Raw genomic sequence first — 230,686 nt, forward strand, 5'->3', positions numbered from 1 at the left:
CATTTCCGAGGCGATGTCTGAAAAAGTGCCCGAGTGATTGGTCAGATACTGGCTTTGATCTTGGCATTAATAGATCAAAACCAGCTCTTAGTTTACCAATTGGGGAGAACAGCCCGGAAAATAGAAACGGCGTAATTTGCGTTGGAATTCCCATCATTGATCCGCTCGGCATTTTATGTAACCGATTGTTTACGAGGATAAATGATTGACCGGCCTCATTATTTACAAGTTCATCGCCAAGACCTAATTCTTTCACTAATCTAGCTGCACTTTCTTTTCGTGCTAAGAAAGAATCCGGTCCGCGCTCAATTGTAAATCCATCTTTTCGAACGGTTTGAATTTTTCCGCCAAGTTTACCCGATGCTTCTATCAGTAATGTATCAATCGGCAAGTTTTTTTCATGAATATTTTTTTGTAAGTTATACATTGCTGTTAATCCAGTGATGCCTCCGCCGATGATCACAACTTTTTTCCTCAAGCAGGCTCCCCCTTTCTTCTTACAGTACAGATTCTTTTTTCTTTACTACAACATCTGTTAAGCAGTCAATAAATGCATCCGATGCATTTGGCATTTCTGGACGATAATATTTCGCGCCAATTTCATCTGTTACAACTTTACACTCAAAGTCGTTGTCATATAAAACTTCTAAATGTTCCGCAACAAATCCAACTGGTGCATATACGAATGAAGTATAACCGTGCTTTTCATTTAGTTCTCTCGTTAAATCTTGTACATCTGGACCAATCCAAGGATCTGGTGTGTTTCCTGCACTTTGCCAACCTACTGCATAGTTTGCTACTTCAGCGCCTCTTGCAATATAGTCCGCTGTTTCATTTAATTGATCTGGATATGGATCGCCCATTGCGATAATTTTTTCTGGTAAGCTATGAGCTGATACGATTAATACTGCTTTTTCACGTTCTGCGTCTGACATACCGTTATATATACCTTTCACTGCATCAACCCAGTACTGGATAAATTTCGGTTCTTTATACCAGCTATCAATGCCATGAATTGTTAAGTTTCCAAGTTTCTCAGCTTCTTCTTGTGCTCGTCCAACGTATGATTTTACGCTAAACGTAGAATAGTGCGGCGCAAGAACAAGTGCGATTGCATCTTGTATACCGTCGTTATGCATATCTTTCACCGCATCTTCAATGAACGGTTCAATATGTTTTAAGCCAAGATACATATGGTACTCGACTTCATCTTGCACTTCATTTAAACGCTTCTCTAACTTCTTAGCTTGCTCTAATGTAATAGTAGCTAAAGGAGAAATACCACCAATTGCACGGTAACGCTCTGTTAAATCTTCTAGCATTTCAGGACTTGGCTTTCTTCCTCTACGAATATGTGTATAGTAACGTTCAATATCTTCTTCTTTATATGGCGTTCCGTATGCCATTACAAGCAAACCAATTTTCTTTTTCATACAGCAATTCTCCTTTACTTCGCTAACTGCCCTTTAGAGTATTCATGAATAAATGTAGTTAAACGTTTTAATGTATCTGGATTTACTTCTGGGAATACACCGTGACCTAAGTTAAAGATATAACCCGGCTGTTTCATCCCTTGATCTAAAATACCTTTTACATGTTCTTCAATAACAGACCATGGTGCAAGTAAGAACGAAGGATCCATATTACCTTGTACCGCCTTGTGAACGCCGCGTGCACGTGCTTCTTCAATTGGTAAACGCCAGTCTAAACCGACTACATCAAGCGGTAAGTCATGCCACTCATTCACTAAGTGTGCAGCTCCTACGCCGTGCATAATCATCGGTACACCCATCGTGCGAACTTCTGCAAAAATACGCTCCATTGCCGGTTTAATAAATACGCGATAATCTGCTACGTTTACTGTTCCAACCCAAGAATCGAAAATTTGAACTGCTTTTGCTCCTGCGTTAATTTGCGCTTTTAAATATGTAATAACCATATCTGCTAGCTTATCCATTAAAGCAAACCAAGCTTTCGGCTCTGCATACATGAACGCTTTCGTATTATGATAGTTACGAGATGGACCGCCTTCAATCATATAGCTCGCTAACGTAAATGGAGCTCCTGAAAAGCCGATTAACGGTACGTCTAACATTTCAGTCGTTAATAAACGAATTGTATCTAATATGTACGGTACGTCATCTTCTGGATTGATTTCCCCTAGTTTTTCTACGTCTTGTAAAGAACGGATTGGATTATCAATAACTGGGCCAATACCTGATTTAATTTCTACATCCACACCAATTGCAGGTAGTGGTGACATAATATCTTTATAAAGAATTGCTGCGTCTACGTTATACTGATCAACTGGCAGTTTTGTAACGTAAGCACATAACTCTGGATTATGTGTAATTTCAAATAAAGAATACTTTTCTTTTATCTTTCTATATTCCGGCTGCGAACGACCTGCTTGACGCATATACCATGCTGGTACATAATCAGTACGTTCCCCCCTACATGCTTTTAAAAATGTCTCATTTATAGTTCTTACCAAGACCCTAGCTCCCTTCCTTACCACAATGCTTCGAATACGTTCGATATTTATCTTTTTTTACTATACAGCTTGTAAAAACAAAATGCATAATATTATGTACGTTGTTCATTAAATTGACACAAACATTCTTAAAAACGCTTACTATTTTCACAACATTCTTATTATAACACAGAGAAAAACTATGGTTTAGCTACTTTTGACTTTTCTCCTTCGCGATTCGTTTGTGTGTTATATGGCACAACGTAAAAACTCGGTTTTGAAAAGATGTTAACGAACTTTTCCTCATATTCCCCGGCACCATTTACAGTACCTACATGCGTATGAATTCCATTTTCCACTCTATAAATACGATACATAATTCTTTCATCTGGAAGTGGTGTCCAGCTTAATTTCGCTTTAAATAAACCGAAAGGGCTAAATGCTAATTTCATTTTCACATCTTCAATCTTGCGCAGCCGAATTGGAGCACCGATTGTTTCCACACCTTCTGGTTTCCTAAACTGCTCTTTCTGTTCTACATTTGCTTTCGTTAAAATTTTCTTAAATAATTTTGTTGCTGACGCACTTTCTCCTTGCAACTTATGCTCTTCATCTATGCGGTCATAACCAATCCAAACAGCGCCTACTAAATTTGGCGTATAGCCAACGAACCACATATCTCTCGCTCCATTATCGTCATTTGGTAAGGAAGTTGTACCTGTTTTCCCAGCTAACGCTCCGTTATATACACCGGCTTTCGCTGTCCCTTCCTTTACAACTCCTTCTAACATTTTTGTCATATACCATGCCGTTTGTTTCGAGAAAATTTTCGTTTCTACTTTTGGTGATTCTCCAATGACTGCGCCGTGTCTATTTAACACTTTATCAATAACGTGCGGCTCAATAATATCACCATTTGCTAAAAACGCACGATACATTTTCACAAGATCAAATGTTGAAACACCATTTTTCAATCCTCCAAGCGCTGTGCTTAAACCAGCATCGGCAATGTGAACATTTCCTTTCTCTAAATATTGCTTTCCTTCTTCTACCCCTAACTCATTTAATAAAGAAACTGCTGGTACATTTGCTGACTCTAAAATCGCATCGTACATCGTTATTTCTTTCGAATATTCACGGTTATAGTTTCGAGGTTCATACCCTTCAAAAGAATGTCTTTCATTCGTCAATAAAGAATACGGATTATACTTTTTCGTTTCGAGTGCTGGCGCATAGACGATAAGTGGTTTTAGCACAGAACCGGGCTGTCTTTTTGCAAAAACACGATTGAACCCTCTCGGAACGTACTTTCTTCCGCCAATCGCCGCTTTAATGCCGCCTGTACGATTATCCATTAATAAAAATGCACCTTGCGCCCCCTCTTCTTTCCCAGGGAAATTTCTTGCATCTTGAAACTGGTTATATGCTACCTTTTGAATTTTTTCATCCATCGGTACGACAAACGTATATCCTCCGCGAAGTACTTCTTGATGAGACAATCCATATAAACGTGCTGCTTCATCTATGACCATATCAATATACGGCATATATGCAAGCTCATTCTCATCTAAGTTTTTATAGAGAGCGATTGTCTTTCCTTGATAACGTACGCTTTCTTCGGCAGTCAAATAGCCTTGTTTATGCATAAGTGACAATACGAGATCGCGGCGTTCTTTACTCTTCTCTGGAGAAAAATAAGGTGAATATCCGTTTGGCGACTTCGGAAGACCTGCAAGCATTGCTCCTTCTTCTACTGTTAAATCTTCTACATTTTTATTAAAATATAACTTTGCTGCTGCTTGAATACCGTAAGCTCCATGGCCAAAATAAATATGATTCATATACATTTCAAGAATTTGTTGCTTCGTATATTTTTGCTCTAATTGAAGGGAAATTGCAACTTCCTTCAACTTACGCGTAAATGTTTTTTGACGAGTTAAAAAAACGTTTTTAGCAAGTTGCTGCGTAATCGTACTGCCGCCTTCGACCTTCCCTCCAGCTAACGTGTCTTTATAAAGAGCACGAAATATAGACGGGTAATCAATTCCTTGATGCTCATAAAAACGAGAATCTTCCACCGCAACGAACGCCTGCTGCACATATTTCGGAATTTGCTCGATTGGCACCAAGTCTCTATTTTCTACGTATAATTTCGTAATTTCTTTCCCCTTCTGGTCAACGATACGTGATGAAGAGTGGAAAACGAGCTGCTTTTCATCCATCATATAGCCACCAGCTAACACAATTAGTTTATAAAGGACAATCGCTAATACAAGCGTTGCTAACCCACCTAATAAAGTCCACTTCACTTTCTTCATACATCGGCCTTCTTTCCAAATGATGGTACATTTATTATTTGAAAAAGAGGTATCTTTATGTATATAATCTTCGAAGTTTTTTAAGAGAGTTGATATAATAGAAACAAATAAATAAGGGGGCATTAAAATGAAGGCTATTATTTCATACGAAACACCTCTAGAACAAGCACATTTCACTGCAAAAAATGATGAAAAAAATATGTTTTATAAAGAAAATACAGAAGAATCTGTAGAAGGATCTCTTAAGTATGACGTACTAGACGCTGTTGGAGAATTTAAAGGACAACCTGGCTATATCGTTTGTAACAACATTTCTGTAACAGACGAAGGTCGCCCAGTATTTGAAAACCGTTTTAAAAACCGCGCAGGCCTTATTGAAAACGAACCAGGATTCCAAGCAATCCGCGTTCTACGCCCATTAAGTAACGATACATATGTCATCTTAACGATGTGGGAAACAGAGCAAAACTTTAAAGACTGGACAGAATCTCGTTCATTCGAAAATGCTCATAAAAAACGTCCTGCCCAAGCAGAAGGACAAGCTCCAGCTCAGGCGCATCCACATGCAGAACAGCAAAAGAGTATTTTCTCTCGTCCGTCTTTCGTGACTACTTTTGATGTGTTAGTTTAGGGTTTTGGAGTTCGAAGTTTGAAGGTCACAGTATTTGAAATTATATCGGCGATTTTCTGAATATATCGGCGATTTCCCGAATATATCAACGATTTTTTCAATATATCGACGATTCGACAAAGAATATCGACTTATCGACAAATGACGACATAAAAAGGAAACACCGTTACACACCGGTGTTTCCTTTTTCTTTGTACCAATTATATATACAAAGCGCATCTTCTTTTTGCATATGTTTCACTTTGTAAGGATGCCCCGCTACTGATACGGTAGCTGCACATAGCTCGTCTTTCTTTTGAAAATACGACTGACTGTATCCGACTGCTTGAACATGCCTTCTTCGCATGATTCCTGTATATTTCGCGAGTCCTCGGTACACCATGACTAACTGATTTTCTCGTATCATATAACCACTACTTGTATACCGAGCGTATGCAAGTAACGTAAATATAATGAATAGTGGTATGAGAGTGAATAACGCAATATTTTGTTTAAAATATATACTCGCACCTATGATTGGCACAGTGAGTACGGCACTTGCAATCCAGCCCATGATGACATAACGACGTAATGCTGCTTTCGGTAAATGAACGATTTCCGCTTCCATTTCATACGGCAACTGTAAATATGCGAGTAACTGCTGCACATCTTTTTTCTTCATAAAAGGATGTAACATCACTTCATTTCCTGCCGCTTCTATACTTTGAATGACTTCTACTTCGACAGAGCAATATCCGAAAGGCTGGCGGAGAATGCCTTCTTTCACCGTAATCGCTTGAATACGGTGTAATTTTAAAACAAACTCTTTCTTATCAAATAAACCTTGCACGATGCGAACTTCATTTCCGTTTCGCTCAATTTTAAAGTTCGCATATTTTAATGCATAACCTGCTGTTGAAATGACCCACGACACTGCCATTAAAATCGCCGCCATAACGATTAATTCATATACACCGTTATCCATCACATACGCTTCCACTTTATTGATGAGCCATTCTGGTAAAAATTGATTAAACTCTGTGTAAAGGATGACTAACATAGAAAACACTAATCCAAATCTGCCAGATGTAATAGATGCTGCTAAAATCTCTTTCGTTGTTAACTGATATACCGTCTTACTTCCTTCTTCCGCAGGCCCTTCTTCACTCACAACACTTCTTTCTTTATGTAATAAAGCAATGAGTTCCTTCGCTTCATCTTCTCTAATACCCGCCAACATCACTTCTGGCTCAGTACCGCCGCCTGCTACTTCTATATTTAATTTCGTCAGTCCGAGCACTTGATACATGATGTTAGAAGACGTACTAATATTTTGCACACGTTCTTTATTTAAATAACTTTCTTTCTTAACGAACACACCGTGCTTTATATGTAAAATATTACTTTCGACCCAGTACACTTTGAAATACCATTTTATCGCTGAGAAAATTGTCATAATGAATAATATGGCTAAAAGAACGAGATGAAAGAAATACCAAGGTTTTACTTGACCATCTGATTTAAATAAAACAAGGAAAATAAAAGGCAATAAACCCGCAACTCGAATACCTAATAAAATCGTGATCGGATGTTGCCTCTTATACATCCTCATCACTCACTTTCGCAAGTTCTCCAATTTGTCTTTTCAACTGCTCTGCTTCTTCTTTCGTTAAACCTGGAATACTATGAGAAGTTGCTGCTGTTGAAATATGTAATTCTGCTAAATTGTACTTTCTCATAATCGGGCCCTGTTCAATCGTTACGTGCTGCACACGAATCATGGGAATAAGCACACGTTTTACAACGAACATTCCCTTTTGAATCTCAATCTCTTCTTCATTTAATCTGTAACTATAATAGCGCTGACGTAAATTTGGAAATACAAAATAATCGAGCGGAATAAATAGAATAGCTCCTGTGACTAACAAGCCAAACAACCAACCCCACCAATTAAAATTGATCATAAAAAAGAAATACGCAATTACGACTGCTAGTATAACTGCCGCCCCAATTAAAGCATGAATTCGCCACACTTTCAGCATATTAGAATGAATCTCCCTTTCTAACGGCTGCATCTCATCACTCCAATTATATGAATTTATTACTTATATATTAGTTGGTATATACATTTTTGTAAAATTATAGTTTTTTTACATCGTATCGAGAACTTCTTTAAAATTCCCTTCATTAATGGAATACACTTGAAACTGAATGTAATCTATCTCATTCGTATCTGGCTTAGCAAATGGCAAAATGTTAAATCTAGAAGCCGATCTTCCTAGCATATCTACAATCATAAGAGAAACGTCAATATACTCGAAGTCTACACAGAATACGACTGCTTCTCCCATACATTCATACTCTTTAATCGCATCATAAGACTTATTGGCACTAATTAACATTACTTTTAATAGTTGGTTCAAATTTTCTGGTTTAAAATTAATCATATACGTGGCTCCTTTTTCAACAAAACACTACAAAAATAGTGTAATCTTATACTTTCATAGCTTCACACATCAATTATATTAAAAATAAAGCTAGTTTTTTATAAATTTTTTGATATAATTACTTACGGGAAAAGGGAAGAATTTTGTCTTCCCTTGTGTTTTTATTTGCATCTAGTACTTTTGCTAGATGCTTTTTTTTACGCTAAAAAGGTATCCTCAAACACTTTGAGGATACCTTTCCATTAATTTAGTGCACTTCAACAATTGTACCATCTTCAAATACTTTAAATACGCCAGTAAATCCTGATCCAGCTGCGCCTTCTATTTTATATGTCGTACGCACTCTAATTTGATAATATTTCTTTCCATTCTCTACTTGCGTATTTTCTAGCATATAATCATAGTCTTCTTTATATTCATTTTTAATATATTCTTTCGCTTTCTCAAAAGTAAATGCATCTTGAGTCTTTCCTGTTTCTACCTTTTGGTTCTTCTCTGTCGTTACCTTCTGGTTCTTTTCTGTTTCTACTTTTTGAGTCTTCTCTGCCGTTACCTTTTGGTTCTTTTCTGCTTCTACCTTTTGAGGCTTCTCTGTCGTTACCTTTTGGTTCTTTTCTGTCTCTGCCTTTTGAGGCTTCTCTGTTGTTACCTTTTGATTCGTTGCTACATTAGTTTTTTCTGCCTTCGCTACCGTTGCATTCTTTTCTGCTTCACCAATTTTAGTAATTAATCCTGAAGCCTTTTTATTATATTCTTCAAGATTTTTGTTATCTTTTGTTTCTGAAACTAGCTTATTTAATATATCTTTCGCTTCTGCGTAATTTTTCTTATTTATTAACTCTTCACTTTTCGTCAGTTGCTCGCTATACTTCTTTTTTTGTTCTAAAATGGCTAGTAATGCTGTTCGTTCTTCCTTGGCCTGCTTTATCAGTGTAGTATTTCCATCCTTCATATTCTCTACTTTTTCAAATGATTGAATTGATTCTTCTATCTCTTTTTCTTCTTTTAACTTCACTGCTTCCATCATGATTTTCGTTTGTTCTACAAGCACTATTGCACCTGAATCGTCTTTTTTCTCATCCAGCGCTCGCTCAAATGATGATAAGGCATTTTTATATTCTTTATTCGTTAACGCGGTCTTCCCTGCATCCATTTCTTTTTCAAAATCTCCATTACTACATCCTGCTAACATTAAAAATGTAATTCCAATTACCGTTAATAACTTCCTCAATGTTTCTCCCCCTATGCATTCCTAAAACAATAACGTCATATGTATAAAAGTCTGTGTAGTAATTAGACTGAAAGTAAATATGTACTTTGTGTGCGGGAAAGGAAGTACATTTCATTTACTATCATTACTTAAAACCCCTAAATAGTTGGTAGTTGGTTTTCTTCTTCTTTTAAGACAGAAAGGAATTTTAATAATGTGCGTAAAGTTCTCACCAGGCTCTTTACTACACACACTCTTATACACATAGGAAAACTATTTTTATTTTGGTAGTTTTTTAACTTTATATATTCTCGGTTGATTGGATATGCACCTTAATTCGTAACATACCGAAAAACATTAGAAAATAAAACGTAACAAAAGTTACATACTGTAACTCATTTGTAACATAAATGTAACACAAGGTTTTTAAACATACAATAGTTTTTTTACATTATTTTCCCCACTTTCTATATTTTAAAGAGTTAATTCGGTTCCAATCCTTGATGTAATACGCATTTTCATAATAATTACGCAAAAAAAGAGAGGATTTACATTTCTAAGTGAAAAGGTACAAAGTTATTATTTTCGCATGTTATACACTTCTTAAGTTGAAGGATATGAAAATGAAAAAATACGCTATTCTTTCCTATGAGCCTACAGAAAGAATAGCGTATTTTTCAAAAATGATTTTTTTATTCAAACGCTTTGGTTCTATATCACAATTAAAAGGGCAATCAACGCTAATATAGCTGGAAGTCCTTGTTTCACAATAATTGATTTATTAGATGTGAAACCGCCAAAAAGAGCTGCTACTACCACACACATTACAAAAAATAATTGAACCATATAGCCAATTGAATTGAGCCCAAGTATAAGTCCCCAAATGAGACCAACAGCTAAAAATCCATTATATAAACCTTGGTTTGCAAACATAACGGCTACGTTTCGATCTCCTTCTAAATGCTCCGGTAATTTAAAAGCACGTTTTGCCACTTTTGAATTCATAAAAAACATTTCGAGGATCATGATAAATAAATGTTCTAATGCTACGATCCCGACTAAAATAGCTGCGATTATTTCCACAGTATTGTGCCCCCTCTACTTCCTAATATCAAATTTATACTATCTTCTCTTTAATTTTGTAGCTTATATGAAATTCCGCCTTCTTTCTTATCAAATATTAATTGACGCATCAATATTTGATATGTCAATTAATATACAACTCCCCTTTTAGTTTTGCAAGTTTTTTTGCTCAATTCGTTTTATTTTGTTCCGTCAACTTTAAATCAATTCAAAACCTCTGTTCACTCTCTAGAAACTATAGTGTTTTTCAATAACTACAAAGAAAATCAGCTGAATCATCAAATTAATAATTAGTTGTCTCCAAAGACGAAAATTTTATATCATTTTTATTATTTTAGGGGCAGTCCATTTGGTTAGCTCTATGTGCATCAGGATCACACCAACGAAACAAGAATTTCATACTTAACAAAAAAGCATACTAATGAAAGTAGGCTTAAAATTTTTTAAAGTTATCAAATTAATAATTCATCAGTTCATTTTCAGGCGTTTGAATAATAACCGGGTTTTTCCCTGGATCAATCCATCTTAAAATATCAATCACATTTTGTTTATCTACACCTGTACATCCTTCTGTCCATGAAGTAGAGACATGGAAGAAGATCGCACTTCCTTTGTATGGTGTACGTGATTCCGTATTATAATTAATTACGAATCCATAATCATATGCTGGGATATACATATTTTCAGCTGATTTCCATCTATTCCTTACAGGCTTTTCTTGCAGCGTATTATAATATGGAGATTTAGAATCATCTACCCAAACATGATTTGGTTTTGCTTCCAAACTTTCGCAACGTTATTTTCTTACATAGTATTTAATTCACTTGATTATCAAAAAGGAATCCTATTATTTATGTATATTAGTGTTATCAGTCTTAAACTACAAAATAAATAATCAAAAGGTTTCCTATAAACTCAACCACTAAAAAATCCTCTAATCCATTAAAATGTATAATTAATCTTCAGTTTGCTTTAATCGAAATATACTTATTCCTTTTTCCTTAGCCATGTTTTCAAGATTACTCTCTAAATATTCATAGACTTCTTCAATAGAATCTTTAGACAGAAAAATATGTTCTAAATCCAAAGGATCTTTAACCGTTATACTTTTTTTAGAAAAAAGATTTATGATTTGTGGCAAAACACGTATAGTTTCGCACTCTAAATGTAGTCGTCTTCCATTTTTCAAATTGAGAATTAAGTCTAAATTAATTCGAGTCCCAGGAAGGAAAAGAACAGCGGTGAGCTTCTTAACAACAGAAATCTCTATATTGCTAATTTCGCTGTACAGAAACTCTTCTACCGGCTCTTTCTTTTTTTTAATTCTAAGTGCCTCACAAAGTGTGATGGTAATATTATGCTCTCCCAAAGTAGTTATACAAAAAGGGTGTAATTTACTAGCATATGCAGGATAATATCTTCCTTCTAATTCAATAAATGTTGGTAATATTCTATTTTCGGAATACAACAAAAATTCTTCCTTTTTCATAACCATTCCACCTTATAAATATATTATTAAAACAACATTTAACAACAAATGCTTAAATATATCACAAATAAAATCTAAAATTTTACTAATTAGGATAAAGTTGGTCTACAATTATTTTACCACAATCTCGAATATATGTATTGTCTTGTCCGTATTTCAGACATTTTCCTTATTTTCACTTATATTTATCGATTTACTGCCAGTATTTTATTTAAGAAAAGAAACACATCCGCCTTCCAATTGCTACGTTTATGAATAATCTAACGGGTGATGATACAAACTTTTCTAACCCCAAGTTGGAACAAATACAAAATGTACCCCCTCGAATAGACTTTTTTTAGTGTCTATTCGAGGGAGTATTTCTGGTTTTGTTACAAGATATCTATTAAACTATACATATACACATTTTCACCATAACTATCAATTTCAAATCCTATAGTGAATACAAAATCACCAAACTCCCCCTATATTTTACCATGTGAATATTTTTAAAAACATACTAACGTCCCTATAACAACTGTTTTAGGACCGAACTCTATTTATAAAAGCAGAAGAATTTTCCCCTTACCATCGTATATTTGAAGAAATATCATTGAAATAAATAGACTTAATGGAAAATAAAAATATAAAACTCAAATTATTTCCTATCATCTTCACAAAAAAAAAAACAGCCCGCCTTCCGCAAAAGACGAGCCATTCCATTTAATTCTCACTTATTCTCTTCTTATACCAATTCTGCATTCTCTCCGCATCTTCTACTCTCGTATGCTCTAATTTATAACTCGATGATGCGCTCGAAAACTTATACGTACATAAATCCGCGCGGCGCTGGAAATAGGATTGCGTCTTTTCCATCGATTGGACGTGTCTTCTTCTAATAAGTCCTGTATATTTTCCGACGCTGCGATATACAAGTGTAATTTGCTCTCCGTTTACACTGTAACCATTTGTTTTAAATGTTACGTAACCAAGTATAAAGATGAGGACCGCAAGCGGAATGAGTGCCCACATGATGAAGTGCTTTTCAAAGTATATACTTATTCCAATAAGCGGGATAGCTAGCATTGCGAAAAAGATGAAGCTATCAATGAGATAGCGGCGTAATGCTGCTTTTGGTAATGAAATAATATTTGTATTCAGTTCGTATGGTAGTTGTAAATGCGAGAGTAACTGTTGTACTCGGTCTTTTCGGATGATTGGATGCAGTGTAACTTTTTCTTTTTCGTCACCCGTTCCCTTACTTTGAATCACTTCTACTTGCACAGCACAATAGCCGAATGGCTGACGTAAAATACTTTCTTTTATCGTAATCCCTTGAATACGATGTAACTTTAGGACGAGTTCTTTCTTCTCAAGTAATCCTTGTGAAATGCGGACTTCGTCATTTCTTCGATTTACTGTGAAATCTCCATGTTTTAGCGCATAACCGATTGTAGATATAATCCACGAAAGGACGAGCAAAATAACTACCATGAAAATCCAGCCGTATATATCATATTCCATTACATACGACTTTACGTCATTCTCTATCCATTTCGGAATGTACTCCTCTACTTGGTGATACACGAAAAAGATTAACCAGAATAATAGCCCAAACTGACCCGATGTAACAGATGCTAGTAAAATTTCTTTCCAAGTCAATTTATATTCTGTCGTTTGTTTTTCTTCTGTAACGATTTCTTTTTCTATTGCATGTTCCGCTTTTTCGTCTAGCGTTCCTTCTGCTTTCATTTCTGGAGTTGGCTCATTTAGCAAAGCAATAAGCTCAGTTGCCTCTTCTACTGTAATACCGGCTAAGCTAACCTCCGCATCATCTCCCCCGCCAGCTGTTTCAATTTGGATTTTCTTTAAGCCAAGCATTTGATATAACACGTTAGAACTTGTATTAATCGTTTGAACACGTTCTTTATTTAAGTAGCTCTCCTTCTTCACAAAGAGACCTTGTTTCACATGTAATACGTTATTTTCAATCCAATATACTTTGTAATACCAGCCTACGATAGCTGAAACAATCGTGATTACCGCAAAACCGATAGGAACTAAATACCAAAATGGGAACTTTCCTTTTAAACTAAAGAGAAAAATAATAAATGGTATAAAATCTGTTATTTTTAATTCTAATAACATCGTGATTGGATGTTGCCTCTTATACATCCTCATCACTCACTTTCGCTAATTCTGCAATTTTCGTTTTCAACATTTCTGCTTCATACATCGTTAAGCCTGGGACGCTGTGAGAAGTTGCTGCTGTTGAAATGTGTAATTGTGCTAAGCCATATTTCCTCATAATTGGCCCTTGTTCAATCGTCACGTGCTGTACACGAATCATCGGTACTAATACGCGCTTTACCACGAAAAGACCGTGCTGAATTTCAAGTTCTTCTTCATTTAGTTGGTAGCTGTAATAACGCTGACGTAGTTTGGGGAATACGAAGTACTCCAATGGTGCTAACGCAACTGTTAAACCGATTAACACGTACAAAATCCACGCCCACCAATCAAACTTTATCATGAGGAAAAGGTAAGCTAAAATGACAAGAATACCGATTCCTTCTTCAATTACAGCCCGAACTTTCCACACCTTGACCATGTCAGGGTGAATTTTATTTCTCAATGGATCCATGTAACCACTCCAAATCTAGTAATCTAATATATAAATAGTCTCAATCTATATTTTACATAACCTTACAGAAAATTGAAATTTAATCTTCTTTCTTCTCAGGTATAAAATATCCGAACCAAAGTAGCCAAATGAAACCGATTAACTTCATCCAATTTCCATCCGCTTGAAAAGCTTCTATCATGCCTGGAATTTTATACACCCCAATGAACCCAAGAAAACCGAGCCACCAGTTTTTTTGCATTTTCATCTTTACTCCTCCTTCATGACGTTTTTCACATTTCGAATCCAAATTTCTTTATACTTTAACTGAAATCCCATGAGCATGTAATTGCTCATATTATCAATTACGAGCGCTAGCGTATGAGCGTTTTCTTCCGTTGCATCTTGTGACACAACGCCTAGTCCCGCGCCTTTCTTCAATAGATCGTGGAAACCATTTAAAAACTCTTCTTGTATTTCAAATAAGCGTTTCTGATACTTTTCATTTCGCGCCGCAGTTACGATAAATTCATTTATGACCCGCAGTATTCCTTCTTGTCCTTCATATTCAGATAGCATATGTAAACCATCTGCGATTAACTTTTCTGCAAAATTTTCTCTCGTATATTGCTCTTTATCAAAATAACTCACGAAATGATATCCAGAAAAAACTTCTTCAAATAAAAAGTCCACTAACGCTTCTTTAGAAGAAAAATGATAATAAATAGCCGGTTTTGAAATTCCCACCTCTTTCGCAATCATGGAAAGGCTCATCTTCTCAATGCCGTGCTCTGCCATAAGCTTAAATGATGCCTCTACAATATTTTGCGATGTTTGTAAATTCTTTGTCATACTGTACCTCACTTATTTTTACTTACCGGTCGGTAAGTAAATTATAAAATGAAACGAAATGATTTTCAAGTTAGTTAGCGCTCCAGGAGGAATTTATTGGTAAATGAAGAAAAATATAAAACAAAAGCAATATATAACAATAAGGAGGCTAGCATATGGGACTTGGTGGTAAAGGTGGTAGTGGCGGTAACGGCGGTGGTGAAGCTGGACAAGCTGGTAAGAGCGGATTTTCATTCATCATTGTGCTTTTTGTCGTATTGATTATAGCTGGCGTTAGCTATATCGGACTTGGCTTCTAAAAAAGGCGTCCTACATTACACATGTAGGACGCCTTCCTTTTAATTCCTATTTAATAATCGCATACGATAACAATTCATCGTTACTTCTCCAAGTCGTTGCAGTAATTGATAGTTTGCATATGCGCCGACCGGGGCACCGATTATTGGTACAAGCTGAAGCATTTTCGCTAAATCGATATAGTCTCGGTACTCTGTTTGGAACTTTTCCCAGTCCATATGATTTTCTTCTTCTGTATCCCACGTTTCGATGGCTTTCCATATTTCTTTTCGGTGTTCGTCACTTGAAAAGGCAAGTTGGAAAACGTGAAGGATAAAAAGGCGCTCTTCTTTGTCGCTCGTATCAAATCCGTACAATGTTGCTGCATCGAATAAAAATTTAATTTTAATGCCGAGTAAAAGCGGAAAGTCAGCAAGGCCAAGGAGAATACCGCCTGCTCCCGTCCCTGCTCCTTCTGCCGCTGCTATTTTTTTGTACTCATCCATTTTTTTACGTACTTCATCGTCTCGTCTTTGCAATGACCAGTTCGTCTCTTTTAATTTCGGCTTTATAAAGTTTGATCCGGCACTAATTGTTTGCACCATCATCCGAATCGTTTCTGTTAATACTTTTTGTACTTTCGCCGGAATAAGCTGTTGTACTTTCGTCTGCACTTTCTTTGAGAACCGTGTCATCATAGAAGAATCTTTCATGAATGTAGCTTTCCACTGCTCCAGTTCTTTTATAACCTTTTCTTCATATGTAATCATAGGTTCATTCCCTTCAATTTAAACGCTCAATACGTTTTGCCCCGTATTGATAAACGAAACCGATACTAAATACTATGCTTACGACTAGTAAAATTCCTGTCATCATGAAATCTTTCGTCGCTAGTAGAAATATAATTGTAAATATAACGCTACCTGTAATAAGAATTGCATTTAATAAAGTAAGAAAATCTTTCTTCTTCTCTTCTCCCCCTACTGGGTACAAATCAAGCCAAATCTTCATGCGGTGATGTTTCCATAAAGTTAATAGCTGATAACCGATTAAGTATAGGAAGATAAGGCTTACGATAAATCGTCCATATAAAAACGGAATGAAGTAAAGAATAATTCCGCCAAGGGCAAGCAAGCGCACATATAAGCCGAAATAGTTACCAGATCTTAAGAACGTTCTCGTATATAAGTATAAATAGGTACGCTTTTCGCCTATCATCGCCAGAATGAAATCAAGCCATTTTCTACGTGCTACTCTCTCTTTTAATGCTGGTACATCAACGAACATATTCGCGATGCGGTACAGCAGCATCATCTTCTTACCTTCTTCAGAAATTAAATACTCCCAGTTTAGTGGTTTTCCCTTCACCATTTGATGCATGATCGCAAGGTATAACACCATGAGAAGAATGATTCCGCCAATAAACATAACGGAAGTACGTTCTACAAGGAAATACACAAATAATCCGTTTAAAATAAAACGAATGAACCAATCGGCTCTTTGTATATTTTGGTCTGTTAAAAATGATTTTTCCCATGCCACGAATAAATTCCACGCTTTTACAATGATAAACGCGATTACAATCCATATATACGCCGCTCCTGTTTGCTTCATTTGCTGGAAGTATAACGGGGCAAGCGCTGCTGCTACGATGGCGATTATGTATAACTGAATCATAAACGTAAAAAGAAATGCCTTTGTGAAGTACGGTTTTAACTTTTCTTCCACTGGCAGTAAGTAAACGAGATCTGCTTCTTTTAATAACGTTTGAATAGATCCGGCTGTTAATACGAGTCCAAGCAACACTGCCATAACGAGCGCAGTCGGAAACGAAGGTGTTAACGTTTGTAACCATTGCTGGTAATAATACGCTCCTGCGCCGATGATGAATACGAAAATAAATTTTAAATGATCATTAAATACGTATTTACTATATGTACGAACTTCTTGTAGAAAGTGACGAAATCGTTCTTTCCATAACGCTGTGCTATTCATAATCTTCTTCCTTCGTTAATGCAATATAAATATCATCTAACGTTGCACCTGGCATATTAAACTGTAATTGCAGCTCAGATAATGTTCCCTTCGCTCTTACTTCGCCTTGATGCAAAATAATGAACGAATCACAATAACGCTCTGCCGTCGCTAAAATATGTGTACTCATTAAAATACCTGCACCACTCTTTTTCATTTGATCCATCATTTGAAGGAGTGATTGGATCGCTAACGGATCAAGCCCAACGAACGGTTCGTCCACAATATAAAGAGATGGCTCCACTAAAAACGCACTCATAATCATTACTTTTTGTTTCATCCCTTTTGAGAAATGAGACGGAAACCATTTCAAACGATTTTTCATACGAAATTCTTGTAATAGTTGTCCTACGCGTTCTTCATATTGTTTTTCATCTACACCGTACGCCATCGCTGTTAACTTCAAATGTTCTTCTAGCGTTAGCTCATCATATAATACAGGTGTTTCTGGGATGAACGAAAAACTAGAACGGTACGCTGTCATATCATCACGAATTGTTTTCCCATTAATTGTGACAGTTCCTTTTTTCGGTTCCATTAAACCGATAATATGTTTAATCGTCGTACTTTTACCCGCTCCATTTAAACCGATTAAGCCGACAAGTTCGCCTTTATTCACAGAGAACGAAACATCTTTTAATACAGGTCGTTTCGTATATCCTCCTGTAACATTTTCTACACGCAATAACTCGCTCATACGACACCACTTTCTTCATTTATATTCGTTCTATATTCATCTTACCAAAAATTACGCTGTACTACATAGTATCGATGCATTCAAAAAAAATTTAAATTTGTTCGCATATATTTTTACGAAAGCGGACATCATAATTAAGGAAGAAGGAACACATTGAAAAAGCGACCACCTATTGATGAGTACAACAACATAGTGAAGTCATCATGAAATGGGGTGTCCAAGTTGGACAAAGGAATTTACACATAACCAGATTATTTGTTTTATTTTCGAAACGGGGTGTCTCCGAAAGAGCATATACTGTTTTAAAAAGTAAACAATTTCATTTAAAAAGATTGCAATTCATTTCACTTGAAAATGGGGTGTCTACGGCAGAAACTTTAGCCGATTTACCGTGCATTTCTTAAAATAAATGAGGTGTCTGCGAAACGTAAATTACGATAATGCTTTTTCAATCCATCTTCAGAAAACAGGAAGCTGAGTCAGCTTCCTGTTTTTCGTGTTTGTTCTCTTATGTAATTATGGTAAAATACGGCTAAGGATATTTGAAAGGATGAGATCGATGAATCATACAGCAGATAATTGTATTTTTTGCAAAATCATTGACGGGCAAATCCCTTGCTCAAAAGTATACGAAGATGAACATGTGCTTGCATTTTTAGATATTAGTCAAGTAACAAAAGGACATACTCTTGTTATTCCAAAAGTTCACAAACAAGACATTTTTGCGTTAACGCCAGAAATCGCATCACACATTTTTTCTGTCGTTCCGAAAATCGCAAACGCGATTAAAGCAGAGTTTAATCCAGTTGGCTTTAACCTACTTAACAATAACGGCGAGAAAGCTGGACAAACTGTGTTCCACTTCCACCTTCATTTAATTCCACGCTACGGTGAAAACGATGGTTTCGGTGCTGTTTGGAAATCACATCAAAATGAATACACAATGGAAAATTTACAAAACATCGCAAGTACAATTGCAAATAGTGTGAAATAGTGACACTATAATAAGAAGTAATACATAACAAGCCACTTTCCTAAAGTGATTAAATATTGCACGGCTTGTTTCTCCACTCAAGATGCCGGGGACTGGGTACTATTCTTTCCCTCGTCTTAAAGATATGCATATTTTTTCACATCATGAATACGAACAAAAAATAAGGAGGTCTCCTTTTATGTCAAAAGCTAAATCCTTTATTACAGGTGTCATTTGCGGCGGAGCAGTTGCTGGACTAGCTGTTCTTTTCTCAACTCCTTCTTCGGGCAAAGACATGCGCGGTAAGTTAAAAGAAAAAGGAAATGATATTAAAAAGACTTTAGCTGATATTACAGCTGATACAAAATTATTAAAACGTCAAATCGTTGAAACTGCTTCAGAAGGTAAAGAAGTGTTCCAAGAATTAAAAGACGATATGCACGATACACTTTCTAACTGGAAGCAAGACATTTCTCAAAACAAACGACATATTGAGAAAGAGATTTTGGACATTCAAAAATCAATTGAGAAACTACAAGAAGCTGTTCCGGAAAAAGCGTAAACAAATTCCTGCTTAGTTTTTTGCATATAACAAATATTTTTTATATAAATCGACCTTAACACGGCATATCACATAGATATGCCGTGTTTTTATGCATTTACAATATATGTTATCACTTAACATGTATGGACAACACATGTACTCGCGACTTATAAACCGCTTCCATAGTTATGCATGATTTGTATAGAATGTCATTTTTCCAAAAAATTTTCACAATTCTCACAAAAAGACTTTATTAATTTTTATTTTACTGGCATAATAGATAGTAATGAAAAAGAATGTTAAAGTGGGTGAGTATATGAAAAGTGGAGAAAAAGATTACTCGGTAAAAGAAGCGATGATTTTCAGCCAACGCATTGCTCAATTATCGAAAGCGTTATGGAAATGTGTAGAGAAAGATTGGCAGATGTGGATTAAGCCTTATGATTTAAATATTAATGAGCATCATATTTTAACAATCGCTTATCATTTAAAAGGGGCTTCTATTTCTGAGATTGCTAAGTTTGGAGTTATGCACGTATCAACGGCGTTTAACTTCTCGAAAAAGCTGGAAGAACGCGGCTATCTTGTATTCTCGAAAAAAGAAGATGATAAACGAAACACGTACATTGAAATTACAGACAAAGGGGAAGAATTACTACTTCGCTTAATGGAGGAGTATGACCCTGAAAATAATTCAGTGTTTAATGGGGCTCTTGCACTTCGTAATTTTTATGGGAAGTTCCCAGAAAATATCGAACTGATTGCAATCTTGCGTAACATTTACGGACAAGACTTCATCGATATTTTTGAGAAATCATTAGAAGATATTGAAGAGAACTTTACAGAATCCGATCAGAAGTTAGTTAAGAAGTAATCTATTTATTTTTTCGCAATCATGCTTAAGAATTCATTCATAAGCGGTTTGAATAAACCTTGTTTTGCTAGCGCTTCCGCAGTTTCGTGTACTTCGAGCTGATGTGGAAGCGCTTTTTCAAATTGATCTAACAGCGCATCGAACAAAAGAAGGCCTTCTGCTTTCTCCGCTACATATTGTTCGTTCAGTTTTTCACAAAGATTTAGTATACGTTCAACATCTTTTTTACGAGCTTTTTTCTTTATGATCAAAGAATAAAATGGACACTTTTCTTCATCAATCATTTTAAATAGTAGGTCTACGTAGTATTCAGCTTGTTCTAATCTTCTAACAACGTCCATTTTCTCCCTCACTTTCTAACACAAAGTCTTCTATTTCTGAATTTTATAACACGAACAAAATATCGTATGATACAATATATAAAGTATATGTATTTTAGCCAAAAGGAGGTCTCGCCTCATGACACTTATAACAGTTGTTTTTGTCGCATTCGCACTTCTTGTTATATTTTACACGAATTTCATGACACATACACTGTGTGAACGAAAACAAATATCTGCGAGCCGCCAACCCGGTGTCTTTCGGGTTATTAATGTATGTATAACAATTTTATTAATTTCTAGTTATATAGAAATTATATTTCATGGAAAGTGAGGAAGGAAAGCCCCTTCCTCACTTTTTTCCTCTATAAGCAAATTATACCTACTATAACCAATAAAATAAACAGTACAAGTAATAAAATAAGTTGAGAATTCATCCCCATCCCCTCCTCTTTTCTGTATATGCGGCATACGCCCAATATGGCACACCTTCAAAATCTGACACGTACTGGTTAATTTTTCTTTATCAATATGAAAACACGTCGAAATATGATATATTAAATTTTGTACATATTGCTTATACTATGAAATAAATGACACGCATCTTAACTTTATCCTAAAGCCTCGGTAAGCCCTGTTAAGCGCGCTTTACCAACATAAAAAGCAAAAGTATCAGTGAGACTTAACCGGGCTCTGATGAACTAAAATTCATTGGTATAGGATAAATTAAAAATACATAATAGTAGGAGTGTTTATCGAATGAAGAAAGCTATGCTTGCCTTAGCCGCAACAAGTGTAATCGCATTATCAGCATGTGGAACATCATCATCAGACAAAATCGTTACATCTAAAGCTGGTGACATTACAAAAGAAGAATTCTACGAGCAAATGAAGACACAAGCTGGTAAACAAGTACTAAATAACATGGTTATGGAAAAAGTACTTATTAAAAACTACAAAGTTGAAGACAAAGAAGTAGACAAAAAGTTCGATGAAATGAAAAAACAATACGGTGATCAATTCGATACACTATTAAAACAACAAGGTATTAAAGAAGAAACGTTAAAAACTGGTGTGCGTGCTCAATTAGCGCAAGAAAAAGCTATCGAGAAAACAATCACTGATAAAGAATTGAAAGATAATTACAAGCCTGAAATTAAAGCAAGCCACATTCTTGTAAAAGATGAAGCAACTGCTAAAAAGGTTAAAGAAGAACTTGGACAAGGTAAATCTTTCGAAGAGTTAGCGAAACAATACTCTGAAGATACTGGTTCAAAAGAAAAAGGTGGCGACTTAGGATTCTTCGGACCTGGCAAAATGGTTAAAGAATTCGAAGAGGCTGCTTATAAGCTGAAAAAAGATGAAGTAAGCGAACCTGTGAAATCACAATTCGGTTACCACATCATTAAAGTAACAGACATTAAAGAGCCAGAAAAATCATTCGAACAATCTAAAGCTGACATCAAAAAAGAAATCGTTCAAAAGAAAGCACAAGATGGCGAATTCATGAACGACCTTATGATGAAAGAAATCAAAAAAGCTGACGTAAAAGTTGACGATAAAGATTTGAAAGATCTTTTCAAAGAGCAAAAAGCTGACGCTAAGAAAGACGAAAAGAAATAATGAAATAAAAAGCTCGGGCTTCGGCCCGAGCTTTTTTATATGCCCTCTTCCCCGGTAGCTATGTCCGATTTCGGTAAATGAAATTATATAGTTGGTCCTCTGAATAAATTATATCGGCGATTTTCATAATATATCGACTTACCGACAGAAACTGACAATAACTGCGAACCCCTCTTAAAACACAAAAAAACCTCGATTCACGCCACACGGAACCAAGGTTTATCTTATTATCATTGATTAAATTCAGAAACTATGTTAAATTAGTACAGAAACACGTTTTACAAATTAACTAAAACATATTTATCCGTATATCAAATATACCATAATTTCTTTCTTCAGTCAACCTCTATTTTTCACTTTTAAAGGAGTGCTTACCGTATGAACAAAAAACTTGATTTAGAGCAAAAACGATTGGATACCGTAATCGAAACGATTACGCAGCAAATTGATAAACTGGAAAACGAAACTGGCAGACGCCGGGCAGAAGTAATCAATATTCGTAAACACTTTTGGGATGACGTGAAAGTGAATACTGATACTTTTGATGATTATCTTGAAACAGTTATCAACTTAAGACAACAAGCTCAGTCACTAGCTGTCACACAAATTACCCATAAGCACACCTTTAATCGACTTGCCGCACTAAGACGCATGCATAAAGCACCTTATTTTGGACGAATTGATTTCAAAGAAGAAGGAGAATCTGCTGCGGAGAAAATTTATATTGGCGTAGCTACACTTACTGATGCTAGCGGAGAAAACTTTCTTATATATGACTGGCGCGCACCCATTTCGAGTGTCTACTACGATTATCCACCAGGACCGGCTGAATACAGTACACCAGGCGGCGTAATTCACGGTAATGTGGAGAAAAAATTACAATACATTATTCAAAATGGCGAGATTGATTCTATGTTCGATACGAGCCTTACAATTGGCGATGAAATCTTGCAACAAGCGCTCGGAAAAGGTACGAACAAACATATGCAAAGTATCGTCGCTACGATTCAGCGCGAGCAAAATGAAATTATTCGTCACGATGAAGGCCGACTCCTTATCGTGCAAGGAGCTGCTGGTAGCGGTAAAACGTCCGCTGCGCTGCAACGAATCGCCTACTTACTATATAAATATCGCGAATGGCTAAAAGCTGATCAAATTATTCTCTTCTCCCCTAACTCTATGTTCAATAGCTACGTTTCTAACGTACTACCTGAACTCGGCGAAGAAAATATGCAGCAAGTGACATTCCAAGAATATTTAAATCATAGACTAAGTAAGTCATTTGATGTGGAAGACCCTTATGAACAATTAGAGTATATGCTAACTGAAACGAATAACCCTATCTATAAAACGAGAAATGCGAGCATTCGATTTAAGGCATCTACTCAATTTTTCGAGATGATTCGAGCGTACAGACAATCTCTTGAATCTTCAGGCATGCTATTTAGAGGAATGAAATTTAGAGGAAAACTGATTGTTTCTGCGAAAGAAATTACAGAGCAGTTTTACAATGCCGACTCCTCCCTCCGCTTCCATAGTCGAATTGAAAAGTTAACGGATTGGCTAAATAAGCAAATAGATGCACTTGAAAAAGCAGAACTGAAAAAGCCTTGGGTAGAAGAAGAAATTGAACTACTGAGTAAAGATGAATATCAAAAGGCTTATAAATATTTACAGAAAAAAGGTGAGTTTGACGACAACTCCTTTCAAGATTTTGAGAAAGAAACGAGAGTACTTGGGCGTATGATTGTCCGTAAAAAAATGAAGCCTCTTCGCAAAGGTGTTCAAACATTGCGTTTCATCAATTTCACAGGCATATATAAACAGCTTTTCACAGATGCATCATGGGTTACGGGAGAAAAACCGAAAGAATGGGATGACATTTGCTCATTAACAGTAAACATGCTTGATGAAGGAAAGCTATATTACGAGGATGCGACTCCATTTTTACTTTTAAAAGAATTAATTGAAGGCTTCCAAACGAATAGATCGATTAAACACGTACTCGTAGACGAAGCGCAAGATTATTCGCCGTTTCAGTTCGAGTTTTTAAAACGTCTCTTCCCTGCCGCGCGAATGACGGTACTCGGTGACTTTAATCAAGCGATATTTGCCCATGCAAGTGAAACAGTGAATTTCAATACACTTACTAGCTTATACGGACCGGATGAAACGAACGGCATTAACTTAACTCGTAGCTATCGCTCAACAAAACCAATCATTGAATTTACACGTGCTCTCGTACCGGAAGGCAACAACATTCACGCCTTTGAACGTGAAGGCGTGAAACCTACAGTGACGAAAGTATCAAATGACAGCGAACTGCACGAACGTATTACTGCCAAAGTTGCTGAACTACAAAAACAAAATCACAACACGATCGCAATTATATGTAAATCTGCAGCTGAAAGCGCTGCGGCCTATGAGGCACTTATTCATATCGAGAATATTAAACTCGTGAAGAGTAACTCAGCCGAGTATGAGCAAGGCATCGTCGTGATCCCAGCTTACTTAGCGAAAGGTATCGAATTTGATGCTGTTATTATTTACAATGCTTCTAAAGATGTATACAGCGATGAGAGCGTTCGTAGATTGTTCTACACTGCTTGTACACGCGCGATGCACGAATTGCAACTTTATAGCGTTGGCGAAGTTAGTCCTTTTATTGTTGAGGCTGATTCGGAGAGTTTTGAGCTTATTACAACACCTTGATAACAATCAAGGTGTTTTCTTTTTTATGCAGGACTTACACCTTTAAAGTAGAATATATCAGTTTAGAAAAAAGTTAAGGAGCGAAAAGATGAACCATTATTTTATTGCTATTTATGACGGTGAGTTTCCTACCGAGAAATTACATACCATTTTACAATCTAATCCCACTTTTACTGATCTAAACGTCCGCGCCCTTTCAATCTCATCACCAAGACCTTTCACATTATTAGTTGACGAAGAACACGATGCACTCACAACTGGACTTACAGACAAATACCACTTATTAACGAAAGAGTTGCAAACACTTGAGCAGCAAGAAAAGTACTACTATGTATACGATTATAAAATTAGAAAGACCATCGAGAATCCTACCCAAAAATGCTTTCCATTCGCACAAATCAATATAAGTGTTACGAAATTCCATCAGATGATTCAAAAAGTAAAAGACTTAAAACGACCTGTATTTGCAGGTTATAACATCATTTCTCATGATGCAGACATACTTACGATTGATATACTTCTTTCTTCACCTTTATTGGATCCTAACACTTCTGAAAAAGACGTAGCAGAATACGCCTATTTACAACAATTAGCTGAATCAATTTCTCGTTCTGAATTGTGTACTTCTATTAAAGCGAGTTCACTTATTTAAACATAAAATGAAACTTTATCGCTAAGTTAGAGTTGTTCCATTATAAATTTTAAAATGTGTGCTATCCGACAAATACTATTTTAATAAGAAGGAACCAAAATCAAATTGATATGTAGAAACAAAATAATAAAGAGGGTTGCCCTCGGCATCCCCTCTTTACTTCGACCCTTAACTTTCTGAAGTCTGCGAACGTTTTATAAATAAAGCTACAACGACTGCAAGTAGTGCCAAACCAAAGCCAATTGTAAATGCGTTATGCACGCCTGAAACCATTGCTTCTGTCAATTGAGCTGGGTCAGTCGGATTTGAAGATGCATCCAAATATTTCTTCTGTCCGGAAGTCATAACGCTAATAAAGAACGCAACTCCTACCGCACCCGCTACTTGTGATAGAGTATTCAAAATAGCTGTTCCGTGAGGATAAAATCGCTTCGGAAGTTGGTTCAAACCGTTCGTTTGCGCCGGCATCATAATCATTGAAATGGATACCATCATAGTGACATGTAATAGGATGAAAGTTATTTTAGACGTATCTGCCGTTACTTGTGTAAAGAACCACATCACACCTGCTAATAATATCGTACCAGGAATAATGAGCGCTCTTGGACCAAATTTATCAAACAGCTTCCCTGAAACTGGAGAAAGCAGACCATTCAACAGGCTACCTGGAAGCATGATAAGACCAGTTGCATAGACAGTTAAGCCTAAAGCACCTTGGAATAAAAATGGTAGTAACGTCATTGTCGAGAACATCGTCATCATCATGATCGTCAATAAAATTGTCGTTAGCGTAAACATCGGATACTTAAATGCACTAAGGTCTAGTAATGGCTCTTTCAATTTCAATTGACGCAATACGAAGAATAGAATTGCTACAAGACCAATTAGGATTATACCATATACTTGGAAACTCCCCCAACCTTCACCTGAGCTACTAAATCCATAAACAATTCCGCCAAATCCAATTGTAGATAAAAGAATAGATAATACATCCACCTTTGGTTTCGTAGGCTCTGAGACATTTTTCAAATAAATAAACGCGAAAACGATAGAAAAAATTGCGAATGGCAAAACGATATAAAATAGCCATCTCCAATTCCATGTTTCCAAAATGAGCCCTGAAAGTGTCGGCCCAATGGCAGGGGCAAACATGATTACAAGCCCAATACTCCCCATTGCCGCTCCTCTCTTTTCAGGAGGATATAGAAGGAGAATCGTATTCATTAATACGGGCATTATTAATCCCGTACCTGCCGCTTGTAACAAGCGACCCATTAATAGTATAGAAAATCCAGGCGCAATCGCACTTACAAGTGTACCGAAAGTAAAGACTACCATAGCACCTATGAATACTTGTCTTGTTGTAAACCATTGTACTAATAAAGCAGAAGCTGGAATTAGCACAGCAACTACAAGCATGTACCCTGTTGAAAGCCATTGAAGAGTTGACGGTGTTACATTCAACTCAATCATCAATTGCGGAAAAGCAACGTTCAATAATGTTTCATTCAAAATGGTAAAAAATGCCCCAATGATCATCGATATTAAAATGGGGAGTCTTTTCACATTGTCAAACTCCTTTGACTGCGAAGAAACAGGTGCAGTTTGAGCATTCATACATAAACCTCCTTGTATTCTTTTATAAATTTTTATTAACTTTGCTAGTCATATTTAACGTAGAAACGCCCGTACCAAATTGAAAACGATACAGCACAACTACAAATAGGATCAATAATGACATCACGCCGAAGATATTACTATACATATTTGCAGCTTCATTTGCAACAAAAGGATTTAGCTTTAGTGAAGTCGATCCCTTATCAAGCAATTTCCCTACTACACTCATAGCCATCGCGCCAGATATGAAATTAATCATCGACAGTAATCCCATTCCAACACCTGTCTCTTCCTTTGACAGTGTTTGTGAAATTGTATTAGACATTGAAATCTGCATAAAGGTCTGTCCTACATTTCCGAAAATTAAAATCAATGCTATGACAAAAGCCGAGACCCCAATGAAAGTAGATAATAATGAGAAAGCAAGGAATATGAATACTGAGGCAATAAAAACGAGTGCAAAATTGCCCCGAGTATCAGCTACCCTTCCTCCCTTTCTTCCCATAATTGCCGAGGCAATTGCAGCTGGAACTAAAACAAAACCAATATTCGAAGGAGTCAATCCATTTACTGCCGATAGAAATTGCGGCGTCATGAATGTCATACTAAAGCTCATCGCTGTCGTCATAAAAGCAAGGAGTAATCCAATCGAAAAGTTCTTATTTTTAAACAGAATCGGTTTAATAAAAGGCTCTTTAGCTTTTCTAATCCGCAAAATGAAGAAAGCTAACGTAGCAAATCCACTAAGGAATAACAGCACTTGCATCTGCGTAATAGCAAGCAAGAAGAACGCGACTGATACAGCTAATAGACCTCCGCCAAGAATATCAATACTACCCGCCTTCCCTTTTGCATTGTCTAAATACTTTCTAAAGAAAGGTAGCGTTAGAAGCGGTAGTAATGAAAGAACAAACATAAGTCTCCAGCTTCCAAAACTCGTAATTAATCCAGCGGCAACGGGCCCTAAAGCATTCCCAAGCGCTAAACCAACTGCTGAAGTTCCAAGCGCACGCCCCCTTTTCTCTGGCGCAAAGTATCTAACCGGAATAATCATTGCTGTCGCAGGAAGAACAGAGGCTCCCGCTGCTTGAATAACACGCCCTAAAATGATAACCCAATACTCAGTAGCAAGTAAGCCAAGCAAGGAACCTAGAGCGAAAATAAGTAATCCATACGTTAACAAATCTTTTAGCCGATATTTATCCGCCAGTTTTCCCATTACGATGGAACCAACAGCATAAACGACCATATAACTCGTCATAATCCAACTAACCTCTGAAGGAACAAGGTTGAATTCTTTACCGATTTCAGGAAGAGCTACATTAAACATCGTACCGTTCATAACTGAAAATATTAGCGTAACTACTAAAACTCCTAGTAATTTATCTGCATTTTGTGATGAATGATCTACCATCGTGCATACCTCCTTTTCTTTTTCCGGTAATCTATTCAGATTTAAATGAGTATCAACATAATGAATATCCTCACTATTTTATTATAATGAGGATATCATTTTTATCGTACGTGCTCAGTTTCTACCTCTATTCAATCGAATCTACTAATCTACAATTTACTTTACAGAAGTTCTGTTACTGCTGAAAAATGAATGAACGCAAGAATTAGCGCTAAAATCATAAGCACTGCTGCCGGCATTATTTTGCCAATTGGATCTTTCACACGCATATGTGACAATACAGCTCCTAACATAATACAAGCAATCCATAATGCTGCTAAAACTAATACGACCTCATTCCAGAAACCAAAAATCAGTCCCACCACTCCTGCTAAAGCGATCCAACCTGTCGTAATTCTAAACCATTGAGGTAAACCTAAATGAGCGAAAGCCTCTACTTGCATTTTTGCTCCCGCAATTTTACTCACACTTGAAAAGAAAAATGCAAAAATTAATAAACATTGAAGTACTAATGCTACAATAGTCATGTACAATCCTCCGTTACATATGTTTTTTTAAGGGTATTGCTATTGAATGCTGAAACGATTTGAAATTCCTTACATACACCTCGCTCTATTATCGTTTTCTATAGATCTCCGCATCAGTTATAATAGTAATTATCCCGCTATCACACATTATGAGCATGCGATATAATGAGGTTGCTCACTATTTTTTTATAATATAGAGAGGTTACTCACTAATAATATACAATATATTTATGAAACGTGCAAAAATGAACTACAAAATAATGAGGAGGTCATCCCATTCATGAAATCAAATAATCCAGCTGCAATAGATATCATTCATATTTTAATGCAATCGTCGAACTATGTTCAAAGAGAATTTCAATCTCAATTGTCAGCCCTTGACACACCTTATCATCTAACAGGGCCAAGGCTACGCGTTCTATCCACCGTTTCTGAAAATGGTCCCATTCGAATGAACGCATTAGCTGCTAAATTAGGCGTCAAAGCACGTACAGTTACCGATTTTGTCGATGCACTCGAACAAGACAAGCTCCTAATTCGTATACCAGATCCAACTGATCGCCGAGCTACATTAATTCAACTTACTGAACGCGCGCACTCCAATATGGAAAAGGCGCTCGCGTTCCAAGACAAGGTCGCAGACGATATTTTACAAAACCTCACATTAGAACAACGCGAACAGTTTTTTGAACTTCTATTACTATTAATAAAAGATAAGCAAATTCCAGATTCATGCGGAGAAGTTGAGGACGGAAAAACTTGTTAAGTGTGTAAATAAAACCACCTACCCCCTAAAAAATATAGGGACTAGGTGGTTTGTTTTTTAAGCTGATTTTCTCGCTGGAATGTCTTTACGTCGATATACACTTAGTACGATTCCCATTACAAGCGCATGAAATACAGTTGGTGTTAATCCATAACTAATAAAAGGTAATGATATAGCAGTAATCGGTAATAAACCTAAAATCATACCGACGTTATAAAGGAATTGCACTACGAAAAGAGTCATGCCTCCAATAAGAAGCAATTTACCATACTGGTCATTTATTGTATAAGATATGAAGATTAACCGTGCTACAAAAAGAGAAAGAATTAAGACAAGGACCATTGCAAGCACATATCCATAATAATAAGTCAAACTTGCAAATACAAAATCAGTATCTGGATTAGGGATGAACTTTACATCTCCGTATGTACCAAACCAACCTGCTGACGACATTACCTCCTTTAAACGTATATACATAAATCCTGCGCCCTGTGCATCACGCTCTGGATTCAAATACCCTAAAAATCTATCCAAATAAACTCCTTTTACTGTGTGCCAGGAAAAATAGGCCCCTATAATCAATAAACAGATTGGTACAATTGTAATAATTAATGCCTTTTTCTTCCCTAACTTACTCCACCAAAGCATAACGAATACCATCGTGATATAAATAAAAATCACTGAAAAAGCTGCGCCAATTAAAAATAAATACAAAGAAAATAAATAAAGAGCCACAAGATGCATTACTTTTATCCTACTATTATTGAAAAAAGAAGCCCAAGCTAGAAAAAAGAACGGCACTGCCATTAAACGGTCAATTGCAATAGGACCAACTTTTATTATCGGTTCTCCAAGCATCCCAGCATTCGGAAAGCAGTATAGCATTAACAAGATAAGTACACCAATTGTATAAAACAACCATCCTAATCTCTCTAACTTCCGATAATTAATCAGCATCATCCCTAACGCTGTTGCAATACCAAGAACAACAAATATCACCTTATCCATTAGTAAATCATTCATATATCCAAAAGCTATAACTGGCAAAAATCCTAACCCCATCGCAGCCACTAACAAAATAAGTAAGAACCAATCAACCTTTGGCTTATGCAGTTTGTTAAGTTCTTGTCCCAGTTTAATTGGACTCCCCATTTGCTCAACAGCCTTATCTTCAGCAACTTCCTCACTTAACCCTTTATCCATCCACATATTCTTTGCCTGTTTTAAGTGAAAATTCAGTTCAGTTGCTACTAAGTCCTTCGCTTCTTTTGATTTAATATGGTTCGTAACTTCTGTTAAAAAACGCTCCCCTTTTTTGTTCAATTTTTCTCACTCCTGTACTAATCCTTTTAATATAAATCGTGCCTTCGTAGCATTCTTCTCTGCCTTTCGCAGCATCTTGTTTCCTTTATCATTTAATTGATAATATTTAGCTCCTTCGTGGTCCCAGCTAGATTGGATAAAGCGATTCTGTTCTAGACGATGTAATAACGTGTATAGAGACCCTTCGTCCCCTTCGAATTTTTGAATCCCTCTCCCGCGCAGTAACTGCATCAATTCATAACCTGTTTTTTCATTTATAAGAAGTTGCAACACTGCTAAAAGGATGTCTTCTTCTTTTTCGGACGATTGATTGATTTTTTCACGCACCCGCTTCTGGTGCTGATCAGAAAAACTCAAATGTTTAAAAGTTGTGTTCTCCATTGATTTTCGCAAGCCTTTTAATCGATCTTCCATTTGATTATTCCTCCAATCCTTTCTTCAAAAGCTCCTTCGCTTTTTTCAGCCTCGTTTTTATCGTGTTTTCCTTCACATCTATTACAATCGCAATCTCTTTAATTGATAATTCTTCATAATAAAATAGATAAATGACTTCTCGATATTTGATCGGTAAATTCATTACTGCAGAAGCCAGTTCACGATCCTCCGCATTTTGAATGACAGTTTGTTCCACACTTTCTTTTTGACTCTCCATATACGTAAAGTCATCTTCTGTAACAATAACTTTTTTGTTATACCAACTTTTTAAATAGTCCTTACAATGATTAATTGCAATTCTCCATAGCCATGTTTTTAAGTTCGAATTCCCTTTATATGTATGAAGAGATTTATAACATTTCACAAATATATCTTGCGTTAAATCCTCCGCAACCTCTTTATTATTCACATATGAATACACAAGCTGTAAGACTTCTTGTCCATACTTGTTCATTATTTCGTCGATAAGGTCCTCCTTATCTTCTATTTCAAACGCTTCTATCGTTAATTCATCCACAGCCTTCCCTCCTTCCCATATATTAGACGACGCACTGTATAGAAAAGTTTTATAAATTTACAAAAAAATACAGAGGGTGATAACGTTTTTTATAAAACACTTCCTCAGCAACTTACATATAATAAACCGAATAGTCGTTACAATACATTCACCTAAAGAGCGTCTTTCTCCCACGGCGCTCTTTAAGTTTGCAATAAGAGGGGCGTCTTCGTTTCCTATCGCTAAATGAAAAAGAGAACCGATTTAATCGAGTCCTCCTTCTTTCTAACACTCACTTAAAGAATCTAATATTTCATGGCCATACAAAGATGGATCGATACTATCAAAACCAGTACACGCTTCATACAAGTGTAGTATTTGAAATTCTATACATAATGCAGCTGTTTGTTCTTGTTGATCTACTGCTTTTTCTAGTTCTGCTGTGTATTTCATTTGGATATTGTTATCAGTATCTTTATTTTTTTAGTTATGTTTATTTAACAAGGAGTCAACTACCCCCACTGAGATAAAGCCTTTCAGTGGGGGTTTGAGTTTGAACGCTAGGGCTTTTTATCTATATGTCTTGTTCCCTATTTTAAAACATAATACAATTAAAATGTAACTTAATAAGCTATAACTAGTAGGTGTGGTAATCATCTCTTCCATTTTGAAAAAAGGGGGAGGTGATAAAATGATCGCGATGTTTGTCATTAAATTAGTGTATGGTATCCTAACCGGAGTTGGCGTTGTCATCGGTAGAAGATACGTCGGTCCGTGGCTAATTTCTGTATACAAAAAAGCGAGAACCACCCTGCTTCGTGGAAAAGGTAAGGGCGGTTCTCGGCTAAAACGTTAATGTAATTGTCTTATAACCGCACCTACTACCACCACAATAGCAAGTTAGGTTACAAAGGCAGAAGTTTCTCAGGCTTCTGTCTTCTTCATTTTATGCAAAATTCATACTACATACTCTATCATCATTGTAACACATTCTAATTATTTTTAGTCAAGAGAAAAAACACCTAAAGGGCTCGCCTTCAGGTGTTTCTCTTTTTACGCTAACGCAGCTGCCTGCTCTTGTTGGTCTACAGGAATGACAGCGTCTGTTAATGCTTTCTCTAATTCAGCTGTGTATTTCATTTGTTCTTCTTTGCTCCAGCCTAGTTTCGCAGCCATGTAGTTGATTACTGCTTCTTTCCACTCGTATACCCAGTGGATGTTGAAGAATACAGCGCCTCTGCGGCGTACGAAGAAGTCAACTGGTTTTGCTGTCATTTCGTAATCCATTGCGTATACAAGTGGGATTAGAACGTCTAGTGGCATGTTGTATTCTTTCGCTTCGTCTTTATGTTTTTTTGCTAAGTCGAATAGTACGTCAACGTTAGAGCCGTAGAATTTCGCGAATTCTTCTGCTTGTGCTGTTGTTAAACCGTATTTCGTACCTTCACCTGCTTTTTTCGCGATAAATGCTGGTAATCCTTTAGAGCCATCTACATGTCCACCAGAGATTGGCATATGTTTCGTTGAGCTCTTCGGATATGCACTATGGCCTTCTTTTTGTAGTAAGTTCGTTACGTAGTCTACTACCATTTCAGCCATTTTGCGGTATCCTGTTAATTTACCACCTGCGATTGTAATTAAACCAGATTCAGAAGTCCAAATTTCATCTTTACGAGAAATTTCAGATGCACTCTTACCTTCTTCATAAATTAACGGACGTACACCAGCCCAGCTTGATTCGATGTCTTTTTCCGTAATTTTTACGCTTGGGAACATATAGTTAATCGCATTAATGATGTATGTGCGATCTTCTGTTGTCATTTGTGGTACAGCTGCATCTTTATCATAGAACGTATCTGTTGTACCTACATATGTTTTTCCTCCGCGCGGAATCGCGAATACCATACGTTTATCTGGTGTATCGAAGTAAATCGCTTGACCTAATGGGAAACGTTTTTGATCAATTACTAAGTGAACACCTTTTGATAACTGAAGTACTTTTCCTTTTTTCGAGTTATCTTTTTCACGAAGTGTATCTACCCAAGGACCAGCTGCGTTTACAATTTTCTTACCGTAAACTTCGTATACTTCTCCGTCTAGTAAATCGATTACACGTACACCACATACTTTTCCATCTTTATATAAGAAACTATCTACTTTTGCGTAGTTAACAGCTTTTGCACCGTGCTCAATTGCTTCTTTCATTACTTCAATTGTAAGACGCGCATCATCAGTGCGATATTCTACGTAGTAACCGCCGCCTTTTAATCCTTCTTGTTTTACAAGAGGCTCTTTCTTCAGCGTTTCTTCACGGTTAAACATTTTTCTGCGCTCGCTTCGTTTTACACCTGCTAAGAAGTCGTATACACGAAGACCAATTGATGTACTGAATGATCCGAACGTACCGCCTGTATGGAACGGAAGTAACATCCACTCTGGTGTTGTTACATGGGGACCGTTCTCATATACGATCGCACGCTCTTTACCCACCTCTGCTACCATTTTCACTTCAAGTTGTTTTAAATAACGTAGACCACCGTGTACAAGCTTCGTTGAACGACTTGATGTACCTGCTGCAAAGTCCTGCATTTCAAACACAATTGTTGATAACCCGCGTGTTGCTCCATCTAATGCAATACCAGAACCAGTAATACCTCCACCAATTACGATCACATCTAATTCTTGTTTATTTACTCCGTTTAATACGTCTTTACGTTGTTTACTTGAAAATTTCATGGTAATTCCTCCCTTTGATAACGAAAAAAGAGACCACAAACTCCGCTATAGATTTCGCCTCTATAGCGTGTTGTGGTCTCTCCAAATCTCCTACCGAATTATTAACTTGTCACCATTATAACACTGTTTATGATTATTTGAAAGCTTTTGTTGCTTCAATTGCTTTTTTCCATCCAGCATATAGCTCTTCGCTTGTTTCCGCTTCCATTGTTGGCTCAAAGCGTTTGTCCATATGCCACTGTTCTTTAATTTCATCTTGGTTTTTCCAATATCCAACCGCAAGACCAGCTAAGTACGCTGCACCTAAAGCTGTTGTTTCATTGATCACTGGACGCTCTACAGGAACGTCTAAAATATCACTTTGGAACTTCATTAAGAAGTTATTTTTAACTGCTCCGCCATCAACGCGTAATGTTTTTAGTTCAATACCTGAATCTGCTTCCATTGCGCATAATACGTCTTTTGTTTGGTAAGCTAAAGATTCTAGTGTTGCACGAATGAAGTGTTCTTTCGTCGTACCGCGCGTTACACCAAACATAGCGCCGCGTACTTCACTATCCCAGTAAGGCGTACCTAATCCTACGAATGCTGGTACAACGTATACACCGTCAGTTGATTCAACGCGAGAAGCATACACTTCACTCTCACTTGCATCTTTAAACATGCGCATTCCGTCACGTAACCATTGAATTGCAGAACCTGCTACGAAAATACTTCCTTCTAATGCGTAGTTTACTTTACCATCTATTCCCCATGCAATTGTTGTTAATAGACCGTGCTCAGAAGCTACTGCTTTTTCACCAGTGTTCATTAGCATGAAGCAACCAGTTCCGTAAGTATTTTTCGCCATACCTTCACCGAAACAAGCTTGTCCAAATAATGCCGCTTGTTGATCACCAGCTACACCTGCAATCGGTACATTTTGCCCGAAGAAGTGATAGTCAATTGTTTCTCCATACACTTCAGATGATGGACGTACTTCTGGAAGCATGCTCTTTGGTACTGTTAACATGTCTAGAAGCTCATCATCCCACTGTAAGTCGTGAATGTTAAACATTAATGTACGTGATGCGTTTGAATAATCCGTTACGTGTGCTTTACCACCAGATAGTTTCCATACAAGCCACGAATCAATTGTTCCGAATAATAGATCGCCGTTTTCTGCTTTCTCTCTTGCACCTTCAACGTTATCTAAAATCCATTTTACTTTCGTACCAGAGAAGTATGCATCAATTAAAAGACCTGTTTTTTCGCGAACCATTTCGCCATAACCTTTTTCTTTTAATTCATCACAAATTTCAGCTGTTTGGCGAGATTGCCATACGATAGCATTATAAATTGGTTTACCAGTCGTTTTATCCCATACAACCGCTGTTTCACGTTGGTTCGTAATACCGATACCAGCGATTTGTTCTGGTTTTACATCTGCTTCGCTTAAGCAAGTTGCGATAACCGCTAAAATAGATCCCCAAATTTCTTGCGCGTTATGCTCTACCCAGCCTGGCTTTGGAAAATGTTGTGTAAATTCTTTTTGAGCTGAATGAACAATTTCACCTTTTTTATTGAAAAGAATTGCGCGTGAGCTAGTTGTTCCTTGGTCTAATGAAAGAATATATTTTTTCATAATGGTTTCCCCCTTATGCTACTTTTCTACTATTTGTATTGCTTCCACTTTTTTTGCTTGTCATATAAGAGATTGCTAGTACAATCACAGTTGCAATAATCACATAAATAAGTGCTGCATTTTGTTTTCCTTCAAATACAACTTGATGGAATAATCCTGCAAGTGATCCACCTAAAATCGGACCTACTACTGGAATCCATGCATACTTCCAGTTTGAACCGCCTTTTCCTGCAATCGGAAGGAAGAAGTGCGCGATACGCGGACCTAAATCACGTGCTGGGTTGATTGCGTATCCTGTCGTTCCACCTAATGATAAACCAATACTTACAATTAAGAAACCTACGATAAATGGATTTAATCCATCTGCAAATTTATTTGCACCAATTGCTAATATACCAAATACTAAAACGAATGTCCCAATCATTTCACTTAAAAGGTTTGCAAATGTGTTCGGAATTGCTGGACCTGTTGCAAATACACCTAACTTTGTTCCTGGATCTTCTGTTTCTTTCCAGTGTGGTAAGTAATGTAAATATACGATAACTGCCCCGATAATTGCCCCAATCATTTGTGCTGCGATATAACCAGGTACGTCACCCCATGGGAACGCTCCCTTAAATGCTAATCCTATCGTCAAAGCTGGATTCAAATGTGCCCCACTAATTGATCCAACCGCGTACGCTGCAACCGCTACCGCTAAGCCCCAGCCCATTGTAATAACAATCCAACCAGAATCTTTCGCAAACGACTTCTTTAAACTTACACCAGCACAAACGCCGCCACCAAGTACGATTAACAACGCAGTCCCTATTAACTCTCCTAAAAATGCTGACATAGTATCCCTCCACAATCAATTTAAACGCTTTCAAATGTGATAGAGGTAAAATGAATGGCCATTCGTTTTTGTCAAAAGAAAAAGACCCACAGCTTTGCACGCTTCTATATAAATTTATATAGAAACAATGAAATGTGGATCTCTACTTTTCTCCGTCACGTTTATTAACTTGTCTATAATGTTAACCGTTAATGAAAGCGGTGTCAACAGAATTATTTCACATTTTCGTCACTTTTTTTGGTAATGTTTCCATAGTTCGCGTTTTGATGTCGTAATTGCTGTCGCACCAGCATTTAAAGCTCTCTCTACATCATCAACAGTACGAATAAAACCACCCGCTAAAATTGGTACACCAGTACGCTCTTTCACTTCAGCGATCACATCCGTTAACGCTCCTGGGAGCACCTCTATATAATCTGGCTTCGTCTTTTCTAAAAGATTGCAACTTTTCTCCATTGCACTCGAATCGATTAAAAAAATACGCTGAATTGCCACAACACCTTTTTGCTTCGCCTTCATAATGACGCTCGCCTTTGTTGAAAGTAACCCGTACGGTCTAAATTCCTGACATAAATACTCCGTCGCATGCCCATCACTCTGCAAGCCATGAATTAAATCCACATGTAAAAACACCTTTTTACAATATTGCTTCGCAAGCGATATAACACTCTTCAATTGACCGACATGAATATCTAAAATAACGATATACTCATACGAACTATGTAATAGCTTTTCCAAATCTTTAATTTGCCTCACTGCCGGCAAAATCTTTTGTTCATGAAATTCCATTCTAAATGTCCCCTTCTTTATGTCATCCTATCCTTTATAGTACACAATTTGAGTGAAAAGAACAGCTGGTGTAGGGGATTTCTTTCATTTTTCTCGTTCTTCTTTTAAACGTTCACTAAAAATCATACTATGTTTCTCACCTATCTACATCTAGTAAGAGCAAATACATGATGATGAGTAAAGCGAGTTGTCGTTGCGTAGGCTGTGCAACTTGTGCGTTACAGCTTATAATGGTGCTATTTAGTATGTACACTCTATATGCTATGTTCCAATAATAATTTCCCGAACAATAACCGTGCTTCTTAATATTGTCGTTTTGTGTCGGTAAGTCGATATCCTATGTCGAATCGTCGATATATTGAAAAAATCGTTGATATATTTCAAGTTGTGTTCGATATATTTGAAAAATCGTTGATATATTTTAGGAAATAAAACAGTGGATAACGACATGTTATCCACGCTCCCATAATTATAATAAAACCGAATCCTTATCACTATCCTGATTCCCCTTCTTATCATTTTCCAGAAAGAAAATCATTTTATTCATCTCCCAACTTATACTAGTATCTAGGAAAATAATGAAGAAATACAATTAGAACGAACAAAAACCCTGTAAAAATTATTACAGAGTTTCTTGCCGATTATTTATTGTTTTGCATACCGAATACGAACGTTATCGTCCATATGATAAATTTGTAATGTGTTTCCATACTGGTAATGCTAAACTTACTAATTTTTTTGCTTTCATGATTACTAATAACCCTTTATTTGTAAAATTTAGCACAAAAAGTTAATATACTTAACTAATAAATTCCCCCCGAATAATTTATTAGAATCTACTACACATAGATTTCTTGTATATTCACAATCTTTCCATATATATCACTTTACAAATAATTACATATTTGGTCAAAGGGAATTATGTAGTTTTTAAAGAGACATTTCTACACAAAAAAGAAGCTAACAATACATTGTTAACTTCTCAACTGAAAGCAAAATAGTATCTTTCCTTACCTTCTAATATCTAGGTTGTGATTGAATATTTGTAAGATGAACATCATACATATCAATGATTTCAAGAAATCTATCAGCTTCACGGAAAACATGGTCTGCCAATAGTGGGTGAATGATACTCTTTATTTTACATTGCTCAATTAAATCACGTGCTGTCTTCTTAAAATCCCGAAGCGATGCAACTGACACACGATTTTGATCTAAAAATTGATCTAAAAGAGGGACTGTTTGGGATTGTGGTTTCATTGATTCTAAGTCAATTGCTTGATACATTAATGCATCAAAATCATTGCTAAAATTCCGAGCTGTATCTACAAGCTTTCTTTCTGATGGATCAAGAAGATGACCAATAAATTTAGCATGGTCTGCCATAATCCTTAGAAAGAAAACATTTTCTTTAATAATAGCATCAGGAAGGGCATCTAATTTCCCTTCATTTAATTCCATTAAACGTCTTCTAAAATAATCAGCTTCCCTACTTGTATGGTCAACTAACAGTGGAAAGTTATTTTGTCCTGGTAATTTACATGTGAGAATCAATCCTAAAATTTTTCGTTTAAACCCCCAAATATTAGTTGCGGCTTGTTGTACTTCTGCATTAAATCTTTTGATTTGCTCAGGATCTGTTTCATTTGTGTAGGAATGCGCTATTTGTTCAATATGTTCAAACAATCGATAAAATTGATTCGCCTCTTCGATTAATTGCGTATCCTCGCATCTAAACCCTAAGCGAAGAAAAAGAGAATGTTCCTTCATGATTCTAGACCAAAAACGAATTTCATTTAATGAACGCTCAACAAACATTACAGATGTAACACCTGTATCCGGATGTAATGAAGTTTCATCCCTATGCATTTTTAATCCCCCCCAGTAAAATACCCCGCTAGTTCCATTCTTATGAGGAAACATATATATAAATGCCATCAATAAAAGTTCATGATGAATTTCGTATACATGCTCCCCCAAAAAGAAAAAGGCTACCACCTAGATGTAACCTTCTACTAGATGGTAGCCTTTGAACATTTCTATTAAAGCAATACAGAATCCTTATCACTATCCTGATTACGTTTCTCGCGCTCTTCTGCTAAACGCTTCATATACACTTCGCCTTCTTTTTCAATAAACTCATTATCCATCTCTTGCTCTTTTTTTGAAGTATATAAAACCATGTAGCCACTTAATACGATCCCAACGATTACAAGATACACCCACCATGGTAAAGTTTCCACTCAACTTCATTCCTTTCCTTAGACAAGCCTTATTAGTTTCACTGTATGAGGAAAGAAGTAGTTTTATGCTTAAAATTTTATCATTGTGGATTCTTCGTGAAGAACGCTTGTACATATTCCATAAACTCGATTGGTTCCTGACGAAACGGTGCATGGTACCCTTTTTCAATGATATGGAACGTACTATTCGCAAATAGCCCATGATACAGTTCACCATTTTTCCAAGAAACACTCTTATCGTGTCGTCCCCATATAATTAAAGTCGGCACCTTAATTTTATCAGCTTCCATCGCAATGCGGCGCTCTCTCATTTTCGTCAGCTGATCATAATGCCCTTTATCATCACGACTATTTCTCACTTCACTTTTATTGTAATCCGTAATCTCAGTTACCGTTTGAAGATCGGTTGATAGCGGCGGCACTTCATAACTTTCTTTTTGCTGGAAAGATTCAATTCCTGTAGAGTCTGCTAAAATGAGATGCGTCACTGCGTCCGGATATAAATACGCTAAATTGAGGGACATCTCTCCGCCCATCGAATGACCGAGCACCGCAAACTGATCGTATCCGAGCTTCTTCATTAACTTATAATATAAATTCACTTGCGCAGGAAACGAATACTCAAAATCAATTGGCTTAGAAGAACGTCCAAACCCTAAAATATCCACTGCAATAATCGTGTGGTCCCGCGCTAGTTCCGGATAAATATCACTAAATCCATCTGAAGAACCACCAAACCCGTGCAGCATAAGTAAAGGAGGCTTCCCCTCACCAATTTTCTTAAAATAAATCGTCTGCCCGTCAATTTGCGCCATACTCTCTTTCGTATTCAGCTTCATCATAACAGTATCTTTCACTTCTCCAACCTTCGCAATTGGCTTATCAACAAAGTTACATACGATAAGCAAAACGAGCACAATACCGCTAATCATATAAAACTTAAACCGTTTCAACATTCCCGTCTCCTTTCTCTTATTGCTATTTAAAGTTTTTACATATTTTGGTTATTTTATGTTCTCTTTTCAATTGTAACTGATACAGTTACAATTATGCTAAAAAAATATAACTCATTTCTATTACTTATGGTTATTTTGTAACTATTATAGTTACATATTTAAAGTAAGTCAATTGTTTTTAGTCGTAAAAAGAAAAGAGACCTCGTTGTGAGGTCCCTTTCTTTGTTATTATAGTTGGCTTACTCCGCCGCCGTCTCCTCTATTATCTGCTGGTGCTCCGCCTGTTTCACCAATGTTAACGTAGTCTGGTCTTGCTGGCGCTCCACCCGTGTCTCCTCTATTAAAACTAGCATAGTCTGGTTTTACTGGTGCCCCACCAGTATCTCCTTTATTAAAACTAACATAGTCTGGCCTTGCTGGTGCTCCGCCTGTGTCTCCTCTATTTAATGATTGCTCTTGAAACCCAGCCAAAGAATTCAGTCCAATTGACAGTGTAACTACTAAACCGGTAATGAATAAACTAGCCTTTTTCATTTATTTTAACGCTCCCTTTTTGAGAATTCTTTTTTGAGCTTGACTACTAATAAAGAAGTACTTACTAGCTTTTTCATGATTTTCTTCCTGATAAAACTTATAAGCTAATATTTCCATATATTCTTTAACACACTCTAAAAGAGAATGTTCTTCAAAATATAAAATCCCTTCTAAAGTTACTTTCTCTAATTGACTAGCACTGGATTTAATATTCAGCTCTTTTAAAATTATAAATCGATATTGGAATTCTTTATTTTGTAATTCGTTACAAATTCTTAAGCCTAATTCTATTAACTCATTAGCAGTTTCTACCCTACCTAATTTATAGTTTTCCTCCGCTTCCGTAAAAATTGCTTTAAAATTTTTAGGCATTTTTTGAGTAACTTCACTTAAATGTCTAATCGCTAAATCAGATAAATCTTGACTGCCGTATAGCCATCCTAAATTATTTCTAACCATTAAAATATACTTTTCATGATTAGCTTGTTGGAAAACATTTAATGCATTATTAAAATTTTCCTCCGCCAATTCAAATTGTCTTAAATCTATACAACATAAACCCAATACATTCTTACATAAAGCCAAATTAATCTCATATCCTGGTTGCTTCGTAAAATCTTCTTTTGCCTTTTTCAAATAATCAATTGCATTGATTTGTTGATAGGAATGATAATAGAAATTCCCCATCCGATAATGAAACTCCGCATGCTCTATCGGATCTGCAATATATTTTAATAACTTCTCAGCTTGCTCATACTGTTCTTTCGCTTCGTTATAATTTGAAATTAATGTACAATGAAACCCTTTGAAAAAGTGATAATAATAAGCTAAAAATCCTTCTGTTGGAATTTCGAAAGCGTCCACTTTATCAAAACTATCTTCTCTAACTGAAATCCAATCAACTAATGCATCATATCTAAAGTTCAATAACGCATGATAAAGCAATACATCCTGATCCACATCCAGCCTACTAATCTTACTATCAATCTCCTCTTTCATCTCCGTTGCTTTCTCTATATTTTGCTGCAACATTACACGATACCAATCATCTAAAGAATGTTTCATTTGCTCCCTTGTTACTACATCTGCTCCCATACACTCGCATCCCCTTTTCTTAAACTTACAAAATTAGGATATTTATACAATTATCCAAATTGTATATTATCACCTCTTTTCTATGTATTGAAAAATAATTATCAGAAAATTTATAATTTAAATGAATTATACCAAAGTTTTCCTTTTTAATAACTTGAGAAACAATTGTCAGAAAACTTAATAGAACAAATAAAAAAGCAAGCAGTTCCAGCTATCAGCTAAAACTACTTGCTCTCCTACTTATTATCTCTACTTTTACTCTTTAATAAATTCCTTCGTGCTTCTTACTGTATCAATTGGACGAACTAATTTTTCGATTTCTTCACGTTTTGGCTCTAGGAATGGAGGTAAAGATAATTTTTCGCCAAGTGTTTCGTATGGCTCATCTCCCATAAATCCTGGACCGTCTGTTGCAAATTCAAATAAGATTTGTGGTGCAACTCTTGCGTATAATGACTCGAAGAAGTGACGATCTACATAGCCAGATGAAGGAAGTCCAACGCTACTGATTCTCTCAATCCATTCTTCTAATACAGCACGATCTTCTACGCGGAATGCAGCATGGTGAACCGTACCAAAACCTTGTCGTGCTTCTGGAAGAACCGTATTATGTTCTACAATGACAGATGCACCGTTTCCACCTTTGTTCACTTCAAATAAATAGAATTCTCCTTCTTGCGCAACCTCTTTAAATAATAGAACTTTTTCTAATACTTCTTTGAAGAAACTAAAGTTTGCAATACGGATGAATACAGGTCCTAAACCAGTAATTGCATATTCTAATGGAACTGGTCCGTTTTGCCATGGTGTACCTGATTCAATTCCTTTATCTAATTCATCAGAAATTAATTGATAGTGTTGATCATCGAAATCAACGAAAGATAGAGTTTTCTTACCAAATTGCTCTTTAATTCCTGTATGTTCGACTTCCAGGCGGTCAAAACGTTTCACCCAATATGCTAACGCTGCATCAGTTGGAACACGGAATGAAGTTTTTGAAATTTCATTTGTACCGTGTACTCCTTTTGGAATACCTGGGAAGTCAAAGAATGTCATATCTGTTCCTGCACTACCTTTATCATCTGCAAAGAATAAATGATACGTTTGAATGTCATCTTGGTTTACTGTTTTTTTAACTAAACGCATTCCTAAAACATGAGTGAAAAACTCATAGTTTTTTTCTGCACTACTTGTAATTGCTGTAACGTGGTGAATTCCTTTTAATTGGTTCATTTTCTATTCCTCCAATGGTTTTAAATTTTATTTTATCTTTTCTCTTCTATTACTTCTCTTCAATAGGTGCTAAATTCGCTTCAATCTCTGCACGCTGATCTTCTAGGAACGGTGGTAAATCAAGTTTTTCTCCTAAATGTTCCACATCTCCATCAACTGTAAATCCTGGTCCATCTGTCGCAATTTCAAATAGGATTCCGTTTGATTCGCGGAAATATAAGCTTTTAAAATAGAAACGGTCGATGATTCCTGAAGACTGGAAGCCTCTTTGTATCACCTGTTCTTCCCAATAAGCAAGCTCTGCATCATTTTTTACACGAATTGCTAAATGGTGAATGCTACCGCGGCCCGGTTTTTCAGTAGGACCATCTAAATATTTCACAACGATTTCTCCAAAAGCCTCGCCTTTAATGGACTGAAAAATTGCTTCCTCTTCGCTGCGGCTAACCTCTGTATAACCAAACATGTCTGTAAGTGTACTCGCCATTTTATCAAGTCTACGAACTGTCATTTCCACAGAACCCATTCCTTGAATTTGATGCTCTACAGGAACTTCTGATTTCTCCCAAGTTTCCCAGTGCTCTACTTTTTCTCCGTTTGAAACGAGTAGTACTAAGCGAAGGCCTTCAGCATCCTCAAATTGCAAAGCAGGACGATTTGCATATGTTGTTATTTCACTATGTTTCACATCAAATTTCTCAAATCGTTCTCTCCAGTAATGTAAGCTATCCTCTGAAGGAACGAGTAATCCAATTCGAGTAATGGCATTCGTACCGCGGTACGTTTTTCCTACTAAAGGAATTTCAAAAAATGATAATTCTGTACCTGGACTTCCTGTTTTATCTCCATAAAATAAGTGATACATTGATGGATCATCTTGGTTCACTGTCATTTTCACGCGACGTAAACCAAGTACATTTTTATAAAAGTGATTATTTTCATTTGCATTTTTCGTAACCATCGAAATGTGATGATGCCCTTTAATTTCATACATTGTTTATTCCTCCGTTTCGTTTTACTAGTCAAGTGATAACTAAAAAAATGACATTTTCCACAACTAATATGGTTTTTAACGTTTCAATTTATTCTTAATTATATTTTTGTAAATTCATCTTAGTTTTTACCGCATAAGTTAATTTGTTTTGTAACTCGAAAGCAACTGAGTGTATGTTTTTCATATGACTCAATCGCTTTCGTTACTATCACTTTACACCTCAAGTGATTAAAAAGCAAGAGATTTATCTCAAATTCGAGATATTTTTTTATTGCATAACATTTTGGACTGGATAATGGTGAATTTCTATATGGGATAGCGTCATAAGAATGTGGATTTATAACGCTAAGTCTTTTTTATAAACTTTTCCTTACGTTTTCATGTATCCATTTCCGCATCAGCTGCAACGTCCCTCTAACATAATTGTTATCATATCTCTCCCTTCTAATTGGAGCGGAATTTGATAAGAATGATGTGAACACTGCATCTTCCAATCTGTTTCCTACTCTATTTGTTCATCCGAACGAAACTGAAGAGTTGCGTGAAAGATTGGAAAACGTGCTTCAGTTCCCCTAAGTAGGAAGTAAGTATGTATCACGTTTATGATGATTTGAGCAAGGGGATACTGCAAAAGTGGTGCAATGAAGGAGAATATAAAATAAGAAGATCAATCTAGAAAGACTATCTAGTTCGATCTTCTTTTATTTTATTTTTCATTAATGCATTTTTACCCTTAAAATAAAATACTCAACAGGTGGATTATTCTTCATATCCTCAAAATCAGGTCTAATTTTAAAGTCAAATTCATTTGTTATATCGCTCAATGAATAAAGGTTTGTTCCATCTACACTTGTATGAGGAGCAATATACCCTCTTTGATCCCAATTCCCTTTGAAATCTGATGGTATTGTACTTTTTCCGTTTTGTTCTATTTTAGCCCCAGGTGCACCAGAAAAAATAGTTTGGTTTGTAGTGTTATTAATTGTGTACTTCACACGAACTATATTATCAGCTTGTTCAACTTTATGAACTGTAACAATAATCCCATGTTGTTCTAAAGTTACACTTGTAGCCGATTGCTCTTGATTTTGATTAGGTTTTTGTTGATTATTGTTTGAATTATTATTCGAGTTATTACTATTATTAGTGCCCCATTCATTATTTGTATTAGTGTTATTATTACCATTAGAATTGTTTGCATTGCTGTTATTATTGCCATTAGAGTTATTCGCATTGCTGTTATTGTTATTATTGCCATTAGAGTTATTTGCATTGCTGTTATTGTTATTATTATTGCCATTAGAGTTATTTTCATTATTGTTATTATTATTGCCATTAGAGTTATTCGCATTGCTGTTATTGTTATTATTGCTTGAATCATTATTATTATTATTGTTTTGTTGTTTACTAGATTCAGCATTTGTTTTTTCTTTGTTATCAGTTACACCACAAGCTGCCATAGAAAATGCTAATCCCGTTGCTAATAAAATTTTCCCCGATTTTTTCTTCAAATATTTCATGGTATTCTTGTCTCTCCCTCTTCAAATCCTATTGTCATTTAAAAAAAGAATACTAGACCCTTCTCAAATAATCCAAAAAGTCCCTTTATATGTATATAATTTTACAAGAAGTCACCATTATAGTCAAAGTTATTTGTATAATTAGAAACTTAAATCAATTCGGTGTACATTAAAAAGAAAGAACAAAAAAATTTCACGTGAAATGTAACTTATATAAGCTTAGCTTAATGGAGATGGGGGCTCACCCACATTGTAATGAAAATATACTTTAAACAAATTTCAACATAAAATTTGGCTCTTATTTTTAGACTTGTTGTAAAGGCTGAAGGGATTCTAATTTTAATATCTTTCATATTCAATCGACACGCATCTAAAAAGTTGATATGCTCCCATTCTAGTGGCAAGATATGTTTTATTAGTTCTTCGTTACACCCATGCGTACTTCTTAACTATTTCATTTTTAATAAAAAAACAGCCCCACTAAGCTTTTAACACTTAATGAGGCCATTTGATTTACACTATTAATTATGAAACGTCGGCTTATAGAACGAACGATTATCAAGAGCAAAGACACGCTCTGTGTATTCGCCTGGTTTTGTGCGTCCTAATGCACGGTCCATCATGTTCATTTTTGCATCTAAGTTATCGATGTAATGCAGAATTTCTGCTTCTTTTACTAATGGTGGTTTCGGGCTACCCCATTCTGCTTTTCCGTGGTGAGAAAGGACGATGTGTTGAAGAATTAATACTTCTTCTGCATCGATTTGCAGCTCGTCTGCTGCTTTACCAATTTCGTTCACCATAATCGAAATGTGGCCTAATAAATTTCCTTCTAACGTATACGTTGTAGAAATTGGGCCAGATAACTCGATTACTTTACCAAGGTCATGTAAAATAACGCCTGCATATAGTAAGTCTTTATCTAATGATGGATATAGATTTGAGATAGCTTTCGCTAAATCAAGCATCGATACGACGTGATAAGCTAGTCCAGATACGAACTCGTGATGGTTCTTCGTCGCTGCTGGATAGTCTAAAAATTCGTTTTGATGCTTATTTAATAAATGTCTTGTTAGACGCTGGATGTTCGGGTTTCTCATTTCAAATATGTATTGCGTAATTTTCTCAACCATATCTTCTTTTTTCACTGGTGCTTTTTCTACGAAGTCTGAGATATCTGTTACTTCATTTTCATTTGCAACACGAATTTGTTTCACACGTAATTGAATACGGCCTTTGTAGTTTAAAATATCTCCAGCCACTTTCACGATTGTTTCCGCTACATATTGTTTCTCAACTTCTGGTGATACGTCCCACAATTTCGCTTCAATATCTCCACTTGGATCTTGTAAGATTACTGTTAAAAATGGCTTTCCATTGCTCGCGATACCTTTTGTCGCTGTTTTAATTAACAAGAAAATATCGACTTGTTCACCAACTTCATACTCTGCAATTTTCTTTTTCATTCGAATTCCTCCACCAAATCAGTTACTTTTAGTATAGCACACTACAACTCATTTTCTTTACGCATATGTGTTAATTTTATAATCTGTTTTTCTGTAAAATACGCGAGTAAATGCGCATGACATGTAAAGAAGATCACTTGTCTATCCTTTGCAATTTCCTTTATAAGTTCAATCGTCCGATTCGTCCTTACCGCATCAAAGTGCACGAAACTGTCATCAATAATAAATGGATAATCATGCTCAAATGTTTTTGCTAACGCAAATCTCAGCGATAAATACAACTGCTCAGCTGTCGCTTGGCTTAGTTCATGACTATAAAAACGCATACCATCGTTACGCTCTACAATAAACGGCTCCGCCTCTGACGGTGAAAAGATTTTACTATATCGTCCGCCTGTTAAATAGACGAAATACTCTTCTGACTTTTGTAAAATACGAGGAAGATGTACTTCATGATAATATTGCTTCGTTTTCGTTAACACTGTCTTTGCGGCCGCATAAGCAGCCCACTTCTTCACTTGTTCACGCACTTGCGCTTTTTTCATTTCCCATTCGTGTAGTAAATCGCCGTACGTACTTCCTTCTTCTAAATTCGCAATTTCCATACGATGCTGTGCAATACGCTCTGTCAGTTCTTTTTCCTTTGTAAGACAGTTTTGCATGACTGTCAGTTCTTGCTTTAATTTTTCATCATAACCGTCAGCTTCATAATGTTCAGCTAATGATAAACTCGTTAAACGTTGTTCTAACAGATCAATTTGCGGCAATAAACGCCCTACTTGTTTCTCTGCATCTTCACGTTTTTCCGCTAGTTTACCTGCTTCTAAAAACATCTCTTCATTTGTAGCTTCTGCAATATGCCATAAGCTGTCTCGTTCTACTAACAGCTGTTTCAATTGTTCTTGCATGAACTCATATTCTTCTTGCCATTCCGTCAGTTTTTCTTTTAACTGCTTACAAGTTTGGCGTTTTTCTTTCTCATTTTGCATACGACTTTGCGCCTCGTGCAGCTTACTATACTCCGCACTACCGATAACAGTTTCTAGTTTATGTTCAAATTGCGAAATCATTTCATATAATGAAGATTTTCGCGTGCCTTGTTTCTCTAATTCACGATATAATTGCTGCATTTTTTCCATACGCTCAAACGCTGGCAATATGTGTACATACGTATAAAATTCAGGGAACGTATAGCGCTTCTTATACACATTTACTTGTTCGCTTATGCGGAACGTTTCCCTCTCCCATTCCTCATACGATGAAACGACTTTATCATATGCGCGCTCCATTTGCTGCAATTTATAAGACTCACGCTCAAATAACTTACGAATCTCTTCGTCTTTTTCTAACTGGTAGCGTACAGTCATCGCTTCTTCACTTTGTCTCCCGCCAGCACTTTGCTGAAGAGTAAGAAGTTCTTCTTGTAATCCACTTGACGAATCTTTATATAAAACGAGGGCAAGAACAATCGCTACAAACACAATGACACTAATAAATAAGAGTAGGCGATTGTCTATAAATAAGCTTGTGAATAACACGCCGGTGTTAATAAGAAGTAACAGAAGACAAACTCTTTGCCACTGCTTTTTCTTTTGTATAGCCGCTCCTGCTTTTTCCTCATACTTACGCTTCATTCTCTCAGCACCCATACCGATAAACGCCGCATCTTGGAACGACTTCTCTTTCTCAACTAACGCACTTCGCTCTTCATCCGCTAACATTTGCTTCTGAATCTGCCTTATATTTTCTTCTTGTTCTTCTAATTGCTCTTGCGCTACTTTGAAACGATCGTCAAGCTGTACTTTTTGCGTTTCTAGTTCGCGCGCCTTTTGCACCGTTTGCGTAATTAACTCTTTCGTCGCCAAACTCATATCAAACGAAAGAACTGTTTCTTTTTCAAAAGTAGCACCAATTTGTTGCTCTAGTTCTGCCAGTTCTTCTTTTATATTCGTAATCGTTCCTGTCAAATCACGCATTTCTTGGCGTGCATTTTCGTAAGACATATGCTGCATACGAAGTTCTTCTACATAACTTTCTTTTTGTAAAAACTCTTCATCTATTTGAATCGATTCCATTTCCGATTGCACTGTCTCTATTTTTTTATAGAGCGAATCAACTTGTAATTGGAGCGGCTCCATTTTCGCCTTAATCGCTTCATAACGCGCCATTCCGTTTACCGGAAATTGCCCGCTCTCGCTTTCTAACACTTTCTCATGCGCACGCTTTTCAATAACGAGAGGTTCAAGTGCTGCTAATATTTCATAATCTTGCTTTCGTTTTTCTGCACTCTCTTTTTCTGCGCGAACAAACGCCAATTTCTCTTCATTTTCTTTTAACTGCTCCACCTGTTTTTCATACGTGCCAATTTTCCCTTGCCACTCTTTCATCTTCTCTTCCAGCTTCTTCATCTCTTGCAGTGACACGTTAATTTCTGGTTTACGCCCACTCGGCTTAAAGCGCTGATCCATTTCTTTCTCTAGCTTTTTATCGAGCTGCAATAACGCATCACTTCCGACTGCACTTGCCGAAAATAAATAATTGCCGATATCCGCTTCGCCAAGCTGATGAATGTTTTGAAGACCGTGCATATCAAAAGAAAAGACCGATTCAAATAAACTTTCATTCATCCCGCTTAATATATCGTTTAAAATTTCTTCGCCGCCCGTTTTCCCGTCTTCAAAATAAACAGTTACCTCACCAGCAGCCGTCTTTGGTAATCGTTCAATTTTCAAACGGCCGTACTTCTCGGTTTGCACAGTGATCGCACCGCCATACTTCCCGCCTTCTTTCGGCTCATAACGGCGCTGTCCTCTCGTCGGAAAACCGAATAAAATACTTTTCATAAACGAGCGAATTGTTGATTTCCCTGCTTCATTTTCACCGTATAACACCGTCAGCATTGACAGATCCATTTCCACATTTTCTAATTTTCCGTATCCATAAATATGGAGTTTTTCCATTCTCATTTCTTATCCCTCTCTTGCTGGAATAATTGTTCTAAAATAATATTTTCCGCTTCCTTTTGAATCTCTTTCTTCTCTTCTTCTGTAAAAGATTCAATACTATTACGCGCTACAGGAGATGTCCAAATGGTGCGCAATACTCCGTCCATATTTGTGAAAGCTTCTAACTCCTTTAGCACACTACCGACGAAATGATTTTCTTCTTTCAAACGTTCGATTTCCGCAAAAGAGACCGTCTCATTTTTCCACTTCATCGCATACACGAAATCTTTTCGCTCTTCGCCAGCTGCTAAAATATGAAAAATCTCTTCCACACGCTTTTCGTCACGTAAATACGGAGAAAGTGGGCCTTGTCCTATAAATACGACAGTTAGTAGCGTCCCTTCCTCTTCTCTTCGGCACTCACTCATCGCAGTTGACACACTCGTCATAAGTTCATCAACAGTTTCAAGTCCATCAATATTCACTTCTATCTCATCCCACACAACATCAGCCGTATGGAAAAATGAACATTGCGTTCCTTGTTTCGTAAGTTCAATCAGGTATGCACCCTTCTCGCCTGCTTCCTTACGATGACGTCCTTGTATATTACCTGGATAAATGATGCACGGATCTTCTGATAAAATTTCACGTTTATGTATATGGCCAAGAGCCCAATAATCAAACTGCTTTTCTTTCAGCTCACGAATTTGAAACGGCGCATATCGATTATGCTCTGCATCGCCTTCCACACTTCCGTGAAGCATGCCAATATGAAAAGGCGCATCACTCATTTTCGTATACTGCGCTGTCATATTATCCGTTACCGCTTGCTGCAAATAACTAAATCCGTAAATAGAAGCTAACAACTCACCATTTTTATAAAATGATTTCTCTTCTACATAAGGCTCGGTAAACACATGAACATTTTCCGGAAACTCAATTGCTGCCCAGCTTCCCCCTAAATGATCGTGGTTACCGTGAATAATAAAAACAGGGATATCGTACTGCGAAAGTCTCTTCATTTGCTCGCGCACAAACACTTGCGCCCTCAAACTTCTCGTCTCCGCATCATACAAATCCCCGGCTAGCAATACGAAATCAACGCGCTCTTGAATCGCTTTATCAACAATACGTTCGAACGATTCAAACGTACTCTGCTTCATTCTCTCCCAAACAGACTGCGGTACATTCATCTCCATTCCTTTAAACGGACTATCCAAATGCAAATCAGCCGCATGTATAAACTTCACTTGTTTCACAAATAACGATCCTTTCTTTTTCCGTACTTTACTACAAATAGTAAATCTAGTGTCCATAAAACTTTCACTCTATTTTAACACGCAATGTCATATATTTCTTTGCATATTCTATTGATTTATGCCAAAATAGTTATAAGATTCTGATTTTTATTATTGGAGGGAATTTTCATGGGAGTATACGTTCTAACAGTCTTTGAAAAAGATGGTTCTAAAGCATTAGACGAATCATTCGAGGCGGCAACTGAAAAAGAAGCGAAAACAAAAGGTGAATCTATTTTACGAGAAAAAGGATTGTACGAAAAAACACATCGCTGCACATCTACTGCAGGTAAGCTCGTTTTATTCCAGCGCTAAAAAAAGAAGCGTCATCCGCTTCTTTTTCACTCTACTATATCTTCGTCACACCACGTAAACACCACATCTAGAATGCGATTACCGATACGTACGCGCTTATTCCATTTTCCTGTTTGGATCTGATGTTGCAATTCCGCTTTCATCTTTTCCGTCCAGTCGTGAATCGTTTCACTACCGTCGTACGGATATACGCCCTGAAACTCTTCCTGCAGTAGATGCAAGCTCTCTGCATCAAAATGAAAATGGAAGAAGTAGTTTGCTGTAAGCGATGGTTCTTGCAATCGTAAAAACTGATCATCAATTTGCTTTCTATTTCGATAGAAAGTAAAGATATTCACCTTACCACTCGTAATTTGGTCAATTTGAATTTCGTGCTTCTCTATAATCACGTCTTGTCCACCTCGTTGTATACTATCTTTAGTATATATGTCTTTTGCAACAAAGTTAACCATTTTCGCGCGAAATTCATTTCCTTCATTATATTACCTGTACCTCCATATGCAATCAGAACAAATAAAAACAAAGTTGAAGGGGAGCGATCACATGTATTTCGGAAGCAAAGGTTGGTATGTAAAAGAACTTAAAAAATTAGGTATTCGTACTTACGAAGGTAAAAAACTAGAGTCGTATCGTACGCATGTGTTATCTAGTTTACTTGAGAGAATGAAGAGAGCTTCGGCTTAATAAAAAAATACAAGAAGCTACTTTTCAAGTAGCTTCTTGTCAGAGTATTAGGAAAACCTTCCATGGTAGTATCTTTATCCATCTCTTTAACATAAGGTTTATCCGTGAGAATTAATTCCGCATGCTCACCAATCCACTTATGTATCCATAGCAAATCTAGCTGCTCGTAAATCAGTGTCATTAATTTCAAAGCCACCTTCTTGTAAGGGGTCATCTGCAACATCAACTAGTGTAAAATTATGTCTTTCATTCACAAAGACATTTTTATTTTCCATTAAACCTGCTATGTGCATGGCTATCAATAATCATATTATTCTCCATCCCTTACGTTTTTTTACTTTGTTGCCATTTTTCTTTCTTCAAATACTTCCGTAGCAACTGTCAAAATCGTATTTAAAGCTATTGGAAAACCACCATAAATCAACATTTGCATCATTACTTCTACAATTTCTTCTTCTGTCCACCCTACATTTAAAGCTCCATTAATATAAAACTTAAGTTGTTGCGTATTTCCTAATACCGTTAACCCAGCTACTGTAGCTAATAGACGAGACTTTAAATCTAATCCTGGTCTTGAAAAAATTTGTCCGTAATTAAATTCAACAGCTAATGTGCCTAAATCTGGTGCAATAGAATCTTTAAAACTATCGACAATCGCTTGATAATTCTCCTCGTCTATTTTTTTCAGAATATCTAGACCTTTTTGATAATTCTCTTCATTCCTTACCATTATGCATCGCCCCTTTTCATATTTTCAACCATTTTTAAGCTCTTAACCTCATTTTTCATGTTTAAAAGACTCGTAAATCCTAAACTCACCATCACCATACCTGTTATGCAAACTCCTAGCCAACCCCAATTGCTCCAAGCTAATACCCCTATATACGATCCAAGTGCCCCACCTAAAAAAGTGGCTACCATATACAGTCCATTTAATCTACTACGTTTATCTGGGGAGAGCTGAAATATTCTGGCTTGACATGCAACTTGATTTGCTTGTGTACCTACAGTTACTAATAATGCAGATAAAATTAAAGCAGTTAACCAGTAACCTAACGTAATAGAAATAATAAATGCTATGAATGTAATTGTCATACAAAGAGTATTCGCATAAATTGGGCCCTTTTTATCAATTACCCGCCCAATTATAGGAGTAGCAAATGCACCTCCTATTCCAACTAACCCGACTAATCCTACAACATCACTTCCATATGAATAAGAAGGTGATTGTAGAAGGAAGCCAAGAGTTGTCCAGAACACGCTAAATGCACCAAATATCATTCCTTGGCTTATACAAGCTTGACGCAGTACTTTTTCTTGTATAAACATAGGGCCTAATGAAGTCAATAACTCACTATACTTCATAGAAGCAACCCCTTGACTTTTGGGTAGTAAAAGTCTTGTGAGTACAATGATTACCAGCATACTTGCAAAGGAGACCCAATACATTGCTCTCCAACCAAAATGCACGTCAATCAAGCCACTAACAAAACGTGCTCCTAAAATCCCACATACCAAGCCTATGGCTACATTTCCTAGGACCTTTCCGCGCACCTTTTCATCAACCAAACTAGCTACAAGGGGTACAATTATCTGAGGAATAACCGTACAAATCCCTATCAAAAAGTTGGTCACCACAAGCCAAGTCACATTTGGTGAAATAGCGGCTGCTGCTAGTGAAAGACTTACTGCACATAGCAACGTTAAAATTAATTTTCTTCTCTCAAATATGTCCCCAAGTGGTACTACTAAAAGATTCCCTAAAGCATATCCTACTTGTGTTAAAGTGGCTACAATACCAATAGATGCTGCTACATTAAATGTCTTCCCCATGCTTACAAGCAAAACCTGATTTAAATACACATTCGCCACTGTAAATCCACAAGTAACTGCCATGAAAAAGATTACTCCCTTTGTAACTCTTGGATTTTCTTGTACAGAAGCATTGGCCTTATTCACTTTATTCACCCCCTTTATCAAAACTGCAACTTTAATATAAAACAAATATTTTAATGTAAATAGATATCCAGTTATACTAGTATTAACAGTACTACCTTAAAGAAAGGGGCTTTTTATGAACAGTGAACAGGAAAGAAAAAAAGAACTCGGAAATTTTTTGAGGTCTAGACGCAACCGACTTTCTCCACAAGATTTTGGATTACCAATTAGTTCACGCAGAAAAACCAAAGGATTACGTCGTGAAGAAGTAGCACAACTAGCTAATATTGGGGTAACTTGGTACACGTGGATTGAACAAGGCCGAGATATCCAAGTCTCAATACAGGCTTTAGAAAGTTTAGCTGATGCCTTACGCTTAGATAAAGAAGAACGTGAGCATATGTTTTTATTAGCTCATCAACAGTTACCTCCTGAAAAGCCTTTAAAAACTGATGACGAAGTAAGCCCTGTACTACAAAATTTTATAGATGATTTAAAGTTTTATCCGATATATGTAACAGATCAACTTTGGGATGTTGTAACCTGGAACCGTGTTGCAAGTGCAGTATTTGGAGATTTTGAAACTATGAGTTTCAAAGAAAGAAATGCAGTTTGGAGATGTTTTGCCTCTCAAGAATATCGAACCTTATTAGCAAATGATTGGGAGGCCCATGCAAGGAGACTTTTAGCACAATTTAGAGCTACATGTAGTCGTTTTGTTGGTGAAGAATGGCTCAAAGAAGTAGTGGAAGAATTAATGGCTATTAGCGTAGAGTTCCAAGAATGGTGGCCCGCTCACGATGTTCTCGGTACACCGAGTGGAAAAAAGGAAATCCATCATCCAATAGTAGGTACACTATTATTCGAACATATTACATTCCGGGTGTATGACGCTCCAGACTTAAAACTAACTATGTATCGACCTAAAGACCCAGAAACTTTAAATAAATTAAGACAATTACTACAATTAACTTCTAATTAAATATAAATTACATACTCATACTGATTATTAACATAAAGCCTACACTGCAAATTATGCAATACTAGGCTAAATTTTACAGACTAGAACGAGAAGAATAATAGCTTTCTGTTCCCTTTTATTCATTTTTAACAAAATAGTCCTTCAAACCCAAAATGCTATAATAAACCCAATCAAACTAAGGGGGCACATTTATGTTGCACGGAACATGCATTCAATTTCACAAGTTTGGCAACCCAAAAGATGTATTACAAGTGGAATATAAAAATATAGAACCATTAAAAGGGAATGAAGTGCTAGTTCGTATGTTAGTTAGACCGATTAATCCGTCTGACTTAATTCCTGTTACCGGAGCGTATGCCCATAGAATTCTGTTACCTAACATACCTGGTTATGAAGGTGTTGGCATTGTAGAAGATGTAGGGGCTTTTGTTTCTAGAGAACTTATCGGCAAACGTGTTTTACCGTTACGCGGAGAAGGTACTTGGCAAGAATATGTGAAAACATCAGCTGATTTTGTAGTTCTTATTCCCGGTTCCATCGATGATTTCACAGCGGCACAAATGTATATTAATCCTCTTACGGCGTGGGTTACATGTACAGAAACGCTAAACTTACAACAGAATGATATTTTATTAGTGAATGCTTGCGGATCCGCTATTGGGCATCTTTTTGCGCAGTTATCACGAATTTTAAACTTCCGACTCATTGCCGTGACAAGAAATAATAAGCATACAGATGAGTTACTGCGCCTTGGTGCTGCATATGTAATCGATACTTCCACTGCCCCGCTTTATGAAACCGTTATGAAATTAACAAACGGGATCGGTGCGGATGCTGCAATTGATTCTATCGGGGGACCAGATGGAAATGAATTAGCTTTCTCCTTGCGTCCAAACGGGCATTTTTTAACGATCGGTCTTCTATCAGGTGTACAAGTTAACTGGGCAGAGATTGTCACGAAAGCAAAAGTGCACACGAACATATTTCATTTACGACATTGGAATAAAGAAGTGTCACCATATAAATGGCAAGAAACATTTCGCCATTTAATTCGCTTAGTGGAAAATAAGCAATTACGTTTTATGAAAGTACATTCTACGTATGACTTAGCGGATGTGAAAACAGCGGTTGATGTTGTGCAGTCTGCTGAGAAAACGAAAGGGAAAGTGTTTTTGACGAGTTATTGAATGCACATGAAGCGTATAACAAAGAACTACGTTTAAATAACAGTGTTTGTTAGAACTTCTTGTTTTAATTTATTTATCGTTCTCTGATGAGCACTATTTATTCAACATTTTCTTGACACAAAAAAGAACCCTAAAACCGTGTCAGGATAGGAATGTATACAATAATGCATAGATCGATAGAACAAAGAAAGGAGGTTCCCTTGTAAGGGGAAGATTCCTCCTTTTCCTTGCTACTGATAATGTTACGTTATGTTTATGCGATATTCATAAAATCCGAACTGTTCAATTTGTTAAGATTAAAAAACTATAGTTGAAATTCTTTCTTTATAATTTGAGCTACTTCAGCAGCATTTAGATTCGTATTATTGATCCTTATATAATTTTTCTCTGTAATTTCTCCTTCTCTTGAATTCAATCTAAAACTTTCAAATGTGCTTAATAAGTTCTGTTCAGATTGTTCAATATTTCTTTTCGTTGGCTTATGTTCAAGTCGATTAGGTGTTTTATTTCGTTGAAGTCTTTCTTCTACATCAGCTTCTAGTTCAACAAAATAAATATCAATTCCTTGGGAACGAAAAATATTACATATACTTTCAACATCATCCCAATCTTTCTTTTCATTAAACGCCCATACGTATGTAAAAATCATTCCATAATGTTCACTTTTTGAAAATGATTGAAATATTTCTTTTCGAAAGAGATGTGTTAATCGCCACATTTCCGGAGAGAATCCATACAGCGGCTCCAATAAATCAATTGTCATATGGTTATGAAATAATTTTAAATCAGTCATCTTTGCTAGTTCTTGTCCAACTGTCATTTTCCCAACTGCTTGTGGCCCAAATACCAAAACAAACTTTTTCATCGAATGCCCTCCAAAGAATACTAAGATATCAATTGCAAAACAAGAGATTCTGTAAATGTACCACAATCAAAATATTTTGTATAATCAATATATTTTTCTGTCCTTTGTATTAATAAAAATTATACCAAATATTCACCATTTGATATTCTTGGTATCACTCAAGAATATCAAAATTCACTCCAACACACACCCTAAAAATTTTTACATGTTAAAATTATCTCCACTCAAACAGGATATATTAAGATATGGTATTATTTAATTAAAAAGGGTAAGAAGATTCAAACATGTGGCTAATCACGGCAAATTGGGTAAGAAAAAATCAAATGAGGCTCAAATTTTATTAGACAGTTTCATACCGATAGGAATGTTTATTGGCTGTATAATCGGTTTGATTTTCGGCATGTTTTTCCCGGATTATTCACTTCTTGTAGTGAGTTTAGGATCCGGAATCGGCTATTTATTGGGGTTTTTCGCCTATGAAATTTATAGCAGGGCAGAAAACAACTTTTCCTAATCCCCTAAAAATAAACGGGACAGTACATAGTAGTCATCAAAATATGTACTGTCCTTTATTTTTGCATCAACGTTATCACCGTACCTTCCACATCCTATACACCTTTTTGATTGATTTTCCTCTCCTCCCTCTTTTGTATATTCGCTTTTTTGTTTTCATTAGATCTATACCCATAGTAAAGTAGAGCGCATGTAATAACTGAGCCTACAATGTATCCTAAAAAACATCCTAACCAAAACATAATATAGTCCCCTCCATTCATAATAAATTTTATGTAATATAACTCTTTACATGCTCAATCGTTTATTTCTATCAACTATACACTCTCTAAAGCTATTCATACTATTATTTCTCTTCTTACCTCAAATAACAATTTTATTATTTGTCATAAAGTTAACATTTTTCCATATTATTACTTTTATCTTCAAGAATAATATACTACATTTGAAATAAGCAGGCTAGTATATCAGCTCTTCTCCCTCTTACCTTTAGTTATGAACAAAAAAATCCCCTCAAAGTATAAACTCCAAGGGGTGAGCCTGTTTTTTATTTACTTATATACGTACAGCTGTACCACTTACAGCAACCATTAACATTCCATCACGAACAACCTCGTAATCTACGTCAACACCAACGATAGCGTTCGCACCTTTTTGTTTTGCAAGTTCTTTCATTTCATCCATTGCGATATCACGAGCTTCTTTTAGTTTACTTTCGTAAGAACCAGCACGACCACCGACAACATCACGAACAGAAGCGAATAAATCGCGGACAATATTTGCACCCATAATAGCTTCACCATTTACAATATCGATATACTCAATAATTTCTTTACCTTGAATTCCAGACGTTGTTGTTACAATCATGACTGACACGCTCCTAATAATTTGTAGTTTGAATAAGCTTTCTTATGTCTTTATTATGACATGGAACAAGTAACGAATCTATTGAATTACCTTACAGGAATGTGACAGTTTTGTAAGAATACAGCGACTATTTTGTTTAATAAAGCGCTTTAACATTAGGATACATAAACGATTCCCTATTTTCTTTCCAGTCGCGTTCTACTTCTTTAAAAGTTGGTCGTCCTAATTCTTCATTGTTTTCATGTTTACGAAACCATTTCTTCACATACTGATCTCCATTTTTATTTTGCACTGTACAAAGGAAACTATTACTACTATCTTTTAATATTTTTACAATCATGAACAGACACCTCTTTCCTTTTAAATCACGTAATAGAACTTGATCTCTTACTATAAGCCCTTCCTCTCTTATAGTCATACGACTCCTCGGTCGCGCCAAAGTTGTAAGATCAAAAACGATATTTACTTTGTTTACATTTTATTTAAAGAAATCAGAGTTATAAGCATTATACTTATCAAATATTTTATAGATTTCTAACTTATCATCTAATTTTGCATCTACTAAAATTAATATATTCCCATCGTAAATGTATTCTTCATATTTCTTAGCGTGTTCTTCTGGAATGCCTAATCCAATAAATGCTCCTATTAAACTTCCAGCTCCTCCGCCTATACCGGCTCCTCCAATAGCTGCTGCGATAGGTCCTGCTGCTACAATTGGGCCCAGTCCAGATACAGCAAGTACACCAAGGCCTGTTAATAAACCTCCAAGTCCACCTGCTACTCCTCCAGCTACAAGCCCTGTCGCTGAAAAGATATCTCCTTTATGTGCAGTTTCATGATTCACTTTCTCACCTGATTTTTCTTCCAGATGTTCAATTTCCTTTTGATCTTTCGCAATAGCTGAAATGTTATCTGCCGGGTATCCTTTTTCCTTTAATTCATTAATAACGAGTGCCGCATCATCAATTGTTGGAAAAACACCTACTATTTTTCTATCTACATTCATAACTATTAACCTCCTAAAGTTTTATATAGCGTATCTTTATTACTCTTCGTTTTTATATACACTAATTTTTTTATTCACATAACCATTTACGAAAAATGCTAATAATAAAAGGACTACAAGAGAACTACTTAACAAGTAAATGAAATCAAATGTAATATCCGTTATCATTTTATCCATATGTAACAGTCTCCTTTTTATTTAAAGTAAAAGTATATTTTTATAGACTAGAACTTTACAATTCATCTTCGGTCAATCTCTTTATGGTATATGTATACCCTTCTTACCCCTTTCTAAACGTAAAAAACTATAATTATATTTTTTCTTATTTATATGTTTAACATTTTTTAAAACGGGTACGTTTATATTGTTATGCTTATTATATGGAAAGGAAAATTACGATGAACGCCATTCACTCTACTACTATTCTTTATAATGAAACACCTACAATAACGCAGATTCATCATTTTTATGCTTTAATGACAACATTTCAAACGAATGTATTTATAAGTAAAAAAGGAACACTTACTTCTATTAAAAACTTAAGCACATTAGTATCATTTTTCCTTACTGTAAAAAAGAGAGAGCTTGTATTATTTATATTTGAAGGAATAGATGCAAAAAAAGCTTTAAGAACACTCTTTCCTTCTTAAAGGTTTTATTATCCCCTATTCCCTCGATTGTTACTTTTCATACATAGTTTTATACTTCAAAATGATTTCCTCTATTCAAAACGAGACCCCCTAATACAATAGGGGGATTTCTAGTTTAGCCCTATGAAAACTGATATAATATATATTACGTTTTTCATTCTTTAAAATAGAAAACTTTTAATAACCTTGAAGGTAGGAATTTTTAATGAAATCGGAAGCAAAATTTAGTATTCGCTACAAAATTATGGCTGGTTATTTAGTTATCATTTTGTTTTTACTTATTTCTTTTATTATGTTAAACAATCAGATTTCCAATTTACAAAAATCTCGCAATTTTATTATTGATCACGATTTTAAAGTTCTTAATTTAACGAACCAAGTGGAAAAAGACTTGCTAACAATTGAAAATAAAGCGAAAGGCTTTATCACTTCTAATGATGCAAATTACGTTCAATCCCTGAACGCCACGGAAAAGGATTATGAAAAACATTATCAAGATCTTTTTGCTCTATTAGAGGATAACCCTTCTCAGCAAGAAAAATTAAAGCAGATTAATGAAAACATTACTAGTTGGATTAATAAAGAGATTCATCCACTCATTACGAATAACAATAGTAATAACGTACAAGCAATCGATACGACTCAAATTCAATCATTACAATCGCAGGTAACTAACTTCCGTAGTGTAGAGGAACAACTAACGAAAAAAAGAGCTGCACAATTAGATACTGAAAATAATAAATTAGAGGTATGGTTATACAGTTTATTGTTCTTACTATCTTGTATTTCTATTATCGTTTCACTTTATATTTCCAATTCCATTACAAAAACAATTAAAAATGTAATTCAAGCTATTAAATCCATTTCTTCTAAAGAAAAAATTACGGAAAGAATTCATGTAAATACACATGATGAAATAAAAGATCTTGCTCATACAACGAACCATCTACTAGACGAAATATCGAAAAGAGAGTGGTTACAAACGGAGATTGCAGAATTAATTTTAATGTATCAAGGTGTATCTTCTATTGAGATGTTAGGTAACAAAATTTTGAGTGGCATTATACAAAAAACGCAAACTTCTTGCGGCGCGTTTTATGTACGTGAAGAAGTTGAAGAAACTGTCTACTTTGTGAAAAAAGCTTCTTTCGCCGATCAAGGTATTGATATTGGAAAACAATCTATTAAAATGGGTGAAGGTTTCATTGGACAGTCTGCTTTAGAAAAGAAAAGTTTTATTCTTAGGGACATACCTGAAGAGTTTCGTTACGTTACTACTGGATTATTAGAAATACGCCCTAAAAATTTACTAGTCATCCCTGTCTTATTTGAGGATGAAGTGATTGCAGTAATGGAGTTAGTAAGTGTAACTGACATTTCAGATTTACATCAAGATTTAATTCACCAAACTGTTGATAATCTAGGTTTAACAATCCATAGTATTATGGGACGTATGCGAATTCAAACTCTTTTACATGAATCACAAGCAATGACAGAAGAGTTACAAGTTCAATCAGAAGAATTACAAACGCAAGCGGAAGAACTACAAATGCAAGCCGAAGAATTGCGAACAACGAATGAACAGTTAGAATCTAGAACGGAAGAGGCTGAACAGAAGACAGCTGACTTACAAATTACTAAATTAGAATTAGAAGAAAAAGCAAGTGAGTTGTTACGTAGCTCAAAATACAAATCAGAGTTCCTAGCAAATATGTCGCATGAATTACGCACACCGTTAAATAGTATTTTACTATTATCTGAAATGTTAAAAGAAAATCATGATAATCATTTATCCGATGATGAAATTGAATTAGCAACCGTCATTCATTCATCAGGGAAAGATTTGCTTACTTTAATTAATGACATACTGGATTTATCTAAAGTAGAAGCCGGAAAACTAGATGTCATTTTTGAAGCAACGAACATAAGTGATATGGCTGCAAGTATGCAGCAAAACTTTTTACATATCGCTGCACAAAAAAATGTTGAATTTACTGTTGAAAACAGTGACACGATTCCTGATCTGTTTTATACAGATGCAAAAAGGATTGAACAAATTATTAAAAACTTATTATCCAATGCATTTAAATTCACGGAAAAAGGATCTGTCTCTTTACATTTCGATTCAATCGAAACAAGCAATTTAAGTGATGATATGCAATCTATAAGTAAAGACTGGATTACAATTTCAGTAAAAGATACTGGTATTGGTATTGCTAAAGAACAACATCAACTTATTTTCGAAGCCTTTCAACAGGCTGATGGCGCAACGATTCGGAAGTATGGTGGTACAGGCTTAGGATTATCTATTTGTAAAGAGTTTGCTAGATTATTAGGTGGTTGGATTACGTTACAGAGTCATGTAGGAGAAGGCAGTACTTTCACCGTATATATTCCCAACCTTCCAAATGGATTACATGATGTACAGTTATCCAATTTAGAAGTCGCAGCAACGATAGAAGACGTTACTCCTGATGAAGTTATTGAAGAAACTATCGTTCTCCCAGAAGCAAATAATGTCTTCCAAGAGAAAACTATTTTAATTGTCGATGATGATCATCGAAATATATTTGCATTACAAAATGCATTAAAAAAACAACATGCCAATATCATTACTGCACAAAACGGCCTAGAGTGTTTAGAAATACTAAAAAACAATACAAATATCGACCTTATTTTAATGGATATTATGATGCCAAATATGGACGGTTATGAAACGATGGAACATATCCGAATGAACTTAGGATTACATGAAATACCTATTATCGCATTAACTGCTAAAGCAATGCCAAATGATAAGGAAAAATGTTTATCTGCTGGCGCTTCAGATTATATAAGTAAACCATTAAATTTACATCAACTCTATTCGGTAATGAGTGTATGGTTAATAAAATAAGTGAGGTTTCGTTTCAGTGGAAAATAAGTATTATAATTTTGATCCATCAGTAGATACGGATAAGCGTACGAACTTAGAAATTGAATTACTATTAGAAGCGGTATTTAAACTATCGGGATTTGATTTTCGCCAATACGCTCGCACATCTATTTATAGGCGGATTTGTAATCGAATGCAGATTTCTAATATCCCTACCATTTCAAAATTAATTGAAAAAGTAATTCATGAGGAAGGGGTTTTAGAACAGTTATTAAATGATTTCTCAATCAATGTAACTGAGATGTTCCGTAACCCTATCTTTTTTAAGGCGCTAAGAGAGCATGTTATTCCTGAATTAAGAAAGCATCCTGAAATTAGAATTTGGCATGCTGGATGCGCAACTGGTGAAGAAGTTTTATCCATGTCCATCTTACTTCACGAAGAAGGGTTAAGTGAAAAAGCTGTTATTTACGCAACGGATATGAATACAGATGTGTTAGAAAAGGCAAAACAAGGAATTCTTCCATTAAATAAAATGCAAACTTATACGAAAAATTATTTACAAGCTGGCGGTACACAAGCATTTTCTAACTATTATTCAACGGATAGTCGTTTTGCTTATTTTAATCCTTCACTGTTACAAAACATTATTTTTGCACAACATAATTTAGTAACTGATCAATCTTTTAACGAATTTCATATTATACTTTGCCGTAACGTTTTAATTTACTTTACAAGTAAACTTCAAAACCAAGTACAGCAACTCTTTTATGAAAGTTTAGGTCACAACGGATTCCTATGTTTAGGAAATAAAGAAACTCTTCGTTTCTCGGATATCATGCCGCATTATACCCAATTTAATCCGAACGAACAAATCTATCAAAAAATACAATAAAAGCGTATGAAATCCTCTGTTTGGATTTCATACGCTTTTTATTTCGCATTCGTTTGTATCATAATGAGGCACATATCATCTGATTGCGCTTGTTTCTGTTCTTCCTTATAAAACCCTTCTATCTCTTCTTCTAGCTCTCCCCATTTTCTTTCTGTAAAAGTACGTAATTTCTCTTCAGCTTCAAATTCATCACTTGCAATTGCTTCAAGAACGCCATCTGTAAACAATACGATTTGAGCATTTTTCTCAAAAGGTATAACTGTCTTTTCAACTTTTATTTCATCAAAAAACCCTACCGCACAACTCCCGCGATTTAGTTCAACTACATTTGTTTCATCAACTAAAACATATCCAGAAGGATGTCCTGCATTTACATATTCAATCGTTCTATCTTCTGTATTAACTACTAAGTATATCGCTGTAAAATAATATGGAATATTGTCATTCTCATTATGTAAAAGAGTCATATATTTATTTAAGTCTTTCATAACGAGTTCTGGGTCGATTAAACTTTTAATCGTTTCACGTAATACAGACGAAATGAACATGCAAACTAAGGAAGCAGATACACCATGTCCCATCACATCTAATAATATAATACCGTAGCGGTTTTCATCGATTTTATACCAGTAATACATATCTCCAGCTAGTTTAAATGAAGGTAAGTAACTTGCTTCAATTTTTATATGCTCTTCTCTTAATGGGCTACTTAATAAGTTTCTTTGTACTTGCGTAGCTAAATCTAGTTCATTCCGAAGATTCTCTTCCTGTTCTTTATGCCAATTTAATTCCGATTTCAAGCGTAATGCTACACGCATACGCGCTAACAATTCAACCTTATTTATTGGTTTTGTAATATAATCCATTGCACCTATATCAAGTGCTTCAGCTAATTTATTCGCATCTTCTAAAGCTGTTACAAAAATAATAGGAATATCTTTAAACTTCTCCTCTTTTTGTAATCGCCTACAAACTTCAAGTCCATCAATTTCAGGCATCATAATATCTAATAGTATTAAATCTATTTCGTTATGCCTGGAAGAATCTTTTCCAAAATGGATGTATTCGAAAAGCTCTTGTGCAGAATTCAGCGATACAAGATCCTGATATCCGGCTTGTTTTAAAATCTTCTTAATTACAAAGATGTTAACCGGATTATCATCTACAATTAAAATGGACACAAGTGATTTCCCCTTTTCTTATATAAAATGTAAATCGATTATCATTTTCTATTTTTCTAGTATTACATACTCAGTTACAAAATGAAAATTTCCTACTCATACCTATTTTTTATACAGCAAAAGAACAAACCCCCAGAAATGAGAGTTTGTTCTTTCACTCTATAAATTTCCACTTTTAATTTAGCACCATTGCTTTATCATTTAAAAGACGATCCAATTCTTCCATATGATTGGTTTCATCTGCAATCATATCTTCTAACTTTACAACTAACTCTGTCATATTTAAATTCGCGGCTTGTTCTTTTCGCTTTTCATAACGCTTAATTGTTTCATATTCTGATTCTCTAGCATATTCTAACATTTCTCTAACATCTTCTGCTTGTTTCACTCGTAAAGGGATCGTAGTAGGTGTACCACCTAGCGTCTTAATTTTCTCCGCTAAATATAGGGCATGTCCTTGTTCATCACTAATTTCAGATTCAAAGAAAGGTTTTAACACTTGTCTATATATACCAGAAACTGTAGCTGCATTATGGTTATACATAATAATTGCTGAGTATTCTCCCGCTAAATCTTCATTCAATCCTTCGATTAGTTCTTTCACATCGTGTGACATTTCATATCTCCTCCTATACTTAATAAGTACCCCTTTTCTCATGTTTTAAACATCATTATTTAAAATTTTTTATGTATCTAAAAATGCGGCTTGTTTCAACTTACTTATCGCTTGTCTTTTAATACGAGAAACGTGCATTTGTGAAATACCTAACCGTTCCCCTGTATCTTTTTGATTTAAATTTTCTTCAAATATATAATGAATAACACTCTTTTCCGTTTCATTTAATACGTTAAAAATATCCTTTAAAACGAGACGCCTTTCTGTCTCTTCATATCCTTGCTCTACTTCACCTACAGATTCAATTCTCGCTACCGAACTTCCATCAGATGCATTTTCAACTACATCATCTAAGGAAGATACTCGATAATTATTTTTCGCATCCATAATTTCTAGCACTTCCTCTTCGGATAGTCCTAAATGATCCGCAATCTCTATAATTTTCGGTGAACGCTGCAAATGATCTGTTAGTTCCTCTATCGCAAGTTTAATTTTTCCGCCTAAATCTTTAATTCGCCTTGGAACGTGAATGCCCCAAGTTTTATCGCGTAAATACTTCTTTATTTCCCCTACTATCGTAGGTATTGCAAAAGGCTCAAAAGCATTCCCTATCGAATAATCATACCTTCTTATTGCGCCTAAGAGCCCTAACATGCCTACTTGTATAATATCCTCATGCATCGGCCCGCCTTTTGAATAGCGATATGCAATAGAATAGACAAGATTTTTATAATGATCAACTAACCTTTCCTGCGCTTCATCACATTGGTTTTGTTGAAATTCTGCAATTAGTTTAATAACGTCTTCTTTAGTAAGATTCGTAGGTTGAGATTGGATTTCCATCATTCTCCACCTGCTCTCTTTGTATATATTTTGTCATTAAAACTGTCATGCCCTCATCATGCATGATTTGTATATCATCCATTAACGTATTGATTAAATATAAACCTAAACCATTTTCCGGCAAATGTTCTACAGGTTTACTAATATCATACGGACCAACTTTCCTTTTTAAGTTATTAAAATCAAAGCTAACCCCATTATCAGCAACCATAATTTCTAATCGATTTTCATATAGCCCAAAGACAATTGCAATTTCTCCAACGTCTTCTTTGTATGCATGTTGTACAATATTTGTACATGCTTCACTAATAGCAATTTTCATATCTTCTATATCGTCATAAGCAAAGCCCATTCGATTCGCAACACCAGCCATCGTTAAACGAATAATAGCCACATATTCTGCCTTTGCAGGAATTTTCATTTCTATCTTTTCAAATCTCTCCATCATCCCTAGTCACCTTCTTTCTACTTTTTCAAAATCGGAATTCAAATTTAATATTTCTGTTAACCCTGTAATATCAAATAATCTTTTTAACCTTTTAGATACACCAATAAACTCTAGTTTTCCATCATTTTTCTTAACTGCTTTTAATAGTGCTATAAAAACACCTAAACCAGTACTATCCATATAATCTACCTTATTAAAATCTACGACAATATGAACCTCTTTTTCGCTTGCAATAGGCATGATCTTATTTTTCAAATCTGATGCTGTATATGCATCAATTTCACCATTAAGTTGTACCGTATAACCTACATCATTTTGCAAAATATTTATTGCCAAATTCATCATTTCCGCCCCCTTATCTCAAACTACTACTATGTTAATTACCCATAAAAATTAGTTTTAAACATATTTTTTTATTTTTATTATAAATAAATTTTCTATATCTTTCTCAGCTTAACACTAAAAAAATAATACCAAATGTTTAAACCTTATAAATTTGTGTATGTATAATGTATAAACATTATTTTTAGGGGGATCTATCTATGGAAGAGCACAACTTTAAAAAGGGAGATTTCGTTCAATTTTCTTATCGACACGATCATGCTACAAAATTAGTTGGTTCCATTATTAACATACTAACGAATACGATTGTAGTTGATATAGGTAATAACGAGGACTTATCTCATATAGAACCTCGGCAGGTCGTAAGAATAAATAATTGTAAAAAAGTAACGATGGTTTAATACATAATAGAAAGTGTAATTTCAATGAGCGGGGGACCTTCATCTCCCGCTCATTCCTATGCAAAATACATAAAAAAAGCATCCAAATTATTTGAATTGGATGCTTTTTTTATGTATTTTTACGAGCTTATTAACTTTATAGTCGCATATGACAAACTTAAGATTACCATTCATTATCATACTTACGCTTTCCGTAGCATTCTAGAGAAGAATGTAACGATTAAAATAAAGACAATTGCACCTAATAACGCTGGAAGAATAAAGATGCCTCCCCATTCAGGACCCCAATGACCAAATAACGCACTACCTACCCAAGATCCGATTAATCCGGCAATCACATTACCAACTATACCTAAAGGAAAGTCTTTTCCCGTAATCATTCCAGCTAACGCACCAATAAGTCCACCTACAATACACGTAATAATAAGTCCCACAATTAACCCTCCTATATTCGTTTTATATTGTATTTATCAAGCTTTGGTATGGAACCAAAGCTTGATAAATATGTATTACTCCTTATTATCCAACCCATCACTTATCTTTTGTTTCACTTTTCCGACTTTTTCTTTTATCGTTCCCTTCGTCTTGTCCCACTTCCCTTCATTTTTCAACTTTCTATCTTCTGTAACTTCACCAATTCCTTCTTTTACTTGTCCCTTTGTCTTTTCCACTTTACCAGTAATTTGTTCTTTTAGTCCGCTCTCACTCATATTTCCCATCTCCTTTTCGTAATAGATTTATAGATTTACAGGATACAAATTTAAATAGAATACATGCATCTTCTTTCTTGTAACCATTCACCGACTCTCTCTAAATCTTTAACGAATAACAAGATTTTCCCTTCATCCAGCTTTTCTTCGTAGAAGTTCGCTTCTTCCTCATTAAGTCCTAACTCCTGCATCTTATTTCTTAACTGATCTCCCGTTTTTTGAAAGACGTTAATAATACTTGTCCCAAGTCCCTCCTCTTGTATACCAATTGTATTCACGTCTGCATTGTCTGCGATTCTATCTGTCCTTTCTTTCTCGTGTGTTAATACGTAAATATCTTTTTGGTCTATTCCTTTCTTCACTAGATCATTCGCCGCATTCATGACCTCTTTCTCCGTAATAAATTCATATACAAAAGGTTTCCTATACTTCGTTTCCATCTTTAACTTCCTCCTTTAAAATGAATTATTTGTTATATTATATGTAGTACACCTATTTTCGAAATGTTAAACATAAAATTTGAAAAAAAATGAAAAGGAGAGTACATATGCACTTTCGTCTAGAGCTATTTGTTGAAGATTTGCAAAGGTCTATTCGTTTTTATGAGGAAATCCTTACCCTTGTATTCTCAAAAAAGAATGCGACTGGTGCAAAGATTAAACTAGGGGATTTTTCTTTATTATTGACCCCTGATTATATTCTCAATGAAAATCATTATTTAAAAACAGGTGGACTGAATCCAAAAGGTAAAGGTGTTGAGATTATCATAGTTTTTGATAATATTGAACAAATATACCAACATGTATTAGAAAAAAATTATCCAGTGGAATCTAACCTTAAAATGCAATCTTGGGGAATGAGGGATTTTCGTATTGTAGACCCTGATGGTTATTATTTAAGGTTAACCTCCTCTTGAATTTACTCTATCCCAAAACTAGTAGAATAAATCTACTTACAATAACTACCTAAATTAACAGAAAATTGTTATAATTAAACGTAAGGAGGGATACTATGAAAAAAATCATATCTATATGTACTCTAACCGCTCTATCTTTCACTTTAATAGGCTGTGCCAGTACCTCAGCTACAGACAAATCTCCACAAGCTAAGCAAGAACATACACAAACTACCTTTCAATTAAAATCCGCAAATATTACAGACATTGAAATACTTAGCACAATAAATAACAACGTTTCAAAATCTCAAACAGACAACGAAGAAATGATACAATCTATCGTTTCCGCAGTTCAAAAAGGCACGCCTAAAACAATCACTTTAGATCAAAAAAAGCGAGAATCGGCACATTCTACTATTACCGTTACATATAAAGATGACACAAAAGAAGAATTTCTTGTATGGGTTGATAATAATGAGAAAATTACGATTGCTAAAGATGAGAAGAAGGATAAAGTTGAAGGTGTAACAGTGAATATTAAAGATGTGAAAATGATGAAGGATTTCTTTTAAAATTTTAATATAATTGATGTTAAAAAAGAGTAGGATGTAATCCTACTCTTTTTTAATCTTGTCCAATAAATAAACTTTTATAAAAGCTATTTAAGATCTAATTTTGCTAAATCATGTTGTAAAACATTATTTCCTTCTTGTGGGTTAAATACTATTGCACTAAGACCAAAAACATTCGTAACAACATCTCTATCTTTCGAACGAATGATTCTTACTTCATAAGCAAAAACACCTGAAGGAAGAGCTGCTGAACGAAAAGTAACACGTCGATTAGGTGCCAATGTTTGTGTTGAAGGGTCTACTAATGGTAACAATACCGGAGAACCCGATGACCAATCAAACATTTCAACAGTTACTGTATGAGTATCATCTGGATCAACATTCATAGCTTCCACAGTAAGAAACAACGTAGCGGAATGTCTACGTAATACACCCGTTGACAAAGTTTCATTGTGGTGTTTATGATGTTTTTCAGGAGGATGATCATAGCCATAACTCATACCAATCCCCCCTTTCATTTACAATTAAGGATAAGTATTCCTTACAATATATAATGCTAGCATTATTTTAATGAAAGGTATAAAAGCGGATTTCTATCTGTGTTTTTGGAAATTTTATTCCCCACTTATTCCCTATTAATAAATAATATAGATTCTCCTATTTTGTCCTTGAACTCCTTCAAAGAATAAATCTATTTTGAAAAGAACCTGCTCCATTCATAAATACATAAAGTAAATGGAATCCGTTAAAACACATAATTGATCCTTTGTTTTCCCCCTCCTATTTAAAGGAGGAACTGTTCTCGGCTTTGGTGATAGTTATGGCTTCGCGGGAGGATTTGCTTTATTAGTTGTATTGTTTATTTTATTAATCATCGTTGGAGCTGCTTGCTTCTGCTAAAAAACTATTGGAAAAGACATGCGATATGCAGAAATTCAAGTGTAACTAATACTTTAATGATGTAATATTACATTCGCCCCCAAAATGAACTTCGATGCTATAAAAAAGATAAAGTATTCATTTATACAACCTTAGCTTGATAGCAATATCATGAGTTCCCATCCCAGACAAACTATTTAACATCTCAATAATTGCTATTGCAGAAAAGTACAACAAGCTGGACAACATAGATTTCAAACTGTAAGATTAGATGTTGGTGAAATCGGACAGCAAAGTATATATAGAAAATAGGTGTTAATTTTGAAAATCAATAAAAAATTTGAACCGATAATTTTTAATCTCTTTATGATTTTAGGTATATCTAGTATTATCTCTTTCGTCATGGTTTCAATGAATGTTGGGTATACAGCTTTATTTCTCAAATCATGGATAAAAACATGGGCAATTGCTTTCGTGCTTGCATTTTTAGCTTCTAAATTACTACCCTTTGTAGTGAAAAGGATAATGAAAATATTCATATTTGTTGAGAAGGATGCTTAAAAATAAAGTGATGTACTACTCTAGTTCATTTAAATGAAAAGAAATAATCATCACAAAACTTAACCTAGTAAAATGTTTCAACTCAAAGAAAGGTACTTGAAAAGTTGTCTTTTCTTTATATGTTAAAAAAGCTCGCCTATTCCCGTAGGCGAGCTTTATCTTTATTACACAATAAGAAATTATACTCTCTTTTTCTCGGAAAATTTATGTAATTTTACATATTCATGAACATACATGTTTTGATGGACTTTATCTATATACTCATGGTAGTAATCCATTGAAAATGTATCTTCTTGAAAGCGAAACTCTCTTTTAGAAAAAAGAAAAGACACCCTAAAGTGCCTTCCTCCGACTTGAACCATCTTAATTTTAATAATATGTATTGGACTCCCATCCAACTATTATTTTACCACATTAAGTTGTTTTATTTATTGAGAAATATAATAGTTTATTTATGCTGGTCGTCTGTATGAGTTCTTTTTGTAGTCCATGCAGCGATTAACAAGAGAACAATAGCCGTGATAACACCTAAAAGTCCTTTCTTGAGCCACATGGATAATGCGGCATTTGTGCCAATGGCTAGAAACATAAGCATTACTGTGTATTTATGAAATCTCATTATAAGCAAACTCCTAGTGGAACTGCTCATAAGAAAATTTTACCATTCATTTATCACGTAAAAAATGGTATTAAATAAAATTTAGATTCCTTATTTACAATTAAAATCTATATTTTTAAAAATGATATAGAAGAGGGCATGAGTAAAATTATGCACTAAGCCAATGTGATACTATCTCCGAAGGAAATACCGTATTGCAGAGTAAAAACATTGTACTTCCTAGTGGAGTGAAATTCAGTGTTATTTTTATAACTCTCCATGTTTCCATTCTTTATTATGAATATCTAATCCTTCTTGACCAAAGAAATGGAGAATAAATTCTTTTTCATCACTAACAGTTTTTTTAGCTAGTTTAGATCCTTCCATACTTTGCTTTGTTCCAGAACGTAAATAATGAATTTCCCTAAAGTCTTCAACTGCAGATTCGAAATTTCCATCGTACCATTTGTTCAGAATAGATTCATATTTGGGTCTTTCATCATTATTGATAACATTTAAGTTGTTTTTTAAGTATTGAATGTTTTCTTTTATCATTTGAAACCGCCCTACATCACGAGTACCAGAAACATGAAGATTATTCCCATTGAATGTGAGTTTTTGTAAAGACATATGTATCATCATATCATTTATCGTTTGCTCGTTTTGGATTTCACCAATCGACTGTGCCGCTTTAGATAATTCATCTTCACTTACTACATAACTATCTTTTTGTTGCTTTTGAATGGTTTGAACTTTCAATTTTTCCTGAACCTTTTCTTCTTGTTTAGGTTTTGATTCAGTTGCAGCCTTCTCATTTGAGCTACAAGCAGCCATTCCCATAAGCAATGTACTGCATGTTAACGCCGTAAGTAACTTTCGTTTCATTTTTTCACGCCTATCTGTATTGGTTATTTTAAATAGATTTTTTAGAATGTAAGATTTCTCATCTCATAGTAGCAAACAATTCGTTTGTATATTGTCATGTTTTGTCGAAGGATAATAAAAAACACCCTATGGTGCCTTTCTCCGGCTTGAATTATCTTAATTTTAATAATATGTATTGGACTCTCATCGCCTATCAAGCTAAGAAAATACAACTACCCCAGAACGAGATTGTATCCTAACTTACAATAAAAAAGTTCATTTTTTCGTTTTGGGGTAATTTAAAATTTTTAAGTTAATAGGCACAGGGCACGCTCTATAAAGCAGATTTTTTGAACGGTGTAACATATAAATAAAATGATATGTTAAATTAAGTTATAAAAAAACAACCTAGATCCCATAGGATCCAGGTTATTTTTTTACATAAACGTAATCGTCACTAAAGAATATCCTTCTTTCGCATTATACGGCTCCGCTTTATAAGAAACACGGTTCGCCCCTTGCGGATAACCGATTTCTCCAATTGCTTTTTTCACATCTTGCAATGCGCCATTCATTGATTGCTTATAAAGGATTTCAATCTTTGCTGATTTTGCATTATAACGTTGCTGCATTTTATTTTTGAATTCATTGTAGTTGTTTGCAATGTATTCATTTCCTAAATAATTTAACTTTGTATCTTTTAATATTTGCTGATACGCAGGAGTTTTCGTACTACCTGCCGCAATTTTATTTGTTAATGTACTATAATAATTTGTTGTAGCTTGCGGGTAGTCCCCACGGTTCCACTCATGATTTCTTGCGATTTGCTCATCTGATAAGTTGAAATAGGAATATGTTACGCGGCCTTGTTCATCTGGAACCGGATCATCAAATGTTGTATCAAGATGATACCATTTGTTTTCGATTTTCACTAAGTTCCAAGCATGAGGCTGACCGTCTCCAGTTCCTACTACAAAATGATTCTCAATTCCCGCTTCTTTTAATAATTGATAAGTTAATAGTGCGTAACCTTGGCAAACCGCAGAACGATTTACGAGTGCTTCATATGCTGTGTAAGCTTTATAAGACGTATCATAAGAAACATGTTTTACGACATAATCATGAATCGCTTTCACTTTTTCGTGATCATCCATCCCAACTTGTGTAATAGAAGAAACAATTGCCTTCGCTTGCTTCATTACATATTCTGTTTGTTCTTTCGTTTCACGATATGTAATTTTTAGCGTAAACGTATAATTTCCAGGTGATCCAGAAAGTCCATATGAAACATTCGATCTATTATTATTTGTATACTCATTTTTACTTGCCACTTCTTTATAGGCGTTAAAAAGTGTATTCATCACTTCTTTTGTATTACTATTTGTCGTTTTATATGGAAGTGTAATATTCGTTTCGTACGCATTAATACGCTTCTGTACTTCATCTTTGAATGCTGCTAATAGTGCTGCATCTCCTGTATTTTGCACCGCAACCGCAGGCTTTTTATACTGCAAAGCATTATATAAAAACTGTGCATATTGTTCACGCGTTACCGTTTTAGCAGGTTCAAATTTCCCGTCGCCTGTACCAGATGCAATCCCGTTTGACTGCACCGCACTAATCGCCCCTTCTGCCCAAAAACCATTCGGAACATCATTAAATGTATGCTTTTGCTTAGCCGAAACTTGAAAAGCATTTTTAATAATTTGCGCCATTTCTGCACGGCTAACAGAATCTTTCGGTCTAAAACCTCCGTTTCCATCCCCGTTAAAAATCCCTAATTTCGTTAACGTTAAAACCTCTTCTGGAAACAATGTGGATCCTGAGCGAATATCTCGATACGGATTGTTTAAAGTAGATCCATCTTTTAATACGTAACGAGCACCATCATTACTAAACGTACCACCTTGCTTATTCGGTAACAACGCACGATAAATTAAAGCTGCAACTTGCTCTCTCGTCGCAACATCACCGAAACCAAACTTCCCATTTCCATAACCAGAAATAATATTTTTACTCGATAAATCTTTAATTGCCGGATACGACCAATGCGACGTAGGCACATCAGAAAAAATACTTGCCTCAGCTGCTCTCACATCACTACCATTTGTAAACAGTAAAGCACCACCAATAAGTGATAATGATGTAATTGATTTTAATAGTTTTGTGTACATAATTCCTTCTCCCAATTTGTTCTCTATTCATGTTGTTTTTTGTCGAAAAATCTAAAAATATGACAAAATACATTATACAATTAAAAGGTTTTGAGGGATATATTGAATTTTAAAATATGCAAAAATTCATATTAATATATTTTTCCGTATTAATATTATGTTTTTTTATTTATGAATATATAATAGGTAGTAACTCGTTATAACTCCCTTCATGGTAATCTCTAATTTTATATTGGAATTCTTTAGAATAATTCTTCTTTATTTCTCAATATAAGGAGTCTTGGATTTTCATTAACATTCCTGTAATATTATTAACAAAGAGTAAGGTAAGAGTTACTCTTTGCCATTTTAGAAGAGGTTCTGTTGGAGACAGCAGGATCTTTTTTCATATAGAGAAGATAGTTTTGCTAAATTTTTCACTACTAACCACAAAAATATCCTATAATTTTTATATTACAAATTAACATATTAGGGGCGAATCAAATGCCAGTTACACTAGAACTTATTCTTTTCATTCTTATAGCAATTAGTGCTGTTGGCTATTTAATAAAAGAATTTCAAAAAACTAGAAAAAGAACACTTGGAATTTCACTAGAATTCTTGGTTCTTTTCTGGTCAATATGGAGAATATCGACTATCGTAATGTAATTTATAAAACATGAATTCCTTCGAATAAAACTCAATATTATGTCCATAATGTTGATAGGCTGTATGCCAACATTCATTTAGTTTTCTCTGTATCTCCTTGTATTGAGCAGTTAGCTATTGCTAGCTGCTCTTTTATATGTAACCTTGTTAGACAAGTTTTCATATAATATAGTCATTCCTTTCTTATAAAGTGAAACTTTAATTAGTGGGGGTTTTGTTCATCCCCCACTTAACTTCTTTGCTCCAACTGAATTTTGAGGTGGGAGTTTTACTTTCCGTTAACGCGGGATAAAAATTGAATTATATCCTATAACATTTTCAGGAATCATCCATATTTTATTTCTAAAAAATTGCATTGTTTCACTGAAAAGTGATTGTGGAAACAACCGACTTTTTATTTATGGCAAAATAAGATTTCTATTAAACTTCATTACAAAGTATGTTATTACTGGTACACACTGGTATAATAAATACAGATCAAACATTGAAAGGAAATATGACAATGAAAAGATATTTTAACTTCATTTCACTTTTCTTAACTGTACTTGTAATAATTAATCTTACAAATATACATACAAAGTACCAATTCTTTATAGGTGCATCTATAGCATTATGTTTAACTATTATTTCTACAAATGAACTTATAAAATTTCTTGCTACTAGTAGCTTATTAGTTTACGGATTTGCAGCTCTTACTCTTTTAAGTATTGCTTGTTAACTTTCAATTTCGCTTTGTATTAAAATAGCGTTTTTATTTAATTTCATTACAATACTATAGAGGCACATACGACTTTTTTCTTTGTTTAAGGGTTCTTACGTAATAGTAAAAACCCTTTTTTCATGCCAATTACGATTTATTCATTTTTTTTGATACATTTTATGGAACGTTCATACGTTACGTTAGATAAATCCTTTTTGACAGAATGAATAATGAGTTATATCTTTCTCTCAATGAATTTAGGTATTTAACATGGTAAAATAATATTCGTATGAGCTTCCAATACATATTATTAAAATTAAGATGGTTCAAGTTGCAGGAGGCACCTTTGGGTATCTTCTTTGTACATACTAAAATCCTCACCACCTTATAAAAACGGTAAGCCCTTTACACCAAACAATAATTGCAACTATATTATTTTTACATTACATTAAGGTAAAGGAATATCTCTTTATAAATAAAGTGCTAGATAGTAGGTGGAAAAATGAAATTTAACGATTTGGGTATTATCATTAAAGAACTTAGAATGAAAAAAAATATATCACAATCCGAATTATGTCATGGAATATGTTCACAAAGTCAAATTAGCAAGATTGAAAAAGGTATGATTTATCCATCTAGTATATTGTTATATCAATTATCAGAAAGACTTGGTATTGATCCAAATAATATATTTGCACTAACTCAAAACAAAAGATTAAAATATGTAGAAAACGTAAAATACGTAATAAAAGACTGCTTAAAGCAAAAACAATATAAAGAACTTTATGAAATAGTAAAAAAAGAGAAAAACTTAAATAATTTTCAAACAAAAGAAGAGAAACAGTTTCTAATATGGCACGAAGCAATTGCTATATTTATGGTGGATAGATCAATAAAAACTGCTTTAGATCTTTTAAATAATGCATTAAAACTGACTTTAACTAATTCTGATTTTTTATCAGAAAGAGAAATAGATATTATGCAAACAATGGCTATATTTTATGCAGAAAATAAAAATTATGAAAAAGGTATTAATATATTAAAAAGATGTTTAACTAATTTTAATAAGTTAGATTTTCCTAGAGATAAAGAAATTAAATTAAAAATCATGTTAAATTTAGCAAAATGTTTAGACTCCATATATCAACATGAAGAGGCAATAAAATACCTTGATAAGGGTATAAAATTAGCAATTAATTTAAATACTTTATACCTATTAGGTGAACTATTCTATTTAAAAGGTCAATATTTATTAAAGATTAAACAACATAATGTAGAAGAGGTTGTTTATAACTGGAAAAAAGCATTATTTATATTTGAACTAACAGAAAAAGAATATTATACAAAAACGCTACCAGATGAACTGATTGAAATACAAAATAAAAAACAATCATAATTTCGTAAAAGATACTTACAAAAGTCGCAGGAAGGCACCTTTAGGTGTCTTTTTTTGTGAAGAATCAGTTTAAAAACTAAAAGAACCTCAATAAATGAGGTTCAAAGAATCTACTATTTTAAATTACCTTCGTAAAAAGCAACTCCATTTTGAACATGTTTTAAATACCACGTAATCGTCCCGCCACAAACATTTTCAGTAAAACTATTAGCATATACTCCATTTGAGTAATACAGAGTTCTTTTGAATTTACCATTAGAATACTCATAAGGAATTGAGCATGTTGCTTGCTTCGGAGAACTCACAGCTTTTTGCGTATCAGCTGAAGCTGCCCCAATTCCTCCTGTTAATGCAATACCAGTTGCCAATACTCCTACTACTAATTTCTTGAACATAATAAATCCCCCTTTAATAGTTTTTATAGCTTATAACTTAAATGTATCACTTTTGTAATTAATGTAAATATATTGAATATGTAGAAATATTTATTTAACTTTTGGTAATATTAGGATTTTATTTTATCAAATAAAAAATAGAGGGATTTAGAGAAGTATGTAACAATGCATAATAAATCAATCAGATATTATGATATACTCACAAGGAACTGATACAAAATTTCTTTAGATTGGAAAACTAAAGTCTTATCTACCTAAAAGGAAGGCGCCTAATGGCGTCTTTTCTTTATTTTCAAAAGGACCTGCTCCATTCATTCTTTAAAACATAAGGTAAAGTGAACCCATTAAAATCCATGGAATGAACCCTAGTTTTACCCTTTTATCTAAAGGAGGCACTATTGTTATGGGATATGGTGGTAGTTGCGGCGAAGGCTGCGGTTTCGCTGGAGGATTTGCTTTATTAGTTGTATTATTTATTCTATTAATCATTATCGGATGTAGTTGTTTCTGCTAAAAAACTATTAGAAAAGGTACCCATATGGGTACCTTTTCTTTATGTGCCTTATTCATGATCTAGTTCCAAATTTTTATTACGATTAGATTCGGGGGTTTCATTTTTCGCATTCATCATACCTCAAATAAGAATCGATTTCAGACATGCGTTTTTAACGAAAAGAATTCGGGACCATTCTTTCCCACAAAGGAAATACCTTTTTGAAAACCTCTACTATAGAAGGATCAAATTGTGTACCAGATCCTTCTATAATACGTCTATAAGCTTCTTCAGGAGATAGAGCCGAACGATATGCTCTTGAAGAAGTCATTGCATCGAATGCATCTGCTATTGCAACAATTCTTGCGCATAATGGTATTTGATTTCCTTTTAGTTTTTGAGGATAGCCCTTTCCATCCCATCTTTCATGATGAGAAAGAATTATATCTTCACTATCTTTTATTAAAGATATATTTTTAAAAACTTCTAATCCTAATTGTGGATGTGTCTTAATAAGATTATATTCTTCTTCTGTAAGAGAAGATGCTTTCTTTAAAACCTCATCGGGAATACCTATTTTTCCTATATCATGTAATAAACAAATAAAATGAAATTGTTTTAAAGAATTATCATCATATTCATTTGTTTCTTTAGCAAGAATCGTAGCATAATTGGCTACACGTTCACTATGCCCTTTCGTATATTGATCCTTTAGTTCCATTATCCTCATTATCGATAAAGCTGTTTCTTTCATTTGTTTTTCATAGGATGCTTTTATTTTTTGTACTAAAAATTTTAATGAAAGAAATACAAAAAATGACGTAACAAAAATGATTAGAAACAATAATATTAATGATATTGGATAATTAATTTCAAAATAATAAATAGCAATTAAAAATCTACATACCATACAAATAGATACCGTTAGAAGATAATGAATACTTAAAAATAAAGGTGCAGAAATTACTAGGAAGCACTCTAAATATGGGATATGTAAAGACGAACCTGGATCACGTATAAACATAAGATCATATGCCAAAAGATAAATAATACTAACACCAAGAAAAATATATTTTGTAAACATTTGTTTATTCATTTTTTGTAAACACTTATTACATAAAAAAAATGAAATGAAAATAAATAAAAATACGAGTTCAAATAAAAGCTTCTCTAGTGTAAAATCCTTTCCAAGAATAAAATGTTGATAAATATTATCAAACAAAAGAGTACTACAGGGAATAAATAGAAACATGTTTATCGGTTCTTTCGTTTCGATATTTTTAATCCCTTTCATCATTTTACACACCGCCAAACCTTTTTAATAAAAACATAAGTTCATATAGATATTATTAATAATATCCAAGAATAGATAATAGTGCAAAAAATACCCTTTCTCATAACCTATAAATGAGGTAGCACCATGATAGGAATGTATAAAGAGATGAATAAGATTATAGAAAAAGAAAAAGGAAAACATCGAACTCTCTTACAAACATTCGTGTATTCTTACAATATTGTCATTTTGCAAATGTATTCATCGCCTTTCCTTTCATTATTTTCTTTGGAAAACATAGTGAATTACGAGAAAAAGCGCTACAAGATCAACTTATAAGAAGTAGTGCATGAAACCTCTTAATTAATGAAATTAGTATGTGACATACTATTTATTTAAGTGAAGCAATAAAAGCTTTGAAGAAATAAGAACATTTTGTTGGTGCTACCCCTCCCCATCAAACTAGGAAAAATAAATACCCCAAAATGATAATTTTAAAAACTTATTTGCGGAATACAGCTCGAATTTTCATTTTTGGGAGTATAGATGGTTGGAATGTGGCAGGGGATCCAATGACAATAAAGTTAATCAAATATTCCTATTTCAATCAATCAGTAGGTTGGTTGAAATAATAGTACGAGAAAAAATGATAAAGCGAGTGCGATTAGTTTTTTCATTTTCATTGCGGTAGTCATCCTATGTATGGCGTAAAATAGACATTTACGTTTGTCATGCTCCTATGGCAAAACAATTTGTATTTTCCCTGTAGTTTGTCTGTAGCGGAGAAAACAAAAAAAGACCGGCAGGAATAACCCTGTCGGTCAAAGTGATAAAGCTTGGTTGCTAACATCAGTGGTGCAGACGCCTCATAACAAAATGGCTGAGATAAAACAGATAAGTGAAATATAATACTACGCAAACAGTTACTACAAAGGCGAGTATATTTACAACCTTAACAGTCCTGTTTTTGAAAATCTTGAACAATAAAGCATAAATACCAATGCCTATTACCCCTCCAAGCGTATTGCCAAGTACATCAGTAATATCACTTCTTCCTATTGCGAAAATGAATTGTATAGCTTCAAACGCCAATGTCAAAGTAAAAATGGGAAGAACTTTCTTCATAAAAGGCCATTTACTTTTTAGCATACAAATATATATACCTAAAGGGATAAAAATAAGTATATTATCTCTTATTTCTCTAAAATCAATAGTTCCGCTGTCATCGAAAGACCCCTGAAATGGAATCAGATTGATTACTCGTATCCCGTCTGATATTTCAGAAGAATAAAATGGTAACTTGAAGAGAATGACGCCTGTCAACAGCAGCATATATACTACAAACAATGTAATTGTAAGTTTATTTCGGTTTTCTGATTTCATTATTTTTTCTCCTTGTATTATTTATGTCTTTGGCAAATCCATCCAAAATAGAACGCCATCCGGAACGTTTTCCAAAGCATATTCAATGTTCATTACTTCCAACGTTTTCCGCACGATAGTCAAGCCTAAACCGTTGCGCCCACTTTTCCGCCCCCGCACTTTATCCATACGGTAGAATGGGTCAAATAACTTAGGCAGAACTGTATCGTCTATCCTTGCATCTGTGTTTAGTATGCAAAGGCGATATTGTTTATCCACAGGCTCGCTCCATATCCTAATTTCACCGCCTGGAGGCGTATTCTGTACTGCGTTCAAAATGATATTAGAAAGTACTTTTTGAAGCATTTTAGAATCGACAAGGCAGTTTTGTCCATCAGGAATGTCCATAACAATACACTGACCGTTTGCTTCAGCTAATATCTGAAAGTCAGGCAGTATGTCAGCCACTATTTGCCTGACTTTCAGTTTTTCAGAATCCTGAGAGATTTTCCCATCGCTCAGGTTGACAATCTCCAGTATCTCGGAAATCACATTGTCCTGCGCGTCCATCATCTTCATGCATTCGCGCAGGTATTTGGGATGGTCTTTGTAATCACCTACATTTTCGAGCATACCCTCCAGCAAGATACTTGTTGCCGCGATAGGCGTTTCTAGCTCATGTGAAGCCGCCGAAAAAAAATATCGCTGTGCTTCCTCCATTTCCCTTACCCGCAGGATTTCATTTTCTAACTGAGAAATGGTATCTTTCAACTTATCGTACATAGAGTGAATATCACGTGACAAATCGCCTAATTCATCCCGGCGTATAGGCAGGCTTTGCGGTACATCTTCAAGCCTTGTCATTTTCCCGGCGTCATCCGCTAGTCGCTTGATGGGTTTGGTTATCTGCCGTGCAAAAACATACGCGCACACAAGGCAGAGGGTGAGTATAATGGCCAACGCAACTAATGCTCGCACAATTATTTCATTGTAAAAGGCAGTTATGCCCGGTCTGGTCTGGGCGACGACAGAATAGCCGAGGGCTTTATCATTATGCACTACATAGTAAAAGTCACCCTTGAAATTATCCGAGGTATCAGCACCCGGCGTAGCGTAAACCACACCGCCATTATCATCTATAATGCAAAACTCAAATGATTGGTTTTTGTCACGAAACCTTTGCGCTGTTACGGGAATATCGTTATAATCACTATTTTTTACTCTATTGACCAAAGGCTGATAGGACACTAATATTTGTTCCCTTTCAACTGCTCTGTACAGTGTTAAGAATTGACCTGAAAACAATGCGGTAGTTACGAAAACAATCAACAACATAGCAACTATCGTATAGGCAAAAATCTTAATAAATATCCCATTCTTTTTCATGAAGTTTCCTCCAATCGGTAGCCCACTCCGCGTACTGTTTTGATGATATTATCCGGTAGCTTCGCCCGTAGGTTTTTAATGTGAGTATGCACGGTGCTACCATCACCGTCAAAATCGTAGCCCCACACGCGGGACAAAATAACTTCATGAGATAGTGTTCTGCCATTGTTTTGCACCAGTAGCATTAAGATTTCAAACTCTTTAAGGGTCAAAAGTAATTGTTCGTCGTCATAAAAAACCTTGAAATCTTCCGGCAAAATTGTCAGCTTGCCATAGTGCAGTTCCTTTGCCACTGCACCGCTGCGACGGAGCAGCGCCTCCACACGTTTTAGCAATAGCTGAATCTTGAACGGCTTAGTCACATAATCGTCCGCTTCCGCATCAAACGCTCTGATTTGATTCTCATCATCGGAAAGAGCGGTCATCATCAGAACCGGCGTATTATTCAACTTACGGAACTCCCTTAAAAGCTCATGACCGTTCATTCCCGGTAGCAAGATATCAAGAATGACAAGCTGATAGGTGTTATCATAAAACTTGGTATACGCTTCATCACCGTTAAAACAAGCATCCACCTTATATCCCGCTCCAGATAAAAAGACTTTTACTGCATTGCAAATATGCTCATCGTCCTCGACAAGCAGTATTCGTATATCCATAAATGTATACCTCCGTAAAAAAGATAACACAGCAATCTGTATTTTCCCTGTAGTTTTAAGATTTATTTCGTTCGTCCATCAACAGATTTTACAGCATCCTCTGGAATAGCCCATGTCCAATCGAGCCGATATGCTCCTAGAATCCTGCTCTGCTTACATAACAGCTGTATCCGACGATCTGAAATGCCCCATTTCTCAATGGCTTCTTTCACTGTCACTAAAACGCATTACCAAAAACAAAGTGCCGATGATTAGTGGTTAATATCTTTTTGGTAATGGCTTAAGCGAACACATTACAATCAATTTTTATAGTTTTGACTGCTTACCGTACAAAATTCCCAAAATATTGGTGGTACGCCTTCAAATAATTCCTCAATTTCTTTTTTGTGTATTAGAACTTTCCCCCTACTTATTCAAATCTACGAATTCATTTTACATCACTTTTCACTTTATTTTTGTAAGGAGTATTTTTATCTATTAACATTCTCTGTTAACTTGATAGGTATATGGTACTACCCCATTGCCATCAAGTTAAGGTTTCGGACTATTTTTGAAATTGAATAGTTTTATCTATTAAGAGGATAAAGGAATGAGAAATACAATGAAGAATTAGAATAGATAATGTAAAAAATGGAAAGAGGAGAAAAGATGAATCTAAAATTAGTAGATGTAACAGAAGAAAATTTCTTTGAAATTATTAATTTAAAATCAGATAAACTTCAAGAAAAACACATTCAAATATATGAAAGATGGGTTGGTTCAAATGCTTTCTTTCTTGCAGCTTGCCAAACGTTTGGATTTACTCCGAAAGCTATATATGATAATGATATTTTAATAGGTTTTGCTTCGTATGGGTTTAGAAATGAAACGAAGCAATATGAGTTAATTAGTATGATGCTTGGCCATCAATATCAAGGGTTAGGGTATGGGGTTCCTGTTTTAAAGGCAGTAATAGATAGTATGGTTCAGACGTACAAATGTGAAGAAATATTCTTATCGGTTATTTACGATAATGAACGCGCAAAGCGGATTTATGAAAAAGTGGGTTTTAGGCCAACAGGAGAGATTGAAGAAGGACACCATCCAGAATTAGTTTACTGTTTAAAATTAAAAAACTATGTAAATGTATAAAATTATATATACCTATAGTTCTGTATAAATCTTTTCATTTTCTGGTTCTGTTTCATATTCTTTAATATATGAAGCAAAAAAATCTTGAAATACCCATTGCATCTAAAATTAACCAAGGTGTATATATCTCTTATAACGTAAACGTCAAGTAACTCCAAAATATACAATGAAAAATCTCTGCAGGAATTTACATATGTCAAATATAATAGAAAGAATATTCGGTTCATTATCTCAACGCGCTGAATAAGTACACTATAGTATGTTAAAAATTTAGCTTAAGGTGGGATTGTATATGACTGAAGATAAAAGACTGAAAAAGCCGGTGGTAAGTTTTATATTACTAACCAACATTATTTTTTGGCCACTTTTTCTGCTTGTAGGAATTACAAAATTATTACATGTTCCAACTTGGATTTTTGATGTAATGCTCTGCATATCAGCTTGGTCTTCCACTTTTGCTTTTATGTTTCTATTTAAAAGAATTTATCCTGGACAAAATTTTATTCAATTCGTAAAAGATAGATTTAAAAATAAACTTAACTACTCTATCGTTCTTACTGTCAGTATCATTCAAATAATTATATTTTTGACAATGCTGTTTCTCATTTCGACTAATAGTGAAGCAGACTCTATTTTTAATAGAACTACATGGGGCGTGTTAATTTATTATGTTGTTAAAACTATTGTATCCGGACCACTAGGAGAAGAATTAGGGTGGAGGGGTTTTGCATTAATGGAGCTTCAGAAAAAATACTCACCATTAAAATCTTCAATCATTATTGGTTTTTGGTGGGGAATGTGGCATCTACCTATATGGTTTACTACAGGTTTTACAGGCAGTAATTTAATCAAATATATTTTGTTTTTTATGATTGCAATTATATCTACTACAATTATTATGACAACATTTTATAATTTAAATCAAAATTTAATTATTCCAGTGATCATCCACTTTTTCTTCAATTTATTTATTGGCATAATAAATGGACCATTAATTGAATTAATTATGTATACTGCAATTTTTTATTCCATAGTTGCGATTTTACTTATAGTTATAAATCCAAAGAAAGTTTTATATGGGAATAAAATCAAAAAAATTGTTAATAGAGAACATGATTTGATTTAGTAATAGTTTTTAGTTTTTACATGCTTGTTCTATACAAAATTAGTAGACGTAGCGTCTCATTACCAATAGTCAACGATGCATAAAACTTTCGTTATAGGGGATTTGTATTTTCTTAGCTTAATGGTGATGTGACGCAACCTCAACTTAGTAAAATATCATTAAAACTATTAATCCAGTAGATTTATGAGCCATATCATCACATCCTTTCGAAATAAAATATATTTACAATATATTAAATGCAAAAAACGTTCCTTTTGATAGGGACAAATTACTAATATGTGGTACATACGTGAAGAAATCAAATTGGCGATGGAAATAGACTTTAAACTAGACAAATAAAAGTTGATTGATATTGTTAAAAAACAAAAAAACTCTAACTAATTCGTCATGGCGATTTAGTTAGAGTTTTTTTGTTTGAAGTATTCACGAGTATCTACCCTTATCTTTTCAGGTAAAACAATATCAAGTTCTTTATCTAACCATGCAAGAGTCTTTTTACGGAGGAACTCACGCATATGTTCTTCTGCTTCAAGCATTACTAAGTTAATTGTACAAGGAGAATTGCTAGGTTCACAAGAATTACAAGCCTCGTCTCGATATAGTAGACCATTCTGCACAATATTTTTACATTGAAAAATAGGTTTTGGACCTTCGACAGCTTCTATTACATCCCAAAAAGAGATATCTTCCGGAGACTTAGCTAACCTATATCCTCCCTTTACACCTGGGACAGAATTTACAATGTCAGCTTTAGATAATTTACCGAAAACTTTTGAGAGAAATGTTTCAGAAAGACCTTGAAACTCTGCCAAATCTTTTATTCCAACACTTTCTTTGGAAGGATTATTAATTAAATAAACTAGGCAATGCAAGGCATATTCAACCCCAACACTATATTGCATATACAAATCACCTGCTTTTTATTTTAAGGGTTATCAAATTGTATCTTAGGACCATTTAGAATTTTAGTCAAATAAAAAAAAGGCTCTTTTAGAGTAGTATGTATTTCATTTGACAAAAATAATTTCAGAGTTTATATTAAAGACCAAGTTAATCGACGATTAACTTGGTCTACAATTAAAATGTAAAAAACTTTTAAAAAGGGGAAATACAAATGAACAAAACACTTATCATAAACGCACATCCGAAAGTGGATGATACATCATCAGTAAGCATTAAGGTTTTTAAGCATTTTTTAGAATCTTATAAAGAATTAATTTCTAATAATGAAACGATTGAACAGATTAATTTATACGATGATGTAGTACCAATGATAGATAAAACTGTTTTAAGCGCATGGGAAAAACAAGGTAATGGACAAGAGTTGACTGGTGAAGAACAAAAAGTAACGGAACGTATGTCCGAGATTTTACAACAATTTAAAAGTGCAAATACGTATGTTATCGTATTCCCTTTGCACAACTTTAATATTCCATCAAAGTTAAAAGATTACATGGACAATATCATGATTGCACGTGAAACATTTAAATATACTGAAACTGGATCAGTAGGATTACTTAAAGATGGAAGAAGAATGCTTGTTATACAAGCAAGTGGAGGAATCTATACAAACGATAATTGGTATACAGAAGTGGAATACTCTCATAAATATTTAAAAGCAATGTTTAATTTCCTTGGTATTGAAGATTATCAAATCGTTCGTGCACAAGGAACAGCAGTACTAGATCCAAATGAAGTATTACAAAATGCATATAAAGAAGTTGAAGAGGCTGCTTCTAGATTGGCTAATAAATAAACTTTTCCGCTGAAAGAATGATGGTTATAATTAAAAAACCCCCTCCACCACAAGGCAGAGGGGATCTTCTCATTCCTACTTCAAACTACCCGCAATCTCCGTAAAGATCACCCCAAGTGCATGTGCACCTGCATCTGGATAGCCTAAGCTTCTTTCACCAACTGTACCGGCGCGGCCCATGCGAGCTACGATTTCTTTCGTATACTCTGCGCCTTTGACCGCTGCTTCTGCTCCTTTTTCAAAAGCAGTTTTCATGTCTACTTCGTTTGAAGCGTTGTCTAACCATGAGTCTACACATGGAGCAAGTGCATCAACAAGCGTTTTGTCACCAACTACCGCTCCTCTTCCGAATGATCTTTCACCGATCGATTGTATGCCTTGCAGAGCTGCTTGCAACATTTCAGCGAATTCTTTCACTGTTAACTCACGTTTTTCGCCTGCTGCTTTACTAGCTGCTCGGAATGCTCCACCCCAAATTGGACCAGATGCACCGCCGCAATGTTCCATAATAATCATCGAACAACCGTCAAGGAATGATCCGATTGTTACGTTTTCTTGTTCTACAATAGAGTGCCACTCACGTTTTAATTGCTTAAATCCTTTTGCCACACTCATTCCGAAGTCGCCGTCACCTGCATGCGTGTCTAACTCACAGAACGGTACTTCATTTTTAATAATAATATCGCTCATTTTATCAACGAGATAAATCATGTTGTTTAATGTAATAACATTATCTTTAATCACAGCGTGCTCTTCCGCCGTTTCTAGTTCAAAGGAAACTTCCTTCTCTTCTGCCTCTTCAAGTACATTTACATACTCAACACTTTCAACTGGACCGTCTACTTTAAACGCTGGTGTATTACATTCTTTCGATAGTAATGTTTTTAGCTCATCATCTAACTTCATTACCGTTAAAGACATACCTGCCATATCGATACTCGTCATATAGTTACCGACAAATACTCTATTGATTTTAATGTTTCTAGCAGCTAATTCTCTCGTAACTGCGTTGTTAAATAAGTAAAGTTCTTGTAGTGGTGTTCCGCCAAAACCGTTAACTAGAAGTGCGATTTCCTCGCCATCTTTTACTCCTAAATCTTTCATTAAATCATTTGTCATACGGTTCGCTAATTCATCAGCTGACAGCATTTTTTCACGCTTAATTCCCGGTTCACCGTGAATACCTACGCCGTATTCCATTTCATCTTCCGCAAGTGTGAAAGTAGGTGATCCGCTCGCTGGAACTGTACAAGACGTTAACGCTAAACCGATTGTGCGCACGTTAGCAGCTGCTTTTTCCGCTACAGCTTTCACCGCTCCTAAATCCATACCTGCTTCCGCTGCTGCACCGGCAATTTTATGAACTAAAATAACGCCCGCAACGCCGCGGCGTCCTACTGTATATAAACTATCTTCTACCGCAATATCATCGTCCACTTTTACGTAATCTACTTCAATTCCATCTTCCGTCGCTAAATGCGCTCCGTTTTTGAAATTCATAATATCGCCGCTGTAATTTTTAATAATTAATAACGTACCTTTTTTACTAGCTGTCTCTTTAATCGCTTGGTATACCTGAATTTGTGAAGGTGACGCAAACACATCTCCGCACACTGCCGCATCTAACATTCCTTTTCCGACTAATCCCGCATGTGCCGGCTCATGACCACTACCGCCGCCACTAATTAACGTTACTTTATTTTCGTTCATTTCTTTCTTCTTAATTACTTTATATTTTTTCAAAAGCTCAAGCTCCGGATGAGCCATAACCATTCCGTTGCACATTTCCATTACTAATGTTTCTGGTTTGTTTATAATCTTTTTCATTGTGATTCTCCCTCAATTCCTTTAATATATTGTGATATATTTGAAATCTTCTTCTTACTACTCATGTTAAAATGAAAGCGTTTTATAGTAAACGGACAAAATGGACAATCTGTCTAAAGACACCGCTCTCATTTATAGATAGGATTTTTATATTAATAACATTCTAGGGATGATTCAGATGACCTCTTCTATAATTTCTAAAAAGATAATCGCGAATTCATTGAAATATTTAATGGAAACAGAGTCATTTCATAAAATATCAGTGAGCGATATTATGTTACACTGTCAAATGCGTAGGCAAACTTTTTATTATCATTTTAAAGATAAATTTGAACTATTAGGCTGGATTTATAGAGAAGAAACGAAGGAAAACATTATCGACTTTCTCGACTATGAAACGTGGGAAAACATTTTTGATTTATTATTTGATTACTTTTACGAAAATCAAAAATTTTATCGAAACGCTTTTAAAGTCATTGAACAAAACTCGTTTAATCACTATTTATTTGAGCATACGAAAAACTTATATATGAAGATTATTGATGAACTATCTGTGAGCTGTGGATTCAGCCTTTCTGATGAGACAAAAAATACGATTGCCTCCTTTTATAGTCACGGCTTCGTTGGAACGATAAAAGATTGGATTGAAAGTAAGTGCGAAGTAGATCCTTCCATTATGTCTTCTCTTATGAAAAATATGATAAACAATCAATTACTACTATTACTGGAGCAATCAGCAAAGTAATTAAAGGGTGGCAAAAGCAATGAAAAAGATTATGAATGATGTACAAAATATCGTTCAAGATATGATGCATGGCTTTTATTTTGAACATAACGACAAAGTAAATTATGACGAAACAAATCACATCATTTATGTAAAAGATATCGAAAAAATGACGCAAGACGTCGCTATTATAAGCGGTGGTGGTAGCGGACATGAACCTGCTGATATTGGTTATGTAGGAAAAGGAATGCTTACGGCGGCAGTAAACGGCAGTATTTTCACTCCGCCTACAGTAGAACAAATTGTGGCGGCAACTCGCCTCATGCCAAAAGATAAAAGTATACTATTCATCATCAAAAACTTTAAAGATGACGTTGAGAACTTTCTAGCAGCAGAACAAATCGCCAAAGGCGAAGGAAGAAAAATTGACCATATCATCGTAAATGACGATGTTTCAATTGAAGATGATGCTTCTTTTAATAAAAGAAGACGCGGTGTTGCTGGTACTGTTTTCGTTCAAAAAATACTTGGTGCGGCCGCTCTTGAAGGACACTCTTTAGAAGAACTAACAACACTCGGCCGTTCTGTTACAGAAAACTTACACACATTAGGAGTTGCTCTTTCACCTGCAAACGATCCAGTGAAAGGAAAAGCTTCATTCACATTAAACGATGATGAAGTCTTTTACGGCGTCGGTATTCACGGAGAAAAAGGTTACCGTAAAGAAGCACTATCCTCTGCTGAAATATTAGCGATTGAACTAATGAACAAATTAAAAAGCATTTACCGCTGGAGAAAAGGTGACAACTTTGCGATTCTCATTAATGGATTAGGTGCGACACCATTAATGGAACAATACATTTTCGCAAATGACATTCGCCGTTTGTGTGAACTGGAAGGATTGCATGTGAAGTTCGTAAAAGTCGGTACCCTGCTCACTTCTTTAGACATGAAAGGTGTTTCACTTAGTTTGCTTAAGGTAGAGGATTTGGATTGGGTGAAGTGGTTGAAGGCGGATACTCGAGTGGGTAGTTGGTAAGTAAAAATTATGATGATAAAAGCCTTTAACTATAACGAGTTAAAGGCTTTTTGTAAATTGAAATATCGTACGAGCGTTAAATAGAAATTCGTAATTACCTCACTGAATGATGACAGGTCTTCCAAACAAAGCTGGATAATAAATTAACATCGCTCCTACAAATGAACACACTAAACAAAAAATAGCCTCGTATTTTATGACTAGCGAAGAGTTCGTATCAATCTTTTTTTCCTCTCTTTTCAATATCATTTTAAATAATGCTGTATATAATACATACCCAACAATCGTCCCGAGAGTATTCGTAAATAAATCATCAATATCTGTAATTCTATTATTTAGTAATTGATTTAACTCAATTGCCAATGAAAAAAAGAATCCCGCGCATACGGTGTTTTTCATTTTTCTAAATTGCGGCCAAATGGTCGGTAATAAAAAACCGAATGGCATAAACAGTACAATGTTCAAAAGATATGTAGTACTACCTGCCGTATCAAATAGAGTCAAATTAATTTGATTTACACGAATCCACGTTTCATATCTACTTATATCCCATACAGTCGCGATTTGCGTCACCTTATACACGAGCGAAAGGTAAAACAGAAAAACATACACCCATAGAAAATGCCGAATAGATATATTGTTTTTCGCTTTAAAATAAAATCCAATTTGAAATACAATACAAAAAATTATAGTGAAAAAATATGTATACAAATAACTAATTAAAACTCCTGTATGCATGTGGAATCCCCTAACTTTACATTTTCATCTATTATTTTAGAACATAGTTTAAAAAATAGTACTTTCGCTTCAAATATCGGGAATATATTAAAAATAAAAAATCCCCACTTCTTCATTTTCAGTCTCCTCCTTGATGTAACTTGTTTATAGGATAGGAAAAACTTTTAAAATAAAAAGTGGGGTAAATATAAAATTTTTCTTAAATTTTATGTTGGGTTTTATTATTACTCTCGTTAGGAATCAGCTATTCGTTGTTAGATAGCAACATGCTTACATCTATAAAAACATTGAACTACTGAAGAATTCTGCCCTCAATATGACAGCAGATTCACATCAAAAATGTAAATCCTCATTTTCCTCGTATTTTCCTTTATTCAGTCTTTGTCTTATAAATAATTCTGCGATAATTAAATTAGGTACCCACGCTAACCAAGCAATAACCGCGTAACTAAGTTCAAACTGCTCTATTCCAAATAGAACGATAAACAACGGTAGCCAAATTCTTAATGTAACTGCCGCAAAGGTTAAAGCATAATTTCTAATCATCCAATTCCGATGCTCTTTCATTTTTTTATTCTTAACTCTATGTAACGCTTGATATGCTGAAGTTAGCCAAAATACAGATAACAAACCGAAACCTAGCTTCGCCACCAATCCTCCCGTAGCATAAAAAGATAGATATAGTCCAGAAACGCCGCCTAATAATATACCAACCATATAGATTCTCCCAGCTATTCGATGACGGTTGATATTCCTTTCTCTAAATTTAGTGGATAATGTAAACGGACCAATTACTAATGCTACTATACTAGTCGTAATATGTATAAATAACATCACATACCAGAACTCACTTAATTTAGATCCATACATGAGCTTCGCTTTTACAAGCCCTGTTTGAAATCCATCCATAATAGAATATTGGACAACAATATAACCAGATACTAAAAGAGCAAAACAAGTAAATACATACCAAATTTTCCTGTTCAAATTTCACTGCCTCCCTATTACATTCATGGAAATTAGATTATACATTACTGTTCATTCTTAGTAAAAATAGAAAATCCTTCTAAACAAATGGAGGACCTCCGAAAAAGAGACATTTAATAGATTAAGATTTCCAAAAATAAGGAATATATATGTTATATTGTTAGAGGTACTGAAATGGGGGTTTTTCTAATGGATATGTTGCAACAAGTAATAGATACATTTAAAATGAGCAAACTTTTTATATAATAAAAAAACCCTCAAGTATATCATTCTATACTTGAGAGTTTACTCATCTATTTCTTCTCATTCCTCATACTATAATACCCCAAATTAATAATAACCAAGAAATACCCACCCATAATTCCAGCAGCAAATGTCCACATGTACTCACGGTGTTCAATTTCATACATAATAATCGCGCCGAGAATTGCGGCTGCGAACCGGTTCATCATTCCGAGCATCGGTGCTTTTTCTTTTTTTACGATACTATCTCCGAACTTTTCAATACGCCTTCCTAAAATCCAGGCGCAGTACATACTCACTAAGAGACCAATGCTTCCCCCTACAAACTGGGCTCGAAAAGGGGTCATCAGCCATCCTACTAACATCACGCCTAGCAAACAATATATTTGTATGTTAAATGATCTTAATGCCATACGAATCATGTTATGCTCCTTTATCTTTCTCATTAGTCCCATCTTTCGGACTTCAAGCTTTCAGATATATCTTTTTTAAAATGAGGAAATTTGATTTTGCTTACCATTAAATAAGCGAGTACGCATGTACCAAACGCCACGGAAATTGGATTATTCAGGAGGCATAAAATAAGAAGACACATTGCCGCAAATGGTATAGGCATGCCGATAAACGTCGGGAGTTTACTTTGCTGCGTGTTAAATCTCGCAAGCCGCAGCATTCCACAAATACTGTAAGCGAGCGCACATATCATCCCGATAGATTGCAAATCTTTTAACGAGGCACTATAGGCAAGAATAGATGGCGCTACGCCAAAAGTAACTAAATCTGCAAATGAGTCTAACTCTCCGCCAATTTCCGAAACAGCATCCAGTTTCCGAGCAACCATGCCATCAAACAAATCAAATACCATACCTGTAATAATGAACATGACTGCACCATACATATCTTGAAAGAAAACAGAATAAATGGCCAATATCCCACAAATAAAATTCGCTATCGTCATCATATTTGGTATGTAACTCATCACACGCTTCTCCTCCTTTCTACTCATTACCTCATTCAAGTTCTTACTCATTACAATCAAGATCCTTCTGTTTTTCTTCCAATATAACTTTATTTATTTTCTTTAACGTATCCGTCATTTGTTCTAAAGCACCGATATCAATTTTTGAAAAATACTTCTCAATTAATACATCATCTAACTCAGACAACTGCTCCATATACTTACTACCGTTTGGACCAAGTGTAAGGAAATACTCCCTTTTATTATTCGGATTCACTTGTTTTGAAATCATCTGTTGCTTTTCTAATTTTGATAAAACTTGGCTCACAGCACTTTTCGTTATATTAAACGTACTCGCAATGTTATTCGCTGTTGTGTTTTCATTTAAATTGATATGAAATAGCATGCTCTCTTGCTGCCCAGTAAGACCGAACTCATCCTTTAAATCTTGAAATAGTAAAATGTAGAGTTCTGTGTAGGCTCGATTCATTTCATTAATTACTTCTTTATATGATCTCGTCATAGCGTTCTTCCTCCAGCCACGATTTTATATAGTTTAGTTTAGTTAACTAAACTATATTATACCTTTATGTTCGTGTAAAGGGAAATATAGCTCCGTACTTTATTCACAATGAAAAAAGAAGACACCTATTAAGATGTCTCCTTTTCATGTTGAAAAATATTAACCGTTAATCAGCTGTTGCTTAAATTCATCTAAAACTTTTTTTCTCTCTTCATAATCTTCCATATCAGCTTCTTCCCAAAGCTCAAGGTCAGCCCCACGTTCAATTAATGCAATTGCCTTGTTACGAACTTCTTCTTGAAGACACCCTTTCTCCAATTGTATTGCCGCAAGACCAATGTATACTAAAGACATTACTTCTAAATCTTCCTCTATATCAAACTCATCTACATACTCTTCTAAAATGAGCTTAGTTGCTTCTTCTACACTGTTACCTTCTTCTATATATTCAATAAACTGCTCTTTCACATCACAAGTCGTGTCATCATCAAATAACCCAGTTCCCCAAGCGCCCATATGTTACAGCTCCTTCTTTATACTTTTTCCATTTTAATTTTAAATATAGTAAAAATTTATTACAAGACTAGTTATATACATCATTATATTTTACAATTACTGTAGGTAACAAATACCTTTCACTACGTGTATCATTCCGAATAATCAAACATAACCATTAATCAAATTCCATATAGACCCATTAATGGTTAAAATGTTATAATAGAACTACCCTACATAGTTACTCATATTTAACTTGAGGAACTAGCGTCTTATTAAGCAATGCGCATAAATTAAATAAAAAAGACACTTTTTACAGTGTCTTTTTTATTTATATTCTCATAGAAAATATCTCTTTTATACACAAAATCTAGCAAATGAAAAAGGAGACTATCATATGGAGCATCCTCTAGCAAGAGAACTACGTAACATACGTATATGTCTTATTATCTTGATCATTGTCATTGCGTTTTGGGATCGTGAGAAACCTGTAGAAATCACTGACCATAGTAGCGATCCTATGTTAAACACTAGTAATATGACCCAAGTTGGCGATCATACATTTGCCTATAAAGACGAATCTAATCAAATTAAAATATTTAAGTTTGATCCGGATACAAATGAAATAAAGCTAATAAAAGAATTTTACGCTAGCGAATATTAATTACATAAAGGCACCTCAAGGTGTCTTTTTTTATTTTCAAAAGGACCTGCTCATATTTATACGTTAAAACATAAAGTAAATGGAATCCGTTAAAAAACACGAGTGACCCTTTGTTTTCCCCTCTTATTAAAGGAGGAACTATTATGGGATTTGGTGGTAGTTGCGGCGGAGGCTGCGGTTTTGCTGGAGGATTTGCATTATTGGTTGTATTGTTTATTTTATTAATCATCGTTGGAGCTGCTTGCTTCTGCTAAACAAACTATCGGAAAAGACACTCTTATATGGGTGTCTTTTCTTTATGAAGTAAAATGATGAAAAGACGGATTTACCAAGCTAAGCGACTTGTTGGTACTCCCCCTAAAAAAAGGATATGTCTTTATGACCTGACTTCTTATTTTACTCGGCTACTTCATCTATTTTTTCATTTTAAAAATTCTACATATAAAAAAAGAAAGTGAGAAAAAACACTTTCTTTTTTAAAATCTACATATCTAACTTTTGTAAAGCACCAGTTTTCTTATTTACTCCATAGAAAACTGTTTCATTCTTAGACCAATCTGTTACTTTATATCCGTATTGATCTTCAGTTTCAAATTCTTCTACATATACCGCAGTTCCAGGATGACCTTGAGCTTTTAAGAATGAATTTACAATAGACAATCCAGCTTGGAAATTAGGTACTTTTAGAGTAGTAGCTTCATTATTCACATTTTCTTTATTACTTTTCTCTTCCACATTAGAAACTTCTTTTTTCACTGGCTCTGGTTTTTGTTGTTGTTGTTGTTCTTGTTTTTGCTGTTGTTCTTGTTTTTGTTTTTCAGCAATTTGCTTCTGTTGCTCTTCTCTTTTCTTTTGTTCTTCTCGTTTTTTCTGTTCAGCTAACTTCTTTTTCTCTTCTTGGTCTTTTGCAAAAGATTTTGCTTCTTCTTTAGCCTTTGTAACTAATTCTGACCACTTTTTTTCTTGATCTTTAATTAATGGATGATTAATAGTGAACTTCATAAGACCATCTTTCGTTACTTCATCAACATTACTTAATTCTTTATTTTTAAGAATCTCTTCAACCAACTTCATATTCTTTTCGTTTTCTTGCAATTGGGATTGCAGTTCTTCTGTCTCTTTTTCAACACTTAATAAAGATTTTGTAATTTGTTTTTCAAATTGATGTTTAGGTAGCTTTTTTACTTTATCAATTTGCTCTAGTGTAACCTTCGGTGTTTCTGTTTTTTTCATATCATTTAAACGATTCATCTCTTTAGACAAAGTTTTTAAATCATCTGTTTTCTTATCTTGTTTTAACTCACTAGCTTCTGCATATAAATCATTAGCCCTCTTATAACCTTCTTTTTCCATCGAGGAATCTGCTCTCTCAATAATAGTATTGACTTTCCCACTTCCTAAGAAGTAATTAGCTCCGAATCCTAGTGCTAAAACTAAGATGACCAATAATGGGATCCATAAAGCTTTTTTCATAAGTTTGTAACGCTCCTTCATTATTTTTTTATTAATATATACCATATATTAAAAGTACACTTCATTATAAACCACTATAGTGGAAAAATGAACCAAAAAAACTTTTGTAATATAACTTATTGCAAGTTACTTGGCAGTTACAGTTAAGGGTAGCGTCACATCGCCATCAACTTAAACAATTGATTGTTCACCAAAACGAAAGAAATGTGCTGATTTTATAAATAATTGTAAAAAGAGGGGCGTTTTAGAGGTGTTTCAAAATCTTGGCTTGATGGGCATGTGGTGCTACCCTCTGTTTTGCTAAAGCTACATACGCTTACAACATTTGTTCAAGAACAAGATGGTACTGAGAATTACCATCTTGAAAGTTGCTTATGAAATAATTAATCAACTTATAAATTATCATGTAAAAAAGAATTAACTCTAGAACAGAAAATAAAATTACTTCTTTTTTCATTATCGGCTACTAACACATATTGATAGAAAGATAAATATGTAAAGTTTTCCCTAAATACTGAGTAGATTCTTATAAATTATATTACAGAAGTTTTTCGTTCATTTTTTTGCTGTAGTGGTTTATAATAATTTGTATTTCAATATATAAATAGAATGATTTTAAAATGATAAAATGTAATGACTGTGGAAATTCCATATCTGCAAACGCCGAGATTTGTGTACACTGTGGATCAACAAGACCTCATAGTGATTTCGATTTTATATTCGATTTAGTATCTGCCGGGGTATTTTTAGTAGGAAGAGCGCTACAATTGAGTCCATTAATAATTCTTGGCGCTTTTTTAGAATATATAGTTTTTAAAGAGATAAAATATAGCTGGATATTTTGGACAAGTAGTGCCATTCTCTTTTTCATTTATTTTAAATATAGAAAAATATCCATATTTTTATTCCCTATTATTCTTGGCATCATGATATGCTTTATGAGTATACTTTATGGATTTTTGATAGGTTTTGTCCTGCTCTTAGTTAACTACTATTACTATAAAAAAACACAGTAACCAGATATATAGTTGATACTCTAAAATAAAAAACACTCATTAAGAGTGTTTTTTATTTTAGAGGGACATGCACATCCCAATTAAACTGAGATAAGTTTATATACCCAAACAGGGATTTTATGATTATAAAAGATGTTAATATTTATCTGAAATCTTTATAAACTAAAAAGTATGAGAATCCGATCCTTTAGCCATAATTACGACTAAAGGATTTTTTTATATGAAAATTAAAACATAGTAAAAAAACGGGATACTTACTCAAATTGTTTTCCGCTTTACAAACTATATCCAAAAAGTTGGATAGCTCCTTTTACTACTCATATTATTAATAAATAAAGCAATAACTACAATAACAAGAGAACCAACTAAAACTGGTGTTACTAAATAACTCCAACTGTATGCTCCTAAAATAACGACAATTGGATCAGCCCCTGCCGGAGGATGCGTTGTTCTTGTTAGCATCATAATAGCAATCGACATCCCAACTGCTAAAGCAATTGTCCAATATTCATTCCCAAACAAATGATATATTGATAGACCGATGAAAGTTGAAATTAAATGTCCTCCAATAATATTACGCGGCTGTGATAACGGTGCATTCCAAACTCCAAACGCTAATACACAACTCGCCCCAAATGGAGCCATTAACAATTCTGTAGAAGTTATACTCGTTAAATATGTTAAGGTGAGAATTGTTAAAAACCCTCCTAATAGTCCCGTCAAAGAGTCCTTTATGTTCACTTGTAACGGACTTCTTCCTTTCCCTTTCATTTTTGCAAAATATCGTACACTTATTGGCGGAGCCTCTTTCTGCTTAGCTGCTGTTATATTATCCATCGTTCTCCTCCTTTATTTACCAACAATTATATTTCAAATAAACTAACCGGTCAATATTAATTTTAGGGGTTAGTTTTAAAATACATAAAAAAAGATCAACTGCTATAAGTTGATCCCCTAAACTTCTTCACATTTTCGATCCTGGAATTTTGCTACCTTTTTTCGGTTCCCACATATTTTCATAGAACACCATTTTCGTTTCCCACTTTTATCTATAAATAATAAAACACAGTCGGGATTTGAACACCTTTTAAGGAAAATAAGTTTATTTTCTGCTACTAAGGTTAAAGCATCAAATGCAATTATCGATACGAGTACATCCTCAATTTCTCCAACTGGGATAGGTACTAGACTCTGTTCAATTACTTTATATGTAAATGGTGCCTTCTCAACTTGTTTTTCCAAATACGTAATAAAATCATTAGAAATTTCGTGCTGATCAGCAATTGTCTCAAACTGTTTTCTCAGTACTTCTCTTGCCTCTAATATGCTAGATGTAACTTGATCCATTCGTTCTTGAATTCCTATAAGTGTTTTTTCATTCCAAAAAGGCAGATTAACCTTTATTACATGTAGCCATTCTAATACATCTTCATCTGTTATTAATAAATCATAACGTTGTCCACGCCTAACTAGCTCTGTATTCACTAAATCTAATGAGAGATTTCCAGATATAAGCGGGAATTGTTTTGTTTCCTGCATGTACTCATCACCTACTCTTTAAATAATCATATTCCAAATTCATACAGAAGTACAACTTTTTTATAAAATACAAAGTATGAAGATCCAAGCCTTTAGCCATAATTACGACTAAAGGCTTTTTTGTATATAAATAAAAAGGAGCTGACTGTATGGAACATAATAAAAACGGAATGCTTGCTTTAATCGTTTTATTTGTAGGACTCGCATTTTTTGTCTTCGGTATGGTTTATCATTTATGGGGCACGGTTTAAGAAAAAGGTACTCGTATGAGTACTTTTTTCTTAATATGTCATCTGAAAACATTCTAAACTTACTTACATGCATACAATTATCAATGACGGTTATATAACCGATAAGATTATAGATTATCAATTTAGCAATCTACATTTATATGATTAGGAAAGGAGCTAAAAACCGAAAATGTTAGAAATCATTTTTGTTGCTGTATTACTTTTGTCTAGCATCCAACTTATCTTTATCAAGCGCGGGTTGACGAAAAAGAATGTATTCACCTTAATAATAAATTACACATTCTTATTAGCCACCATCATATTAATTGGCGCAAACTGGCGTATGATCCCTGCCTATTTCTTATTGTTCGTTTTAACATTACAAGTTTTTTTGAAACCAAAAACTACAGCTGTTTCTAAAAAGTTCGTGATGAAAATTTTAAAAGGGTTAGGAATTATCGTAACTGCTATCGCAATGTTTACGCTACCCTTGCTTTTTCCAATCATAACACTCCCAGAGCCTACAGGAAAATATACAGTAGGAACGAAATCTTTTCATTTAATTGATACAAATCGAAAAGAAACCATTGTACCGAGTAGTAGTCATGGAAATCGTGAACTTATGATACAAGTGTACTATCCTGCCGAAAAAGGATCTGGGAAACCTTCTACCTACTTTGAGAACATAGACGCCCTCGCTGAACAATTGGGTGTAACAAAAGGTGCTCCGTATATCGTAACGACACATTTAGGGCTGACAAAAACACATTCTTATCAAGATGCTAAACCACTTCAAATTAAGGGAAAATTCCCCCTTCTTTTATTCGGCCATGGAATGGAATTATACGGACAACAAAATACATTCCAGTTAGAAGAATTAGCTAGCCAAGGTTATGTAGTAATCGCTCTTAATTTCACAGGATACGCAGCAACAACGATTTTCCCTAATGGAAAACGTATAGATTCCGTACCAATTGAATTTACACCTAACGCTTTAAATAACATGGTTCGAAATTGGGAACAGGATACTACTTTTGTTTTAAACGAAGTAATAAAAGGCAATTTTGATAAAAACTTTACAGCCATTGCAAATTTAATTGACGATGACAAAATCGGCATGCTAGGTCACTCTTATGGAGGAGCAACTGCCGCACAAATGTTAGTAAAGGATAATCGTATTAAAGCTGCCATTGATATGGACGGCGGATTGTATGGAGATCCAATGCCTAAAGACGACCCTCAGAAACCATTCATGTTGATGAATGCTGAAGCCACCATTCATTATATGAAAGAAGCGGAGAATCAAAAGACAGGCGGAATCCAAGATGAATTGTTTGAAATATCCTATTTAAGAAATAAAACCATTGAAAAACCTGGCGCGTACACAGTTGTAATTCCAAAAACAAATCATAATAGTTTTACAGATTTAGCCGCATTTTCACGTATTATTAATGAACCCGGTGAAGATGTAGCCGCAAATTATACACTCATTAATAAACTAGTAACTAGCTTCTTTGATCAAAGTTTAAAAGGGATAAACGAAAATCATTTAGAAGAAATTCAGAAGCAATATCCTGAACTTCAGCTCATTAAACACTAATAATCATTTATTTCCCTAGTCATGTAACCCCTCACTATGCTTGAGGGGTTTCTGCTTTCACACAATTATAAAAAAAGGCCCCATAACTAGGGCGCTCAAAAAATAATATAAGTAAATGAATTAAAACAAATAACAGACAACTAAAATATATAACATAAAAATTGCATAATTCATATATATGCAATATTACATATAAAAATTTCATTATTACATGCTATACTAAAAAAGGAGTCGACAATCGTTATTTTCTTCTTAGTTTTAAAGCAATATGGATATACCTTCTTAACACATTTGGATTGTACAAGTAAAAGAAGACATCTTAATTGATGTCTTCTTTTCTTATATTTTTATGAATGTTTTTGCCAAGATGCTCTCCAATTAGGAAAAGATGTTGGGCGTCTAGAATAAGCTGCCGTTCGTTGAAAAGAAAAAATATTACTTTTTTGAAAAAAGTGATATTTTTTCTTTCTCTTTGTTCAATTTAACTTTACTTTTCTAACAATAAGGCTATAGTTTGACTTCCTTCGTTGCCAGTTTCACCGGAAACATCATCGTAAATTTCTTTTACAGTAAACCCTACAGCAGTTACCTCTTTGATGAATAATTCTTTTGTGAAGAATTGATACCAAATGTTGTGAATTTCTATTTTATCATCGGTTACCACTGTTGTTTGTTCTAATGTTACTCTATCAGGATATTTGAGATTTCTCCCGATAGCTAAATAGCAATCCTTTGACCAGAAACCACCATTTTCATTCATACTCCAATATTGTTCTTCCTTGAACTGATCAAATTGATTTTGAGAGAAAACATCCAATAACAACTTTCCACCATCCTTCAGACTGTTCCAAATGTTGAAAAGTAATTTACTACGATTTTCAGGCGCAAGAGCACCATAATCACAATATATCAATAGGGCCAAGTCATACATATTTGAATCATTTAATTCCAAATAATTTTCATAACGATATTCAATATCATAATCTAACTTTTTTGCTTGTTCTTTAGCGTAACGAATTGAGTTTTCAGAGAAGTCTATCCCTGTTACTGTATAACCTTTTCTAGCTAATCGCTCACTATACAGACCTGGACCACAACCTAAGTCTAGTACTTTTTGATAAGATTTTTTGGGAGCTATTCGTTGGATAAAATCAATAGATTTATCAATAAACTGAAAACTCCTACTAGCTCCTTCAGTATCAGAGCTTAAATGAATCTCTAATAATTTTTGAGCAATATAAGGATCTTGCCAAAAAACATTATCAGTTTGTTCGAATCTTGAAGGTACCTGCAATTGATTTAATAAATTATTCATAAAAACTTCCTCCTAAAAATTTTAAACACAAAAAAACCGCAGAGCTTTACTCTGCGGTTAAAAAAGAGAATAAGTCCGTAGAGTAAAAAAATCAAATGGGCATACCGAATAAACACATAAAAATGCGTATTTCAGTTTGCTTCAAATTGATTTATTTACTCTTTTCCAGTCATAACAAAGTTCACGAAAATCAAACTTCTGCTATGCCGAACTTCTTCACCTATCCTTTTAGTGTTTGTATAAATATAACAGACCATAAACTACGAGGTCAACTGCTAGTTTAACCCATTATTCAAGGATATGTCCCGATTGTTGAGTAGAATGACTTGCATTTTCAAACAACTTTTTACATGTAGAGTTTTTTATGAATAGACACCTATAAAAAAGAAAGAGATATAACAGATCACTAAAATATATAAAATAACACATCATATAATTCATATATATGCAACAAAACATAAAAATATTTATTATTACATGCCATACTAAAAAAGGAGTCGACAATCGTTATTTTCTTCTTATTTTTAAAGCAATATGGATATATACCTTCTTATCGCATTTGGATTGTACAAGCAAAAGAAGACATCTTACTAGATGTCTTCTTTTCTTATATTTTTATGAATTCCTTTGAGCAGATGCTCTCCAAGCACGAAAAGATGTTGGGTGTCCAGAATGAGCTCTTTGCTTTGCAGCAGCAACAGCTGGTTTTTCTTCAATAGTCTTTGGTTTTTCTTCCACAATCACTGATTTTTCTTCAAGAGTATTCACAGCTGTTTGCATTTTTTCCAGCTGTTCTTTTAAAGCTTGCTGTTCAATCTTTAAATCTGTAAGTAAACGTAAAATCATTTCAGAATTAGCCATAAAGATCCTCCTTCCCCCAATACACAGAATAAAATACAATATGTCATCAGCTGAATAGCGGTGACAAAAATAAGGTCGTCAACTCTCTTAAAATCTAAGCACCTTTATTTTTCAAAAGGACCTGCTCAAGATTATCCGTAAAAACATAAAGTGAATTAAATCCATTAATTAATGGTCTTTATGGAAGGAGGAGTTAATATGGGCTATGGCGGTAGTTGTGGTGGAGGCTGCGGTTTCGGCGGCGGTTTCGCTTTACTTGTTGTACTGTTTATTTTATTAATCATCGTTGGCGCTAGCTGTTGGGGCGGCGGATTCGGCTGCTAAGGGGAGGCACTCTTGAGAGTGTCTTTTTTTTATGTTTTTGGATGTACAGCCCCTCCCTATCCGTCGTTTTCCAGCGCTAAAAAAACAATGTTCTTGTTATCTTCTCCCTCGAAATTCGTACATTTTGAAATTGACATAACACTTCATGCACCATATACTGTTAACAACAGTATACTGTCATTAACAGTATATATCCTAATTTATTCTAGGAGGAAGACCCATGAAACATACAGGAAGACATACAGGTGCATTTCTTTTGTTATTTTTAGCTGAGGGTGATAACTATGGCGGACAATTACTGCAAAAGTGCGAGGAAGAACTTCCCGTCAATCCAATCGATAGTGCCATTTTATATCGTACGCTAAAAAAATTAGAAAACGAAGGTGCAATTGAATCTTATGTAAGTACAGATCATCAAGACAAACCGAGAAAGATGTACAAAATTACGCCTGCTGGAAAAGAACAACTGGCAGATTTTCAAATGGATATTGCAGAAAAAATGAAGAACTTATCCTTTTTCCTGGGTAAATATAAAGACTTACAGGAATCCGATCATGATTAACGGCGTGATTCTTTACACGTTAGCCATTATTCTTACGGGGATTTCTTTTATGAAGGACCGCAGGAAAACGAAAGATGCTTTAATGAAGTCATGGAAAATGTTTCGCACCCTTCTCCCTGCGATGCTCTCCATCATGCTTTTCGTTGGCTTATCGCTTTCTATATTAACGCCGCCCTTTATTTCTTCTATCATTGGAGAACAGTCCGGATTGTTAGGTATTATGTATTCAGCAATACTCGGCTCCGTTGCACTTATTCCAAGCTTTGTCGTGTTCCCTCTTGGTCATACGTTAGTCCAACACGGTGCAGGCCTACCTCAAGTTGCGGCACTTATGTCTACACTCATGTCAGTAGGAATTACAACATTGCCAATGGAACAAAAGATATTCGGGCGAAGCTTTGCTTATGCACGTAATGCAGCCGCATTACTCATGTCACTTCTATTTTCCTATATCATTTGGATGGTGATGGTATGAAAGAACTAAAAAGATATCGCTTCTTTTTCGTCTTACTACTCGGACTTTTTGTATTAACTTTTATAAATCAATCTTTAGGGTGGCGTGCATTACAACTAACAGGGAATAGCATTTTAGATATGCTGTTTCTCCTCCCCCCTGTCTTACTATTTGTAGGGCTACTTGATCAGTGGGTGAAAAAAGAAACACTCATGAAATATATGGGTGAAAAATCAGGTATATACGGAATCTTGTTTTCTCTATTATTAGGAGGCATTGCAGCTGGTCCCCTCTATGTCGCCTTTCCAATCGCAGCACTACTCTTAAAAAAAGGTGCAAGCATTCGGTACATCGTATTTTTCTTAGGCGTTTGGACAACTGCGAAATTGCCCATTCTCGTGTATGAATTCTCTTCATTTGGAGCTACTTTTACACTCATTCATATTTGCTTCGGGCTAGTATTTTTCTATGTAATGGGGATTATCTTTGAGAGGTTTTATGATCAGGGCAAGTTGCTTCGGTATGATGTCACGGAGGAAATGTAGGATTCTTAAAAAATCTTACATTTCTTAATTTTCTCTATTGTATTTTCGAATATTTGAATGTAAAATATTTCAATGACTTTCCACTTTGTTTCTTCTGGGTAATGAACTCTTGTCTTCAAACGAAAAACACCTCCATTGAATTTGCATACTTAGTATGCGAATTCAGGAGGTATTTTTTTCATGTGCCACTATTCGGGTTCACTTCAAATATGAAATGTTTTTTTGTAACACTTATTCGCATTAATTACTTATTATAAAACTAATAAAAGAAAATATAATTGCACTTCAATTTCTTAATAATTACTTTTAAGATTGCTATTATCCTCTCCACGTACTTTTCGTACAGCAGTAAACATCTGTTTGTTTTTTCTTGTATGAAAATGGGTTTCATTACCGTTTTGTGCAGCAATGTAGAAAACAGGGGCTTTTTTCTCACTTGTATTATTAATACTCATATTTGTATTCCCAATTTTTGACGAAGTAGTTATATAATTTCCAGTACCAAGGCCTTTATAACCATAATCAGAATAATTACTGTGAGGAATATTTATTATATCACCTTTTTTAGGAACGAAAATTAGCGCCTCTTTAGTTAACGTAAGAAATCCCCACCCAAAATCAGAATGATGATATACTTCTACTGTCAATATACTGTTTTGATTATACTTATTACGTACAATCTCTTTACAGCTGTTTTTCCCTTTCTTATCCTGGATCACAAAATAGATAGGAATCCCAAACAAAGCAAGCAGATAAGAAAATGCTATGGCTTCGCTATTAATCATAGCTCCTATCAAAAATAACCCTACAGCTGACCCAACTGTAATAAAAAATCGTTTCGCAAAACGTGAAGTAAATGGATCCACTAACAAACACTCTCCTTTTTTTACTAATTATATGCTAATTTTATTTTATAAATTATTAAAACTCAATAAACAAATAAATGAAAGATTTATATTTTTTGTTTGTTCAAGGCCTATATATCGATGTTAAAAAAAACATCTTGATAAAAAATGGTTTTAACTATATAGGATTTGTCAGGAAAATAGGCTTAGCGTTGTAAATCCGTATTTTCAGGACGCTCCCCCATATTGAATAAAGTTTATAAAGAAAAGAAACCCAAAGGTGCCTTCCTTCGACTTGAACCACTCTAATTTTAATTACTATTTAACAGGGCTTATTTGAAAAAAGTGTCTAATAATTTTGACGTTCAGCATCTCGCAGTCCTTTTTCATATCCATCTTGTTCCCCTTCATATCTCCCATCATCATATCCTTGGTCATATGCTGTATATTTTTCCAGTGGTGGCGGTGGAAGAAAGACGTGTGCCTTTGGTTGGTGGCAATAAGTTGTTGCAATCGAACTGCATATCGCATAACACGCCGTGAAGATAAAACCGCCCACTAGTGTGTGTAATAAAGCATCCATGAAGAATGGCTGCTTTGCCCAAATGCTGTAAAATATATAAGTGGCAACGCCGCTTACGAAAAACGATATGATACCGGCTGGGATGGTAAAGCGGTGACGATACCCACATATAAAATGGAACAAATAAAGTATAAATATAGCAAGGCCGCTATAAGATGTTTCGTACGGGAGAATCTTCATACCTGTCAGCACATAACTCAAAATATAAGATAAATAAAAGCTACAAATCAAACTGACACTGGCATTAAATAGATACATAGGCAAGGTGTATACCTTTCTCGTGAAACAGGAAAAGAGTAAAAATCCTCCCGCAAGTAAAACCGAAAAACGGAAAAATTCCAAATCAATAGGAAAAATCATTTTTAAAATGGAAGCATAACTGTATCCAAGTATGAGGCATAATATAGGATGAACAATATATTGATGCCACCTAGCAGACCCAAGATGGCAAAAAGCATAGAATATAACGACGCATATTGGAATCACTACACTGAAATTTGTTTTGTCATACGACGTATAGCCAAGAGCAGGTATAACGTAATCTGCTAAAGAAAAGAGTACACCAGTAAATAGAATACCAATCAATACTTTTAACCGATTGCTGTATTGCAAACTAGTAAAAATGGATGTATACATCCAGCAGTCAATGGTGTGAAATTTTTCCTCGTCCGAACGGATTCTTGGATCTTTCGGTTGTGTAGGTTGTAATCTCATGATCGTCCCCTTTCCTTTCTCTTTTTATCTCGTCGACTTCCTTACTAATTTTGGACAGAAATTAGCCGATTCCCTTTATGTTAAGGAATCAGTTTTTATTTTTGAAGATATATCAGGACCTAATTTGTTTTTTAGTTAGCGATCATTGTGATTGGTCCAAATTTCTATACTGATTTCATCATCGTTGCCTGATACATAGGCATCAAAACTAACACCATTACTCATTTTAATACCATCGCTATGTCTTTGCCTTGCGAGTACGAGGTTTTCCATCTCTTTTGTCCATTTGATATTAGTAGCTTCTGTCATTGCTTGGATGGTATTCATATCTGTTACATTTCCCTTATAAGAGATACGTACAACTTCACGAGCATCGTTTAAATATACTTCTACTTCGGTATATCCTTTTGATTGATATTCTGTTTTTGACTTTGTGGAATACACCGTATAGCCAACTAAGTGGTCTTGTTTCTCATATTCGAAGGGAAAGGTTTCTTTGCCCTCTTTTTTCATTTTTTCTTTGATTTTGTTATAGTTTTTGATATATTGATCCATCGAAACTTTTTTGAATGTAGATTTTGTTTTTTGTTTATCTTTTGAGTTGTCTGTCCACTCTTCTGATGCTCCATTTCTAGTTGCTGCTTGTTTTACTTCTTCTTTTTTTGTTCAGAGTCACAAGCTACTAACCCCATAAATAAAACAGAACAAGAGAGTGTTAGTAGTAGCTTATTGTTCATAATAAATATCCCCCAGTATATTAGTTTTTTATCAACTTGAAGATTTTCAATATATACGAATAATATATTGAAAATCTTCAAGTTTAAGGAAAATAATGTATAATTACAGCATTTATTATACTATAGGGGGCAAGGTATGTATATATTAAAAAATCGACAAACATACTTATTTTTTATAAAGAAAAGACACCCTAAGTTTCCTTCCTCTGAAATGACAACTACAATTCTGTATTCCAATAAAAGGATAAAATTCTGATGATTCCCAATCGTACAATTCGTTAAACTTACATTTCTTTATAGGATAATTATACCAAAAAATATTTAGATAACCATTCTTGTATCAAAATTCTATTAAACTTAAAATATGGTTTTACAATAAAAAAAGTAATTAAGGGGAGACATTATGAAGAAAAAAATCTTAGCATTAACTGCACCATTACTTTTAGCAACTACTTTAGCAACTGAAGCATCAGCATCTACGGATTCTTTTAATGTAAATACTACACCTCCTGTTTTGTTTGAAAATGATTTAACTCAAAACAACGTTACGTATGGACCATATCCTCCGGAGAAAAATAGCTCTGTTCATAACCTTAGTATTATTGGTTATGCTTACCAAGTAGAAAAACTAGGATATCGTTTATTTACTGATAAATGGATTAAAGGTAAGAGCACAGTAAAGGTTAGTATTAAAAATTGGAGAGTAATGGCTGATTATGGTGATGCAAAAGGAATGACGGTTCATATTTATAATTCATCGGGTAATGTCGTTAAAAGTCAATATTTATCAAATCCACATTCTTCAAAAATACTACGTGGTGTTTTTCCTTTTTCATTTTCTTTAATAAAAATACGCTTAAATTCATCTGTATAGGTGATGCCTTCTTTCTCGCTTACAGATTTCACGTATGGATTCTTCGATAATTTTTGCATTTCTTTTTTGCGAATAATTTTTTGGTCATTTTGAATATTCTCTGATTCCCATTTTCTTTTTATTATACAAGAAATACCCTATCGAATAGACTTTTTTCTAAGTGTCTATTCGATAGGGTACAGTATATCGTAAAAGATGTCTTTTTATATAAACCTTAATTTTCGTTCTGTAAAACTCCCTTTACTTCTACTCCCTTTTTCTCTTCTTTTAAGAATAGGGATACAATAAACGCAACAACAATAAAGATTAACCCAAGTGCAAATGCACCTTGGAATCCTGATGTTAAACCATTTAACTTCTCTACTGGATCCATTGGATTTGCAGAGCTTTCCATATAGCTAGCTGTTCCTGAAGACATTTTTGAAATAAAGATAGCCGTACCAATGGCGCCAGCTACTTGCTGCAGAGTATTAAACAACGCTGTTCCGTGCGGATATAGATCTGGTGTTAATTGATTTAAACCGTATGTTTGTGCCGTCATGACAAACATGAGTCCAACCATTAATACGCTATGCATAACAATAATTTGTACCATTGATGTATCAGGCGTAATGCCTTTAAATAAGAACATTGCAATTCCTACTAACACAATACCGGGAACGATAATAACTTTCGGGCTAAATTTATCAAATAGTTTACCTGCGATTGGCCCCATTATAGCGCTAATCATACTTCCCGGAAGCATGATAATTCCTGATTTAAAAGCTGTAACGAGTAAAACTGTTTGCAGGAACATCGGTAATAAAGTCATCGTTGAAAATAACGACATCATCACAATGACAATTAATCCGACTGATAATGTAAACATCGGAACTTTAAATGCTCGTAATTCTAAAATTGGATTATCAATTTTTAATTGTCGCACGATAAAAATACATAATGAGATAAGCCCAACAATTAAAGTACCATACACTTTCGTATCAGACCACCCTAAATCACCTGATGCACTAAAGCTATACACAAGCCCGCCAAATCCTAATGTCGATAAAAGGATAGATGGATAATCTACTTTTGGCCTTGTTATCTCTGAAACATTTTGAATGTACTTCATCCCAATCATAATTGAGATAATTACAATAGGAATTACAATATAGAATAACCAGCGCCAATTGAGTGAATCCACAATTACTCCAGATAATGTAGGACCAATTGCCGGAGCAGACATCATCACAAGTGCGATCAACCCCATTGTGGCACCACGTTTTTCAGGCGGACAAATAATTAAAATCGTATTCATTAATAACGGTGAAATTAACCCGGTCGCTACAGCTTGGACGATACGGCCGACTAATAAAACGGAAAATGTCGGTGCGAATCCCGCAATTAATGTACCGACTAAAAATGTTACCATAGCGATCAAAAACATCTGTCTCGTTGTAAGCCACTGCTGAAGTAACGCTGTAATTGGGACTAAAACCCCAACTACTAACATGTAAGCTGTAGAAAGCCATTGAATCGTTGAAGCTGTTACGTCAAATTCTTTCATTAATACTGTTAATGCATTACCAAGTAACGTTTCGTTTAATAATGCAACCATTGCCCCTAAAAGTAATGCGATTAAAATGGGGGTATGTTTCATATTAGAAGTATCAACTTTGCCACTTGCAAGGCTCTTAGTTGTCATATTCATTTGCAGATTCTCCTCCTATTTCTTAATCAAAAAGCTTTATATAAACCAGAACACATGTAATATAATATACATATGTAGATTAAAAAGGGAGAATCAATTTTCAGCCACTGTATACTTAATCTACAAAAAAGGAGAATTGTAGATGAACGATAATGAAAAACAAATTGATTTACGTATTAGACGTACACATAAATTATTATGGGATTCCTTATTCGAATTAATGACGCAATCAAAACAAAAATATAGTACCATCACGATTAACCAAATTTGTGAACGCGCGATGGTACACCGAACAACCTTTTATAAACACTTTGAAGATAAAGATGCTTTATTAACATTTGGATTTAAACGATACAGCAAGATGATTGCTGAAATACCGGTTTCAGATCGATTAAGTAAACCATTTCAAGTAATGGAACAATTCCTACATCATGAAGAAATCGGTAAAATATTAGAAGCACAAATGTCTGATGAACAATTTATTAGCCGTGCACAATATTTAAGTCACGAAACGAGAAAACAAGAAATAGAAGCGTTAAATCAACTTTGTAAAAATCATACGATGCCAAATGATTTAATCATTGAATTTTATTCAGGGGCAATCACCTCATTAAGCGCATGGTGGTTTAAAAATGAAAGAAAAGTTTCTGCGGCTGAAATGGATAGGTATCTCCAACAACTTATTAACCGAGATATTTTTCAGTTTGAAAAGGAATAAGACTACACCTTTTCAATCATGCAATCAAATTGACCACCAAATAGGAATATGATATATTTTCGGTAGAGTACTATATAAGTATGACATCCACTAAAATGGCATATAATAAAAGAAGAGATGCGCTAACATCTCTTCCCTAACTGCTACCTCTTAGGGTGGTAGTTATTATAAGCTATTTCTTTTTGCGGAACCCACCCTTTTGCTTCCTACGGCGCGGAGTGGGTTTTTTGTTGTCCTTATCTAGAAGTTGCTTCCGCAAAAAATACGCTGAAACTTCGCGCACAGTTGCTTTGACAAACTCTTGTACAAGATCAAACAAAAAGTCCATATTATCACCCCCTTTCCTTCCAAATGGAAAGAAGGGATAACCACCCACCCTCACAATATGCAGTTGACTTTATTTTATCAAATGATTGTAAAGATATTATGTAAATAAAACAAATGAAATTTTATATGGAAAAATATGAGTTTATATTATTTTCATTCTCTTCACTTAGATTACTTACTGAATATAGTCATACAGATTTTTCGCTAACAACAAACAAGTTACGGTAATGAAAAGGGCGCGAACATACCCGCTTCCTTTTTTTATAGCAAATCTGGAGCCGGCGATTCCTCCAGCAATTTGAGCAATTCCCATTATGAATCCATACACATAGTTTACTTGCCCCACATACATAAACATCAACAATGCACCAACGTTACTTCCTAAATTAAGAAACTTCGCAGTACCTGCTGCTTTTAAAAAATCATACCCAATAAATAAAAGAGCAAACATTAAAAATGAACCTGTACCAGGACCTAGAAATCCATCATAAAAACCAATAACAAAAATAAAAAAGGTAAAAATAATGACGTGTCGACCAGACAATTTTTTATGAGTGGAAATACTTCCCCAATCCTTTTTGAATATCGTATAAATAGCGACTGCACCAAGCATGATCAGCATTAATGGCTTCAGTACTTCTGGATTCATTAAATGAACGGTCCATGCCCCTATTATGGAACCTATGAAAGTGATTGGAAATAATTTTAAAGCCGATTTCAAATCAAGATTACCAGAACGATAAAACACAATATTACTAGTTGCACTCCCCATTGTTGATGCTAATTTATTCGTGGCTACTGCACTTGCTGGATTCAATCCTGTAAATAATAAAGCTGGTAAGGCGATCAATCCACCACCGCCTACAACTGAATCAATAAATGCAGCCACAAACCCAAAAACAATCAAAATCATTAATACAGATGGGTCTAAATAAAAATCCATACTAGTAGCCTCCCCTTTAGTCACTATTGTAATAGTAACTATCAATTTGCTAAATGTAAAGAGTTATTGTAACGTTGAAATATAAAGTGAAACTTTAATCAGTGGGGGTTTTGTTCATCCCCCACTGATTATCAGCCCCCACCAATCGGGCTTTTACGGGCAGCCCGCCCCCCACCTAACTTCTTTGCTTCCGCTGAATTTTGAGGTGGGGGTCTTACTGCCCGTTAAAGCGGGATAAAAGCAAACATCGGAGGACGAAAAAGTGGACTACATAGTGCAACAGCTTAAAAAAATTGGTTTTAATGAATATGAAGCTAAATCTTATGTATCTCTTGTGAAACAAGGGCCTGTCACAGCCTATCAAGTAAGTAAAGATTCGGGTGTCCCAAGAGCGCGAATTTATGAGATTTTAGGTAACCTTGTAGAAAAAGGAATTGTCATGAAGGAAGAAATAAATGACACCACCCGCTATTCACCTCTACCTGTTGAAATCTTTTTACAGAAGGCTCAATCAGAATGGCAGTCTACTTACGAAGGAATAAGTGATTCATTAAAAAAACTAGAAACTTCCGAAGAAAAAACGGATAATCGAGTCATTACGTTAAAAGACAATCAAACAATCATTAGCTACTGTCAAACATTAATAAAAAAAGCAGAAAAACGTATTGTCATTTCAATGTGGGATGAGATGTATGAAGCGTTAAAAGAGGATCTAGCTGAGATAGCTGATAAAGTCACAGTACAAGGCATTACCTTGCATGTTGAAAATCCTATTAAAAATTTAGAAGCCCATCGTATAACAACTTATACAGAAACCCTCTCTACAGAGCATTGGTTTATTTTATCAATAGATTCTAAAAAAATGATTTATGGCCCATCACTTGAAGAGCGTAATATTGCTTTTTATACAGATGACCCCGTTCATATATACTTATTAGAGGATTATGTATGGCATGATGTTTTAGTAAATCGACTTGTCCGACGTAGCCAAGATGACTTGGAGCAATGGATTACTGCAGAGAGACGATCTTTCTTTATGGGAAAATAAGAAACATATTCAAAAAATAAAGCATAAGTGAATACAATGGAACACTTATGCTTTATTTTATATGCAAAGTAATACTCAAGTCTTTTCACTATTTCCCCTCCACAAACCGACCAAACTCCTTCATAAACCGCAGCTTAAAACTCCCCACAGGTCCATTCCGATGCTTCGCCACATGAATCTCCGTCATCTCTTTCTGCTTCGTTTCCTTATCGTAATAATCTTCGCGATACATAAGCATAATAACATCCGCATCTTGCTCAATTTGCCCTGTCTCTCTTAAATCAGATAAAAGAGGACGCTTATCTTGACGCGACTCTACAGAACGAGACAATTGCGACAATGCTACTAAACAAACATTTAACTCACGTGCTAATAACTTAAGTTTACGAGAAATCTCACTAATCTCTTGAAAACGATTGCCCTTATGCTTCGGATCGCCCGTAATAAGCTGCAAATAATCTACAATAATTAAAACCTTTTTATCACCGTGCTTCCTCTTTAACTTACGAGTTTGCATCCAAATATCTTGCACCGTAACCCCTGCATTGTCGTAAATCTCAAGAGGTAACTCACCAATCTCCGCAAACGCCTTACTCACCCTTTCCCAGTCTTCCATCGCAAAACGATGCTTCGGATTTTTCAGCCTACCTCCTGACACTTCACCTACGCAAGAAGCCACCCTTTTCAATAATTGCTTACTACTCATCTCTAACGAAAACAACCCAACCGCCGCGCCAGACTTCGCCGCATGCAGTCCAACATTTAGCGCAAACGCTGTCTTCCCCATCGAAGGACGAGCACCGAGAACGACAAAATCTCCTTCCTGCAATCCGCACGTCATTTTATTTAGCGATGTATAACCAGTCTCAATACCAGTAATCTCTTTCGCATCTTGATGAAGCTCTTCATATAAATCAACTAGCGCATCCTTCAAATCAAACTCACATACACAGTCCTTCTCCTCTAACTCACAAAGTGCCGTAATCGTCTCACCAATAATTTTCTCACTCTTCTCTGCAATAAGACGCTCTCCCATCTTGTGCCCAAGAACACCTGCCTGATACATTTTCCAGGCACCTCGAACAAGCCCCTCATAATATGAGAAGTTGCTAGTAGTAGGCACACCATCCATTAACCCTATAAAATACTCCATTCCCCCGATCCCCTTCAAAAACTTCGGATCTATCCTAGCAGTAAAAGTCACAAGGTCAATCGGTTGCCCCTCTTCTTCCATCTTTCGCATTAGCTGAAATATAGACTTATGCACCGGCATCGAAAAATACTGCTCCGTCAAACGGCACTCCTTAATAAGCTCTCCATCAAGTAATAGAGAACCTAACACCGTCTTTTCTGCCTCCACATTTTGAATACTCATGGACGCCACCCGCGTTCCGCTAAAAAGCGCTGCAACTCTTCCTCAGACGGCGTATTCTTCTCCCACTCCTCACACCTCGCCAAAAACTCCTCCGTCTCCCCCGTACTAACAGACGACCCCTTCTTCCGGAAATTCGCAGCATCCGCCTCAACCTCACACACTTTCGTAAACCCTTTCCCGTACCAACCACGCAAAATCCCCTTCACATAAGCCATCTTCCGATTTTTATTCTCATACGAAATTTGAAGAGCCTTCAGCACCAACTCCTCTGACAAATCATTCATCCATGCATTCAATTCCTCCACCGTAAAAGGAGACAAACTACCAAAATGTTGCTCATAAAACGTGAACACCTTACTTCCCGTCTCTTCCTGAACAACCTCTTCTTCCTCTTCTTCCTCTTCTTCCTCTGCCTCCTCACAAGCCGGCTCTACATCATCCATAGCCAAATCACCAGGCATACCGAAATGCGCTAACAGCATCGGAACATTCATCTCCTCCTCCGCACACTTCTGAAGAAACATATGTACAAACTCCTTATTCTTCACACCCTTAAGCTCACGAAGCACACACTTCTCCACATTCGTATTTGTTACCGGATTATAACGAAGCCAATTCAAAACGAATAACTCCCGCGTATCCGCATCATAAAGAATCTTCCCATAATCAACAAAGCGCTGCACAAGCTTATCAACAGTCTCCCGATTATAACCCGTCTCCATCTCAGCTAACCGCTTCGGAAAAGGAAAAATCCCACACTGCGTCGTCTTCGAACAAGTTAATAAGTAAACATAAAAATACCGCTCCTCCGGCGTCAAATCCAAAACAAAATCATCCTGCCAAAAATTCACCTGCACAGTACGATACACCGCCATCCTAATTCCTCCCGTCCTAATTCAAAAATGAAAATTTCCTCTTTGTACTATATATAGGAAGGAGGGCCGGGTTTTTGGCGTGTTATTTTAAATTTTTTTCGACTCCTACTACGGTGTTTGTTGGTGTTTTTGTTTTGTTATGTTTTTTCTTAGTGATTTATTACTTGGTAGGGGCTTGTAAGGGGCTTAGGAGGGGCTAGTTATCGGTTACTTCGATTAGAAACACTCGATTTGAGAAGCCGCCTCTTTCTTCTGCTTTCTTTTTACGGATGTTGTTGATTTCTTCTAGTGTTGAGCCTTCATGTTCGGCTAGGGCGTTGATTAGTTCTAGTAGGTCGGATAGTTCTTCGAGTTTATCTGGTTTTGTTTTCGCTTCGATGTATTCTGTTAGTTCTTCTTGTGTTTTTTTGCAGAGTTCCTCTATGTATTCATCTTCGTTTAGGATTCTTGTTGTGGGTATCTTTCCGTTGGATTTTATTATTTGTGGGATTTTGTTTCGGATTAGTTTGTTGTAGGTTGGCATGTGGGCTTCCCTCCGTTTGGTTTTTCTTCTATTATAATGGAAAAGCAGTTTAACTAAGGGTTAAACTGCTGCATTGCTTCTTTTATATAGTTTTCTTCTTCGGTTGTGAAGAGGGTTGGGAATTCGGATAGCGGAAGGTTTGATTTTTGGATTATATCCTCTATATCACTTTGAGGTGTATCAAGATAGCTCGTTACCTCTTCTATTACATTGAAAAATTCCTTCAAGGTAACTTGAACATCTTGATGACTCGGATCCTTCTCTTCTTCCTTATACTTTTTCAACGTCCCTATCACATCCATAAAGCGCCGATCAAACTTTTCTTTTAGTTCCTTATTATTATAAAAGGCTCGAACACTATCCGTTGAAAAGTGTTCCTCTAACCAGTCCTTATTTTCTTTCTCCCATATAAAAGTTTGCAAAAAAGAAGAAAACAAAGCGACATCCACTCGTTCTTCCTTTTGAAACTTCTTCGTCATTTCATCCATATGTGAAAGCACCTTCGCAATTCTTTCTTGCTCTGCCAAAAGCAATTCCCTTTGAAATTGCATTTGTCTTAAAAATTCTTCCGTCTCTATATCACGCTGCAATATAATATTTTGAATTTCACCAAGCGAAAAACCAAGATGCTTAAACGATTGAATTTGCTGCAGCACATACAAATCATCTTTTGTATATAACCGATGACCTCCCTCAGTATAATCGCTTGGCTTTAATAAATTAATCTTGTCATAATAACGAAGCGTCCGCACCGTAACATCCCCAACACTTGCAAACTCACTAATCATCCACGCCATATCATCACCTACTCCGATAACTTCTCTCTCACATACTGAATCATATGAGAAAAATTCATCTCATTCTGCCGATAATATTGAAACAAACCTACAACAAGTAATAAAAAAGGAACATTCCCTCTATAACGATTTTCATACTCACTAATACCATCATAAAAGTACTCATACTTTCTTTTTCGTAAAACAATATAAATCGCAATAAACAACACTGCAATCATAACCAAAATTCGCTTTCCCCTTATCTCCACTTCTTGTTTCATCACCTATTCTCCTTCCACCGTATACTTCTCTTCTTTAAATAAAGGAATTCGAATGAAATAACGATATGGCTCGTCGCGTATTACTTTCCACGCAACAATAATCACTTGAACTACCTCAAAGGCAAACACAATCCAAAACAAAACATCACTAATACGCGAACTAATATTAAATAGAAGAAAAATTAACAAATGAAAGTTGAACGCCTTTCGGCAATGGTATTTGTACACCTCATTTTTCCGTGCCAATGTAATGTACATGAGTAGTGGTGAAAAGATTCCTATTGCGGCTGAGATTAGTAACATGATGATGGTGTTTCTTTTTTCTTTTTTAGTGGTTTTCATGAGTGGTTTGGTCCCCCTTTTTTGATTTGTCTTCTTTAGATTAGGGGGTGACGTTGGGGGAGGTGCAAGGGGAATATGTAGGAAAAATTGATTAATACCGATATAGATAAAATCAGATTTTCATCATGTAAGATTTGACACTTAGAGAGTCTAGGGACTTAGGAAGGAATGCGCAGGACAAGCATTAATAAAGCATTAGAATTCAAGAAGCTTAAGAATGATAAGTTGATAAAGGAATAATCTGGATTATTAGTACTTTTTTGAAATAATGGTAACGACATTATAAATATATTGAAAATACATTTATTAATGACCTCTCTTATTTTTATGTTAGGCTATAATTCTATACAGGTACTTGAGGAGTGAAAATATATTTAAAATATTACTATTCATAGGTATTGCTTTAATGATGTTAGCAGGCTGTGAAGATAAAGAAGAAGCCCAACAACCAGCCTAGCTAATAGAGAAGCTAGCTGGACGACAAATGTAAGAAACAAGGATTATTAAATTAAGAGGAGTTCTTTGGAAGATGAATAATTTATTTATGATAATTAGTATTTTGGGAGGATTATCCTCTCTTACCCTTACAGCGGTTCTTATAACCTCTTTATTCGTAAAGCGTTTAAAACCACGTAGAAAGAAATTTACAATTGCTCTAATTACATCCGTTATTCTTTGTGTGGTTGGTGGTGCACTTTATGAGATAAGCCCCGAAGAGAAGGCGAAAATGGCACAAGAAGCTGAGGATAAGAAAGTAGCGGAAGCTCAGGCAACGGAAGAGAAGGCTAAGGCTCAGAAGGAAGAAGAAGCTAAGGCTCAAACTGAAAAAGAGGATACGGAGCTGAAGAAGAAAGAAGAAAAGAAATTAGCAGAAGAGAAGAAAGCCCAAAAGAAAGAGGAAGAGGCAAAACGTAAAGCTGAACAAGAGGAAGCTGAAGAAAAAGCTAAGAAGGAAACCGAAAAAGCTGAACGGGAAGCTCAAAAGGCAGCTGAAGAAGAGAAAAAGAAGGAAGAATCTGATGCTAAGAAAAAGGCCGAGGAAGAAGAAGCTAAGCGCCTAAAGATTGAGAAGGAAGCAAAGGATAAGGAGGAGCAAGAACAGAAAGCCCAAGCCAAGAAAGAAAAGGAAGAAAGAGATAAAAAGGAAGGTACAAAAGTAAAGATTGAGCGTTATGATACTTGTAACTCTCAAGGTAAATATTGTGATAGAGGTGGATTCCACAAAGGTGCTTTTGATACGCTACAATTAGGAATGAATCCAGAGGAAGTAACACTAAAATTAAATAGAAATGCAGAGGAAGCAACTATATACTACATGAAAGATAAATCTGGGAATTATGTAGAGTTAATAAACTACTTTTTTGAAGGTGCTGTTTATAACGTAAATGCCTACTTTAAAGATGGGAAGCTCTACTATGCTGAGAGAAACGATAAACTGCATAAACCAGATGAACGCCTTATGTTAGGTAAATTAGAATAGAATTTATTTTTAAAAGTTGCACATAACGGGACTTACTAGAGTATTCATCAATGTCTATTCTTCTATTAATGCCCTTAATAGTAAAAAAGCCAGCCTATATTATTTTGAAGTGAACCCAGAAAACGGGATATCTATCAAAATACCTAAACCACCTACCCCCTAAATTATTTAGGAGGTAGATGGTTTAATTTTTCTTGAATTCACACACAGTCTCATTTTTCGAAGAGTAGCGGTTACTCTCCGATATCCATACCATAATTTATGCCTAAGACAAACATCCTTGGTTTTCTCTTCTATTTCAGCTCTAAGACATTCCGTTCGTTGTAACCAGCGATAAAATGTGGAAAGGGATAATTCTAATACGTCACACAATTTTTTTACAATTATTTTTGTTTTTACAACTCTCCATAAAGTAACTACAGTTTCTAGTTGCAGCCCTTTTAATCCTTTTCCATAAGAATATTATTTGCTTACAGGCTGTTAAAATCGATACGTTTGATCTGTACGATAGCATTTCATCTACGTCTTAATTTGAGAAATATTTTTAATTCTGAGCTTCTCCATAATGGTACTATTTGAATAATCATCCTTTTTCATTTCAATCACTTTCTACTTTATTTCTTATGGGTAATGAACTCTTGTATTAAAACGAAAAACACCTCCATTGAATTTGCATACTTAGTATGCGAATTCAGGAGGTGTTTTTTCATGTACCACTTGGTTTTGTTTCACTTCAACTTATACAATTGCAATTTCTATTTTTACTAAAAAGATTACACATACAAGTAACTTTCATGCCATATCATTATTTTTTTTGATAAACTGCTGCCTCTTCTCTTCAAGCATCTCACAAATTTTGTTATCTATACCTCTTAGGGAATCTTGAAATAATTTATTATACTCATACTCAACTTCAGCTATTCTATCATTAAAAGAACCATCATAGTCCTCCGGATACCACGTCAGCTTTTTTCGATTCAATATATCTCTCGGCACTACTTGACCTGAACCAATTTCATAATACTCACTTTCCGAAATATCATACCCCATAGTCCTTATATCTAACCTATCAGCTATTCTAATCATTCTTTTAATATCATACCTTGATTTCTCGTAATCCCATCTTAAATTTGGTGTAATCAAAATATACTTGTTAACACTATTTGTAGTTGTATTTCCTATTTCTACACTTACTATCACCATTACCTCAGCTATTCTCCCTTTACCTGAGCTATTTCCCTTAAAATCCTCAAATGTTTTAAGGAAATAAACTTGAAGGTAATCCTTATAACCATAAACAGTAAATTCATCAATTAATTTACTAAACAAACTTATAAATGCTCCTGTATCTTTATAACAACCAATACTATCATATATATATTTACTAGTATGAACTTCAGCCTTTTCATCAAACCAACTTCTTCTAATGCCAAATTTCAAAGAAACCCAACTAAGTAAATCTTCATTGAGTTTTGGAATAATTGAATTTTCATCAGCTATATCCGAATACTCAATATTGAACTTCTTATCAATAAAAGAGGGTATTTGTAATCTACTAACCCCATGATACTCAAAAATAGAATAAAACTTATTAGTTAATTCACTTAATGGGCTTTCTTTTTGTACTGACCCTGTTTTTTCATGTACATAAGTTATATTATTTATCATTCTATCTGCTTGAATATTGTTATTTCTATTTTGATATTTATTATTGATTGGTTTGACTAAAAATTTTTTTCTAATAAAATTGATTATTCCACCTAATATAAATACCCCAATACCTGAAAATACCCATTCCATATTTGAAATAATATATTTCATTTCTTCCTCCACTATAAAACTATATATACCCTATCCTTATTATATTAATAATTCTCTATTAACATAACTATATCTAATTTGATTCATTACTATATATTATAATTTTTCAAAGTTACAGTTGAAGATTTATTAATTAATTATAACATTATTTATTTAATGATTAATTATCCTCTATTACAATTCTTGAATTTTAGATTATTTATTTTCTTTCTTAGTAAATAGGAGTTGAATTAAAGTATCTATTTAAAAAAACTTCCTCAAGAACCTAAACAGGCTCTATAGGCGAAAACTTTTAACAGGTTACCTTGTGAAAGTGATATAAAATTTCACATTACCTAAATTAGATCACCAAGACACTACCTATATATAAATTGACAGGATATTTATATAATCCTGCATTAATCACCACAGTCTTAATCACACTCACAACATTGTTACACAGGTAAAAAAAGTTAAAACTATGCAAATATTACCTAAATATATTATCCCACCAAACTAGTAATTTAAAAAGGAAAAATCATTTGATAAATTTAAAACTACAGCAGGGATCAAGAGCTGTTATACCATAAATTGGTGATAGTTAATACCTTATTATCACTAACATTGGAGTTTGGTTACAAAAAAATTTAATACTCCATTAATAATTTTTCTCTTCTAATCAAACAAGATAATCTCTATTTTTATTATTTTAATAAGATATGGTAGAATTCAGTTATGGATTTATTAAAAAATTCAAAAGAGGAGATAATTCAATGGCGCTATTTAGAAATCAGAAGCTTAATAAACTAGAAGAGACATTTTTTAGAGAAAAAACTTTTGGTGAAGGGGAAATGTCTTTCAGCTTAACTTTAAACTAAATAATTCCATATCCTAAAGAAATAATGCAATATCGTTGGATAGTTAAATTAGCAGATGGTCATGAGTTCGAAACTTATATGGGAGAGCAATTACTTTCTATACCCTATACAAGATTAAAAGATATTCAAGAGAAGATAACTTCACACTCCAGTATTTTAAATAGTGAGCAAATGGCACAGAAAATAGATTCTACAATTCAATCTATTTTTAATGAATACAAATAGTGAAACTCCACCAATGGGGTTTCTTCATTCCCTATTGATAGTTAAATTAAAATAATGTAGATTTTATAGACATTTATCCGACCTCTCTTTTCTCTTCCTCTTGAATTTTAAGTTTAGGTCTTAACGCCTGATAAAGTAAGATAAAAAGCTCTCACTTCTAATTGTTCAAAAATTAAATGGCGAGGGAAAAGAATACAGTGTTTTATTCAAGAAAAGAAAAATTAATTTTATACCGTTTTGAAAATACTTCGATATAAAGAAATAATTCTTTCTCAAAAGAGTCTATTTCCTGTAAAAATAAAGCTCGCTGTTTACTTCTTTCCCTGCTTAAATTACCCAATGAAGATTCAAAAGAAGATAAAATTTCTAATAAATTATTACAACAACGAGTCATATCTTTTAGTATAGATTTAGTTCCAGATGGCAATGTATATTTTTCTAAAATCATCATCATTTTCCTTTTAAACCAAATCTGAATCACCTGCACATAATAACTCTTAACAGAAGAAAACTCATCTAAATTACGATAATCTAGTTCAATCGTAACTTGTTTCGGAAAATGGCGTAGCGATTTCCAAAGTATTCGTTCTTTTTTGATTTCCGGAAGAGCTCTGGGAATTCTTGCACTTTCTTTAATAACGACATAGTTGTTATTATATATCTTTGACCACCATACCCTACTGGATGGATATGGCGGTCTAGTTTTTCCCATGATTCTCTCATCATTTTGTTGTATTTGAGTGTGTTTGATTTTTGCATAGATAGTATTTAACGACAAAAATTTCAGAATTAAACATCAAAAAAAGAACCAAAGAAGTAGTTACCTTGGTCCTTTTGATATTTATTCTAATTTCCAATGAAAACTTTATCTGGAAATACAACTAAATCCCCATTAATTCACAATCATTACTCCAGCGTTATCTAATATAAATCCCCTAAAATCACAAGTAAATAAACAATAAAATAGTTGTATAACCATTATAATGATTTAAAATCGGCGCTCCGATGCAATAATCCGCTTCATTTCCTCAATCTCATCATCAACAAACTCCGGAACAAGATAATCTCCATCAATGGATTCCCTCATCCGCCCTTCTTTTTCAGCCAGCTTTTCATAAATCTTTTGGTCAATAAAATTATAGATTTCTCTATCGCTCACCGTCATCAAATAGTAATATCGTGTGCTTTGATTTTCAGGCAATCCAAGTCGATGAATACGATCGCGCGATTGTAACATAAAGGTCAAGTTATAGTTATATTCAAAGTAAATTGCATCATGAACGATATTGTGTAGAGACACAGATTCTCCAAGCGTGTTCGGATTAGATACTAGCACTTGTATTTCATCTGTGTTTTCTTTAAATATATGTATGATATCGTCGCGTTCCTCACGAGGTGTGCCTCCATAAATCACTTTTGTATTGATGCCTCTTTCATTTAATACACGAGTGATTTTCTTCAATGTATTTACGAATAGTCCCCATACTACGACCTTTCCATGTTTTTTCACTATATCCACCACAAGTTCAATCCCTACTTTAAATTTAGGGGAATCCACAGTCGCTAAGTCCCAGTCGCTTACTTCACCAATGGCTGCTTGATGAATGCTTTTTTCTAGTTCTTTTCTTACTTTCACACTGACCTGATCATAAGAATCATTATCTATACTGTCATCTTCACTAAAACCTAGATCACTGTAATTTATCGCCTGATTGACAATTTCAGGGTTGGTTGATAATTGAATCATTCTTATCCAGGTCGCTAGTGGATTTTGCGTTTTTGTGTATAGTATTTCCGCTAGACGAAGCTGTTCTTTAGATGGAGGTATTTTTATAATATTGTCTTTATCAGCTGGTGGAACTCCTAAATCTTCCTTGCTAGTTCTCCAAAAATAAGGAGCCAATTTTTCATTAATCTCATCAATTTCCCAACTATCGGGATTTTTCAGCATATTCTGCTCAAATCCAAAATATGCACTATATTCCTTTTTAAATAAGATATTCAAGAAGTTATATATATCTAAATAGCCATTAGGAATAGGTGTTCCTGTTAAAACGTAGCGATAATCGACTTTGTCTGCTATTTCTAAAGCAGCAAGGGCCCGTTTAGCCTGCACCCCTTTTACACGATGGACCTCATCATAAACGAGCATAGTATCCGAATCATTGGCTAGGCATTTTATGATTGAATCTTTAAACTTTGGTAGTGATTCATAGTTAATCAAAATCAAATTTGCAGAAGACCACTGAGCTTCTAGCGCATATTTATTCCCACCAATTGATTCATCATGAACACTAAGTGCTCTTAAACCTTTTTTACTTTGAAAGACGGCTTGAAACTCTTCCTTCCAAGACATAAAGGCGTTAATTGGACTAACAACTAATAATCGCTTAATCGGTTCTCCTTTTTGCTTGCTATTTAGATAGGCGAAAACACCTAATAACATAGCCGTTTTCCCTGCTCCTGGAACCGAAAAATTTGCCGCTCTTTTTTGTGTGAGCATATACATAGCTGAACGAAGCTGTAATACTTTTAGAGGTCTGGCAACTTCTACCTCCACGACTTTCTTAAATTCCGCAAACTCTTCATCCCACCTGCTATCTTGACTCTTCAAGGTCAAGCCTGATTTTCGATATTCTTCTATGGAATACTTCTGACCATTAATATAGCTATCTACACGTGAAGAAACGATAAAGTTAAACTGATGTTTATCTGCTTGCTTATTGGCAAGTTCGATTATCCTTTCAATATCTCGATAAGTTAAATCCCCCCTGAAAAAGGGATACCCCTTGTCTTCATCTACATAAAAGCTGAATTTATTCTTAAAGGTTTTTTTTGCACTTATCTCATCTTCACTTTTATCAATGAAAAAGAAATGCACATCGTTCATATCAAAAATAATAGAATTATTATCTGGATTTGGTATCTTTTGAATCTTTCCTATATCGAACTCTTGTAGAAGAGGATAGATAATTTCAGTGGCATCAATTACTTGAACACCCGGATAATTATCATTCCATAAAAGAGAAAACTCTTCTGCTTTTTGATTTATACGAGAGCGAACATTGACACTTACGTCCCAAGAAAAATCTACATCAAAGGAATCGAAATTATTCTCTATGGCATTTGCTGTTTCATTGAGTGAACCATTAAAATAAATGATATCCCCCTGCTTATCTTCAAATAATCCCCATTTTGTGTGGAACAAACCGTTTTTCACTAGACCAAACTTCACATCAGCTTTGCCCTGTGATATCAAGTAGGCTAGATTTCCTAAACGCTGCTTATCAATCTGAGTTAAGACTTCCCCTTTTGAACGTTCATGATAACCTGCCTTAATTTCTTCAAAATCCTTTTCTGAAATATTTTGGGAAATGATGAATTGAACATAACCATCATTTTCAGCAATTTTATCTAGTCCTTCAGCATATATAGAAAGTGCTTTACAAGAAAAATAGCCGCTCACTCGTTTATAGCTGATAGATTCACCCAATATGGGGTCATAAAATTCATCTGAAACACTATGAATCATCGAGTTATAACTAGATTTAAGCTGACCTTGCAGATTCTTTAGCAAATTTAACCCTCCATTGAAAGAAGCACATCAATTTGTTTCCTTAGCTCCTCTAAACTTTCATTTAACTTTTTCCTTTCAGCTTTAGGTAATTCTTGGATAATTCTTTTATCAATTGATTCAATTGTAGTGATTGCCTTATCTGCAAGTTTTGCTGGCATGTTTTGTTCTTTACGATTTTTTGCCTTTTCAGAATGCTTGGTTGAAATCTTTTGAACTTTTGCGATTGCTTGAACTGCCTCTTGATCATGATTCAAAAGGAAAAACAGTTCGACATTGTTCTTGATTGGCTCTTTCTTGTCTAAAGCCTCTACAATTGTATCAGTTGACTCTTCCATCTCTTCAATGAATTTTTCTTCATTCTTTGTACCAACAACTGTTTTGACTATTTGTCTAAATTCTTGTTTGTAATCCTCTTTGGTAGAACGCACTTGAATAATTTTTGCAAACAAGCTGTTCAATAACTGATCTGCGTTTGCTGTGTTCTTGAATTTTTTATACTGAGGAATCATGTCTTGAAGTGGTCCATCTAATTCTAATTGTTTGGCTAATGCATAATTATCTGGATTTGTATTCGAGAATTCTAAAAATTTCACGATTAGTTCTGCTTCAAGCAATAATTTGCTCACCTCATTAGGTTTTAGTCCAGCAAATTTAGAGTATTCCGTTGCAGTCATAATAGTATTCACTGAAACGGTTTTGTAGGCATCGATTGCTCTATCAATCGGATTATAATCTACTTTATCCAATTTTCCAAATTGAATCTGTAATTCCAGCGACTTAATCTTCTTTCGGTCATCAATGTTTTCTACAGATAAATCATCTAAAATAACCGCTTCGAAATATTGCTGTTCTGTTATTGCAGGATCTTGATCAAGTAATCGTTTTGCTGTAAAGCGACGATTTCCATCAATGACACGCCCATCTCTTAAAACATAGCCAGGCTCGCCTTGGCCTTTCATCGCAATATCCCTCTTTAAGACTTCCATGTCTTTTTTGGTCTTATCATCATCGTTTGACAACATATTTTGAACAATCATATTGTATTCTTCGTTATGCCCTGGGTGCAATTTCCCGTTAATGCTTTCATAATCCGATAGTGCAACACCAATTCGACCATTTTGCTCGTTATAATAAAGATATTTTAAAGGGATGGCATAGGTTTTTCCACTATACTTTTCTCCACTCGCCTTTTTGATAGGAACATTAATCTCATGTCCCCCATCCTTAACAGATTCCTCATTATACAAATCAAAAAGATTAATATTTCCCATTATTTCCTCATCCCCTATAAATCTATAATTTCTTTTACATATTCGATGTTGAACCAAAAGCGCTGTTTTACTATACTCTGCCCTGTCGGTAACTCCACTTTATCATCGCCATTTTTTCCACCTGGTCTTAAGTGACCAAGTGAATTAAATTTGCCAGATGGTAGATTGTTTTTATTGATAATTTTTCCACTCTTTTGTTGTATAGGTGTGATTTCAAGTTTTCTTTCATTGATCAAGTAGCGGACTTGATCCCACACTTCTTTCAGACCATGATTCATATCGTATTCTGACATCTTCCAAACCTTTGCATCCAAGAAAGTCATTTCACTATCATCCACCCGCTTACCCATAGGGTATTGTTGGAAGATGAAGAGAATTAATGTCTTGCTTTTAAAATATTCATATAAAGAACTACTCTTCCAGGAATCTGCGGCAATCCATTCATCAAAATTAATTGGCATGAAAGACATAGCTTCAGCTGGTGTTTCCATCCCTGTTAAACGTACCGTTTTTAAAACTGCCTGTACTTTGTTATCACATAAATCCAATTGATTGTTGCTTATTTTCAACATCTTCCTGGCTAAATTTACAAAAGAGGCTTTACTATCCTTTTCAAATAGTCCCAATTCCTCTTTAATTTCAGAAACCTTCTTTCCTTTATAGTTAGACAGTTTTTCATCTAACTCTTTTTGGGCAGAAAGAATTAGCTCATTATTTTGCTTCATAATAGTATTCTCCCTACATTATTAATGAATAATCCTTTTTAATTATAACATCAACAATCACTTTTATTAATTTACTCTTTAAATTAGGAGATCCAACACCTAATAATTCCAAAAATAAGTAAAAAATAAAATGAAGATAACCGCTATAAAATAGTCAGCTATCTTCATGTAAATAATCCAATATTAGTAATATAAAACATTCCACCATAAAGAATGATTAGAGACATACTCAATCTTCCTTTTATAAACGTTTCATATTTTTACATTGCTACTCTACTTATTTTTTCGTTTTTCCTAATATGATAATATTTTACAGTTCATCACCAATTCGTTTAATTATACCTGTAACCAAAGCATTTCCCATAAAGAAGTAACACATTCTGTCAGTTACTTTACATACATTACATTGATTTCTTCTAATGTTGTACCTTCGGGTTCATCTAGGGCGTTTATTAGTTCTAGTAGGTCGGACAGTTCTTCGATTTTATGTTCTTTTGTTGTTGCTTCTAGGTATTCGCTTAGTTTTCCTTGTGTTTTTTTGCAGATTTTTTTATGTATTCGTCTTCAGATATAATTCTTGTTGTGGGTGTTTTTCCGTTATTTTTTATTATTTGTGGGATTTTGTCTCGGATTAGTTTGTTTTAGGTCGGTATGAGAGTTCCCTCCGTTGATTTTCCTTCCATTATAATGGAAAAGCAGTTTAACTAGTTGTTAAACTGCTTCATTGCTTCTTTTATATAGTTTTCTTCTTCAGTTGTGAAAAGGATTGGAGATTCAGGTAGTGGAAAGTTTGATTACTTGAGTCTACCTCCTATGTCACTTCCAAGAATAACAAGATAATTTGTTATTTCTTCTATTAAACCAAAATTACTTAGAATCAAAAACGTATCTAATAAGTGACTACTTTCTAAATCATGCCCCTACTAACTGCTTCTCTTTTATATTCCCCTGAAATTTCTCTAAATGAGGAACTATAATTTGCAATACAGTTTCCCTATTAACCCAAAATGTTCTTTTTATTTGTTGACTATCATCTGTAAAAGTAAAAGTATCATTTGCATCTTTAGCCTTAGGTCTAATATGTAACCCCTTATTGTCAGACGCTTTAACAAATCCATCTGCATTTCCTGCTTTAAACTTATCTATAGTATCATCATATACTTCTTTTGCCTTAAGAAAAAGGTTTGAAAAATTAAAATTAGGAATTACTTGAATACCAATAAGTTTTCCAACTAAATTCTCAATAAAAATAAACAAGAAAAATTCCTTTTCAATTTCTTTTTTTAAATATGAAGTTTCAAAGGAAAATATTTCATCAACCTTTTCATCATCATATATTTTAGGATAATTATCTACCTCGTAAAATTGGCTAAATGTTTTACTTGGTAAAGCAAATGACTCTTTCAAGCTAAAGCTTTCCTCCGTATCTTTAACTGTTACATTAATCGTCCTAAATTCTATTTTTATTCCCTGCTCCTCCAGTTCCTTTTTTATAAACATACTTCGATTAGATTTAGATTTATTATGTTCCCTATACATTTCATATTTATTTACCAACTCTAAAGGCTCTTTAAATAATTCAATGGCTTTATCGGTATCTTCTTCTAAAATCCTGCTACTTTCTTGATAACTTTTATATAAATCATCTTTTTTCAACATATTAGAATCTATTACTCTAGGAGCAGCTAACTCAATAAATGTATCTACAAAGCTTTCATATATCCCCTGAAAATACTCTTCTTTATTATTTTCGTCTTCTGCATCATTATATACATCTTTACAATAAGACTTAAAATAAAACTTACCATTACTAGATAATCCAGCATAATTTTCCTCAGGCACCATTTCGGGTTTTTCTCTTTTTCTCCACCACTTATCAACGTAGTCGAATACATCCATATTTCTAAAGAAATCATCAACACTTTCAACATCTTTGTCTAAAAACTCATCTATTTCCTTTAAATATTCCTCTAATTTATTTTTATTAAGATTTCTTGCCGTTCCTGGTTTATCTCTAAATAATAAATATGCTTTAACAAAATCCGGCAATAAAAATCCCCCATAGCTTCTCTCTTCACCATTCCTACAAATTTTCTTATTTTTTTTCTCTAATTTCATATTAATCTGATCTACCAGTTCAGTCTTAGTTTCTATATCCTCAATCTTAACCGGAATTTGAGTATTCAATCCTAATGTTATAGATCTTTTTAGTTTAGAATTTACTGCAATAAATATTGTTTTTATTTTGACGGATTGTTTTAATTCATCCATTAATTGATTAATAAAATTATTTGCTTTTAAATTATCTTGTCCAAGTCTATTCTTCAAATCCTTTTTAATTGTTCTTACAATATCAGTACAATGTGTTAATGTTTGTGCCCCATTTATCACACTAACATTCAACGGATTAAAAATAATTTTATCTTCTGCAACTCTGAATTTTTCAGATGAATAAATTGTAATCCCATTATGATGAAACCAAAAATTCCCCAAAGCATTTTGATATCCATTAAAATTATCCGAACCATTATTCTCTTTCAGATATTCATTCACTTTTTCTTTAAATTCCGAATCTTTATCATCAGAATTATTCAAACCATATAAACCTAATAAGAATTTCGTCTTAAAATTATCTCTTAAACGATTAGCCTGGCTACCACTAATCCCTAATCTCACATTATCTTTAAACAATTCACTACCAGTTTGATTATATAACTTGTACAATTCTTTTAATGACATATTGTACACTAAACCTATACCACTTTCATTCTCTGTATTAACACCCTTATACTCCAAATAATTAATTCCTTCTTCTTCCAAAAACAGTTCAATTTCATTATCTTGAATTAAATAACATGTCTTCAAAGATTCTAAATCTTTTTTTATTTTCCTTTTTTCTACTCCACTTTTTGCTTCTGCAACTACATTATCCCGAAAATCCTGTTCTTCTTCCCATGATCCAAATACCATTAATGGCTGTATTTCTAGATTATTTTTTTGTTCATAACCTTCCCAAAAATTTTTGAATGTAACTTTATCTTTATTTTCTTTTCGAAAATCATCTACGTAATACTCTACTATATCTCCATTATCATTAATGATTTCTAAAATTCCAGATTTTAAGTCCATACTTCTATCTTCTAGCCCTGCGTCACCTAATATTCTGTATATCTTTTTCACATCATTACATTTTAATACCATAATATCAATAACTCCTTCTTATATAAGATATTCGTAAATATTCAAAGTCATGGCAAGCTCTTTGCCGAATTCTATTCAATCTGCTCATATCTTCTTCCTTAGCCTTAACCTTTTTTTCCAATTCATTAAAGGCACAAAATAAATCTTGTTCATACTTTCTTAATTGCCTCATGACATCTTTTTTATGAACATTATTTTTGACAAAAGAATTAATCTCAAACTCTATATTTTCAAAATACGAATCTAATTCAGATTCTAACGTATTATCTATTTTACATCCTTCTAGAGTTTTCTCGATTCCTTCAGTAATAACATCACTCAATTTATCCTTTTCTGGAAAAAGAGTAGACTCATATATAGAGAAAAATTCCGCTAATTGCTTTCTTATCTTTTCTTTTTTCTCACCATTTATTGTTATTCTTTTATAAAAACAATTAGGAATTCTTGTAATATTACTTGCTGGGAAAAATATGAATCCTCCTCTTTGTAACTTTATCCTATCATTAAAATGGCCATGCGTTACTACTTTAAAATTCTTCTTTAAAATTAACTCGCTTTGGTTTTCTAATAACATATCATTATAATATTTTTCTATATATTTTGAGCTTGGAGAAAAATGTTGCGGTAAACAAAATACATAAAGGTAGCCATCCTTATCACCTTTATCATTCTCATAAGCAGTAGCAAAATATATTGCTACCAAAACATTAAATGTTATATCCAACAATCTACTAGTTGCCAAATAATGTTGCGCTGCTATTGCTTTTTGTAAATTTGTTTTTTCTTTCTCTCCTATCACTTGATAATCATTCAATAAATCAAATAGTTTAATTTCTTGTTTGGGACTTAAACCTTTTCTATATAATGATGGTAATAATTTCGTTTCCTTATAATCCTGAGGCTCTCCACGAAAAGCTACGACACTTTGTTTTTCGGGAATTTCTAAAGATGCCTTCAGTAATAGAGTCTCCTCTTTTACCCGCTCTAATAATCCAAAAAGGCACTCTTCCTTTTTTTCCACTTCATTTCCATTCATTTCAACACCTCTTTAACAATTTATTTGAATAATAAATTATATTATGTTTTTTAATAAAGATATTATTTTTACGCTATTCATCCAATATAATCTAAAACTTTAAAAATCAATTTATACTATAGAATTATATCACATCATATTTTTGAATAATATTCCTTTCTTGTAATAATCTCCTTACAGTGTTTATCTCATTTTTAAACACAATTCCTCCCCACTATACCAATTTCACTATTTAAAAAACACAAATAACCCGATTTTATATTCGTACAAAATCGGGTTACTTACTCATATTAAATTCATCTGTTAATAGCTGCTAACTTTACACACCTAAATAAGGCTTAATTGTACCCATCCACCTTTTTCTTTCTCTTCCTGATTAATCTCCAAAATTCTCTTGCCCATTCTCTCCACCAAATCAACCACTAAAGCATTTCCCATACAAAAGTATCTGTTTCTTTGTGGCATTCCTGTATTCGTCCAGTCCATCGGGAAGCCATTTAACAACTCACATTCAACTGGTGTTAAATATCTTAGTCTTTTTGTATAAGGATCTTCGATTACATGTGAACTCCTATTACATGTTCCTTCACTTGTTAACATTGTACGTCCAGGCTTATTTAAATCATCAGGGAAAGCCATTCCTCCCTCAGAATAGAAATATTTATGCCCTGTCGCCTTTGATACTCTTTCTTCTTTTTTAGGGCCTTTAAGATACTTAAGTTCCTCAAATTCAGTTCTGCCCTTTTTGTTAACCTTATCCATTTTCAAATAATATGATTCATCTGCAGGACCAAATTTATCATATACCTTTTGAACAACTTCACCTAAAGTCTCTGGACTTTCAGTTACTGGAACTAATTCTTCCGTATATACTTGTCCATCCATCATTACGCCAGAATTATAGTATTCAGCTTTAAATGTATCAGAAACCTCAATAATATCGACTGGCAACTCAAATTGCCCTCTTTTTTTGTTTTCTTCAGGTGCTTCATGCACATTAAAAATTGGAGCGAAGAACCCATTTTCACACAATATCTCTAACGGCTTCATTTTACTTTGAACAGATGTGAAATGAGATTCTTTTAAGTACGCAAAAATAAATACTCTTCGTCTTCTTTGTGAATTCCCATAATCCGCAGCGTTAATGACTCTCCATTCCACTACATAACCTGCATCTCTAAAGCTAGCCAGCATAATAGAAAAATCACGACCTCTTTGTTTTGCTGGTGACTTCAATAATCTATCTACATTCTCTAACAAAACAAATCTTGGCTTGCGAGAATTAACTATGTTCATTATTTCCCAAAAAAGAACACCTTTTTTCCCTTGTATTCCTTTTTCATTTGATAAAGTACGTGCTACAGAATAGTCTTGGCAAGGAAAGCCTCCTACTAATAAATCATGCTCAGGTATTTCCGGCCAAGCTTCAGCTATATCTCTATTTACATGTATTCCTTTATTTTCAAAGCGAGTTGCATAACAATTAAATGCATGTTGTGCTTTAGTTGAGGGTTCCCACTGGTTTCCCCAAAGAACTTCAAAGTTTTCGTTTGCTTCTAGTCCTAATCTAAAACCTCCTACTCCCGCGAAAAGTTCTACTACTTTCACCATAAATACACGAACATCCTTTCGGTATTTTATTTATCTATGCTTCATTATAATAAAAAGTGAGGAAAAGATCAACTATAACATTTCAAGAACCGTACTTTTTTGTATTTCCTTGTTTGGCTTGTACCAATTAAGAAAACTGTTCGCACTTTATCAATATTATAAAGGACATAACTCATATTGAATAAATTCAATATGACTGTTATCTAATAATATAAACTATCTTTTCCCTCTTATAAATTTTTACTTATATAAATTTGAAACAGCTTTTTATTATAGCATAACTTTAATATGTATTGTTTAAAATCATCAACGCAGCACTGGATACAGAAAGGAGATTATTATGGACTACACTACAATAGAAGAACTAATGAAAAAAGCACATGAAGCTGAAGGAAAAACATTTGGTGAAATTGATACAACTAATCGACTCGCAAATGCAAAGTCAAAAGGTGGACTAGGACAAGTAATCGAGGAAAGCTTTTTTGGATATGAAATAAATTCAAACGCAGAAGCTGACTTTAAACACCTTGGTATAGAACTCAAAGTAACTCCATTTAAACAAAATAAAAACGGTTCATTATCAGCCAAAGAACGGCTAGTCTTAAATATTATCAACTATATGGAAGAAGTTCATACACACTTTGAGACATCAAGCTTCTGGAAAAAAAACGAAAAGCTACTACTAATGTTCTACGAATGGGTACCTGGCGTAGACCGTAAAGATTTTCATATTACAAAAAGTCGTCTGTTCACCTATCCTGAAGCTGATTTAGAAATAATTAAACAAGACTGGGAAACCATCGTAAATAAAATTCGTGCCGGAAAAGCACATGAATTATCTGAAGGTGATACAAACTATTTAGGAGCTTGCACAAAAGGCTCCAATAAAAATTCACTTCGTTCACAACCTTATTCTGAAATTCAAGCCATGCAAAGAGCTTTTTCATTAAAGCCTTCTTATATGACAGCACTAGTTCGTAGATATCACCTAAACGAAGAACTAGTAAGTTTTACAACAACAAATGAACTAAAAGAAAAATCTTTAGAAGAAATCCTTTACTCAAAATTTGAGAATTACATAGGCCTAACCGATCAAGAAATCGCCCAAAAATTATCTATCGAGTACAAACCTACAACCAAGAGCTTTGTTCCATTACTTGTAAGCTCTCTACTTGGTATTAAAGGAACTCGACTCGACAAAATTGAAGAATTTGCAAAAGCTAATATAGAATTTAAAACAATTCGTTTAGAGCCCAACGGAAAGCCAGAACAAAACATGTCATTTGAAACAATTGATTTTCATCAATGGACAAATGAATCATGGGAAGAAAGCGAAATTCGAGAACGCTTCTATCAAACCAAGTTTCTGTTTGTAATTTTCGAATTTAACCAAACAAAAAAAGAAAATCTAAACCGTAAACTCTACTTTAAAGGCATTAAACTTTGGAACATGCATGTCCCTACAATAGAAAAAGAAATACGTGAACTATGGGAAGAAGTTAATAAAGTAATACATGAGGGTATTCAAATTGAATATAAAAAACGTGGTGACAAAGTCGTCGAAGCAAATAACCTACCAAAAATAAATTTCAACGGTGTCGCGCATATTAGACCAAAAGCCCGCAATGGTGCAGATAAAGTAACTTTACCTGATGGTCAGCACATTACAAAGCAGTGTTATTGGTTGAATAATTCGTACATTGCTCAAATTATTAACAAGATGGATAAATAATTATTCCTTCCTATTCTTTTTCATTAATAAAAATGGACTATAGCTAGATAATATATAACTTATCCAGCTATAATCCATTTCATATACGCAAATCATTAAAATTATCTATGCCTTCATTATCATTGAAAATACTTCTGATAATCCTCTTCATTTTTAAATTCAATCGGCCCAACATCCATTCGAAACTTCCCATTCTCGTACAATAGTGGTGAAGCTTCTGAATGGTCTTTTGAGTAACTTTCTACATGTGAAATTTTCATCTCATTTGAATTGGTGAAATCAATATGAGCAATGCACACCCAATAAGCGTGGTCATTTATTTCTAATAATGGTGCTGTTACAACGCTTCCCATATGATTATCGACAACAGCTTTAGCCTTCATAGAATAGAAACTACCTATTCCATTTCCGACAGCACTATACGCAGCAAATAAAACATATTTTAAAGCTTCTGGTCGATAAATACGAATTGTTTCTTTTCCTGGTTCTTGCGAATCACCGTCCAATACAATATACGGCGATACTTTAGACGAACCTAGATTTTTATAATAAACCTTTCCTATCTCTCCATTCGTTGTTACGTAAAAACAATATAAGTCTAAATCTTTATTTGTTTCCCACTCTAAAGTAGCTGTTACCATTTTAGATTTTTGTATATTGATAGATTGTTTTTTCTTCAATTCAACCTTCACTGCGTTAATAGTTTTTTGTACTGGAGGCTTAGTAGGAACTATTTTCTTCTCTACAGGAGGAGCAATTTGTTTTTCATCCTCTGCGATTTCTATTCCAAAATTTGTACACAATGCAGCTAATCCACCAAAATAACCAGCTCCAATAGGATTGAACTTCCATCCTCCTCCATGTCGATATAGCTCTCCAACAATAATGGCACTTTCATCTGTAAATGGATATGTAATAGGAAAATGAATAATTTCTAAACCTGATTGTGCGTTACTTATTTTCAATTGAATATGGGAAACATCTCGTAACGCCTGTTTCTTCCCTTCCGCATTATGAATTGTAATCGAAAATACAATCTTTTGTACCTCATCTTTTATATGAGTAAAATCTATCGAAAATCTTTGTTTACTTCCATTTGTTTCATTTTGATTCAATTGAACAGATCGACAACTAGAATAAGGTTGTCCATAGAAAACGAAATCTTCTTCTTTAGTAATTTTCCCGTTAAACCCTACTAAAAAAGCTGATGCATCTACATCCATATTCATCGGGGCATTCCAAGTTAAATCTACCAGTAATCCTTTCATTTCTGGATGATTCTTTGTAACATCTATCTTTTGTCCCCTTACTAAAGTATGTATCATCATAATTCCTCCGTCTTACACCTTTAATATTTTTTATTCATTTTAATTATACTCCTCTTTAGATTTCCCTTTCTATCTTAAATATGAAAACATTATAAAAGAAAAAATCTATATAAAAACTTATTAAACCAGCTAATCTCTATTTAAAATTCTAAATAAATATACTAAGAATGATGTCAATATTTCATGAGTACAGGTGGCTAAAATTACTTATCAACTCTATCTCCACCAACCATCCCCCCATACCACCCACTACTCTCCTCCAAAAACCCCCTCGTCTCCCCACTATCCTTATAAAAATCCTCCCAACCCCGTTCCCTCAAAATCTCCTTCCAACTCTCACTCTCCACCATCCTCTTAATCACACTATCCCAATAAGCAACCTCTTCCTCTGTCATATCTTTCGGGCCCATAATTCCTTTCCAGTGCTGGAAGATGACGTTGATTCCTTGTTCTTTCCATGTTGGGATTTCTGGTAGTCGGTCTAGTCGTTTTGGTGCGGATACGGCTAGTATTTTTATTTTGCCGGATTTGTATTGTTTTTCGGCTTCGGATAGGGTCATGATTGCGGCGCCTATTTGTTTGTTCGTTAGGGCGTTTATGATTTTTTCTTTGTTTTCGTAGACGAAGAATTGTAGTTCGGCAGGGTTTATGCCGAATGCTTTGCTTACTTGTACGAATGATAGGTGATCGTCGTTCCCTAGGCCGGGGGCAACGCCGATTTTGAAGTTTTTCTTGTCTTGTTTTAGTTGTTCCATGAGTTGTTTTGCATTTTCTATGTTTGATTCTTTTGATACGACAACGACTTCCCAATCTGACGCGAGTGTTGCGAGCGGTGTGAAGTCTTTATATGTTAGTTTACTGTGGCCTAGTAGGTTGTTCGTTATGAGTAAGCTTGAGTTAATCGCCAGTATGTGACCGCCTTTTTGTTTCGTATATTTCCATCCGACATCACCGCTGCCACCTACTTTATTTGTGACTGTGATTGGTTTTGTGAAGATTTTTTCTTCTGTTAGTGTTTTTTGCATTGCCCGTGCTGTTAAGTCCCATCCTGCTCCTTGAACATTCGGCGCAACGATTTCTACTTCTTCTATGTTCACTTTCTTTGTGTGCATTTTTTCTACGGAACAACCAGCTATTACTCCTATCATGATCCATATACATAGTAATAATCGTTTTTTCATAGTCCTCGTCCTATTCGGTACTTTCGTTCTGGTCGTCCGATAATGCCGTATGTGTATTCTACTGTGCATTCGTTTGTCGCTACTAAGTATTCTAAGTATCTTCTTGCGGTTGTTCTGGAGGCCCCCATTTGTTCTCCCATTTCTTCTATTGTAATGCCCTCTTCGAATCCTTTTATAATTCCTTTCACTTTTTGCAGTGTTAACGGATCCACACCTGTCGGTAAGTTTTTTATATCTTGTGTTTGTGAAGTACCGAAGAAGTTATCGATTAGTGTTTGATTCACTTCATTGTTACTATGTAATAATTGCTTCTTTCTTTTATAGTCTTCAATTGTGCGAACGAATTTTTCTAACGTGACTGGTTTTATAAGGTAGTTACTTACGCCATTTCGAATTGCTTTTTCTAACATATGATTTTCATTTGCCGCTGTTACCATAATGACGTCAACATTTGGAAAGTCAGCATGGATTTTCGGCAATAAGTCTGTTCCAATTCCATCTGGTAAATAGTTATCCAATAGAAGTAAATCGATTTCTTCCCTTTGTAGTAGCTCCATCGTTTCTTTTGCATTTAATGCTTTTCCGATCACTTTTACGTCCTTTATTTTTGATAAAAACTCTTCTTGAATTTGCGCGACGCGGAAATCATCTTCTGCAATTGCAACCTTCAACATATGTCCATCCCCCTGTTTGCTATGTACTTTCTCTCAATGTTTTCGGAAGGTAAATTGTAAAAATTGCTCCCCCATTTTTCTCGTTTTGAATTTCAATTGTTCCCCCTAGTAGATCTACCATTTCTTTCACGTTTGCTAGTCCGTAACCACGATCATTTCCTTTCGTTGAAAATCCTTTTTGAAAAATGGTCGTGATTTTCTCTGCCGGTATCCCTATCCCGCTATCTATCACTTCAAACACAATATCGTGTCCAATATCCGTAACGAAGAAAGAAACACTCTTTTCCTCTCGTTCACTCACCGCATCAAACGCATTATCGATTATGTTTCCAAGAATCGTAATAAGGTGCGAAACTTTTATATGTTCTGGTAACGGATGAAGCGCACTATCTCCTTCAATATGAAAATCAATTTTCTTCTCAGACGCTGTTCCGATTTTCCCTAATAAAATAGCTTGTACTTTCGCATCATGAATTTGATGGAATAAAATATGATTTTGGCTTTGATGAATGTTCGATTCTTGTTGGATAAATTCAATCGCTTCTTTGTAATGTCTTAACTGAAGTAATCCCGATAAGACGAAAAGTTTATTTGTAAATTCATGTGTTTGAGCGCGTAAGTCCTCGGAATACTTTCTTACCTCAGATATTGTGTTCACAAGATTTTGCAGTTCTGTTTTATCTCTAAAACTACATACAACGCCTACCGTATTATTATTTTCAAGTATTGGTGTCATGTTTAAAATAAACACTTTATCTTGAAACGCGATTTCTTGATCAGTTTCTAGCACCCTCTCTATATTAAAATCAGGCAAAACTTTTGAAATGTGTTGTTGCATATAATCACCATTTACATGTAGCATTTCTTCTGCCGACGTGTTCATCATCGTAATAAAACCGTTTTGGTCAATGGCGATGATTCCTTCTTTTATAGATAGTAGTATCGCGCTTCGTTCCCGGTATAGCGCTGCAATTTCATTCGGCTCTAAACCAAGTGTATCTTTACGAATACTACGTGCTAAAAGAATGCCACCTACAATGCCGGCTAATAACACCGCTAAGGAGAAGAGAATAATTTCTTTCGTTCTGCTCAATATGTTAGATTCAATGCCTTTTATTAAAAACTCTACTGTCACAACGCCTACTACTTGATCGTATTCTCCTTTATGAACAATAATGGGCGCCTTCGCCATTAAAGCCGGACCGCTTGTACCATTTCCCTCAAGCGTATAATAGCCACCAAAAGTGAGTGCTTCATAGTTATATGGATTGTTACTCTTTGTACCAATCAACTCCGAATTAGAATTCGAATACATAATCCCATAGCGATCTTCTATAATGACAGTATCTGCACCAGCTTGCTCACGAACTTGTTCCGCAATGGATTGGATCGTGCTTTTATGCTCGTTATTTTGAAAAGCTTCTTTTATAGCTGGCATAAAAGAAAGCGACTTCGCTGTTTGCAGTGCTAGCTGCTCCACTTGGCGCTTCGTATCAACGGACTGAATGTAAACAAATATTCCCGCTAATAGGAGAACGACAAATAAAATTAACGTAATAATTAAGCTTACTATTTTCGTTTGTAATGATACTTTGCGTGATTTTTTCATACTTCATATCCTTTGATAAAATATTCAAAACTATCAATCTCCTCTTTCTATTATTATGACAAAACAAAAATGAAGCAACTATTAAAACTAGCCGTGTACATAAAGTACAAAAAGAATAAAATTGTCATAATATTGAGATTTCGTTCCGTAGACAGTACAATTCAAATACATTGAACGCGCTTTCATAATTATCATTTTATTTATAAGCAAGAGGAGGAATGATTATGGCTCAAGCAAAATCTAACCGAGTCGCCGGCAATATTTTTAAAGGTTCTGTCGGCAATTTAATTGAATGGTACGACTGGTACGTTTACTCTGCTTTTGCTGTTTATTTTTCAGCGGAGTTCTTTCCTAAAGGCGATCCAACGAGTCAATTACTGAACACAGCAGCTATTTTCGCAGTTGGATTTTTAATGCGCCCTATCGGAAGTTTATTAATGGGACGTTATGCAGATCGGCACGGACGCCGAGCAGCATTAACTCTTTCCATTACGGTTATGGCCGGTGGTTCTTTCATTATCGCCTGTACACCTAGTTACGAAAGCATCGGTATTATGGCACCCATTATTTTAGTTCTTGCTCGTTTACTACAAGGATTATCACTTGGCGGAGAGTACGGAACTTCCGCAACCTATTTATCTGAAATGGCTAGTAGTGGACGCCGTGGTTTTTATTCGAGTTTCCAATATGTAACACTCGTTGCTGGGCAAATGGTTGCGTTAGGCGTTCAAATTGTTCTTCAGCAATTACTAAGCGAACCAGATATGAAAGCTTGGGGATGGCGTATTCCATTCATTATTGGAGCGATGGGTGCAGTAGCTGTATTATGGCTTCGCCGCACGATGGATGAATCGGAGCAATTCGCAAACATAAAATCACAAAAACGCGAAAGTGCAGGAACTGTTCGTGCTCTTATGAAACACCCGAAAGCAGTATTAACAGTAGTTGGCCTAACATTAGGAGGCACTGTCGCATTCTATACGTACACAACATATTTACAAAAATTCATGGTAAACACAGTCGGTCTTCCGAAAGAAGTTGTAAGCTGGATTAACTTTGTCGCACTACTTATTTTCGTCGTACTTCAACCAATTGCGGGGTTACTATCCGATAAAATTGGACGCCGCCCACTATTAATGGCATTCGGTATTCTCGGAACATTACTAACAGCACCGATCTTCTTCTTCATGGAAAAAACGACAGAACCAATCGTAGCGTTCTTACTCATGATGGTCGGCCTCATTATCGTTACTGGCTACACTTCCATTAACGCAATTGTAAAAGCAGAACTCTTCCCAACTGAAATTCGTGCACTTGGCGTAGGTTTACCATATGCACTAACCGTTGCAATATTCGGCGGAACAGCTGAGTTCATCGCATTATGGCTAAAGAGTATCGGAATGGAATCATTATTCTACTTCTATGTGGCGGGTTGTATCGCTATCAGCTTTATTACGTATTGGCGTATGGATGAATCATCGAAGACTTCGCAGATTGAGGCGGAGCTTGGTGGTGGGGATAGTTTGAAGAATGGTACTAGTTTAAAATAATGCAGTAAAGAAGGTCACCTTGAAAGAAGTGGCCTTTTTGTATACCCTTTCACAGAATCTAACATCAAAAACACTTTCCACTAACAAATTAAAACCATCTTTTAAACTCGGAAATCATTATTTCAAATTCATCATTAACACGATTGTTTTTAAAACTTTTCCCTTCTAATACACATTTTCATTATGGTTTCTAGTTCTCTTTTAACAAAAACATATGAACTAATTTTTAGTGTTATTTAATAGTATTTTAGTAGGTTTTAAAATTTTTTTAATTTTTTCTATGGCTGTCATGTAGGGATTTATAGGTTTTTTTGCTCTGCTTTTTGGGCGGACATTATTTCACATGGTGTACTATCTATGTTACCCTTTTATTAGGGTGGTTGTTCCAATACACTCAAAAATTGTAATAAAAGGGGTTTTATGTATAAAGAAGCTACTATCTTATTTATTAATTTTTTCTATGATACTTTTAGCTTCCTTTCCAATGAATTCTTCGTACGCTAAAGCTAATGATGATCAGTTGTCAATCGATGAGTCTATTTTAGCTACTAAAGAGTTCTTCAAAACTACTAAAGTAGTGAAAGAAAATGAAGTTACAGTAGATGATGTTACAAAAGGTCAATTACTAGAGAAAGCTAAAGAATTAATTTCATCAGGAACTGTAAAACCAGTTGGTGGTACAGAAGTTGATGTAGATAAACTTTTAGTGAGGGGAATTAAGACACCATTTGGTGTAGAGTATTCTGTTTTTGATTCATCGGTTACTACAGATGATCAAGGAATTGTGAATTCACTTAAACTCTTTAATATGGTTTTTACTGATAAGGTTGAATTAAAAAACACTTATGAATTAAAGTCGAATAGAAACAAAGATAATATAGCTACTACTAAGATGTGGATCGATAATAAACTAGCAAGTTCTGCCGAGTTAGATTTAACTACTGTTATTAATGATTCATCTGCTGATGAAAAAGGAACAGATATGCTTACTACAGAACTTGCACCAAAAACTGATAAGGCCGTTCAATATGGATGGACAAAAAGATGGAAATGTACTCAAAGTTGTGTAGCGTCTAAAGGTGTAAATATGCTAGTAATTGCTGGATTACTTGCAGCTTGTGGAGTTTCATGTACCGCTGGTGTACCAGCAACAGCAGGAACGGCTTGCTATGCATGTGTAAACTCTGCCGGTATTGTGGGAGTAAATACAGTCCTTGGTTGTCTCGATGAATGTGATTCATAACAACTTTTATTAATTGAATATTTTGTAATTTAGGGAGGGATGAAAACATTGATGAAACTATTTTTCTTTTTAGCTGCCCTATCAGCAATAATATTCACGGTGCTTGGTAAAGCTATGTTAGGAATTGTATGTACCTCAATATTTTTTGCATCAGCATTATTTTTTAGTAAACCTAGATTTAAAAATGATGAATAATGCTATTATACACAAACGAAAACTCAAGTTATTATAACTTGAGTTTTTTATTTGTTTACCAATGGACTAGGAGTGAATGTAGTGAAAGGAAAGTAGAATAGAAGGTTCATTAACAAAGAAAGACTTTAAACAATAGTTTCAAAATAATAAGTAGTACATTTCTCTCTTATACATGAGGAATTTATTTGTAACATAAAAAAAGAAGTTCAGCAAATACAAAACAATTCGTATGACTAAAAATTCCTTTCTATTACTATTACAAACAAAACTCATTAAAGCAGAAGAATCTTTAAACAGACTGTATCGTACTTACAGATAATCAAAAAGAATAGTCATTACTATCATCTATATAAAGAAGAAAGCACTAGATTTCCTAGTGCTTTCTTCTCTAAAACAAATGACAAGCCACCCCATGCCCTTTCTCAATCTCAACCATCTTCGGTACTTCCTGTGCGCATTTTTCAGTGGCGAATTTGCAGCGCGTTCTGAATTTGCAGCCGGATGGTGAGTTTAGCGGGCTTGGTACTTCTCCCTCTAGAATGATCCGATCTTTCCCTGTTTTTGTTGGATCTGGTTCTGGCATAGATGAGAGTAGTGCTTGTGTGTATGGATGTGCCGGTTTTGTGTATAGGTCTTCGCTGTCGGCAATTTCTACTATGTTCCCTAAGTACATGACTCCGATTCTGTCTGATATGTGTCTGACCATAGATAGGTCATGTGCGATGAATAAGTATGTAACGCCTGTTTCTTCTTGTATGTCTTGCAGCATGTTTACGACTTGTGCTTGGACTGAGACATCTAGTGCTGAGATTGGTTCGTCACATAAAATAAAATCTGGTTTTACAGATAGTGCACGCGCGATGCTGATGCGCTGGCGCTGGCCTCCACTAAATTCGTGCGGGTAGCGATATAAGTGCTCTTCTTTTAAACCTACCTTTTTTAGCAGGTCTAATATGATTTCTTTTTGTTCTTCTTTTTCATAAGATCCGTGAATGTTCATTGGCTCGCTAATAATTTGGAATACATTCATCGACGGATTTAATGATGCGTATGGATCTTGGAAAATGATTTGCATTCGTTTTCTATATTCTTTTAGTTCACTTTCCTTCAAACTTGCGATGTCTTTTCCGTCGAATAAAACGTTACCTGAAGTGACGTCGTGTAAACGAATGATGCTTCTTCCTGTCGTTGATTTTCCGCAGCCCGATTCTCCTACTAATCCGAATGTTTCACCCTTTTTAATTGTGAAGCTTAAGTCATCGACTGCTTTTAATTGTTCCGTTTTTCTGCCGAATAGTCCCTTTTTAATAGGAAAGTATTTTTTTAAGTTCCGAACTTCAATTAAGTTTTCTTCATGCATGTGATTCACCTACCGCCCTATCATTTAACCAGCACATAGAACGTCTTTCGTTTCCGACTTCAAAATATGGCGGACGTTCTTTTTCACAAATGTCCATCGCATGCGGGCAACGCTCAGCGAATGGGCAACCTTGTGGCGGGTGTAATAAGTTTGGTGTTACACCTTGAATTGGCGCGAGTCTTTCTTTTACGCCGTTCGATATTTTCGGCAAGGAGTTTAATAACCCTTTCGTATATGGATGATTCGGCGATTGGAAAATATCAAGTACAGGTCCCTCTTCCATAATAAGGCCGCCATACATAACGATAACGCGTGTACAGTTTTGCGCGACTATTCCTAAGTCATGTGTAATAAGAAGTAACGCCATATTCGTTTCATTTTTTAAGTTTTTCATTAAATCTAGTATTTGTGCTTGTATCGTTACATCAAGCGCTGTCGTCGGTTCATCCGCAATGAGAAGATCTGGATTACAAGACATTGCCATCGCAATCATAACCCGCTGCTTCATACCACCGCTTAGTTCGTGCGGATATTGTTTTACCCTTTCTTCTGGCGACGAAAGACCGACTTGTTTTAGCAAGTTAACCGCAATCTGCTCTGCTTCTTTCTTTTTTACTTTTTGATGCCGTATAATTACTTCCGTCATTTGCTTCCCAATTTTCACAACTGGATTTAGCGCAGACATTGGATCTTGGGAGATAAGTGAAATTTGATTTCCTCTAATAGAACGCAATTCTTTTTCAGATTTAGAAAGGATGTTTTCATTATGAAAAAGAATCTCTCCTTCTTTCACTTTCCCTGGTGATGCAACGAGGGACATAACGGACTTCGCCATTACACTCTTTCCGCTTCCAGACTCCCCAACGATACCAACTACTTCTCCTTTATTTAAACGAAATGTAACGCCGCGAACAGCTTCCACTTCTCCACTTTCTATGAAAAAAGAAGTCTTTAAATTTTTCACTTCTAGTAGTTTTTCAGACACGCTTCTCACTCCTTTCACGTAACACTTTAGTTTTCATTTCCAGCTCCTTTTGGTGCGAAAGCTTTCTTCAACGCTTCACCAATTACGTTAAAACTTAGGACTGTTAAAAGAATAAGGAATCCTGGGAAGAGTGTTAAATACCAAGCTTCACCGATATATCCTTGCGCATTGTTTAGCATACTGCCCCAAGAAGAATCTGGTTCTCTAATACCTAAACCTAAGAAGCTAAGTGATGATTCCATTAAAATTGATGTCGCAATCGTTAATGTCGCGGCGATAATAATGGTTGATAAAATGTTAGGAATGATATGTCTTACAATAATCGTGAGTGATTTTTGTCCTGACACTTTTGCATATAAAACGTACTCACGCTCTTTTACAGATAAAGTCTCTGCTCTTACGATACGAGCGGTGTCCATCCATGTTAGTAATCCGATAATAAGAACTAACGTTGTAATTCCTGGTTTTAAATAAGCATTCAATAGTAACATTAAAAAGAATGATGGAATTGACATAAGTACTTCAACAATTCGCATTAAAAAGTTGTCTAACTTTCCGCCAAAATATCCGCTAATTGTTCCAACTGCGGTACCGATTGTAATAGAAACAACCATCGCTAGAAAACCGACCGCAAGTGAAACGCGTCCACCATATAACGCCCTAGTTAAGTAATCTCTTCCGTAATCATCCGTTCCGAAAGGATGACTCATACTCGGTTCTTGTAAGCGATCTGGAATCGACATTTTACTAGGATCGTAAGGCGATACGAATGCGAAAATCGATGCGACCGTTAAAACCGCAAGTATAATCACTCCCATTGCAACAAACTTATTTTTTGTAAAACTATGCTTTATCGTTTGAAATCTCCTATTATTCATTCCAAATCACCCCCTCATTCGAATGCGCGGATCTACTACGCCATATAAAATATCAGCAATTAAGTTACCAAGAATCAACATGAATGATGATAATAATGTAATTGCCATGATAATCGGATAATCAAATCTAAAAATAGCATTTACCCCAAGTGAGCCTAGACCTGGCCATGAAAATACTGTTTCCGTAATAAACGCTCCGCCCACTAAACTTGGAATAGATAATCCGAAAATTGTAATGATCGGTATTAATACATTTCGAAGCACGTGATTAAATAAAACTGTTTTCTTTGAAGCACCGTACGCATATTGAATTTGTACGTAGTCTTCTTCTAATTGTTGAATTGTACTGGAACGAATATATCTCATATAAACAGAAACGTTTTGGAACGCAAGCACCATACAAGGTAAAATACCGTGCTGCACAATATCCAAGAAGGAATCTTGACCGACTGTACGCATACCCATACTTGGAAGAAGGTTCAACTTTAAAGAGAATAAATAGATTAATAGTAAAGCGAACCAAAAGACTGGCATTGAGATTCCCACATAAGAAATAAAGTTTACAATGCGATCAAAGATAGAATTCTTTTTCACACCTGTAAGTAGTCCTAGTGGTATTGCAATTACAAATGAGACGAGTAAAGACGATCCCATTAAGCCGATTGTCGCAGGTAACCTTTCTACAATAAGATCTAAAACAGGACGGTGATTTTGCAGTGAGTAACCAAAGTTCCCTGTTACAATATTTTTCAGCCATAAAATATACTGCATATAAATTGGTTGATCTAGTCCTAAACTTTTGCGAATACGTTCAACATCAATTGGACTCATATTCGGCGTGACAAAGTTTCGAACAGGATCGCCCGGTGCTAGTTTTATTAATAGAAAAGAAATAATAGAAATAACAAATAAAAGCGGAATTGCATTTAAAAGCCTCTTCCCAATTACTTTATACACAAACTTCCCCCCTCAAGATAAAGAAGCTGATTTCCACCAGCTTCTTTACAGTTTCTTATTTCACTTCATAAATCTTAGATAAATCTTCAAACATTGTGACAGGAATTGCTTTTGCTTCTTTCAATCCATCAAACTTTTTATCTACTGCAATAACTGCTTTCGGATACGCAATTGGTAGATAAGGTAAGTCTTCTCTAGCTGTCTCTTGAATTTTATGATATAGTTCTGCGCGTTTTGTTTTATCTGTTTCAACTGCAGCTTCTTCCCATAACTTATCGAAATCAGCGTTTTTATAACGTGCATAGTTGTATTCAGCATTACTTAAGAATAAGCTCTTATATGAATCTGGCTCAGGTCCCATTATGTAACCACCGAATGTAATATCGAATTCTTTATTCTCTTTATCTAGGCTTTTTTCACTTGCTGCACTAGCATCTAATGCATTCAGTTCAACTTCTAAGCCAACTTCTTGTAATTTTTGTTGTGTATAAAGTGCTAAGCTTTCCATAATCTTATTATTCGTTACATACATGACGCGTACTTTTTCTTTATCTTTCACGCCAGCTTTCACTAATAAATCTTTCGCTTCTTTTTTATCATACTTATAATCTTTAATGTCTTTTGCATAATACATAGCATCTGGCGTTAAAATTGAATTCGCTGGTTCTGCAAATTGACTAGAAACGAATGCTGAGTTAATCATTTCTTTCTTATCTAACGCATGCGCAATTGCTTGGCGCACTTCTTTTTTCTTCATCAGATCTGTATTTTGGTTATAAGATAAGTAGAATAATCTACCTTCAGGGAATGTCACCATTGAGAAGTTCCCAGTGCTATCTAATTTCTTAAAGTCTTGCGGCTCAATCATCTTCATGTTGATTTGACCATTTTGTAGTGAAACATTTGCTGTATTACGGTCTTTTACAACGCGATATACAATAGAGTCTAATTTAGCTTTACCACCTACATAATCATCAAATCGATCTAATGCAACGTACTCATCAGACTTATACTCTTTAAACTTAAACGGACCTGATCCTACAGGTTGTAAGTTTTTCTTACTCTTCGCTAAATCTGCTTCCCCTTCAAATACATGTTTCGGAATTGGGAAGAAATCATTCATCACACCTTCAAAAGATGCACTTACTTGTGGTAAAACGAATTGAGTTGTTAACTCATCTACCTTTTTCACCTCAAGCGGTTTTCCTTTAAAAACAAAGTTTTCACGACTTGAGCTATTTTGCTTCTCATCTAAAATAGATTGGAATGTAAATGCTATGTCGTCTGATGTAATTTTCTTACCATCATGCCATTTCAAATTATCTTTTAACTTCAATGTCCACGTTAATTGATCCTCTGAAGGCGTAAAGCTTTCAGCAAGAACAAACTTCTTCTTACCGTCTTCCATATGATACAGCGGTGCATATAAAGCTTGCTGCACCGTTAACGACACACAATCATTCGCATAAAGCGGATTCATCGTCTCTGGGTTATCGCTAACACCAATCGTTAACGTTCCCCCGTCTTTCGGAGTCCCTGATTTACTAGTTCCTGCTTGCTTCGAAGAATCTTTTCCTCCAGAACAAGCCGCTAATGCAATAAGTAGTATTAGGACAAATGGTAATGCAAATAATTTCCGTTTCATCTTTCGGCCCCCTCAAACTAGTTATCCCCATAAGAAAACTCGGAATTAATCCCGAGTTTTCTTATAAGTTTTAAATTACCACTACCTCTATATAAAGTCAAACTTTTTTGTAAAACTAGAAGGTTTGAAATCTATTCATGCATTCTTGCGATAAACTATATTGATGCGAAGAGCAAAATAAGTTAAAAAACTAGTAGCCTAAAAAATTCCTCTTAAATGATTGTTATATATGATTGAAAATGTAGAATGAGATTAAAGATAAAAAACACATTTAGGAGGTTATCATGACATTTGATGAATTGAAAAAGAACAAACCAACAACCTCATGGGTTGAGTATGATGAAGATGGAGAATTTTTCACTGAAGAAAATATAAGTGCAACAAATAAAGTACTCGACACTTATATTAACAATTTAAAGCAATTGGGAGAGAATCCAACCGAAGTCGAAGTCATGCAAGTTGTTAAAGAGTTAGTTATTAAACTAAATGAATTAAATATTGAACATGACCATTTCATCGAAACAATGGAAAGAGAAGATCTCTATGAATTTATTGATACAGCAGCACGAATAGCTGGCTTAGAATCTGAGGAAGATATAACAGAAGAATGGAGGGAATGGTAAAAAAGTTGCACCTCCACTTGTTAGAGGTGCAACTTTTTTCATACGCCAATTGAATTCATGATTTGATATCCGCACAGGATTCACATGTTCCAACATATCATTAACATCTTCTAAATCAAAATTCCCCTAGCCATTCTTGCAGTCCTTCGTCTATTTCACCTTCTTCTCGTAATAGCTTTTGAATTTCGTTATACACATAAGAGTCACTACAACTATTTGACATATTATAAGGATTTCTAATGAACGTTTAGGAAAACACTGCTTCTATCCTCTCTGATAGAAACTCTCCTGTCCATCCATCTTCATTCGTAATCGATCTTCCGTCAAAGTCAATTCTACATCTTGATATTCACCTGAAGTTTGTTGCAGTGAAATGATATAAGTATTATCTCCATCTTTCGGTTCCGAACTTATATAGAACTTATGCTGAGGGAGCCTACCACCACCTGGTTGTCCTTGTTCGATAATAAGCTCTCCACTTCTCTCTCCTTCAGCTAATATAAATGATATATTTGGACCTCCACTTGTGTTAATCCAACTAGATTCTATTTGGACGAATGGTATCTTAGTTTTTTCATTTTTAGATTGCTCATTTTTACCTGTATATGCTTTTTTCTCATCAACAGGCTCATAGTAGTTCATAAACTCATCTTTCGTCATTCGTGTAAGGGAAAGATTATCTTCTTCCTGCCCTAATCTAATTAACTCAATTTGCTGATCATCTACTATATTGACACGAGCATTAAATGGTACAAATGATGCTACATTTGATTTCTCTTCATAAATACGCAAACTCATTTTCTTCTCTTCACTATTTTGTAATTTAAATAAATAGGTGGTATTCTCTTCCCCACTGTAGAATGTTATTTCGCCTCGTTTATCTCCAGTTATTTTTATTCCTACATAACTAGGAACACCTTTATCTACCCAATAACCATCTATATCCGACAATGCTGCAGTGCTTAATTTTTCAGTTTCCATATCTTCACTAAATTCCGTAGAAGTTGCGACTTTCTCATCATTTGTGAACAATGAACTTTTCGCCATAAACAGTGCGCCGGTTACAACAATAACCCCTATAATACCTACTACAATAAAATTACCTCTTTTTCTATCATTCGTTTGTTTTGGAGTTTGTTCATCATATTCTAGACTACCTCCGCATGAGACACAGAATCTTCCTTTTCCGGATCTTTCCTTACCGCAATGTCCACAAAAATCATTGCGTCCTTTTCCTCGCTCCACACCTTTTAATACTTTATCTACCATTCCTTGCCCAACTGCTACGCCATTAAATGCAGTCATAACTGTTTCTTTCTGTTCCGGAGTCATGTCATCCCACTGTGAAGAACCTTTAGATATAGCGGTATCTCCATCCAAACTAGTTTTCACATGATTATTTCCTTGTGCTTCTACATTCACCGTTTTTGCATCCGGACCATGATACGATAAATTATTCGTTATATCTCCGTCTGGCGCCGTTCTTACATACCCCTTCACTGCTACTGTATCTGGATTCACTGGCTTCGCATCCGGACCATGATACGATAAGTTATTCGTTACATCTCCGTCTGGCGCTGTTCTTACATGTGGTTGTACATGTTGTAAATTCGCCCCTTTGGTTATGTGAGCATCTGAAGAATGTACAACTGTTTCTCCCGTAACAGCGTGTCCATCCACTACTCCTGGTTCCGCAACATACACATCTCCACCCATATGCATTTTTAAAAACGGCAAAATGAATGAAATAATAATAAGAGGTACACTTCCCATAATACCAAGGGCTGTATAACTACTATAATTATGACCATATAACCAAATTAACGTTGTTCTTATACCAATAAATCCTAATGCTGAAACGATAATAGACTCCATTAATTTACTAAATGAAGAATCGTATACTAACGTACTAGTAGGATCGAAACTCATTCTAGTTAGTAAAATAGCCGCGATTCCATATATAAGTAATCCAGCTAAAAATGGCCTCCAATTTTTTATGACAAACTGAATTCTCATAAAAAAGAGAACGAGCATAACAATAAAAATAATGGGGGCTAAAAATGGAAGAATTACCGATATCAAACCTAAAATTATCATGAAAAATAGCATTTTTTTCAATAACTTAAATGATGTAATAATAAAAAATAAAAACAACCCGAAACCAAATAATCCTGAATGGATATACCCTAAAAATAGAGTGATAGGAAATAATATTATCGCTATTTTATGATGGGTGGTTTCCTTCTGACTTGCTATCCATTCCTCCATACTTTATTTTCCTTTCTTATCGTTTTCATAAAGTGAAACTTTAATCAGTGGGGGTTTTGTCCACCCCCCACTGATTATTAGACTTCACCAATCGGGCTTTTACGGGCAGTTGATCCCCCACCTAACTTCTCTGCTTTCGCTGAATTTTGAGGTGGGATCTTACTACCCGGCAAATAGCGGAACAAACCATTTTCTTCCTTATAAATTATATAACATTTTTATAATTTATATATATACATTTTGAGTTTCTGACCCTCTAAAATAAAAATCGAATACCATACAACAAAATCCCCAACCAATCCCACCGCCCAAAATATATTAATGATCATCCAATTATATCGACACTTCGACACAACATATCGATTTACCTATAAATTTCGAAACGAAAAAAGATCATTGAAGCGAGATAAAAGGAAATATAACTTTTTACACAATTTTTCCATTTTCGTGCTATGATAATGCCGAAATACAAAAAACAATGAAATGAGGAATGAACTATGTTTTCAAGAAAAACTCCTAAAACTTGTGGAAATTGTAAAAACCCAATATCGACAAGCGGATTTGGGACATACGCTTCTTTGTATAACAAAAAAATTATACTTTGCGGTGGCTGTTCCTTGAAGGAGCACGAACAATTTCGCAAAGAAGAGGAGGAGCAACGTTACAATCAAACATATGAACAAAAGAAATGTGGCTCCTGCGGAGCAAATATGAACAATCAAAAACAATGCAGCAATTGCGGGAAAGTACAGGAGCTAGAGCCTGTAAAAGAAGAGGAAGAAGTCTTCTCTTATAGAGTTGAATCTTTTGACATGGAAACAATAGATTCAGAACCAGAATATACAGATGATACAGAAACAAAACAAACGGAAGAAAGAGAAACGCGAGTTTCACGTTTCCAACGTTATATGGATGCTGATGGAGCAGAGGCAGAAGCACAACGTATAACAGAAAAAAACGAAACAGCATTAAAACAATTCCAACAACAGAAACAAACACCATTCAATTTAGAAGAACGAATAGCACTTGCTATGAAAGAAAGCCAATCTTCATCAAAACAAGAAGAAAATAAAACAGAACAACATATAGAAGAACCGAAAAGACAACAACAACAACATAAAGAAGAAATTTTCGAGTCTATTTCTTCTATTGTTGGTATGAAAAACATAAAAAACACTTTAACAGAGTGGTTAAAAATGAAAGATGCAAGAGCACTGCTGCAAAGTAAAACAAATATCGAATTACCAAACGTTTCAAAAAATATTATCATCACAGGAAATCCAGGAGTAGGGAAAACAATGTTAGCTAAAAAGTTGACACCTGTTTTACTCGAAGCAGGATTTATCACAGAAGATAAATTTATTGATGTAAAAATCGATGAAATTATAGGTCAATACATTGGAGAAACGACAAAAAAAACAAAAGAAAAAATAAAAGAAGCACAAAATGGTGTTTTCTTCTTAGATGAAGCATATCGTTTAGCTGGCGGAAGTTTTGCAGGAACCAAAGCGAATTTTGGATTAGAAGCAATTGGAACAATTATGAGTCACATGAATGATCCAAAAAACAATATTGTTTTTGTTTTTGCTGGTTATGAAGATAAAATGCAAGAATTTTTGGATGAGAACCCAGGGCTTCGTTCTCTCGTAAATGAATCTTTCCGTTTGACAGATTATACATTAGAAGAATTAACAAAAATCGGGATAAACTACTTGCAAAGTAAAAATTACGACACAACACAAATCGAAGAAATTTTCTCTTCCTATATTCATCAAAATATGAAACAAGGAATATTAGCTGGAAACGGCACAACAGTTATACAATATGCGGATGAAGTGAGTAAGCAACATTTACTGCGTATTCAGAACAACCCAAAAACAAACAATTACAACCTAATTTCTGAAGATGTGAAAAACGCTTTCGAAACAGACCAAGAAGAGCAAGAGGGCTTAAAAGAACTCTTTTTAGAAGCAAAACAAGAAATTAGCGAATTGATCGGTATGCATAATCTAAAACGAGAAGTAGAGAAATTAGGAAACTTCCAATATATTCAAAACCAACGAAAAAAAGAAGGTTTGAAAATAGAAAAGAAAAGTCACCATATGGTATTCCTAGGAGACGCGGGAACAGGTAAAACAACAATGGCTCGTTTAATCGGAAAAATGTTCCGCGGGGCAGGTGTGTTAAAGAATGGTCATTTTGTGGAGGCTACAAAAGATATGTTAACTGCAGGTTCATCCATTCCCAAAACAGTGAAAACTATTGTAGAAAAAGCAAAAGGCGGCATTTTATTCATTGACGAAGCCTATACACTAACAAATGATAGAAGCGGAAAAGAAGCATTAGATGCATTGATTCCTTTATTGGAAAACTACCGAGATGATTTCATTTGTGTATTTGCTGGATATGAAAAAGATATGCAAACATTATTCCAATTGAATCAAGGATTAAAATCTCGTATCCCAAATCATTTCCTTTTTGAAGACTATAGCGCAGATGAACTAAATCAAATGATGCTTGTGAAAATCAGCAAAGAAGAGTATCGCTTAGCAGAAGGGGCAAATCAAACATTACAGAAAGTAATTGAATTATCTGTTGAGCAAAAACTTGTAAACGGTAATGGTCGCTGGGTTCGAAATTTATTTGAACAAATCCTTTCGTCCCAAACTGAGCGTTTATTCCAGGGAAAATTGAACGGGGAAAAAATCGAAAAAACTGATTACCAAACCTTTACATCCGAAGACATTTCAGAAGCGATCACAACGCTTCATAGCATGACAACCAAGAGTAATTAAATAATATCTCTAGCGCAACCCTAGCCCTAGACCAAATACTGCTTATCCAAACATAATATTTTCATAATAAAAAATTAATAACTTTGTAGATTGGATACGTAATTTTTGTGATGCTTCCTGGTCTACATTAAATGAATGGTCTTCTTCTTCACTATTCGACATTGCAGTCTTCATTTCTTTTTTACATAAATCTTTTTTCAGTTTATCACAAAGAAAAAATACAATAAAAACACCTCCTGCATTCCCATACTAAGTATGCAAATGCAATGGAGGTGTTTTAATAGATGTCCCGCTTTCGGGGTGCACTTCAAACTCCCCCTTATCAACAAAGAAGACCACCAAAAGGCAGTCTCCCTCAAAACTCAATCCTATTCCCCACTCCCTGCTCCACCGCTCTCTCATACAAATACTTCGCAACGATAATATCCACTACTGCCAAACCAACCGATTTAAAAACAGTAATCTCTTCATCGTTCTCCCTACCTGCTTTTTCCCCGCTTATAATTTGTCCAAGTTCAGCATGGATGTCGCTAGCTTTAAATAAACCTTCTCGCACTGGAACTTGAAGGTCACCCGTTTCTTCTAGTGCTGCTTCTTTTGATTCGACTACTACTTTGTTTGCATTAGCGATGGCGTGAGATGGTAGTTCTTGCATGTTCGGCCTAAATGAGCCGACGGCGTTTACGTGGACGCCTTTTTGCAAGATTTCTGAGAAGACTGGTGTGGATGCGTTCGTAGTTGTGACGATGATGTCTGCTTCGCTTACTGCTTCATTTGCAGTGGCATGAACATAAGCAGGTTTATTAAATTTCTCTTGTATATATTGCGCAAATGCATACGCTTTTTCTTCTGTTCGATTGTATAACATAACTTTTTCAATATCTCTAACCGCAAATACTGCTTCGGCAATCCCTTTCGCTTGTTCGCCTGTCCCGATAATACATAAAGTTTTTGCGTTATGACGAGCTAAATATTTTGTCGCTACTCCTGATAAGGCTCCTGTTCGAATCATCGTTAAGTACGATCCTTCTAAAATCGCGAGCGGTTCTCCTGTTTGAAAGTCGGATAGCATCACAATCCCGTTTATCGTTTTCTTTCCAATCTTTTTGTTCTCAGGGACTACTGTTACTACCTTTAAACCAAGTGCTTCAAGTCCTTCCGCTACGGAAGGCATAATTAATGCCGTATTTTTCTCATTCGCAAATGGTAATGAAGTACGTATTGGTGTGATCGTTCTTTCTGCGGAAAACTCTTGTAAAGCAAGCGCCGCGTATTCAATGACTTCGTTCATATTTACTAAATTTCGTTGTTCGTTCGCGCTTATGACTAACATATCTTTCCACCTCCTTCTTCTATCCTAACAAAAATCCCCGATTCAAATCATCTCTCGGGTCTATAACGAACTGATGAAATCCTGTAATAAATGCATGCCCCGTTACTTTCGGAACGACAGCTTCATATGTATGTACCGCTGTTACCGACAATACTTCCCCTTCGAATTTCCCGTCAGTAATACATTCGTGGACGAAAATTTCTCCCTTTTGCAGGGCATCTTTTGCAAAAAGAGTTGCGATTCTTGCGGAAGTTCCCGTGCCGCAAGGAGAACGATCTACTTGCCCATCAGCGAAAATTGTTACATTTCGCAACGTTGCGCCTTCCCCTTTCGGATCATCTGAGAAAATAACGCCGTATATTCCTTTTAATCCTTCTTCAAGCGGATGCTTCACTTCCATCTGGCTCTCGATGTAATGCTTAATTTTACCGCCCCACGTTTGAATAGCAGCTAAGTCTTTGAAATCGACTTTCAAACCAAATTTTTTACTATCTACTACCGCATAAAAAGCTCCGCCAAACGCGATATCTACTTGAAATTCATAGTCATCTATTTTAATAGGAACGTCTTTTTTGTATACAAATGAAGGAACATTTTCGAATGATACGGATTCTACTTCGCTCCCGTTATATGTTGCATACGCAATGACTTCCCCAGCAGGGCTATCAATAATGAACTTTTGTTTCTCACCTGTCACTTCAAACATACCTGTCTCAATTCCGACTGTAATAACAGCGATAATGCCGTGTCCACACATCGTACTCCATCCTTCATTGTGCATAAATAACACACCAAAATCAGCGTGAGTACTCGCAGGTGGGGTAATGATACAACCGTACATACCGTGATGTCCTCTCGGTTCATACATAAGAACCTCGCGAAGATGATCCAAATGTTCTATGCAATATGCACGTCTTTCTAGCTGCGTTTCTCCCTTTATTTCTGGCACGCCTCCTGTAATAATTCGAAGTGGTTCCCCAGCTACGTGAGCATCAATTGTCGTATACACTTTACTAACCTTCATTTCCATCTCTCCCCTTTATGTTGATACTCTTTTTATTGCAAATATCATGCCAACGCATAGGGTATAAATTTGTATACATTGTTTAAAAAAGCATACACTACTGTCTATTTTTTTATACACGATCCAGAAGCTATTTTATGGAACCACTTGATACAGCCAGGCTTATTATTTTCACTGGAAAGTTACTTCCATCCCCAACATATACTGTTCAAAAGCAAAAAGGAAGTGATCCAATGTACTACGGAACAAAAGGCTGGTACGTAGCTGAACTAAAAAAATTAGGCGTACGTTATCATGAAGGACGCAAACTAGAAAGTTACCGCGGACACATCTTGCGCAATTTACTACTTGCACAACAAGAGAAATTAAAAGAACAGTAATATACTAATGTAACGATATCGACGATTCTCGGAATATATCAGCGATTTCACACAATATATCGGCGATTTTTTAAATTTATCGACGATTCGACATGGAATATCGACTTACCGACAAATTTCGCCAAATCCCTCCTCCATTCCACCAACCAATCACACATCAAACCACCATAAAAAAAGGTCACCCAAACGGGTGACCTTTCTTCCTTATTCACAAACAAGAATTTGTCTAGAAAATGTTCCTTTTTTTGTAGTGCAGCGATCTGTAATTTCAAATCCTGCTTCATGAATCATATCGTCCATTGTTTCCATTGTAACAACGACTACCTTTTTAGCAATGCGGCGCGCGCTTGAAAGAATGGAGAGCTGATTTTCTGGTGTTGCGTGCGTAAATAAGTCATATGGCATGTCGATAATTGCGACGTCGTAATTATCCGTAATCTCCTCGATTGGGCCTTTCGTTATCTTCCCATCGAATCCGAAGTGTGCAATATTTTCTCTTGCTCCAATCGCAACGAGCGGGCTTATATCTCTACCAACGATGTTAATTCCCATCGAAAGAGCTTCTACTACAACCGTTCCAATGCCACAGCACGGATCAATCGCTCTTACTCCCTCTGGATTTGGCACCGCAATATTTGCAACGGATCTTGCAACGCGTGTGCTAAGAGATGTCGAATAGCTACGTGGTTTTTTTATATGATGGTACCAAACTGGCTTACTCTCTACATAATGTCCAAAATACCAACGTCCGCCTAATGGAACAATACCAAAAGTACGCTCTGGATTGCGCACATCTGCTTCCGCATCAATACAATCTCCAATACGTCGTTCAATGATGCGTCTTTCCGCATACTCTATTTTATTTTCTCCCTCAAGATCATTGATTTTCACGAAGATAACTTTAAACGTCATTTCTCCTAATTCAATTTCCTTTACTTGTTCCAAAATACTTTCTAAGTCGTCTCCTTCATACATAACCTCAACGCGCTCTTTCATAAAAGGACTTCTACTCGGGTCAATTTTGACATCACTTTTCAAAATATTAACGTGGGACTCCATTCCAAAGAACGAGCGCATTTCCAAGTAACATAAAGCACGCTCCTCCTCACGAAATGCATACGTATATATACATGCAGGTGTTTTCCTATGATTATTCAATCTATGATCATCCTCTATATCGTTATAATTACAATACTTTCTTATATAAAATTAAATGATATCACATGCCTGAAATAAAGAGAAACGTTAATAAATAAAAGAGACTGCCTATTGGCAATCTCTTTTAATGTATTAACGGAAAGAAGATACGTTATTACCCTTTGCTTCGTAATAGTCTAAAATACCTTGATAAATTGCTTCTGCTGCACTTTGTTTCTGTGCTGATGTAGCGAGTTTATTTGCATCATTCTTATTATCTACAAATGCTAATTCTGCTAATACAGCTGGCATTGTATTATATTTTATTACGTACCAATTATCCTTTTTCACACCACGGTCATATGTCCCAAGTGCTGCTACAAGGCGTTTTTGAATTTTTTCTGCTAATAAGCGACTGTCTTCCGTATGTGGATTCGTTGATCTTGTCGGTGCTGCTGCATAATAGAATGTTTCTGTACCGTGTCCATTTTTTTCATCCGAACCGTTACCGTGAATACTTACGAAAATATCACCCTTATTTTCATTAGCAAATTCTACTCTTTTTCTTAAAGAATCACTAGAATCTACTCCTGGGCGTGTATCGTTCGTACGTGTTAACTTAACAGTAAATGGTGTCTTTTTCTCAAATAGTTTTTGTAATCGTAAAGATGTATCTAATACGATTTGACTTTCTTTCTCGTAATAACCAACATTACCCGAGTCAATTCCACCGTGACCTGGATCAATAATAATTGCTTTACCTTCTAAGAAGTTCTCTTGTTTTACTGGGTTTAATTGATTTTTATCAACCCATTGGAAACCAGCGCCTACGCGGATACGAATCCAACTTCCACTCTCTTCCATAACCGTTACTGTTTGTGCATTATATGTACCTAGCACTTTAGAACTATGTGAAGCTGTTTCATAAGTAGTAAATCCTTCATTAATCGCTTCTGTTTTTTCTGTTAGAGGTGTCCACTTCTCACCTTTACTTGTTACAATTTTTAACCAGCCGTCTGCTCTTTGTTCTTTCACTACAACCATTTGTGGCTTATGCTGAACATCAGTAATACCAGATGATAATGATGGTTGATGATATGTAATAAAGTTTCTGTTCATATACATTCTTTTTGATGTATCTGTTTTATTTTGATCAGCCATCGCAATAAACTGAGCTGCTTCTGCACGAGTTACAGTTCCTTCAGGCTCCCAGCCATTTCCCGTACCTTTAGAAATCTCTAAAGCTACTAAAATATTAGCTTGTTTCTTACCCCAATGAGGTTCCAAATCTTTAAACTGTGTTGGAAGTTCTCCAATAATTTTCTTATCTAATGAGTATGCTTGTACTAACATAGATGCCATAGATGCACGGTTAATTTGGCTTGATGGATTAAATTTACCAGTACCATCTCCATTAATTACACCTGCTTTTTCCACTGCAGCAATGTACGGAGCTGCCCAATGGTTTTGTGCATCTTTAAAAGATGGCTTTGCTTTTGGATCAATTGGTAAACCAAGAACGACTGCTAAAATCTTTGCAGCTGACCCTCTATCTACTGCTTCAGATGGAGAAAACGTTCCATCTGGCTTTCCATCAAGCGCCTTTTTTCCTACTAAATAATCAACTGATTGTTGCGCCCATGTAGGAACATCCGAAAACTTCTTCGTTGCTGCGAAACTACTTACTGGAGACGATAATAAACTTGCGGCTAAAATACCTGCCGCGACTGCACGATACTTCATAAAAAATAATACTCCTCTCGACAATCATCTTTTAATAACGCGTAATCTTAATATATAAATTTCAGCAAATCCAAACAAAAAAAAATTAGTGCGCCTCTATTATTTTATAATACTCGAATTATGTAGTAAACCTACTTTCTTAATATTGTAAAATAAATTACAATTAATTTACTCTTTGTTAAATAAAGTCGATTTCTCTGCACACAAAAAATAGGCTACTAGAGGTAGCCTATTTCTTTTCTTATTCTGCAATCATCTCTGATAATACATATGCATAAACAAGTGCTTCTGTATGAGCAATCGAACTTTCATGTGTACGCTCAAATGCATGAGAAGAATCAATACCTGCTCCAATTAATGCATGCTTCACATCAAATCCAGCGCGAATTGCAGCTGATGCATCCGATCCATAGTACGGATAAATATCTACTTTATATTCAATATTGTTCGTTTTCGCAAGCTCTACTAAATGTTTACGTAGTGCATAATGATACGGACCACTAGAGTCTTTTGCACAAATAGATACTGTATACTCGTCAGATGCTTGTCCATCACCTAGCGCTCCCATATCAACCGCTAAATATTCAACCGTTTCTTCTGGAATGTTAGAGTTACCACCGTATCCAATCTCTTCATTGTTAGAAATTAAGAAATGAGTTGTATATGGTAATGTTACGTTTTCATCTTGTAATCGCTTAATTAATTTTAATAGAATCGCAACACTTACTTTGTCATCTAAATGACGTGATTTTATGTATCCACTCTCTGTAATTTGAACGCGCGGATCAAATGAAACGAAGTCTCCTACTTCAATTCCTAATTCACGTACTTCATCAGCTGAAAATACGCGCTCATCAATGCGAACCTCAATATTTTTCTCATCGCGTTTCGCCTCACCTGCATCTTTATATACATGTACAGACGTTTGATGCATTAAAATCGTTCCTGTATACGTCTTACCACTTGATGTTTCAATTTCACAATATTCCCCTTCTACAGAGTTCCAGCGAAATCCGCCAATCATAGAAAGACTCAGACGACCATCTGGCTTAATTTCTTTTACCATCGCACCTAACGTATCAACGTGTGCTGTTAATAAACGGTGCTGTGCATCATTTTTCCCTTTTACCGTTAAAATAAGAGCGCCTTTATTGTTACGCTTCGTTTCTACATTCCACTCACTTACATAGTTTTCAATAAAACGAATGATTTTCTCTGTATTTCCAGACGGACTTGGAATAGAGACAAGCTCCTTAATCAATTCCATCGTTTCTTTCGTATGATGTGCCATTGTTATTTCCTCCTCATTTTCCCTATTATTTAGTATACCGAATTTACTATAAATCCTCTACTCATATAGCTTAATTTTCTAAATTATAGTAAAATTCACTTTAACAAAAAACATAGCGTTATTCATGAACACTATGTTTTCTATAAATCTATTCTTCTGAAACATCCAACAAGTAAATACCTCTTTCAAACCCACCGCGCTCTATTTCTTTTTGCTTACGAAGACGTTCTACATCTTCAATTGTTGCACCTTCTGCACGCGCTAATGAGATGATTACTTCCAGTGCATCCGCAAGAGAATCAAGCGCATGTTCGCGCTCTTTCATAGAAGCAAATTCACGAATTTCTTCTGTTCCAATTTTTGCTAAAGCTTGTATGTATGCTTGTCCTGTTAATTTTTGTGCCGTATATGTTTTTCCAGACATTAAAATCTTCTCTGGAACACGATCTCTTACTAACTTGTTATATGCTGACATCATTCATCCTCCTATGTTTAATAGCAGCCGAGCTCTGCCTTATAAAATAACCACTCTTTTTTCACACAAGCACTTAACATATCAATTCCTGATCCGTGTGCCCTTACTGCCGGAAAGAAATAATGCTCTGGTTCTTCTTTCTTATCGCCATATAAGGTTTGGTACTCATCAGGAATCGCCTCTTTTTTCACATCCCGTTCTTTCTCCACTTCACCTGAGAAAGCAACAATTGGATGCCCTTCAAAGAATAGTGCAGTTCGTACCGCAAGAGATGGTGTACTATGCAAAGCATAATATGTAAGTAAAATAATAACGATAACACCAATAATTTTCTTCATATATTACTCCTAAAAAAAGTGCTAACACAATTATACTAAAATGTGTTAGCACTTTCTCCCCTTTACCTTAAATTAACCGTTAGTAAAACTATTACTACACTTTATTCTCCTTTAAATGCTGGCAAACGTTTTTCTAAAAATGCAGCAATGCCTTCTTTATGATCCGCTGTTTGTCTCATCGCATATTGACCGCGTTTTTCAAGCTGCAATGTTTGTTCTAAATTGGAGCGATTTACTTCACATAAAATTTGCTTCGTTTGAATCATCGCTTTGATTGGCTTTTGTGACCATTCACTAATTTTTTGCTTCACAGCCGTTTGGAAATCTTCGCCAATTACTTCATCAATTAAGCCGATATCAAGCGCTTCGCTCGCTGATAATTTCTTTCCTTCCCAAATAATTTGCTTCGTCATATTTTCACCAACGCGCTTTTGAAGGAAGAAATGGCCGCCGCCATCGGGAATTAAAGCGATTCCAATAAAGTTCATCGCAATAATGGATGATATATCTGCCATCACATAGTCAGCTGTTAGCGCAATGCTTAATCCAAGGCCAGCAGTTGGTCCATGAATCGCACTAATAACGAGCTTTGGCATCGTATATAAAGTCACAACGACTTCAGAAATAGTATTCATAATACCATCAAACTTGCTTTCATCATTACTTGAAAGCATCGATTTAATATCTCCACCCGCAGAAAAACCACGGCCGTTCCCGCATAACACAACAATGTGTGCAGAACTCTCCGCTACTTCTTTCAGCTTTTGTAATAACTCTTTTAACGTTGGCTCATCTAATGCATTTAACACCTCTGGGCGATTGACCATAACCGTTGCAACGTGCCCTTCATATTTCACAATGACAGATTCTGTTTTACTTGTTACTTCCATTATATATACCCCTCTTTTCTACACAAAGATTATACTTATATAATTATAGAAAGGATGTGAAAAACCCTTCTTTTTTCTTAATTTTCTGTCTAATAATCTCGTAATTTGTATATCACCACCTTGCATAAAACATACAATTTCGTTGAAAAATATAGAAATTAAAGTCGGTTTATCCCGGCTCTTCATCTATTTACCATTACAATGAAATGGTGTATTCTTAAGTCTGATATAAAAATTAAATATAGAAATTCATTCCCCTTCCTATTATATAGAGGGGTGCTGAAATAAAGGAATGAAGAAATGGAGGAACATATGGTTACTAAGTTAAAACAGACGGATAACTACTTCCCGCATTTCCTACTGCTATTCATCGTGTTTCAACCAATTTTAGATTTATTAACGTCTTTTTCAATCTATATATTACACATGAGCGCAACAGTCGGAATCGTAGTCCGTTTCGCCTTTATGCTTCTTGCATTAGGTTATCTACTTCTTCATCATAAACAACAAGGCGCGAAAAAGTACATGCTCTATTTATGTTTACTCGGAATTGCACTGGCAATCGGTCTTGTAAATAATATGATGGTTAAATCTCCAGTTTCATTTGGAGAAGAAGTTAAATTTATTTTAAAGAGCATATATCCAATTGTGCTACTGTTTGGATATATTATCGTCTTTAAAGAGCTAAAAAATAAAGAATATGTGTTTCATAAAATCATTACATATTTCTTATATGCAACTTTAATTTTAAGCATCACAATGATTATCGCAATGCAAACTGGCACTGATTTCCCAAGCTATCCTCACTCAAAAATTGGCTCAAGAGGTTGGTTCTTTGCTGGAAATGATTTAAGTGCTCTCTTCGCGATTATGTTCCCAATCGTTGTCTTATATTCGATTTATAAAACAACTTCTTTCTCGAAAATATATTACTGGATTCCAACAATACTTGCGATGTATGCAAGTATTATGGTCGGAACAAAAGTTGGATATGGTGCAATTGTGCTAACATTAGGCGTAGCACTTTTCTTCTCGTTCATTGAATATATGATAAACCGTAAAAAAGAAAAAAAAGGATTCACATATCTTATAAACACCATCGTTGCAGCAGTTGTACTAGGAGGTTTAATTGTTCTTACACCGCATACTCCTATCGCAAAAAATATGGGAATCCACATGCAAATATACGAATACAAAAAATCAGTACAAGAAGAACAGGATAAAAAAGAAGGAAAAGTAATTAAAGAAAATCCAGAGGATGCAAAAAAACACGCAAAAGGTGAACTAACAGACTCTGAAGTGAAGAGTTTAATTTATAGTGATCGGGACAAATTCTTAAAAGTATACAAACAATACTATAAAGAAGCACCGCTCTCACAAAAACTTTTTGGAATGGGTTACGCTGGTAACTACACAGTTAAAATTAAATTAATTGAAATGGACTTCCATGACCTATTTTTCGCCTTTGGAATTATCGGTTTCCTTATTTACTTAATACCACTTCTATACTTCGGTATTAAACTATTCATCCGTATGATCACAAACTTTAAGAAAATTATAACTGTAAAATATATGCTATTATCTAGTACACTCATCCTATCACTTGGCATTGGCTTTATGTCTGGTCACGTATTAACAGCGCCATCTGTTAGCATTTTTTTCATCGTTATACTTGCCTACTTAATTGTTGATTTAGAAATAGAATAGAAAGAAGCAGCATCTATTTGGATGCTGCTTCTTTCTTATTTCAACCCTTTATCGCCTCCATATTCAACAAAAAAACACTTAATTGCCCGCTTTTTTTACGTATGAAATTAGAAACCGTTTATATGGAATAATTATTTTAATCGAATTATTAACATGCTAAAATATTAAAGGCACTATTATAAAAAAGAATATATAATAGATATGTCGTTTTTTTTACGAAATGTATTTCGAAAAAGTGAGGAGAGTCCTTTGGTATTTAGTAGTTCGATTTTCTTGTTTATCTTTTTACCTCTCGTATTATTTCTCTATTTTATAGTGCGTGCCGAGCTACGTAATTTCGTATTACTTGCATTTAGTTTAATTTTCTATGCATGGGGCGAACCACGTTTCGTTCTTTTAATGCTCTTTTCCATCGTATTAAACTACTGCTTCGGCCTACTCGTGCATCATTATGATAAACGAAAAAATATGAAAGTCACATTTTTAATTATGGCTGTAGTCGGAAATATACTATTACTTTCTTATTTTAAGTATATTTCATTTTTCACAGACATTTTAAACAACGCATTGCACTTATCTATTCATGTGGAACCTATTCCACTACCAATTGGAATTTCATTTTATACATTCCAAGCGATGTCCTATGTCATCGATATATACCGTAAAGATGGGGATGTTCAAAAAAATCCACTTAACTTAGCGCTATATATCTCTATTTTCCCTCAGCTTATTGCCGGACCAATTGTTCGTTACAATATTGTCGCTGAGCAAATTAAAACGCGCATCCATTCTTTTGAACGATTCACAGAAGGCATTCAAATTTTCGTTCTCGGACTAGCAAAAAAAATATTAATCGCTAACCAAGTTGGATTTGTCGCTGATAAAATCTTTGCCTTACCACCATCTGAAATGAGTGTTGGAACGGCATGGATTGGTATTATCGCCTATACCCTGCAAATTTATTTCGATTTCTCAGGATACTCTGATATGGCAATCGGACTTGGAAAAATGTTCGGATTTGATTTCCCGAAAAACTTCAACTATCCGTACATCTCTAAATCTATTTCAGAGTTTTGGAGAAGATGGCATATTACACTCGGCTCTTGGTTCCGCGATTACATATATATCCCGCTCGGCGGAAACCGCGTTTCAAAACTGGCGAATTATCGTAACCTTTTCATCGTATGGGGGTTAACTGGTTTATGGCACGGGGCGAGCTGGACATTTATCGCCTGGGGCTTATATTACGGCTTTATTATTTCAATTGAAAAAGCTGGATTCGAAAAAATATTAAACAAACTATGGAAGCCGCTGCAACATGCATACGTATTACTAATCGTTATGATCGGTTGGGTCTTCTTCCGAGCTGACAACTTCGCTTACTCTTTCCAATATTTAAAAGCGATGTTCGGCATAGGTGGCCAATCTTTCATCGATGACAATACGATGTTATACGTACATGAATACATTATCGTATTTCTCATTGCCTTTATCGCAGCGACACCAATTTTAAAACGAATGAAAAACATACTAGAACTTGCGCCAAAAACGTATATGTTCACAATGCAATTTGTACGTCCTATATTATTACTAACATTATTTATGATTTCGGTTATGTACTTGATTAACTCAACATATAATCCATTTATTTATTTCAGGTTTTAACTGATGTAGGAAGGAAACGTTATTATGAAAAAATTGGGGAACCTCATCCTGTTTATCGGTTTTCTCACCATTATCTTTTCATTTGGCATATTATCGTTACTCAAAACAGACCGAGACATTTCACCAGTTGAAAATCGGCCGCTCGCTCAAAAACCAGCACTTACGAAAGAAGCTCTCCTAACTGGTAGCTTCTTTAAAGATGTCGAAACATACACAAATGATCAACTAATCGGACGAGATGAGCTTATTAAAAACTATACAATTGCTCAAATTAATATGGGCAAATCTCTCATTAACGACATTATTTTAACTGATGATAAATGGCTCCTGAAAAACCCGGCGTGGACAAAAAAATATAATGAAATTGACCAATCCATGCCCGCTATAAACGATTTATCTCAGTTTTTAAAAGAACAAAACGTTGAGTTTTACATTGCTTTACCACCGTCAAAAACGAATGCATTATCATTTAAATTACCTTCTCATATTCATACATATGCACAGGAAAATTTAAATTACTTTCTAAAGAAGCTTCCAGCAGACGTAAAGCCAATAAAACTGATGGAACACTTTAAACAGAACTATACAAACGAAGAAATACAGGACATGTATTTCAAAACAGATCATCATTGGAATATGGACGGTGCCTTCTTAGGCTACCAATATATAATGAACACAATTGGGCAACAATCTTCTATATATAAAGGAAAAGAAATAAAAAAAGAAGATTATATTCGTACATGTGCGCAAAACAAACATTTAGTTGGAAGCTTCAACAACCAACTATACCAACTCATAGATGCAAATGGTGAAAAATTGTGCTATTACACACCGAAAGACGGTTTCAACTTCACAAGCGTAACCGCAAAAGATGTGCAAGGTACCGTTCACCAAAACTTAGATGAAATATACGGCGTAGAAAAACAAAAAGATACAACATCATACGCAGGTTATTACACAGATGACTATCCAGAAATCGTCATCGAAAATAACAACGCACAAAATGAAGTACGCGCCTTAGTCCTAAAAGACTCATTCGCAAATGCAATCGTGCCACACTTAGCACAAAGTTTCAAACACACATCTATCCTCGACCTGCGTCACTACCACGAAAAAGATGTATATCAATACATAAAAGACAATAACATTAACATGGTATTGTTCGTGTATAGTGATTCGAATTTGAGTGGGGATATGTTTAAGTTTAAGAAATAGAAAGAAGGCTCTTGTACATGTACAAGAGCCTTCTTTCTATTAAAAAATCAGCGGGGATGAATCCCCACTGATTTTTCACTTTATCTATAATCAACTTATAGATTTGGGTTATTAAGAACGTTCACGTGTACAGCTTGTGAACCAATTTCGCTTGTTAGAACATCTTTCTCACCTAATACTTTGAATACTAATGTACCTTTGTCAGTGTACTTAGTAGTTAAAGTATTGTAAATGTCTGGATTGAAGTTTGGAAGTACAGAATCACTTGTTTGAGACACTGTTACATGACCAAGCTCTTGATCGAATAAATCGAAGTGAGCATTACCATTTGTATCAAGGTAAAGTTTACCTTGGTTTTCACCAGACTTCACAACGCGTACTTTATGTTGTGTTTCTTTCGTTAAGTTAATACCTTTTACGATATCATCAAGGTTACTCTTCTCAAGCTCTAATACAGTACCGATGTTAATTTTCTTCTCAACGAAGTTTTCTGTTTGAACTGGTTTGAAGTTTACAGATTTAATAGCAATCTTCTCTTGAACGATTTCAATTGTCGCTTTACCAGCAGTTGCACCATTTTTCGTTAAGTGGATATCAACTTTACCTGGTTTTAAGCCTTTAACAACAACTTTATTTCCAACAATCTTAGCTTCAGCTACAGCTGGATTTTTAGATTCAACTACATAACCTTCTAAGTTTTCAGGATCAGAGTATACGCGATCTGAAGTGTACTTAGATAATTGATATGCAACTGTGTTAGAAACATTTAGGTCAAGTTTTGTATCAGGTGACGCACCGTATTGACCTACTTTAGATACAAGTTCAAAGTTTTTGAATGCAACGTTACCTTCTGTTACGTTCACATATAATGAACCTAAAGTTTCACCGTTAGCATTTTGGAAGTGAACAGTTCCTTCGCCCACGTCATTACCTGTAACACCAATTGTTTTTGTACCGATTGAACCAGAGTCAGTCGTTACTACATCTAATCCACCTTCTGCAACTACACCTGTTTTCGGAAGAACTTCTTTAATTGCAGTTGTGTTAGCACCAAATGGATCGCCATATTGGTCAGTTGTTACGAATGTAACAGGTAATGTTTTGTTTTGAACAACTTGTAATTTATCTGGGTTAGCTTTTACTGATACTAATTTACGAGAATCAGTTGTTACTTTAAATTTAACATCTTTTGTAACGTCGCCTACTTTAATAGTAAGTGTAGCTTCACCAGCAGCTTCAGCTGTAATGTAGTTGTTTACTACAGAGATAATACCGTGATTTGAAGATTTAATGCTAATTGAGTTTGGATCAACTACTTTATCTTCTCCAGCAATTGTAGCAACTACGTTATGGATTTGTGCTTTTTCACCAACAACTAATGTTTGGCTGTTTAGTTTGAAGTCTTTTCCAGTCAATTTATTACCGTATACTACACCGTTTTTATCTGCATCTACCGCAAATGCAGTACTCTTAATTGCAGAAGCTGGTGTATCAAGGTTTTTCACTGAAATAATACCAGTGTTAGAAACGGTTAAACCACCGCGTTTTGTAACTTGTACTTCTACTTTATAGTCACCGTGTGAAAGGCCAACACCAAGTTTACCTGTAGCAGAAGTTGCCTCTCCATTCTCAAAGATGTACGCTGGTGAACCATCTAAATTATTTGCTACAAATTTGACGTCATGGTCTGCTAAGTTTAAGTATTCAACATCAGCGTTACCTTTTTCGTCATTTAATTTGAAGGCAACTGCTTGACCAGCACGATCATCATCAAATGTAAGTTTTTCTACTTCTAATTTTTTCACTTCGTATACAAATTTCGTTACGAATGATTGATTTTTCACTTTTACAGTAAGGTTTTTATTTGGAGCAACTTTACCACCAAGTGTTACAGTTGCAGAAGTACCGTCAGCACTTGCTTCGATTGCAACAGCTTTGTCTCCTTCAAGAGTTACATCATCAGCAGAAAGTTTTTCTAAACCAGTACCTGTTAATGTTAATTTCGTTGGTTCTGAAACTTTCACATCCGTTACATACGCTTGTGCATTATCTTTTTTGCCATACTTTTTATCTGCTACTGCGATAAATTTAGCTGCTTCTGCACGAGATACAGATTTATCTGGCTCCCACTTATTTCCTCCTGTTCCTTCAGAAAGTCCAAGGTGGATTAGGATATTAGCTTTTTCTTCACCCCAATGATCTAATAAATCTTCAAATTTTGTAACTAACTCGCCGTTAACTTTATCTTTTAAGTTATAAGCACCTACGATCATAGAAGCGAAAGAAGCACGGTCAATCTTTTTATCTGGAGAGAAGTTTTCTTTTCCATCTCCTCTAACTACACCCGCTTTTTCAACCGCTGCAATGTATTTTGAAGCCCAGTGATTTTTAGCATCTTTGAAAGATGGTTGTGCACCCTCTTCAACTTTTAAGCCTAATGTAATTGCCATAATTTTTGCAGCAGAAGCACGATCAATATCTTCAGCTGGAGCGTATGTACCATCTGGCTTACCTTCGATTGCACCTTTATCTACTAAGTAATTGATAGAATCTAATCCCCAATGATCAGCTGGAACGTCTGGGAACGATTTACCTGCTGCTGCTACTGGAGAAACAACACCTGCTACCATTGCTGCTGTCATTGTACCTGCGATTACTTTTTTGTAAGAGTTAGTCTTTGCCATTTTATAAATTTCCTCCTTCAGGAATATGCTACTAGTTTCATATCATATTAAATTTGAAAACTAGCTAGATAAAAAAGCCATAAAACAATAAAAACATAAACAAAAACACTATTAATGAAAAGTAGTTCACATAAAAAATGATACAAACCGTTAGATGTAAATATAAGGTTTGAATACCATTTCCTGAAACAAGTTCATCATACTATACAAAACTATTCGTTATCAAGAACTTTATCAAAAGAAGATTCGACACATTCTGATAATTCAGCCTTTTCATCGTACTATTAGAATATCGATAATGTTTAAATATAAAAATGAATAAACTGTTTCCCTATAAACCACTCTCAATGCGCTTCGTATATTTTTCATATCGAATACACAATTGGAATTATAGCACATATTTCCACTTCATCACCTAAATATTTTTTACAAAAAATACAATTTTCAGACTATATTCGACTGAAACTATTTCATTTCGACATTATTTTCTTCTTTTCGAATGATTTTTTAACAAAAAAAGGTGTGAATTTACAAATAATTTACATATTAATGAGGTATTCTTCTATTTTTGAAAGCGCTTTTGATTTGTTTCTCAATAAAGCTAACTATTAATCTGCAAAATATAATTTATTTTTCAGAGCTCGTTTTATATAAAAAAAGAGCCCACATGTTGTGGGCTCTTTCTATTGAAATAAATTTCAATTAGCGAGTTGCTGTTACTGGTTTGAAAGCAACAAGTTTATTTTTATTAGCAGAAGTATCAGCTGTATTTAAAACTACTTTACCTTCAACTTCTTTAGCTTTAACTGTTACTGTACCAGTTGCTAAGTTAACATCTGCTGGAGCTGTTACTTTAAGAACTACGTCTTTAGAAGCTTCAGCTGTTTCATCAGCTTTTGTCGCAGTTAATACTACACCGTTTAGGTCAATTACAAAATCAGTTGCATCAACGTTTACAGCTTCAGAGAATGTTAAAGTGATTTCTTTAGCATCAACTTTTGTAATTTTAGCTGATTTGAATTCAGGAGCTTTTGTGTCTACAACATTTACTAATAAGTTTGTTGTACCCATTTTTACTCCGTCTTTATTTGCAACGTTAGCTACTGTGAATTTCACTGTTTCTGATTTTTCAAAAGTGAATGTTTCTGGTAATTCAATTGTTACTGATTTTCCATCAGCATTAACAACGATTAAAGTACCTTCTGGTAATTTAGCACCAGCTAAAGTGTAGTTGTTTACATTAGAAGCTGAGTCAGCGCCTTGGCCACCTTTTACTTCTTTATCAAATGTTACTGTAAACTTAGTTTTGCTATCTGCAACACGCTCAACTTTAGTTGCTTTTGGTGCTACTTCATCTTTTTTACCTTCTTCTTTTTTCTCTACAACTTTTACTTCTTTAGTAAATGCTGCAGATTCATTACCAGCTGTATCTTTTACAAATCCTTTTGTAGCAGCAACTTTATAGTTACCCTTTTCTTGGAATGTTAAAGTGATAGCTTTTTTATTATCCTCAACTGAAGCAACAGCTACTTCTTTAGTTACATCTTTACTTGTATCTAAATTAATTACACGAAGTTTTCCTTCTTGTGCATTTACTTCTTTATCGAAAGTAAATGTTGCTGCTTTATTTTCATCAGCTACAACTTTTACCAAGTTAGGAGCTACAACATCTTTTGTAACTTTTACTTCTTTAGTTACTTTATTACCTACGTTGTTAGCTGCATCTTTGTATCCAACAAATTCAACTTTAAGGTTTGCAGCTGTTTCTTTGTCCGTAAGGGCTCCTGGTACTGTAACAAGTGCTTTTGTAGTATCTTGATCAAGAGCAATTGTAGCACCCTCTACTACTTTATCACCTTTTTTAACTACTACTTTACCTTGTGCAGAAAGCTCTTCTGAGAATGTAACTTCTAATGTAGCTACACCATCAACAAGTTCTTTCACTTTAATATCTTTAACTTCTGGAGCTGTAACATCTTTTTCTACTTTGTAAGTAGCTTTACCTTCGTACATTTCCATTGTGTTACCAACTAAATCTTTAGCGCCAGTTACGATTACGTTAAATGCTTCACCGTTTTTAACTACAGATGCAACATCAGCTTTTGTTAATGTAACAGTATTCTCTTCAGGCGTAGCTGTGAATTCCTTACCGTTAATAACAACAGTAACTGCATCTTTGCTTAATTTTTCACTGAATACAACTTTAACATTTCCGTCTGGAGTAGATACTGTAGATACAGTTGGAGCTACTTCATCGTTAAAGAAGATTACTTCTAATGCTTTTGGAATGTCTTTTCCATCTACAGATTTAACATCTTTAACATGTGCAACATAAGCTTGTTTATTTACAAGTGCATTTTTTAATGTAATAGTTGCTGATTTTTTATCTTTGCTTAACTCAACTTTTTCAATATCAAGTTCTTTTGAACCTTCTACAACTGCAAAGTTTGCAGCAGTTACATCTTTAACTTCAGTACCGAACTTAACTTCGATCTCTTTAGCGTTGATTTCTTTAATAGACTCAACTTTAGCTTCTGCTTTTTGTCCGAACTGCATGTCAGTCTTAGCAATGAATTTAGCAGCTTCTGCACGAGTTACAGATTTATCTGGCTCCCAACCATTACCAGTACCATTAGTGATACCTAAAGCAACTAAGATGTTAGCATCTTTTTCACCCCAGTGATCTTTTAAATCAGAGAATTTAGTTTCTAATTCTCCGCTTACTTTATCTTCTAATTTGTATGCTTTTACAATCATTGATGCCATAGAAGCACGGTTAATTTGATTGCTTGGATTGAAGTTACCAGTTCCATCACCTTGAATTACACCAGCTTTTTCAACAGCTGCGATATATTTAGCAGCCCATGAATCTTGAGCATCTTTGAAAGATGGTTTTGCGCCATCTTTAACTTCTAAACCTAATGTAATTGCCATGATTTTCGCAGCAGAAGCACGATCGATTGCTTCAGTTGGAGCGAATGTTCCGTCTGGCTTACCTTCGATTGCTTTTTTTGCTACTAAATAATCAATGTATTCTGCACTCCAAGAACCAGGTTGAACGTCTGGGAATGTTTTACCTGCTGCTGCTACTGGAGATACAACACCTGCTACCATTGCTGCTGTCATTGTACCTGCGATTACTTTTTTGTAAGAGTTAGTCTTTGCCATTTTATATATTTCCTCCTTAGGAATGTAATACTAGTTACATAATGTTTTAAATAGATATTCTATTTGTTTTTGAAACTAGTAGATATAAATGTGGTTAAAGTATTCCTTGTACAGAATAATAGAATATCCCGTATTAAAGATATCATAAAGAAATCATACACTCTTTTCATCTAATTTAAAACCTTAAATTCGACAAAAAAGTGAATTTTCACAATTCGAAACGATCGTTTTTTCGACTTTTGTTTTAAAGAATCCAGATTGCAAAATCTGAATATTTTAAATGAATAGAAAAACGCGTCTGAATTACATTTATAACAATCTTCTTATAACCATTTACAACTATAACAGAAAAACGTTTCCAATTTCAATATTTGACTATAAAGATATTACGACATTAATCGACAACTTATTTTTCTATGATTCGACATTTTTATTACCATCAGATTTCCCAAAATTACCATACCTATTTTTTTATCATTTACTAAATAAAACGTTAAATACAAACATTCAATATATATTAATGTTAGGATTTTTAAACATACATCTTATCTCTCAAACTTCTTTCTTTATGAGCATACATTTACAATCACTTACGTAATTCGACATTTTTCTACAAATTCATTTTTTCTTTCGACATTTTCTTTTTCAAAAAATAAAAAAGAGGATGTCCTCTTAAATTAAGATCCCATTCCTCTTTTTTTGAACTCTTTTGAATTCAAGTCACTTATGATGTATCGAGACGCTGTTGAAATTTGCTCTCGTAATTCTTCTACTCTTTGTTCCAATGTTTCTTGTACATATTCTTTTTGTTCTAATTGCTTCGTTGCGACATTATACAAAGTTTCAGACGTCCAATCACCATCTACGTTTCCGATAATCGGCTGATTTACTTGTTGTAAAAATGAATCGATCTTTGGATCATATGAAATACCGACCATAGGAATATTAGCAACCGCAGATAGTATGAGTGCATGCAGTCTCATACCGATTAGAAGCGAACATTCCGACAAAATTGAAATTTTCTCATGAATATCGAGCTTATACGGAAGCATATGAGCTTCTTCTCCCATTAAATTAATAATATCGCGTGATGCATTTTGATCAAATGGTCCATGCATTGGTACGAATAAAATATGGTATCCATCACGCTTAAATTTTTTCAGCGTATCTGCTAGCTTCTTCATATAATCTTCTTTCGCGTCCCAATACCTCACACTAACTGCAATTACTTTCCCTTGAATCGCATGTTTTTGCAACCACTCCGACTTCATTCCTTCTGGTTGACATGCCAATACTGGATCTGGAACTAGTTCGATATCCTTCTTAATACCAATTTCTTTTAAATACAAAAATGAATCTTCATCACGAACTGATATATATTCCGCTTTTGATACTTGCCATTTCACTAATAAACGATTTTGTCTTTTCGTAATTGGACCAATTCCTTGCGCATAAATATAATACGGCTTCTTCAAAAAACGAGCAATTCGCATAATACCCGTATAGTACAAAATACTTTTAATACTCGTTTTATCTTGAAGGAGGCTTCCTCCTCCGCTAATTAAGCCATTACTTCTCTTTATTTCCTTATAAATTGCTCTTATATCCCAGCGATTTACTGCCTCTACACCGTACATTTTTCTTGTATAGTCGGGGTCATTCGAAAGTACAACAAGCTCAAGAGTAGGATCCTCTTCATGTAGCGCTTTAATAATTGATTGCAAAATTGCTTCGTCCCCAACATTATAAAAACCATAATATCCTGATAAAACTAACCGCACTCTTAATCTCCTCCAACATTTCGCAATCAACTTTTTGTCATTCAACAAATCGCTATCAACTCTTTAATAAGAAAAGTTGGATAACTTTAAATTGATTTCTTTCCCAAACATATAAATAGCCATACTCATTTATGGATAAATTTACTTACGTAAAAATGGAATTTGCTTTTTGGATATCCAGTTCAACTTTAATGCGCATATGCCATATATAAACAAGGCCACACAAAACGCTACACCGCTATATATTATTGCAATAAGTCTAGAATCTACCACATTTATGAACGTAGATGTGAAATATAATCCTATACCTACTATACTCGATACTCCAATTACAGCAAAAAATCTACCCATTCGAATCGAATAAGCCAATTCTTTTCGAATGTATATATAATTTACGATACAAATCATGATATATATGATAAGTGTACTATAAGCCGCACCAGTTATGCCAAATTGACTTACAAGTACTATATTTAATATGACTTTTACAAAACTCGCTCCAACAACTATCCACGCCGCTTGCTTAGAACGGTTAATTCCTTGCAAAATTCCTATTGATAATACCATAAGTGATGTGAAATACGAACTACCAATTAAAATAGCTAACATTCCGCTCCCTTTCGCATCTGTAAACAATCCAACATTTAACGGGACTGCAAGTGCCATGAGCCAGATTGTTATCGGCGTTGTTAAAACATGGGCAAGCTCATTTGTTCGTTCAATTGTTTGTTTTGCTAACGCTACATCCTTCTTTGTTAATGCAGCCGTTAACAACGGGATTAACGGAAATACCATCGCACTTGCAAACACGACAATTAATTGTGTAAACGCAAATCCACGACTATATATACCAAATTGTTCTTGAATCGTTGTAGTGGATTCATGCAACATATGTGGAATCGTTACAGAATCAACTAAATTTAACACCGGCATCGATAATGCTCCAACTGCAATTGGAATCGAGACCTGAAGTATCTTTTTTGCATTATCTTTAAAATCTTGTAGTGAATATGTATTACTTTTATAACGATATATACTTTTTACATACTTCATTCTCAAATAGATAAGTGACGTAATTACTCCAAGGCAAGAACCAATCATTGCGCCGCCTGTTACAACATCACTCTCTTTATTCCAATATACAAATAAAAATGCAATTGCTAACATAAAGAAAACACGAATGAACTGCTCAATTACTTGTGACACCCCGGTAGGAATCATATCTCCAAAACCTTGGAAATATCCTCGATATACCGCCATATATGGTGCGATTAATAACGCAAACGAAGTTACGATTAATGGAAGTCTTGTATCTTGTCCACCAAGCATATTTGCAAACATACTTGATCCAATCATAATAACTGAAAATCCAAGCACTCCAAATATTACTCCAATAATAGATGCTGAAGTAAATAGTTTGGCAATTCCGTTCTCGTCATTCTTCTCATGAAGTTCAGCGATTAATTTTGATATAGCTAGCGGTACTCCCGCTACTGATAAAGTTAAAGCTATCATATACACAGGAAAAACAAGGCGAAAAATCCCCAGTACTTCATCTCCTGCTATATTTTGTAATGGGATTTGAAAAAAACTTCCCAACACTTTCGATAGAAACGTTGTAATCGTTAAAATCGCAGCGCCTTTCACAAACTTATTATTCATCTTCTAGCTCTTTTCTTTCAATATATAATTTCCATACATATTACAACATAAAACGAGATAGCTATATTCTTCTCTTTTTTGAAAAATTTCACTTTATCTCATTTAGCTATCATACCAAATTTCTTATATATTGAATACTCTCTTTCTTGCTAGGGTTTAAATATAGTGGGTGCAATAACTTCTTATTTCTATCCAGTTTTTTCTTCAATTTACTACTTCTACTTATTCGGGATAAACATGTGCTATAATGTAGCTATTGTCAGTAAGAGGAGTGTTTACAACATGCTGAATTCGGTAAAAAAGCTGTTAGGAGATTCTCAGAAGAGAAAACTAAAAAAGTATGAACAACTTGTTCAAGGAATTAATAATCTGGAAGAAAAACTATCTGATTTATCTGATGAAGAATTGCGTCATAAAACGATCACATTTAAAAACATGCTTCGTGACGGAAAAACAGTGGATGATATAAAAGTTGAAGCGTTCGCTGTTGTACGTGAAGCAGCAAAACGTGTACTTGGATTACGTCACTACGATGTACAGTTAATTGGTGGCCTTGTACTATTAGAAGGTAATATTGCAGAGATGCCAACTGGTGAAGGAAAAACATTAGTTTCTTCTCTTCCAACATACGTACGTGCTCTTGAAGGAAAAGGCGTTCACGTTATTACTGTAAACGACTATTTAGCAAAACGAGATAAAGAATTAATTGGCCAAGTTCATGAATTTCTAGGTTTAAAGGTTGGATTAAATATTCCTCAAATCGATCCTGCCGAAAAGAAACTTGCTTACGAAGCTGATATTACATACGGTATTGGAACAGAATTTGGCTTTGACTATCTACGTGATAATATGGCCTCTTCAAAAAATGAACAGGTACAACGTCCTTATCATTTTGCTATTATTGATGAGATTGATAGCGTTTTAATTGACGAAGCAAAGACACCTCTTATTATCGCTGGTAAAAAATCAAGCAGCTCTGATTTACACTATTTATGTGCAAAAGTTATTAAATCATTCCAGGATACTCTTCATTACACATACGATGCAGAATCGAAATCTGCTAGTTTTACAGAAGACGGTATTACAAAAATAGAAGATTTATTTGATATCGATAACCTATATGATTTGGAACATCAAACTTTATATCATTATATGATTCAAGCATTACGAGCTCATGTCGCTTTCCAATGTGATGTTGACTATATTGTACACGATGAAAAAATTCTACTTGTAGATATTTTCACGGGTCGTGTTATGGATGGTCGCTCTTTAAGTGACGGTTTACACCAAGCTCTTGAAGCAAAAGAAGGCTTAGAAATCACTGAAGAAAATCAAACACAAGCATCCATTACAATTCAAAACTTCTTCCGTATGTATCCAGCACTATCCGGTATGACAGGTACAGCAAAAACGGAAGAAAAAGAATTTAACCGTGTATATAATATGGAAGTTATGCCGATTCCGACAAATCGTCCGATTATTCGTGAAGACAAAAAGGACGTCGTATACGCAACAGCCGATGCTAAATATAAAGCTGTACGTGAAGATGTTCTAAAACACAATAAACAAGGACGCCCGATTTTAATTGGGACAATGTCTATTTTACAATCAGAAACCGTTGCTCGTTACTTAGATGAAGCAAATATTACATATCAATTATTAAATGCAAAAAGCGCAGAACAAGAAGCTGATTTAATCGCAACTGCTGGACAAAAAGGTCAAATTACAATTGCGACGAATATGGCCGGACGAGGTACTGATATTTTACTAGGTGAGGGTGTTCACGAACTTGGTGGATTACATGTAATCGGGACAGAACGCCATGAATCGCGACGCGTTGACAATCAGCTAAAAGGTCGTGCTGGTCGCCAAGGTGACCCAGGTAGCTCTCAATTCTTCCTTTCTTTAGAAGATGAAATGCTAAAACGTTTCGCACAAGAAGAAGTCGAGAAATTAACGAAATCACTGAAAACAGATGAAACAGGACTTATTCTAACTTCTAAAGTCCATGATTTTGTAAACCGTACACAATTAATTTGTGAAGGTAGCCATTTCTCCATGCGTGAGTACAATTTAAAGTTAGACGATGTAATAAATGACCAACGTAACGTTATTTATAAATTACGTAATAGCTTATTACAAGAAGATACAAATATGATTGAAATTATTATTCCAATGATTGATCATGCTGTAGAAGCCATTTCTAAGCAATATCTTGTAGAAGGTATGCTTCCGGAAGAATGGGATTTTGCTAGTTTAACAGCAAGTCTAAACGAAATTTTATCAGTAGAAAATATGCCATCATTATCAGCAAATAATGTACATTCACCGGAAGATTTACAATCCGTTTTGAAAGAAACATTATCTCTTTATAAAGAGCGCGTAAATGAGCTAGATAGCCATACTGATTTACAACAGTCGCTACGATATGTTGCCCTTCATTTCCTAGATCAGAACTGGGTCAATCACTTAGATGCAATGACCCACTTAAAAGAAGGCATCGGACTAAGACAATATCAACAAGAAGACCCTACTCGTCTTTATCAAAAAGAAGCTTTAGATATCTTTTTATACACATATGGTAATTTCGAAAAAGAAATGTGCCGCTATGTTGCAAGACATTTAGGTATTCCTGAAAACGTACAATAACGAGGTGAAAGATTATGTTATCATTCCTAAAAAAAGCTAAGAAAAAAGGAAAAGATACGACTGTCTCTAGTAATCAACTATTCGGACAAGAAAGCACAAATACTGAAAATAAAACTGTAAAACCAACGCTTTACTTCCACCCTAGCTGGGGTGCAGTAGAACAAGAACAAAAATACATTTATCAATTTTTACATAAAGAACTACCACGTTTAGAAGAATATCAAATTTCTTTATCTGGAATTGAGATTGAAAAGCGTGATAACGGTTATGACGTAGCTGTATTTATTCGCAGCACTGTTCCGAAACCAATTTCTTTCGAAGAAGTTACATTAATTCTTCTAAATAAAGAGAAAAAATTATGCGCGCGCAAAACATTCAACCTTTCTGCATTAGGAGATATTCCTGCAAATGTAAATATGCCGTTTATCTTTACATTTGAGCAAGAAACAATTACAGATGCTGAATTATCGCAAACGGATTGGGAATTAGCGTTCGAACTTGAAAGTAAGCATGTATTAAATTTAGATCCATCTTGGGAAGCTCAGTTACCTGAAGCAAGCAAAGAAGCTTTACGTAATTTCGTAGACAATTTAACACCTCCAAATGATGGTGAAATTAACTTCCTAGGTCTGCAAGCTGCACGAAAAGAAAACGGCGATTTACATACAACGCTTCTTATTCGTAACGGTTGTAAAGACAACATTCAACTAGAGCAACTTCCACTTCATATTGAAGATGCCACAGGTGCAGTTGTTGTTAAAGGCGCTTTCACATTACCGAACCTTGAAATTAAAGCGAACACTACAAAACCGTGGTCATTTGTCTTCCCTGCTTCATCTATATTAAAAGAAGATATGGATCTATCTTCTTGGAAAGCACTTGTACCACAAGACTAATCATAGAGATAGAGAGGCTCGCCTCTCTTACTTTTTTTCATACAAAAAGCCTGCTCAAAAAGATGGTCATCACACCTCTTTGGACAGGCTTTTTCTTTATGTAAAATTTATTTCGTTACGAATAAACGTTCAATATGATATTCAGCTTCTAATTTGCACATTTCATCTGCATGTTTTACTTTATTTCTTTTTAATTGCTCCACTTGTTCTTCGCTCGGTTTTTCATTAATAAGCTCGTTAATTTTTTCATTTACTTTCATTGCTAACGCTTGATGGAAATCTGGATGTCCTTTCAACTCGTCATCTACTTTATTAATCCAAGTTGATTTTGTGTATAAATACTGTTTCCACTGTTCAACAAATTGTTGCATATCAAACTTTTCTTCGTTCCATTCAATTTCTTTCATATACTTCTCAAAAGAAACAACAATTGAGCGTGTAATCCCAATCTTCACTCCGTGTGGTAACTGTTTGTACATCAATTATTCCCTCCAGCTTAAAGCTCTTCCTTCTGACAAAAAAGGAATCTCAAAATTCATATACATTACTATAATATCACATACCTAATCTAGAATGTTACTATACTGCTAAGAGGAATAAATGTCAACAGACTCATAATATCTTGATATACAGATGTTACAAACAACAAAAACACCCTTATATAAGGGTGTTTCTTCATATAGTTTCCGTTTTTACAAATAGTAATTTATCTTTCTGCTCATTACTCGCCATCACTACTAACGTCTTTTTAATATGAGCAGGTACTTGCTCTAGCATTACACTCAATCCCGACTTATCCGACTGCTCAATGAAATTCAATAACGCCATAGCTCCTGATACATCCATATAGCGGGCATCTTTCATACGTAAAATAATAGGTGACTTCACATCTTGTAAAGTAGTAAAAATACGATCTACTGATAGGAAAGAGAGCGGTCCCTGAATCGTATACGTCGCTTCCTTTTCTTTCACAATAGAAGCTTTACGTTCTTTACATTTCACCATATATATAATGAACGAAAGAATAATTCCGAATGCAACAGCAATCATTAAATCAAACTTCACTGTGACAACCATCGTTACGAGCATAACAATGACATCACCTTTTGGCGCTACATGCATTTTCTTCATGCTTTCCCAATCAAACATGCCAATACCAGTTAAAATTAAAATACCTGATAATACAGCGAGCGGAATGTATTGTACGACTGATCCAAGTCCCATAATGAAAATAAATAATATAACACTATGCATACTTGCTGAAAGCGCCGTTTTACCGCCACTTCTTATATTCACGATAGACCGTACAGTCGCACCTGCCCCTGCTAATCCGCCAAACAATCCGCTCACCATATTACCGATACCTTGTCCGACCAGTTCTTTATTACTTTTATGACGCGTACCCGTCACATTATCCATTACGACCGATGTTAACAACGAGTCAATCGATCCTAATAAAGCAATACTAAGCGCTGGTAAAACAAGTTCTGCTACGCCTGTTCCACTTAAAGATGGAATATGAAGCGTCGGCATCGCTTCTGGAATCGTCCCAATCTTTTCAATTACTTTATTTAATGACAGATTTCCGATAACTGGTAACTTCACTGTAAGCCCTTCTAAAGCAGAAGAAAATAAAGGAAGCATAGCTGTCACACCTACTAATGCGACTAAACTAGATGGGATTGCCTTAATCCACTTTCCGGAAACAATCATGACAATAATCGTTAATACGACGAGTAGAAAACTATTTTGCACATGTTTCATTTCACCTAAAATAATAATTAATGCGATACCGTTCATAAATCCTGAAACGACAGGATACGGAATGTAACGCACATAAGAGCCAAGCTTACATACACCGAATAAAATTTGAAACAGTCCCGCCATCATAAATGCTATAAAACTCGCCTCTAATCCGTGCGTCGCAATAACCCCTGTTGCGATAACCGTAATTGGTCCAGTTGGCCCTGTAACCTGCCCAGGTGTACCACCAAATAACGCCGCGAATAAACCTGCAAAAATTGCACCATACAATCCGACTAGTGCTCCCTCAGATGTTCCCGTTGCAGCAATACCAAATGCAATGGCAAGTGGCAACGCAACAATTGCAACAGTAAAACCAGCTAAACATTCCTTTGCTATTTTTTGAAACATATAAATAACCACCTTCACATTAAGTCCACGTTCCATTGTACACCTAAAAAGATACATTCGTTAGTCCACTTTTTACAGTATCGTGACGTAAACGCATTCAATTACAAGTACCTATCGCATCTTTGGAAACCATTATAACTGTGCTATAATGGATAAATTAAATCTTTTATTATATATTTGGAGGCACTATGCTAACTTTTGAAGAAAAATTATCAATCATTGAATCTTTCCCTGAATTAGAAAGAAAAAACGTATCATTAAAACGTGTGAACTTTCACTTTGAAGAAAGTCGTTTAGATAAAAAGAACGTTGTATATCATTTACATCCAAATGGAAACGGATTTGTATATGCAAGTGGTATTAAAGGTTACAAAACGGATGATAAAGGTATGGTTAACATCCGCGAATTTTCGGCAGATGAATTACGCTCAGTAATCGAGCAATCAATTGAACTACTTTCACAAGAAGAAGTAGTAATTCCTGCAGAACCTGCGAAAGAAGAAGAATGGCAGAACGAAGACGGTCATATCCTTACTCTTATCTCAGAGGACGATATGTGGAACGTGTATGCTGGTGTAAATTTAGACGGTACATTCAACTCTTATCCAGAAGCTGCAGAATACCTTGATGAAGAAGGTTTTTCACGTAAATAAAAATAGAAAGTGGGCATCCCCCACTTTCTATTTTTTTGCCCCTTTTAAAGACTCTCTAAGCACAAACTTTTGTAATTTCCCACTTGCATTACGAGGAAGTTCATCCACAAATAAATAGTGGCGTGGACGTTTATAATCTGCTAATTCGTCACTTTCTTTACAATACGTTTCTAAATCTGCCTCTGAAATATTTTTATCTTTCTTTACAACGACCGCCACAACACGCTCTCCCCATAACTCATCCGGCTCACCAAGCACCGCAACATCTAATATACCAGGATGACTATGAAGGAAATCTTCAATTTCACGTGGATAAATATTAACGCCGCCACTAATCACCATATCATCCACGCGATCTGCGACGAATAAATAGCCGTCTTTATCGAAGTAACCTAAATCACCAGAGTGATACCACCCTTTATACATCGATTTTGCATTTGCCTCTTCTCGGTTATGATAACCAGCCATCATAGTTGGACCGCGCAAAATAATCTCTCCTACTTCATAAGGAGGCAATACATCATCTGGTTCTGCCGGTGCATCTTCGCTCGGTTTTACAATTCGAATTTCATGACTAAAGCATGGCGTTCCCGCTGAACCAGCTTTCGTAATTTGATCCTCTTCTACGAGAAACGCAACAACAGGTCCCATTTCTGTCATTCCGTAAATTTGAACAAGATCAATATAAAGACGTTCTTTACATTCCTTCACTAATGCTGGCGCCATCGCAGCTCCGCCGTATATACCGATCTTCATCGACGTTAAATCATACTGCGTTAAATCTTTTTGCAATAACATATTCCACATCGTCGGTGCTGCAAAGAACGTCGTAATCTTTTCTTCTTGAATCGTATGTAATACTGTTTCTGTATCAAAATGATGTAAAATAACATTCTTTCCGCCAACTTGAATGCGTGGAATAATCCCGGCATTTAACTCACCGCAGTGATATAAAGGTGCGACAACAAGCCCTACGCTATCCCTATTATATTTAAGGAAATACGTACAAATCATACTATGCTCAGCCATTTCGCGATGACGATGTAATACACCTTTCGGATGACCTGTCGTACCGCTTGTATACAGCATAGAACAATAATCCATTTCACCAATTTCAATATCTACTTTTTTGGAAGATGCTTCATTTACTTTTTCATGGTAGGAGCTAGCATAAGAAGGTGTATCGTCTTCTACATACCAAAAAGACGAATTTGGGAAATCTCGTTCAATGATAGCGACAGTTGATTCAACTGCTTTTTCAAAAACAACGACTTTCGAGGATGCATCCTGAAGAATATAAGATACTTCTTTTGCTTTTAAGCGGAAATTAATTGGGTTAAAGATCGCTCCAATTTTCGCACAAGCTAAGTAAACGTTTACAAATTCACGGCAGTTATATAAGTAAACAGATACAGTATCGCCCTTTCTTACCCCTTCTTCTAATAGAGCATGCGCCGTTTTATTTATTTGCTCATCCCACTGTTTATACGTCCAGCGAATATTTTTTTCTGGTTCCACTAACGCCTCTTTATTCGGATACTTACCAACAGCTAAATCAAATATTCTCCCTATCGTCATGTACATGCCAACAATTTCCCCCTTTTCTCTTTCATAAATCTATCATTTCGTCCATAAGTAGACATTGTCCTTTAATGATTTGACTAATTTTTCTGATTATTATCGACATAGTTTTACAAACAGTTCTGGTTTTAGCGGTAAGTGAAATTATATCGGCGATTTTCCAGATATATCGGCGCAACTTGAATTATATCGGCGATTTTTCGAATATATCGACTTACCGATAAAAACTGACAAGATAAAAAAGAAGCTGTCCCGACTCGGAACAGCTCCTTTCTTCTTATGCAAATAGCTCTTCTAAAATTTTCAGTTTGTCATCTGTATATTTTACGAAGCCATCGTTATATGATTTTGGATCTTTCGGATTCGCAAAGTGCGTAATTGCTCCCGTTTTCGGATGAACAAATTTACTTGATGCACCACAACCAAGTCCGATAATTGATTGTACTTCTTCCATAATGACAATGTTGTAAATACTTTCTTGCGTCGGCATTGCATAACCAACGTTCTCTAAATTACCTAAAATATTCTTTTGACGATATAGGTAATATGGTACGTAATTATGCTTTTGCGTCCACTCTTCTGCTTCGTGCATCATCGCTGTAATTTCTTCGCGACCTGCTACTTTATATTTACGTTTGTTTTGCGTCATTTCAGAAGCACGTTTAAATGATAACGTATGAACTGTTAATGATTCTGGCATTAACTTTTCTGTTTCATCTAGCGTATGCTTGAAAATATCTAACCCTTCACCAGGAAGACCAATAATTAAATCCATATTAATATTATTCATTCCCATTTCACGAGCTAAATGATACTTCTCAATTGTTTCTTCTACAGTATGATGACGTCCAATTGCTTTTAATGTTTCTTGATGGTATGACTGCGGATTAATACTAATACGGTCAATGTTCCATTTATTTAACACTTCTAGCTTCGCTGGCGTAATTGTATCTGGGCGACCTGCCTCAACTGTTACTTCACGCACATTTTTCACATCTGGGAACGCTTCATACATTTCTTCATACAGCATATCCATCTCTTCTGCTGTAATACTTGTCGGTGTACCGCCGCCGTAATAAATCGTCGTAACTTTTACACCTTTTTCTTTTAAAAACTTACCAATTTCACGAACTTCATAATGTAAACCACCTAAGAATGAATCAACAGAGCCTTGACGTCCGTTAATTGCATACGCCGGGAATGTACAGTACGCACACTTTGTTGGGCAGAATGGAATACCGATATAAATACTTACTTCCTCTTTCAAACGATATAAATCCGGAACTACCGCTAATTGGCAATCAACGATACGTTGAAGAAGTTCAATTTTCTCTTCATGAATTAAATAACTTTCACGAAGTTCTTGGTGTGCTTCTTCTTTTGACATACCATTTTGAAGCATTTTATGAAGAAGTTTCGTTGGACGAACTCCAGTTAAAATACCCCAGCTTTGTTCAATACCAGTTAACTGCTGAAGAACAGAAAGATATACATAAGAAACAACGTGCTTCACTTGCTTCATACGCTCTTTTTCATCTGTAAAAGCAGATAAATCTTTTGCGAATGTTTCTTCATACACATTTCCAGTCGCAACATCTGTTAAACGAGCTGATGCTTTCACATTCTCTTCAATGTGTATATCAACGATAAGATTTGCTTCCTCTTGTTCAAATCCAATCGTACTATCTTCAAAAAATAAGCCGCCAATATTTTGTAGCGGACGTAAAAAACGATCATCTTGTAACGTTTTAATTGAAATTAACAACATTATCACCTTTTCATTTGCAAACTCTCTTTAGTTTACTTGAAGGGCGTTTGCAGGTCAATACAGAAGGTTTTACCTTATTTTCATATCCTATTTAAAACAAACTGAATATTGATTTTTCATGAACTTTCCCTAGTTGTATAGACATTAGAATATACTCTTGTTACAATCTAGAACGTATTAGTACTTGCTACTAATTTAAATACATATAAAGGAGGACTCTTAACACGACATAAAGACTATCACGTGTTAAAACAACTATGAAAAAAAAGTTTTACAATATTTTAGCACTATCTTTAGCATTACAAACATTTGTAGCACCTATCCATTCATTCGCGGAAAGCATAGAGAAAACTGCGGAATTGTCTATGGATGAGCAAGCTTTAAAAAGCATTGAAGAACATGCAAAACAGCATAGACATGACGAAGAAAACGACCTTGAAATCTCGGGTGAATATCTTCTCCACTTATCAACAAAACTTCCACTATACGATTCAAACGACTTAAAAACGAAAACAAATATTGAAATTGCTGAACCAGTAGTAAAAGCAACGAAGAAAAAAGGGAATGCATATTACATACAAACTACGTTTGGTGCTGGCTGGGTTAATAAGGAAAGTAATAGTTTAGAAGTACAAGAGATTCATACACTCTCGAATCAAAAACTAATCGTAACAGAAGAAGCATCAGTATATTCCTTCCCTTTCCAATCGTTTAAAGAAGAAACGAAATTACAGCCACAAACAGTAACTCCTACTGAACAAGCTGGGAATTGGTTTAACATTCAAATGAACGGAACTGAGAAATGGATTTATGCTCCTTCAGCTACATTCGACGGTACGAAAGCATCATTATTTGAAAAAACAGGTGCTATCGAAAAGAGAAGCGCAACTTTCTTCAAAACACCATCTAATTTACCTACAAATAACGTTTATGGTGTTACATTTAAAGAAATGATTGTTCCAAAAGGGAATGAAAATATTCGCCCTGGCTACGCAATGGAACCGAAATACATTACAATTCATGAAACTGCTAATACAAGTAAAGGTGCGAACGCTTTAAATCATGCGAAGTACTTAGATAATCAAGCTCGCGGAAATACTGATCGTTCAGCGTCTTGGCATTTTACAGTAGATGACAAAGAAATTTATCAACATCTTCCCCTAAATGAAGTTGGGTGGCATGCTGGAGATAAAACTGGAAACTATGAATCTATCGGAATTGAAATTGCTGTGAATAGTGATGGAAATTATACGAAAGCGGTAGAAAATGCGCGCAAGTTAGCTGCTTTCTTAATGAATGAATTAAACATATCTCTAGATCACGTTCAAAAGCATCAATTTTGGAGCGGAAAAAACTGCCCTGCATTTATGATTCAACGTGGACAATGGGATGCTTTCTTAAAGGGCACGAACGCTTACTATAACGAACATCGTAAAGATGTTATGCCGCCGCCAGAAGTCCCTCATGAAAAAGACGACATTACAGGTGGTTGGTATGAACAGGACATTCGTCAATTAGCTGCTAGAAAAATCATGTTCGGTGATGGAAATGGTTCTTATTGGCCAAACCGTCTCGTAACACGAGCTGAGTTTGCAAATTTAATGTCGAGAGCTTTAAAACTACCTGCTGGAAATGCTAAATTTACAGACTTAAACGAGGCACATCCATCTTTAGTAGATGGAATTAAACGTGCTGCTAGCGCAGGTATCATTAATGGTCGTGGGAATAATAAATTTGATCCCAATGCTACAATAACACGTGATGAAGCTGTTATTATGATTGACCGTGCATTAGAATATAACTGGATTTATAGAAAAGAAGTGAAATTACCATTCACTGACCAACACTTAGCATACGATAAAAAAGCATTACAAAATGTTTACGCATACGGAATTGTAAAAGGTAACGAACGAAATGAATTCGTACCAAAAGGCACAGCAACACGCTCTGAAGCAGCCGCATTTTTAAATCGAATGCTTAAAGTTATTGAAGCTTAAACAAAGAAAAACGTAGCCAAAAGCTACGTTTTTCTTTTATCGTTTCGGTGTATTTTTATGATTCTTCAAAAACGGAAGCGGGAATTGCTTGCGGAAATGCTCTTTAATCATATACTCTACGCCGTTCTCACTATTTGAACGTGTAATCCAGTCGGCCGCTTGTTTTAATTCTACAGGCGAGTTCCCCATCGCTACACCAAGCCCTACATTTTCAATTACTTCTAGATCTTCTAAACTATCTCCAATCGCAACCATTTCGTTTAGCGAAATATTTAAATGCTCTCCAAGCAATTGTAATCCGCGTAATTTTGATACATTTTGCGGCAAAATTTCTATTCGTTTTGAATCACACTCAACGTACTCTATATCTTGAAATGCTTTTCTTAATGTATTGAGCCCTCTTTCTTTTTCACCTTTCGTTTGGAAAAGAACATCAATTTTTGGTGCCGCTACTGGATGATCACGAAGCGCATCACCTAATGAATCCACAAATTGAACTGGATAAAATAACGGATCTGCACTCGATAACACCGTACGCGCAATTAAGTTTGGTGTATTTCTCTCGCGATTTCCGATTGAAAACCGTTCATGAGAAATACGGACGTTACAGTCAAAATGCTCTAACACTTGCACAATGTTAAATGTCTTCTCTTCCGATAATCTTCTTTGAACGTACGGCTTATCTAACGTTGCTGAAACGAAAGCACCACCGTGTGTCACTAATATAGAATCTAATTTTAACGCCTTTGCTACTTTATGAGCGGACTGAAAATTACGGCTCGTAAATAATGTAACGTATACATCTTTTCTTTTTACAAATTCAATTGTTTCACGTAATCCTTTTGCAATTTTTCCGTTGTTGTATAGTAGTGTCCCATCTATATTAAGAGCTAGTAAGCGATAAATCATGTCGCACTCCCCCTCTTCGCTGTTGTACTCTATCCATAATTTATGAAATAAATGTAGCAAATAGAACGAGTTAGAATTTCTACTGAAAATTTGGTTTACTATATACATATACACTTAGTAAAGGAGATAGTACAATGCAGGCACCTCCTTCCTTTTATGAAGGCAATACGTTAGAAGTCGCAAAAAAATTACTCGGACAGAAACTTGTTCATATTGTAGACGGAATAAAGCGAAGTGGAATCATTGTTGAAGTAGAAGCATACAAAGGTCCGGGTGATAAGGCCGCACATAGTTACGGCGGCAGACGGACTGATCGTACAGAAGTCATGTTTGGTGCGCCAGGACATGCTTACGTATATTTAATTTACGGTATGTACCATTGTTTTAACGTCATTACAGCACCAGTAGGCACCCCGCAAGGTGTTCTCATTCGAGCCCTTGAGCCGGTAGATGGAATAGAAGAAATAAAACTAGCGCGCTACAACAAAACAGACATTACAAAAGCGCAATATAAAAACTTAACGAACGGACCTGGCAAATTATGTCGTGCCCTTGGAATCACTTTAGAAGAACGAGGCGTATCATTACAAAGTGACACATTGCATATTGAACTCGTCCCAGAAGAAGAACACATATCATCACAATATAAAATAACAGCAGGGCCTCGTATTAATATCGACTATGCAGAAGAAGCTGTACATTATCCGTGGCGTTTTTATTATGAGGGGCATCCGTTTGTTTCAAAGAAATGAACGATATCAACGATTTTTCAAATATATCAACGATTCGACATGAAATATCGACTTACCGACAAATGATGACAATTACGAATAAAAGAAGACTGTTCCAAAATGGAACAGTCTCTCCCTTTTACTCCGCACCTTCCGCAGTCGCAATATTATCCTCTAAGTTTTCTCTAGATAATTCAGCCGCCATAAAGTCAGCTGTTTCTGGAAGTGCTAAATGCATATGAGCTTTTTGACAAATTTGGATTGTGCAGTTTTCAACAACATAATCAAAAACGTGCCCGCCTCCGCTTCTTTCATCATCAATATAATGTAAGTGGAAACCAGATACACCAATACCTTGCGCATAATCTGGTGTCCAAAATCCAGCTAGCGTACCTTCCGTATTTTTAAAGGAAAAGATTGGTTGTGATTTCGTCACTTCAACGAGCGGTGTATACGGTTTTTCTTGTTTTGGAACAGTTCTCGTTCTTACTTCGCGGAATGTACCATCCATTCGAATACCGTAAAATAAGTTTTTACTCGGCATTAATTCATGTAATAATGCTTCCACTTCTTCACGATTCATCGGATGCTCCACTGTATAACTCATTTCTTTTTCAAAAAACGTTACAGTCGCAAATGGTGTTGTTTCTTCTGGCTCTACTTTTTCTGCTGAACCGTCTGAACGTAAATGATAAAATTCGTTATCAAACGCAATCATTTCACCATCTAACTGATCAAATGTGCCGATACCGAAATCACCATGTTTTTTCAAATCTTCAAAGCTAATCACACCATCATATATACCATCTAATAGCGCAAGCATTGTAGATGTTTGATATACTTCGTTATTCGTTTTCGTTCTTTTTGCATCAATATCAATTAATTGCGCAACCGTCATCTCAAATCTGCCTCCATTAGTTTAATTGGTTTGGTAATAATTTTTCGCTTAATTTAATGTTGTCACGATAGTCAATTGGAATATCAATAATGACAGGACCATCTGCTGCTAGTGCTTCTTTTAATACACCTTCTAATTCATCAGGCGTGTTAACGCGAAGACCTGTCGCACCGAAACTTTCTGCATATTTTACAATATCAACATCACCGAACTCTGTAGCTGATGTTCTTCCATATTTCATCATTTGTTGGAACGCAACCATATCATACGTACCGTCTCTCCATACAAGATGTACAATTGGAGAATTTAAACGTACCGCTGTTTCTAATTCCATCGCTGAGAATAAGAAACCACCGTCACCTGATACGGAAACTACTTTCTTACCTGGTTCTACTAAAGTAGCAGCAATTGCCCAAGGAAGTGCAACACCTAACGTTTGCATACCGTTACTAAATAATAATCTACGTGGTTCATAAGAACGGAAACATCTTGCCATCCAAATGTAATGAGAGCCGATGTCACACGTAACAGTTGTATCATCACTAATTAAAGAACGAAGTGTACGAATCACTTGAAGCGGATGTGTAACACCTTCTGAAGCACGATTTGGAACTTCTGCTTGTTCTGATAATTTCGCGCGTAATCGCTCTAACACTGCTTCTGATTTCGTACTTAATACAAGTTTCGGTAATTTCTCCGCGATGCTATTTACAGTTAAAGCGATATCACCAATTAATTCACGCTCTGGTTGGTAATCGTGGTCGATATCTGCTTGATGGTCATCAAGATGAATAATCGTTCTGTCTCCAAGTTTATTCCAGAATTTCGGATCATACTCAATTGGGTCATAACCGATAGAAATAACAAGATCTGCTTCTTCTAGTAAAATATCACCTGGTTGGTTACGGAATAATCCAACGCGGCCGAAGAAATGATCTTCTAACTCACGTGAAATGGCACCAGCTGCTTGATATGTTTCAACGACAGGAAGTTCTGTATCCGCAATTAATTCACGAACAGCTTTCGTCACTTCATTTGTGCTTGCTCTCATACCGAGTAAAATAACCGGCAATTTCGCTGCTTTTATTTTTTCTACTACGTATGTAATATCATGTGTGGGAGCGATTCCAAGCTGTGGCTTAGAAAGCGCACCGATAGACTCTACATTCGTTTCCGCAGTCATAACGTCTTGCGGAAGACTTACTAAAGTAGCGCCTGGATTTGTGGAAGTCGCACTTCGAAATGCATTTGATAATGCTTCTGGCACATTATCAGGATGCTCTACTTCTACGCTATATTTTGTGATTGGTTCGAATAGTGCAGCATTATCCATAGATTGGTGCGTACGTTTTAATCGATCCGTACGTGGAACTGCACCAGCTAAAGCAACAACGGGATCACTCTCTGCATTCGCAGTAACAAGACCTGTCGCTAAATTTGATGTCCCTGGTCCTGAAGTTACAAGACATACGCCCGGTTTTCCTGTTAATCTACCAATCGCAGCTGCCATAAATGCTGCGTTTTGTTCATGACGACATACAATTAACTCTGGTCCTCTTTCTTGCAGTACATCAAATACAGAATCAATCTTCGCTCCTGGAATACCGAAAACATGTGTAACACCTTGTTTAATTAAACAATCAACAACAAGATCTGCTCCTTTTGTTTTTGTCTTCACGTCGTTTGCTTTTACACCTGTACTCAAACTAATCATTCCTTTGTTTCATAATTTGTGTAATAAAGATTTTAATTTCACCTGGTTAATTAATGTGGTGAAGTATTATTTATCATTATATTACAAATACATTATTTTTCCAACAATATGAATATGACATTATTTTGACAACCACTAGAGAATACGCTTACAACCCTTTATTTATCCTAAAATAATATTTTTATACCTCTTCTAAAAATACACAAAAAACTTCCATCTCATCACGGTACCAAAATGTTTACAGTACCTTGCAAAGAACACTACTAAATGATATATTTGTAAATATTGGAACACCCATTAATTGGAATAACATTCATAGTTAGTATATCCCCCTTTCAAAAAAGAGCGGATTCTCAGCTATAATTCATTATTTTATAAAGGGAGGTGATCGCAATGAACAAAAGTGAATTTTTAAGCCAACTTAGTTCCTCTCTACGGAATATACCTAATTCAGAAAAGGAGGATATTATCTCAGAATACGAAACTCATTTTATTAGTGGTAAACAAGATGGCAAATGTGAAGAAGAAATTGCTAGAAAACTAGGAAACCCTAAAACGATCGCGAAAGAAATTAATGTTTCCTATGCAATAAGCAATGCTGACAGTAAACGAAGCTTTAAAAATATGCTAACCGCACTATTTTCTGTTATGAACTTAAGTGTTTTAAACTTTGCCTTTATCTTTGTCGCCTTTTTCGTACTACTCTTTTTATTACCTTTTCTTCTAGCACTGATCATTGCCACTCCAGTATTAATTATTTCACCTATTTTATTAATAGGATTAGGATTCTTTAAAGGGTTTCATCAAATTAGTTATTCCGATGTTTATAATGTGTTCATCGCTTTTTGCGTCGGTTTACTCATATCCGTCGTATGTTATCAAATGGGCAAACATATATACGCACTTTTAGTAAAGTATTTGAAATGGAATATTGCTATTTTACAAAGACATTAATGAATAAAAAAGGAGATTAAAATGAAGAAATATACTTTATATTCACTCATGCTACTTACTCTTTTATTTCTATCAGCTTGTTCAAACAGTGCACAACCTAAGGAAGAAAACGATGTACAATCTATTAAAGATGTTACGGTTAAAATTCCTGAAACTATATTTACTTCCTCAAAAAAGAATGAAACGATTAACGAAGATGAAATGAAACGAAGTATAAAAACTTATTTAGATTATAGCGGAGAGTTATACGAAAACATCGTTCCACTTTCGTCAGCCATGTCTGACGAGAAGGTTACTGAATCCGACCGAGAGAAATTACAAAAACTAATAGATTTAGCTCAACAAAACGATGCGAACTTCCATCATTTTATTAGTAACAATACGATTCCTGCTGATTACAAACAGCCTTCGAAGGAAATTCATGATTACATTTCATCGTCTACGGCACTTTCAGTAGAATTAGAGCAAGAACTAGACAAACTCGCTGAAGATGGCAACTTGTTCAAAACCGATTTTTCTTTTACAAAGCGCTTTGAGAAAGTGAATGGAAGAAAGCAAAAAGAGATTGAAAAGTTTTTGAAGGAGAAGAATATTGAAACGGAGTATTTTAAAAAATAATTCAAGTTTGTATTAAAACATAAAAAAGGACCTTCATAAAGAAGGTCCCTCCAGAATTAACAACAAATAACAACGGGCAATAAAAATCTCTATACCGACAACATATAGTATTTTTATGATTGGAGTAACTCATCCAAAAAGTTAACCTTTACTTTATTAACAATAATAAAGGTAACAAACGACAAATTATAATACAGTGAATTCTTTTGCCGTGTCTCAAAATAATCGACTGTATTATAAATTAATTCTATTTTTTATGTATAATTGAATACGACTACCCAACCTAATAAAAGGCAATATATTAAGCTGTCAGTCCTCGCGAGTTTTCTGTTTGCCTTTAATGTAACTATACTATAGTTTATTCTTTATATCACCGAACACTTTTCTCGTACAAGCGCATTTCTCCTTGCGTGACCACCGCAATTTATTGCATCGGACCTACTAATGTCCACTCTAATTTCCCTTTATATTCTCCGAACACTTTAATTCATAAATCCTTTTATAACTAATCCCTAAATAGTGAAAAGGAGCATCTATTTAAAGATGCTCCTTTTCACTATTTGCCATTTCACTCATTAGCTGGAACATCACTTAATGACCAAGTAAATGATGTTTCATATGATGTTGCATACTTCGTTGTCTCACCAGGTATATCCAATTGGATGCTTGATTCTTTTGTCTTATCATTTCCAAAACGATACACATATGTTGCTTCTTCTTCCCCAGACTTTCCTACAAGAACATTTTGTGCTGCTCCTGATCCATCTGCTGTGACATCAAAAGAATCTTTAATAAGGGATAACCCTGGCATCTGTACACTCGAAATGATTTCTGCATTATGGAATGTAATTTTCGCTCCTGTCAATTCTCGACCTTGCTTATCTTTTAATGGACCATTTTGTCTTACTGATAGCGTCCACGATGACATATTGGCACGATTATCCGTTACCTGTACATAATTCATTTTTGTAGAACCATCTTCTAACTTTTGTCCTTTTGCAAAATAACTTTCGTTCTTAGAAGAAATGAATTGCTCTCCAAAGTTTAAAGAAGATGCAAAGTCTAAACTTAAAGGACCTTTTGTACCACCTACCGGCTTCTTATCTGGCGTTGTTTCATCTATTGGATCAACCGGTTTCTTCGGATCTTCTGGATCAATTGGTTTTGTTGGTTCATCATATGGCTTAACTACTAAAGCCGCTTTATCTGCAATTGTAATGCTTATCTCATCGCCTATTTTGACAGTTCCATCAGCTTCAATAATTGGCTTATTTCCTTTCACAATTGCTTCATTTATAAATGTTTTCCCAGCACCAGAACGTAACACTTCTGTCTCAAATATTAATGCGTATTCTTCTACATGCTTCATATCACCAATTTGAGCTAGTAATTTATTCCCTTGCACAAGAACCGGAATGCTTGTCCCTTGCTCTTGTCCATTTATTAGTTTTACTACTTTTCCGCTTCCTTCTTTATACTGTAGATACGCTGGTAACGTATCTTCTATCATAACGTTCTTAAGAGAAGACGCTATTTCTTCTTGTTTCAACCGCACAGTATACTGAATCGTATCTCCAAACTTTACTTCCCCGCCGTTTACATCGATATGAGATTTTTCTCCACTTAACTTCGGTTCTTTCGATTGAATAATTACTGTTGCTGGATTACTCGGATCTGGCTCGAATTCTCCCCCTCCATTCGGAAGATCAATTTTTGCTTTCACCGTATTGACTACTGCTTTTTCTATTGCTTTCTCATTCAAGACAGCCTCAAATGTTATTGTAGTTTTTTGTTCATTAACTAACTGACCTAATTGAAATATTAGCTGCCCTTCTTTTTCATCTATTGTATATTTCGCTTCTGGTATGCTCATTTGAATCGATGCCTTATCTACTGTAATACCCTCTGGCAATTTATCAAATACATTTACATTGACACTATTAGCAATAGAACCTGGAATTGTATTTTCCACAGTTATCGTATATTTAACACGATCACCTATATGGTATGTATCGCCACCATCTACTTTTTCTACTGCCTTGTTTAGTTTAATAAATGGATTCAATGGTAAAACTGAAAAATCAGCTTTACTCTCTTTTGTTACAACTTTATCATCTGGTTGCTGATATGTTAACTTTGCCGTATTGCTAACTGTTTTTTGCATTGCAGAAGGTAATATTTTTACAGGGATTTCTACTGTTACACTCTCATTTTCTTTAAGAGATGGAATCGTATAAGATAACTGCTTCTCTTCATGCTGAGTTGATATTTCCATATTATCTGGTTGTTTCGTTATCTTTATATCTCCCGCTGGTTCAATCCCTTCTGGCAGCAAATCTTCAATCCGTACATTTTTTGCCTCTGAATGTATAGTATGATTTTCAACCTTAATGGTATAGTCCATAAACTGACCCGGGAAAACTTTTTCTGCGCCATCACGTGATTTTACTGACTTTTGAATCGACACATCTGCATCAGAATATTGTATTATAGTCGACGCTACATTCGTCTGTTCCCATTCCATATCGACATCAGCAGCTGTATCAAAATACCTAATAGATGCTTGGTTTTTTACCTCACCTGCCTGCATAGCTTTTACTGGTATAGTAAACTCAATCACATCATCTATATCCAGCTCACCTGGATATCGCATATGACTGTAACCACTTTGAGCTGAAAATTGTAGATTAACAGCTTGCGTTTTCCCTGTTTCTGCACTCTTTACTCTCGCAGTTGGTTTTCCATTCTCAATTACTTCCTCAGGTAATACATCTTTTAAGCTAATCATTTCTGCTGGGAAACCCCCGACATTTTTAGCTGTAACTGTATAGTTAAACGTATCGCCCACTTTTACTTGCTTAGGTGCTTTCTTTTCATAATCTAAACACGCCTCTGTTCCAAAGTGAACATTATCTATAAAGTTCCCTATACTACTATTCACTCGTGGAGTATAGAACCCTAAGTATATATCTCCACTATCCGGAAGCTCCTCTGCCGGAACTTTCACATTTCTCTCTACCCACTGCCCCGTCGCTCTATATTCAGGAGATTTATAGATTGTATTAACTACTTCTCCCCTCATACTAGAACCACTTCCACTCGTCTTAATTTGCGGGGTTCCTGCACCACTTACGATATGCATAGTTTCAGCTGGTGATGTTTGACGTTGTTTATGGTATACACTAATATGTATATCCTTTTTAGGATTTGGCACGGGAATCTTCGTATATAAAACGCCACCTACCGCTGCATTTAATTCAGCATATTGATTCCCCTCTTTTGCATCACTATATCCAAGTGATTTATGCTGAATTTCAATTAGTCTTCCAGATTGTGCATCTGGATATCTTCTTTTCAAAGCATCTGGTACTTCTTTGTTGTACTCAGTTGTCGTTAATCTTCGAAATGGTATTGTGTCCCACCCAGGCACCTCTTCTGGTGTAAAAAACACATCTCCTCTTTTCCACAATGGCTTTTCAAATCCACCATTAACAGTTCTCACAGGATGTCCACACATCTTCCCGGGTAAATCGTCATCCACTTGTTCAATCATATCCTGTGCCATGGCAGTTGGAATTTGAATATTACTTACTGTAGATAGTAACAGTAACATAACAAAACAAATTTTCATGAGTTTCCTTAGCACATTATTACCTCCTATCTTTCTCTATTTATCTAGCATCCTCTTATTCGCTTTTACGTATACAATGAAAAATCTGAGCAAAGAACTATTTTCTCCATCCATTGCTCAGATTTTTTACATGTATTACATTTTTACTTTTGTTCTTCTTTTTTTGACTTACGGCGTCCAAGGAAATAGAAGAATATCGCAATTAAAATTAATAATACTCCTCCGAGCACATAGTACCATGTGTAATCCTTTTTAATTGATACATCTGATTTATTATATTTCTTTGCTGTATCAGCTTTAATAACAAAATCTTTCGTCCAAGTCCATGTTTTCCCTTTTGACTCGGCCGTAATTGTAGCTCTATATTCTCCCGCTTCTAATGGCTGTCCTTCTAACTGAATTGGATAATTAAAATTAGAATTAGGTGCCATCTGCATTCCTTTTTTTTCAGAGTGATACAATACTTCAGATGATCCCTTACGTGAAATTTTCGCATCTATCGATAGCTGATTCACTAGCATCGGCTTTGTATTTTGAATATTAGCGTTAATGACATTTCGAGCATTCATTTGTCCCGGAGCTACATCGTTTAATGTTAAATGAGGTTCTACCTCATTATCATTTTCATTCAACACTAACCCAACAACATAAGAATAACGATTTTCTATGGATACGTTCTTTTTTTGTTGTGGCTTATTATCTTTCTTCTCTTTTTCTTGTAGTGAAATACCACCTAATAAAATACCATCGAATTCTTCCTCTGGCATTTTCACTTCCACTGGTAATTCAATTTGCCCTTTTGCAGGCACTGTAATTTCATTAACAGTTTTCACTACATCTGTAATTGGTAGCTTTAATGTTTTATCATGTTCTTTCACTTCCATGCTATAATCCGCAATACCATTTACATTTGTTACTGCTACATTAACTTTCGATTCGATTGTAACAGCCTGTTTTGTATCGTTCGTCAACACTATCTTCAATGTTTGTTGTTGACCCGGTTTAACTCTTAAGTCAAAATACGTTTTATTTTTATCACGTTGATTTTCTGGAATAATTGGCTTTACTGCAAAATTTAATTCTGCTGCTAAAGTCTTAGATTGATAGGCACCACCCAATCCAATCATAAATACAGTCAATAATAGAATCGATACTATTTTTTTCACATATTTCATTTCATTTAAACACCTTTCCAATTTAGAACGCAGGGCATAGAAGCAGAAACAATATATTTTTTTATTTATTCATGTATTTGATAACTCTCACATTAATAGCATTTATTCAGCAACATATATTTACCCTTGTTCAGATTGACCCACTTCATTTGCTGGTACATCTGATAAAGTCCATGTTAATGTCGTCTTATACTCATCTGCATATTTTGTTGTTGCACCAGGCACTTCTAATTTAATACTTTCAGCTTTCGTTGCATCATCACCAAATTTATATACGTACGTTCCAGCACCCTCGCCAGCTTTTGCCTCTACTACATTTTGCACTGCACCTGTTCCATCTGCTGTTAAATCAAATGAAGGCATTACTTCGGATGGCTTAGCTGATTTTGAAGCTGTATTTACAGTACCGTTAGTAAACGTAATTTTCGCACCTGTTAATTCATTACCTTTTGAATCTATAAATTGACCATTTTGTTTTACTGATAATGTCCAACCAGCCTCTGTTCCGCGGTTATCTGTTACTTGAACATAGTTAGGTTTCTCTTGTCCATCTTTAAATTTTTGCGTTGCTGCAAAATATGTTTCATCTTTCGTTGAGATTACGTTCTCCCCAAAATCAAGAGAAGATGCAAAATCAATGCTTAATGGACCAGTTGTTCCTGGCTCTGGTTTACCATCTGGATTTGTTGGATCAACTGGTTCAACTGTTGTATTCGGATCTGGATTTTCTGGGTCAACAGGGCCAGTAATACTTTCGTTCGCTTTAAACTTTACAATTGCAGTTGAATCTAATGTTTTCGTCTCTTCTGCAAATGCAGCTGCTCCCCCAAATGATAATGCTGATACTAATAATGCGGATGTCGCTGTTACTTTTATAAATTTCATATTCATTCCTCCATATACTATATTTATTAGTTATTTGCTGGCGTATCTGATAAAGTCCACGTTAATTTTGTAGTGTACGCAACTGCATCCTTCGCTGTCTTACCAGGAATCGTTAAAGTTACTGCTGTATTTTTCTTTACCGCTTGACCGTCAATCGTAACATCTTCAAGAGAGCCGAAGCGTCCTACCCAAGTCCCCGCTCCTGAACCGTTTTTTGCCTCCATTACTAACGACTCATCTCCATTTGGATTCAGTTCAACCGGCTGTGTAGTTGGTTTCGTAATACCTTCTGCATTACTTTCTGCTTCAATAGTACTGATTTTAATTTGAGCACCCGTTAACTCTTTATTTTGTGTTGCATCATTTTTCAATTGACCTTCTTGCTTTACTTTCAAAGTCCAGCCTGCGTTTGTACCTCGTTTATCAGAAACTTGTACATAATTTGCAGTTGCTTTTGTACCGTTACTGTAAGTTTGTGGTTCTGCATAATACACTGCATCCGCACCAGTAATTTTATTTTTACCAAAATCTAAAGATGATGCATAATCAATACTTAGCGGTCCTGCTGTTCCAACATTCGGCTTGCCCTCTGGGTTTGTTGGATCAATTGGCTCAACCGGATTATTTGGATCTGGATTTTCTGGATCGACAGGATTTGTTACATCCATATTAGGCGTAAATTCCACTACACCATTCGTTTTATATTCGGCTGCTGATACAGGCATCCCTAACTCCGTAACTCCTAGTACTGCAACACTAGCAAATGCTGCAATTCCTAATTTCATCTTGTTCATAATCTCTCTCCTTAAATCTTTATATTTTTATTAACCATGCTAAAGTAGCCATTCCATCTCATTCGAGAACTACCTTTAACAAGTGAATAAACGATTGAATAAAAATACCTTCCTCATAAAGTGGAACTATAATTAGTGGGGGGTTGCGGGCAGTTAATCTCTGAACTAACTTCTTTGCTCCAGCCCAATTTTGAGGTGGGTTTTTTACTGCCCACAAATAGCGGGATAAACTTTTCCATTTTGGAGACCAATCCCTATTGTAGCTATCCTTCTTGAACACCAAAACGAAAAAAAAGGGCGTTATCACGCAAAAAAACATTCGCGATGGCGCAAAAACATAAAAAAAACGAGAGAGACAAAAACAATGAAATCGTTTTTGTCTCTCTCGTTTTTACAACTAACTTCTTCTACTATACCAGTCTTCTCCCCTTGTAATTTCCTACCTTTGTAACTAACATTACTACTGCAATAGAAAGAATAAAGAAACCTATAATTTGAAGTAAATTAGAGGTTTCCCCACCTGTTTTCGGTAATATACCACTTTTAATATTCTTATTCGCATCTATGTTAGCATCATCCGGTTTATTTGGATTTGTAGTCGGAGAAACATCGCTATTAGAAAACGTAATTCCAGCTTCCGAACTCACACTTTCTGCTAAAATTTGTTCCGGGGAGCTACATGCGATTAAAAGCGAAAAAATCGCTATTAAAGTGTAACTATATTTTTTAATCATTTTATCTCCTTCCTTTATATTCTAATATCAGAAATTACATGTTAACATCCTAATTTACTACTTATATCATATAATCCCATTTCTAGATTAACTATGAATTACTAATATCGAAACGAAAAGAACACGCATCACCACGCAATTCTATTTCGGTGTAATATTTGAGAAAAACTTTATCTTACAAAAAGCCCTTTCTATAAAATTAGAAAGGGCTTTTTACTTATCTATTTTAAATTAAAAATTTATGGATGGGATAAACCATAGTTCTTTCGCCTTTTGTACGGCTTCCATTCTTGATGAAACTTGTAACTTATGAAATATATCGGTCAATTTATATTCTACCGATCTTTGACTTAAGTTTAATATTTCCGCAAGCTCTCTATTTGTTTTTCCTTTACCAACTTCAACTAGAATCATCTTCTCTTCATCATTTAAAGAAACTATATTTTTCATTTCGCCTTCTATATTTATATTAGACGCATTTTCTACTACCCTTAACTGCCTTACAAGTTGATAAGGGAGAACTACTTCTTTTTTCACAGCATGACGGATTGCGTTTATCACTTCTTTCTCGGAAGAAGTTTTACTTAATACACCAAGTACTCCGTTATCCATTAATAAATTATAATGTGCAAACACATCAAACCCTGTAAAAATAAGAATAGCTGCCTCTGGTTGCACACTAAGTATATATTTAGAAAGCTCTAAACCATTTATTTTCGGCATTTGTAAATCTATTAAATATACATCATACTGCTTATTTTGTATGACTTCTCTTATTTCTTCACTATCATGTAAAACCTCAGCTTGTATATCATCATATCTTTCAATTAATGCTTTCGTTCCTAAGCCAACTGCAACATGATCATCTACAACAAGAACAGAAATCATTTTCTCATCCCTTCCACATTTAAAGATTGCATTAATTAATGCTTTTTCATACTGATTTTAATCTTCAATCCATTATTCGCCTTTGAATCTATTGAAATTTCTCCATCTAAACTATGAATTCTAGTTACAATTCCAGATAAACCTAAACTACTATAAGAATGATTTAATTCACCTAAATCTAGCCCTATTCCTACCCCATCATCATCATAAGTTAATTTCAAATATCCATCTTGTTCATACAATCGAATTGTAACTTTAGACGCTTTCGAATGCTTTAATGCATTATTCAATAACTCCTGAATAATTCTATAAATTGCTTGTTCATATTCTACATTAGGTAGGATAATATTATCTTGAATTTCATAATAGAAGAAAAATGTAGCTTTAAGATTTACTTGCTTAAATAAATCTAATAATGCTTTTTTTAAACCTAATTCATATAAAAATGGAGGACGTAAATTATTACATGTTTCACGAATGACATAAATATGATCTAAAACATCTTCATATACTTCGTTAATTATAATTTTCATATTAGCATCTGGAATATCTTTATGATATGCCTCTAATTTCCTAGATAAGCGTATTTGGTCTTGTAATACACCATCATGAATATCACTCGCCAAATTCGCTCGCTCTTTTTCAGACAAATTAAATAGTAACTTTGAAAGCCACATCGGAGGCTGTTTCGGTTCATTAATCGTTTGCAGTTGATTCACTAAATCTTCCACTTGATGTGAGCATTCTAATAATAAATCAGCATAACTACATAGTGTCTCTAACCAGCCAATTTCTTGAACATTCAAACCTCTTCTATTATTATGTTTACATAGCAATACAATCATTGTTTTTGCTGAAATGGACAAAACAAATACAAAGTGATCTTCTAATTTTATAATTGAACCAACATTATATGTCTCTAACTGATATCCATTCAATTGCTTTAGCACATCTTCAGAAACAACTTCATCACCAATAATTCGGAAAGAACTATCCCCTTTACTCACTTCGATGCAACATATTTCCTCTATTCTTAATACATCAGTAATCTCTCTCTTTATGCTAACAATTAAGTTTGAAAACTTATATTCATTTTTTGCCTGATGTAAAAATCGATGTAAACTAAACTGATAATTTTTCTGAGAATGATATAATTTTTTCCTTAATTTAAAATCCAAATAATCCTTTATAAAGAAAACAAGCATTAACGATACAAATACGATACAAGCAAATCGAATGATATCTAATATGTTATCACTCGTATTGTGAAAAATTATAATTCCTAATATAACGAGGAAACCAGTTAAACATATAGAGAGCAAAGCATAATACTGAACTCTACGAATGATAAAGTTAAAATCAAATATTTTCCCCTCAATAATCATATAGAAAATACAAATTGGGACCAATAAAAAAAAGATCGCTACCATCTCAACGCTTATTATTTCTTTTTCATCTATCAAATTAGGAATTAAAAATAAGAATATAAACGGCATCGCTGATATGATTGCACTCATAATAATAATTCTTATAAACTTAAAGTAATAACTTTTTCTACTTTTAAAATAAAATCTAAACATAACATACACTGTTAATAAAAATAAAAAAGAACTTAACACTATAATGTACTTCGTCGATAAATCATTATATTTTAAATAGATAAAAATAGTTAAACAAACCAAAATGAACGCTATCATATTTATATAGATTAATTTTGTTTTTGTTATAAACCTTATCTTCAAGGTTTTCATAAACATATCCATAAATTTTACAAAAAAGACAACTGAGTACATTAAAGAAATGGCAACTACAATATACGCTATTAAATCTTTTCTTAGTCCTGCCATAATACTAATGTAACTCATCCCTAAACAATGAAGAAAATAGATTAAATCTTTCGTTCCTGCATTCAAATGCGGAGCACGTATTAAAATATATGTCGATATAAAAAAGCATGTTAGAAAAAACACAGTTGGTAAAAAAAGATGGTAAACCAATTGCTGATCATACGGACTATAATCTACTTTATACTCCTCTATTGTTCCATTTTTCTTTACCGTAATATTATTTGCCCTCTCAGTAGCACAATATAATGCAATATTAGAGTCATCATTAGGTGGAATACCATCTATTTTTTCAATAATATCCCCCACTTCTATATCTTGTTCTGCTGCCCAGCCATTCTTTGCAATATTATTAATCACAAAGTGATTTCCTTGTTCCTCTATCCCAATCCCTACCCTAGGATATAACATGATTTCGACTGCAAAATAACTAAATAAACTAAGCGATAGTAATGTCACAATCAATTGATATTCATACTTAAATACTCGAACCACTTTCGTACAAAACTCCTTTTTAGCTAAAGTACTAACTCCATTTTTCATATCTTCTCATCAGAAATTAATTAAAGTAAAAGATGCGATTTAATAGTTAAAAGCGCAAAAAATATAGTTATCCTCTAATACAGAATAACTTTTACATTATCATCCACATTTGTTAGGTGGAATTCATCATTTATTTTATAGATTTCTACTTTATTAGTTGCAATGCTAATATTATTTATCCTAATTTTCAACTCATTTATAAGTAAAATTCCTACTACCTCAGAATTTTGATAAAAAAAATCACTTTCTATCATCACATGTACCGACTTTCTCAATGCTATTTCAGATTTAAAGTGATATAAATCGATAAAATGCCTCACAGTTCACCTTCCTCCTCTTTTTCTAATATGTAATTTTACAGAAAAACCTTAGTTAATACTAATGAAAGTTTATTCATATTTCACCGAAAATTAATTGCGCTTCACCGAAAAAGAATATTCGTATATAGAAATATATCTATTTTACACGCAGTTTCTCTTGTTCAAAGTGAAAAATTTGAATGTAAGCTCTTTTTTCTAAAACAAAAAAACGCCCCATACAAGGGGCGTCTTCCACGATTACGCTTGTTGTTGCGCGCTATATAATTCTTCAAGTGGCTTCATGATAATTTTGTTAACGTCGCCGATTACAACGTTTAGGCGTTGCTCAGTTTCCATTAATTTTGTAATTTTAGCATCTTGTTGAATGCGAACTACAACTTCTTGTGCTTGTTGGTTATCTTCTTCAGTGATTTCTTGGCCTTGCATCATTTTTTGTTGTAGGCTAAGTTGCATTGTACGGAACTCATCGAATAAGTTCTTTGAAGCTGCATCAGCTTGAACTGCTGCGTAGCTCTCTTTTAACGTTTTGAAGTCATCGTTTTCAGCGATTGCTTTTTGTAATTCATATGCTACATCATGAATGTTTTTTGTCATTTTATTTTTCCTCCTTTAGAAGGCTAGCGCTTTTCTCTCGCACTGCCTTTTACGTGCATTTACATACGCACCTCTTCTTACCATATCAAACTATGCAAGAGATGTGAAGAAATTTCACTTTTATTTGTATGTACGTATTTTATTATTTAAGAAACAACAGTAATAAACCTTGCACGATTCCAATCATACCGCCTAATAAGGCACCTAAATACGTGATCATTTTTAGTTCATTTTTTGTAATGGACAGAACTAAATCTTCTAGTCTCTCCGTTGAAAATGTAGACACTTCTTGCTGGACAATTTCTGCAAGATGTAGATTGTTTAGAATGCTCTCTACGTTTTCCGTCCCCCACTTCAAGCCTTTCGTTACTACGCCTGGAACTACCTTTTCAATAATTGTTTCCCGAACCGGCTCACATACTTGCTGCACAGATTGATTTAAAAACTTACTCACTGTTTCCTCAACTTTAACTGCAGACAATATGGAGCTTGCAATCATTTCTTTTTCTACAAACGTTTCTACTTCTTTTACATCTCTTCCTTTTAACTTTTCCCACTCTTTTTGCAGTACTTCAGTTAAAAGCTGCTTTGTGCCAGCCTGCCCTAAAAACTTAATAACCTCAGGCTGCACACGATCCACTACACTTACATTCCCTAAAAACATTCCGACTAAGTTAAGTAGCGTTCCCCTAGAAGCAAAGAAATCATCAATCATTTTTGAAAGACGTGCTTTACCTTCTTCACTCTCAAAAAACTGAGTTGCTCGCCCTAAAATAAATGCCGAAACATTTGGAATCGCATTCTCTATTTTCTCATGAACAGAATGAGGTAAAGCTTGTTCCCATGTATATGTATAGTACTCTTCTAAAAATGCCTGAATCTTTTCTGTAATCACCTGTTCGATTTTCTCAGTTGCTTCTTTTTCTACATGCGCTACGTCCCATTTTTCTAACATGTGTCGCAGTGACTGTTCATTCGTCATTACTTTATCCACTTCTACTTGTGCCCAGTGGATTAAACCTTTTTGAAACTCTTCATTCGTTAACTTCTTGCCGATTCCTTCTGGCGTTAACAAATGTTCTACAACCATTTTCCCTAATTGAACAGCAAGCTCATCGCGGCGCTTCGGAATTAATCCTGGTGTAAATGGCACTTGAAACTTCCCAATATACATAGGACGATGAGGACGAAATAACATTTTTATCGCTAAATGATTTGTAAATCCTCCAATAATTGCTCCGAGCCCTGTCGTCGTTAACATACTTAACCATATATTCATTACAATCAACCTTTCGCTTCTCCAAAACTATAGCATATCATCATACGGACAAAAGTATAATGGTATAAAAACGTATTTGCAATATATAGCTTCGCCTATTATGCCAACATTTTGTTAGTAAAGGAGTGATTTCGTTGGTTCTCGGTATTTTAACTTCTCACCCTCATTATGAGCAAACGTATTACACCGAAATCGCTAAACGCGCTCGGCTTTATCATAATGTCGTTGCCCAGTTTACGCCATTTGGTATTGATCCTAAAACAGATCTTGTTTCTGGTCTGATTTATGATACGGATACAGGAAAATGGAAAGAGCAAATATTCCCTATTCCTTCTTATATATACGATCGTTCTTCTTTTAACGAGGAAACAAACGTCGAAAAAGCAAAGTCAATTATTCGCTCATTACACACTCGTCCTTCCACTACCTTTTTAAATAACACACTCATTGACTTAAGCGAACTACATGATGTATTTCTCACGAATAAAAAATTATCTCCTTATATACCAAAATTTGAAATAGCAACGATACAAAATATTTTCAAACTGTTATTAAAAACAAAAGATATTATTATACGTCCTACTAACGCACATTCCAATGAAAGTTTGTACCGGGTCGTTTATAAAAATAAAACGTTTCATGTTGATACGATAAATGATGCCTACCATACTTCTACTCCAATTAAACGGACTGATGAATTTATATCTTGGTACAAATCTCATATACGATCAGCACGTTACATCACGCATACAATGCTGCAACCTCCAAATCAATTAACATACCCCCTCCATATTCGAACTGTTTTGCAAAAAAATAAAGAACATGAGTGGAACGTTATCGGTCAGTTTATACAAAAAAGTTCATTTCCGAATCAACTTTTACTATCGGCACCAGAGGATTCCTCGCTGCATGCATTTTCAAAAATTAAATACGTACTATCTAGTACCGGTGTACAATTATTACAAGACGCTTTACAAGACATTATAAATGAAGTGTTTCAAACGCTAGATGCATCTTATTCTTCATTATTCGAGCTAGAGCTTTCCACAATTATGGATCAAAAGGGGGCAATTTGGCTTATGTATGTCAACACGATTCCCCCGTACGAACATTACATTCGTCATAGTGACTCATTAGCAGAAAAAATATATCACGGACCATTACAATTTAGTCGCTTTACACCATAAAGAAAGGGGGTAAGTCTATTTTGAAAGAGCACATATATACGTTAAATATTTCAGATGAACATCCAAATAGTATTACTTTACCTTATATTTTTTCCATCACACCACCAATTACATCCCTTTCCTTCGGCCTACGCCATGTTGCAAGTGAAGAGGTAAAAATTCATTATTCCTTTACTCGCGAAATCATTATTGGAAAACAAATTGCAGAGAAACTTTTACTGCCTCATTCCACTACTATCCATGCATTCACTCAAAATGAAACGATTATTTTCGGGCCATTAATCGGGATTTTTACAACTGGTTTTAACGATGACGCTTCTAATCCTTTAGGGAACCGCTCAACTTCTCTTAGCGAATTACTAACGCCGCCATTCACCTTGCAACCATTTGTATTCGTTTTTGGTGTACAACATATAAACTGGGAAGACGAAACAATTGAAGGATATTTCTTTCAAGAAGAACAGTGGATAAAGAAAAAAGTACCTTTACCGAATGTCATTTACGATCGATTACCCAATCGGAAAGCCGAAAATTATAAACCGATCGTAAGAGCAAAAAGAAAACTAGAGCATGACTATTCGATTCCATGGTTTAACCCAGGTTTTTTTAATAAATGGGAAGTGCATCAACTTCTTATGAAAGATGAATCCATTATGCCGTTATTACCAAACACAGAAACATTTCAGCACTTCGAACAAGTGGAACGATTTCTCGGAACGTATAAATCCATTTATATGAAACCGATTCATGGTAGCTTCGGTAGAAACATTCATCAAATATTTTATTCCCAAACAGAGAATTGCTACTACTGTCGTTATCGTGAAAACGAAGAAAATAAACTAAGAAAGTACCAATCATTAGAAACGCTTTTGAACCATGTATTAAAAGGGCATGATTTAAAAAAATTTATTGTACAACAAGGTATTTCCTTACTTCGTTTCGATGGGCAACCTGTTGATTTCCGCATTCATACAAATAAAAACCATTTTGGCCAATGGATGGTCAGCGCAATCGTCGCAAAAATTGCTGGCAAAGGTAGCTTAACAACGCATGTAAATAGCGGTGGCGATACGAAATTGCTGCAAGAACTTTTTCCTGATTCAACGAAACAAATTCAAATTGAAAATAAATTAAAACATACAGCCTTACAAATTAGTTACGCACTCGATGAACAAGTAACCGGGAATATTGGCGAAATCGGTTTTGATATCGGTTTAGACACGCAGGAAAACCCATGGCTCTTTGAAGCAAACTCTAAACCAGGGCGAACTGTATTCCAAGATGCCAAGTTAAAAGAACAAAGTGAACTAACGCGCCAATTATTTTACGAATATGCCATCTACTTAACTGAACACTCTTTGCGCGATACAAAAGAAAAAATGTCTCAAATAAAATCAGAGACTTCCTCAAACAACGAGCATATTCCGTCTCCTATGATTCACTCACAAATACAAAAACAAAAACTTCCACCTCATTCATAAGGTGGAAGTTTTCTATTTACACAAGTTTTACTACAAACTCTGTTTCCACGTTACATACTCCGCAATAAAAAATATGATTGCAATATTCATTTGAATTATTATGTGTCAATCCATCTACTGCACTTAATAATTCTTGGTCCATATACGCACTATAATCGTCTATGTAATCTACAGCCTTCCCATAATCTTGGAGTATACTTTGGCAATTTTGACAAGAATATGTTTGTGATTCTAATGCGTTGCAAAGCGGGCAAATTCCCATCACGATTCCTCCATATAATTGTATCTAGCTACGTATAGGAGCGGCTTGCCCCGTTCTTACTTACATTTACCTCAAAATAGCAGGATACAAAAAGAAAATATATTTCATATCGCTCTTAGTTTAGCCTTCTTTCTAAAAAATACAACGATTACTCTTATTTCATAATTTACGAAATCCCTAAGTTTTTTTACAAAATTTACAAATTATTATTTCGTATATCTTTCCAGGTAACATCCATACTATGAGTACAAACTTAATTACCGATGGATTAGCGCCAAACGGGGCGATAATCTGGTTCAACTCCAGCTAGTCCAACCAAAAAATTTTTATAACTCTAAGGAGGATATATTCCTATGGCAAACCAAAATTCTTCAAATCAATTAGTAGTACCAGGAGCAACAGCTGCAATCGACCAAATGAAGTACGAAATCGCTCAAGAATTTGGTGTACAATTAGGAGCAGATTCTACAGCTCGTGCTAACGGTTCTGTTGGTGGCGAAATCACAAAACGTCTAGTTGCAATGGCTGAGCAAAGCCTTGGCGGATTCCACAAATAAATATATATGGCAAAAAGGTCTCAAGGCATATGCCTTGAGACCTTCCTTCATTTATTGCAACATTTGTAAAAACTTCTTCGTACGTTCTTCTTTTGGATTTGTAAATACATCTTCTGGTGTACCTTGTTCGACAACGACACCGCCATCCATGAAAATAACGCGGTTTGCAATTTGATGTGCAAAGCGCATTTCGTGCGTTACAATGACCATCGTCATACCTTCTTTAGCAAGTTCTTTCATGACTTTCAGAACTTCTTGAACGAGTTCAGGATCAAGTGCTGACGTCGGTTCATCAAATAGTAACACTTCCGGCTCCATCGCAAGCGCGCGTGCAATTCCAACGCGCTGTTGTTGTCCGCCTGATAATTGGAACGGATATAAGTCCACTTTATCTGCTAGACCCACTTTTTCAAGGAAATAGTTTGCTTTTTTCTTCGCTTCTTCTTTCCCCATCTTTTTCACTGTAACGAGCCCTTCCATTACATTTTGAAGTGCTGTTAAATGCGGGAATAAATTATGGTGCTGGAATACCATACCTGTTTGCGTACGAAGATTGACAATATCTTTCTTCGTTACTTTTTGAGAGAAGTTAAGCTCTTTATTACCGATACGAATATTACCAGCGTTTGGCGTTTCTAATACGTTAAGGCAACGCAGGAATGTCGTTTTACCAGATCCAGACGGCCCGATAATAACAACAACCTCGCCCTTCTCAACTGTTAAATCTATATGCTTTAGTACGGTATTATCTCCGAAACTTTTTTGTAAGTGCTGAATTGAAATCATAAAAACAAAAACTCCTTTTGTAAAAGGATTATTTTAATGTGTAGCGTTCTGAACGCTTTTCTAACATCTGTTGTACGATTGATAATAAGAAACAAATAACCCAATAAATAAGACCTGCTTCAAAATAAACAATTAAAAACTCGTAGTTCATTGCCGCAATTTCCTGCGCCTTTCGGAACATTTCTGTTACTAAAATTAACGATGCTAATGAAGTATCTTTCACTAAGCTAATAAATGTATTCGAAAGCGGCGGAATTGATACGCGCGTTGCTTGCGGTAAAATAACACGTTTTAACGCTTGCGGATATGTCATCCCAATTGTGTAAGCTGCTTCCCACTGCCCTTTCGGAATGGAAAGGATAGAAGCACGAATAATTTCAGATGCATACGCACCGACATTTAATGAAAATCCAACAACTGCTGCTGTATATGGCTCAACTTCAACATTAAGAGTTGGCAGACCATAGAAAATAATAAATAACTGTACAAGAAGTGGCGTTCCGCGAATGATAGATACATAGATACGAGCAATCCATTGTAAAATACGACTACCTGAAATACGTGCAAGCGCCGTTAACGTTGCCAGTATAAGACCGATAATAAATGTAATAAGCGTTAATGGAATTGTCGTAAAAACAGCTTCCTTCAGCATAGGCATGAAGGAAGTCTGCATAATATCTATCCAAGTAGACAATCGATCTGAAATCAATGCACTACTTAGATACATTTTCACCAAACCATTTTTTCGTTATTTTGTCATACGTACCGTCTTTTTTCATATCTTCTAACGCTTTATCTACTTCTTGTACAAGCTTAGTGCTACCTTTACGGAATAAGAATCCACTTTCTGAAGCTTCTTTTTCTGTATCTACAATTTTAATTTTCGCATCTTTTTTCGTTTCTAAATAATTTAACACTGATAATTTATCATTGATTGTGAAATCAACGCGTCCTGAAGCTAATAGTTCTGCTGCTTGGCTAAATCCTTCTACACCAACGATTTCCGCACCATTTTTCTTAGCGATATCTGCATAGTTACTTGTTAAAGATTGTGCTCCTTTTAATCCTTTTACATCAGCAAATGTAGCAGGTTTATCTTTATCTTTTGCGATAACTAATGCCGCTGAAGATGAAACATACGGTTTAGAGAAGTCATATTTCTTTTGACGGTCTTCACGAATACCAACTTCGTTTGCAACCATATCGAAACGTTTTGCATCTAAACCAGCAAGTAAGCTATCCCATTGCGTTTCTTTAAATACAGGTTTTACGCCTAAACGTTTTGCAACTTCTTCTGATAGTTCAACGTCAAATCCAGTTAATTTATTGCTTGAATCGTGGAACGTAAATGGTGGGTATGTACCTTCTGTACCAATTACAAGTTCACCGCTTTGTTTAATCTTTTGTAACGCGTCTTGACTAGCTGTATCTTTTTTCTCTTCTTTACCGCAGCCGGCTACAATCCCGATCGCTAATGTAGTTACTGCAAGCACTGAAAATAATTTCTTCATGATGGTAATCCTCCAAGTATTCTGATAGGAATTTAAAAACTATATTGATTGTATGCAATCTTGAACAATTTTTCAATGAAAATGTTCTTATTTAGTTTATCCTTTTTCTTCATAATCAAACAAAAAGGAAAAATAATGCTACATACAAAAAATAAGTAACATTTTTTAATATAGCATTTATTGTACGAAAGGTAAAATAATACTTCTTATTTAATTGCCGTGATTCACTAAAAAAAGAACTTGTGAAAATCACAAGTTCCTCCCCATACCTATTAAGCGCTCTGATTCCCTTCCATTTGCGTTTTGTACATATCGTAATAACGCCCGCGCTTTTTCATTAATTCATCATGAGACCCTTTTTCTAAAATCGTCCCTCTATCAAGCACGATAATTTGATCTGCACTTTTAATTGTTGAAAGACGGTGGGCAATAATAAATGTCGTTCTTCCTTTTTTCACAACTTCTAGCGCTTGTTGAATCATCGCCTCTGTTTCTGTATCGATACTAGATGTCGCTTCATCTAAAATTAAAATGGCTGGGTCAAAAGCGAGCGCCCTAGCAAACGATATAAGCTGACGTTCTCCGGTTGAAAGTGTACTTCCTTTCTCCGTAATTTCTTCATTTATATTGTTCGCAAATCTTTCAGCACCTACATCACGCAATGCTTTTACAATGCGCTCTTTTGAAATATTTTCATTTTCTAAATTAACATTAGATGCTACTGTTCCGCTAAATAAAAACGGATCTTGCAATACGATTCCCATATGTTCACGAGTTGCTTGTTTCGGCATCTCTTTTACATCATGACCGTCAATCGTAAGCTTTCCTTTTTCAAACTCGTAAAACTGAAAAAGTACATTCATAATGGAACTTTTTCCTGAGCCAGTATGACCGACAAGTGCGACTGTCTCGCCTTGTTTCGCTTCAAATGAAATATTTTTTAACACTTCATCTTTTCCATTATAAGAAAACGACACATTATCAAACTTCACATTTCCTTGTAAGCGAGGTATACGTTCTTCTTCTACTGCTTCCCCTTTTTCCTCTAACAATTCAAAAACACGTTCTGATGCAACGCGCGATTGTTCTAAGTTAGCAAGCTGATTCACCATATTTGTAATCGGTGAGAATAATCGTGTTAAATAATCAACGAACGCATATAGTATCCCTAGAGAAATGACGCCTGTAGCACTTAATGAAGCACCACCGAAATACCAAATCACACCTGTGAAAGCGATATTTCTTAATACACCTACTAAGTTATGAGAAGTTGCTGCATTTAAATTCAAAATTTTATTTTGATACTTAAAATAATCGCCATTTAATTCTTCAAATTCTTTTTTCGTTTCACGCTCTTGACGGAACGCTTGAATAATTGGCATCCCTTGAATGGATTCATTCACTGTTCCGTTAATATCAGATAAACGCGAACGCATTTTATGATTGTATACAGACGCGTACTTTCTATATAAAATAGCCCAAACAATTAAAATTGGGATGATGAGTAAACATAACGTCGCCAATTTTACATCAAGTAAAAATAGCGCAGCGAATATCCCAATAATATAGATGATACTTGAAACGAATGTTGCAAGCACCGTTACATATAAATCACGAATAGCCTCTGTATCATTCGTTACACGCGACACAATTTTCCCTGCTGGTAAATGATCGAAATAACGAATTGGCAACGTTTGAATATGAGAAAAGACATCTTCCCTCATAATTTGAATAATTTTGTTCGCTGCCTTCTGTAAGAAAAACTGCTTTCCGTATGCAAACAATGATACGACTACTAATAAAGCAAAATAGCCACCACCAAGTAATAATAGTCGGTTTATTTCTGGTTTATAAAACGCAAACACTTCTTCTTTCGTCAATGCTTTCGCTTTATACACTTGCACCGCCTTACCATTTTGAACGGTAATCATATCACCTTTTACAGTCCGTGACCCTTCCGCATTTACTTTATTCGGTACAAAATAATATTGAAAACCGACTTGCATCACGCGTACTTCTTTTCCTTTTTTCTCACCTTCCTGGAAGCGATCGCTTCGCTTATAAAAGGTGCCATTATACGAAACAGCCTCTTCACTCTTTTCTGTTTCATACCAAGGTTTCTCTATTCCAACGATATGATCATCAATCATCGTTTTCGCGACGAAAGGACCAGCAAGCTCTGCGATGACGAAAATAAATAACATTAGCATCGCTGCAAAAATCGTCCCTTTTACTTTCATTGCGTATTGAAACAATCGTTTTGAAACGCTCATATTTTCACCCCACTATCCGCACTTTCACTTTCTCCCTGTTGTCTTTCAAACTGTTCCGCATACCAGCCTCCCTTTTGGATAAGCTGATCATGCGTACCTTCTTCTATTACTTCTCCTTCATCCATCACGAGAATCCAATCCGCATGTTGTACGGCAGATAAACGGTGCGTCGTAATAATCGTCGTCTTTCCGCCTCTTTCTGTTCTTATATTTTCAATGATCGCTGCTTCCGTACGAGCATCAACAGCTGATAAAGAATCATCTAAAATTAATATTTCCGGATTTTGAATAACAGCTCGCGCAATCGAAATCCTTTGTTTTTGCCCTCCTGATAAAGAAACACCTTTCTCTCCGACGAGCGTTTCTAACCCTTCTGGTAAAAACTCTAAGTCTTTTTTAAACGCTGCAATTTCAATCGCTTTCTCGAGTTCCTCTTCAGTCGCTTCCCTATTTCCGAATAAAATATTTTCCCTCGCTGTTTTTGAGAATAAAATATGTTCCTGCGGTACATAACCAATCCACCCAAGCACATTTTCATTCGTCATTTTATCTAATGTCACATCAGAGACTGCAATATCTCCATCTCCAAGCGGATATTGGCGAAGAAGCTGACGTACGAGCGTCGTTTTTCCGCTTCCTGTTTTTCCAACAACCCCAAGCGTTTCCCCTTGTTTTAATGTAAACGAAACCTTTTTTAAATTTGTTTCAGTTGATGAAGGATATGAAAAGGTAACATCATCAAACTGAATATAATCCGGCTCTTGTACAAGCTTTGGATGTTTCGGATCCTTTACATCTGGTTCATACGCTAACGTTTCATTTACACGGTCGAGTGACGCATTTCCTCTTTGCATAACATTAATTAATTCCCCAATTGCAAACATCGGCCAAATCATCATCCCTAAATACACGTTAAAGGACACAAGTTCACCAAGTGTCACCTTTGATTGGAATACAAGATATGCGCCATACACTAAACCAATTAAATAACTAAGACCGACAAGCATTTTCACAGTTGGCTGGAATAGTGCATCAATTCGAGCTACTTTCATATTCTTTTCGTAGACGTCATCTCCTAAATGATGAAATCTTTCCTGATCTGCATTCTCTTGTACATACGCACGAATAACACGCACGCCCGCAATCGATTCTAATACTTTATCGTTCATATCACCGAACGCATCTTGCGCAACTGTAAATCTTTCATGCAATTTCTTTCCATATATATTCATCGCATACGCCATAATTGGAAGCGGTATAAGCGCCGCAAATGTAAGCTCCCAACTAATTGTAAATCCCATCATAAAGACAATCGTAAGCATATATAAACTCGAATCAACGAGCGTTAATATACCGAAACCAGCTGTCATAGCGATTGCTTTTAAATCATTTGTCGCTCTCGCCATTAAATCACCAGTACGATTTTTTTGATAAAACGTCGGCGTCATTTTAAGTAAATGTCCCATAAATTTAGAACGCATCGTCTTCTCTAGTACGAATGCTCCGCCAAACAGTTGATGTTGCCATACGAAAGTAAGACCATATCCAATGATTGTAACTCCTATTAAAATAAGAATAGACTGTATAATAGCTTCGTTCGATAACGTTCCTGTTTTTATATTATCTATCGTAACCCCTAACACTTTCGGGGGGATAACTTCCACTATATTCACAATTAAAAGAGCTCCAATGGCGATACTATATCTCTTCCAGTGCTCCTTAAAAAACCACTTTAACTTTAGTAATACTGAAAACAATGTAATCTCTCCCTTCTCGTTCTCGTTTATCTCTCATTTCTTTATCCGCTATCCAGACCCATTACATTTACATTTCGTAACCCATACAATCTCATCACATTTTTCCACCTTCCAAAGTTTTATTTAGTAACATGGAAAATAAACAAAAAAAAGCATACCGCCGCTTGACGATATGCACAAAAATGCATAAAAGCGTACGTTACGATATACGCAACGTACGCTTTTTATAAGACAAAAATGCCCTATATATCCGCACGGGTTGCGTAATGATATAAATGTTTTCTGCCATTTAACAGAGCTAAACCCATTACATTTACGATTACAATCATTACGCACACCCCCTTCATTTATTTTCCATTTATAATCTTATAACTTTATTGAGTATTCTGTCAATTATTTTTTTTACAAATTGAATAAAAATATATGATCCATCATTTCGAAATAAGGGAATGTTCTGTAAGAAAGGGTATACAAAATAAAAACTTCATAAGAAATCGTTTTCACAAATATTTCATTTGAAAAATGTTATCAAACCCCATACAATCACCTTATACTCACTCTTACAAGTTGCTATTTTAGGAGGACTAATCATGACAACTAGCAATACGTACAAATTTTATTTAAATGGAGAATGGAGAGAAAGCTCTTCAGGAGAAACAATCGAAATTCCATCTCCATACTTACACGAAGTAATTGGACAAGTACAAGCAATTACTCGCGGAGAAGTAGATGAAGCAATTGCATCTGCAAAGGAAGCTCAAAAATCATGGGCTGAAGCTTCTCTACAAGATCGCGCAAAGTATTTATATAAATGGGCTGATGAGCTCGTAAATATGCAAGATGAAATTGCCGATATCATTATGAAAGAAGTCGGTAAAGGATATAAAGATGCGAAGAAAGAAGTTGTTCGTACAGCTGATTTCATTCGTTATACGATCGAAGAAGCTTTACATATGCACGGAGAAAGCATGATGGGCGATAGCTTCCCGGGCGGTACAAAATCAAAACTTGCGATCATCCAACGCGCACCACTTGGTGTTGTATTAGCAATCGCACCATTTAACTACCCAGTAAACTTATCTGCTGCAAAACTTGCACCAGCATTAATTATGGGTAACGCTGTTATTTTCAAACCAGCCACTCAAGGTGCAATTAGTGGTATTAAAATGGTTGAAGCACTTCATAAAGCTGGCCTTCCAAAAGGTCTTGTAAACGTAGCGACAGGACGTGGTTCTGTAATTGGTGACTACTTAGTAGAACACGAAGGCATCAATATGGTATCGTTCACAGGTGGTACAAACACAGGTAAACATTTAGCGAAAAAAGCTTCAATGATTCCACTTGTATTAGAACTTGGTGGTAAAGATCCTGGTATCGTTCGTGAAGATGCTGACTTACAAGATGCTGCAAACCATATCGTAAGCGGTGCATTCTCTTACTCTGGTCAACGTTGTACAGCTATTAAACGTGTACTTGTACACGAAAACGTAGCAGACGAGCTTGTTGGCTTATTAAAAGAGCAAGTAGCTAAACTATCAGTTGGATCTCCAGAACAAGACAGCACAATCGTTCCATTAATCGACGATAAGTCTGCTGACTTCGTTCAAGGCTTAGTTGACGACGCTGTAGAAAAAGGTGCTACAATCGTTATCGGTAACAAACGTGAGCGTAACTTAATTTACCCAACATTAATCGACCACGTAACTGAAGAAATGAAAGTTGCTTGGGAAGAGCCTTTTGGCCCAATCCTTCCAATCATCCGTGTTTCTTCAGATGAGCAAGCAATTGAAATTGCTAACAAATCAGAGTTCGGTCTGCAAGCAAGTGTCTTCACTAAAGACATTAACAAAGCATTTGCAATTGCTAACAAAATCGAAACTGGTTCTGTTCAAATTAACGGACGCACAGAGCGCGGTCCTGACCACTTCCCATTCATCGGTGTAAAAGGTTCAGGTATGGGCGCACAAGGTATCCGTAAGAGCCTTGAGTCTATGACACGTGAAAAAGTAACTGTATTAAACTTAGTTTAATCTTATACAAAGAAGCTGATCTAATTTTAGGTCAGCTTCTTTTCTATATAGATACTTCCCAAAAACGAAGTATTTCGTTCTACTTCCGATTTGGTTTTCCAAATCGAACTAAAACATGCCATAATAATTTTAATTCCTGAAGCACTTCTTCATAAGTTCCACGATCACTCCAAGATAATGGATTGCGTTTCAAATCCGCTACAGCAGAACCGATTATATTTGCATCGATACAATGATTCCGTGCAATGCGTCTTGCTAAAGATGGCATTTTTGAACCTCTAAAATCCATTGGAACGTCGTCTACCATAAGTACAAAACCTGTATGCCAATACAAATCAATAGCATACTTCAGGCAAATTTCTTCTAAAGTTCTTCCTACATCCGTACCCTTAATTGAAATGACCTTAATCCTTTCAATTAAAAGTGCATTTTTTCCTTCTTATGCAACTAACCTAATTTATTAAACAAAAAGTACTTTCATACAGTCTAATTACAGATGCGAGCATTCTTTACGGGTAAATCCACACATTCTACAGAAATGTGATATCCTAGCCAACGCTCAGCAATATGTTCAAATGATAAGGCAGAGCCTGTTGTAAAAAATCGATGCTCAGGATTCAGATTGTCAGACAAAATTCCTTTATGCTGTAAAATTGTGCTTAACTCTATCGCTGTTTCTTCCGCAGAGCTAATAATCGTTACATCTTCCCCTAGTTCCTTTTTAATATAGGACTCTAAAAGTGGATAATGCGTACATCCGAGAATTAGCGTATCTATATTTTCTTTCATTAATGGCAGTAAAGCTTGTTTCACTTGCTCGGTTACATATGCTGTATCTTCTAATTGATTTTCTACAACTGTAGCTAAAGTCGGGCACGCGTGACTATGCACTTTCAAATATGTATCAAGCTCATGCAATGCTTTTTCGTACATATTAGATTTTATCGTACCTACAGTTCCAATTACTCCGATTTCCCCTTTCTTCGTCACTTTAATAGCCGCTCTCGCTCCCGGATGTATAACGCCAATAACCGGAATAGAAAGTGCTTCTTGCAACGCAGCCAATGCAGCAGCTGCAGCAGTATTACATGCTACAACTAGAGCTTTTAACGGAAACTGTTTAAGGAACTCAACCATTTCAAATACGAAAGATTGTACCTCTTCTACACTTCTTGGCCCATACGGACAACGCTCATTATCACCAATATAATAAATGCTCTCTTTAGGCAATTGTCTTATAATTTCGCTCGCAACTGTTAATCCCCCAACTCCCGAATCTAACACACCTATTACTGAATGTTTATGACATACAGCCATATACTTCATCCCCTTTTCAATCATCTAGCGCCAACAACATTTATTATATTATGAAAATTCAATATTACATAATAATCCCTCTTACTTTTAATCACAAACTCTTCTCTATAATCTGATTATTACTATATCCATTGACGTATAAAAATTCATTTGTTACTCTTAAATACGTTAAATTAATATTTAAATCCTCATTCGTATCTCGGTGAGGTAGAGGTTGCAATCATTAAGAGTATCATTTCAGGAGATGTAGTGGCATTGATGAAAGAATGAGAAAGGAATGATTGCCGAAGTAAGCCCGTGTCCACCATGCACGCTTGCTGGGTCTGCATTTAATAAGTGCAGAACTGTCACAAACGTTTCGTTTGTGGAGAGCTATCGAGAGGTATGTCGTGGGTTTCTTATAAGATAGAAAGCATGTAGCGGCAAATTACGTGCTTTTTTTGTTTTGTTTGGAACTTCTCTTCCTGACTCAGGAAGACATACATATCTCCTCGCTTGACTTGGTTATACTAACTTTGGAGGTATTTTCTATGCAACAAAAAAAATGGGGCTTTTGGGTACTCACAGCTTTCGTTGTCGGTAATATGGTTGGCGCTGGGATTTTCATGGTGCCAAGTACGTTGGCACAAACAGCAAGCCCTCTCGGTGTCACTTTAGCTTGGTTAACAACAGGGTTTGGTGTTTTAATGCTAGCTCTTGTTTTCGGTAATTTAGCAATTCGTCGTCCTGATTTAACGACAGGACCACAAAGTCATGCATATGCTTTATTCTCAACACCAAAAAAGAAAAAAATGGCTGGTTTCAGTATGGTATGGGGATATTGGGTTGCAAACTGGGCAAGTAACGTTGCCATCATTACATCATTTGCGGGATATTTATCACTCTTCTTCCCAATTATGAAAGATACACGACTACTATTTTCAATCGGTTCGTTTAACGTAGAAGTCGGAAAACTAATTACATTTACGATTTGTTCCATCTTACTTTGGGGAACTCATATTATATTAACAAACGGTGTAAGCGGAGCTGGAAAGCTAAACTTCTTAGCAACAACAACGAAAGTAACTGGATTCCTATTATTCATCGTCGTTACGTTATTTGCATTCGAAGCTTCTAAGTTTGGACAATGGTACACACCGATGATCGATAAATCAGGTGTATCACACGGCCTTCTTTCACAAGTAAATTTAGCTGCTCTTACAACGCTTTGGGCATTTATCGGAATTGAATCAGCCGTTCTTTTATCAAACCGTGCTGTTTCTCCAAAAACAGTAAAACGCGCAACAGTTGCTGGATTACTTATTACAGTTGCGATTTACTTAGGAATTACAATTTTAACAATGGGTGTACTTCACGTTGATACATTACAAGCCTCAGAACGTCCGTTAGCAGATGCATTAAATGCTGCAATGGGTCACGGCGGCGGGAAACTGATGGCATTACTTGCTCTTACTTCCCTCTTCGGTTCCATCTTAGGCTGGATTTTATTAAGCTCAGAAGTACCGTATCAAGCAGCAAAAGAAGGTTTCTTCCCTTCCTTCTTCGCAAAAACAAACAAAAAAGGAAGTCCAATTTATTCATTACGATTAACAAACATTATGTCGCAAGTGTTCTTATTCTCAACATTATCAGGAACAATTGCGGAAGCTTATACATTCGTTATTACCGTATCAACACTCGCCTATCTCATTCCATATCTCGTTTCACCAATCTTCCAGTTAAAACTAGTCGCTACTGGTGAGACGTATAAAAATGAAATGCGGGCAAGAATTACAGATGGTATAGTCGCAGTAATTGCACTTTGCTACGCACTATGGGTTATTAAAACAGGCGCAGCCGATATAAAAACGTTCCTTCTCGGAATTGGTTTATTCGTAATCGGCTTTGCTTTCTATCCATTAATGAATCGTGATCAGAAAAAAAATAACGAAAAGAAAAACGGGCAAGTTGCATAACGCAATTTGCTCGTTTTTTCTTTTCTAAAAACATATATAATAGAACAAAGAGGTGAAAAACATGTCAATCGAATCACTATGGAGCAGCCGTTTCCAACAACATATGCAAAATATCATTACATACTTTGCACGTATGATTAACGGTTTACTATATAGCTTTATCTTTATTTCATGCGTTGGCGCATACTACTATGCTCAGTTTCTAAAAGCAGCTCCTTCTAAAGGAATATCTTTACTACTCATCACGATTGTACTTACATTCATTATAACGAGATGCCCTATCCGTACATTTATTCAAAAACCTGACGCTGTCTATTTACTAGCACTAGAAGAGAAATTAACATCTTATTTCAAAAAATCTCTTCTATATAATTACATCATTCAGCTTTTCCCATTATTATTTACGTTCCTTATTCTCGTTCCACTTGCACTGCAATCATTACAATTAACTGTACCTTTCTTATGTACAATCTTTATCGTTTTAATGGTTACGAAAGCTTGGAACATATACATACATTGGATGTGGCGTGATAGTCACGAAAAAAATATATGGCTGATTATTCGTATTGCTTGTAACGCCCTAGTCATTTATATGCTGTTTTATGTAGCAAATGTTCTCATATTAGGTGGATTACTCTTACTACTTGCTTTCCTACTTCTTTATACGAAAAAACAGCCTACAAAACGAATACCGTGGGATTACATAATCGAGCAAGAAGAAAAAATGAACGTTCGTTTTTATCAATTTGCTAGCATCTTCACTGATGTTCCGCAACTAAATAAGCAAGTAAATAAAAGAAAATGGCTTACAACTTGGATTGAACCTTTATTACATAAAAAACGAGCAACTTTCTTCTATTTACATACACTCGCATTTTTACGCGGGAATGATTATTTCGGTATATATATTCGCTTAGGGTTGATCGGTGCCTTCGCCTTATATTTTATACCAAACATATACGTAAAAGGCGCCATCGCATATATCGTCCTATATATGATTTCTATGCAGCTCCGTTCCCTATGGAAATATTTTTCGGGAAATATTATTGTAGCATTATATCCAATTGATACTGAAAAACGAATGAATCAATTTCTTCACTTAATCTTTATATTGCTAAGCATTCAACTTGTTGTATTTTCAATTGTTATACTCATTGCTACTGTACAATTTTTACATAGCCTTATCATTATGATTATCGGGTTACTTTGGATCAAATTTATTATTGTACCAAAAACGAAGCAACGTGTTTCTTCGTTTTAACGAAAAGAGTTATCTTAAAAGCCAAGGAGAAAATAAACGATCTCCTTGGCTTTTTTATTTTCCTTCCTCAAACAAGAATCACCAGCACAATCGATATTTTATAATTTTACATACAAAAACGATAATACATGTTTACGTCCTAATAAAAAGGGTATTTATTAATTAACAGCGTAAAGGAGGGGCCTATATTGTGAATAAAAAAATGGAACAATTGAAGCACCACGTTACCGACAATCAACGCAAACATGCTTTAACAACAAACCAAGGAGTAAAAATAGCCGAAGATGAATTCTCTTTAAAGATGGGCTTAAGAGGCCCAACCTTAATGGAGGATTTCCACTTTCGCGAGAAAATGACCCATTTTGATCACGAGCGAATTCCCGAAAGAATTGTTCATGCACGGGGAGTTGGTGCTCATGGTTATTTTCAGCTTTATGAATCGTTAGAAGCATATACGAAAGCAGATTTTCTTACTAATCCTTCCAAGAAAACACCTGTATTTGTACGGTTCTCAACCGTTCAAGGTTCTAAAGGATCAAACGATACAGTAAGAGATGTACGCGGATTCGCCACAAAATTTTATACAGATGAAGGTAACTATGATTTAGTAGGTAATAATATGCCAGTATTCTTTATCCAAGATGCTATAAAATTCCCTGATTTTGTCCATGCAGTTAAACCAGAACCACATAATGATATTCCTCAAGGAGCTAGCGCTCATGATACATTTTGGGATTTTGTTGCGCACAATCCCGAGTCTACTCATATGGTTATGTGGCAGATGAGCGACCGGGCTATTCCGCGTAGTTTACGAATGATGGAAGGTTTTGGGGTTCATACATTTCGACTTATTAATAAAGAAGGAAAAGCCCACTTCGTAAAATTTCACTGGAAACCTACCCTCGGAGTTCATTCATTAGTATGGGATGAAGCTCAAAGAATTGCTGGGAAAAACCCTGATTTCCATCGTCAAGATTTATATGAAGCAATTGAAAAAGGGGATTATCCGGAATGGGAGCTTGGATTGCAGCTAATTCCAGAAGAAGATGAACATGCATTTGATTTTGATATTTTAGATCCAACGAAATTATGGCCAGAAGAAGAAGTTCCTGTAAAACTAGTTGGTAAAATGACATTGAACAAAAATGTTGATAACTTCTTTGCAGAAACGGAGCAGGTAGCTTTCCACCCTGGCCATGTCGTACCAGGTATTGATTTTTCAAATGACCCTCTTCTGCAAGGAAGATTGTTCTCCTATACAGATACACAATTATCTCGTTTAGGAGGCCCTAATTTTCACCAAATTCCTATTAACCAGCCCGTATGTCCTTTTCATAATAATCAACGTGATGGCATGCATCAAATGCAGATTCATCGCGGTCAAACAAGCTATCATCCTAATGGCTTAAATAATAATCAACCAGCAACCGTGCAAGCTGAACAGGGCGGATATGAGCATTATCAAGAAAAGATTGATGGACATAAAATTAGAGGTCGCAGTAAAAGCTTCCTTAACTTTTATTCGCAAGCTAAACTTTTCTACAATAGTATGAACCCTATTGAAAAGCAGCACATAAAAGATGCATTTTGCTTTGAAGTTGGGAAGTGCAAATCAGACATGGTGAAGGCAAATGTAATTGCTCTTTTAAACCACGTCGATCGTCAATTAGCAAAGGAAGTCGCTAACATGATTGGAGCCCCTTTGCCTAAAGAAAATCACGAAATAAATTCGGATGCAAAATCACCTGCACTAAGTATGTCCAACACTATTTTTAAAGCTAATTCCAAAAATGTGGCAATTCTATTGAATGGTGACCCAAGCGTCTCCCTTCTGTCCGAATGGATTCAAGCTTTTGTACAACACCGAATGAACTATAGCATCATAGATAATAAAATTCATCAATTCAATGATTCCATTAAAGTAACGGATACTTATACAACAGCAGACTCTGCACTTTTTGATGCGGTATTAGTGTTTAGTAGCGAATCTGTCATTCAACCCCCTGTTTTAGAATTTGCAGAAACTACTTTTAAACACTTTAAACCGATAGCCTATGTCCTTAGTAATCCTCATGCTTTGGACAATAGTAAAATTAAATTAGATGGAGCAGGAATTTACAACTTAGCAAACACTTCAATTGAATCATTTATAGAAGGCATTGCCCAAGGACGATTTTGGAATCGATAATATAATATAAGGAGCGGATTAGAATGAGTAAAAAAATTGCTACTTTAATAACAGATTATTTCGAGGACACAGAATACACAGAGCCAGCAGAAGCTTTTAAACAAAAGGGATATGAATTAACAACTATTGAAGCAGAAAAAGGGAAAACGGTACACGGTAAGCAAGGAAAAAGTGAAGTTGTAATTGATAAAGGTATCGATGATGTTTCTCCAGAAAACTTTGATGCGCTCTTCATACCGGGTGGATTTTCCCCAGATATACTTCGTGCAGATGAGCGTTTCGTTCGCTTTAGTAAAGCATTTATGGATGCGGAAAAACCGGTTTTTGCTATTTGTCACGGACCCCAATTACTCATCACTGCACAAACACTTGAAGGACGCGATGTGACTGGATATAAATCTATTGAAGTTGATTTAAAAAACGCTGGCGGAAACTTTCACGATAAAGAAGTAGTCGTATGCCAAAATCAGCTGGTCACAAGTAGACAACCTGAGGACATCCCAGCTTTTATTGAAGAATCGTTGCGTATATTGAGATAGTTATTAAAGATTAATCAAAGTAGCTATTTAGCTACTTTGATTAATCTTTTTATTTGTATGAAAAACAAAAAAGAACCTTATTTTAATGATCTTTTCATCCCCCCTCTTTTCTCTCCCTGGAACTTCTAATCACTTTTCATAAGCAGTTCTCATATAGTGAAAATGACTATACAATTCCTATCCATAAGTTAAATCATGATTTTACACATATATAAATACAAAAGATGGGAGCCTTATTTATGAATAACAATCCACCTTCAACGCCCCCAAATCCAATGGAAACGAATAATAATGAAGTGAGCTTACAAACGTTACGCGTCATCGGACTTATTGTACTAATTAGTGGCTACATATTAGTCACTCTTTCTGAAGTAGGAACGTTAAAAAATCTTTTACTACAACCGAGCACTACTCCAAATTTAGCTGAAGTTGATCCGTTTTAAAAGCCATATGAAAAGCGATTTCTAGCATCGCTTTTCATATCGTTTTATCCAATCTGAGAAACCTCCCCCTCATACTTCTCTCTCCCAATCGCCTTCATAAATAATAAAATACTGCTCATACCAACGATAAAGTACAGAGCACTCATGCCCCAAGATGCGATAAATGAACCTAGCATAACACCCAATGCCCCGTTCATTTTTGCCACTTGAAAGACCATTCCGTTAATCGCCATATATGAACCTCTCGCCTCATTTGGTACCATATCTGCCATAATAGATTGACGCACTGGCACATACATCATCTCGCCTACCGTTTGGAAAAGCCCTGCAATTAATAAAATCCATAAACTATTGCTCGTTCCGAGTATTGTAAATCCAATTGTATAAATGAATAAGCCTACATATAAGATTTTCAAATCGTTGAAGCTTTTCAGCAATTTAATAAGAAGTGCTGAACATAATACAACTAAAATTGTATTCTCTGCAGAAATCCAGCTCAGCATGCGAATACCTGTTAAATCAAACGTAACACCATTCCCGAATAAAAAGTGCACCGTTTCAAATTCCTTCTGCAAGCGTACTCCTAAATAATTATTAATTTGAAACTCTAACGATAATGTACATATACTTGCTGCACAAAAAATTAAAAACGCTCTATCTTTCATTACGACTTTATAACTATCCGCCATATCTTTTAATACATTTTTCTTCTCCACCGTTTTCCGTGCTATATACACTTCTTCCATATATACAGCCATCACATATAAAGTAATAACTGCAATCACTGTTAATCCGATAAACAATTGCAATCTATAGTTCTCAAATAGTAATCCGCCAAATATCGCTCCAATCGCAATGGATAAATTAATTGCCCAATAGTTAATGCTGTACATCACTTTTCGATTTTCAGGTGTACTTACATCAATTAACATTGCCTCTGTCGCAGGGTTCATAAGTCCAGATCCTAAACTATTCACTAACATAAATACAAATGTTAGCCACGGTGAATCTACATAATCGGAATTCGCAATCCCCATACAAGCAATGGAAATGACTTGTATACTTTGACCGATAATCATAACCTTTTTACGACCAAGCCGGTCTCCAACATATCCACCGTATAAACCAATTACTAACGAAGCTATGACATTAATAAGTAGTAACGCACCAGCAATCGCACTACCTAACTTTATTGAAAAATAAATCGCCATAAATGGAAAAATCATCGTGGATACAGTACGTGTTAAAAACGAAGTTATAATTCTAATTTTTATATTTCGATGCATACTCCAAAATCCCATTGTTTCCCCCTCCTTATGCTTACTTATTTTACTTTGAAAAAAAGGAAGAAAAAGGTTAGAATATTCTAAAGAGTTTCCCCTTTTATAATAGAAGGAAGTGTATATATGAAAATTATGGACTATTACATTAGACTAAGACTACATGCACAAGATCAACAACATATGCGAAATAGCTTACAAGAATTAGCGGATGTTTTATATTGCAGTACGAAAAACGTAAAGATTTTATTAAAGAAAATGAGCGAGGAACAATTAATTAGCTGGACTCCAGGGCGAGGACGCGGAAATAAAACAGAAATTCTATTTATACATAATTTCGTAGAAGCGATTGAGTCCTATACAGATGAAATGTTAGCGCGAGAAAAATTAAAGGACGTTTTTCTTCTTTTAAAAGAACCCCTACCCCTTGCACTTCAAAAAAAGATAGAAAATAAACTACATCATCATTTTGGATACGAACCTTCAAATGATATGTACGACATACTAAAAATTCCTATATCGAGAAAGATAGTCCCATTAGATCCGGCTTTTGTGGCTGTAACTACAGAGAGCCATCTTACGAATCAAATTTTTGATACGTTAGTCGTTTATAACGATGTTACGGAAAAAATGGAACCACACATTGCGCATACGTGGGAATTAAGTGAAGACGGGCTGACGTGGACTTTTTATTTACGAAAGGATGTATATTTTCATAACGAAACAGTTTTAACTTCT

At 35.1% G+C, this 230,686-nt stretch carries 214 protein-coding genes, 10 pseudogenes and 1 riboswitch (2 of these 225 only partly in view); of the genes and pseudogenes, 71 read left to right on the top strand and 153 right to left on the bottom strand.

Features of this window, described 5'->3' with window-relative positions:
* From hemY to MR147_RS09250, 4 genes are all read right to left on the bottom strand, one after another.
* Nucleotides 1–478: the beginning of a protoporphyrinogen oxidase gene (hemY, locus tag MR147_RS09235; protein WP_074609675.1), read on the bottom strand. It extends 944 nt beyond the left edge of the window; the window shows 478 of its 1,422 coding nt (coding positions 1–478); the start codon lies at nt 476–478; its stop codon lies beyond the left edge, outside the window.
* 19 nt (nt 479–497) lie between these two features.
* Complete coding sequence (gene hemH, locus MR147_RS09240; protein ID WP_000726777.1) at nt 498–1,433, bottom strand: ferrochelatase; 936 nt, start codon at nt 1,431–1,433, stop codon at nt 498–500.
* 14 nt (nt 1,434–1,447) lie between these two features.
* Nucleotides 1,448–2,494 (bottom strand): uroporphyrinogen decarboxylase, encoded by a 1,047-nt coding sequence (gene hemE / locus MR147_RS09245; protein ID WP_000252614.1) that lies wholly within the window; start codon nt 2,492–2,494, stop codon nt 1,448–1,450.
* A 179-nt stretch (nt 2,495–2,673) separates the two neighbouring features.
* Nucleotides 2,674–4,791 (bottom strand): transglycosylase domain-containing protein, encoded by a 2,118-nt coding sequence (locus MR147_RS09250; RefSeq protein ID WP_242303945.1) that lies wholly within the window; start codon nt 4,789–4,791, stop codon nt 2,674–2,676.
* A gap of 127 nt (nt 4,792–4,918) precedes the next feature.
* Between MR147_RS09250 and hmoB the strand changes: the two genes are divergently transcribed.
* A complete protein-coding gene (gene hmoB / locus MR147_RS09255) occupies nt 4,919–5,422 on the top strand; it encodes a heme-degrading monooxygenase HmoB (RefSeq protein ID WP_074609678.1) in 504 nt (167 codons plus the stop codon).
* 166 nt (nt 5,423–5,588) lie between these two features.
* Here the strand turns inward: hmoB and MR147_RS09260 are convergent, their stop codons facing one another.
* From MR147_RS09260 to MR147_RS09310, 11 genes and pseudogenes are all read right to left on the bottom strand, one after another.
* A complete protein-coding gene (locus MR147_RS09260) occupies nt 5,589–7,007 on the bottom strand; it encodes a PH domain-containing protein (RefSeq protein WP_242303946.1) in 1,419 nt (472 codons plus the stop codon).
* Nucleotides 7,000–7,476, bottom strand: a complete 477-nt coding sequence (locus tag MR147_RS09265) for a PH domain-containing protein (RefSeq protein WP_001182705.1) — start codon at nt 7,474–7,476, stop codon at nt 7,000–7,002. The genes MR147_RS09260 and MR147_RS09265 overlap by 8 nt, the downstream gene beginning before the upstream one ends.
* A 75-nt stretch (nt 7,477–7,551) precedes the next feature.
* Nucleotides 7,552–7,848 carry a protoporphyrinogen oxidase gene (locus MR147_RS09270; RefSeq protein ID WP_074609682.1) on the bottom strand — a complete coding sequence of 99 codons (297 nt, stop codon included), beginning with the start codon at nt 7,846–7,848 and terminating at the stop codon, nt 7,552–7,554.
* Between the two features lie 247 nt (nt 7,849–8,095).
* Nucleotides 8,096–9,079, bottom strand: coding sequence for a hypothetical protein (locus MR147_RS09275; protein ID WP_074609683.1), 984 nt, complete (start codon nt 9,077–9,079; stop codon nt 8,096–8,098).
* Between the two features lie 690 nt (nt 9,080–9,769).
* Complete coding sequence (locus tag MR147_RS09280) at nt 9,770–10,141, bottom strand: DUF1304 domain-containing protein (protein WP_074609685.1); 372 nt, start codon at nt 10,139–10,141, stop codon at nt 9,770–9,772.
* A 457-nt stretch (nt 10,142–10,598) separates the two neighbouring features.
* A pseudogene (locus MR147_RS09285) lies at nt 10,599–10,913 on the bottom strand (L,D-transpeptidase family protein); the annotation flags it as partial.
* Between the two features lie 183 nt (nt 10,914–11,096).
* Nucleotides 11,097–11,630: a hypothetical protein gene (locus MR147_RS09290; protein WP_074609689.1), complete on the bottom strand. Its 534-nt coding sequence runs from the start codon at nt 11,628–11,630 to the stop codon at nt 11,097–11,099.
* Between the two features lie 702 nt (nt 11,631–12,332).
* Nucleotides 12,333–13,784, bottom strand: a complete 1,452-nt coding sequence (locus MR147_RS09295; protein ID WP_242303947.1) for a PH domain-containing protein — start codon at nt 13,782–13,784, stop codon at nt 12,333–12,335.
* Nucleotides 13,777–14,253 (bottom strand): PH domain-containing protein, encoded by a 477-nt coding sequence (locus MR147_RS09300; RefSeq protein ID WP_074609692.1) that lies wholly within the window; start codon nt 14,251–14,253, stop codon nt 13,777–13,779. The genes MR147_RS09295 and MR147_RS09300 overlap by 8 nt, the downstream gene beginning before the upstream one ends.
* A gap of 79 nt (nt 14,254–14,332) precedes the next feature.
* Nucleotides 14,333–14,500 carry a hypothetical protein gene (locus tag MR147_RS09305; protein WP_000783813.1) on the bottom strand — a complete coding sequence of 56 codons (168 nt, stop codon included), beginning with the start codon at nt 14,498–14,500 and terminating at the stop codon, nt 14,333–14,335.
* A 2-nt stretch (nt 14,501–14,502) separates the two neighbouring features.
* Nucleotides 14,503–15,084 (bottom strand): TetR/AcrR family transcriptional regulator, encoded by a 582-nt coding sequence (locus MR147_RS09310; protein WP_074609694.1) that lies wholly within the window; start codon nt 15,082–15,084, stop codon nt 14,503–14,505.
* A gap of 155 nt (nt 15,085–15,239) precedes the next feature.
* On the opposite strand from MR147_RS09310, the gene yjcZ reads away from it, so the two are divergent.
* The gene (gene yjcZ / locus MR147_RS09315; RefSeq protein ID WP_000522744.1) at nt 15,240–15,383 is read left to right on the top strand and encodes a sporulation protein YjcZ; all 144 of its coding nucleotides are present in this window, start codon (nt 15,240–15,242) and stop codon (nt 15,381–15,383) included.
* A 39-nt stretch (nt 15,384–15,422) separates the two neighbouring features.
* On the opposite strand, the gene ecsC is transcribed toward yjcZ, so the two are convergent.
* Genes ecsC through ecsA form a run of 3 tightly spaced genes read right to left on the bottom strand, consistent with a single transcriptional unit; the run spans nt 15,423 to nt 18,091 of the window.
* On the bottom strand, nt 15,423–16,130 hold the full coding sequence (ecsC, locus tag MR147_RS09320; RefSeq protein WP_000634131.1) for an ecs operon protein EcsC: 708 nt from the start codon (nt 16,128–16,130) through the stop codon (nt 15,423–15,425).
* Between the two features lie 13 nt (nt 16,131–16,143).
* Nucleotides 16,144–17,355 (bottom strand): ABC transporter permease EcsB, encoded by a 1,212-nt coding sequence (ecsB, locus tag MR147_RS09325; RefSeq protein WP_074609696.1) that lies wholly within the window; start codon nt 17,353–17,355, stop codon nt 16,144–16,146.
* Nucleotides 17,348–18,091: an ABC transporter ATP-binding protein EcsA gene (ecsA, locus tag MR147_RS09330; RefSeq protein ID WP_001292599.1), complete on the bottom strand. Its 744-nt coding sequence runs from the start codon at nt 18,089–18,091 to the stop codon at nt 17,348–17,350. Before ecsA ends, ecsB begins: the two co-directional genes overlap by 8 nt.
* Before the next feature lie 559 nt (nt 18,092–18,650).
* On the opposite strand from ecsA, the gene MR147_RS09335 reads away from it, so the two are divergent.
* From MR147_RS09335 to MR147_RS09345, 3 genes are all read left to right on the top strand, one after another.
* Nucleotides 18,651–19,085, top strand: coding sequence for an HIT family protein (locus MR147_RS09335; RefSeq protein ID WP_001016840.1), 435 nt, complete (start codon nt 18,651–18,653; stop codon nt 19,083–19,085).
* A gap of 178 nt (nt 19,086–19,263) precedes the next feature.
* Complete coding sequence (locus tag MR147_RS09340; RefSeq protein WP_000030300.1) at nt 19,264–19,626, top strand: YtxH domain-containing protein; 363 nt, start codon at nt 19,264–19,266, stop codon at nt 19,624–19,626.
* A 298-nt stretch (nt 19,627–19,924) separates the two neighbouring features.
* A complete protein-coding gene (locus MR147_RS09345; protein WP_000834918.1) occupies nt 19,925–20,482 on the top strand; it encodes an HTH-type transcriptional regulator Hpr in 558 nt (185 codons plus the stop codon).
* Between the two features lie 5 nt (nt 20,483–20,487).
* Here MR147_RS09345 and MR147_RS09350 read toward each other — a convergent pair whose 3' ends face one another.
* Nucleotides 20,488–20,823, bottom strand: a complete 336-nt coding sequence (locus MR147_RS09350) for a DUF1878 family protein (protein WP_000383662.1) — start codon at nt 20,821–20,823, stop codon at nt 20,488–20,490.
* A 118-nt stretch (nt 20,824–20,941) separates the two neighbouring features.
* Between MR147_RS09350 and MR147_RS09355 the strand changes: the two genes are divergently transcribed.
* The 4 genes from MR147_RS09355 (at nt 20,942) to MR147_RS09370 (ending at nt 25,789) form a co-directional block, all read left to right on the top strand.
* A complete protein-coding gene (locus MR147_RS09355) occupies nt 20,942–21,136 on the top strand; it encodes a hypothetical protein (RefSeq protein WP_000172692.1) in 195 nt (64 codons plus the stop codon).
* A 425-nt stretch (nt 21,137–21,561) separates the two neighbouring features.
* Nucleotides 21,562–22,425 (top strand): peptidylprolyl isomerase PrsA, encoded by an 864-nt coding sequence (gene prsA / locus MR147_RS09360; protein WP_000710071.1) that lies wholly within the window; start codon nt 21,562–21,564, stop codon nt 22,423–22,425.
* 378 nt (nt 22,426–22,803) lie between these two features.
* Nucleotides 22,804–25,137, top strand: coding sequence for an RNA polymerase recycling motor HelD (gene helD / locus MR147_RS09365; RefSeq protein ID WP_242303948.1), 2,334 nt, complete (start codon nt 22,804–22,806; stop codon nt 25,135–25,137).
* Between the two features lie 88 nt (nt 25,138–25,225).
* A complete protein-coding gene (locus MR147_RS09370) occupies nt 25,226–25,789 on the top strand; it encodes a hypothetical protein (RefSeq protein WP_242303949.1) in 564 nt (187 codons plus the stop codon).
* A gap of 168 nt (nt 25,790–25,957) precedes the next feature.
* Here MR147_RS09370 and MR147_RS09375 read toward each other — a convergent pair whose 3' ends face one another.
* From MR147_RS09375 to MR147_RS09385, 3 genes are all read right to left on the bottom strand, one after another.
* Nucleotides 25,958–27,406, bottom strand: coding sequence for an MDR family MFS transporter (locus MR147_RS09375; RefSeq protein WP_242303950.1), 1,449 nt, complete (start codon nt 27,404–27,406; stop codon nt 25,958–25,960).
* A 22-nt stretch (nt 27,407–27,428) separates the two neighbouring features.
* Nucleotides 27,429–28,820 (bottom strand): MFS transporter, encoded by a 1,392-nt coding sequence (locus MR147_RS09380; protein WP_071737253.1) that lies wholly within the window; start codon nt 28,818–28,820, stop codon nt 27,429–27,431.
* Between the two features lie 161 nt (nt 28,821–28,981).
* On the bottom strand, nt 28,982–29,347 hold the full coding sequence (locus tag MR147_RS09385; RefSeq protein ID WP_076869163.1) for a DoxX family protein: 366 nt from the start codon (nt 29,345–29,347) through the stop codon (nt 28,982–28,984).
* 280 nt (nt 29,348–29,627) lie between these two features.
* Here MR147_RS09385 and MR147_RS09390 point away from each other — a divergent pair, with 280 nt between their 5' ends.
* A complete protein-coding gene (locus MR147_RS09390) occupies nt 29,628–30,113 on the top strand; it encodes a MarR family winged helix-turn-helix transcriptional regulator (RefSeq protein WP_242303951.1) in 486 nt (161 codons plus the stop codon).
* A gap of 57 nt (nt 30,114–30,170) precedes the next feature.
* On the opposite strand, the gene MR147_RS09395 is transcribed toward MR147_RS09390, so the two are convergent.
* The 19 genes from MR147_RS09395 to MR147_RS09485 all read right to left on the bottom strand — a co-directional run bounded on the left by MR147_RS09395 (nt 30,171) and on the right by MR147_RS09485 (nt 52,596).
* Nucleotides 30,171–31,436 (bottom strand): FtsW/RodA/SpoVE family cell cycle protein, encoded by a 1,266-nt coding sequence (locus MR147_RS09395; RefSeq protein ID WP_242303952.1) that lies wholly within the window; start codon nt 31,434–31,436, stop codon nt 30,171–30,173.
* Nucleotides 31,437–31,442: 6 nt separating this feature from the next.
* On the bottom strand, nt 31,443–31,850 hold the full coding sequence (locus MR147_RS09400) for a PadR family transcriptional regulator (RefSeq protein WP_074609709.1): 408 nt from the start codon (nt 31,848–31,850) through the stop codon (nt 31,443–31,445).
* Nucleotides 31,851–31,854: 4 nt separating this feature from the next.
* Nucleotides 31,855–32,388 carry a sigma-70 family RNA polymerase sigma factor gene (locus MR147_RS09405; RefSeq protein ID WP_242303953.1) on the bottom strand — a complete coding sequence of 178 codons (534 nt, stop codon included), beginning with the start codon at nt 32,386–32,388 and terminating at the stop codon, nt 31,855–31,857.
* A gap of 264 nt (nt 32,389–32,652) precedes the next feature.
* Nucleotides 32,653–32,820, bottom strand: coding sequence for a hypothetical protein (locus MR147_RS09410; protein WP_242303954.1), 168 nt, complete (start codon nt 32,818–32,820; stop codon nt 32,653–32,655).
* 600 nt (nt 32,821–33,420) lie between these two features.
* Nucleotides 33,421–35,103 carry an aerobic glycerol-3-phosphate dehydrogenase gene (glpD, locus tag MR147_RS09415; RefSeq protein WP_000672808.1) on the bottom strand — a complete coding sequence of 561 codons (1,683 nt, stop codon included), beginning with the start codon at nt 35,101–35,103 and terminating at the stop codon, nt 33,421–33,423.
* Nucleotides 35,104–35,236: 133 nt separating this feature from the next.
* A complete protein-coding gene (gene glpK, locus MR147_RS09420; protein WP_242303955.1) occupies nt 35,237–36,727 on the bottom strand; it encodes a glycerol kinase GlpK in 1,491 nt (496 codons plus the stop codon).
* Nucleotides 36,728–36,740: 13 nt separating this feature from the next.
* Nucleotides 36,741–37,562, bottom strand: coding sequence for a glycerol uptake facilitator protein GlpF (glpF, locus tag MR147_RS09425; RefSeq protein WP_001272188.1), 822 nt, complete (start codon nt 37,560–37,562; stop codon nt 36,741–36,743).
* Nucleotides 37,563–37,790: 228 nt separating this feature from the next.
* Nucleotides 37,791–38,351, bottom strand: coding sequence for a glycerol uptake operon antiterminator GlpP (gene glpP, locus MR147_RS09430; RefSeq protein ID WP_000394287.1), 561 nt, complete (start codon nt 38,349–38,351; stop codon nt 37,791–37,793).
* 1,017 nt (nt 38,352–39,368) lie between these two features.
* A complete protein-coding gene (locus MR147_RS09435; protein ID WP_038356538.1) occupies nt 39,369–40,220 on the bottom strand; it encodes a DUF2935 domain-containing protein in 852 nt (283 codons plus the stop codon).
* A gap of 173 nt (nt 40,221–40,393) precedes the next feature.
* On the bottom strand, nt 40,394–40,594 hold the full coding sequence (locus MR147_RS09440) for a sporulation YhaL family protein (RefSeq protein ID WP_000449227.1): 201 nt from the start codon (nt 40,592–40,594) through the stop codon (nt 40,394–40,396).
* Between the two features lie 80 nt (nt 40,595–40,674).
* Nucleotides 40,675–41,550, bottom strand: a complete 876-nt coding sequence (locus tag MR147_RS09445) for an alpha/beta fold hydrolase (RefSeq protein WP_242303956.1) — start codon at nt 41,548–41,550, stop codon at nt 40,675–40,677.
* Between the two features lie 228 nt (nt 41,551–41,778).
* The gene (locus tag MR147_RS09450; protein ID WP_242303957.1) at nt 41,779–42,084 is read right to left on the bottom strand and encodes a hypothetical protein; all 306 of its coding nucleotides are present in this window, start codon (nt 42,082–42,084) and stop codon (nt 41,779–41,781) included.
* Nucleotides 42,085–43,179 carry a response regulator aspartate phosphatase gene (locus tag MR147_RS09455; RefSeq protein ID WP_242303958.1) on the bottom strand — a complete coding sequence of 365 codons (1,095 nt, stop codon included), beginning with the start codon at nt 43,177–43,179 and terminating at the stop codon, nt 42,085–42,087. It abuts the gene before it with no gap.
* Nucleotides 43,180–43,434: 255 nt separating this feature from the next.
* The gene (locus MR147_RS09460; protein ID WP_001072541.1) at nt 43,435–44,412 is read right to left on the bottom strand and encodes a ring-cleaving dioxygenase; all 978 of its coding nucleotides are present in this window, start codon (nt 44,410–44,412) and stop codon (nt 43,435–43,437) included.
* A 49-nt stretch (nt 44,413–44,461) separates the two neighbouring features.
* Nucleotides 44,462–45,406 (bottom strand): ring-cleaving dioxygenase, encoded by a 945-nt coding sequence (locus MR147_RS09465; protein ID WP_242303959.1) that lies wholly within the window; start codon nt 45,404–45,406, stop codon nt 44,462–44,464.
* A gap of 716 nt (nt 45,407–46,122) precedes the next feature.
* Nucleotides 46,123–46,926 carry a hypothetical protein gene (locus MR147_RS09470; protein ID WP_242303960.1) on the bottom strand — a complete coding sequence of 268 codons (804 nt, stop codon included), beginning with the start codon at nt 46,924–46,926 and terminating at the stop codon, nt 46,123–46,125.
* A 521-nt stretch (nt 46,927–47,447) separates the two neighbouring features.
* Nucleotides 47,448–48,392: a 3'-5' exoribonuclease YhaM gene (gene yhaM, locus MR147_RS09475; RefSeq protein WP_000726639.1), complete on the bottom strand. Its 945-nt coding sequence runs from the start codon at nt 48,390–48,392 to the stop codon at nt 47,448–47,450.
* Between the two features lie 41 nt (nt 48,393–48,433).
* Nucleotides 48,434–51,358 (bottom strand): ATP-binding protein, encoded by a 2,925-nt coding sequence (locus tag MR147_RS09480; RefSeq protein WP_242303961.1) that lies wholly within the window; start codon nt 51,356–51,358, stop codon nt 48,434–48,436.
* On the bottom strand, nt 51,355–52,596 hold the full coding sequence (locus MR147_RS09485; RefSeq protein WP_242304093.1) for a metallophosphoesterase family protein: 1,242 nt from the start codon (nt 52,594–52,596) through the stop codon (nt 51,355–51,357). The genes MR147_RS09480 and MR147_RS09485 overlap by 4 nt, the downstream gene beginning before the upstream one ends.
* Nucleotides 52,597–52,764: 168 nt before the next feature.
* Here MR147_RS09485 and MR147_RS09490 point away from each other — a divergent pair, with 168 nt between their 5' ends.
* Entirely contained in the window at nt 52,765–52,950 is a 186-nt protein-coding gene (locus MR147_RS09490; RefSeq protein ID WP_000539556.1) for a YhzD family protein, read from the top strand.
* A 26-nt stretch (nt 52,951–52,976) separates the two neighbouring features.
* Here the strand turns inward: MR147_RS09490 and MR147_RS09495 are convergent, their stop codons facing one another.
* Entirely contained in the window at nt 52,977–53,339 is a 363-nt protein-coding gene (locus tag MR147_RS09495) for a hypothetical protein (RefSeq protein ID WP_000582791.1), read from the bottom strand.
* Nucleotides 53,340–53,493: 154 nt separating this feature from the next.
* Between MR147_RS09495 and MR147_RS09500 the strand changes: the two genes are divergently transcribed.
* Nucleotides 53,494–53,634 (top strand): YflJ family protein, encoded by a 141-nt coding sequence (locus tag MR147_RS09500; protein ID WP_000273537.1) that lies wholly within the window; start codon nt 53,494–53,496, stop codon nt 53,632–53,634.
* A 137-nt stretch (nt 53,635–53,771) separates the two neighbouring features.
* Here MR147_RS09500 and MR147_RS09505 read toward each other — a convergent pair whose 3' ends face one another.
* From MR147_RS09505 to MR147_RS09515, 3 genes are read right to left on the bottom strand one after another with little or no spacing between them, the layout of a single operon-like run.
* Nucleotides 53,772–53,936 carry a hypothetical protein gene (locus tag MR147_RS09505; RefSeq protein ID WP_175879543.1) on the bottom strand — a complete coding sequence of 55 codons (165 nt, stop codon included), beginning with the start codon at nt 53,934–53,936 and terminating at the stop codon, nt 53,772–53,774.
* Between the two features lie 32 nt (nt 53,937–53,968).
* Nucleotides 53,969–54,364: a carboxymuconolactone decarboxylase family protein gene (locus MR147_RS09510; RefSeq protein WP_000252034.1), complete on the bottom strand. Its 396-nt coding sequence runs from the start codon at nt 54,362–54,364 to the stop codon at nt 53,969–53,971.
* A complete protein-coding gene (locus MR147_RS09515; protein WP_242304095.1) occupies nt 54,364–55,530 on the bottom strand; it encodes an MFS transporter in 1,167 nt (388 codons plus the stop codon). The genes MR147_RS09510 and MR147_RS09515 overlap by 1 nt, the downstream gene beginning before the upstream one ends.
* 178 nt (nt 55,531–55,708) lie before the next feature.
* Between MR147_RS09515 and MR147_RS09520 the strand changes: the two genes are divergently transcribed.
* Both MR147_RS09520 and MR147_RS09525 read left to right on the top strand, forming a co-directional pair.
* Complete coding sequence (locus MR147_RS09520; RefSeq protein ID WP_074609732.1) at nt 55,709–56,554, top strand: helix-turn-helix transcriptional regulator; 846 nt, start codon at nt 55,709–55,711, stop codon at nt 56,552–56,554.
* 191 nt (nt 56,555–56,745) lie between these two features.
* Nucleotides 56,746–57,741, top strand: coding sequence for a zinc-dependent alcohol dehydrogenase family protein (locus tag MR147_RS09525; protein ID WP_242303962.1), 996 nt, complete (start codon nt 56,746–56,748; stop codon nt 57,739–57,741).
* 304 nt (nt 57,742–58,045) lie between these two features.
* On the opposite strand, the gene MR147_RS09530 is transcribed toward MR147_RS09525, so the two are convergent.
* Nucleotides 58,046–58,606, bottom strand: coding sequence for an AAA family ATPase (locus tag MR147_RS09530; RefSeq protein WP_242303963.1), 561 nt, complete (start codon nt 58,604–58,606; stop codon nt 58,046–58,048).
* A 289-nt stretch (nt 58,607–58,895) separates the two neighbouring features.
* On the opposite strand from MR147_RS09530, the pseudogene MR147_RS09535 reads away from it, so the two are divergent.
* Nucleotides 58,896–59,120 (top strand): annotated as a pseudogene (locus tag MR147_RS09535) (hypothetical protein); the annotation flags it as partial.
* Between the two features lie 554 nt (nt 59,121–59,674).
* Here MR147_RS09535 and MR147_RS09540 read toward each other — a convergent pair.
* The 4 genes from MR147_RS09540 to MR147_RS09555 all read right to left on the bottom strand — a co-directional run bounded on the left by MR147_RS09540 (nt 59,675) and on the right by MR147_RS09555 (nt 61,172).
* Nucleotides 59,675–59,986, bottom strand: a complete 312-nt coding sequence (locus MR147_RS09540) for a YbjQ family protein (RefSeq protein ID WP_000637511.1) — start codon at nt 59,984–59,986, stop codon at nt 59,675–59,677.
* A 136-nt stretch (nt 59,987–60,122) separates the two neighbouring features.
* Entirely contained in the window at nt 60,123–60,326 is a 204-nt protein-coding gene (locus MR147_RS09545; RefSeq protein ID WP_000635850.1) for a DUF4028 family protein, read from the bottom strand.
* Nucleotides 60,327–60,464: 138 nt separating this feature from the next.
* A complete protein-coding gene (locus tag MR147_RS09550; RefSeq protein WP_242303964.1) occupies nt 60,465–60,995 on the bottom strand; it encodes a general stress protein in 531 nt (176 codons plus the stop codon).
* Between the two features lie 39 nt (nt 60,996–61,034).
* Nucleotides 61,035–61,172, bottom strand: a complete 138-nt coding sequence (locus MR147_RS09555) for a hypothetical protein (RefSeq protein WP_000359816.1) — start codon at nt 61,170–61,172, stop codon at nt 61,035–61,037.
* 221 nt (nt 61,173–61,393) lie between these two features.
* Here MR147_RS09555 and MR147_RS09560 point away from each other — a divergent pair, with 221 nt between their 5' ends.
* From MR147_RS09560 to MR147_RS09570, 3 genes are all read left to right on the top strand, one after another.
* Nucleotides 61,394–61,645, top strand: a complete 252-nt coding sequence (locus MR147_RS09560) for a hypothetical protein (protein WP_139302877.1) — start codon at nt 61,394–61,396, stop codon at nt 61,643–61,645.
* A 205-nt stretch (nt 61,646–61,850) separates the two neighbouring features.
* Complete coding sequence (locus MR147_RS09565; RefSeq protein ID WP_242303965.1) at nt 61,851–64,541, top strand: ATP-binding protein; 2,691 nt, start codon at nt 61,851–61,853, stop codon at nt 64,539–64,541.
* Nucleotides 64,542–64,557: 16 nt separating this feature from the next.
* Complete coding sequence (locus MR147_RS09570; protein ID WP_074609744.1) at nt 64,558–65,415, top strand: CheR family methyltransferase; 858 nt, start codon at nt 64,558–64,560, stop codon at nt 65,413–65,415.
* A 38-nt stretch (nt 65,416–65,453) separates the two neighbouring features.
* Here MR147_RS09570 and MR147_RS09575 read toward each other — a convergent pair whose 3' ends face one another.
* The 5 genes from MR147_RS09575 to rsbV form a co-directional block, all read right to left on the bottom strand.
* The gene (locus tag MR147_RS09575) at nt 65,454–66,596 is read right to left on the bottom strand and encodes a fused response regulator/phosphatase (protein ID WP_242303966.1); all 1,143 of its coding nucleotides are present in this window, start codon (nt 66,594–66,596) and stop codon (nt 65,454–65,456) included.
* A 175-nt stretch (nt 66,597–66,771) separates the two neighbouring features.
* Nucleotides 66,772–67,212, bottom strand: coding sequence for a ferritin-like domain-containing protein (locus MR147_RS09580; RefSeq protein ID WP_000017761.1), 441 nt, complete (start codon nt 67,210–67,212; stop codon nt 66,772–66,774).
* A 69-nt stretch (nt 67,213–67,281) separates the two neighbouring features.
* Nucleotides 67,282–68,058: an RNA polymerase sigma factor SigB gene (gene sigB, locus MR147_RS09585; protein WP_011181534.1), complete on the bottom strand. Its 777-nt coding sequence runs from the start codon at nt 68,056–68,058 to the stop codon at nt 67,282–67,284.
* A complete protein-coding gene (gene rsbW, locus MR147_RS09590; protein WP_000970576.1) occupies nt 68,021–68,503 on the bottom strand; it encodes an anti-sigma B factor RsbW in 483 nt (160 codons plus the stop codon). Before rsbW ends, sigB begins: the two co-directional genes overlap by 38 nt.
* A 6-nt stretch (nt 68,504–68,509) precedes the next feature.
* Nucleotides 68,510–68,848 (bottom strand): anti sigma b factor antagonist RsbV, encoded by a 339-nt coding sequence (gene rsbV / locus MR147_RS09595; RefSeq protein WP_029437717.1) that lies wholly within the window; start codon nt 68,846–68,848, stop codon nt 68,510–68,512.
* Nucleotides 68,849–69,045: 197 nt separating this feature from the next.
* On the opposite strand from rsbV, the gene MR147_RS09600 reads away from it, so the two are divergent.
* Entirely contained in the window at nt 69,046–69,246 is a 201-nt protein-coding gene (locus MR147_RS09600) for a hypothetical protein (RefSeq protein ID WP_000390995.1), read from the top strand.
* Nucleotides 69,247–69,428: 182 nt separating this feature from the next.
* Here MR147_RS09600 and MR147_RS09605 read toward each other — a convergent pair whose 3' ends face one another.
* The 3 genes from MR147_RS09605 to MR147_RS09615 all read right to left on the bottom strand — a co-directional run bounded on the left by MR147_RS09605 (nt 69,429) and on the right by MR147_RS09615 (nt 70,396).
* A complete protein-coding gene (locus MR147_RS09605; protein WP_000522902.1) occupies nt 69,429–69,680 on the bottom strand; it encodes a GlsB/YeaQ/YmgE family stress response membrane protein in 252 nt (83 codons plus the stop codon).
* Between the two features lie 75 nt (nt 69,681–69,755).
* Nucleotides 69,756–69,956, bottom strand: coding sequence for a CsbD family protein (locus MR147_RS09610; RefSeq protein WP_000004269.1), 201 nt, complete (start codon nt 69,954–69,956; stop codon nt 69,756–69,758).
* Between the two features lie 50 nt (nt 69,957–70,006).
* On the bottom strand, nt 70,007–70,396 hold the full coding sequence (locus MR147_RS09615; protein WP_000448798.1) for a YflT domain-containing protein: 390 nt from the start codon (nt 70,394–70,396) through the stop codon (nt 70,007–70,009).
* Nucleotides 70,397–70,503: 107 nt separating this feature from the next.
* Between MR147_RS09615 and MR147_RS09620 the strand changes: the two genes are divergently transcribed.
* Both MR147_RS09620 and MR147_RS09625 read left to right on the top strand, forming a co-directional pair.
* On the top strand, nt 70,504–70,872 hold the full coding sequence (locus MR147_RS09620; protein ID WP_074609753.1) for a VOC family protein: 369 nt from the start codon (nt 70,504–70,506) through the stop codon (nt 70,870–70,872).
* A 95-nt stretch (nt 70,873–70,967) separates the two neighbouring features.
* The gene (locus MR147_RS09625; protein ID WP_074609754.1) at nt 70,968–71,423 is read left to right on the top strand and encodes a hypothetical protein; all 456 of its coding nucleotides are present in this window, start codon (nt 70,968–70,970) and stop codon (nt 71,421–71,423) included.
* Nucleotides 71,424–71,509: 86 nt separating this feature from the next.
* On the opposite strand, the gene MR147_RS09630 is transcribed toward MR147_RS09625, so the two are convergent.
* Nucleotides 71,510–71,923, bottom strand: coding sequence for a hypothetical protein (locus MR147_RS09630; protein WP_000120198.1), 414 nt, complete (start codon nt 71,921–71,923; stop codon nt 71,510–71,512).
* 316 nt (nt 71,924–72,239) lie between these two features.
* Between MR147_RS09630 and MR147_RS09635 the strand changes: the two are divergent.
* Together MR147_RS09635 and MR147_RS09640 are read left to right on the top strand one after the other, a co-directional pair.
* Nucleotides 72,240–72,323, top strand: a pseudogene (locus MR147_RS09635) (YjcZ family sporulation protein); the annotation flags it as partial.
* Between the two features lie 300 nt (nt 72,324–72,623).
* Nucleotides 72,624–72,863 (top strand): DUF2798 domain-containing protein, encoded by a 240-nt coding sequence (locus MR147_RS09640; RefSeq protein WP_000700215.1) that lies wholly within the window; start codon nt 72,624–72,626, stop codon nt 72,861–72,863.
* 448 nt (nt 72,864–73,311) lie between these two features.
* On the opposite strand, the gene MR147_RS09645 is transcribed toward MR147_RS09640, so the two are convergent.
* From MR147_RS09645 to MR147_RS09655, 3 genes are all read right to left on the bottom strand, one after another.
* Nucleotides 73,312–73,482, bottom strand: coding sequence for a hypothetical protein (locus MR147_RS09645; RefSeq protein ID WP_242303967.1), 171 nt, complete (start codon nt 73,480–73,482; stop codon nt 73,312–73,314).
* Between the two features lie 246 nt (nt 73,483–73,728).
* Complete coding sequence (locus MR147_RS09650) at nt 73,729–74,346, bottom strand: DUF6241 domain-containing protein (protein ID WP_000823726.1); 618 nt, start codon at nt 74,344–74,346, stop codon at nt 73,729–73,731.
* Nucleotides 74,347–74,762: 416 nt separating this feature from the next.
* On the bottom strand, nt 74,763–76,499 hold the full coding sequence (locus MR147_RS09655; RefSeq protein ID WP_242303968.1) for an S-layer homology domain-containing protein: 1,737 nt from the start codon (nt 76,497–76,499) through the stop codon (nt 74,763–74,765).
* 483 nt (nt 76,500–76,982) lie between these two features.
* On the opposite strand from MR147_RS09655, the gene MR147_RS09660 reads away from it, so the two are divergent.
* From MR147_RS09660 to MR147_RS09665, 3 genes are all read left to right on the top strand, one after another.
* Nucleotides 76,983–77,147, top strand: coding sequence for a hypothetical protein (locus tag MR147_RS09660; protein ID WP_074609763.1), 165 nt, complete (start codon nt 76,983–76,985; stop codon nt 77,145–77,147).
* A 502-nt stretch (nt 77,148–77,649) separates the two neighbouring features.
* The gene (locus MR147_RS27155) at nt 77,650–77,865 is read left to right on the top strand and encodes a hypothetical protein (protein WP_257145174.1); all 216 of its coding nucleotides are present in this window, start codon (nt 77,650–77,652) and stop codon (nt 77,863–77,865) included.
* Nucleotides 77,866–78,349: 484 nt separating this feature from the next.
* Entirely contained in the window at nt 78,350–79,243 is an 894-nt protein-coding gene (locus MR147_RS09665) for a helix-turn-helix domain-containing protein (protein ID WP_242303969.1), read from the top strand.
* Between the two features lie 113 nt (nt 79,244–79,356).
* On the opposite strand, the gene MR147_RS09670 is transcribed toward MR147_RS09665, so the two are convergent.
* Nucleotides 79,357–79,638, bottom strand: coding sequence for an LCI fold-containing protein (locus tag MR147_RS09670; RefSeq protein ID WP_000473859.1), 282 nt, complete (start codon nt 79,636–79,638; stop codon nt 79,357–79,359).
* Between the two features lie 403 nt (nt 79,639–80,041).
* Between MR147_RS09670 and MR147_RS09675 the strand changes: the two genes are divergently transcribed.
* Nucleotides 80,042–80,152 (top strand): YjcZ family sporulation protein, encoded by a 111-nt coding sequence (locus MR147_RS09675; RefSeq protein ID WP_000540371.1) that lies wholly within the window; start codon nt 80,042–80,044, stop codon nt 80,150–80,152.
* A 151-nt stretch (nt 80,153–80,303) separates the two neighbouring features.
* On the opposite strand, the gene MR147_RS09680 is transcribed toward MR147_RS09675, so the two are convergent.
* Nucleotides 80,304–81,428 carry an HD-GYP domain-containing protein gene (locus MR147_RS09680; protein ID WP_242303970.1) on the bottom strand — a complete coding sequence of 375 codons (1,125 nt, stop codon included), beginning with the start codon at nt 81,426–81,428 and terminating at the stop codon, nt 80,304–80,306.
* Nucleotides 81,429–81,685: 257 nt separating this feature from the next.
* Between MR147_RS09680 and MR147_RS27235 the strand changes: the two are divergent.
* Nucleotides 81,686–81,784, top strand: a pseudogene (locus MR147_RS27235) (transposase); the annotation flags it as partial.
* Nucleotides 81,785–82,253: 469 nt separating this feature from the next.
* On the opposite strand, the gene MR147_RS09685 reads toward MR147_RS27235, so the two are convergent.
* The 3 genes from MR147_RS09685 to MR147_RS09695 are packed head-to-tail and all read right to left on the bottom strand — an operon-like array spanning nt 82,254 to nt 84,811.
* A complete protein-coding gene (locus MR147_RS09685; RefSeq protein WP_242303971.1) occupies nt 82,254–82,787 on the bottom strand; it encodes a VanZ family protein in 534 nt (177 codons plus the stop codon).
* 21 nt (nt 82,788–82,808) lie between these two features.
* A complete protein-coding gene (locus tag MR147_RS09690) occupies nt 82,809–84,152 on the bottom strand; it encodes a sensor histidine kinase (protein WP_242303972.1) in 1,344 nt (447 codons plus the stop codon).
* The gene (locus tag MR147_RS09695) at nt 84,149–84,811 is read right to left on the bottom strand and encodes a response regulator transcription factor (protein ID WP_074607567.1); all 663 of its coding nucleotides are present in this window, start codon (nt 84,809–84,811) and stop codon (nt 84,149–84,151) included. Before MR147_RS09695 ends, MR147_RS09690 begins: the two co-directional genes overlap by 4 nt.
* A gap of 648 nt (nt 84,812–85,459) precedes the next feature.
* On the opposite strand from MR147_RS09695, the gene MR147_RS09705 reads away from it, so the two are divergent.
* On the top strand, nt 85,460–85,942 hold the full coding sequence (locus tag MR147_RS09705) for a GNAT family N-acetyltransferase (protein ID WP_074607563.1): 483 nt from the start codon (nt 85,460–85,462) through the stop codon (nt 85,940–85,942).
* 292 nt (nt 85,943–86,234) lie between these two features.
* Nucleotides 86,235–87,068, top strand: coding sequence for a CPBP family intramembrane glutamic endopeptidase (locus MR147_RS09710; RefSeq protein WP_242303975.1), 834 nt, complete (start codon nt 86,235–86,237; stop codon nt 87,066–87,068).
* A gap of 395 nt (nt 87,069–87,463) precedes the next feature.
* Here MR147_RS09710 and MR147_RS09715 read toward each other — a convergent pair whose 3' ends face one another.
* Nucleotides 87,464–87,970 carry an RrF2 family transcriptional regulator gene (locus MR147_RS09715; protein ID WP_242303976.1) on the bottom strand — a complete coding sequence of 169 codons (507 nt, stop codon included), beginning with the start codon at nt 87,968–87,970 and terminating at the stop codon, nt 87,464–87,466.
* A 212-nt stretch (nt 87,971–88,182) separates the two neighbouring features.
* On the opposite strand from MR147_RS09715, the gene MR147_RS09720 reads away from it, so the two are divergent.
* Nucleotides 88,183–88,824, top strand: a complete 642-nt coding sequence (locus tag MR147_RS09720) for an FMN-dependent NADH-azoreductase (protein WP_017560522.1) — start codon at nt 88,183–88,185, stop codon at nt 88,822–88,824.
* A 75-nt stretch (nt 88,825–88,899) separates the two neighbouring features.
* Here MR147_RS09720 and dhaK read toward each other — a convergent pair whose 3' ends face one another.
* Complete coding sequence (dhaK, locus tag MR147_RS09725; RefSeq protein WP_242303978.1) at nt 88,900–90,651, bottom strand: dihydroxyacetone kinase subunit DhaK; 1,752 nt, start codon at nt 90,649–90,651, stop codon at nt 88,900–88,902.
* Between the two features lie 178 nt (nt 90,652–90,829).
* Here dhaK and dhaS point away from each other — a divergent pair, with 178 nt between their 5' ends.
* Together dhaS and dhaQ are read left to right on the top strand one after the other, a co-directional pair.
* On the top strand, nt 90,830–91,396 hold the full coding sequence (gene dhaS / locus MR147_RS09730) for a dihydroxyacetone kinase transcriptional activator DhaS (protein ID WP_000204208.1): 567 nt from the start codon (nt 90,830–90,832) through the stop codon (nt 91,394–91,396).
* Nucleotides 91,397–91,415: 19 nt separating this feature from the next.
* Nucleotides 91,416–92,414 carry a DhaKLM operon coactivator DhaQ gene (gene dhaQ / locus MR147_RS09735; RefSeq protein WP_242303980.1) on the top strand — a complete coding sequence of 333 codons (999 nt, stop codon included), beginning with the start codon at nt 91,416–91,418 and terminating at the stop codon, nt 92,412–92,414.
* A gap of 99 nt (nt 92,415–92,513) precedes the next feature.
* On the opposite strand, the gene MR147_RS09740 is transcribed toward dhaQ, so the two are convergent.
* The 6 genes from MR147_RS09740 to MR147_RS09765 all read right to left on the bottom strand — a co-directional run bounded on the left by MR147_RS09740 (nt 92,514) and on the right by MR147_RS09765 (nt 96,379).
* Nucleotides 92,514–93,152: a VanZ family protein gene (locus tag MR147_RS09740; protein WP_242303982.1), complete on the bottom strand. Its 639-nt coding sequence runs from the start codon at nt 93,150–93,152 to the stop codon at nt 92,514–92,516.
* 333 nt (nt 93,153–93,485) lie between these two features.
* Nucleotides 93,486–94,139: a DUF2306 domain-containing protein gene (locus tag MR147_RS09745; protein WP_242303983.1), complete on the bottom strand. Its 654-nt coding sequence runs from the start codon at nt 94,137–94,139 to the stop codon at nt 93,486–93,488.
* 293 nt (nt 94,140–94,432) lie between these two features.
* Complete coding sequence (locus tag MR147_RS09750) at nt 94,433–94,804, bottom strand: ATP synthase subunit I (RefSeq protein WP_074607554.1); 372 nt, start codon at nt 94,802–94,804, stop codon at nt 94,433–94,435.
* A gap of 23 nt (nt 94,805–94,827) precedes the next feature.
* A complete protein-coding gene (gene pssA / locus MR147_RS09755; protein WP_242303984.1) occupies nt 94,828–95,412 on the bottom strand; it encodes a CDP-diacylglycerol--serine O-phosphatidyltransferase in 585 nt (194 codons plus the stop codon).
* Nucleotides 95,405–95,863 (bottom strand): MarR family winged helix-turn-helix transcriptional regulator, encoded by a 459-nt coding sequence (locus tag MR147_RS09760; RefSeq protein WP_074607552.1) that lies wholly within the window; start codon nt 95,861–95,863, stop codon nt 95,405–95,407. The genes pssA and MR147_RS09760 overlap by 8 nt, the downstream gene beginning before the upstream one ends.
* 159 nt (nt 95,864–96,022) lie before the next feature.
* Entirely contained in the window at nt 96,023–96,379 is a 357-nt protein-coding gene (locus tag MR147_RS09765) for a DUF4259 domain-containing protein (protein WP_242303985.1), read from the bottom strand.
* 376 nt (nt 96,380–96,755) lie between these two features.
* On the opposite strand from MR147_RS09765, the gene MR147_RS09770 reads away from it, so the two are divergent.
* A complete protein-coding gene (locus tag MR147_RS09770; protein ID WP_242303986.1) occupies nt 96,756–97,022 on the top strand; it encodes a YmzC family protein in 267 nt (88 codons plus the stop codon).
* Between the two features lie 143 nt (nt 97,023–97,165).
* Nucleotides 97,166–97,276: a YjcZ family sporulation protein gene (locus MR147_RS09775; RefSeq protein WP_000505679.1), complete on the top strand. Its 111-nt coding sequence runs from the start codon at nt 97,166–97,168 to the stop codon at nt 97,274–97,276.
* Between the two features lie 229 nt (nt 97,277–97,505).
* Here the strand turns inward: MR147_RS09775 and MR147_RS09780 are convergent, their stop codons facing one another.
* From MR147_RS09780 to MR147_RS09790, 3 genes are all read right to left on the bottom strand, one after another.
* Nucleotides 97,506–98,495, bottom strand: coding sequence for a hypothetical protein (locus MR147_RS09780; protein WP_242303987.1), 990 nt, complete (start codon nt 98,493–98,495; stop codon nt 97,506–97,508).
* A gap of 1,298 nt (nt 98,496–99,793) precedes the next feature.
* Nucleotides 99,794–100,348 (bottom strand): HPP family protein, encoded by a 555-nt coding sequence (locus tag MR147_RS09785; protein WP_000368835.1) that lies wholly within the window; start codon nt 100,346–100,348, stop codon nt 99,794–99,796.
* A 117-nt stretch (nt 100,349–100,465) separates the two neighbouring features.
* A complete protein-coding gene (locus tag MR147_RS09790) occupies nt 100,466–101,050 on the bottom strand; it encodes a CGNR zinc finger domain-containing protein (protein WP_001158432.1) in 585 nt (194 codons plus the stop codon).
* A 420-nt stretch (nt 101,051–101,470) separates the two neighbouring features.
* On the opposite strand from MR147_RS09790, the gene MR147_RS09795 reads away from it, so the two are divergent.
* Nucleotides 101,471–102,880: an alpha/beta hydrolase family protein gene (locus MR147_RS09795; protein ID WP_242303988.1), complete on the top strand. Its 1,410-nt coding sequence runs from the start codon at nt 101,471–101,473 to the stop codon at nt 102,878–102,880.
* 487 nt (nt 102,881–103,367) lie between these two features.
* Here MR147_RS09795 and MR147_RS09800 read toward each other — a convergent pair whose 3' ends face one another.
* Both MR147_RS09800 and MR147_RS09805 read right to left on the bottom strand, forming a co-directional pair.
* Nucleotides 103,368–104,195 carry a class I SAM-dependent methyltransferase gene (locus MR147_RS09800; RefSeq protein WP_242303990.1) on the bottom strand — a complete coding sequence of 276 codons (828 nt, stop codon included), beginning with the start codon at nt 104,193–104,195 and terminating at the stop codon, nt 103,368–103,370.
* Nucleotides 104,196–104,810: 615 nt separating this feature from the next.
* Complete coding sequence (locus tag MR147_RS09805; protein WP_000013681.1) at nt 104,811–105,056, bottom strand: hypothetical protein; 246 nt, start codon at nt 105,054–105,056, stop codon at nt 104,811–104,813.
* Between the two features lie 198 nt (nt 105,057–105,254).
* Between MR147_RS09805 and MR147_RS09810 the strand changes: the two genes are divergently transcribed.
* The 4 genes from MR147_RS09810 (at nt 105,255) to MR147_RS09825 (ending at nt 106,941) form a co-directional block, all read left to right on the top strand.
* A complete protein-coding gene (locus MR147_RS09810) occupies nt 105,255–105,380 on the top strand; it encodes a YjcZ family sporulation protein (RefSeq protein ID WP_000540377.1) in 126 nt (41 codons plus the stop codon).
* A 220-nt stretch (nt 105,381–105,600) separates the two neighbouring features.
* Nucleotides 105,601–105,942, top strand: a complete 342-nt coding sequence (locus tag MR147_RS09815) for a PadR family transcriptional regulator (RefSeq protein WP_075396569.1) — start codon at nt 105,601–105,603, stop codon at nt 105,940–105,942.
* On the top strand, nt 105,935–106,417 hold the full coding sequence (locus MR147_RS09820) for a hypothetical protein (RefSeq protein ID WP_242303991.1): 483 nt from the start codon (nt 105,935–105,937) through the stop codon (nt 106,415–106,417). The genes MR147_RS09815 and MR147_RS09820 overlap by 8 nt, the downstream gene beginning before the upstream one ends.
* A complete protein-coding gene (locus MR147_RS09825) occupies nt 106,414–106,941 on the top strand; it encodes a permease (protein WP_242303993.1) in 528 nt (175 codons plus the stop codon). Before MR147_RS09820 ends, MR147_RS09825 begins: the two co-directional genes overlap by 4 nt.
* Before the next feature lie 293 nt (nt 106,942–107,234).
* Here the strand turns inward: MR147_RS09825 and MR147_RS09830 are convergent, their stop codons facing one another.
* The 3 genes from MR147_RS09830 to MR147_RS09840 form a co-directional block, all read right to left on the bottom strand.
* Nucleotides 107,235–107,807, bottom strand: a complete 573-nt coding sequence (locus MR147_RS09830; RefSeq protein WP_242303994.1) for a hypothetical protein — start codon at nt 107,805–107,807, stop codon at nt 107,235–107,237.
* A gap of 328 nt (nt 107,808–108,135) precedes the next feature.
* On the bottom strand, nt 108,136–109,083 hold the full coding sequence (locus MR147_RS09835; protein WP_242303995.1) for a hypothetical protein: 948 nt from the start codon (nt 109,081–109,083) through the stop codon (nt 108,136–108,138).
* A 135-nt stretch (nt 109,084–109,218) separates the two neighbouring features.
* On the bottom strand, nt 109,219–109,638 hold the full coding sequence (locus MR147_RS09840) for a hypothetical protein (protein ID WP_236797573.1): 420 nt from the start codon (nt 109,636–109,638) through the stop codon (nt 109,219–109,221).
* Between the two features lie 585 nt (nt 109,639–110,223).
* Here MR147_RS09840 and MR147_RS09845 point away from each other — a divergent pair.
* Nucleotides 110,224–110,694 carry a hypothetical protein gene (locus MR147_RS09845; RefSeq protein WP_242304098.1) on the top strand — a complete coding sequence of 157 codons (471 nt, stop codon included), beginning with the start codon at nt 110,224–110,226 and terminating at the stop codon, nt 110,692–110,694.
* Here MR147_RS09845 and MR147_RS09850 read toward each other — a convergent pair.
* A pseudogene (locus tag MR147_RS09850) lies at nt 110,607–110,782 on the bottom strand (HTH domain-containing protein); the annotation flags it as partial. The gene MR147_RS09845 and the pseudogene MR147_RS09850 sit on opposite strands and share 88 nt — an antisense overlap.
* A 126-nt stretch (nt 110,783–110,908) precedes the next feature.
* On the bottom strand, nt 110,909–112,384 hold the full coding sequence (locus tag MR147_RS09855) for an MDR family MFS transporter (protein WP_242303997.1): 1,476 nt from the start codon (nt 112,382–112,384) through the stop codon (nt 110,909–110,911).
* A gap of 142 nt (nt 112,385–112,526) precedes the next feature.
* On the opposite strand from MR147_RS09855, the gene MR147_RS09860 reads away from it, so the two are divergent.
* Nucleotides 112,527–113,102: a TetR/AcrR family transcriptional regulator gene (locus MR147_RS09860; RefSeq protein ID WP_242303999.1), complete on the top strand. Its 576-nt coding sequence runs from the start codon at nt 112,527–112,529 to the stop codon at nt 113,100–113,102.
* A gap of 172 nt (nt 113,103–113,274) precedes the next feature.
* Here MR147_RS09860 and MR147_RS09865 read toward each other — a convergent pair whose 3' ends face one another.
* The gene (locus MR147_RS09865) at nt 113,275–113,430 is read right to left on the bottom strand and encodes a hypothetical protein (protein WP_242304001.1); all 156 of its coding nucleotides are present in this window, start codon (nt 113,428–113,430) and stop codon (nt 113,275–113,277) included.
* A 174-nt stretch (nt 113,431–113,604) separates the two neighbouring features.
* Nucleotides 113,605–114,372, bottom strand: a complete 768-nt coding sequence (locus MR147_RS09870) for a TSUP family transporter (RefSeq protein WP_242304003.1) — start codon at nt 114,370–114,372, stop codon at nt 113,605–113,607.
* Between the two features lie 262 nt (nt 114,373–114,634).
* Here MR147_RS09870 and MR147_RS09875 point away from each other — a divergent pair, with 262 nt between their 5' ends.
* The gene (locus tag MR147_RS09875; protein ID WP_242304005.1) at nt 114,635–115,420 is read left to right on the top strand and encodes a TrmB family transcriptional regulator; all 786 of its coding nucleotides are present in this window, start codon (nt 114,635–114,637) and stop codon (nt 115,418–115,420) included.
* Nucleotides 115,421–115,508: 88 nt separating this feature from the next.
* On the opposite strand, the gene dnaB is transcribed toward MR147_RS09875, so the two are convergent.
* The 6 genes from dnaB to MR147_RS09905 form a co-directional block, all read right to left on the bottom strand.
* Entirely contained in the window at nt 115,509–116,795 is a 1,287-nt protein-coding gene (gene dnaB, locus MR147_RS09880; RefSeq protein ID WP_242304006.1) for a replicative DNA helicase, read from the bottom strand.
* On the bottom strand, nt 116,792–117,670 hold the full coding sequence (locus tag MR147_RS09885; protein WP_242304008.1) for a DnaD domain-containing protein: 879 nt from the start codon (nt 117,668–117,670) through the stop codon (nt 116,792–116,794). Before MR147_RS09885 ends, dnaB begins: the two co-directional genes overlap by 4 nt.
* Before the next feature lie 196 nt (nt 117,671–117,866).
* The gene (locus MR147_RS09890; protein WP_242304009.1) at nt 117,867–118,193 is read right to left on the bottom strand and encodes a nucleoside triphosphate pyrophosphohydrolase; all 327 of its coding nucleotides are present in this window, start codon (nt 118,191–118,193) and stop codon (nt 117,867–117,869) included.
* Between the two features lie 53 nt (nt 118,194–118,246).
* Nucleotides 118,247–118,990, bottom strand: coding sequence for a MerR family transcriptional regulator (locus MR147_RS09895; protein WP_242304011.1), 744 nt, complete (start codon nt 118,988–118,990; stop codon nt 118,247–118,249).
* A gap of 8 nt (nt 118,991–118,998) precedes the next feature.
* Entirely contained in the window at nt 118,999–119,250 is a 252-nt protein-coding gene (locus MR147_RS09900; protein WP_242304013.1) for a hypothetical protein, read from the bottom strand.
* Between the two features lie 3 nt (nt 119,251–119,253).
* Complete coding sequence (locus tag MR147_RS09905) at nt 119,254–119,592, bottom strand: DUF4870 domain-containing protein (protein WP_242304015.1); 339 nt, start codon at nt 119,590–119,592, stop codon at nt 119,254–119,256.
* A 529-nt stretch (nt 119,593–120,121) separates the two neighbouring features.
* On the opposite strand from MR147_RS09905, the gene MR147_RS09910 reads away from it, so the two are divergent.
* Nucleotides 120,122–121,072 carry a cell division protein MukB gene (locus MR147_RS09910; RefSeq protein ID WP_242304017.1) on the top strand — a complete coding sequence of 317 codons (951 nt, stop codon included), beginning with the start codon at nt 120,122–120,124 and terminating at the stop codon, nt 121,070–121,072.
* Between the two features lie 186 nt (nt 121,073–121,258).
* Here the strand turns inward: MR147_RS09910 and MR147_RS09915 are convergent.
* The 11 genes and pseudogenes from MR147_RS09915 to dcm form a co-directional block, all read right to left on the bottom strand.
* Nucleotides 121,259–121,669 (bottom strand): annotated as a pseudogene (locus tag MR147_RS09915) (IS3-like element ISBt2 family transposase); the annotation flags it as partial.
* Nucleotides 121,670–121,864: 195 nt separating this feature from the next.
* Nucleotides 121,865–122,893 (bottom strand): hypothetical protein, encoded by a 1,029-nt coding sequence (locus MR147_RS09920; RefSeq protein ID WP_242304018.1) that lies wholly within the window; start codon nt 122,891–122,893, stop codon nt 121,865–121,867.
* A 1,548-nt stretch (nt 122,894–124,441) separates the two neighbouring features.
* Nucleotides 124,442–124,732: pseudogene (locus MR147_RS09925) on the bottom strand (restriction endonuclease-like protein); the annotation flags it as partial.
* 231 nt (nt 124,733–124,963) lie between these two features.
* Entirely contained in the window at nt 124,964–127,552 is a 2,589-nt protein-coding gene (locus MR147_RS09930) for an SNF2-related protein (RefSeq protein WP_242304020.1), read from the bottom strand.
* A 2-nt stretch (nt 127,553–127,554) separates the two neighbouring features.
* A complete protein-coding gene (locus MR147_RS09935) occupies nt 127,555–128,823 on the bottom strand; it encodes a ParB N-terminal domain-containing protein (protein ID WP_242304022.1) in 1,269 nt (422 codons plus the stop codon).
* 14 nt (nt 128,824–128,837) lie between these two features.
* Nucleotides 128,838–129,548: a PDDEXK family nuclease gene (locus MR147_RS09940; RefSeq protein WP_242304023.1), complete on the bottom strand. Its 711-nt coding sequence runs from the start codon at nt 129,546–129,548 to the stop codon at nt 128,838–128,840.
* A 387-nt stretch (nt 129,549–129,935) separates the two neighbouring features.
* Nucleotides 129,936–130,180, bottom strand: a pseudogene (locus MR147_RS09945) (nucleoside triphosphate pyrophosphohydrolase).
* Nucleotides 130,181–130,252: 72 nt separating this feature from the next.
* A pseudogene (locus MR147_RS09950) lies at nt 130,253–130,414 on the bottom strand (MerR family transcriptional regulator); the annotation flags it as partial.
* A gap of 46 nt (nt 130,415–130,460) precedes the next feature.
* Nucleotides 130,461–132,749, bottom strand: coding sequence for a DNA mismatch repair protein MutH (locus MR147_RS09955; protein ID WP_242304024.1), 2,289 nt, complete (start codon nt 132,747–132,749; stop codon nt 130,461–130,463).
* A gap of 4 nt (nt 132,750–132,753) precedes the next feature.
* The gene (locus MR147_RS09960; protein ID WP_242304025.1) at nt 132,754–133,785 is read right to left on the bottom strand and encodes an FRG domain-containing protein; all 1,032 of its coding nucleotides are present in this window, start codon (nt 133,783–133,785) and stop codon (nt 132,754–132,756) included.
* A gap of 327 nt (nt 133,786–134,112) precedes the next feature.
* Nucleotides 134,113–135,396 (bottom strand): DNA (cytosine-5-)-methyltransferase, encoded by a 1,284-nt coding sequence (gene dcm, locus MR147_RS09965; RefSeq protein ID WP_242304027.1) that lies wholly within the window; start codon nt 135,394–135,396, stop codon nt 134,113–134,115.
* Nucleotides 135,397–135,736: 340 nt separating this feature from the next.
* Here dcm and MR147_RS09970 point away from each other — a divergent pair, with 340 nt between their 5' ends.
* Nucleotides 135,737–137,128 (top strand): Sau3AI family type II restriction endonuclease, encoded by a 1,392-nt coding sequence (locus MR147_RS09970; RefSeq protein ID WP_242304029.1) that lies wholly within the window; start codon nt 135,737–135,739, stop codon nt 137,126–137,128.
* A gap of 119 nt (nt 137,129–137,247) precedes the next feature.
* Here the strand turns inward: MR147_RS09970 and MR147_RS09975 are convergent, their stop codons facing one another.
* From MR147_RS09975 to MR147_RS09990, 4 genes are all read right to left on the bottom strand, one after another.
* Nucleotides 137,248–138,453, bottom strand: coding sequence for a TerD family protein (locus tag MR147_RS09975; RefSeq protein ID WP_242304031.1), 1,206 nt, complete (start codon nt 138,451–138,453; stop codon nt 137,248–137,250).
* A 206-nt stretch (nt 138,454–138,659) separates the two neighbouring features.
* A complete protein-coding gene (locus MR147_RS09980; protein ID WP_242304033.1) occupies nt 138,660–139,637 on the bottom strand; it encodes a tripartite tricarboxylate transporter substrate binding protein in 978 nt (325 codons plus the stop codon).
* Nucleotides 139,634–140,311, bottom strand: a complete 678-nt coding sequence (locus MR147_RS09985) for a response regulator (RefSeq protein ID WP_016094655.1) — start codon at nt 140,309–140,311, stop codon at nt 139,634–139,636. The genes MR147_RS09980 and MR147_RS09985 overlap by 4 nt, the downstream gene beginning before the upstream one ends.
* Before the next feature lie 19 nt (nt 140,312–140,330).
* Nucleotides 140,331–141,920 carry an ATP-binding protein gene (locus tag MR147_RS09990; protein WP_242304034.1) on the bottom strand — a complete coding sequence of 530 codons (1,590 nt, stop codon included), beginning with the start codon at nt 141,918–141,920 and terminating at the stop codon, nt 140,331–140,333.
* 224 nt (nt 141,921–142,144) lie between these two features.
* On the opposite strand from MR147_RS09990, the gene MR147_RS09995 reads away from it, so the two are divergent.
* From MR147_RS09995 to MR147_RS10005, 3 genes are all read left to right on the top strand, one after another.
* Nucleotides 142,145–143,470 (top strand): MFS transporter, encoded by a 1,326-nt coding sequence (locus MR147_RS09995; RefSeq protein ID WP_242304036.1) that lies wholly within the window; start codon nt 142,145–142,147, stop codon nt 143,468–143,470.
* Between the two features lie 484 nt (nt 143,471–143,954).
* Nucleotides 143,955–144,713 (top strand): hypothetical protein, encoded by a 759-nt coding sequence (locus MR147_RS10000; protein WP_242304038.1) that lies wholly within the window; start codon nt 143,955–143,957, stop codon nt 144,711–144,713.
* Nucleotides 144,714–144,761: 48 nt separating this feature from the next.
* Nucleotides 144,762–144,908 carry a hypothetical protein gene (locus MR147_RS10005; protein WP_156160297.1) on the top strand — a complete coding sequence of 49 codons (147 nt, stop codon included), beginning with the start codon at nt 144,762–144,764 and terminating at the stop codon, nt 144,906–144,908.
* 388 nt (nt 144,909–145,296) lie between these two features.
* On the opposite strand, the gene MR147_RS10010 is transcribed toward MR147_RS10005, so the two are convergent.
* From MR147_RS10010 to MR147_RS10030, 5 genes are read right to left on the bottom strand one after another with little or no spacing between them, the layout of a single operon-like run.
* Complete coding sequence (locus tag MR147_RS10010) at nt 145,297–146,268, bottom strand: ABC transporter ATP-binding protein (RefSeq protein WP_242304039.1); 972 nt, start codon at nt 146,266–146,268, stop codon at nt 145,297–145,299.
* Nucleotides 146,261–147,253: an ABC transporter ATP-binding protein gene (locus MR147_RS10015; RefSeq protein ID WP_242304040.1), complete on the bottom strand. Its 993-nt coding sequence runs from the start codon at nt 147,251–147,253 to the stop codon at nt 146,261–146,263. The genes MR147_RS10010 and MR147_RS10015 overlap by 8 nt, the downstream gene beginning before the upstream one ends.
* A gap of 26 nt (nt 147,254–147,279) precedes the next feature.
* A complete protein-coding gene (locus tag MR147_RS10020; RefSeq protein WP_242304041.1) occupies nt 147,280–148,131 on the bottom strand; it encodes an ABC transporter permease in 852 nt (283 codons plus the stop codon).
* A gap of 6 nt (nt 148,132–148,137) precedes the next feature.
* On the bottom strand, nt 148,138–149,088 hold the full coding sequence (locus tag MR147_RS10025; RefSeq protein ID WP_242304042.1) for an ABC transporter permease: 951 nt from the start codon (nt 149,086–149,088) through the stop codon (nt 148,138–148,140).
* Between the two features lie 55 nt (nt 149,089–149,143).
* Nucleotides 149,144–150,733: an ABC transporter substrate-binding protein gene (locus tag MR147_RS10030; protein WP_242304043.1), complete on the bottom strand. Its 1,590-nt coding sequence runs from the start codon at nt 150,731–150,733 to the stop codon at nt 149,144–149,146.
* Nucleotides 150,734–151,017: 284 nt separating this feature from the next.
* Here MR147_RS10030 and MR147_RS10035 point away from each other — a divergent pair, with 284 nt between their 5' ends.
* Complete coding sequence (locus MR147_RS10035; RefSeq protein WP_242304044.1) at nt 151,018–151,356, top strand: hypothetical protein; 339 nt, start codon at nt 151,018–151,020, stop codon at nt 151,354–151,356.
* Between the two features lie 264 nt (nt 151,357–151,620).
* Here the strand turns inward: MR147_RS10035 and MR147_RS10040 are convergent, their stop codons facing one another.
* On the bottom strand, nt 151,621–153,624 hold the full coding sequence (locus MR147_RS10040) for an energy-coupling factor transporter transmembrane protein EcfT (protein ID WP_242304045.1): 2,004 nt from the start codon (nt 153,622–153,624) through the stop codon (nt 151,621–151,623).
* A 617-nt stretch (nt 153,625–154,241) separates the two neighbouring features.
* On the opposite strand from MR147_RS10040, the gene MR147_RS10045 reads away from it, so the two are divergent.
* The gene (locus MR147_RS10045) at nt 154,242–156,419 is read left to right on the top strand and encodes an AAA family ATPase (protein WP_242304046.1); all 2,178 of its coding nucleotides are present in this window, start codon (nt 154,242–154,244) and stop codon (nt 156,417–156,419) included.
* 42 nt (nt 156,420–156,461) lie between these two features.
* Here the strand turns inward: MR147_RS10045 and MR147_RS27040 are convergent, their stop codons facing one another.
* The 3 genes from MR147_RS27040 to MR147_RS10055 form a co-directional block, all read right to left on the bottom strand.
* A complete protein-coding gene (locus MR147_RS27040) occupies nt 156,462–156,593 on the bottom strand; it encodes a hypothetical protein (RefSeq protein ID WP_277930728.1) in 132 nt (43 codons plus the stop codon).
* A gap of 181 nt (nt 156,594–156,774) precedes the next feature.
* Nucleotides 156,775–157,752, bottom strand: a complete 978-nt coding sequence (locus MR147_RS10050) for an ornithine cyclodeaminase family protein (RefSeq protein WP_242304047.1) — start codon at nt 157,750–157,752, stop codon at nt 156,775–156,777.
* Between the two features lie 19 nt (nt 157,753–157,771).
* On the bottom strand, nt 157,772–158,776 hold the full coding sequence (locus MR147_RS10055; RefSeq protein ID WP_242304048.1) for a proline racemase family protein: 1,005 nt from the start codon (nt 158,774–158,776) through the stop codon (nt 157,772–157,774).
* A gap of 137 nt (nt 158,777–158,913) precedes the next feature.
* Between MR147_RS10055 and MR147_RS10060 the strand changes: the two genes are divergently transcribed.
* Nucleotides 158,914–159,156 carry a YflJ family protein gene (locus MR147_RS10060; protein ID WP_242304049.1) on the top strand — a complete coding sequence of 81 codons (243 nt, stop codon included), beginning with the start codon at nt 158,914–158,916 and terminating at the stop codon, nt 159,154–159,156.
* Nucleotides 159,157–159,360: 204 nt separating this feature from the next.
* Here MR147_RS10060 and MR147_RS10065 read toward each other — a convergent pair whose 3' ends face one another.
* From MR147_RS10065 to MR147_RS10090, 6 genes are all read right to left on the bottom strand, one after another.
* Nucleotides 159,361–160,314, bottom strand: coding sequence for a TRM11 family SAM-dependent methyltransferase (locus MR147_RS10065; protein WP_074607474.1), 954 nt, complete (start codon nt 160,312–160,314; stop codon nt 159,361–159,363).
* A gap of 132 nt (nt 160,315–160,446) precedes the next feature.
* Complete coding sequence (locus MR147_RS10070) at nt 160,447–162,036, bottom strand: N-acetylmuramoyl-L-alanine amidase (RefSeq protein ID WP_242304051.1); 1,590 nt, start codon at nt 162,034–162,036, stop codon at nt 160,447–160,449.
* A gap of 241 nt (nt 162,037–162,277) precedes the next feature.
* Entirely contained in the window at nt 162,278–163,327 is a 1,050-nt protein-coding gene (locus MR147_RS10075) for a M42 family metallopeptidase (protein WP_000930097.1), read from the bottom strand.
* A 148-nt stretch (nt 163,328–163,475) separates the two neighbouring features.
* Nucleotides 163,476–163,802, bottom strand: a complete 327-nt coding sequence (locus MR147_RS10080) for a nucleoside triphosphate pyrophosphohydrolase (RefSeq protein ID WP_001277353.1) — start codon at nt 163,800–163,802, stop codon at nt 163,476–163,478.
* Between the two features lie 17 nt (nt 163,803–163,819).
* Complete coding sequence (locus MR147_RS10085; protein ID WP_000720155.1) at nt 163,820–164,140, bottom strand: hypothetical protein; 321 nt, start codon at nt 164,138–164,140, stop codon at nt 163,820–163,822.
* Between the two features lie 101 nt (nt 164,141–164,241).
* Nucleotides 164,242–165,030 carry an enoyl-CoA hydratase gene (locus MR147_RS10090; protein ID WP_000454170.1) on the bottom strand — a complete coding sequence of 263 codons (789 nt, stop codon included), beginning with the start codon at nt 165,028–165,030 and terminating at the stop codon, nt 164,242–164,244.
* Nucleotides 165,031–165,342: 312 nt separating this feature from the next.
* Between MR147_RS10090 and MR147_RS10095 the strand changes: the two genes are divergently transcribed.
* The 3 genes from MR147_RS10095 (at nt 165,343) to patB1 (ending at nt 169,617) form a co-directional block, all read left to right on the top strand.
* The gene (locus tag MR147_RS10095; protein WP_242304052.1) at nt 165,343–166,737 is read left to right on the top strand and encodes an O-antigen ligase family protein; all 1,395 of its coding nucleotides are present in this window, start codon (nt 165,343–165,345) and stop codon (nt 166,735–166,737) included.
* A 249-nt stretch (nt 166,738–166,986) separates the two neighbouring features.
* On the top strand, nt 166,987–168,402 hold the full coding sequence (locus MR147_RS10100; RefSeq protein WP_000232137.1) for an MBOAT family O-acyltransferase: 1,416 nt from the start codon (nt 166,987–166,989) through the stop codon (nt 168,400–168,402).
* A 24-nt stretch (nt 168,403–168,426) separates the two neighbouring features.
* Entirely contained in the window at nt 168,427–169,617 is a 1,191-nt protein-coding gene (gene patB1 / locus MR147_RS10105; protein WP_242304054.1) for a secondary cell wall polysaccharide O-acetyltransferase PatB1, read from the top strand.
* Between the two features lie 95 nt (nt 169,618–169,712).
* On the opposite strand, the gene MR147_RS10110 is transcribed toward patB1, so the two are convergent.
* From MR147_RS10110 to MR147_RS10125, 4 genes are all read right to left on the bottom strand, one after another.
* A complete protein-coding gene (locus MR147_RS10110; protein WP_074607467.1) occupies nt 169,713–172,301 on the bottom strand; it encodes an S-layer homology domain-containing protein in 2,589 nt (862 codons plus the stop codon).
* A 702-nt stretch (nt 172,302–173,003) separates the two neighbouring features.
* Nucleotides 173,004–175,469, bottom strand: coding sequence for an S-layer homology domain-containing protein (locus tag MR147_RS10115; RefSeq protein ID WP_074607465.1), 2,466 nt, complete (start codon nt 175,467–175,469; stop codon nt 173,004–173,006).
* A gap of 677 nt (nt 175,470–176,146) precedes the next feature.
* Nucleotides 176,147–177,250 (bottom strand): polysaccharide pyruvyl transferase CsaB, encoded by a 1,104-nt coding sequence (csaB, locus tag MR147_RS10120; RefSeq protein ID WP_001241608.1) that lies wholly within the window; start codon nt 177,248–177,250, stop codon nt 176,147–176,149.
* Nucleotides 177,251–177,391: 141 nt separating this feature from the next.
* The gene (locus MR147_RS10125; RefSeq protein ID WP_001060186.1) at nt 177,392–178,912 is read right to left on the bottom strand and encodes a putative polysaccharide biosynthesis protein; all 1,521 of its coding nucleotides are present in this window, start codon (nt 178,910–178,912) and stop codon (nt 177,392–177,394) included.
* Between the two features lie 282 nt (nt 178,913–179,194).
* Between MR147_RS10125 and secA2 the strand changes: the two genes are divergently transcribed.
* Together secA2 and MR147_RS10135 are read left to right on the top strand one after the other, a co-directional pair.
* Nucleotides 179,195–181,561 (top strand): accessory Sec system translocase SecA2, encoded by a 2,367-nt coding sequence (gene secA2 / locus MR147_RS10130; RefSeq protein ID WP_242304056.1) that lies wholly within the window; start codon nt 179,195–179,197, stop codon nt 181,559–181,561.
* Between the two features lie 14 nt (nt 181,562–181,575).
* The gene (locus MR147_RS10135; RefSeq protein WP_242304057.1) at nt 181,576–182,457 is read left to right on the top strand and encodes an accessory Sec system S-layer assembly protein; all 882 of its coding nucleotides are present in this window, start codon (nt 181,576–181,578) and stop codon (nt 182,455–182,457) included.
* Between the two features lie 107 nt (nt 182,458–182,564).
* Here MR147_RS10135 and MR147_RS10140 read toward each other — a convergent pair whose 3' ends face one another.
* Together MR147_RS10140 and MR147_RS10145 are read right to left on the bottom strand one after the other, a co-directional pair.
* Nucleotides 182,565–182,936 (bottom strand): hypothetical protein, encoded by a 372-nt coding sequence (locus MR147_RS10140; RefSeq protein ID WP_000278023.1) that lies wholly within the window; start codon nt 182,934–182,936, stop codon nt 182,565–182,567.
* Nucleotides 182,937–183,132: 196 nt separating this feature from the next.
* On the bottom strand, nt 183,133–184,647 hold the full coding sequence (locus MR147_RS10145; RefSeq protein WP_242304096.1) for a SulP family inorganic anion transporter: 1,515 nt from the start codon (nt 184,645–184,647) through the stop codon (nt 183,133–183,135).
* A 152-nt stretch (nt 184,648–184,799) separates the two neighbouring features.
* Here MR147_RS10145 and MR147_RS10150 point away from each other — a divergent pair, with 152 nt between their 5' ends.
* Nucleotides 184,800–185,264 (top strand): hypothetical protein, encoded by a 465-nt coding sequence (locus MR147_RS10150; RefSeq protein ID WP_000955016.1) that lies wholly within the window; start codon nt 184,800–184,802, stop codon nt 185,262–185,264.
* A 27-nt stretch (nt 185,265–185,291) separates the two neighbouring features.
* On the opposite strand, the gene MR147_RS10155 is transcribed toward MR147_RS10150, so the two are convergent.
* Complete coding sequence (locus MR147_RS10155) at nt 185,292–186,848, bottom strand: fatty acid--CoA ligase (RefSeq protein WP_242304058.1); 1,557 nt, start codon at nt 186,846–186,848, stop codon at nt 185,292–185,294.
* A gap of 274 nt (nt 186,849–187,122) precedes the next feature.
* Nucleotides 187,123–188,613 carry a coproporphyrinogen III oxidase gene (locus MR147_RS10160; protein ID WP_242304059.1) on the bottom strand — a complete coding sequence of 497 codons (1,491 nt, stop codon included), beginning with the start codon at nt 188,611–188,613 and terminating at the stop codon, nt 187,123–187,125.
* Between the two features lie 257 nt (nt 188,614–188,870).
* Here MR147_RS10160 and MR147_RS10165 point away from each other — a divergent pair, with 257 nt between their 5' ends.
* Nucleotides 188,871–190,610: an S-layer homology domain-containing protein gene (locus MR147_RS10165; protein WP_242304061.1), complete on the top strand. Its 1,740-nt coding sequence runs from the start codon at nt 188,871–188,873 to the stop codon at nt 190,608–190,610.
* Nucleotides 190,611–190,646: 36 nt separating this feature from the next.
* Here MR147_RS10165 and MR147_RS10170 read toward each other — a convergent pair whose 3' ends face one another.
* Complete coding sequence (locus MR147_RS10170; protein ID WP_061682699.1) at nt 190,647–191,519, bottom strand: Cof-type HAD-IIB family hydrolase; 873 nt, start codon at nt 191,517–191,519, stop codon at nt 190,647–190,649.
* Nucleotides 191,520–191,653: 134 nt separating this feature from the next.
* On the opposite strand from MR147_RS10170, the gene MR147_RS10175 reads away from it, so the two are divergent.
* Nucleotides 191,654–192,271, top strand: coding sequence for a DNA-3-methyladenine glycosylase (locus MR147_RS10175; protein ID WP_074607454.1), 618 nt, complete (start codon nt 191,654–191,656; stop codon nt 192,269–192,271).
* Nucleotides 192,272–192,389: 118 nt separating this feature from the next.
* Here the strand turns inward: MR147_RS10175 and alsD are convergent, their stop codons facing one another.
* Together alsD and alsS are read right to left on the bottom strand one after the other, a co-directional pair.
* Entirely contained in the window at nt 192,390–193,148 is a 759-nt protein-coding gene (gene alsD / locus MR147_RS10180; protein WP_074607453.1) for an alpha-acetolactate decarboxylase, read from the bottom strand.
* Nucleotides 193,149–193,164: 16 nt separating this feature from the next.
* Complete coding sequence (gene alsS, locus MR147_RS10185; protein ID WP_074607451.1) at nt 193,165–194,853, bottom strand: acetolactate synthase AlsS; 1,689 nt, start codon at nt 194,851–194,853, stop codon at nt 193,165–193,167.
* Nucleotides 194,854–195,255: 402 nt separating this feature from the next.
* Here alsS and MR147_RS10190 point away from each other — a divergent pair, with 402 nt between their 5' ends.
* Together MR147_RS10190 and MR147_RS10195 are read left to right on the top strand one after the other, a co-directional pair.
* Entirely contained in the window at nt 195,256–195,816 is a 561-nt protein-coding gene (locus MR147_RS10190) for a DUF1700 domain-containing protein (RefSeq protein ID WP_074607449.1), read from the top strand.
* 21 nt (nt 195,817–195,837) lie between these two features.
* Nucleotides 195,838–196,434 (top strand): NDxxF motif lipoprotein, encoded by a 597-nt coding sequence (locus tag MR147_RS10195; RefSeq protein ID WP_074607447.1) that lies wholly within the window; start codon nt 195,838–195,840, stop codon nt 196,432–196,434.
* A gap of 568 nt (nt 196,435–197,002) precedes the next feature.
* Here the strand turns inward: MR147_RS10195 and MR147_RS10200 are convergent.
* The 10 genes from MR147_RS10200 to MR147_RS10245 all read right to left on the bottom strand — a co-directional run bounded on the left by MR147_RS10200 (nt 197,003) and on the right by MR147_RS10245 (nt 209,121).
* Nucleotides 197,003–200,080, bottom strand: a complete 3,078-nt coding sequence (locus MR147_RS10200; RefSeq protein ID WP_242304062.1) for a WxL domain-containing protein — start codon at nt 200,078–200,080, stop codon at nt 197,003–197,005.
* A 128-nt stretch (nt 200,081–200,208) separates the two neighbouring features.
* Entirely contained in the window at nt 200,209–201,240 is a 1,032-nt protein-coding gene (locus tag MR147_RS10205) for a WxLIP family cell surface protein (protein ID WP_074607445.1), read from the bottom strand.
* 120 nt (nt 201,241–201,360) lie between these two features.
* Nucleotides 201,361–202,125: a WxL domain-containing protein gene (locus tag MR147_RS10210; RefSeq protein ID WP_242304063.1), complete on the bottom strand. Its 765-nt coding sequence runs from the start codon at nt 202,123–202,125 to the stop codon at nt 201,361–201,363.
* A 26-nt stretch (nt 202,126–202,151) separates the two neighbouring features.
* Nucleotides 202,152–202,919: a WxL domain-containing protein gene (locus MR147_RS10215; protein ID WP_139302840.1), complete on the bottom strand. Its 768-nt coding sequence runs from the start codon at nt 202,917–202,919 to the stop codon at nt 202,152–202,154.
* 410 nt (nt 202,920–203,329) lie between these two features.
* Nucleotides 203,330–203,653: an LPXTG cell wall anchor domain-containing protein gene (locus tag MR147_RS10220; RefSeq protein ID WP_074609036.1), complete on the bottom strand. Its 324-nt coding sequence runs from the start codon at nt 203,651–203,653 to the stop codon at nt 203,330–203,332.
* Nucleotides 203,654–203,884: 231 nt separating this feature from the next.
* Nucleotides 203,885–204,541 (bottom strand): response regulator transcription factor, encoded by a 657-nt coding sequence (locus MR147_RS10225; RefSeq protein ID WP_074609034.1) that lies wholly within the window; start codon nt 204,539–204,541, stop codon nt 203,885–203,887.
* A 35-nt stretch (nt 204,542–204,576) separates the two neighbouring features.
* Complete coding sequence (locus tag MR147_RS10230; RefSeq protein ID WP_074609033.1) at nt 204,577–206,880, bottom strand: ATP-binding protein; 2,304 nt, start codon at nt 206,878–206,880, stop codon at nt 204,577–204,579.
* Nucleotides 206,881–207,002: 122 nt separating this feature from the next.
* A complete protein-coding gene (locus MR147_RS10235) occupies nt 207,003–207,248 on the bottom strand; it encodes a hypothetical protein (protein ID WP_048558033.1) in 246 nt (81 codons plus the stop codon).
* Nucleotides 207,249–207,485: 237 nt separating this feature from the next.
* Nucleotides 207,486–207,842, bottom strand: coding sequence for a YlbF/YmcA family competence regulator (locus tag MR147_RS10240; RefSeq protein ID WP_000164606.1), 357 nt, complete (start codon nt 207,840–207,842; stop codon nt 207,486–207,488).
* Nucleotides 207,843–207,984: 142 nt separating this feature from the next.
* Complete coding sequence (locus MR147_RS10245) at nt 207,985–209,121, bottom strand: DUF445 domain-containing protein (protein ID WP_242304064.1); 1,137 nt, start codon at nt 209,119–209,121, stop codon at nt 207,985–207,987.
* A gap of 134 nt (nt 209,122–209,255) precedes the next feature.
* Here MR147_RS10245 and MR147_RS10250 point away from each other — a divergent pair, with 134 nt between their 5' ends.
* Nucleotides 209,256–210,308: a YheC/YheD family protein gene (locus MR147_RS10250; protein ID WP_074609029.1), complete on the top strand. Its 1,053-nt coding sequence runs from the start codon at nt 209,256–209,258 to the stop codon at nt 210,306–210,308.
* 20 nt (nt 210,309–210,328) lie between these two features.
* A complete protein-coding gene (locus MR147_RS10255; RefSeq protein ID WP_074609028.1) occupies nt 210,329–211,789 on the top strand; it encodes a YheC/YheD family endospore coat-associated protein in 1,461 nt (486 codons plus the stop codon).
* A gap of 16 nt (nt 211,790–211,805) precedes the next feature.
* Here the strand turns inward: MR147_RS10255 and MR147_RS10260 are convergent, their stop codons facing one another.
* Nucleotides 211,806–212,051, bottom strand: coding sequence for a hypothetical protein (locus tag MR147_RS10260; RefSeq protein WP_000510467.1), 246 nt, complete (start codon nt 212,049–212,051; stop codon nt 211,806–211,808).
* A gap of 353 nt (nt 212,052–212,404) precedes the next feature.
* Here MR147_RS10260 and sasP point away from each other — a divergent pair, with 353 nt between their 5' ends.
* A complete protein-coding gene (sasP, locus tag MR147_RS10265; RefSeq protein ID WP_000013338.1) occupies nt 212,405–212,608 on the top strand; it encodes a small acid-soluble spore protein, SasP family in 204 nt (67 codons plus the stop codon).
* Between the two features lie 51 nt (nt 212,609–212,659).
* On the opposite strand, the gene MR147_RS10270 is transcribed toward sasP, so the two are convergent.
* The 5 genes from MR147_RS10270 to MR147_RS10290 form a co-directional block, all read right to left on the bottom strand.
* Entirely contained in the window at nt 212,660–213,394 is a 735-nt protein-coding gene (locus MR147_RS10270) for an amino acid ABC transporter ATP-binding protein (protein ID WP_000623609.1), read from the bottom strand.
* A 28-nt stretch (nt 213,395–213,422) separates the two neighbouring features.
* Complete coding sequence (locus tag MR147_RS10275; protein WP_000281494.1) at nt 213,423–214,121, bottom strand: amino acid ABC transporter permease; 699 nt, start codon at nt 214,119–214,121, stop codon at nt 213,423–213,425.
* The gene (locus MR147_RS10280) at nt 214,108–214,905 is read right to left on the bottom strand and encodes an amino acid ABC transporter substrate-binding protein (RefSeq protein ID WP_000732860.1); all 798 of its coding nucleotides are present in this window, start codon (nt 214,903–214,905) and stop codon (nt 214,108–214,110) included. Before MR147_RS10280 ends, MR147_RS10275 begins: the two co-directional genes overlap by 14 nt.
* Before the next feature lie 272 nt (nt 214,906–215,177).
* Nucleotides 215,178–217,178 (bottom strand): ABC transporter ATP-binding protein, encoded by a 2,001-nt coding sequence (locus MR147_RS10285; RefSeq protein WP_074609025.1) that lies wholly within the window; start codon nt 217,176–217,178, stop codon nt 215,178–215,180.
* Nucleotides 217,175–218,935, bottom strand: coding sequence for an ABC transporter ATP-binding protein (locus MR147_RS10290; protein ID WP_242304065.1), 1,761 nt, complete (start codon nt 218,933–218,935; stop codon nt 217,175–217,177). Before MR147_RS10290 ends, MR147_RS10285 begins: the two co-directional genes overlap by 4 nt.
* A gap of 590 nt (nt 218,936–219,525) precedes the next feature.
* On the opposite strand from MR147_RS10290, the gene gapN reads away from it, so the two are divergent.
* Entirely contained in the window at nt 219,526–220,965 is a 1,440-nt protein-coding gene (gene gapN, locus MR147_RS10295) for an NADP-dependent glyceraldehyde-3-phosphate dehydrogenase (RefSeq protein WP_000213631.1), read from the top strand.
* Between the two features lie 79 nt (nt 220,966–221,044).
* Here the strand turns inward: gapN and MR147_RS10300 are convergent.
* Nucleotides 221,045–221,362: pseudogene (locus MR147_RS10300) on the bottom strand (DUF3626 domain-containing protein); the annotation flags it as partial.
* Between the two features lie 89 nt (nt 221,363–221,451).
* Nucleotides 221,452–222,282, bottom strand: coding sequence for a glutamate racemase (gene racE / locus MR147_RS10305; RefSeq protein WP_074609018.1), 831 nt, complete (start codon nt 222,280–222,282; stop codon nt 221,452–221,454).
* 200 nt (nt 222,283–222,482) lie between these two features.
* Nucleotides 222,483–222,665: riboswitch (Lysine riboswitch) on the top strand.
* A gap of 147 nt (nt 222,666–222,812) precedes the next feature.
* Between racE and MR147_RS10310 the strand changes: the two genes are divergently transcribed.
* From MR147_RS10310 to MR147_RS10330, 5 genes are all read left to right on the top strand, one after another.
* Entirely contained in the window at nt 222,813–224,237 is a 1,425-nt protein-coding gene (locus MR147_RS10310; RefSeq protein ID WP_074609016.1) for an amino acid permease, read from the top strand.
* A 61-nt stretch (nt 224,238–224,298) separates the two neighbouring features.
* Nucleotides 224,299–225,498, top strand: coding sequence for an ABC transporter permease (locus tag MR147_RS10315; RefSeq protein WP_074609014.1), 1,200 nt, complete (start codon nt 224,299–224,301; stop codon nt 225,496–225,498).
* A 190-nt stretch (nt 225,499–225,688) separates the two neighbouring features.
* A complete protein-coding gene (locus tag MR147_RS10320; protein WP_242304066.1) occupies nt 225,689–227,686 on the top strand; it encodes a catalase in 1,998 nt (665 codons plus the stop codon).
* Between the two features lie 23 nt (nt 227,687–227,709).
* A complete protein-coding gene (locus tag MR147_RS10325; RefSeq protein ID WP_242304067.1) occupies nt 227,710–228,225 on the top strand; it encodes a type 1 glutamine amidotransferase domain-containing protein in 516 nt (171 codons plus the stop codon).
* Between the two features lie 239 nt (nt 228,226–228,464).
* A complete protein-coding gene (locus MR147_RS10330; protein ID WP_088327408.1) occupies nt 228,465–228,668 on the top strand; it encodes a hypothetical protein in 204 nt (67 codons plus the stop codon).
* Nucleotides 228,669–228,712: 44 nt separating this feature from the next.
* On the opposite strand, the gene MR147_RS10335 is transcribed toward MR147_RS10330, so the two are convergent.
* Complete coding sequence (locus MR147_RS10335; RefSeq protein ID WP_242304069.1) at nt 228,713–229,969, bottom strand: MDR family MFS transporter; 1,257 nt, start codon at nt 229,967–229,969, stop codon at nt 228,713–228,715.
* A 105-nt stretch (nt 229,970–230,074) separates the two neighbouring features.
* On the opposite strand from MR147_RS10335, the gene MR147_RS10340 reads away from it, so the two are divergent.
* Nucleotides 230,075–230,686, top strand: the 5' portion of a protein-coding gene (locus MR147_RS10340) for an SgrR family transcriptional regulator (RefSeq protein WP_242304071.1). Its footprint extends 1,128 nt past the window's final position; 612 of the gene's 1,740 nt are visible here — the first part of the coding sequence; the start codon lies at nt 230,075–230,077; the stop codon falls past the right edge of the window.

This window comes from Bacillus cereus group sp. BfR-BA-01350 (genome assembly GCF_022663775.1).
GTDB lineage: Bacteria > Bacillota > Bacilli > Bacillales > Bacillaceae_G > Bacillus_A > Bacillus_A paranthracis.

Coding starts and splice junctions, on each gene's coding strand:
- hemH (WP_000726777.1), bottom strand. CDS start 1,433: ATGAAAAAGAAAATTGGTTTGCTTGTAATGGCATACGGAACGCCATAT.
- MR147_RS09250 (WP_242303945.1), bottom strand. CDS start 4,791: ATGAAGAAAGTGAAGTGGACTTTATTAGGTGGGTTAGCAACGCTTGTA.
- hmoB (WP_074609678.1), top strand. CDS start 4,919: ATGAAGGCTATTATTTCATACGAAACACCTCTAGAACAAGCACATTTC.
- MR147_RS09260 (WP_242303946.1), bottom strand. CDS start 7,007: ATGTATAAGAGGCAACATCCGATCACGATTTTATTAGGTATTCGAGTT.
- MR147_RS09265 (WP_001182705.1), bottom strand. CDS start 7,476: ATGCAGCCGTTAGAAAGGGAGATTCATTCTAATATGCTGAAAGTGTGG.
- MR147_RS09270 (WP_074609682.1), bottom strand. CDS start 7,848: ATGATTAATTTTAAACCAGAAAATTTGAACCAACTATTAAAAGTAATG.
- MR147_RS09290 (WP_074609689.1), bottom strand. CDS start 11,630: ATGAAAAAGGAAGAATTTTTGTTGTATTCCGAAAATAGAATATTACCA.
- MR147_RS09295 (WP_242303947.1), bottom strand. CDS start 13,784: ATGTATAAGAGGCAACATCCAATCACGATGTTATTAGAATTAAAAATA.
- MR147_RS09300 (WP_074609692.1), bottom strand. CDS start 14,253: ATGGATCCATTGAGAAATAAAATTCACCCTGACATGGTCAAGGTGTGG.
- MR147_RS09305 (WP_000783813.1), bottom strand. CDS start 14,500: ATGAAAATGCAAAAAAACTGGTGGCTCGGTTTTCTTGGGTTCATTGGG.
- MR147_RS09310 (WP_074609694.1), bottom strand. CDS start 15,084: ATGACAAAGAATTTACAAACATCGCAAAATATTGTAGAGGCATCATTT.
- yjcZ (WP_000522744.1), top strand. CDS start 15,240: ATGGGACTTGGTGGTAAAGGTGGTAGTGGCGGTAACGGCGGTGGTGAA.
- ecsC (WP_000634131.1), bottom strand. CDS start 16,130: ATGATTACATATGAAGAAAAGGTTATAAAAGAACTGGAGCAGTGGAAA.
- ecsB (WP_074609696.1), bottom strand. CDS start 17,355: ATGAATAGCACAGCGTTATGGAAAGAACGATTTCGTCACTTTCTACAA.
- ecsA (WP_001292599.1), bottom strand. CDS start 18,091: ATGAGCGAGTTATTGCGTGTAGAAAATGTTACAGGAGGATATACGAAA.
- MR147_RS09335 (WP_001016840.1), top strand. CDS start 18,651: ATGAATCATACAGCAGATAATTGTATTTTTTGCAAAATCATTGACGGG.
- MR147_RS09340 (WP_000030300.1), top strand. CDS start 19,264: ATGTCAAAAGCTAAATCCTTTATTACAGGTGTCATTTGCGGCGGAGCA.
- MR147_RS09345 (WP_000834918.1), top strand. CDS start 19,925: ATGAAAAGTGGAGAAAAAGATTACTCGGTAAAAGAAGCGATGATTTTC.
- MR147_RS09350 (WP_000383662.1), bottom strand. CDS start 20,823: ATGGACGTTGTTAGAAGATTAGAACAAGCTGAATACTACGTAGACCTA.
- MR147_RS09355 (WP_000172692.1), top strand. CDS start 20,942: ATGACACTTATAACAGTTGTTTTTGTCGCATTCGCACTTCTTGTTATA.
- prsA (WP_000710071.1), top strand. CDS start 21,562: ATGAAGAAAGCTATGCTTGCCTTAGCCGCAACAAGTGTAATCGCATTA.
- helD (WP_242303948.1), top strand. CDS start 22,804: ATGAACAAAAAACTTGATTTAGAGCAAAAACGATTGGATACCGTAATC.
- MR147_RS09370 (WP_242303949.1), top strand. CDS start 25,226: ATGAACCATTATTTTATTGCTATTTATGACGGTGAGTTTCCTACCGAG.
- MR147_RS09375 (WP_242303950.1), bottom strand. CDS start 27,406: ATGAATGCTCAAACTGCACCTGTTTCTTCGCAGTCAAAGGAGTTTGAC.
- MR147_RS09380 (WP_071737253.1), bottom strand. CDS start 28,820: ATGGTAGATCATTCATCACAAAATGCAGATAAATTACTAGGAGTTTTA.
- MR147_RS09385 (WP_076869163.1), bottom strand. CDS start 29,347: ATGACTATTGTAGCATTAGTACTTCAATGTTTATTAATTTTTGCATTT.
- MR147_RS09390 (WP_242303951.1), top strand. CDS start 29,628: ATGAAATCAAATAATCCAGCTGCAATAGATATCATTCATATTTTAATG.
- MR147_RS09400 (WP_074609709.1), bottom strand. CDS start 31,850: ATGGAAGATCGATTAAAAGGCTTGCGAAAATCAATGGAGAACACAACT.
- MR147_RS09410 (WP_242303954.1), bottom strand. CDS start 32,820: ATGAAATACACAGCAGAACTAGAAAAAGCAGTAGATCAACAAGAACAA.
- glpD (WP_000672808.1), bottom strand. CDS start 35,103: ATGAAATTTTCAAGTAAACAACGTAAAGACGTATTAAACGGAGTAAAT.
- glpK (WP_242303955.1), bottom strand. CDS start 36,727: ATGAAAAAATATATTCTTTCATTAGACCAAGGAACAACTAGCTCACGC.
- glpF (WP_001272188.1), bottom strand. CDS start 37,562: ATGTCAGCATTTTTAGGAGAGTTAATAGGGACTGCGTTGTTAATCGTA.
- glpP (WP_000394287.1), bottom strand. CDS start 38,351: ATGGAATTTCATGAACAAAAGATTTTGCCGGCAGTGAGGCAAATTAAA.
- MR147_RS09435 (WP_038356538.1), bottom strand. CDS start 40,220: ATGCATAGGGATGAAACTTCATTACATCCGGATACAGGTGTTACATCT.
- MR147_RS09445 (WP_242303956.1), bottom strand. CDS start 41,550: ATGTTGAAACGGTTTAAGTTTTATATGATTAGCGGTATTGTGCTCGTT.
- MR147_RS09450 (WP_242303957.1), bottom strand. CDS start 42,084: ATGAAAAAGGCTAGTTTATTCATTACCGGTTTAGTAGTTACACTGTCA.
- MR147_RS09455 (WP_242303958.1), bottom strand. CDS start 43,179: ATGGGAGCAGATGTAGTAACAAGGGAGCAAATGAAACATTCTTTAGAT.
- MR147_RS09460 (WP_001072541.1), bottom strand. CDS start 44,412: ATGAACCAATTAAAAGGAATTCACCACGTTACAGCAATTACAAGTAGT.
- MR147_RS09465 (WP_242303959.1), bottom strand. CDS start 45,406: ATGTATGAAATTAAAGGGCATCATCACATTTCGATGGTTACGAAAAAT.
- MR147_RS09470 (WP_242303960.1), bottom strand. CDS start 46,926: ATGAAATATTTGAAGAAAAAATCGGGGAAAATTTTATTAGCAACGGGA.
- yhaM (WP_000726639.1), bottom strand. CDS start 48,392: ATGAAAAAGAAAATTGCAGAGTATGAAGTTGGTGAACAAGTCGATATT.
- MR147_RS09480 (WP_242303961.1), bottom strand. CDS start 51,358: ATGAGAATGGAAAAACTCCATATTTATGGATACGGAAAATTAGAAAAT.
- MR147_RS09490 (WP_000539556.1), top strand. CDS start 52,765: ATGGGAGTATACGTTCTAACAGTCTTTGAAAAAGATGGTTCTAAAGCA.
- MR147_RS09500 (WP_000273537.1), top strand. CDS start 53,494: ATGTATTTCGGAAGCAAAGGTTGGTATGTAAAAGAACTTAAAAAATTA.
- MR147_RS09510 (WP_000252034.1), bottom strand. CDS start 54,364: ATGGTAAGGAATGAAGAGAATTATCAAAAAGGTCTAGATATTCTGAAA.
- MR147_RS09515 (WP_242304095.1), bottom strand. CDS start 55,530: ATGGCAGTTACTTGTGGATTTACAGTGGCGAATGTGTATTTAAATCAG.
- MR147_RS09520 (WP_074609732.1), top strand. CDS start 55,709: ATGAACAGTGAACAGGAAAGAAAAAAAGAACTCGGAAATTTTTTGAGG.
- MR147_RS09525 (WP_242303962.1), top strand. CDS start 56,746: ATGTTGCACGGAACATGCATTCAATTTCACAAGTTTGGCAACCCAAAA.
- MR147_RS09530 (WP_242303963.1), bottom strand. CDS start 58,606: ATGAAAAAGTTTGTTTTGGTATTTGGGCCACAAGCAGTTGGGAAAATG.
- MR147_RS09540 (WP_000637511.1), bottom strand. CDS start 59,986: ATGATTGTAACAACAACGTCTGGAATTCAAGGTAAAGAAATTATTGAG.
- MR147_RS09545 (WP_000635850.1), bottom strand. CDS start 60,326: ATGATTGTAAAAATATTAAAAGATAGTAGTAATAGTTTCCTTTGTACA.
- MR147_RS09550 (WP_242303964.1), bottom strand. CDS start 60,995: ATGAATGTAGATAGAAAAATAGTAGGTGTTTTTCCAACAATTGATGAT.
- MR147_RS09555 (WP_000359816.1), bottom strand. CDS start 61,172: ATGGATAAAATGATAACGGATATTACATTTGATTTCATTTACTTGTTA.
- MR147_RS09560 (WP_139302877.1), top strand. CDS start 61,394: ATGAACGCCATTCACTCTACTACTATTCTTTATAATGAAACACCTACA.
- MR147_RS09565 (WP_242303965.1), top strand. CDS start 61,851: ATGAAATCGGAAGCAAAATTTAGTATTCGCTACAAAATTATGGCTGGT.
- MR147_RS09580 (WP_000017761.1), bottom strand. CDS start 67,212: ATGTCACACGATGTGAAAGAACTAATCGAAGGATTGAATGAAGATTTA.
- sigB (WP_011181534.1), bottom strand. CDS start 68,058: ATGATGGAAATCCAATCTCAACCTACGAATCTTACTAAAGAAGACGTT.
- rsbW (WP_000970576.1), bottom strand. CDS start 68,503: ATGATGGAGAGATTTGAAAAGATAGAAATGAAAATTCCTGCAAAGGCA.
- rsbV (WP_029437717.1), bottom strand. CDS start 68,848: ATGATGAATTTGGCAATAAATATTTTGCAAAATGATGTAGGTTATACG.
- MR147_RS09600 (WP_000390995.1), top strand. CDS start 69,046: ATGGAAGAGCACAACTTTAAAAAGGGAGATTTCGTTCAATTTTCTTAT.
- MR147_RS09610 (WP_000004269.1), bottom strand. CDS start 69,956: ATGAGTGAGAGCGGACTAAAAGAACAAATTACTGGTAAAGTGGAAAAG.
- MR147_RS09615 (WP_000448798.1), bottom strand. CDS start 70,396: ATGGAAACGAAGTATAGGAAACCTTTTGTATATGAATTTATTACGGAG.
- MR147_RS09620 (WP_074609753.1), top strand. CDS start 70,504: ATGCACTTTCGTCTAGAGCTATTTGTTGAAGATTTGCAAAGGTCTATT.
- MR147_RS09625 (WP_074609754.1), top strand. CDS start 70,968: ATGAAAAAAATCATATCTATATGTACTCTAACCGCTCTATCTTTCACT.
- MR147_RS09630 (WP_000120198.1), bottom strand. CDS start 71,923: ATGAGTTATGGCTATGATCATCCTCCTGAAAAACATCATAAACACCAC.
- MR147_RS09645 (WP_242303967.1), bottom strand. CDS start 73,482: ATGAGATTTCATAAATACACAGTAATGCTTATGTTTCTAGCCATTGGC.
- MR147_RS09650 (WP_000823726.1), bottom strand. CDS start 74,346: ATGAAACGAAAGTTACTTACGGCGTTAACATGCAGTACATTGCTTATG.
- MR147_RS09655 (WP_242303968.1), bottom strand. CDS start 76,499: ATGTACACAAAACTATTAAAATCAATTACATCATTATCACTTATTGGT.
- MR147_RS09660 (WP_074609763.1), top strand. CDS start 76,983: ATGCCAGTTACACTAGAACTTATTCTTTTCATTCTTATAGCAATTAGT.
- MR147_RS27155 (WP_257145174.1), top strand. CDS start 77,650: ATGAAAAGATATTTTAACTTCATTTCACTTTTCTTAACTGTACTTGTA.
- MR147_RS09665 (WP_242303969.1), top strand. CDS start 78,350: ATGAAATTTAACGATTTGGGTATTATCATTAAAGAACTTAGAATGAAA.
- MR147_RS09670 (WP_000473859.1), bottom strand. CDS start 79,638: ATGTTCAAGAAATTAGTAGTAGGAGTATTGGCAACTGGTATTGCATTA.
- MR147_RS09675 (WP_000540371.1), top strand. CDS start 80,042: ATGGGATATGGTGGTAGTTGCGGCGAAGGCTGCGGTTTCGCTGGAGGA.
- MR147_RS09680 (WP_242303970.1), bottom strand. CDS start 81,428: ATGATGAAAGGGATTAAAAATATCGAAACGAAAGAACCGATAAACATG.
- MR147_RS09685 (WP_242303971.1), bottom strand. CDS start 82,787: ATGAAATCAGAAAACCGAAATAAACTTACAATTACATTGTTTGTAGTA.
- MR147_RS09690 (WP_242303972.1), bottom strand. CDS start 84,152: ATGAAAAAGAATGGGATATTTATTAAGATTTTTGCCTATACGATAGTT.
- MR147_RS09695 (WP_074607567.1), bottom strand. CDS start 84,811: ATGGATATACGAATACTGCTTGTCGAGGACGATGAGCATATTTGCAAT.
- MR147_RS09705 (WP_074607563.1), top strand. CDS start 85,460: ATGAATCTAAAATTAGTAGATGTAACAGAAGAAAATTTCTTTGAAATT.
- MR147_RS09710 (WP_242303975.1), top strand. CDS start 86,235: ATGACTGAAGATAAAAGACTGAAAAAGCCGGTGGTAAGTTTTATATTA.
- MR147_RS09715 (WP_242303976.1), bottom strand. CDS start 87,970: ATGCAATATAGTGTTGGGGTTGAATATGCCTTGCATTGCCTAGTTTAT.
- MR147_RS09720 (WP_017560522.1), top strand. CDS start 88,183: ATGAACAAAACACTTATCATAAACGCACATCCGAAAGTGGATGATACA.
- dhaK (WP_242303978.1), bottom strand. CDS start 90,651: ATGAAAAAGATTATAAACAAACCAGAAACATTAGTAATGGAAATGTGC.
- dhaS (WP_000204208.1), top strand. CDS start 90,830: ATGACCTCTTCTATAATTTCTAAAAAGATAATCGCGAATTCATTGAAA.
- dhaQ (WP_242303980.1), top strand. CDS start 91,416: ATGAAAAAGATTATGAATGATGTACAAAATATCGTTCAAGATATGATG.
- MR147_RS09740 (WP_242303982.1), bottom strand. CDS start 93,152: ATGCATACAGGAGTTTTAATTAGTTATTTGTATACATATTTTTTCACT.
- MR147_RS09750 (WP_074607554.1), bottom strand. CDS start 94,804: ATGATTCGTATGGCATTAAGATCATTTAACATACAAATATATTGTTTG.
- pssA (WP_242303984.1), bottom strand. CDS start 95,412: ATGAGTAAGAACTTGAATGAGGTAATGAGTAGAAAGGAGGAGAAGCGT.
- MR147_RS09760 (WP_074607552.1), bottom strand. CDS start 95,863: ATGACGAGATCATATAAAGAAGTAATTAATGAAATGAATCGAGCCTAC.
- MR147_RS09765 (WP_242303985.1), bottom strand. CDS start 96,379: ATGGGCGCTTGGGGAACTGGGTTATTTGATGATGACACGACTTGTGAT.
- MR147_RS09770 (WP_242303986.1), top strand. CDS start 96,756: ATGGAGCATCCTCTAGCAAGAGAACTACGTAACATACGTATATGTCTT.
- MR147_RS09775 (WP_000505679.1), top strand. CDS start 97,166: ATGGGATTTGGTGGTAGTTGCGGCGGAGGCTGCGGTTTTGCTGGAGGA.
- MR147_RS09780 (WP_242303987.1), bottom strand. CDS start 98,495: ATGAAAAAAGCTTTATGGATCCCATTATTGGTCATCTTAGTTTTAGCA.
- MR147_RS09785 (WP_000368835.1), bottom strand. CDS start 100,348: ATGGATAATATAACAGCAGCTAAGCAGAAAGAGGCTCCGCCAATAAGT.
- MR147_RS09790 (WP_001158432.1), bottom strand. CDS start 101,050: ATGCAGGAAACAAAACAATTCCCGCTTATATCTGGAAATCTCTCATTA.
- MR147_RS09795 (WP_242303988.1), top strand. CDS start 101,471: ATGTTAGAAATCATTTTTGTTGCTGTATTACTTTTGTCTAGCATCCAA.
- MR147_RS09800 (WP_242303990.1), bottom strand. CDS start 104,195: ATGAATAATTTATTAAATCAATTGCAGGTACCTTCAAGATTCGAACAA.
- MR147_RS09805 (WP_000013681.1), bottom strand. CDS start 105,056: ATGGCTAATTCTGAAATGATTTTACGTTTACTTACAGATTTAAAGATT.
- MR147_RS09810 (WP_000540377.1), top strand. CDS start 105,255: ATGGGCTATGGCGGTAGTTGTGGTGGAGGCTGCGGTTTCGGCGGCGGT.
- MR147_RS09815 (WP_075396569.1), top strand. CDS start 105,601: ATGAAACATACAGGAAGACATACAGGTGCATTTCTTTTGTTATTTTTA.
- MR147_RS09820 (WP_242303991.1), top strand. CDS start 105,935: ATGATTAACGGCGTGATTCTTTACACGTTAGCCATTATTCTTACGGGG.
- MR147_RS09825 (WP_242303993.1), top strand. CDS start 106,414: ATGAAAGAACTAAAAAGATATCGCTTCTTTTTCGTCTTACTACTCGGA.
- MR147_RS09835 (WP_242303995.1), bottom strand. CDS start 109,083: ATGAGATTACAACCTACACAACCGAAAGATCCAAGAATCCGTTCGGAC.
- MR147_RS09840 (WP_236797573.1), bottom strand. CDS start 109,638: ATGGATCAATATATCAAAAACTATAACAAAATCAAAGAAAAAATGAAA.
- MR147_RS09845 (WP_242304098.1), top strand. CDS start 110,224: ATGAAGAAAAAAATCTTAGCATTAACTGCACCATTACTTTTAGCAACT.
- MR147_RS09855 (WP_242303997.1), bottom strand. CDS start 112,384: ATGAATATGACAACTAAGAGCCTTGCAAGTGGCAAAGTTGATACTTCT.
- MR147_RS09860 (WP_242303999.1), top strand. CDS start 112,527: ATGAACGATAATGAAAAACAAATTGATTTACGTATTAGACGTACACAT.
- MR147_RS09865 (WP_242304001.1), bottom strand. CDS start 113,430: ATGGACTTTTTGTTTGATCTTGTACAAGAGTTTGTCAAAGCAACTGTG.
- MR147_RS09870 (WP_242304003.1), bottom strand. CDS start 114,372: ATGGATTTTTATTTAGACCCATCTGTATTAATGATTTTGATTGTTTTT.
- dnaB (WP_242304006.1), bottom strand. CDS start 116,795: ATGAGTATTCAAAATGTGGAGGCAGAAAAGACGGTGTTAGGTTCTCTA.
- MR147_RS09885 (WP_242304008.1), bottom strand. CDS start 117,670: ATGGCGGTGTATCGTACTGTGCAGGTGAATTTTTGGCAGGATGATTTT.
- MR147_RS09890 (WP_242304009.1), bottom strand. CDS start 118,193: ATGCCAACCTACAACAAACTAATCCGAAACAAAATCCCACAAATAATA.
- MR147_RS09895 (WP_242304011.1), bottom strand. CDS start 118,990: ATGGCGTGGATGATTAGTGAGTTTGCAAGTGTTGGGGATGTTACGGTG.
- MR147_RS09900 (WP_242304013.1), bottom strand. CDS start 119,250: ATGAAACAAGAAGTGGAGATAAGGGGAAAGCGAATTTTGGTTATGATT.
- MR147_RS09905 (WP_242304015.1), bottom strand. CDS start 119,592: ATGAAAACCACTAAAAAAGAAAAAAGAAACACCATCATCATGTTACTA.
- MR147_RS09910 (WP_242304017.1), top strand. CDS start 120,122: ATGAATAATTTATTTATGATAATTAGTATTTTGGGAGGATTATCCTCT.
- MR147_RS09920 (WP_242304018.1), bottom strand. CDS start 122,893: ATGAAATATATTATTTCAAATATGGAATGGGTATTTTCAGGTATTGGG.
- MR147_RS09935 (WP_242304022.1), bottom strand. CDS start 128,823: ATGGGAAATATTAATCTTTTTGATTTGTATAATGAGGAATCTGTTAAG.
- MR147_RS09940 (WP_242304023.1), bottom strand. CDS start 129,548: ATGAAGCAAAATAATGAGCTAATTCTTTCTGCCCAAAAAGAGTTAGAT.
- MR147_RS09955 (WP_242304024.1), bottom strand. CDS start 132,749: ATGGTATTAAAATGTAATGATGTGAAAAAGATATACAGAATATTAGGT.
- MR147_RS09960 (WP_242304025.1), bottom strand. CDS start 133,785: ATGAATGGAAATGAAGTGGAAAAAAAGGAAGAGTGCCTTTTTGGATTA.
- dcm (WP_242304027.1), bottom strand. CDS start 135,396: ATGGTGAAAGTAGTAGAACTTTTCGCGGGAGTAGGAGGTTTTAGATTA.
- MR147_RS09970 (WP_242304029.1), top strand. CDS start 135,737: ATGGACTACACTACAATAGAAGAACTAATGAAAAAAGCACATGAAGCT.
- MR147_RS09975 (WP_242304031.1), bottom strand. CDS start 138,453: ATGATACATACTTTAGTAAGGGGACAAAAGATAGATGTTACAAAGAAT.
- MR147_RS09980 (WP_242304033.1), bottom strand. CDS start 139,637: ATGAAAAAACGATTATTACTATGTATATGGATCATGATAGGAGTAATA.
- MR147_RS09985 (WP_016094655.1), bottom strand. CDS start 140,311: ATGTTGAAGGTTGCAATTGCAGAAGATGATTTCCGCGTCGCGCAAATT.
- MR147_RS09990 (WP_242304034.1), bottom strand. CDS start 141,920: ATGAAAAAATCACGCAAAGTATCATTACAAACGAAAATAGTAAGCTTA.
- MR147_RS09995 (WP_242304036.1), top strand. CDS start 142,145: ATGGCTCAAGCAAAATCTAACCGAGTCGCCGGCAATATTTTTAAAGGT.
- MR147_RS10000 (WP_242304038.1), top strand. CDS start 143,955: ATGAATTCTTCGTACGCTAAAGCTAATGATGATCAGTTGTCAATCGAT.
- MR147_RS10010 (WP_242304039.1), bottom strand. CDS start 146,268: ATGCATGAAGAAAACTTAATTGAAGTTCGGAACTTAAAAAAATACTTT.
- MR147_RS10020 (WP_242304041.1), bottom strand. CDS start 148,131: ATGAATAATAGGAGATTTCAAACGATAAAGCATAGTTTTACAAAAAAT.
- MR147_RS10030 (WP_242304043.1), bottom strand. CDS start 150,733: ATGAAACGGAAATTATTTGCATTACCATTTGTCCTAATACTACTTATT.
- MR147_RS10035 (WP_242304044.1), top strand. CDS start 151,018: ATGACATTTGATGAATTGAAAAAGAACAAACCAACAACCTCATGGGTT.
- MR147_RS10040 (WP_242304045.1), bottom strand. CDS start 153,624: ATGGAGGAATGGATAGCAAGTCAGAAGGAAACCACCCATCATAAAATA.
- MR147_RS27040 (WP_277930728.1), bottom strand. CDS start 156,593: ATGAAGACTGCAATGTCGAATAGTGAAGAAGAAGACCATTCATTTAAT.
- MR147_RS10050 (WP_242304047.1), bottom strand. CDS start 157,752: ATGTTAGTCATAAGCGCGAACGAACAACGAAATTTAGTAAATATGAAC.
- MR147_RS10055 (WP_242304048.1), bottom strand. CDS start 158,776: ATGAAGGTTAGTAAAGTGTATACGACAATTGATGCTCACGTAGCTGGG.
- MR147_RS10060 (WP_242304049.1), top strand. CDS start 158,914: ATGGAACCACTTGATACAGCCAGGCTTATTATTTTCACTGGAAAGTTA.
- MR147_RS10070 (WP_242304051.1), bottom strand. CDS start 162,036: ATGAAGTATCGTGCAGTCGCGGCAGGTATTTTAGCCGCAAGTTTATTA.
- MR147_RS10075 (WP_000930097.1), bottom strand. CDS start 163,327: ATGGCACATCATACGAAAGAAACGATGGAATTGATTAAGGAGCTTGTC.
- MR147_RS10080 (WP_001277353.1), bottom strand. CDS start 163,802: ATGTCAGCATATAACAAGTTAGTAAGAGATCGTGTTCCAGAGAAGATT.
- MR147_RS10085 (WP_000720155.1), bottom strand. CDS start 164,140: ATGAAGAAAATTATTGGTGTTATCGTTATTATTTTACTTACATATTAT.
- MR147_RS10090 (WP_000454170.1), bottom strand. CDS start 165,030: ATGGAAGTAACAAGTAAAACAGAATCTGTCATTGTGAAATATGAAGGG.
- MR147_RS10095 (WP_242304052.1), top strand. CDS start 165,343: ATGGTTACTAAGTTAAAACAGACGGATAACTACTTCCCGCATTTCCTA.
- patB1 (WP_242304054.1), top strand. CDS start 168,427: ATGAAAAAATTGGGGAACCTCATCCTGTTTATCGGTTTTCTCACCATT.
- MR147_RS10110 (WP_074607467.1), bottom strand. CDS start 172,301: ATGGCAAAGACTAACTCTTACAAAAAAGTAATCGCAGGTACAATGACA.
- MR147_RS10115 (WP_074607465.1), bottom strand. CDS start 175,469: ATGGCAAAGACTAACTCTTACAAAAAAGTAATCGCAGGTACAATGACA.
- MR147_RS10125 (WP_001060186.1), bottom strand. CDS start 178,912: ATGAATAATAAGTTTGTGAAAGGCGCTGCGATTTTAACGATTACAACG.
- secA2 (WP_242304056.1), top strand. CDS start 179,195: ATGCTGAATTCGGTAAAAAAGCTGTTAGGAGATTCTCAGAAGAGAAAA.
- MR147_RS10135 (WP_242304057.1), top strand. CDS start 181,576: ATGTTATCATTCCTAAAAAAAGCTAAGAAAAAAGGAAAAGATACGACT.
- MR147_RS10140 (WP_000278023.1), bottom strand. CDS start 182,936: ATGTACAAACAGTTACCACACGGAGTGAAGATTGGGATTACACGCTCA.
- MR147_RS10145 (WP_242304096.1), bottom strand. CDS start 184,647: ATGGAACGTGGACTTAATGTGAAGGTGGTTATTTATATGTTTCAAAAA.
- MR147_RS10150 (WP_000955016.1), top strand. CDS start 184,800: ATGCTAACTTTTGAAGAAAAATTATCAATCATTGAATCTTTCCCTGAA.
- MR147_RS10155 (WP_242304058.1), bottom strand. CDS start 186,848: ATGTACATGACGATAGGGAGAATATTTGATTTAGCTGTTGGTAAGTAT.
- MR147_RS10160 (WP_242304059.1), bottom strand. CDS start 188,613: ATGTTGTTAATTTCAATTAAAACGTTACAAGATGATCGTTTTTTACGT.
- MR147_RS10165 (WP_242304061.1), top strand. CDS start 188,871: ATGAAAAAAAAGTTTTACAATATTTTAGCACTATCTTTAGCATTACAA.
- MR147_RS10170 (WP_061682699.1), bottom strand. CDS start 191,519: ATGATTTATCGCTTACTAGCTCTTAATATAGATGGGACACTACTATAC.
- MR147_RS10175 (WP_074607454.1), top strand. CDS start 191,654: ATGCAGGCACCTCCTTCCTTTTATGAAGGCAATACGTTAGAAGTCGCA.
- alsD (WP_074607453.1), bottom strand. CDS start 193,148: ATGACGGTTGCGCAATTAATTGATATTGATGCAAAAAGAACGAAAACG.
- MR147_RS10190 (WP_074607449.1), top strand. CDS start 195,256: ATGAACAAAAGTGAATTTTTAAGCCAACTTAGTTCCTCTCTACGGAAT.
- MR147_RS10195 (WP_074607447.1), top strand. CDS start 195,838: ATGAAGAAATATACTTTATATTCACTCATGCTACTTACTCTTTTATTT.
- MR147_RS10205 (WP_074607445.1), bottom strand. CDS start 201,240: ATGAAATATGTGAAAAAAATAGTATCGATTCTATTATTGACTGTATTT.
- MR147_RS10210 (WP_242304063.1), bottom strand. CDS start 202,125: ATGAAATTTATAAAAGTAACAGCGACATCCGCATTATTAGTATCAGCA.
- MR147_RS10215 (WP_139302840.1), bottom strand. CDS start 202,919: ATGAACAAGATGAAATTAGGAATTGCAGCATTTGCTAGTGTTGCAGTA.
- MR147_RS10220 (WP_074609036.1), bottom strand. CDS start 203,653: ATGATTAAAAAATATAGTTACACTTTAATAGCGATTTTTTCGCTTTTA.
- MR147_RS10225 (WP_074609034.1), bottom strand. CDS start 204,541: ATGATTTCTGTTCTTGTTGTAGATGATCATGTTGCAGTTGGCTTAGGA.
- MR147_RS10240 (WP_000164606.1), bottom strand. CDS start 207,842: ATGACAAAAAACATTCATGATGTAGCATATGAATTACAAAAAGCAATC.
- MR147_RS10245 (WP_242304064.1), bottom strand. CDS start 209,121: ATGAATATATGGTTAAGTATGTTAACGACGACAGGGCTCGGAGCAATT.
- MR147_RS10260 (WP_000510467.1), bottom strand. CDS start 212,051: ATGGGAATTTGCCCGCTTTGCAACGCATTAGAATCACAAACATATTCT.
- sasP (WP_000013338.1), top strand. CDS start 212,405: ATGGCAAACCAAAATTCTTCAAATCAATTAGTAGTACCAGGAGCAACA.
- MR147_RS10270 (WP_000623609.1), bottom strand. CDS start 213,394: ATGATTTCAATTCAGCACTTACAAAAAAGTTTCGGAGATAATACCGTA.
- MR147_RS10275 (WP_000281494.1), bottom strand. CDS start 214,121: ATGTATCTAAGTAGTGCATTGATTTCAGATCGATTGTCTACTTGGATA.
- MR147_RS10280 (WP_000732860.1), bottom strand. CDS start 214,905: ATGAAGAAATTATTTTCAGTGCTTGCAGTAACTACATTAGCGATCGGG.
- MR147_RS10285 (WP_074609025.1), bottom strand. CDS start 217,178: ATGAGCGTTTCAAAACGATTGTTTCAATACGCAATGAAAGTAAAAGGG.
- gapN (WP_000213631.1), top strand. CDS start 219,526: ATGACAACTAGCAATACGTACAAATTTTATTTAAATGGAGAATGGAGA.
- racE (WP_074609018.1), bottom strand. CDS start 222,282: ATGGCTGTATGTCATAAACATTCAGTAATAGGTGTGTTAGATTCGGGA.
- MR147_RS10310 (WP_074609016.1), top strand. CDS start 222,813: ATGCAACAAAAAAAATGGGGCTTTTGGGTACTCACAGCTTTCGTTGTC.
- MR147_RS10315 (WP_074609014.1), top strand. CDS start 224,299: ATGTCAATCGAATCACTATGGAGCAGCCGTTTCCAACAACATATGCAA.
- MR147_RS10325 (WP_242304067.1), top strand. CDS start 227,710: ATGAGTAAAAAAATTGCTACTTTAATAACAGATTATTTCGAGGACACA.
- MR147_RS10330 (WP_088327408.1), top strand. CDS start 228,465: ATGAATAACAATCCACCTTCAACGCCCCCAAATCCAATGGAAACGAAT.
- MR147_RS10335 (WP_242304069.1), bottom strand. CDS start 229,969: ATGGGATTTTGGAGTATGCATCGAAATATAAAAATTAGAATTATAACT.